At 63.9% G+C, this 227,438-nt stretch carries 208 protein-coding genes, 7 tRNA genes, 1 other RNA gene, 5 pseudogenes and 3 riboswitches (2 of these 224 running past the window's edge); of the genes and pseudogenes, 87 read left to right on the plus strand and 134 right to left on the minus strand.

What is annotated here, in order from left to right; genetic code table 11:
- Positions 1–108 carry the start of a hypothetical protein gene (locus ACQY6T_RS01095; protein WP_428627444.1) on the minus strand. It extends 609 nt beyond the left edge of the window, so the window shows 108 of its 717 coding nt (coding positions 1–108); the start codon lies at positions 106–108; its stop codon lies beyond the left edge, outside the window.
- A complete protein-coding gene (locus ACQY6T_RS01100) occupies positions 92–652 on the minus strand; it encodes a hypothetical protein (RefSeq protein WP_428627446.1) in 561 nt (186 codons plus the stop codon). The genes ACQY6T_RS01095 and ACQY6T_RS01100 overlap by 17 nt, the downstream gene beginning before the upstream one ends.
- Before the next feature lie 149 nt (positions 653–801).
- Here ACQY6T_RS01100 and ACQY6T_RS01105 point away from each other — a divergent pair, with 149 nt between their 5' ends.
- Both ACQY6T_RS01105 and ACQY6T_RS01110 read left to right on the plus strand, forming a co-directional pair.
- A complete protein-coding gene (locus tag ACQY6T_RS01105; RefSeq protein WP_428627449.1) occupies positions 802–1,248 on the plus strand; it encodes an RrF2 family transcriptional regulator in 447 nt (148 codons plus the stop codon).
- A 36-nt stretch (positions 1,249–1,284) separates the two neighbouring features.
- Entirely contained in the window at positions 1,285–1,887 is a 603-nt protein-coding gene (locus ACQY6T_RS01110) for a hypothetical protein (protein WP_428627451.1), read from the plus strand.
- 28 nt (positions 1,888–1,915) lie between these two features.
- Here ACQY6T_RS01110 and ACQY6T_RS01115 read toward each other — a convergent pair.
- A tRNA-Ala gene (locus ACQY6T_RS01115) sits at positions 1,916–1,991 on the minus strand.
- Positions 1,992–2,111: 120 nt separating this feature from the next.
- Positions 2,112–2,435 (minus strand): TIGR02300 family protein, encoded by a 324-nt coding sequence (locus ACQY6T_RS01120; RefSeq protein WP_428627453.1) that lies wholly within the window; start codon positions 2,433–2,435, stop codon positions 2,112–2,114.
- 124 nt (positions 2,436–2,559) lie between these two features.
- Here ACQY6T_RS01120 and aroA point away from each other — a divergent pair, with 124 nt between their 5' ends.
- From aroA to ihfB, 5 genes are all read left to right on the plus strand, one after another.
- On the plus strand, positions 2,560–3,897 hold the full coding sequence (gene aroA, locus ACQY6T_RS01125; protein ID WP_428627456.1) for a 3-phosphoshikimate 1-carboxyvinyltransferase: 1,338 nt from the start codon (positions 2,560–2,562) through the stop codon (positions 3,895–3,897).
- A 101-nt stretch (positions 3,898–3,998) separates the two neighbouring features.
- A complete protein-coding gene (locus ACQY6T_RS01130) occupies positions 3,999–4,529 on the plus strand; it encodes a hypothetical protein (protein ID WP_428627459.1) in 531 nt (176 codons plus the stop codon).
- Positions 4,529–5,158 carry a (d)CMP kinase gene (cmk, locus tag ACQY6T_RS01135; RefSeq protein WP_428627461.1) on the plus strand — a complete coding sequence of 210 codons (630 nt, stop codon included), beginning with the start codon at positions 4,529–4,531 and terminating at the stop codon, positions 5,156–5,158. Before ACQY6T_RS01130 ends, cmk begins: the two co-directional genes overlap by 1 nt.
- 274 nt (positions 5,159–5,432) lie before the next feature.
- Complete coding sequence (gene rpsA, locus ACQY6T_RS01140) at positions 5,433–7,148, plus strand: 30S ribosomal protein S1 (protein ID WP_428627463.1); 1,716 nt, start codon at positions 5,433–5,435, stop codon at positions 7,146–7,148.
- Positions 7,149–7,350: 202 nt separating this feature from the next.
- On the plus strand, positions 7,351–7,629 hold the full coding sequence (gene ihfB, locus ACQY6T_RS01145; RefSeq protein ID WP_428627465.1) for an integration host factor subunit beta: 279 nt from the start codon (positions 7,351–7,353) through the stop codon (positions 7,627–7,629).
- A 192-nt stretch (positions 7,630–7,821) separates the two neighbouring features.
- Here the strand turns inward: ihfB and ACQY6T_RS01150 are convergent, their stop codons facing one another.
- Positions 7,822–9,312: a serine hydrolase gene (locus ACQY6T_RS01150; RefSeq protein ID WP_428627467.1), complete on the minus strand. Its 1,491-nt coding sequence runs from the start codon at positions 9,310–9,312 to the stop codon at positions 7,822–7,824.
- 127 nt (positions 9,313–9,439) lie between these two features.
- Here ACQY6T_RS01150 and ACQY6T_RS01155 point away from each other — a divergent pair, with 127 nt between their 5' ends.
- A complete protein-coding gene (locus ACQY6T_RS01155) occupies positions 9,440–9,925 on the plus strand; it encodes a MarR family winged helix-turn-helix transcriptional regulator (protein WP_428627470.1) in 486 nt (161 codons plus the stop codon).
- Positions 9,926–9,932: 7 nt separating this feature from the next.
- On the opposite strand, the gene ACQY6T_RS01160 is transcribed toward ACQY6T_RS01155, so the two are convergent.
- Both ACQY6T_RS01160 and ACQY6T_RS01165 read right to left on the minus strand, forming a co-directional pair.
- The gene (locus ACQY6T_RS01160; RefSeq protein ID WP_428627471.1) at positions 9,933–10,700 is read right to left on the minus strand and encodes an ABC transporter permease; all 768 of its coding nucleotides are present in this window, start codon (positions 10,698–10,700) and stop codon (positions 9,933–9,935) included.
- Positions 10,697–11,635, minus strand: coding sequence for an ABC transporter ATP-binding protein (locus ACQY6T_RS01165; protein ID WP_428627473.1), 939 nt, complete (start codon positions 11,633–11,635; stop codon positions 10,697–10,699). The genes ACQY6T_RS01160 and ACQY6T_RS01165 overlap by 4 nt, the downstream gene beginning before the upstream one ends.
- Before the next feature lie 90 nt (positions 11,636–11,725).
- Between ACQY6T_RS01165 and ACQY6T_RS01170 the strand changes: the two genes are divergently transcribed.
- Positions 11,726–11,811 (plus strand) — tRNA-Leu (locus ACQY6T_RS01170).
- A gap of 30 nt (positions 11,812–11,841) precedes the next feature.
- On the opposite strand, the gene ACQY6T_RS01175 is transcribed toward ACQY6T_RS01170, so the two are convergent.
- Entirely contained in the window at positions 11,842–12,774 is a 933-nt protein-coding gene (locus tag ACQY6T_RS01175) for a GNAT family N-acetyltransferase (RefSeq protein ID WP_428627476.1), read from the minus strand.
- A 125-nt stretch (positions 12,775–12,899) separates the two neighbouring features.
- Here ACQY6T_RS01175 and ACQY6T_RS01180 point away from each other — a divergent pair, with 125 nt between their 5' ends.
- From ACQY6T_RS01180 to ACQY6T_RS01190, 3 genes are all read left to right on the plus strand, one after another.
- Entirely contained in the window at positions 12,900–14,366 is a 1,467-nt protein-coding gene (locus ACQY6T_RS01180) for an ABC transporter substrate-binding protein (RefSeq protein ID WP_428627478.1), read from the plus strand.
- A gap of 39 nt (positions 14,367–14,405) precedes the next feature.
- Positions 14,406–14,828, plus strand: coding sequence for a DUF4112 domain-containing protein (locus tag ACQY6T_RS01185; RefSeq protein ID WP_428627480.1), 423 nt, complete (start codon positions 14,406–14,408; stop codon positions 14,826–14,828).
- 178 nt (positions 14,829–15,006) lie between these two features.
- Positions 15,007–17,121, plus strand: a complete 2,115-nt coding sequence (locus tag ACQY6T_RS01190; protein WP_428627482.1) for a prolyl oligopeptidase family serine peptidase — start codon at positions 15,007–15,009, stop codon at positions 17,119–17,121.
- A 14-nt stretch (positions 17,122–17,135) separates the two neighbouring features.
- Here ACQY6T_RS01190 and ACQY6T_RS01195 read toward each other — a convergent pair.
- A tRNA-Tyr gene (locus ACQY6T_RS01195) sits at positions 17,136–17,221 on the minus strand.
- A gap of 79 nt (positions 17,222–17,300) precedes the next feature.
- Between ACQY6T_RS01195 and rlmB the strand changes: the two are divergent.
- Positions 17,301–18,072: pseudogene (gene rlmB / locus ACQY6T_RS01200) on the plus strand (23S rRNA (guanosine(2251)-2'-O)-methyltransferase RlmB).
- Positions 18,073–18,187: 115 nt separating this feature from the next.
- On the opposite strand, the gene ACQY6T_RS01205 reads toward rlmB, so the two are convergent.
- On the minus strand, positions 18,188–18,505 hold the full coding sequence (locus ACQY6T_RS01205; RefSeq protein ID WP_428627484.1) for a 2Fe-2S iron-sulfur cluster-binding protein: 318 nt from the start codon (positions 18,503–18,505) through the stop codon (positions 18,188–18,190).
- Between the two features lie 101 nt (positions 18,506–18,606).
- Between ACQY6T_RS01205 and ACQY6T_RS01210 the strand changes: the two genes are divergently transcribed.
- Positions 18,607–19,224 (plus strand): DNA-3-methyladenine glycosylase family protein, encoded by a 618-nt coding sequence (locus tag ACQY6T_RS01210; RefSeq protein WP_428627487.1) that lies wholly within the window; start codon positions 18,607–18,609, stop codon positions 19,222–19,224.
- Positions 19,225–19,340: 116 nt separating this feature from the next.
- Here the strand turns inward: ACQY6T_RS01210 and tig are convergent.
- Positions 19,341–20,975, minus strand: a pseudogene (gene tig, locus ACQY6T_RS01215) (trigger factor).
- A 100-nt stretch (positions 20,976–21,075) separates the two neighbouring features.
- Positions 21,076–21,160 (minus strand) — tRNA-Leu (locus ACQY6T_RS01220).
- A 167-nt stretch (positions 21,161–21,327) separates the two neighbouring features.
- Here ACQY6T_RS01220 and ACQY6T_RS01225 point away from each other — a divergent pair.
- Entirely contained in the window at positions 21,328–21,546 is a 219-nt protein-coding gene (locus ACQY6T_RS01225) for a hypothetical protein (RefSeq protein ID WP_428627489.1), read from the plus strand.
- A 296-nt stretch (positions 21,547–21,842) separates the two neighbouring features.
- Here the strand turns inward: ACQY6T_RS01225 and ACQY6T_RS01230 are convergent, their stop codons facing one another.
- The 5 genes from ACQY6T_RS01230 to ACQY6T_RS01250 form a co-directional block, all read right to left on the minus strand.
- Positions 21,843–24,380, minus strand: a complete 2,538-nt coding sequence (locus ACQY6T_RS01230) for a hypothetical protein (protein ID WP_428627491.1) — start codon at positions 24,378–24,380, stop codon at positions 21,843–21,845.
- A gap of 471 nt (positions 24,381–24,851) precedes the next feature.
- Entirely contained in the window at positions 24,852–25,310 is a 459-nt protein-coding gene (locus ACQY6T_RS01235) for a hypothetical protein (RefSeq protein WP_428627494.1), read from the minus strand.
- A 120-nt stretch (positions 25,311–25,430) separates the two neighbouring features.
- Positions 25,431–28,727, minus strand: coding sequence for a TonB-dependent receptor domain-containing protein (locus tag ACQY6T_RS01240; protein ID WP_428627496.1), 3,297 nt, complete (start codon positions 28,725–28,727; stop codon positions 25,431–25,433).
- Positions 28,728–28,815: 88 nt separating this feature from the next.
- Complete coding sequence (locus ACQY6T_RS01245) at positions 28,816–29,859, minus strand: FecR family protein (protein ID WP_428627498.1); 1,044 nt, start codon at positions 29,857–29,859, stop codon at positions 28,816–28,818.
- The gene (locus ACQY6T_RS01250; protein ID WP_428627500.1) at positions 29,856–30,365 is read right to left on the minus strand and encodes an RNA polymerase sigma factor; all 510 of its coding nucleotides are present in this window, start codon (positions 30,363–30,365) and stop codon (positions 29,856–29,858) included. Before ACQY6T_RS01250 ends, ACQY6T_RS01245 begins: the two co-directional genes overlap by 4 nt.
- A 566-nt stretch (positions 30,366–30,931) precedes the next feature.
- Between ACQY6T_RS01250 and ACQY6T_RS01255 the strand changes: the two genes are divergently transcribed.
- Positions 30,932–31,702, plus strand: coding sequence for a hypothetical protein (locus ACQY6T_RS01255; protein ID WP_428627501.1), 771 nt, complete (start codon positions 30,932–30,934; stop codon positions 31,700–31,702).
- A 24-nt stretch (positions 31,703–31,726) separates the two neighbouring features.
- Here ACQY6T_RS01255 and ACQY6T_RS01260 read toward each other — a convergent pair whose 3' ends face one another.
- The 7 genes from ACQY6T_RS01260 to ACQY6T_RS01290 form a co-directional block, all read right to left on the minus strand.
- Positions 31,727–32,509 (minus strand): hypothetical protein, encoded by a 783-nt coding sequence (locus ACQY6T_RS01260; RefSeq protein WP_428627504.1) that lies wholly within the window; start codon positions 32,507–32,509, stop codon positions 31,727–31,729.
- Positions 32,506–32,973 (minus strand): hypothetical protein, encoded by a 468-nt coding sequence (locus ACQY6T_RS01265; protein ID WP_428627507.1) that lies wholly within the window; start codon positions 32,971–32,973, stop codon positions 32,506–32,508. Before ACQY6T_RS01265 ends, ACQY6T_RS01260 begins: the two co-directional genes overlap by 4 nt.
- Positions 32,974–33,104: 131 nt before the next feature.
- A complete protein-coding gene (locus ACQY6T_RS01270; protein WP_428627509.1) occupies positions 33,105–33,584 on the minus strand; it encodes a hypothetical protein in 480 nt (159 codons plus the stop codon).
- A gap of 91 nt (positions 33,585–33,675) precedes the next feature.
- Positions 33,676–35,154, minus strand: coding sequence for an Asp-tRNA(Asn)/Glu-tRNA(Gln) amidotransferase subunit GatB (gatB, locus tag ACQY6T_RS01275; RefSeq protein ID WP_428627511.1), 1,479 nt, complete (start codon positions 35,152–35,154; stop codon positions 33,676–33,678).
- Position 35,155: 1 nt separating this feature from the next.
- Positions 35,156–36,637: an Asp-tRNA(Asn)/Glu-tRNA(Gln) amidotransferase subunit GatA gene (gatA, locus tag ACQY6T_RS01280; protein WP_428627514.1), complete on the minus strand. Its 1,482-nt coding sequence runs from the start codon at positions 36,635–36,637 to the stop codon at positions 35,156–35,158.
- Complete coding sequence (gene gatC, locus ACQY6T_RS01285) at positions 36,637–36,939, minus strand: Asp-tRNA(Asn)/Glu-tRNA(Gln) amidotransferase subunit GatC (RefSeq protein WP_187140446.1); 303 nt, start codon at positions 36,937–36,939, stop codon at positions 36,637–36,639. Before gatC ends, gatA begins: the two co-directional genes overlap by 1 nt.
- Positions 36,940–37,145: 206 nt before the next feature.
- Positions 37,146–38,897 (minus strand): DUF4153 domain-containing protein, encoded by a 1,752-nt coding sequence (locus ACQY6T_RS01290; RefSeq protein WP_428627516.1) that lies wholly within the window; start codon positions 38,895–38,897, stop codon positions 37,146–37,148.
- Between the two features lie 195 nt (positions 38,898–39,092).
- Between ACQY6T_RS01290 and ACQY6T_RS01295 the strand changes: the two genes are divergently transcribed.
- The 6 genes from ACQY6T_RS01295 to ACQY6T_RS01320 all read left to right on the plus strand — a co-directional run bounded on the left by ACQY6T_RS01295 (position 39,093) and on the right by ACQY6T_RS01320 (position 43,960).
- Positions 39,093–40,373, plus strand: coding sequence for a DUF3089 domain-containing protein (locus tag ACQY6T_RS01295; protein ID WP_428627517.1), 1,281 nt, complete (start codon positions 39,093–39,095; stop codon positions 40,371–40,373).
- A 96-nt stretch (positions 40,374–40,469) separates the two neighbouring features.
- Positions 40,470–40,934 carry a Holliday junction resolvase RuvX gene (ruvX, locus tag ACQY6T_RS01300; RefSeq protein ID WP_428627519.1) on the plus strand — a complete coding sequence of 155 codons (465 nt, stop codon included), beginning with the start codon at positions 40,470–40,472 and terminating at the stop codon, positions 40,932–40,934.
- Positions 40,935–40,941: 7 nt separating this feature from the next.
- Entirely contained in the window at positions 40,942–41,259 is a 318-nt protein-coding gene (locus tag ACQY6T_RS01305) for a DUF1294 domain-containing protein (RefSeq protein ID WP_428627521.1), read from the plus strand.
- A 13-nt stretch (positions 41,260–41,272) separates the two neighbouring features.
- Entirely contained in the window at positions 41,273–42,268 is a 996-nt protein-coding gene (locus ACQY6T_RS01310; RefSeq protein ID WP_428627523.1) for an aspartate carbamoyltransferase catalytic subunit, read from the plus strand.
- A complete protein-coding gene (locus ACQY6T_RS01315; RefSeq protein WP_428627525.1) occupies positions 42,259–43,473 on the plus strand; it encodes a dihydroorotase in 1,215 nt (404 codons plus the stop codon). Before ACQY6T_RS01310 ends, ACQY6T_RS01315 begins: the two co-directional genes overlap by 10 nt.
- Before the next feature lie 49 nt (positions 43,474–43,522).
- Positions 43,523–43,960, plus strand: coding sequence for a hypothetical protein (locus ACQY6T_RS01320; RefSeq protein ID WP_428627527.1), 438 nt, complete (start codon positions 43,523–43,525; stop codon positions 43,958–43,960).
- 69 nt (positions 43,961–44,029) lie between these two features.
- Here the strand turns inward: ACQY6T_RS01320 and ACQY6T_RS01325 are convergent, their stop codons facing one another.
- The gene (locus ACQY6T_RS01325) at positions 44,030–44,422 is read right to left on the minus strand and encodes a hypothetical protein (RefSeq protein WP_428627529.1); all 393 of its coding nucleotides are present in this window, start codon (positions 44,420–44,422) and stop codon (positions 44,030–44,032) included.
- Between the two features lie 85 nt (positions 44,423–44,507).
- Positions 44,508–45,392: a phosphoserine phosphatase SerB gene (gene serB / locus ACQY6T_RS01330; protein WP_428627531.1), complete on the minus strand. Its 885-nt coding sequence runs from the start codon at positions 45,390–45,392 to the stop codon at positions 44,508–44,510.
- Between serB and miaA the strand changes: the two genes are divergently transcribed.
- From miaA to ACQY6T_RS01380, 10 genes and pseudogenes are all read left to right on the plus strand, one after another.
- Entirely contained in the window at positions 45,391–46,350 is a 960-nt protein-coding gene (miaA, locus tag ACQY6T_RS01335) for a tRNA (adenosine(37)-N6)-dimethylallyltransferase MiaA (RefSeq protein WP_428627534.1), read from the plus strand. The genes serB and miaA overlap by 2 nt on opposite strands.
- Before the next feature lie 86 nt (positions 46,351–46,436).
- On the plus strand, positions 46,437–48,191 hold the full coding sequence (gene ilvB, locus ACQY6T_RS01340) for a biosynthetic-type acetolactate synthase large subunit (RefSeq protein WP_428627537.1): 1,755 nt from the start codon (positions 46,437–46,439) through the stop codon (positions 48,189–48,191).
- Between the two features lie 148 nt (positions 48,192–48,339).
- Positions 48,340–48,855 carry an acetolactate synthase small subunit gene (ilvN, locus tag ACQY6T_RS01345; protein WP_428627538.1) on the plus strand — a complete coding sequence of 172 codons (516 nt, stop codon included), beginning with the start codon at positions 48,340–48,342 and terminating at the stop codon, positions 48,853–48,855.
- Between the two features lie 103 nt (positions 48,856–48,958).
- Positions 48,959–49,993: a ketol-acid reductoisomerase gene (gene ilvC / locus ACQY6T_RS01350; protein WP_428627541.1), complete on the plus strand. Its 1,035-nt coding sequence runs from the start codon at positions 48,959–48,961 to the stop codon at positions 49,991–49,993.
- Positions 49,994–50,139: 146 nt separating this feature from the next.
- Positions 50,140–53,601, plus strand: coding sequence for a CHAT domain-containing protein (locus ACQY6T_RS01355; protein ID WP_428627542.1), 3,462 nt, complete (start codon positions 50,140–50,142; stop codon positions 53,599–53,601).
- A gap of 185 nt (positions 53,602–53,786) precedes the next feature.
- Entirely contained in the window at positions 53,787–54,197 is a 411-nt protein-coding gene (locus ACQY6T_RS01360; protein ID WP_428627544.1) for a hypothetical protein, read from the plus strand.
- A gap of 99 nt (positions 54,198–54,296) precedes the next feature.
- Positions 54,297–54,938, plus strand: a complete 642-nt coding sequence (locus ACQY6T_RS01365; protein WP_428627545.1) for a YceI family protein — start codon at positions 54,297–54,299, stop codon at positions 54,936–54,938.
- Between the two features lie 145 nt (positions 54,939–55,083).
- The gene (locus tag ACQY6T_RS01370) at positions 55,084–55,569 is read left to right on the plus strand and encodes a rhodanese-like domain-containing protein (RefSeq protein WP_428627547.1); all 486 of its coding nucleotides are present in this window, start codon (positions 55,084–55,086) and stop codon (positions 55,567–55,569) included.
- 312 nt (positions 55,570–55,881) lie between these two features.
- A complete protein-coding gene (leuA, locus tag ACQY6T_RS01375) occupies positions 55,882–57,546 on the plus strand; it encodes a 2-isopropylmalate synthase (RefSeq protein ID WP_428627549.1) in 1,665 nt (554 codons plus the stop codon).
- Positions 57,547–57,553: 7 nt separating this feature from the next.
- A pseudogene (locus ACQY6T_RS01380) lies at positions 57,554–58,095 on the plus strand (GNAT family N-acetyltransferase).
- A 309-nt stretch (positions 58,096–58,404) separates the two neighbouring features.
- Here ACQY6T_RS01380 and ACQY6T_RS01385 read toward each other — a convergent pair.
- Positions 58,405–60,189, minus strand: a complete 1,785-nt coding sequence (locus tag ACQY6T_RS01385; protein ID WP_428627552.1) for an ATP-dependent nuclease — start codon at positions 60,187–60,189, stop codon at positions 58,405–58,407.
- A 114-nt stretch (positions 60,190–60,303) separates the two neighbouring features.
- On the opposite strand from ACQY6T_RS01385, the gene ACQY6T_RS01390 reads away from it, so the two are divergent.
- The 4 genes from ACQY6T_RS01390 (at position 60,304) to ACQY6T_RS01405 (ending at position 62,028) form a co-directional block, all read left to right on the plus strand.
- Positions 60,304–60,591, plus strand: a complete 288-nt coding sequence (locus ACQY6T_RS01390; protein WP_428627554.1) for a LysR family transcriptional regulator — start codon at positions 60,304–60,306, stop codon at positions 60,589–60,591.
- Positions 60,591–61,274 carry a hypothetical protein gene (locus ACQY6T_RS01395; RefSeq protein ID WP_428627557.1) on the plus strand — a complete coding sequence of 228 codons (684 nt, stop codon included), beginning with the start codon at positions 60,591–60,593 and terminating at the stop codon, positions 61,272–61,274. The genes ACQY6T_RS01390 and ACQY6T_RS01395 overlap by 1 nt, the downstream gene beginning before the upstream one ends.
- A gap of 158 nt (positions 61,275–61,432) precedes the next feature.
- A complete protein-coding gene (locus tag ACQY6T_RS01400) occupies positions 61,433–61,798 on the plus strand; it encodes a hypothetical protein (RefSeq protein ID WP_428627559.1) in 366 nt (121 codons plus the stop codon).
- An 8-nt stretch (positions 61,799–61,806) separates the two neighbouring features.
- Positions 61,807–62,028, plus strand: coding sequence for a hypothetical protein (locus ACQY6T_RS01405; protein WP_428627562.1), 222 nt, complete (start codon positions 61,807–61,809; stop codon positions 62,026–62,028).
- A gap of 9 nt (positions 62,029–62,037) precedes the next feature.
- On the opposite strand, the gene ACQY6T_RS01410 is transcribed toward ACQY6T_RS01405, so the two are convergent.
- Positions 62,038–63,051, minus strand: a complete 1,014-nt coding sequence (locus ACQY6T_RS01410) for a GlxA family transcriptional regulator (RefSeq protein WP_428627565.1) — start codon at positions 63,049–63,051, stop codon at positions 62,038–62,040.
- A gap of 126 nt (positions 63,052–63,177) precedes the next feature.
- On the opposite strand from ACQY6T_RS01410, the gene ACQY6T_RS01415 reads away from it, so the two are divergent.
- The 4 genes from ACQY6T_RS01415 to ACQY6T_RS01430 all read left to right on the plus strand — a co-directional run bounded on the left by ACQY6T_RS01415 (position 63,178) and on the right by ACQY6T_RS01430 (position 66,447).
- Positions 63,178–64,005, plus strand: a complete 828-nt coding sequence (locus ACQY6T_RS01415) for an alpha/beta fold hydrolase (RefSeq protein ID WP_428627568.1) — start codon at positions 63,178–63,180, stop codon at positions 64,003–64,005.
- Positions 64,006–64,063: 58 nt separating this feature from the next.
- Positions 64,064–64,840 carry an SDR family NAD(P)-dependent oxidoreductase gene (locus ACQY6T_RS01420; RefSeq protein WP_428627571.1) on the plus strand — a complete coding sequence of 259 codons (777 nt, stop codon included), beginning with the start codon at positions 64,064–64,066 and terminating at the stop codon, positions 64,838–64,840.
- A gap of 12 nt (positions 64,841–64,852) precedes the next feature.
- On the plus strand, positions 64,853–65,350 hold the full coding sequence (locus ACQY6T_RS01425; RefSeq protein ID WP_428627573.1) for a hypothetical protein: 498 nt from the start codon (positions 64,853–64,855) through the stop codon (positions 65,348–65,350).
- 125 nt (positions 65,351–65,475) lie between these two features.
- Complete coding sequence (locus ACQY6T_RS01430; protein ID WP_428627576.1) at positions 65,476–66,447, plus strand: NAD(P)H-dependent flavin oxidoreductase; 972 nt, start codon at positions 65,476–65,478, stop codon at positions 66,445–66,447.
- Here ACQY6T_RS01430 and ACQY6T_RS01435 read toward each other — a convergent pair.
- From ACQY6T_RS01435 to ACQY6T_RS01495, 13 genes are all read right to left on the minus strand, one after another.
- The gene (locus ACQY6T_RS01435; protein ID WP_428627578.1) at positions 66,437–66,922 is read right to left on the minus strand and encodes an AHH domain-containing protein; all 486 of its coding nucleotides are present in this window, start codon (positions 66,920–66,922) and stop codon (positions 66,437–66,439) included. The genes ACQY6T_RS01430 and ACQY6T_RS01435 overlap by 11 nt on opposite strands.
- Before the next feature lie 2 nt (positions 66,923–66,924).
- Complete coding sequence (locus tag ACQY6T_RS01440; RefSeq protein WP_428627581.1) at positions 66,925–67,755, minus strand: hypothetical protein; 831 nt, start codon at positions 67,753–67,755, stop codon at positions 66,925–66,927.
- A 102-nt stretch (positions 67,756–67,857) separates the two neighbouring features.
- Entirely contained in the window at positions 67,858–69,819 is a 1,962-nt protein-coding gene (locus tag ACQY6T_RS01445; protein WP_428627582.1) for a potassium transporter Kup, read from the minus strand.
- A gap of 44 nt (positions 69,820–69,863) precedes the next feature.
- Positions 69,864–70,514: a tetratricopeptide repeat protein gene (locus ACQY6T_RS01450; RefSeq protein ID WP_428627584.1), complete on the minus strand. Its 651-nt coding sequence runs from the start codon at positions 70,512–70,514 to the stop codon at positions 69,864–69,866.
- Complete coding sequence (locus ACQY6T_RS01455; protein ID WP_428627587.1) at positions 70,511–70,966, minus strand: cytochrome c-type biogenesis protein; 456 nt, start codon at positions 70,964–70,966, stop codon at positions 70,511–70,513. The genes ACQY6T_RS01450 and ACQY6T_RS01455 overlap by 4 nt, the downstream gene beginning before the upstream one ends.
- Before the next feature lie 101 nt (positions 70,967–71,067).
- Positions 71,068–71,598 carry a redoxin family protein gene (locus ACQY6T_RS01460; RefSeq protein WP_428627589.1) on the minus strand — a complete coding sequence of 177 codons (531 nt, stop codon included), beginning with the start codon at positions 71,596–71,598 and terminating at the stop codon, positions 71,068–71,070.
- Entirely contained in the window at positions 71,595–73,565 is a 1,971-nt protein-coding gene (locus tag ACQY6T_RS01465; protein ID WP_428627592.1) for a heme lyase CcmF/NrfE family subunit, read from the minus strand. The genes ACQY6T_RS01460 and ACQY6T_RS01465 overlap by 4 nt, the downstream gene beginning before the upstream one ends.
- Before the next feature lie 127 nt (positions 73,566–73,692).
- On the minus strand, positions 73,693–74,130 hold the full coding sequence (gene ccmE / locus ACQY6T_RS01470; RefSeq protein ID WP_428627593.1) for a cytochrome c maturation protein CcmE: 438 nt from the start codon (positions 74,128–74,130) through the stop codon (positions 73,693–73,695).
- A complete protein-coding gene (locus tag ACQY6T_RS01475) occupies positions 74,127–74,282 on the minus strand; it encodes a hypothetical protein (RefSeq protein WP_428627595.1) in 156 nt (51 codons plus the stop codon). The genes ccmE and ACQY6T_RS01475 overlap by 4 nt, the downstream gene beginning before the upstream one ends.
- Entirely contained in the window at positions 74,279–75,019 is a 741-nt protein-coding gene (gene ccmC, locus ACQY6T_RS01480) for a heme ABC transporter permease CcmC (RefSeq protein WP_428627596.1), read from the minus strand. Before ccmC ends, ACQY6T_RS01475 begins: the two co-directional genes overlap by 4 nt.
- 93 nt (positions 75,020–75,112) lie before the next feature.
- Positions 75,113–75,466, minus strand: a complete 354-nt coding sequence (locus tag ACQY6T_RS01485; protein ID WP_428627598.1) for a YbaN family protein — start codon at positions 75,464–75,466, stop codon at positions 75,113–75,115.
- 69 nt (positions 75,467–75,535) lie between these two features.
- Positions 75,536–76,585, minus strand: coding sequence for a Glu/Leu/Phe/Val family dehydrogenase (locus tag ACQY6T_RS01490; protein ID WP_428627601.1), 1,050 nt, complete (start codon positions 76,583–76,585; stop codon positions 75,536–75,538).
- Between the two features lie 97 nt (positions 76,586–76,682).
- Positions 76,683–76,759, minus strand: a tRNA-His gene (locus ACQY6T_RS01495).
- 114 nt (positions 76,760–76,873) lie between these two features.
- On the opposite strand from ACQY6T_RS01495, the gene ACQY6T_RS01500 reads away from it, so the two are divergent.
- Positions 76,874–77,554, plus strand: a complete 681-nt coding sequence (locus ACQY6T_RS01500; RefSeq protein WP_428627604.1) for a prolyl hydroxylase family protein — start codon at positions 76,874–76,876, stop codon at positions 77,552–77,554.
- A 128-nt stretch (positions 77,555–77,682) separates the two neighbouring features.
- Here ACQY6T_RS01500 and ACQY6T_RS01505 read toward each other — a convergent pair whose 3' ends face one another.
- Positions 77,683–78,057 (minus strand): SIMPL domain-containing protein, encoded by a 375-nt coding sequence (locus tag ACQY6T_RS01505; protein ID WP_428627606.1) that lies wholly within the window; start codon positions 78,055–78,057, stop codon positions 77,683–77,685.
- Positions 78,058–78,109: 52 nt separating this feature from the next.
- Positions 78,110–78,640 (minus strand): annotated as a pseudogene (locus ACQY6T_RS01510) (SIMPL domain-containing protein); the annotation flags it as partial.
- Between ACQY6T_RS01510 and ACQY6T_RS01515 the strand changes: the two are divergent.
- Both ACQY6T_RS01515 and ACQY6T_RS01520 read left to right on the plus strand, forming a co-directional pair.
- Positions 78,564–80,339 (plus strand): ABC-F family ATP-binding cassette domain-containing protein, encoded by a 1,776-nt coding sequence (locus ACQY6T_RS01515; RefSeq protein ID WP_428627609.1) that lies wholly within the window; start codon positions 78,564–78,566, stop codon positions 80,337–80,339. The pseudogene ACQY6T_RS01510 and the gene ACQY6T_RS01515 sit on opposite strands and share 77 nt — an antisense overlap.
- 62 nt (positions 80,340–80,401) lie before the next feature.
- Positions 80,402–80,899 carry a DUF2569 family protein gene (locus tag ACQY6T_RS01520; RefSeq protein ID WP_428627611.1) on the plus strand — a complete coding sequence of 166 codons (498 nt, stop codon included), beginning with the start codon at positions 80,402–80,404 and terminating at the stop codon, positions 80,897–80,899.
- 3 nt (positions 80,900–80,902) lie between these two features.
- Here ACQY6T_RS01520 and ACQY6T_RS01525 read toward each other — a convergent pair whose 3' ends face one another.
- Complete coding sequence (locus ACQY6T_RS01525; protein WP_428627614.1) at positions 80,903–81,385, minus strand: DUF6456 domain-containing protein; 483 nt, start codon at positions 81,383–81,385, stop codon at positions 80,903–80,905.
- 90 nt (positions 81,386–81,475) lie between these two features.
- Here ACQY6T_RS01525 and ACQY6T_RS01530 point away from each other — a divergent pair, with 90 nt between their 5' ends.
- Both ACQY6T_RS01530 and ACQY6T_RS01535 read left to right on the plus strand, forming a co-directional pair.
- Positions 81,476–82,036 carry a helix-turn-helix domain-containing protein gene (locus ACQY6T_RS01530; RefSeq protein WP_428627616.1) on the plus strand — a complete coding sequence of 187 codons (561 nt, stop codon included), beginning with the start codon at positions 81,476–81,478 and terminating at the stop codon, positions 82,034–82,036.
- Positions 82,037–83,212 (plus strand): glycosyltransferase, encoded by a 1,176-nt coding sequence (locus ACQY6T_RS01535; RefSeq protein ID WP_428627618.1) that lies wholly within the window; start codon positions 82,037–82,039, stop codon positions 83,210–83,212.
- Here ACQY6T_RS01535 and secF read toward each other — a convergent pair.
- From secF to yajC, 3 genes are read right to left on the minus strand one after another with little or no spacing between them, the layout of a single operon-like run.
- Entirely contained in the window at positions 83,209–84,189 is a 981-nt protein-coding gene (gene secF / locus ACQY6T_RS01540) for a protein translocase subunit SecF (RefSeq protein ID WP_428627621.1), read from the minus strand. The two genes, ACQY6T_RS01535 and secF, sit on opposite strands and share 4 nt — an antisense overlap.
- A 12-nt stretch (positions 84,190–84,201) precedes the next feature.
- Positions 84,202–85,815, minus strand: coding sequence for a protein translocase subunit SecD (secD, locus tag ACQY6T_RS01545; RefSeq protein WP_428627624.1), 1,614 nt, complete (start codon positions 85,813–85,815; stop codon positions 84,202–84,204).
- Positions 85,816–85,871: 56 nt separating this feature from the next.
- Positions 85,872–86,201 carry a preprotein translocase subunit YajC gene (yajC, locus tag ACQY6T_RS01550; protein WP_428627627.1) on the minus strand — a complete coding sequence of 110 codons (330 nt, stop codon included), beginning with the start codon at positions 86,199–86,201 and terminating at the stop codon, positions 85,872–85,874.
- 278 nt (positions 86,202–86,479) lie between these two features.
- On the opposite strand from yajC, the gene ACQY6T_RS01555 reads away from it, so the two are divergent.
- A tRNA-Pro gene (locus ACQY6T_RS01555) sits at positions 86,480–86,556 on the plus strand.
- A 77-nt stretch (positions 86,557–86,633) separates the two neighbouring features.
- Here the strand turns inward: ACQY6T_RS01555 and ACQY6T_RS01560 are convergent.
- Positions 86,634–86,963, minus strand: a complete 330-nt coding sequence (locus tag ACQY6T_RS01560; protein WP_428627629.1) for an EF-hand domain-containing protein — start codon at positions 86,961–86,963, stop codon at positions 86,634–86,636.
- A gap of 99 nt (positions 86,964–87,062) precedes the next feature.
- Complete coding sequence (locus ACQY6T_RS01565; protein WP_428627631.1) at positions 87,063–88,040, minus strand: NADPH:quinone oxidoreductase family protein; 978 nt, start codon at positions 88,038–88,040, stop codon at positions 87,063–87,065.
- Positions 88,041–88,111: 71 nt separating this feature from the next.
- Between ACQY6T_RS01565 and ACQY6T_RS01570 the strand changes: the two genes are divergently transcribed.
- Complete coding sequence (locus ACQY6T_RS01570; RefSeq protein WP_428627634.1) at positions 88,112–88,681, plus strand: glycoside hydrolase family 108 protein; 570 nt, start codon at positions 88,112–88,114, stop codon at positions 88,679–88,681.
- Positions 88,682–88,745: 64 nt separating this feature from the next.
- The gene (locus ACQY6T_RS01575; RefSeq protein WP_428627636.1) at positions 88,746–89,159 is read left to right on the plus strand and encodes a holin family protein; all 414 of its coding nucleotides are present in this window, start codon (positions 88,746–88,748) and stop codon (positions 89,157–89,159) included.
- Positions 89,160–89,258: 99 nt separating this feature from the next.
- Here ACQY6T_RS01575 and ACQY6T_RS01580 read toward each other — a convergent pair whose 3' ends face one another.
- The 12 genes from ACQY6T_RS01580 to dapA all read right to left on the minus strand — a co-directional run bounded on the left by ACQY6T_RS01580 (position 89,259) and on the right by dapA (position 103,060).
- On the minus strand, positions 89,259–89,744 hold the full coding sequence (locus ACQY6T_RS01580) for an SRPBCC domain-containing protein (protein WP_428627638.1): 486 nt from the start codon (positions 89,742–89,744) through the stop codon (positions 89,259–89,261).
- The gene (gene alaS, locus ACQY6T_RS01585) at positions 89,741–92,389 is read right to left on the minus strand and encodes an alanine--tRNA ligase (protein ID WP_428627640.1); all 2,649 of its coding nucleotides are present in this window, start codon (positions 92,387–92,389) and stop codon (positions 89,741–89,743) included. Before alaS ends, ACQY6T_RS01580 begins: the two co-directional genes overlap by 4 nt.
- 72 nt (positions 92,390–92,461) lie before the next feature.
- Positions 92,462–93,049: a hypothetical protein gene (locus ACQY6T_RS01590; RefSeq protein ID WP_428627641.1), complete on the minus strand. Its 588-nt coding sequence runs from the start codon at positions 93,047–93,049 to the stop codon at positions 92,462–92,464.
- The gene (locus ACQY6T_RS01595) at positions 93,039–93,665 is read right to left on the minus strand and encodes a glutathione S-transferase family protein (protein WP_428627642.1); all 627 of its coding nucleotides are present in this window, start codon (positions 93,663–93,665) and stop codon (positions 93,039–93,041) included. The genes ACQY6T_RS01590 and ACQY6T_RS01595 overlap by 11 nt, the downstream gene beginning before the upstream one ends.
- A gap of 18 nt (positions 93,666–93,683) precedes the next feature.
- Complete coding sequence (gene speB / locus ACQY6T_RS01600) at positions 93,684–94,499, minus strand: agmatinase (RefSeq protein ID WP_428627645.1); 816 nt, start codon at positions 94,497–94,499, stop codon at positions 93,684–93,686.
- Between the two features lie 404 nt (positions 94,500–94,903).
- Complete coding sequence (gene recA, locus ACQY6T_RS01605; protein WP_428627648.1) at positions 94,904–95,983, minus strand: recombinase RecA; 1,080 nt, start codon at positions 95,981–95,983, stop codon at positions 94,904–94,906.
- A gap of 123 nt (positions 95,984–96,106) precedes the next feature.
- The gene (locus ACQY6T_RS01610) at positions 96,107–96,457 is read right to left on the minus strand and encodes a response regulator (protein ID WP_428627651.1); all 351 of its coding nucleotides are present in this window, start codon (positions 96,455–96,457) and stop codon (positions 96,107–96,109) included.
- Positions 96,450–98,828 (minus strand): response regulator, encoded by a 2,379-nt coding sequence (locus tag ACQY6T_RS01615; protein WP_428628808.1) that lies wholly within the window; start codon positions 98,826–98,828, stop codon positions 96,450–96,452. Before ACQY6T_RS01615 ends, ACQY6T_RS01610 begins: the two co-directional genes overlap by 8 nt.
- 95 nt (positions 98,829–98,923) lie before the next feature.
- Positions 98,924–100,984, minus strand: coding sequence for a M13 family metallopeptidase (locus ACQY6T_RS01620; protein ID WP_428627653.1), 2,061 nt, complete (start codon positions 100,982–100,984; stop codon positions 98,924–98,926).
- A gap of 96 nt (positions 100,985–101,080) precedes the next feature.
- Positions 101,081–101,659 (minus strand): DUF2062 domain-containing protein, encoded by a 579-nt coding sequence (locus tag ACQY6T_RS01625; RefSeq protein WP_428627655.1) that lies wholly within the window; start codon positions 101,657–101,659, stop codon positions 101,081–101,083.
- A gap of 32 nt (positions 101,660–101,691) precedes the next feature.
- Positions 101,692–102,177: an SsrA-binding protein SmpB gene (smpB, locus tag ACQY6T_RS01630; RefSeq protein WP_137753308.1), complete on the minus strand. Its 486-nt coding sequence runs from the start codon at positions 102,175–102,177 to the stop codon at positions 101,692–101,694.
- A 7-nt stretch (positions 102,178–102,184) separates the two neighbouring features.
- Entirely contained in the window at positions 102,185–103,060 is an 876-nt protein-coding gene (dapA, locus tag ACQY6T_RS01635; protein WP_428627659.1) for a 4-hydroxy-tetrahydrodipicolinate synthase, read from the minus strand.
- Positions 103,061–103,160: 100 nt separating this feature from the next.
- Between dapA and ACQY6T_RS01640 the strand changes: the two genes are divergently transcribed.
- Both ACQY6T_RS01640 and ACQY6T_RS01645 read left to right on the plus strand, forming a co-directional pair.
- Positions 103,161–105,191, plus strand: a complete 2,031-nt coding sequence (locus tag ACQY6T_RS01640) for a transglycosylase SLT domain-containing protein (RefSeq protein WP_428627660.1) — start codon at positions 103,161–103,163, stop codon at positions 105,189–105,191.
- Between the two features lie 6 nt (positions 105,192–105,197).
- The gene (locus tag ACQY6T_RS01645) at positions 105,198–105,683 is read left to right on the plus strand and encodes a GreA/GreB family elongation factor (RefSeq protein WP_428627663.1); all 486 of its coding nucleotides are present in this window, start codon (positions 105,198–105,200) and stop codon (positions 105,681–105,683) included.
- Between the two features lie 21 nt (positions 105,684–105,704).
- On the opposite strand, the gene ACQY6T_RS01650 is transcribed toward ACQY6T_RS01645, so the two are convergent.
- A complete protein-coding gene (locus tag ACQY6T_RS01650; RefSeq protein ID WP_428627666.1) occupies positions 105,705–107,348 on the minus strand; it encodes a caspase family protein in 1,644 nt (547 codons plus the stop codon).
- Positions 107,349–107,635: 287 nt separating this feature from the next.
- Between ACQY6T_RS01650 and ACQY6T_RS01655 the strand changes: the two genes are divergently transcribed.
- The gene (locus ACQY6T_RS01655) at positions 107,636–108,295 is read left to right on the plus strand and encodes a hypothetical protein (RefSeq protein ID WP_428627669.1); all 660 of its coding nucleotides are present in this window, start codon (positions 107,636–107,638) and stop codon (positions 108,293–108,295) included.
- Between the two features lie 6 nt (positions 108,296–108,301).
- On the opposite strand, the gene ACQY6T_RS01660 is transcribed toward ACQY6T_RS01655, so the two are convergent.
- Complete coding sequence (locus ACQY6T_RS01660; RefSeq protein ID WP_428627671.1) at positions 108,302–108,457, minus strand: hypothetical protein; 156 nt, start codon at positions 108,455–108,457, stop codon at positions 108,302–108,304.
- Positions 108,458–108,535: 78 nt separating this feature from the next.
- An RNA gene (gene rnpB, locus ACQY6T_RS01665) (RNase P RNA component class A) lies at positions 108,536–108,929 on the minus strand.
- 343 nt (positions 108,930–109,272) lie between these two features.
- Here rnpB and ACQY6T_RS01670 point away from each other — a divergent pair.
- Positions 109,273–109,692, plus strand: a complete 420-nt coding sequence (locus ACQY6T_RS01670; RefSeq protein WP_428627674.1) for a DUF3703 domain-containing protein — start codon at positions 109,273–109,275, stop codon at positions 109,690–109,692.
- 97 nt (positions 109,693–109,789) lie between these two features.
- On the opposite strand, the gene ACQY6T_RS01675 is transcribed toward ACQY6T_RS01670, so the two are convergent.
- The 7 genes from ACQY6T_RS01675 to ACQY6T_RS01705 all read right to left on the minus strand — a co-directional run bounded on the left by ACQY6T_RS01675 (position 109,790) and on the right by ACQY6T_RS01705 (position 116,539).
- A complete protein-coding gene (locus tag ACQY6T_RS01675; protein ID WP_428627676.1) occupies positions 109,790–110,479 on the minus strand; it encodes an N-acetylmuramoyl-L-alanine amidase in 690 nt (229 codons plus the stop codon).
- Between the two features lie 78 nt (positions 110,480–110,557).
- Positions 110,558–111,412 carry a CheR family methyltransferase gene (locus tag ACQY6T_RS01680; RefSeq protein WP_428627678.1) on the minus strand — a complete coding sequence of 285 codons (855 nt, stop codon included), beginning with the start codon at positions 111,410–111,412 and terminating at the stop codon, positions 110,558–110,560.
- Positions 111,409–112,509, minus strand: a complete 1,101-nt coding sequence (gene cheB, locus ACQY6T_RS01685; RefSeq protein WP_428627681.1) for a chemotaxis-specific protein-glutamate methyltransferase CheB — start codon at positions 112,507–112,509, stop codon at positions 111,409–111,411. The genes ACQY6T_RS01680 and cheB overlap by 4 nt, the downstream gene beginning before the upstream one ends.
- Positions 112,510–112,519: 10 nt before the next feature.
- Positions 112,520–112,891, minus strand: coding sequence for a response regulator (locus ACQY6T_RS01690; RefSeq protein WP_428628810.1), 372 nt, complete (start codon positions 112,889–112,891; stop codon positions 112,520–112,522).
- Positions 112,892–112,956: 65 nt separating this feature from the next.
- Positions 112,957–113,394: a chemotaxis protein CheW gene (locus ACQY6T_RS01695; protein ID WP_428627683.1), complete on the minus strand. Its 438-nt coding sequence runs from the start codon at positions 113,392–113,394 to the stop codon at positions 112,957–112,959.
- Complete coding sequence (locus ACQY6T_RS01700) at positions 113,391–115,823, minus strand: chemotaxis protein CheA (protein WP_428627685.1); 2,433 nt, start codon at positions 115,821–115,823, stop codon at positions 113,391–113,393. The genes ACQY6T_RS01695 and ACQY6T_RS01700 overlap by 4 nt, the downstream gene beginning before the upstream one ends.
- 74 nt (positions 115,824–115,897) lie before the next feature.
- Positions 115,898–116,539, minus strand: a complete 642-nt coding sequence (locus ACQY6T_RS01705) for a histidine phosphotransferase family protein (protein ID WP_428627688.1) — start codon at positions 116,537–116,539, stop codon at positions 115,898–115,900.
- A gap of 225 nt (positions 116,540–116,764) precedes the next feature.
- Here ACQY6T_RS01705 and ACQY6T_RS01710 point away from each other — a divergent pair, with 225 nt between their 5' ends.
- The 6 genes from ACQY6T_RS01710 to mtgA all read left to right on the plus strand — a co-directional run bounded on the left by ACQY6T_RS01710 (position 116,765) and on the right by mtgA (position 121,606).
- Complete coding sequence (locus tag ACQY6T_RS01710; RefSeq protein ID WP_428627689.1) at positions 116,765–117,721, plus strand: RluA family pseudouridine synthase; 957 nt, start codon at positions 116,765–116,767, stop codon at positions 117,719–117,721.
- Positions 117,722–117,804: 83 nt separating this feature from the next.
- Entirely contained in the window at positions 117,805–118,707 is a 903-nt protein-coding gene (rpoH, locus tag ACQY6T_RS01715) for an RNA polymerase sigma factor RpoH (protein WP_428627690.1), read from the plus strand.
- Between the two features lie 65 nt (positions 118,708–118,772).
- Entirely contained in the window at positions 118,773–119,159 is a 387-nt protein-coding gene (locus tag ACQY6T_RS01720; protein WP_428627692.1) for a cupredoxin domain-containing protein, read from the plus strand.
- Positions 119,160–119,235: 76 nt separating this feature from the next.
- A complete protein-coding gene (locus tag ACQY6T_RS01725) occupies positions 119,236–119,883 on the plus strand; it encodes a hypothetical protein (protein WP_428627694.1) in 648 nt (215 codons plus the stop codon).
- Between the two features lie 72 nt (positions 119,884–119,955).
- Positions 119,956–120,864 carry a hypothetical protein gene (locus ACQY6T_RS01730; RefSeq protein WP_428627696.1) on the plus strand — a complete coding sequence of 303 codons (909 nt, stop codon included), beginning with the start codon at positions 119,956–119,958 and terminating at the stop codon, positions 120,862–120,864.
- A gap of 28 nt (positions 120,865–120,892) precedes the next feature.
- Positions 120,893–121,606 carry a monofunctional biosynthetic peptidoglycan transglycosylase gene (gene mtgA, locus ACQY6T_RS01735; protein ID WP_428627698.1) on the plus strand — a complete coding sequence of 238 codons (714 nt, stop codon included), beginning with the start codon at positions 120,893–120,895 and terminating at the stop codon, positions 121,604–121,606.
- A 6-nt stretch (positions 121,607–121,612) separates the two neighbouring features.
- Here mtgA and ACQY6T_RS01740 read toward each other — a convergent pair whose 3' ends face one another.
- The 8 genes from ACQY6T_RS01740 to ACQY6T_RS01775 form a co-directional block, all read right to left on the minus strand.
- The gene (locus ACQY6T_RS01740; protein WP_428627700.1) at positions 121,613–121,963 is read right to left on the minus strand and encodes a hypothetical protein; all 351 of its coding nucleotides are present in this window, start codon (positions 121,961–121,963) and stop codon (positions 121,613–121,615) included.
- A 176-nt stretch (positions 121,964–122,139) separates the two neighbouring features.
- Positions 122,140–122,676: a J domain-containing protein gene (locus tag ACQY6T_RS01745; protein WP_428627702.1), complete on the minus strand. Its 537-nt coding sequence runs from the start codon at positions 122,674–122,676 to the stop codon at positions 122,140–122,142.
- Positions 122,677–122,730: 54 nt separating this feature from the next.
- The gene (locus ACQY6T_RS01750; RefSeq protein WP_428627704.1) at positions 122,731–123,516 is read right to left on the minus strand and encodes a polyphosphate kinase 2 family protein; all 786 of its coding nucleotides are present in this window, start codon (positions 123,514–123,516) and stop codon (positions 122,731–122,733) included.
- Positions 123,517–123,598: 82 nt separating this feature from the next.
- Entirely contained in the window at positions 123,599–124,540 is a 942-nt protein-coding gene (locus ACQY6T_RS01755; protein ID WP_428627706.1) for a hypothetical protein, read from the minus strand.
- A 70-nt stretch (positions 124,541–124,610) separates the two neighbouring features.
- The gene (locus tag ACQY6T_RS01760; protein ID WP_428627709.1) at positions 124,611–125,480 is read right to left on the minus strand and encodes an alpha/beta fold hydrolase; all 870 of its coding nucleotides are present in this window, start codon (positions 125,478–125,480) and stop codon (positions 124,611–124,613) included.
- A gap of 3 nt (positions 125,481–125,483) precedes the next feature.
- Positions 125,484–127,265, minus strand: coding sequence for an aspartate--tRNA ligase (gene aspS / locus ACQY6T_RS01765; protein ID WP_428627712.1), 1,782 nt, complete (start codon positions 127,263–127,265; stop codon positions 125,484–125,486).
- Positions 127,266–127,367: 102 nt separating this feature from the next.
- The gene (locus tag ACQY6T_RS01770) at positions 127,368–128,879 is read right to left on the minus strand and encodes an FAD-binding protein (protein ID WP_428627714.1); all 1,512 of its coding nucleotides are present in this window, start codon (positions 128,877–128,879) and stop codon (positions 127,368–127,370) included.
- Positions 128,879–129,208 (minus strand): hypothetical protein, encoded by a 330-nt coding sequence (locus ACQY6T_RS01775; protein ID WP_428627716.1) that lies wholly within the window; start codon positions 129,206–129,208, stop codon positions 128,879–128,881. Before ACQY6T_RS01775 ends, ACQY6T_RS01770 begins: the two co-directional genes overlap by 1 nt.
- A 109-nt stretch (positions 129,209–129,317) precedes the next feature.
- Between ACQY6T_RS01775 and rnd the strand changes: the two genes are divergently transcribed.
- Positions 129,318–130,505: a ribonuclease D gene (gene rnd, locus ACQY6T_RS01780; protein WP_428627718.1), complete on the plus strand. Its 1,188-nt coding sequence runs from the start codon at positions 129,318–129,320 to the stop codon at positions 130,503–130,505.
- Positions 130,506–130,547: 42 nt separating this feature from the next.
- On the opposite strand, the gene ACQY6T_RS01785 is transcribed toward rnd, so the two are convergent.
- Genes ACQY6T_RS01785 through ACQY6T_RS01800 form a run of 4 tightly spaced genes read right to left on the minus strand, consistent with a single transcriptional unit; the run spans position 130,548 to position 136,128 of the window.
- The gene (locus ACQY6T_RS01785; RefSeq protein WP_428627721.1) at positions 130,548–132,032 is read right to left on the minus strand and encodes a Ppx/GppA family phosphatase; all 1,485 of its coding nucleotides are present in this window, start codon (positions 132,030–132,032) and stop codon (positions 130,548–130,550) included.
- A 3-nt stretch (positions 132,033–132,035) separates the two neighbouring features.
- Positions 132,036–134,207 carry an RNA degradosome polyphosphate kinase gene (locus tag ACQY6T_RS01790; RefSeq protein WP_428627722.1) on the minus strand — a complete coding sequence of 724 codons (2,172 nt, stop codon included), beginning with the start codon at positions 134,205–134,207 and terminating at the stop codon, positions 132,036–132,038.
- Positions 134,198–134,857: an HdaA/DnaA family protein gene (locus ACQY6T_RS01795; RefSeq protein WP_428627725.1), complete on the minus strand. Its 660-nt coding sequence runs from the start codon at positions 134,855–134,857 to the stop codon at positions 134,198–134,200. The genes ACQY6T_RS01790 and ACQY6T_RS01795 overlap by 10 nt, the downstream gene beginning before the upstream one ends.
- Positions 134,857–136,128, minus strand: coding sequence for a heavy-metal-associated domain-containing protein (locus tag ACQY6T_RS01800; RefSeq protein ID WP_428627727.1), 1,272 nt, complete (start codon positions 136,126–136,128; stop codon positions 134,857–134,859). The genes ACQY6T_RS01795 and ACQY6T_RS01800 overlap by 1 nt, the downstream gene beginning before the upstream one ends.
- A gap of 85 nt (positions 136,129–136,213) precedes the next feature.
- Between ACQY6T_RS01800 and purM the strand changes: the two genes are divergently transcribed.
- From purM to ACQY6T_RS01815, 3 genes are read left to right on the plus strand one after another with little or no spacing between them, the layout of a single operon-like run.
- On the plus strand, positions 136,214–137,320 hold the full coding sequence (purM, locus tag ACQY6T_RS01805) for a phosphoribosylformylglycinamidine cyclo-ligase (protein WP_428627729.1): 1,107 nt from the start codon (positions 136,214–136,216) through the stop codon (positions 137,318–137,320).
- Entirely contained in the window at positions 137,313–138,263 is a 951-nt protein-coding gene (gene purN, locus ACQY6T_RS01810) for a phosphoribosylglycinamide formyltransferase (RefSeq protein ID WP_428627731.1), read from the plus strand. Before purM ends, purN begins: the two co-directional genes overlap by 8 nt.
- A gap of 9 nt (positions 138,264–138,272) precedes the next feature.
- A complete protein-coding gene (locus tag ACQY6T_RS01815; RefSeq protein WP_428627733.1) occupies positions 138,273–138,821 on the plus strand; it encodes a hypothetical protein in 549 nt (182 codons plus the stop codon).
- 53 nt (positions 138,822–138,874) lie between these two features.
- Here the strand turns inward: ACQY6T_RS01815 and ndk are convergent, their stop codons facing one another.
- The 4 genes from ndk to ACQY6T_RS01835 form a co-directional block, all read right to left on the minus strand.
- Entirely contained in the window at positions 138,875–139,297 is a 423-nt protein-coding gene (ndk, locus tag ACQY6T_RS01820; RefSeq protein ID WP_037518700.1) for a nucleoside-diphosphate kinase, read from the minus strand.
- Between the two features lie 99 nt (positions 139,298–139,396).
- Positions 139,397–139,924, minus strand: a complete 528-nt coding sequence (locus ACQY6T_RS01825) for a hypothetical protein (protein ID WP_428627736.1) — start codon at positions 139,922–139,924, stop codon at positions 139,397–139,399.
- A 72-nt stretch (positions 139,925–139,996) separates the two neighbouring features.
- Entirely contained in the window at positions 139,997–140,446 is a 450-nt protein-coding gene (locus ACQY6T_RS01830; RefSeq protein ID WP_428627738.1) for a DNA polymerase III subunit chi, read from the minus strand.
- Positions 140,447–140,458: 12 nt separating this feature from the next.
- Positions 140,459–141,928, minus strand: coding sequence for a leucyl aminopeptidase (locus ACQY6T_RS01835; RefSeq protein WP_428627741.1), 1,470 nt, complete (start codon positions 141,926–141,928; stop codon positions 140,459–140,461).
- Between the two features lie 131 nt (positions 141,929–142,059).
- On the opposite strand from ACQY6T_RS01835, the gene ACQY6T_RS01840 reads away from it, so the two are divergent.
- The 5 genes from ACQY6T_RS01840 (at position 142,060) to ACQY6T_RS01860 (ending at position 148,809) form a co-directional block, all read left to right on the plus strand.
- Positions 142,060–144,363 carry an LPS-assembly protein LptD gene (locus ACQY6T_RS01840; protein ID WP_428627743.1) on the plus strand — a complete coding sequence of 768 codons (2,304 nt, stop codon included), beginning with the start codon at positions 142,060–142,062 and terminating at the stop codon, positions 144,361–144,363.
- Positions 144,364–144,496: 133 nt separating this feature from the next.
- Positions 144,497–145,837, plus strand: coding sequence for a peptidylprolyl isomerase (locus ACQY6T_RS01845; protein ID WP_428627745.1), 1,341 nt, complete (start codon positions 144,497–144,499; stop codon positions 145,835–145,837).
- Positions 145,837–146,856 (plus strand): 4-hydroxythreonine-4-phosphate dehydrogenase PdxA, encoded by a 1,020-nt coding sequence (gene pdxA / locus ACQY6T_RS01850; protein ID WP_428627747.1) that lies wholly within the window; start codon positions 145,837–145,839, stop codon positions 146,854–146,856. Before ACQY6T_RS01845 ends, pdxA begins: the two co-directional genes overlap by 1 nt.
- A gap of 11 nt (positions 146,857–146,867) precedes the next feature.
- A complete protein-coding gene (gene rsmA, locus ACQY6T_RS01855; protein ID WP_428627749.1) occupies positions 146,868–147,692 on the plus strand; it encodes a 16S rRNA (adenine(1518)-N(6)/adenine(1519)-N(6))-dimethyltransferase RsmA in 825 nt (274 codons plus the stop codon).
- A gap of 286 nt (positions 147,693–147,978) precedes the next feature.
- Positions 147,979–148,809, plus strand: a complete 831-nt coding sequence (locus tag ACQY6T_RS01860) for a 23S rRNA (adenine(2030)-N(6))-methyltransferase RlmJ (protein ID WP_428627752.1) — start codon at positions 147,979–147,981, stop codon at positions 148,807–148,809.
- A gap of 81 nt (positions 148,810–148,890) precedes the next feature.
- Here the strand turns inward: ACQY6T_RS01860 and ACQY6T_RS01865 are convergent, their stop codons facing one another.
- The 4 genes from ACQY6T_RS01865 to guaB form a co-directional block, all read right to left on the minus strand.
- Entirely contained in the window at positions 148,891–149,211 is a 321-nt protein-coding gene (locus ACQY6T_RS01865; protein WP_428627755.1) for a hypothetical protein, read from the minus strand.
- A gap of 198 nt (positions 149,212–149,409) precedes the next feature.
- The gene (locus ACQY6T_RS01870) at positions 149,410–149,940 is read right to left on the minus strand and encodes a tetratricopeptide repeat protein (RefSeq protein WP_428627758.1); all 531 of its coding nucleotides are present in this window, start codon (positions 149,938–149,940) and stop codon (positions 149,410–149,412) included.
- A gap of 31 nt (positions 149,941–149,971) precedes the next feature.
- Entirely contained in the window at positions 149,972–151,162 is a 1,191-nt protein-coding gene (locus ACQY6T_RS01875) for an RsmB/NOP family class I SAM-dependent RNA methyltransferase (protein ID WP_428627761.1), read from the minus strand.
- Positions 151,163–151,265: 103 nt separating this feature from the next.
- A complete protein-coding gene (guaB, locus tag ACQY6T_RS01880) occupies positions 151,266–152,723 on the minus strand; it encodes an IMP dehydrogenase (protein ID WP_428627764.1) in 1,458 nt (485 codons plus the stop codon).
- Between the two features lie 212 nt (positions 152,724–152,935).
- Here guaB and ACQY6T_RS01885 point away from each other — a divergent pair, with 212 nt between their 5' ends.
- Positions 152,936–154,174, plus strand: coding sequence for an MFS transporter (locus ACQY6T_RS01885; protein WP_428627767.1), 1,239 nt, complete (start codon positions 152,936–152,938; stop codon positions 154,172–154,174).
- Here ACQY6T_RS01885 and ACQY6T_RS01890 read toward each other — a convergent pair.
- Complete coding sequence (locus ACQY6T_RS01890) at positions 154,164–155,117, minus strand: winged helix-turn-helix transcriptional regulator (protein WP_428627769.1); 954 nt, start codon at positions 155,115–155,117, stop codon at positions 154,164–154,166. The two genes, ACQY6T_RS01885 and ACQY6T_RS01890, sit on opposite strands and share 11 nt — an antisense overlap.
- Before the next feature lie 112 nt (positions 155,118–155,229).
- Entirely contained in the window at positions 155,230–157,518 is a 2,289-nt protein-coding gene (locus ACQY6T_RS01895; RefSeq protein WP_428627772.1) for a TonB-dependent receptor, read from the minus strand.
- A gap of 145 nt (positions 157,519–157,663) precedes the next feature.
- Between ACQY6T_RS01895 and ACQY6T_RS01900 the strand changes: the two genes are divergently transcribed.
- From ACQY6T_RS01900 to ACQY6T_RS01945, 10 genes are all read left to right on the plus strand, one after another.
- Positions 157,664–158,605, plus strand: coding sequence for an NAD(P)H-dependent flavin oxidoreductase (locus ACQY6T_RS01900; RefSeq protein WP_428627775.1), 942 nt, complete (start codon positions 157,664–157,666; stop codon positions 158,603–158,605).
- Positions 158,602–160,098, plus strand: a complete 1,497-nt coding sequence (locus tag ACQY6T_RS01905; RefSeq protein ID WP_428627777.1) for a carotenoid oxygenase family protein — start codon at positions 158,602–158,604, stop codon at positions 160,096–160,098. Before ACQY6T_RS01900 ends, ACQY6T_RS01905 begins: the two co-directional genes overlap by 4 nt.
- Position 160,099: 1 nt before the next feature.
- The gene (locus ACQY6T_RS01910; RefSeq protein WP_428627783.1) at positions 160,100–161,791 is read left to right on the plus strand and encodes a class I adenylate-forming enzyme family protein; all 1,692 of its coding nucleotides are present in this window, start codon (positions 160,100–160,102) and stop codon (positions 161,789–161,791) included.
- A gap of 1 nt (position 161,792) precedes the next feature.
- Complete coding sequence (locus tag ACQY6T_RS01915) at positions 161,793–163,022, plus strand: acetyl-CoA acetyltransferase (protein ID WP_428627784.1); 1,230 nt, start codon at positions 161,793–161,795, stop codon at positions 163,020–163,022.
- A 1-nt stretch (position 163,023) separates the two neighbouring features.
- Positions 163,024–164,181 carry an acetyl-CoA C-acyltransferase gene (locus tag ACQY6T_RS01920; protein ID WP_428627786.1) on the plus strand — a complete coding sequence of 386 codons (1,158 nt, stop codon included), beginning with the start codon at positions 163,024–163,026 and terminating at the stop codon, positions 164,179–164,181.
- Between the two features lie 207 nt (positions 164,182–164,388).
- Positions 164,389–164,608: riboswitch (cobalamin riboswitch) on the plus strand.
- Between the two features lie 176 nt (positions 164,609–164,784).
- Positions 164,785–166,629: a TonB-dependent receptor plug domain-containing protein gene (locus ACQY6T_RS01925; RefSeq protein WP_428627789.1), complete on the plus strand. Its 1,845-nt coding sequence runs from the start codon at positions 164,785–164,787 to the stop codon at positions 166,627–166,629.
- Entirely contained in the window at positions 166,629–167,237 is a 609-nt protein-coding gene (gene cobO, locus ACQY6T_RS01930) for a cob(I)yrinic acid a,c-diamide adenosyltransferase (RefSeq protein ID WP_428627791.1), read from the plus strand. Before ACQY6T_RS01925 ends, cobO begins: the two co-directional genes overlap by 1 nt.
- Positions 167,237–168,091 (plus strand): ABC transporter substrate-binding protein, encoded by an 855-nt coding sequence (locus ACQY6T_RS01935; protein WP_428627792.1) that lies wholly within the window; start codon positions 167,237–167,239, stop codon positions 168,089–168,091. Before cobO ends, ACQY6T_RS01935 begins: the two co-directional genes overlap by 1 nt.
- The gene (locus ACQY6T_RS01940) at positions 168,088–169,089 is read left to right on the plus strand and encodes a FecCD family ABC transporter permease (RefSeq protein WP_428627795.1); all 1,002 of its coding nucleotides are present in this window, start codon (positions 168,088–168,090) and stop codon (positions 169,087–169,089) included. The genes ACQY6T_RS01935 and ACQY6T_RS01940 overlap by 4 nt, the downstream gene beginning before the upstream one ends.
- Positions 169,083–169,859 carry an ABC transporter ATP-binding protein gene (locus ACQY6T_RS01945; RefSeq protein ID WP_428627798.1) on the plus strand — a complete coding sequence of 259 codons (777 nt, stop codon included), beginning with the start codon at positions 169,083–169,085 and terminating at the stop codon, positions 169,857–169,859. Before ACQY6T_RS01940 ends, ACQY6T_RS01945 begins: the two co-directional genes overlap by 7 nt.
- 9 nt (positions 169,860–169,868) lie before the next feature.
- On the opposite strand, the gene ACQY6T_RS01950 is transcribed toward ACQY6T_RS01945, so the two are convergent.
- Both ACQY6T_RS01950 and ACQY6T_RS01955 read right to left on the minus strand, forming a co-directional pair.
- Positions 169,869–172,421: a family 20 glycosylhydrolase gene (locus ACQY6T_RS01950; protein WP_428627800.1), complete on the minus strand. Its 2,553-nt coding sequence runs from the start codon at positions 172,419–172,421 to the stop codon at positions 169,869–169,871.
- Between the two features lie 40 nt (positions 172,422–172,461).
- Entirely contained in the window at positions 172,462–172,761 is a 300-nt protein-coding gene (locus ACQY6T_RS01955; protein ID WP_428627802.1) for a hypothetical protein, read from the minus strand.
- Between the two features lie 136 nt (positions 172,762–172,897).
- Between ACQY6T_RS01955 and ACQY6T_RS01960 the strand changes: the two genes are divergently transcribed.
- The 5 genes and pseudogenes from ACQY6T_RS01960 to nagE all read left to right on the plus strand — a co-directional run bounded on the left by ACQY6T_RS01960 (position 172,898) and on the right by nagE (position 180,204).
- Positions 172,898–173,635 (plus strand): GntR family transcriptional regulator, encoded by a 738-nt coding sequence (locus ACQY6T_RS01960; protein WP_428627805.1) that lies wholly within the window; start codon positions 172,898–172,900, stop codon positions 173,633–173,635.
- 189 nt (positions 173,636–173,824) lie between these two features.
- Positions 173,825–174,863, plus strand: a pseudogene (locus ACQY6T_RS01965) (SIS domain-containing protein).
- Positions 174,860–176,026 (plus strand): N-acetylglucosamine-6-phosphate deacetylase, encoded by a 1,167-nt coding sequence (gene nagA / locus ACQY6T_RS01970; RefSeq protein ID WP_428627806.1) that lies wholly within the window; start codon positions 174,860–174,862, stop codon positions 176,024–176,026. The pseudogene ACQY6T_RS01965 and the gene nagA overlap by 4 nt, the downstream one beginning before the upstream one ends.
- 9 nt (positions 176,027–176,035) lie before the next feature.
- Positions 176,036–178,525, plus strand: a complete 2,490-nt coding sequence (ptsP, locus tag ACQY6T_RS01975) for a phosphoenolpyruvate--protein phosphotransferase (RefSeq protein ID WP_428627809.1) — start codon at positions 176,036–176,038, stop codon at positions 178,523–178,525.
- Positions 178,522–180,204: an N-acetylglucosamine-specific PTS transporter subunit IIBC gene (gene nagE / locus ACQY6T_RS01980; protein ID WP_428627812.1), complete on the plus strand. Its 1,683-nt coding sequence runs from the start codon at positions 178,522–178,524 to the stop codon at positions 180,202–180,204. Before ptsP ends, nagE begins: the two co-directional genes overlap by 4 nt.
- A gap of 7 nt (positions 180,205–180,211) precedes the next feature.
- Here nagE and ACQY6T_RS01985 read toward each other — a convergent pair whose 3' ends face one another.
- The 8 genes from ACQY6T_RS01985 to ACQY6T_RS02020 form a co-directional block, all read right to left on the minus strand.
- A complete protein-coding gene (locus tag ACQY6T_RS01985; protein ID WP_428627814.1) occupies positions 180,212–180,532 on the minus strand; it encodes a DMT family transporter in 321 nt (106 codons plus the stop codon).
- Between the two features lie 418 nt (positions 180,533–180,950).
- Positions 180,951–181,862, minus strand: a complete 912-nt coding sequence (locus ACQY6T_RS01990; protein WP_428627815.1) for an SDR family NAD(P)-dependent oxidoreductase — start codon at positions 181,860–181,862, stop codon at positions 180,951–180,953.
- Positions 181,863–181,937: 75 nt separating this feature from the next.
- On the minus strand, positions 181,938–182,681 hold the full coding sequence (locus ACQY6T_RS01995) for a TetR/AcrR family transcriptional regulator (protein WP_428627817.1): 744 nt from the start codon (positions 182,679–182,681) through the stop codon (positions 181,938–181,940).
- Between the two features lie 4 nt (positions 182,682–182,685).
- Positions 182,686–184,272: an AMP-binding protein gene (locus ACQY6T_RS02000; RefSeq protein ID WP_428627818.1), complete on the minus strand. Its 1,587-nt coding sequence runs from the start codon at positions 184,270–184,272 to the stop codon at positions 182,686–182,688.
- Complete coding sequence (locus tag ACQY6T_RS02005; RefSeq protein WP_428627821.1) at positions 184,269–185,897, minus strand: carboxylesterase/lipase family protein; 1,629 nt, start codon at positions 185,895–185,897, stop codon at positions 184,269–184,271. Before ACQY6T_RS02005 ends, ACQY6T_RS02000 begins: the two co-directional genes overlap by 4 nt.
- Entirely contained in the window at positions 185,894–187,138 is a 1,245-nt protein-coding gene (locus ACQY6T_RS02010; protein ID WP_428627823.1) for a spinster family MFS transporter, read from the minus strand. The genes ACQY6T_RS02005 and ACQY6T_RS02010 overlap by 4 nt, the downstream gene beginning before the upstream one ends.
- 78 nt (positions 187,139–187,216) lie before the next feature.
- Positions 187,217–189,517, minus strand: coding sequence for a TonB-dependent receptor (locus ACQY6T_RS02015; protein WP_428627825.1), 2,301 nt, complete (start codon positions 189,515–189,517; stop codon positions 187,217–187,219).
- A gap of 558 nt (positions 189,518–190,075) precedes the next feature.
- Positions 190,076–190,151, minus strand: a tRNA-Trp gene (locus tag ACQY6T_RS02020).
- 92 nt (positions 190,152–190,243) lie between these two features.
- Here ACQY6T_RS02020 and ACQY6T_RS02025 point away from each other — a divergent pair.
- Genes ACQY6T_RS02025 through ACQY6T_RS02035 form a run of 3 tightly spaced genes read left to right on the plus strand, consistent with a single transcriptional unit; the run spans position 190,244 to position 192,593 of the window.
- Entirely contained in the window at positions 190,244–191,176 is a 933-nt protein-coding gene (locus ACQY6T_RS02025; RefSeq protein ID WP_428627828.1) for a DMT family transporter, read from the plus strand.
- Entirely contained in the window at positions 191,176–191,793 is a 618-nt protein-coding gene (locus tag ACQY6T_RS02030; protein WP_428627830.1) for a glutathione S-transferase family protein, read from the plus strand. The genes ACQY6T_RS02025 and ACQY6T_RS02030 overlap by 1 nt, the downstream gene beginning before the upstream one ends.
- Positions 191,727–192,593 carry an SDR family oxidoreductase gene (locus ACQY6T_RS02035; RefSeq protein WP_428627832.1) on the plus strand — a complete coding sequence of 289 codons (867 nt, stop codon included), beginning with the start codon at positions 191,727–191,729 and terminating at the stop codon, positions 192,591–192,593. Before ACQY6T_RS02030 ends, ACQY6T_RS02035 begins: the two co-directional genes overlap by 67 nt.
- Here ACQY6T_RS02035 and ACQY6T_RS02040 read toward each other — a convergent pair.
- The 31 genes from ACQY6T_RS02040 to ACQY6T_RS02190 all read right to left on the minus strand — a co-directional run bounded on the left by ACQY6T_RS02040 (position 192,590) and on the right by ACQY6T_RS02190 (position 226,414).
- Positions 192,590–194,149 (minus strand): fatty acid--CoA ligase, encoded by a 1,560-nt coding sequence (locus ACQY6T_RS02040; RefSeq protein WP_428627833.1) that lies wholly within the window; start codon positions 194,147–194,149, stop codon positions 192,590–192,592. The two genes, ACQY6T_RS02035 and ACQY6T_RS02040, sit on opposite strands and share 4 nt — an antisense overlap.
- Before the next feature lie 101 nt (positions 194,150–194,250).
- Positions 194,251–194,886, minus strand: coding sequence for a DUF938 domain-containing protein (locus ACQY6T_RS02045; protein ID WP_428627835.1), 636 nt, complete (start codon positions 194,884–194,886; stop codon positions 194,251–194,253).
- A complete protein-coding gene (locus tag ACQY6T_RS02050) occupies positions 194,886–195,332 on the minus strand; it encodes an ABA4-like family protein (RefSeq protein WP_428627838.1) in 447 nt (148 codons plus the stop codon). Before ACQY6T_RS02050 ends, ACQY6T_RS02045 begins: the two co-directional genes overlap by 1 nt.
- Positions 195,333–195,353: 21 nt before the next feature.
- Positions 195,354–195,701 carry a hypothetical protein gene (locus ACQY6T_RS02055; RefSeq protein ID WP_428627840.1) on the minus strand — a complete coding sequence of 116 codons (348 nt, stop codon included), beginning with the start codon at positions 195,699–195,701 and terminating at the stop codon, positions 195,354–195,356.
- Positions 195,701–197,209: an aminomethyl-transferring glycine dehydrogenase subunit GcvPB gene (gcvPB, locus tag ACQY6T_RS02060; RefSeq protein WP_428628813.1), complete on the minus strand. Its 1,509-nt coding sequence runs from the start codon at positions 197,207–197,209 to the stop codon at positions 195,701–195,703. Before gcvPB ends, ACQY6T_RS02055 begins: the two co-directional genes overlap by 1 nt.
- A 32-nt stretch (positions 197,210–197,241) precedes the next feature.
- Positions 197,242–198,600: an aminomethyl-transferring glycine dehydrogenase subunit GcvPA gene (gene gcvPA, locus ACQY6T_RS02065; RefSeq protein WP_428627843.1), complete on the minus strand. Its 1,359-nt coding sequence runs from the start codon at positions 198,598–198,600 to the stop codon at positions 197,242–197,244.
- Positions 198,601–198,603: 3 nt separating this feature from the next.
- Complete coding sequence (locus tag ACQY6T_RS02070; RefSeq protein ID WP_428627845.1) at positions 198,604–199,386, minus strand: glycosyltransferase family 2 protein; 783 nt, start codon at positions 199,384–199,386, stop codon at positions 198,604–198,606.
- Between the two features lie 84 nt (positions 199,387–199,470).
- Positions 199,471–199,842 (minus strand): glycine cleavage system protein GcvH, encoded by a 372-nt coding sequence (gcvH, locus tag ACQY6T_RS02075; protein ID WP_428627846.1) that lies wholly within the window; start codon positions 199,840–199,842, stop codon positions 199,471–199,473.
- Between the two features lie 3 nt (positions 199,843–199,845).
- Positions 199,846–200,997 (minus strand): glycine cleavage system aminomethyltransferase GcvT, encoded by a 1,152-nt coding sequence (gene gcvT / locus ACQY6T_RS02080; RefSeq protein WP_428627848.1) that lies wholly within the window; start codon positions 200,995–200,997, stop codon positions 199,846–199,848.
- Between the two features lie 54 nt (positions 200,998–201,051).
- Positions 201,052–201,157: riboswitch (glycine riboswitch) on the minus strand.
- A riboswitch (glycine riboswitch) is annotated at positions 201,158–201,258 on the minus strand. It lies immediately after the preceding riboswitch.
- A 57-nt stretch (positions 201,259–201,315) separates the two neighbouring features.
- Entirely contained in the window at positions 201,316–201,966 is a 651-nt protein-coding gene (locus ACQY6T_RS02085) for an NAD-dependent epimerase/dehydratase family protein (RefSeq protein ID WP_428627851.1), read from the minus strand.
- The gene (locus ACQY6T_RS02090; RefSeq protein WP_428627853.1) at positions 201,959–203,131 is read right to left on the minus strand and encodes a deoxyguanosinetriphosphate triphosphohydrolase; all 1,173 of its coding nucleotides are present in this window, start codon (positions 203,129–203,131) and stop codon (positions 201,959–201,961) included. Before ACQY6T_RS02090 ends, ACQY6T_RS02085 begins: the two co-directional genes overlap by 8 nt.
- Positions 203,128–205,074 carry an SPOR domain-containing protein gene (locus ACQY6T_RS02095; RefSeq protein WP_428627856.1) on the minus strand — a complete coding sequence of 649 codons (1,947 nt, stop codon included), beginning with the start codon at positions 205,072–205,074 and terminating at the stop codon, positions 203,128–203,130. The genes ACQY6T_RS02090 and ACQY6T_RS02095 overlap by 4 nt, the downstream gene beginning before the upstream one ends.
- A 75-nt stretch (positions 205,075–205,149) precedes the next feature.
- On the minus strand, positions 205,150–206,613 hold the full coding sequence (gene ftsZ / locus ACQY6T_RS02100) for a cell division protein FtsZ (protein WP_428627857.1): 1,464 nt from the start codon (positions 206,611–206,613) through the stop codon (positions 205,150–205,152).
- A 153-nt stretch (positions 206,614–206,766) separates the two neighbouring features.
- The gene (gene ftsA / locus ACQY6T_RS02105) at positions 206,767–208,023 is read right to left on the minus strand and encodes a cell division protein FtsA (protein ID WP_428627859.1); all 1,257 of its coding nucleotides are present in this window, start codon (positions 208,021–208,023) and stop codon (positions 206,767–206,769) included.
- Between the two features lies 1 nt (position 208,024).
- The gene (locus tag ACQY6T_RS02110) at positions 208,025–208,966 is read right to left on the minus strand and encodes a cell division protein FtsQ/DivIB (protein ID WP_428627862.1); all 942 of its coding nucleotides are present in this window, start codon (positions 208,964–208,966) and stop codon (positions 208,025–208,027) included.
- On the minus strand, positions 208,963–209,886 hold the full coding sequence (locus ACQY6T_RS02115) for a D-alanine--D-alanine ligase (RefSeq protein ID WP_428627864.1): 924 nt from the start codon (positions 209,884–209,886) through the stop codon (positions 208,963–208,965). Before ACQY6T_RS02115 ends, ACQY6T_RS02110 begins: the two co-directional genes overlap by 4 nt.
- A complete protein-coding gene (gene murB / locus ACQY6T_RS02120; RefSeq protein ID WP_428627866.1) occupies positions 209,883–210,782 on the minus strand; it encodes a UDP-N-acetylmuramate dehydrogenase in 900 nt (299 codons plus the stop codon). Before murB ends, ACQY6T_RS02115 begins: the two co-directional genes overlap by 4 nt.
- On the minus strand, positions 210,779–212,209 hold the full coding sequence (gene murC, locus ACQY6T_RS02125) for a UDP-N-acetylmuramate--L-alanine ligase (protein ID WP_428627867.1): 1,431 nt from the start codon (positions 212,207–212,209) through the stop codon (positions 210,779–210,781). Before murC ends, murB begins: the two co-directional genes overlap by 4 nt.
- Positions 212,209–213,393 carry an undecaprenyldiphospho-muramoylpentapeptide beta-N-acetylglucosaminyltransferase gene (gene murG, locus ACQY6T_RS02130; RefSeq protein WP_428627869.1) on the minus strand — a complete coding sequence of 395 codons (1,185 nt, stop codon included), beginning with the start codon at positions 213,391–213,393 and terminating at the stop codon, positions 212,209–212,211. Before murG ends, murC begins: the two co-directional genes overlap by 1 nt.
- Before the next feature lie 10 nt (positions 213,394–213,403).
- Positions 213,404–214,642 carry an FtsW/RodA/SpoVE family cell cycle protein gene (locus ACQY6T_RS02135; RefSeq protein WP_428627871.1) on the minus strand — a complete coding sequence of 413 codons (1,239 nt, stop codon included), beginning with the start codon at positions 214,640–214,642 and terminating at the stop codon, positions 213,404–213,406.
- The gene (gene murD, locus ACQY6T_RS02140; protein ID WP_428627874.1) at positions 214,639–215,943 is read right to left on the minus strand and encodes a UDP-N-acetylmuramoyl-L-alanine--D-glutamate ligase; all 1,305 of its coding nucleotides are present in this window, start codon (positions 215,941–215,943) and stop codon (positions 214,639–214,641) included. The genes ACQY6T_RS02135 and murD overlap by 4 nt, the downstream gene beginning before the upstream one ends.
- The gene (gene mraY / locus ACQY6T_RS02145) at positions 215,940–217,010 is read right to left on the minus strand and encodes a phospho-N-acetylmuramoyl-pentapeptide-transferase (protein WP_428627877.1); all 1,071 of its coding nucleotides are present in this window, start codon (positions 217,008–217,010) and stop codon (positions 215,940–215,942) included. Before mraY ends, murD begins: the two co-directional genes overlap by 4 nt.
- Positions 217,010–218,386, minus strand: a complete 1,377-nt coding sequence (locus ACQY6T_RS02150; protein ID WP_428627879.1) for a UDP-N-acetylmuramoyl-tripeptide--D-alanyl-D-alanine ligase — start codon at positions 218,384–218,386, stop codon at positions 217,010–217,012. Before ACQY6T_RS02150 ends, mraY begins: the two co-directional genes overlap by 1 nt.
- A complete protein-coding gene (locus ACQY6T_RS02155) occupies positions 218,383–219,822 on the minus strand; it encodes a UDP-N-acetylmuramoyl-L-alanyl-D-glutamate--2,6-diaminopimelate ligase (protein ID WP_428627882.1) in 1,440 nt (479 codons plus the stop codon). The genes ACQY6T_RS02150 and ACQY6T_RS02155 overlap by 4 nt, the downstream gene beginning before the upstream one ends.
- Complete coding sequence (locus ACQY6T_RS02160; protein ID WP_428627885.1) at positions 219,822–221,516, minus strand: peptidoglycan D,D-transpeptidase FtsI family protein; 1,695 nt, start codon at positions 221,514–221,516, stop codon at positions 219,822–219,824. Before ACQY6T_RS02160 ends, ACQY6T_RS02155 begins: the two co-directional genes overlap by 1 nt.
- The gene (locus ACQY6T_RS02165; protein WP_428627887.1) at positions 221,513–222,106 is read right to left on the minus strand and encodes a hypothetical protein; all 594 of its coding nucleotides are present in this window, start codon (positions 222,104–222,106) and stop codon (positions 221,513–221,515) included. Before ACQY6T_RS02165 ends, ACQY6T_RS02160 begins: the two co-directional genes overlap by 4 nt.
- Positions 222,100–223,089, minus strand: coding sequence for a 16S rRNA (cytosine(1402)-N(4))-methyltransferase RsmH (gene rsmH, locus ACQY6T_RS02170; RefSeq protein ID WP_428627890.1), 990 nt, complete (start codon positions 223,087–223,089; stop codon positions 222,100–222,102). Before rsmH ends, ACQY6T_RS02165 begins: the two co-directional genes overlap by 7 nt.
- Positions 223,086–223,586, minus strand: a complete 501-nt coding sequence (locus ACQY6T_RS02175) for a division/cell wall cluster transcriptional repressor MraZ (protein ID WP_428627892.1) — start codon at positions 223,584–223,586, stop codon at positions 223,086–223,088. Before ACQY6T_RS02175 ends, rsmH begins: the two co-directional genes overlap by 4 nt.
- 271 nt (positions 223,587–223,857) lie before the next feature.
- Complete coding sequence (locus ACQY6T_RS02180) at positions 223,858–225,012, minus strand: Gldg family protein (protein ID WP_428627895.1); 1,155 nt, start codon at positions 225,010–225,012, stop codon at positions 223,858–223,860.
- A gap of 5 nt (positions 225,013–225,017) precedes the next feature.
- The gene (locus ACQY6T_RS02185; protein WP_428627898.1) at positions 225,018–225,413 is read right to left on the minus strand and encodes a hypothetical protein; all 396 of its coding nucleotides are present in this window, start codon (positions 225,411–225,413) and stop codon (positions 225,018–225,020) included.
- Positions 225,410–226,414, minus strand: coding sequence for a cysteine synthase A (locus tag ACQY6T_RS02190; RefSeq protein WP_428627901.1), 1,005 nt, complete (start codon positions 226,412–226,414; stop codon positions 225,410–225,412). Before ACQY6T_RS02190 ends, ACQY6T_RS02185 begins: the two co-directional genes overlap by 4 nt.
- A gap of 229 nt (positions 226,415–226,643) precedes the next feature.
- Between ACQY6T_RS02190 and ACQY6T_RS02195 the strand changes: the two genes are divergently transcribed.
- Positions 226,644–227,438, plus strand: the start of a protein-coding gene (locus ACQY6T_RS02195; protein WP_428627904.1) for a TonB-dependent receptor. Its footprint extends 1,248 nt past the window's final position; 795 of the gene's 2,043 nt are visible here — the first part of the coding sequence; the start codon lies at positions 226,644–226,646; the stop codon falls past the right edge of the window.

Consider the following 227,438-nt stretch of genomic DNA (forward strand, 5'->3'; position numbering starts at 1 on the left):
CGGACAGGTCGGGTTGGCCGGGTCCATCTTGACCTTGGCAGCGCCGGTCAGACTGGCCAGCAGCCCCGCCGCCAGAACAAGGCGAACGATCCTAGGCGGCGAGGACATAGCGCGATGCACCCGCTTCCTTGCACATCTTCTTGCTCACCCGCGTTTCCTCGCCCTCGACGATGATGATGTCGGTTACGTTCATACAGCGGGTGCCGTCAGACAGGTCGCTTCGCGCTGCCACCGTCGACGATCCGCTGACTTCGGGACGCGTCGAACTGGTCCAGTTGGCGGTCGCCCCCACTGCCTCACCGCGCGTCACCTCCTCGGTCGCCGCGGCGGCCTGAACCTGTTCGGCGGGATCCAGCCGGCATGCGATCGCATCGGTCAGCGTCCCGCTCACCTCGCCGATCGGCACATAGCTGTACACGCCCGCCTTGCTGGCAGCGTCGCCGACCGCGTCATTGATCACATTGCCCAGGATGTTGCGGCCAATGCTGTTGCCCTTTTTTCCCTTTGGGCAGCCGCCTTTGCTGTCATCGCTCGGCTTCGGCGCCGGTGTCGTCACCTTGCGAAGCAGTCCGCCGAATTGCGCCTGCGCGGGCGCCACGGCGAGAAGACAGGCCGCCAACACGGCCGGTGCAGCCAATATTCTACGCATCATTCCATCCACCCTTGCCGCGCCCGAAACCGGGCAGCCATGCGACCCCTTTAACGGCGGTTCATGCCATCCGCTGTGATTTTCATCAACTCTTGTGGAAATCTCTTCCAGACAGGTTGAATTAAGCCTGAATATGTCACAGTAACCCGGCCATGCTTTCGCAAAAGACCCGTTACACAATCCGCGCGTTCCAGCATCTTGCCGACCATTGGGGCAAGGGGCAGGTCCAGCTGGCGGATATTGCGGACGCGCAAAATATTCCTCCCAAATTTCTGACGGTGATCCTGTCGGAAATGGCGCGCGAGGGTTTGCTGATTTCGCAGCGCGGGCGCGATGGCGGCTATCAGCTGGCGCTGCCCCCGATCGACATCAGCTATGGTGATCTGGTGCGGTTGACGCGCGGGTCGCTAGCGCTGGTTCCCTGCGCCGCGCGCAACGCCCATGAACATTGCAAGAATTGCCTGCCGGAGCCCGAATGCAGGATGCGCAGCTTGATGCTGAAGGTCCGCGACGACACCGCGTCGATCCTCGATCGCATCACCCTTGCCGATCCGATCAAGATGGAACCCCTCTTCGACAAGGACGAGGCGGCCGCATAGCAACGACCGGCGCGGGCCGGCAACAGGGAGCAGGATATGAAGCCGATCGCCACCGGACTGGCGCTTTTCCTTTTGGCTTTGCCCCATGGCGCCATCGCTCAGGGCGCGCCGGAAAGCGTTCCGCTGTATGGTCGCATACTGACCTTTACCTTGCCCGCCGATATGGTGCGTGCAAACGACCAGGATAATGGGACCAACAGGCTGATCGAATATACGCCGCGCGGCGAGACGGTCGCCAACTGGACGCGGCTGGTCACGATCCAGGCGTATCGCGGGCTTGGTGCATCGCCGCTGCCGACGGCGCAGATTGCGCGCCAGGCCTTCTATCCCGCCGCGTGCAAGGTCGGCCCGATTTATCAGGACAATGGCGAAAAAGCGCTCGCGGGCGGCGTCATGCGCAGCTTGATACTCAACGGCTGTGCTTCGCTTCCTCCGGGGGCGTATCCGGAGGCGCTCGCCGGAGCGGGCGAGCAGGATTTCATCCTGATTTTCCGCGATGCCGACACGATTTATACGCTGAATTATGCGGTGCGCGGTAAAACCTTTGCGGGCAAGGCGCCGCCGGTCGCGCTCGGCAAAGCAGAGGCGCTGCTCAAGGATGTTTTCGGCGAGATCAAGCTCGCGCCAGCCCAGCCTTGACCGTTTGATGGAGGAAATTTTGAAGAAATGGTGGAGCCTAGCGGGATCGAACCGCTGACCTCCTGCATGCCATGCAGGCGCTCTCCCAGCTGAGCTAAGGCCCCACATCTTCACTCGATTGCCCTCTGGAAGAGCAATCGGGCTGCCGCCTTTAACAGTGCGGCCGGTCGATGCAAGGGGCCAAATGCATCTGCATGATGCTTTTTTGGCCCCTTGCGAATAAATCAGGTTTCAGGAACGTCGTCGTCCGCGGTCGCGACGCCCAGATCGTCGTCGCCGCCCAGGTCGACGTCATTGTCGGGCGAGTCATTGTCCTCGTCGACATCGACGTCCAGATCCAGATCCTCGTCGACGACCACCTCTTCCTTGACGACCTTGCCGGGCTTTTCGGCTTCGAACGGCGTGGACTGTTTCGATTTCAGCACCGATTCCGGAATCCAGTTGTAACCGCAATTGATGCAGTTGACCGGGTCATCCTTGGTCAAATCATAGAATCGGGTGGCGCATTTCGGGCAGCTACGTTTCGTGCCCCATTCAGCCTTTATCATAAATTCCTCATAACCTTCTGGAAAGAGATTAGAATTTCAGGAAAGCGACGATTGCCTGCGCGGCATCCATCAAATCGGCGTGCGCCTTGCCAGATTGCAAGGCCGCTGTCAAAAGCCGCTCGCCATGACCAGTGAAATCGCCACCCCGCGCAGCTTTTCCGCTTCCGTCCCGCTTCAAGGTAGGATCGCGATTCCGGGTGACAAGAGCATCTCGCATCGCGCGCTGATGCTGTCGGCGCTGGCGGTGGGTGAAAGCCGCGTCACCGGGCTGCTCGAGGGACACGACGTGCTCGCCACCGCCGCCGCGATGCGGGCGATGGGGGCCAGCATCGAACGCCGGGACGACGGCGAATGGCGCATCCACGGCGTCGGGGTCGGCGGGCTCCTTCAGCCGCGCGAGGCGCTCGACATGGGGAACAGCGGCACCTCGACGCGGCTGCTCATGGGGCTGGTGGCGACCCACCCGATCACCGCGACCTTCGTCGGCGATGCCAGCCTGTCGGGCCGCCCGATGGGCCGCGTCATCGATCCGCTGAGCGCGATGGGCGCCGACATCTCCGCCTCTCCCGGTGGTCGCCTGCCGCTAATGGTGCGCGGCCTCGCCCCCGCCATTCCCTTCGCCTACCGCCTTCCCGTCGCCTCGGCGCAGGTGAAAAGCGCCGTGCTGCTTGCCGGGCTCAACACCCCGGGGATCACCGAAGTGATCGAACCCGTCCCGACCCGCGACCATAGCGAACGCATGCTACGCGGCTTCGGCGCCGACCTCACCGTCGAAACCGACGCCGACGGCACCCGCCACATCCGCGTTCGCGGTGAAGCCGAATTGAAGCCGCAGACGATCATCGTCCCCGGCGACCCCTCATCGGCTGCGTTCTTCATCGTTGCCGCGCTGCTCGTCCCGGGTTCCGACGTCACCATCACCAACGTCGGGCTCAATCCGACGCGCGCGGGCCTGGTGGACGTACTGAAGGCTATGGGCGGCGACATCAAACTGATCGATCCCCGCGAAGTGGGCGGTGAGCCCGTCGCTGACCTGCGCGTGCGCCACAGTGTCCTGAAAGGCATCGACGTCGACCCCGCCGTCGCCCCTAGCATGATCGACGAATTTCCGGTCCTGTTCGTCGCCGCCGCGTTGGCGCAGGGCCGGACGACGACGACCGGGCTGGACGAACTTCGCGTCAAGGAAAGCGACCGCCTGGCGGTGATGATGACAGGCCTACGGGCGATCGGCGCGCGGGTCGACGAGACGGATGACGGCCTGATCATCGACGGCACCGGCGGGGATCCATTGCCCGGCGGCGCGACCATCGCGGGGCACCTCGACCACCGCATCTGCATGAGCTTTGCGGTGGCGGGTCTCGTCAGCCGCGCGCCGGTCACCATCGATGACATCGCGCCGGTCGCGACAAGCTTTCCCAATTTTGAAACGCTGCTTCAGGGGCTTCAGGCTGGCGGCGGATAACGGCGCTGTGATTTTGATCATCGACGGCGCGCCGCAACCGATGCAATCTCGCGCCACCGGACAACCCGATTCCCGAACATGACCTTGAGGATTTACCGACGATGAAATTTGCTCCCGCCGCCTCGATCGCTGCCGCGCTGCTTCTGGCGCTGTCATGCGGCGCCGCTCATGCCAAAGATCAGATCGCCGATCCGTTCGACCGCGCCGATGCCAGCTTCTCGCGCTATCCGCTCAATCTGCCCAGCACGCCGCAGGCGATCGGCCGACTGACCAACGGCGATGTGTGCGACGATGACAATGGCTTTTCCTGTGAATGGCAGGACGATGCCGGCGTCGTCCATATTTTCAGCGGCGACATATTGGCGATCAAGGCCGTCGATGTCGGCGCGGCCACCCCCAGCCTGTCGGCGCTGGGTATTGGTACCGCGCGGACGCGCAACGACGTTCTGACCAAGGTGCGCGCCTTTCTGCCCGAAATTAAGATCGACTGCCTGGAGCCCGGTCAGGCTGGCGAAGGCGAAGGTGTCGCATCGTGCGGCGGATCGTTCGAAAACGGCGGCTGGATCAAATTGCTTTTCGATGCCAACAACCGACTGAAGAGCGCGCGTATCGACGCGTTCCAGATGAACTGATGATCATCGCCGTCGACGGTCCCACCGCATCGGGCAAAGGCACCATCGCCCGCGCGCTCGCCGATCATTTCGGCCTGCCTGTCCTCGACACCGGCCTGCTTTATCGCGCGGTCGGTTATCAGACCCAGCTTGACCATGGCGATCCCGATAACGCCAGCGATGCGCTTGCCGCCTGCGACTTTGCCGACGCGCTGCTGGATGATCCTGCCCTGCGCTACGAGAGCACCGGCGGCCTCGCCAGCCGCGTGTCGGTGCATCCGCAGGTGCGCGCCGCGTTGTTGCAGCGGCAGGTCGATTTTGCGAACCAGCCCGGCGGCGCCATTCTCGACGGGCGTGACATCGGCACTGTCATCGCGCCGCACGCCGATGCGAAACTGTTCGTGACCGCCAGCCCCGACGAGCGTGCCCGCCGCCGCCATGCCGAAATGCTGTCGCGCGGCGTCGATGTGACCTATGACGCGGTGCTCGCCGACGTCCACGCCCGCGATGCGCGCGACACCGGGCGCGCTGATGCGCCATTGCTGCGCGCACCCGACGCGATGCTCCTCGACAACAGCGACATGCCCCGCGACGCCGCGATTGCCGCCGCCATCGCCTTCGTCGAAGCGCGCCGAAGCGGCCGCGCCTAAGCGGGCTTTCCGCCTTGCGTTTGCAGGGTTTGCGGACTATAGGCGCCCGGTCCGACGGGCTTTCCAGCCGGTCGAGGCACGGACAACCGCCGCCCGAAACCGGGCGTCGGGCGTGACGGGGCAACCTCGTCGCGCCCTTTTCGCTTTGCCCCTGCCCCGTCCGTTAAGGCCCGAAGGATGCTGCGCTTTGCATCCGGCAGGCACGGCAGATCGGCCACAAGACCAGCGGAACCAACCGCTTGGCCGGAACAAATGAAGTAAGGAAATTATCTCTATGGCCACTACGGCTTTCCCGACGCGCGACGATTTCGCCGCGATGCTCGATGAATCGCTTGGTGGTGCCGACGGCGGCTTTGAAGGCCGCGTCGTCAAGGGCACCGTGACCGCGATCGAAAACGACCTGGCAGTGATCGACATTGGTTTGAAGAGCGAAGGCCGCGTGCCGCTTCGCGAATTCGCCATGCCGGGCCAGAAGGCCGACATCAATGTCGGCGACGAAGTCGAAGTCTATGTCGACCGCGTCGAAAACGCCAATGGCGAAACCATGCTGTCCCGCGATCGCGCCCGCCGCGAAGCCGCCTGGGACCGCCTGGAAGAAGAATTCAACAAGGAAGCGCGCGTCGAAGGCGTCATCTTTGGCCGCGTCAAGGGCGGCTTCACCGTCGACCTCGGCGGCGCCGTTGCGTTCCTGCCCGGTTCGCAGGTCGACATCCGCCCCGTGCGCGATGTCGGTCCGCTCATGGACCTGCCTCAGCCCTTCCAGATCCTCAAGATGGATCGCCGCCGCGGCAACATCGTCGTGTCGCGCCGCGCCATTCTCGAAGAGACGCGCGCCGAACAGCGCTCGGGCCTGATCCTGAACCTCGAAGAAGGTCAGATCATCGAAGGCGCCGTCAAGAACATCACCGATTATGGTGCGTTCGTTGACCTCGGCGGCATCGACGGCCTGCTCCATGTCACCGACATGAGCTACAAGCGCGTCAACCACCCGAGCGAAGTCATCAACATCGGTGACACGGTCAAGGTGCAGATCATCCGCATCAACCGCGACACCCAGCGCATCAGCCTCGGCATGAAGCAGCTCGAAAGCGATCCGTGGGAAGGCGTCGCCGCCAAATACCCCATCGGCGCCAAGCTGTCGGGTGTGGTCACGAACATCACCGATTATGGTGCGTTCGTCGAACTGGAAGCCGGCATCGAAGGCCTGGTCCACGTCAGCGAAATGTCGTGGGTCAAGAAGAACGTCCATCCCGGCAAGATCGTTTCGACCAGCCAGGAAGTCGATGTCATCGTCCTCGAAGTCGACAGCGACAAGCGCCGCATCTCGCTGGGCCTAAAGCAGGCTCAGTCGAACCCCTGGGGCGCGTTCGCCGATGAACATCCCGTTGGTTCGGTCGTTGAAGGCGAAGTCAAGAATGCGACCGAATTCGGTCTGTTTGTTGGCCTGCCCGGCGACGTCGACGGCATGGTCCACATGTCGGACATCGCCTGGGGCATCTCGGGCGAAGAAGCGCTGCACCTCCACCGCAAGGGCGAGGCCGTGCAGGTCGTCGTGCTCGACGTCGATGTCGAGAAGGAACGCATCAGCCTTGGCATCAAGCAGCTTGAAAAGGGTGCTCCGGCCGTTGGCGGCGGCGCCGCTGCTGCGGCTGGTTCGGTGAAGAAGAACGACGTCATCACCGTCACCGTCCTCGAAGTTCGCGACAACGGTCTCGAAGTTCAGGCTGGCGACGATGGCGCCACCGGCTTCATCAAGCGCGCCGACCTTGGCCGCGACCGCGACGAACAGCGCGCCGAGCGTTATCAGGTCGGTCAGAAATTCGATGCGATGGTCATCGGCTTCGACCGCTCGAAAAAGCCGAACTTCTCGGTCAAGGCGATGCAGATCGCCGAAGAGAAGCAGGCTGTTGAACAATATGGCTCGTCGGATTCGGGTGCGTCGCTTGGCGACATCCTCGGCGAAGCGCTGAAGGCCGGCAAGAAGGATTAATTTCCGCTTCCAGCGTTCACGCGAAACAAAGGCCCGCAGAGTGTCCCTCTGCGGGCTTTTTTCTTTCAGTGATATATTTTGACCAAACAGTGATTCGTGATACGTTCTGCGCGCGTTGGGAGGGGTCTCACGCAAAAATGTACCGGCAACGACCGGATGCCTGCTTCGGCGGGGGACGCGTGATTTATACTAGGGGAAGCAGATGATCCGGTCAGAACTGGTTCAGAAGATCGCGAGCGAAAACAGCGATTTGCGCGTCGACGAAGTCGAACGCATCGTGGATACGTTCTTTGATTCTATCGTCGAACAGCTTGCAGCGGGGGGCCGCGTCGAGCTGCGCGGGTTCGGGGCATTCTCGACCCGGGCGCGCGAATCGCGCACTGGACGCAACCCACGCACGGGCGCATCGGTCGATGTGGACGCAAAGAATGTGCCCTATTTCAAACCTGGCAAGGAAATGCGCGAGCGCCTGAACGATTGATATCATCGGCCGCCGCAGCACCGGATCCGGTCGCTGGGTTAATTTTTGGCCGATCTTATCTGAAATTTACCACGACAACCGCCCGCCGCCAGCGGGCATGATGGCTGCGGTGCGTCAGTCCATGATGGACGCGGCTGCGTGGCCACCGATCTTCGGTCGGCAGCCACGACGCAGGTGCGATACGCTTTCGCGTCAGGGTTTCGGTGTGACCTTTGCACCGTCGGCGCCGAGCCGGGCCAGCGCCTCGACCGCGTAACGGTTTTCGGGATCGATCCCGAGCGATTTGCCGAACAATGCGGTCGCTTCGGCCTTGTCCCCCTCAGTCGCCGCGATATCGGCAAGCCCGTCGTAGCTGTACGCCGACTTGGGGTATTGCTTGAGATTATATTCGAACACCGCTTTCGCCTCGGCCAGCCGCCGCACTTCAAACAGGTCATATCCCATCGTGACGAGCGTTTCGTCGCCAAAATCATAGGCCGTTGGCGCCGTGCGTTTGAGCTCGGCGTGGCGTGCCAAGGCGGCCGTCACGCCGCGATCGCGCATGACATTCCACAGCAAATCGCCCAGTTTCTCGACCGGCAGCTTATACGGCGCACCCAATGCGATCGCCGCAAGATCGGAGCCGACGCGGCCTGCATTGACCCGATCACTGTTACTGAGCACGATTACGGTCGTGCGGTCGCTCGAAAAGCGTGAGATATTGGTCGAAAACCCGTTATCGCTGCCTGAATGAAACTGGATGGGTCGGCCATGTCTTTCACCGACGAACCAGCCATAGCCATAGCCGTCCTTATCGGGGGTGAACATCGCGTCGCGTGACGCGCGCGAGATCAGCCGATCGGCGGTCAGCGCCTTGTCCCACAGCAAAAGGTCGCCGACCGTCGAATAGATGCCGCTGGCGCCAAGGTCGACGGTCGAACTGACGAAGCGTCCGTTGATAAAATCGGTCCCGACCGAATAATATCCCGCCGCGCGATCGGGAAGCAGCGCGCGCGTGTCGCGGAAACGGCTGTGCTTCATACCGACGGGTTTGAAAATATGCTCGCCCAGATACTGCTCGTAACGCTGGCCCGAAACCCGTTCGATGATCACCCCGAGCAGCGCATATCCCGAATTGGAATAGTTGAATTTCTCACCCGGAGCAAAGTCCAGCGGCAGGTCGCGAAACAGCGCCACCAGCTCGGGACGGGTGTAGCTCAGCATCGCGAGCTTCTCGTCCCATTCGGGCAGGCTCGTAAAATTGGGGATCCCCGATGTATGCGTCAGCAGGTGATGCAGCGTAATCCCCTGCCAGCTTTGCGGGCAGTTTTCGAGATAACGGCAGATCGGATCGCTGACCTTCAGCTTCCCCTTCTCCTGCAATTGCAGGATCGCCACCGCGGTAAGCTGCTTGACCACCGATCCAAGCAGGTACGTCGTATCGGACGTATTCACCGCGCTCAGCTCATAATTCGCCATGCCATAGCTTTTAACGAAAACGGGTTTGCCATCGCGTGCGACCAGCGCGGTTCCGCTGAACATATCGTTCCGGACCTGCGCCTGCATATAGGCGTCCATTGCTTCAAGCTTTTGGCGGTCGCTGTCGATCTGCGGCGCTGACTCAGAAACCGCGGCAGGGGCGTCACTGGCTTGCGCGGTGATCGGAGCGACGATCGGCATCATCGCAACCAAAGACAACAACATATGAGGGAACCGGGTCAAATTCATGCTTGGCACCTGATCATTCTCCAAACTAGCTATTACAAAACCGACTTATCTTCATATAAAGATTTATTTCAAGGCCATGATGTCTCATGCTGTACCGGTACATATGACGAAAAAGATCGATCTGATCGACGCGCTGGTCGCGGACTGGCAGCGCGAGCGGCCGGGATCTGATGCTTATCCGATGCAGGTCGTCGGCCGGATCATCCGGCTTGGCCGCACCTATGAGCAAGAGGTGTCGCACCTGCTGCGCGCGCACGGCGTCAGCTATTCGGACTTCGACGTACTCGCGACACTCCGGCGGTCGGGGCCACCCTATGAAAGCGCCCCAACCGAGCTCCAACACAATGTGTTGCTGACGTCCGGGGCGATGACCGCGTGTTTGCGGCGGCTCGAAAGCGCCGGGCTGATCGTGCGGGGGACCAAGCCCGAAGATCGCCGCAAGCTATCGGCGAAATTGACGCCGAAAGGCTTTGCGATGGTCGAAAGCCTCATCGATCGCCGGTTTGCTCTGGCCCGGCAATCGCTCGCGGGGCTCGACGCCGATCAGATTGCCGCGGCGGAAGGCCTGCTGCGCCGTCTCGGCCGCTGATCGACGCTCAGTTCTTCAGCCGGTATCCGGTCCGGAACATCCAGAAAATCACGCCGAGGCACAGCGTGAAGAACAACGCTACCGCCGCCATACTGACCTCGATCCCGACATCGCCTTGGTCAAAGAAGGTCCAGCGGAACCCGCTGATCAGATAAACGACGGGATTGAACAGCGTCACCGTCCGCCACGCCGCGGGCAGCATGTCGAGCGAGTAAAAGGCGCCGCCGAGAAAGGTCAGCGGATAGACGACCAGCAGCGGGATCACCTGCAACTGCTCGAAACTCTGCGCCCAGATCCCGATGATGAAACCGAACAGGCAGAATGTCACAGCCATCAGCAACATGAAGCCGACCATCAACAGCGGATGAACGACCTGAACATCGACGAACAGATGCGCGGTGCCAAAGATGATCGCGCCAATGATCACCGACTTGGTCGCCGCGGCACCGACATAGGCCATGACCGTTTCCAGCGGCGACAGCGGCGCCGACAGCATCTCGTAGATTGTTCCCGTCCATTTCGGCATATAAATGCCGAATGACGCGTTGCTGATGCTTTCGGTAAACATCGTCAGCATCATCAGCCCGGGAACGATGAACGCGCCATAGGGCACCCCGCCGACCTCGCTCATCCGGCCGCCGATAGCCGACCCAAAGACCACGAAATAAAGCGCGGTCGTGATTACCGGGAGCGCCAGGCTGGTCCACACGGTGCGACGGAAGCGCGCCAGTTCAAAGGCGTAAATCGCGCGCACCCCGCGCCAGTTGGCGATCATGCGCCGGCTCCCTTGTCTTCATGCACCAGCCCGACGAAAATATCCTCGAGCGAACTTTGCTTGGTGTGCAAATCCTTGAAACCCACCCCGATGTCGCTCATCCGCCGCAACAGCGACGGCACGCCCGTGGCTTCGGCATGGCTGTCGAATTCATAGACGAGCTCATGGCCGTCGCCCGCCAGCGCCAATTTCCACTCCGCCAGTTCGGCGGGCATGGCTTGCAGCGGCTCGGCCAGATTGAGCGTCAGAGTCTTGCGTCCCAATTTCTTGATCAGCGCGTGCTTTTCCTCGACCAGGATCAGCTGCCCCTTGCTGATCACCCCAACGCGGTCGGCCATTTCCTCGGCCTCCTCGATATAATGGGTGGTAAGGATGATCGTCACTCCGCGCTCGCGCAGGCCGTGGACCATCTGCCACATATCGCGGCGCAGCTCGACATCGACCCCCGCGGTCGGCTCGTCGAGGAACAGGATTTCGGGTTCATGGCTCAGCGCCTTGGCGATCATCACCCGGCGCTTCATGCCGCCCGACAATTCCAAGATCTTTGAATCGCGTTTGTCCCACAGCGACAGGTCGCGCAGCAATTTCTCGATATACGCGGCGTTGCGCGGCTTTCCGAACAGCCCGCGCGAAAAGCTGACGGTCGCCATCACCGTTTCGAACGCATCGGTGTGCAATTCCTGCGGCACCAGGCCGATCATCGACCGCGCCGCGCGATAGTCGCGGGCATGATCGTATCCGGCGACGCTCACCGTCCCGCTCGTCGCGGTTACGATCCCGCAGACAATGCTGATCAGCGTCGTCTTGCCAGCGCCATTCGGCCCCAGCAGAGCGAAAATCTCGCCCTTGTTGATCGACAGATCCACATCGCTCAGCGCGACATGACCACTTTTGTACGTTTTCCCGAGGCCGGAAATTTGAAGAACTGCTGTCATGCCCCGCCTCTAGCCGAGCCGCATTGCCGGGTGAAGCGCCAAACAGCGCTTGACCTCTTTCGGTCCATCGGCTTGACCGGCACCGATCGTGCGGACGTGGCGAAATCGGTAGACGCAGCAGACTTAAAATCTGCCATCCTCTGGATATGCGGGTTCAAGTCCCGCCGTCCGCACCAGCTTTTCAGGATATGTGATGCGCCAGATTTTTAACGGCGGATGAGTGCTTTCGCTCTGGCCCTGAGGCCCGTCCGATCGAGCACCGTCGCCGCGCGCGCGGCCATGGCATCGACGCCCCGCATCATCGCCAGTGCGGCCCGGTTGCGCAGCGTCGGGCGCAATATCAGTACATCGGCGCATGGGACCGACGCGCGCCCGAACTGCGCTTTATGCGCGCCGTCACCCTCGGTGAAATCGAACGCGCGGAACCGGCCTTCGTCATAAAGTGCGCGCATTGCTTCGACGTGCAGCACCGTGCCGGGCGACAGGTCGGCGAAATCGGGATCATAGCCCAGATGGGAATAGATCAGCACATCGCGCTCGACCGGCAGATAGAGATAGGCAATCGGTCGTCCTCCGGCGAAGAGCAGGAACGCGCGAATATTGCCCAACGCTGCCGCTGTGATCGCGTGCGCGACGCCGGCTTGATCGGTGGGCAGCCCCGCCTGCATCAGCCGCGCCTGATAGGTTCGGCCGGAAAGCAGGCCCGCTATGGCCATAAATTCGGCTATTTCGTCAGATGTCCGATAGGATTGCACGGTAAACCCGCCGTCGAGCCGGTCGGCAAGCCGCCGCGCCTTGCGCGACAGGGCCGAGCGCGTTTTCGACGAGAACCCCAGCCACCAATCGTCGAATCCCTGCCCCGCCATCGGAATATGATGGCGCGGATACTCCTGTCGCACCGCGACCAGCCATCCCTTCGCCTGGTCGCTAAGCACCGCCAGTCGCGCCCGCGGCAGCGAACGAAGCAACCAGCCATCACGGCCCGCAGGAGGCAAGACGGGCTGCCCTGCCGCCAGCACTTCGTCCAGACCATGCGGCAAGACTCGCAGCCTGCGCCGCACATAGCCGAGCGGGCGCCCGGCGACTTCGATGCGCAGCGCAACGGATTCGTCCGTTCCCTGTCCGGCCTGACGGTTCATGCCCCCTCATTCGTTGCGATAGCCCTGTTCCGTTTCGCACCACATGGTTATGATTAGCTTACACGACGTGGAGGGTAAGGCGCATAATGACATTACGGGGCAGATACGGACGCACGGCGATGCTGATGGTCGCTGCCGCAATCCTTGCGCTCACCATATCGAGCTGCGGCCTGTTCGGCGAACGCGGTCCCGTCCGGATCGCCGCGATGGGACCGATCAATACCGCCGCCAGTCCGCTGAACGGCGAGTTGTCGGCGACCAACGCGGCGCTGCTCGACGCCACTGCGCAGGGACTGGTCAGCTATGACGGCGAAGGACAGATCGACACCGGCCTTGCCGATCGCTGGACCGTCACTACCGACGGGCGGAGCTATATCTTTCGCCTGCGCGAGGCGAAATGGGCCAATGGCCGCAAGGTCACGGCGAAGGATGTCGCGGCAATCCTGCGCACCTATCTCGCGCCGAACAGTCGCCACGTCCTGAAAAGTGACTTTCCCGAGATCGAAACGATCCGCGCGATGACTGATACGGTTATCGAGATTCGTTTGGCGGTGCCGCAGCCCGCAATTCTGGAACTGCTGGCCCAACCATCGATGGCAATCGTAAACAGGGGCATAGGCTGGGGACCGATGCGCGCGCGCAGGGTCGGCCGCGCGATCCTGCTGTCCCCCGCTCCCGACCCGCTGGCCGAAGACCAGCAAGCCGCCGAAGCCGCCGCGAACGATCCCGCCGCGTCGATCGAACTCGTCGGCACTTCGCCCGCCGGGGCGCTCGCGCGGTTCAAGAACGGCTATGCCCATGGCGTCGTCGGCGGACGTTTTTCGACCCTGCCCTATTTCGCGGCGTCGAACATCGGCCGGTCGCGGCTCGTGGTCGATCCCGCCCCGGGCCTGTTCGGATTGTCGTTCGTCCGCGCCGAAGGCTTTTTGGCGATCGACACCAATCGCGATGCTCTGGCGCGCGCGATCCGGCGCGATCGGCTGATCGAGGCGTTTGGGTTGGCGGAATGGCAACCGCAACTAACGCTGCGTCCTTCAGTCCACACGCGCGATAGCGGCCCGGCCGCTCTGCTGCCGGCATGGGCCGACTATGACGACGCATCGCGGCAGACGCAGGCCAAGCGGATCGTCGATGCGTGGCGCGCCGCGGGGCGCGATATCGAACCGCTCCGCATCGCGGTCCCCGATTCGCCGGGTGGGCGCATACTCTTCGCGTATGTCGCCGCCGATTTTGCGGCGATCGGCGTGCCCAGCCGCCGCGTCACCATGGCGTCGACCGCCGACCTGCGCCTGATTGATGAGGTGGCACCCAATGACGACGCGTTGTGGGCGCTGCGCCGCTTGTCGTGTCGGCGTGACACGCTGTGCAATCGCGATGCGCAGGATCTGATCGATCAGACGACACGCAACATCGATATCGGCCAGCGCGCCGAACAACTGGGCGAAGCCGAAGCGGTACTGACCCGCTACACCCCTTTCATTCCGCTCGCGACGCCGCTGCGTTGGTCGGTCGCGGCGCAGCGGCTGACCGGCCTGCGCGCCAACAGCCGGGCGCAGCACCCATTGAATCACATGATCGCCGCTACCAATTAGTCCGTGGCGCCGCTCGTGGCGCTTTTTGAAAGCACGCCCATGGCCCCCTCGCCGCCCAATCCCGACGCCATTTTCGACGCAATGATCTCCAATCGCGCCGATCCGGCCGCATTGCGCAAGCGCGTCGAGACGATGGAAATCCTGCTTGAGCGCAGCTTTGTCATCCCCGGCATCAATCGCCCAGTTGGCCTCGACGCGATCGTCGGGCTCATCCCTGTGGTTGGCGACGTCATTGCCGCGACGATGGGCGCGTATCTGATCTGGGAAGCGCGCAACCTCGGCATGCCGAAATGGAAAATCTGGCGGATGGTCGGCAATCTGGGCGTCGACACCGCGCTCGGCGCCGTCCCGCTGGTCGGCGATGCGTTCGACTTCTTCTTCCGCTCGAACACGCGGAACCTCAAGATCATCAAGCGCCACCTCGACAAGCATCACCCCGGCACGATCATCATCGATCAGTAAATCCATAATTCCGTTCGCATCGAGCGAAGTCGAGATGCCTCTCGACTTGGCTTGATGACGATGGATGTCTCGACTTCGCTCGACACGAACGGCACGAAGGTGGCTTCTTCGCGGTCTTCCCTTGGGGTGTCTAATGCTGCTAGCACAGCGTCACCAAATCCCAGGGGAGAGTATCCAAATGATCCGCGCCAGTCTTGCCGCGCTTGCCCTCAGCTGTTCGTTCACCGCCGCCGCAGTCGCCGCGCAGGAGCCGAAAGACCCTTATCTCTGGCTCGAGGATATCGAGGGCAAAAAGGCACTCGACTGGGTCAAAAAGGAAAACGCCGAAACCGATAAGCTGATCCTCGACCGCCCCGGGTTTGAGGCCGACCGCAAGCGCGCCCGCACCATCCTCGACGACGATCGCCAGATTGCCGATCCCGGCGAGGTCATGGGCGACATGATCACCAATTTCTGGCGTGATGCCGCCAACCCGCGCGGACTGTGGCGGCAAAGCCCGCTCGACGCGTATCTGGCGGGCAAGCCCGTCTGGACCACGCTGATCGACGTCGATGCGCTTGGCAAAACGGAAAAACAGAGCTGGGTGTGGCACGGCGCCGACTGCCTCGCCCCCGACTATAAGCGCTGCCTCGTCTCGCTTAGCCCCGGCGGCACCGACGCCGACATCGTCCGCGAATGGGACCGCACCACCAAAAGCTTCGTGAAGGATGGCTTCATCCTGCCCCAAGCCAAAAGCAGCGTGACGTGGGAGAGCGCCGACACCCTGCTGGTAGCGACGGATTACGGCAAGGACAGCATGACCGCGTCGGGCTATCCACGCATCGTCAAACAATGGCAACGCGGCACGCCGTTGGCGTCGGCGACGATCGTGGCCGAAGGGGAGCCCGAAGATGTCGGCATGAGCGTCTCGGCGCTGGTTGACGGCGACAAGCGCTGGCCGGTAATCAGCCGCAACAAGACCTTCTACACCAGCGAATATCGCCTGCCGAGCAGCGATTTTTCGACCTATCACTCGACGATTATCCCCGAAACGGGCGACATTCGGGCAGTAATCGAAGGCCAGGCGATCGTCTTCCTCAACGAGGATTTTGGCGCCGGTTTCCCAGCCGGGTCGCTGATCTCGCTGTCGATTGCCGACATGGCCGCCGGGGGGCAGGTCGCGATCATTCCGGTGATGGCACCGACCAAGGCGCAGGCGATCGAGAATGTCGCGGCAAGCAAGACTATCCTGTGGGTGAAGGCGCTCGACGATGTCGAAGGCAAGTTGTTCGCGCTGCGCCGCGACCAGCCCAATGGCCGCTGGAGCCAGAAGGAAGTTCCCGTCACCGCCAATGCGACGATGACGATCGCAGGCACCGTCGACGACCGCGACATTGCCTTCGTCACGGCGGAGACGATGCTGACTCCCCCGACGCTCTATGCCGTGACCGAAGGCAAGGCGCCGCAAGCGGTTCAGAGCTTGCCCGCGACCTTCGACGCCAGTGACATGAGCGTCGAGAAACGCTTCGCGACGTCGAAGGACGGCACGAAGATTCCCTATTTCCTTGCGCGCAAGAAAGGCGCGACCGGCCCCGTCCCCGCGCTCGTCCACGCCTATGGCGGCTTCCGCGCCGCGCAGACCCCCGGCTACCTCACCGGCCAGCCGTACCGCGCGGGCCCGCTCGGGCTGTACTGGGTCGAGGACGGCAACGCCTATGTCCTCGCGAACATCCGCGGCGGCGGCGAATATGGCCCGGCCTGGCATCAGGCGGCATTGCGCGAAAAGCGCCAGAACAGCTTCGACGATCTCCATGCAGTCGCCGAGGATCTGGTTGCAACCGGCGTCAGCGCAAAGGGCAAGATCGCGATTTCAGGCCGCTCGAACGGCGGCGTGCTAGTCGGCGCGGCGATGACGCAGCGCCCTGACCTTTATGGCGCGGTCATCTCCGGTTCGCCGATCAAGGACATGCGTCGCTACAACAAGATGCTCGCGGGCGCATCATGGGTGGCCGAATATGGCGACCCCGACGTTCCCGCCGATTGGGCGTTCCTGTCGAAATATTCGCCGTACCAGAACATCAGGAAGGGCGTGAAATACCCGCCGATCTTCCTCTACCTGTCGACCAAGGACGACCGCGTGCATCCCGGACACGCCCGCAAATATGCCGCGCGGCTCAAGGAGTTCGGCAACAGCGTCTATTATCACGAATATATCGAGGGGGGCCATTCGGTCGGCGCCGACCATGCCGAAGACGCTGTCCGCGCCGCGATGCTCCACGCCTTCCTGCTGCGCGAACTGGTGGAGAAAAAATAGCACCGAACGAGCGGTGGTGGACAGGGCTGGATTCGAACCAGCGTACGGAAACCCGGGCAGATTTACAGTCTGCTGCCTTTAACCACTCGGCCACCTGTCCATGGGGTCCGCTTTGGGAAGCGGTCCAATGGCGAAACGAGGCTTGCCTGTCAATGGCAGTCGTGGGAAAGGCGCGCGCTATGAGACAAATTTCCCGTCACCGTCGCCCGCAAGGCCCAAGCACCCGCGGCCAGCCCATCCGTTTCTGGGGCCGTCACGCCGTTCTGGCGGCGCTCGCCAATCCCGAACGCACCGTCAAACGCATCTGGGGAACGCGCGAAGCGCTGGGGCAGCTCGACCTGCCCCCGGTGATTCCGATTAGCTACGCCGAGGTTACCGACCTCGCGCGGCTGGTCGCGCGTGACGCACCGCATCAGGGGCTGGTGATCGAGATCGATCCGCTCGAGGACATCTATCTCGGTGACCTGTTGCAGCAGGAGGTCGATGCCGACAGCAAGCGCCCGCTCGTGGTGCTCGATCAGGTCACCGACCCGCATAATATCGGCGCGGTGCTGCGTTCGGCCGCGGCCTTCGATGCGGCGGCGATCATCACCCAGGACCGCCACAGCCCGCCCGAAAGCGGCGTGATCGCGCGGTCAGCCTCGGGCGCGCTCGAAATCGTGCCGTGGATCCGCGTCGTCAACCTGTCGCGCGCGCTGGAGGAAATTGCCGAGGCGCAATATTGGCGCATCGGGTTGATGGGCGACACCGAAACAACGCTGGGTTCGACCCTCGACGGCAGCAAGGTCGCGCTGGTGCTCGGTTCCGAAGGCGACGGTATGCGCCACAATGTGATGGAGCATTGCGGACGTACTGGCCAAACTGCCGATTTCGCCGCGCATGGAAAGCCTGAACATCTCGAATGCTGCGGCGGTCGCGCTCTACGCGGTGGCGACGGCGGCCAAGGGCTGAATCCAAACCCTCGTCATTGCGAGCGAAGCGAAGCAATCTCCAGCTATCAGTCTTCAACACCGATAGCTGGACATTGCTTCGTCGCTACGCTGCTCGCAATGACGGGGTGGAAGGCTCAATCCTCCGCCGCGATCCGGACCTTCAACCCGTCCAACGCATCGCTGAACGGCAACTGGCACGACAGGCGCGAACCTTCGTCGCGATCGGTGGTCGAATCGAGCAGGTCATTCTCGTCCTCGCTCATCGCGGGCAGTTTATCCGCGGCGCCAGCCTCGACATGGACATGGCACGTCGCGCACGAACAGCAACCGCCGCACAGCGCCAGCAGTTCGTCGAACCCGGCATCGCGAATATTTTCCATCACCGTCAGGCTGGTATCGCCCTCGATCTCATGCTCGGTTCCGTCGCGCGTCACGACAATCAGCTTGGCCATGCTAGTCCCCATATCTTCTCTGTCGCTGGCGCTATGTCGCGCGTTGCGCGGCAAATCAAGCGCTGCTAGTGACAGATGTTGGAACAAAAGGGGAATATGGCATGGGTTTGAGCCAGCAGCAGCTGAACGCCGGAATCGACGCGCTCGCGGCGCTCGATCCCAACTTCGCGCGCGCGCTCGGTAATGCAGGTTATCCCGAACCGCGCATCCGGGCGCCGGGTTACACCACGCTGCTGCGCACCATCGTCGGCCAGCAGGTCAGCGTCGCCGCGGCGAATTCGATCTGGAACAAGCTGGAGGCGCAATTTGGCACCGGCTGTCCGGCGGAGGTGGTGGCCGCGGCTGAATTCGATACGCTGCGCGCCTGCGGCCTGTCGGGCCAGAAACAGGGCTATGCGAAAAGCCTTGCCCAGCTCATCCTCGACGGCGAACTCGATGTCACCGCCCTCCCCGCAGACGACGAGGAGGCTATCGTGCTGCTGACCAAGGTGAAGGGCATCGGGCGCTGGTCGGCCGAAATCTACCTGCTCTTTGCCGAGGGTCGCCCAGATATCTGGCCCGCCGGCGATCTCGCGGTACAAGAAGCCGTCGGCCGCATCCTCCAGCTGGACGCGCGGCCCAGCGAAAAGGCGGTCCGCGAACTCGCCGAACCCTGGCGCCCCCACCGCGGCGCGGCGGCGATCTTCAGCTGGCATTGCTATAATATGGCGGTGATTTAGTTTGAGGCAGATCAACCTCTCCACCTTCGTCATTCCCGCGAAAGCGGGAACCCAGCGGCGACGGTCGACAAAAAAAGCCGGGTGGAGCATCCTCCACCCGGCCTTTTTGTAACGCGTCAGCCGAAGCTTATTTCTTCGCCGCAGCCTTTTTGGCGGGAGCCTTTTTTTTCAGCAGGCTCGTCAGCGGCGGCCTTTGCCGGCGCCGCCTTTTTCACGGCAGCGGGCTTTTCCTCGGCCGTTTTGGCAGGAGCAGCGTCAGCCTTCTTCGCCGGTGCCTTCTTCGCAGGAGCAGCCTCGGCTGCGTCTTCCTTCACATCGGCCTTTTTGGCAGTGGGCTTTTTCGCCGCGGCCTTCTTGGCCGGCTTATGATCGTGATCATGGTCATGCCCACAACCCGGGGCCATGGACATGGCCGCTGTCGTCATCGGCTTCGATCGCGGCTTCCAATTCCTCGCGGGTGGTTTCGCGGTCGCTGATCTCGGCCTTTCGAACAGGAAGTCGACGACCTTGTCTTCATAGAGCGGGGCGCGGAGCTGCGCCGCGGCGAGCGCGTCCTGCTGGACATAGTCCATGAAGCGGCCGCGATCTTCAGGGCGATACTGCTGCGCAGCCTGCATGATCAGACGCTGCATTTCCTGCTGCGAAACCTGCACACCATGTGCCTGTCCGATCTCCGACAGGAGCAGGCCCAAGCGAACGCGGCGGACGGCGATCGCATGATATTCGTCGCGGTCGGCTTCCAGCTCGGCCTTCGCCGCGACCGGATCGTCTTCGTTCTCAACTTCCTGTTCCAGCTGCTGCCAGATCTGCGCGAACTCGGCCTCGACCATCGTCGGCGGCACGTCAAAGTCATGGCTGGCGGCGAGCTGATCGAGCAGCTTGCGCTTCATATAGGTGCGCGTCAGGCCGTTCAGTTCCTGCTCGACCTGATCCTTCATCAGCTCTTTCAGCTTGTCGAGGCTTTCGAGGCCGAGCGACTTGGCGAATTCATCGTCGATCTTCGACGCCGCGGGAATCTTCACTTCCTTCACTGTCACGGCGAATTCGGCGTTGGCACCCTTCAGATTCTCAACCGGATATTCGTCGGGGAAGGTTACTTTGACGGTCTTGTCGTCGCCGACCTTGGCGCCGACCAGCTGGTCTTCGAAACCCGGAATCAGCTGACCCGAACCGATTTCGACTGCCATGTCCTCGCCGGTGCCGCCATCAAAGGCAACGCCGTCGACGCTACCGGCGAAGTCGATGATGACCTGGTCGCCCTGCGCGGCCTTCTTGGTCTTCGGCGCGTCTTCGAAACCGCTTCATCTGCGATGCGAATTCTTCGATCTTCGCCATCACCGCTTTGTCGTCGGTGGGGACGGTCAGGCGCTCCAGCTTGAGCCCTTCGACCGACGGAGCCTTGATGTCGGGCAGCACTTCCAGCGCCACGGTGACTTCGGCGTCCTTGCCGGTTTCATAATCGTCAGCCAGCGTCACCGCGGGCTGCAACGCGGGGCGCAGCTTTTCTTTGGCCATCAGGTCGCGAACCCCGGCGTCGATCGCCTTGTTCAGCGCGTCGGCCGACAGCGCGGGGTCCGTGCATCTTGCGGATCAGGTTCGGCGGCACCTTGCCGGGGCGGAAGCCGGGCATACGCACCGTCGGCGCCATGCTCTTCACTTCGTCGTCGACGCGCGCGTCGATATCCTTGGCGGTGATGGTGACGCGATATTCGCGCTTCAGGCCCTTCGTTCAGCGTTTCGACGGTCTTCATTGCCTTGGTCTTATCCTTGCTCAAAATCTCGTATCGATGAACCCCGGCCACATGGCAGGGTTCCCCATTCCGGCTCCATCCCCATCAGCGCAAAAAGAACTGGTGCGGGCGAAGGGACTCGAACCCCCACATCTTGCGATACTGGTACCTAAAACCAGCGCGTCTACCAATTCCGCCACGCCCGCAGGAGCTGTCGGCCGGGTGCACAAAGCCGCGCGCTGTGCCGCGCACGCCCGTGCGGGCCGCGCGGGGCTATAGCAGACGCATCGCCGAGGGCAAGCGCCGAAAGCTCGCCATTTCATGGGTGGAACATGCGCCTCGCCTGTTCGTTAGTGAGGCAAGGAGAGCCCCTATGACTTATGCGTCCAGCCTGAACGTCCGCGCCACCGACCCCTTCCCCAAACCCAAGCCCGATACCATCGAGCCGATGGCGCCGCCCGAGCATCCGGTTCAGCCGACGCCGCAGGAAGATCCCGCCGGCCAACCCGTCGAAATTCCCGGCAGTCCAGGCGGCGGCGACATCGACGAACCGGGTCGCGGGCCGGACGAGGTGCCACCGCAGCAGATCTAAACGGCTATCTCCTCCTCTTAGTCACGCACGCGAAAGCGGGAACCCAGCGAGCCGACGTCGCCCGATCCGAGCGAGGCGGAATAGGCTCTTTTCCGCTAGCCGAGCGATGACGTCTCGTTGGTGCACCGACGACATCGGTGGATAACAACCCGACAACGTAGATTGCAGCGTTGGCGAGGAATGGTCTTATTGATATCGTCGTTGCGCGATAGGCACATACGGCGGAGATTTGCGCCACGTTGCACCAATCTTTCAACGCAAGAATATCAGACCGGTTCTCGAAATCGCGCGCAAGTTCAGAAACGCTTGCGAAATGTGACCCGCACCGTCCTGCCCAGCGGATCGATTTCGTCGCGCGTGTAGCCGGGCGGGGTGCTGCCGTCGTCCAGCGTGATGCGGCGATAACCGTTGAACAAATTCTGGATATCGAACGACAGCTTCAGGTCTTTCGTCAGCCCACCCTCGCCCGATTGTCCGGTCAACCGGCCGGGTTCGACAAACATCGACAGGTTGAAGGTCAGCGGCGGCTTGAACCGGAACCGGCGATCGGCGTTCGACACCGTCGCGGCGCTGGCCCAATTCCCGTTGAAGCTCGCGCCGATCCCGCGCTTTCCGGCCGTGATTTGCAGTGACAGGTTGTGGCGCGATTGGCCGCTGTCGGCCAGTTGGTCGATCACCGGCACGCCGGGACGGGTCAGCAATTCGCTTTTCAACCGCCAGCGATGGTTCAACGAAACCGAAAATTGCAGCGGATCGGGGCCGGGCGCGGCGCGCGCTGCGGCGCCGAGGGCCGGGAGGCGCAGCGCGATGCCCGAATTCAATCCGGTGTCGGTTTCGCGCGCGATATTGATTGCGCGGGCATCGACCGCGACCAGCCGCCCCGCCGCGTCGCGCGTCACCCGCTCGGGAAACGCCGCCTCGATCACCGGGGTCAGTTCGGGAAAGGACGCAATGCCGCCCTTGGCAATCGTCTGGCGGTACTCGACGGTCAGCGACAGCGTCTGGTCGTCGAACGGGCGCACCGTCGCATTCAGGGCCAGGCTTTGCCGGCTACCGCGCCCCAGATCGGGGTTCCCGCCGGTGAGCGACACCGGTTCGGCCACTTCCCCCCGCGCATAATCGAATATCCGAATGACTCTCGTCTCGATCGGGGCGTCGAGCTGATCGAAGGAGGGCGCGGTTTTGGCATGGTCGATCGATCCCCGCAGCTGGACCCTGGAGACAGGCGACCAATTGATGCCGCCGCCAAATTGCGTCTGTAACGGGCTGCTCGACATCGCCTGACCCCCGATCGACACATCGACGGTCATATCGCCGAGCGGTCCGATTTCGCTCTTGCCGCGGCGCGAAACCGGGACGGTCAGCGCCAATCGGCCGTCTAGCTGCGCGCGCGCCGTGTCGATCACGAAGGGCTCGCCGCGCATCCCGCTCTGCCGGCTTTCGCTGCTGCCGCGGCTGGCGTTGACCGCAAAGCTGGCGTTCAGAGGCCCCGCGGGCAGGTCGGTGACGGCCTTTTGCAACTGCAACCGGCCGCTCAGATTTTCGCTCTTGGTGCGGGTGCGATTGCCCAGCAACAGGCTGTCGTCCCATGCGCCATAGGGGTTGAACGCAACGTCGCCGGCATCAATCAAGCCCTGGACGCGGGCGATATCGATGCCAGTTTCAAACAGATTCTCGCCCCAACTGCGGACATAGTTAAGGCCGAGGCTGGTCTGCCAGCCGCCGATCACGCCGTTCAGGGTCAATGATCCGCCCAGCGATTCGGAGCTGTTGTCGTTGCGTAGCGGCCGGTCGCCCGCGAATGGCCGTATCAGCAGGACGTCGCCGGCAAAGGGCGACCAGGGGCTACCCGCCGGGACGACAACCGACGCCATCGGCAGTCCGCGCAGACCGCGGCTGCTGTTGCGGCTCGCGTTCAGGCTCAGCGAGGCGGTAAATCCGCCGACGGGGCGGGTCACGCCAAGGCTCAGCGTGCTGCTCCGCCGCGCCGACTGGAGCGTATCGAAAGCGTGGGGGTCGGCGGCATGGGTCTCGTCCGCCGTTCCGGCGAAATCGGCGAGCGCCGGCGCACTGGGCGCCGCGCCCATCGGAATCGCCGCGACCACCACCAGCCTGCCGGCCGCGGCGCTGAGCGCCGGATCGATTTCGCCGCCGTCGATACCGGCAACATAGCCGACGCGGTCGAAGGGCGTCGCCGGGCGCGGGATATTCCGCGCATCCTTGCGCAGCGCGCTATCGCGGCCGAGGCGCGCGTTCACGTTCCAGCGGACCGGGCCGCTGATCGCGACGCGCCCGGCGGACAAATTGCCGCCATATTGCCCCCCGGCGGTCGCCCAGTTGACGCCGGCATCGACATTCAGGCTCGAATAGCTTTTTTTGAGCACCAGGTTGACGACGCGTTTGCCCGGCGCATAGCCATATTGCGCCGCCGCTTCCGGCTTCAGCACCGCGAGCCGGTCGAGCGCCTCGGCGGGATAGAAGAGGATCGAACGGTCGAAACCCGCGGGCTTGCCGTTGATCAGGATGATCGGCGCCTCACCGCTGCCGTCGATGAAGGGCGCGAGGCGCGTCAGCAGGTCCTGGATGCTGTCGGTGCCCTGCCCGGCGATCTCCTCTTCGGAAAACTCGCTTTCGGCTGCGACCTTTGCCTCGCCATAGCGCTCCGCGGTGACGACGATCTCGTCGTCGGTCTCGGTGCTGGCGGAGCGGGGCGGCACCGGGGCCGGGGCGTCGCGCGCGGCGGCAGCGTCGCTGCCGTCCCTGCCGCTCGCCTCGCATGGCATCACAGCGAACAGGGCGGGAAGGGCGAGCAGCGATACAGGCGTGCGGGACACGCTGCGCCGGGGCTTCGGGTTTCGCATCGGTGCGATGACGTGGCGGGGAATTTGACGGGTCAAATTTGTCTCGCAACCAGGCCTCAGACTATGCCCAACCTAGTGGGTCTATGTCCAACGACAAGCAGACTCGTCGTTTCAGATCACCGCATTTTTGGCGTAGGTCGCGGTGTCAGAGAAAAAAATGGCGCACAAAATCGTGCGCCAAGGTTAGGAGTAAGGTACCCCTTGGCCGCCCCGTAAACATGGGCGGCGCAATGGGATTGTGCCGGGCCTGCGCTCGTACAAAAGGTTTGGCGGATGGCCGCTGCTCGGGCTGCCACGATGCCAACGCCTTTTTTCGAATCCAGCCCCGGGTCGGGAAACCATGACCAAAGGCGATGAAGCGAGCGCACGATTGCCGTGCGCTCGCCGCATCATTTCAACGCACCCTGCAACCTGCATGGCGCAGCGCCCGTCGATGCGCCGCCATCACCAGGTGATGGCGCCGTTGATGGTGCAATCGCCCGTGCCGGCATCGACTTCGGGCAGCGTCGTGTTGACGGTCAGCGTTTCGGGCGGGCCGGCAGTGAAGGTCGCGGTCAGCGTCCCGGCACAGTCGCCAGGGGTGATCGTCGTGTCCGCAAAAACGGCGTTAAAAGTGATGGTCGAGCCCGAAACTGTGACGTTATACGGCTGGCCTACGAAGACCACGGTGTTGCAGAATCCGCCAAAGCCGGTGAGGCTGGTATTGTCAGCCGTAATGACGCCGCCAGAATTGGTGATGTCGACGCTCAATGTACAGGACAGCAGCGGACCGCTGCCCTTTTGCACCGAAACTCCGCTGCCGGAGAAGGTATAAGTTCCAGGCGTGGTTGTAAACGTCTGTGCGGATGCGGCATAAGGAACCATTAATGCCAATGCTGCGGCAACGCTGAGAAGTTTTTTCATTTCACTCTCCTGTGCATAGAATTATATTGTAATTAACGACATAAATCGTCCTATGCATTAAATCGATTCAATATCGCTATTCATTTTTACTCTGAATATTCATGAAATTATTCTGATTGATCAGAATTTCTTGGACACGTTGAACCCGACGATGCGCGGATCGAGCGTGAAAATATTCGCGCTCAAACCGGTGTCGTCGGCGTTGGTGAAAAAGTCGGTGATCGGGGCGTCGTTGAACACATTCTTGACGTAGAGCTGAAACGTCAGATCGGAATCAGGCCGCGACAGCGTCACCGCCATATTGACATTGTCCCAGGCCTTCAGCCGGTCATATTCGGTGTTGTAGATGCGCGCGAAGCTCTTTGCCTGGCGGTAATAGTCGCCGCGAAAGGTCAGCTCCCAATTTCCTGCATCCAGGAAGAACGTATATTGCGCGCCCATGTTGAACGTCATCCGGGGCGAGTTCGGCAATTCATTGCCCGAAAGATCGGCGTCGAAACCGCGTCCGGCATTGGGCGCTCCGCTGCCGCCCTGATTGATGTTCAGGCCAATGGTGTCGGGATTGTAGGGCGCGGCCGGATTATAGGTGAAGCCGAACAGGGCGTGATACGGCAGGCCGCCGGGAAAGCTCGGATCATAGCCGCCGATGCGGTTCGATCCGGGGCAGAACGCCGCGAGCGCCAGATTGTGGAACGCCGCATTGCCGCGCAAGACGCGCTCAACCAGAACCTTTGGTGCAACGCAGTTCGACGGTGCCTGCAGCCAGGGACGCAACGTCACCCAGTCCGGGTCGCCCTGCGTCCGGTTCATCACGTCGATCGACTTGGACCCGTCCTTGAGGCGCGTTTTGAGGATTCCCAGATTGGTATGGACGCGGAAAGCGCGCGACGGACGCCATGCCGCCTCGAACTCCAGGCCCATGCTGGTCGCATCGAAATTCTCGTTGAACGCGATACGATCGACGATCTGCGAAATCTGATAATCGTCGTAGTCGTAATAAAATGCGGTGGCGTTCAGCGTGAAACGGCCGCCGTCGAAGCTGTTTTTCGTCCCGATTTCGAACGCGTTGAGATATTCGGGACGAAAGGTTTGGGGCAACGGCAGATATTGCACGATCGCCGGATTGATATCGACGCGCGGCGGGTTTGTGCCGCCGCCCTTATATCCCCGCGACGCGGAGGCATAGATCAGGGTATCGTCGGTAAACGCCAGCCGGGGCTGCCAATCCAGCACGACGCGGCCGGTGAACTCGTTCCATTCCTGTTTGATGTCAGGAAGCGCCGGATAGCCGCTGTTCACCCGCCCGCCGGTATTTTTCCCGGGGAGCGGGGTTCCCGTGCCGCCGCCCAACAGCAGTTGGCTGGGGATCTGGGTCGAGGTCTTTTTGTCCTGCGTATAGCGAAGGCCGGCCGTCAGTTTCAGGCTGTCAGTCAGTTTCCAGTATAATTCACCGAAGATCGCTGCGGACTTGGTTCGAATCCCGTTCTGACTCAGGAAGTAATTATGTCCCTGGTTGTTCAGACTATCGATCGGATTGCGATCGACATAGACACATTCCCGGCCCTCGAAACCAAGAGCGCACGGCAATTGTGTCGTGTTGCCATTGACCGTTGTAACGCCATAGTACCACTCTGAAAGCAGAGTGAACATATTGTTGAAGACATAATAATCGTCTTGCGATTTGAAATCGAGATAGTTGACGCCGACATTGAAATCGATCGGCCCGTCGAAATCCGACTGGAGGCGAAACTCCTGCGTCCATTGGCGGCTTGCCGAGCGGCTGAGATCGGCCGATTCAAGCCGATCGGAGCAGCCGAGCTGCGGATCGCAATATTGGCCGCCCGGGGTCGGGCCGGGGAACAACAGCGGATCGATCGGCCGATTGATCGCGTTCAGCAGCGGTTGGGTGGAATTGTTGAAGATCGGCGCCGAAACGAAGCGATTATAGTCTTGCGAGGAATAGAAGCGGTCGCGGGCATAACCGGTCTGCGACACCAGTTTCAGGCCGTCCGATGGCTCGAACTCGAGATTGAGCTGCACCACGTCATTCTTCGCGCGGAAGATGGGGTCATAGCTCGTCGCGATTTCACGCAGGTTTCTTGATTGTTCGACACCGGCAAACGGATCGATCGGCTTCAACAGCGGTATGCTCGCTCTGGTGGTCGGATTTTTGCCGATGGAGATCAGGCTCGGCACGAAGATATAGGACAGCGCAAAGCCATTGGGGGCGCCAAAAGCGGCATCGTCATAGATTGAACCGGGCAGGCACCCCTGGCTCAAGCGCCCGCGCGTGTAGGGATCGGTCACCGCCACATTGCCGACCCGCGTCGGACCCGGATCGGGCGTACACAGCTGTTTGCCGGTGCGCGAGCGGTTGTCGTCTTCCTCGAAATGCTGCCAGATGACGTTGGCGCGGAACCGATCGCTCGGCTCCCAACCCACGATCGCGCGGGTCGACCACAGATCGCGGCCGTTGACCCGCTGCTCGGTGAAACTGTTGTAATCAAAGCCTTCGCGGCTGGTCCACGCACCGGCAAAGCGGACGGCCAGCGAGTCGGTAATCGGCACGTTGAGCATTCCGCTCGCGCGCATGGTTTTGAAGTTGCCGACCTCGAGCTTTCCCTCGCCGGCCAGATTGTCATCGGGCAGCGCGGGGATGATGTTCACCACGCCCGCTGTCGCATTGCGGCCATAAAGCGTACCCTGCGGTCCGCGCAGCACCTCGACGCGCTGCACGTCGAAAAATTCCTGTTCGAACAGGCGGTTGCGCACCAGCGGCGTATTGTTGAAGCTGACCGCGACCGCCGGATCGCTCGACGCCGAAATCGCCTTCGTCCCGATCCCGCGGATCGAGATATTATACATGCTGAAGTTGCTTTTGGAGAAGTTGACGTTGGGGATGGCGCGCAGCAGTTCCGATCCGCCCTCGATCTTGCGGTCGTCCAGCGCATCCGCCGACAGCGCCGTCATGGCGATCGGCACGTCGATGATCTTTTCTTCTTTCTTCTGCGCCGTCACGATGATCTCGGCCTCGCCGCGCACCTCGGCCGCCCCGGCCACGACGGGCGCCGACGCGGGGGTCGGCTCGGCGGCGGTGGCGCGCGTTTTGGTGGGCGCGATCACATAGATATTGCCGTCGCGGCGATAGCTGAGCCCGGTGCCGCGGAGCAAGGTTTTCAGCGCGGCTTCGGGGGCGGCGCGCTCGCGGTAGCCGATGCTGCGCTTGCCCTGCATCGCTTTGCCGTCGTAAATGACTTGCAACCCCGACGTGCGTGCAAAGGCGCGTAGGGCGCCGCCAAGGTCCTGAGCCGGAATATCGAAATTATACGCTTGTTGTGCATAGGCAGGCGCCGGTGCAATACTCGCAACCATCGCACAACTGGCAAGCCCCACAAGCAGATACGGCCGAAGCAACATAAACTCTCCCCTGTTATTGAAGGGATCAATTTATTTGCCCCCCTTGTTAACTGAGACGCAGCATGTTCCTGTTTGCGCCCAACTATTTTTACCGGAGCGGCGGTGCCGCGCTGTGCAGGACGATTTTTCCATCTTCGCGCCGCGCGCTGAGCGGAAACAGCGAGGTCACGCCGGTCACAAAGCTGCCCGGATCGCTGGCGTCGAACACGCCGTTGACCAGGTGCCGGCCCGCCGCAGCGTCGCCGACGAAGATCGGGGTGTCGGCATAGCGATTGATACGCTCGACCGCGCTGGCCAGGGGCTCGTCGACGAAATCGAGCCGTCCGCCTTCCCACGCCAGCGACCGGCTGACCTCCGCCTGCACAACCACGGTCTTGCCCGACGCCAGGTTGGCGACCAGTTCCTGTCCCGGAACCAGCTGCTGCCCGACATCGGCGCGTCTCGCCGCCTGCGAAATCGTCCGCGGCGACGGCTGCGCGACGACCGCGACATGGCCTTCGTAGAGCAGCACCCGCATCTGGTTGTCGAGCAGTTCGACGCTGAATGCCGTCCCGGTGGCGACGACCGCGCGCTGGCCGGCCTGCACCGTGAACGGGCGCAGCGGATCCTTTGCGACGTCGAACTTTGCGCGGCCGCGCTGCAGCACCAGGGTACGCCGGTCGTCCGTATAGGCGACCGAAACCCGGCTCGAGGCGTCGAGCGAGATGTGCGAGCCGTCATCGAGCCGCACGACGCGCCGTTCGCCGACGCCGGTGTCATAGATGTCGGCCCCGCCGGTCAGCGACCAGAAGCCGCCGATCGCCAGCAGCAGCGCCGCAGCGGCGGCCAGACCATGAAACCAACGGCGACCGTGCACCGCCGGTGCGGCGTGATCGTCGCGGGCGGTTTCCATCGCGGTCAGCGCCTTGGCGCGCAGCGAGAGAAAGCCCGGCATTTCGGCAATCGCGTCGGTTCCGCGCCACACCTGAACCATCTCGTCGAACAGGGACCGGTGGCGCGGATCGGCGGACATCCACGCGTCGAACGCAATTTGCTCGGTCGGCGTCAGCGCGCGATCGGCGATGCGCCAGCACCATTCGGCCGCCTGCTCTTCATGGCCCATCGGAGTCGGATCGTCGAAATCGGCGTTCATGATCGGCCTCCCATCCGGCGGGTCAGGAACATCAGGGCGCGGGAGATATGCTTTTCAACGGTACGCACATTATATCCAAAATTGTCCGCGATGGTCTGTTTCTGAATATTTTCCACGCGGTAAAGGATGAAGATCTGCTGGGTCGGTTCGGGGAGAGCCTGAATCGCGGCCCAGAGGATGCCGATGGTTTCGCGCGCCGCGATGACGCGATGCGGGTCGAGTATGTCGGTGTTGAGCGCGTCGTCCTGTTCGATCGATAAACGATAGGCCGCGCGCACCTGATCGCGGCGCGCGCGGTCGCGCAGCAGATTGGTCGCGATACGAAAGATAAAGGCTTCGGTCGAATCGAGCGTCCCGATCCCCGATTGCGCCAGCCGGACAAATACCTCCTGGGTCAGATCCTCGGCCTCGGCGTGACTGCGCACCCGCCGCGAGAAGAACGCCACGAGCGCCGGTCGGAAATTCCGGGATACGCTTTCCAGATCAGGGACCGCTTCGGCCGCCACGCGCCCTCCAATTCATGCTGCTGTTCCTACAAAGACGCATAGGTCGTCCGAATGCGCCCCAAAATTCGGCGGTCAAATTTCGAGCCCTCAGAACGGTATAGTGTCGGTTTGTCAGACATGGGCAGAGAATTGACCATCCGCGCCGCGCCAAAATCCACAAGCGCTAGGTCACACGGCTTGCCGAGACGCCCGAAGATTTGGAAACGCGCCTTGATGCATCGAGCGAGCTCCGATTGCTCGATGGCAAAATCGGGTAACAAGCGTGACGACGTTCAGACCAAAGTTTACAGGTCGCTAACCCCATTCTCAAAATTATGCGCGTCAACACACAACCCGACGATGGCCGAGTTTCAACATCGGTGGTCTCCGGTTCGCGGGAATGACGAAGTTCAGTTTGCTAGCAACTTGGCCCGCTCCGTCCCTGCCAGTCGCTATGGGCGTTGGGGAAAACATCCGGACAGACGCCGCACCGTGCTGATTATTTCGTCAATTGTTACCCCGCGATACTTTATACCTGTCGAGCGCGGCGTTAGGTTGGCAGGGTTCCAGCAACGGGAGTCATCGTCATGCGCCGAGCTTTGCTTTTATCGCTTCTTGCGTCCACCGCCGTTTCGGTCCCCGCAATCGCGCAATCCGCGCCCGATGTCGCCGACCTTGTCGGCGCGCGGGGCGCGGGCGGCGAAACCCAGTTGCTTGCCCGCGGCTATGAAGCGCGTCAGTCGAATACGGTCCGGGACCAGCGCTACACGTTCTGGTGGAACCAGCGGACAGGTCGCTGCATTTCGGTGGCCACGACGGACGGGCGGTATTCGGCGATCATCGGCGTTCCGGCGGAGAATTGCGACAATGGCGCGCCGCAGGACGGCTATGCGCCCCAGCCGCACAGCTATGAACGGCCCGCGGAACCCGGCTATCGCGATCCCGGTTCGCTCGTACTGGTTTGCTACGGCGCCGGCACGCGCCCGACGGTCGACGTCAAGCCGACGTACAAATGGAGCACGCGGAACCACAAGTGGGAATGGGGCAACGAGGTCGGCAACACGGCGCAGGGCTTTACCAGCGACGTCCAGATCGAACTTTACGGCAATCAAGGCCGCATCCACCTCGGCCCGAAACTCGTCGCCCCGATCCACAGCGGCGACGATCATGGCTGGTGGGACCTCGACAATCTGGTTGCCACCCCCGACCGCATCACCGCCAGCTACCGGATTAACGGCCTCAACAAACCCAAACTGACAATCGACCGCCGCTCGGGTCGCATCACCATCAACGCAATCACCAATTTTTCCGGCCAGTGCGATATCGGCAATTGGGGCGCCGGTCAGCGGCGTTTTTAACGCGCGGCGCCCCGGCGGCTACGATCAGGGGCGCGATGGCGGCGTCGGGACTGGCTCGGGTGCCGGTTCGGCCACGGCGGCTGCCGCCGCCGGCTGCCCCGGTTTCGACAGATAGGCAGTCTCGCCCGCCGCGCGGCCGCGGCCGTCCTTGCCGTCGATGCGGTTGACCAGTCCGCCGCCTTGATTGCCAAAGGTGCCGCCATAGATGAACGCGGGCTGCACCAACGGTTTCGCCGCCAACCACGACGGCACGACAATGTCGCCGCTGCCGCGCGGGCGGATCGTAATCCGGTTCGGCACCGGCTCCACACCGCCGCCGAAAAAGGCCATGCCGATCAGCTTGCCGCCGGTCATTTTCGTGTCGGGATTGTCCGATTCCTCGCGCAGCGGCACAAACACACCCAGGTCGGCCAGCTCACCCGCGCCGACCTCGAAATGATAGCTGCCGAGTGAAAAACTGGTGTCCGCCGACCCCAGCGTCGCGCCGCTGGCGCCCGTTCCGGCGATCACCCACGTCCCCGGATCGACCTCGATCAGATACAGTCGCCGCTTGCCATCCTTGGCGACCGGATCGTTCCGCACCATCACGCCGGCGCGTATTTCCTTCTTCACGGCGTCATAGGGTGCAAAAACCACCCCGGTCACCAGGCGGTTGTTGCCCATCATCTTGAATTCGACCGGATCGACCTGGACCAGCAGATAGGCCTTGTCGGGTTTCAGATCGTCGGCCGACTTGATCTTGGCGGCGGCCGCGGGCGATAGCGCCAGCAGCGCCGCGGCAAACGTCAAGCGCATCATCCCCGTCATTCGTACATTTCCTTGCCCTCGGGTTCGCCCGTCGACGCCAGCGTGAACCATTTGTCGATGCGCGCGGCCTGATCGTCGGTCTGCTCGATCGCCTTCCATCCCGATTTGTCCATCTCGAACCGGCGATACCCTTTGTCGGCCAGGCAGATGCGTTCGACCTGCCACTGCAACCGTCGGTTCTGCCCGCCCGACATGAACCCGATCAACAGGCTCGCAATCCCGGCGGCGGCGGCCGACTGGCCGGTCGTCAGATTGTTGTTCTGCCAGATCTGTTGGTTCATCGCGGTGGTGTCTGGCGATATGCGCGCGACCCCGCCGGCCAACGCATCGCAGGTCAGCCGGTCTTCCAGATAGGTCTGGCGGTCGACCCCCGGCTTGTTGAAATAATAATAGTCGCGGGCCAGCGCCGGCAACGACACCGACATGGCAGCGATCGACGCGGCAACGGCCAGAAACGGCTTCATCACAGACCCTCGAACCCTCTTCCCAGCCGCCTGAATGCGCGCCCGCGCAGATTTTGGCAACGGGCTTGTTTCAGAGCAGTTTAGCGCTGGTTTCGCGGGTCTCGGATCGTCGTCCGCCAGCCTCGTCGGCGTCAGCCGGTGCAGAACGCGACGAAGCGCTTGATCACCTGTTTGCCGGTCGCGGTCCCCGCCATGTCGGTCGTTCCGCGACCGTCGGTCATGCGCAGCCAGCCATTTGCGGCAAAGGCGCGGATGAAGGGCGAATCTCCGGCAATCTCGTCCGAGGAGAAATAGGGCATCTCCTCGACTTCGGTCGTCCCGGCCACCCGCAGCGTCGCATCGCCCGACACCAGTTCGATCGCGGTCAGGTCGGGCGAATTGCCCGAAATGCCGGCGAAGATCCGATTGCCGCCCTCTTCGCAGCGAAAGTTCAGCGGCTGATCATCGGTGTCCGTGACTTCATAGGCCAGAATTGCGCTTTGCGCGCGCTCCTCGTCATTGACGCGCATCGCCCAATCATATCCATCGTTCACCGCGGGCGCGGCGCTCGCGGCACTGCCCATTGCCACGGCGAGCATGCTTGCAACCGAAACCATTGTCCGCTTCATCATCAACCTGTCCTTCGTCCGCCTATGACCTGATACTGAGGTACTTATGCCGTCGAAGCTACTGAATTTGCTGTGAACCGGATCACTATAAGGCTCAACCGAGCGCCTTTTTGAGCAGCTCGTTGACGACCTGCGGGTTCGCCTTGCCCTGCATCGCCTTCATCGTCTGCCCGACGAAGAAGCCGAACAAGGCTTCCTTGCCGCCCTTATACTGCTCGACCTTGTCCGCATTGGCGGTCAGGATCTTGGCAATCTCGGCCTCGATCGCGCCGGTGTCGCTCGTCTGCTTCAGCCCGTCGCGCTCGACGATCACGCCCGCGGCGTCGCCGCTTTCCAGCATCTTTTCGAACACCGCCTTGGCGATCGTCCCCGAAATCGTGCCGTCGGCGACCAAGCCGAGCAATTCGGCGGCGTGCTGCGGCGAGACCGGCGAGTCCGAAATGTCGCGGCCCATGCGGTTGAGCGCGCCGAACAGCTCGCTCGTCACCCAGTTCGCTGCCGTGGCCGGCTTGGCGCCCGTGTCGAGCCCAACTTCCAGCAAAGTGTCGAACCAGCGCGCCGCCTCGACCTCGGCAGTCAGGACATCGGCGTTATACGGCGAGATTCCTGCCGCCAGATAGCGCGCACGCTTGGCGTCGGGCAATTCGGGCAGGCTTTCGCGGCACTCGGCCAGAAACGCATCGTCGAGTTCGAGCGGCAGCAGGTCGGGATCGGGGAAGTAGCGGTAATCATGCGCGTCTTCCTTCGACCGCATCGACCGCGTCTCGTTGCGGTCGGGATCGTAAAGCCGCGTTTCCTGCACCACGGTGCCGCCGCTTTCGATCAGCTCGACCTGGCGCTTCGCCTCGCCCTCGATCACCGCCATCACGAAGCGTACCGAATTGACGTTCTTCGTCTCGGTCCGCGTCCCGAACTCGTCGCCGGGCTTGCGCACGCTGACGTTGACGTCAGCGCGCATCGAGCCTTCTTCCATATTGCCGTCGCACGACCCGACATAGCGCAGGATCGCGCGCAGCTTGCGCACGTACGCACCAGCTTCCGCGGGCGAGCGCATATCAGGATCCGAAACGATCTCCATCAACGCGACACCGCTGCGGTTCAAATCGACATAGCTCATCGTCGGATGCTGGTCGTGCATCAGCTTGCCGGCATCCTGCTCGACATGGATCCGTTCGACCCCGATCACCTTCGCTTCGGGCAATCCGGCCTTTTCGTCGGCCTCGATCGTCAGCGAACCTTTGCCGACAATCGGATGATAAAGCTGCGAAATCTGGTAACCCTGCGGCAGATCGGCATAGAAATAATTCTTACGGTCGAACCGCGAATATTTGTTGATCTGCGCCTCGATCGCCATGCCCGTGCGCACCGCTTGGCGGATGCACTCGCGGTTCGGCACCGGCAACATCCCCGGCATCGCGGCATCGACGAGCGACACTTGCGTGTTCGGCTCAGCCCCGAACGCCGTCGCGGCGCCCGAGAACAGCTTGGCGTTGGTGGTGATCTGGGCATGGACCTCCAGGCCGATCACGACCTCCCACTCACCGGTTTCGCCCTTGATGCGATAATCGCTCATCTTACCACCACTTCTCGGCGCGGGCGGTAAAGCCCGCCCGCTCTTCAATAGCGAGCCCGGCGTTCAGTACGCCCTGCTCGTCGAATGTCTTGCCGATGATCTGAAGCCCCAGCGGCAGCCCTTCGCGGTTCAGCGCCGCGGGGACCGACATCGCGGGCAGTCCCGCGAGGCTCGCGGGGACCGCGAACACGTCGTTCAGATACATCGCCAGCGGATCGGCCATCTTTTCGCCCAGCCCGAACGCCGCCGACGGCGCGGTCGGCGCGAGGATCACGTCACACACCGCAAACGCCGCATCGAAATCGCGCGCGATCAGCGTCCGCACCTTTTGCGCCTGCGTGTAATAGGCATCGTAGAAGCCCGCCGACAGCACATAGGTGCCGATCATGATGCGGCGCTTCACCTCGGGCCCGAACCCATCGGCGCGCGTCGCGGCATACATGTCCTGCAACCCCGCCCCCTCGGGCAGGTCGCGCAAACCATAACGCACACCATCATAGCGCGCGAGGTTCGACGATGCCTCGGCGGGCGCGATGATATAATAGGCCGGCAGCGCATATTTGGTGTGCGGCAGGCTGATTTCGACGACCTCGGCCCCCGCATCCTTCAGCATCGCGATGCCCGCATCCCACATCGCGTCGATGTCGGGATCGATGCCCTCCAGTCGATATTCCTTGGGAATACCGACCTTCTTGCCCCCCAGATCGCTCGACAAAGCGGCTTCCCAATTGGGCACCGCCAGATCGAGGCTCGTCGAATCCTTCGGATCGAAACCCGCCATATTTTCGAGCATGATTGCACAGTCGCGCACGTCTCGCGCCATCGGCCCCGCCTGATCGAGCGAGCTGGCGAACGCCACAATGCCCCAGCGCGAGCAGCGGCCATAGGTCGGCTTGATCCCCGAAATCCCGACAAACGCCGCAGGCTGGCGGATCGAGCCGCCGGTGTCGGTCCCCGTCGCCGCAGGACACAGCCGCGCCGCGATCGCGGTCGAACTGCCGCCCGACGAACCACCGGGCGCAAGCGCCGCATTGCCGCCGTCCTTGCGCCGCCAGGGCGAGATGACATTGCCGAAATAGCTCGTCTCGTTCGACGACCCCATCGCGAACTGGTCGAGGTTCAGCTTGCCCAGCATCCCCGCGCCCGCGTCCCACAGCTTCGCCGACACGGTCGATTCATAGCGCGGGACAAAGCCTTCGAGCATGTGGCTCGCGGCGGTCGTCTGAACCCCGTCGGTGCAGAACAGATCCTTCATGCCGATCGGCACGCCCGACAAAGGCTTCAACGTCCCCGCCGCGCGGTCGGCATCGGCTGTCTTCGCGGCCCTCAGCGCATGGTCGGGTGTCTCGACGATAAACGCATTCAGCGCCTTGGCGCCCGCGACATTGGCGCTGAACGCCTCTGCCACTTCGACGGCGCTGAAATCGCCGGCGCGGTGGCCGTCGCGGATCTGCGCGACGGTCAGATTGGTCAGTTCGGTCATTATTCGATCACCTTGGGCACGCCGAAAAAGCCGTGCATCGCCGCCGGCGCATTCGCCAGCACATCGTCGCGGCGGTTGCCGCCGGTCAGCGGGTCAGCGTCGATCACATCGTCGCGCAGTCGCAGCACATTCGGGATCACCGCGGTCATCGGCTCGACCCCGGTCACATCGACCTCGCCGAGTTGTTCGACCCAACCCAAAATGCCGTTCAATTCGCCTTCCATCGCGGCGGCTTCCGCATCGCTGATCGCGATGCGCGCCAGCGACGCTATTTTTCTGACCGTTGCCTGATCGATTGCCATTCGTGCTGCCTTTGCGGGAGAAGCTGCGCCGCTAGCATCCCCGCCGGGTTGCTTCAACCTTCTCGATCCTCCCTGTCGCGAAGCGCTGGGGAAGTGGCAGCGCGCAGCGATGACGCAGGGGCTTTTGGCGCACCCGTTGCGGCCTCTCCACCACTCGCATTGCGAGAGGTCGCCGTCCCTAGTGCTTCGCGACAGGGAGGATCAATTCACTCAAACGCCTCAGATCCCGGCACGCCATTCACCAATATCTGACGTCGCTCGACCGTTTCCACCGTCACCGTCGCTTTTGCCAGATCGCTCTGCGCGCGTTCCGGGCTTGAAGCGCTCGCCAAATCGCCCAGCTCCCAGCGCCCGTTTTTGTTCAGCGTGACAAAATCGAAATTGACCTTGTCACCCGGCTCGTCCTGCCCAAGCACCCCGATCCGGTCGTCGCCAAGCCACACCGCGACGCACGCTTTCGAGCCCCTGCACATATAGCTGTTCTGCACCACAGCCAACGCGTCGGCGGTCAGCCCGCGGTCGGTGGGTAAGACGCGCAGCCGCTCGGCAAAGGGTTTCAGCAGCAGCGGGCTATTCGACCCCGTCAATTGCCAGCGGTTCTCGGCCGCCAGCGCCGCCTTGGCCGCATCGGCCCTCACCCGTTGCGGTGATCGCTCGATATCTTTCAGCGCCGTCCGACCACTTGGCCCAAAATCAAATGCCATTGCGGCCCAATCGAATTTCTCGGCGGCAATCGTGCCAGATTTCAGTCGCGCAAGCTGATCGCGCGTTGAAATCGCGCCGAAATCGAGAATGGGGAGCGCAAGGAATAGCGCCAGCAATGCCATCCCGATCGCCAGCTTCTGCTGCAGCGGCCGCAGCAGATCGTCGAAATCGCGCCGCCCCTTCACCACCGCCCACACGCCGGCAACGCCATAGCTCAGCGCGATGATTGCCGCGATCACGCCCCAGATACGCTCCGGGGTCCAGCCATATTGGATCACGCGCAAATGCATCGAATAACCAGCGATGGCCGCCAGTGGCAGCACCGCGACCGCCAACACCGGCGCTGCCCAGCGCAGCAACGGGTTGGTCGCGCGATCGTCGGCGCCGTTGCCGATCACCGCATTGGCGAGCAGCACCGCGAACGCCGCCGCCGCCATCATCAATCCTGCGGTCGAAAATCCCGAATCCCACAGCTTCTGAAGCCCGGTTCCTACGAGCGAGAGCAGGAACAGCGCCAGCGCGATCGCGAGCACCGGCGCCAGCACCGCGAGCACGATCATCACCAGCCGCTGCAACGTCGACACCAGCTTGTCACGCTCGCGCAGCAGCCCGACCGCGCCCCCGAATGCCGCACCGGCGAGCATCCAGCCGAACCATTCGTCGCGAAGCAAGTTGTGCAACAGATCAATGCCGATCAGGCGGAACATCTCTGATATCAGAAAGATCAGCAGAAAGGTCACACCGACAAAAGCCAGCGACGCCGCGCCGATCACCGCATCGGTCCACGCGTGGCTGTGCAGCCGGTCGTACGGCATCTGCCACAATTTCCAGAACCGCCAGTCGGGCGCCACGTCGCGCCGCGTCTGGAACAGCGGCGTCGCGACCAATACCGCGAGGATTCCCGACCAGAACGGCCATTCAAACGGATCGCCCTGAATATTATAGCCTGCCGTCTGCCAAGCGATCAGGGCCATCACGGCGCCCCATATCAGCGCGAACCCGAGCGCCCAGTGCCAGCGCCGCAATTCGACCCCGAGCACAAACACAACCGCACTCACCGCGACAAAGGTCGCCAACGCGCTGCGCCAATACGCCAGCGGATTGTCGTAATGACGGTCGATCAGCAAATGGAACGCGAGCCCCGCGGCGGCACAGATCGCCGCCATGATCCACGGGCGCAGCGGCCAGGGCGGGTCGCTGTTGTCCAGGCGTTGCGAAATTGGGGGCGACTCGCGGGCGGGGGTGTCGGTCATGGTTGCAATCTGGGCTTTTTTCTTGGGGTGGGGCAAGCTCAAGCTGTGTACCGTTACACCGGCAATGCAGCGCCGTTCCGTTCGCATCGAGCGAAGTCGAGATGCCCCACAGTCGCGCGCTAACGATGGGTGTCTCGACTTCCCTCGACACAAACGGCTAGAGAGCGCCTAGTTCCTTCCCCCAATGGAGCCCAAATGGCCCGCAAATTCCTCTATGTCATCGCCGCGATCATCCTTCTCGTCCTCGCTGCCGGGGTTGCCTATCAGCTCTTCCCGGGCTGGATCGCGCGCGTCGCCTTCGTCCCCAGCGCCGAATTCAAGCAACAGGTCGCGGTCGCCCCGAACGCCTATGACGATGCCAAAATGTGGTTCGCCCGCCCCGGAATGCAAAATGATCCGTCGGCCTGGCGCCCCGCCGCCGACGGCAGCGAAACCCCCGGCACCGAAGGCGCCGCAGCCGACGACCCGCTCACCGCGCCCGTCGTCGCCGCCGACGCCGCAGTGCCAAGGGGCGACGCCGCGGTCTTTTTCGTCCACCCGACCAGCTATTACAGCCGCTCGAGCTGGAATGCGCCGCTCGAGGACCGCGATTCGGACCACCGCGCCAATCTGTTCGTCCAGGGCATGGCGAGCGCCTTTGCCGACGCGGGTGAAATCTGGGCGCCGCGTTACCGCCAGGCGACGCTCGGCGCCTTTCTCGCCGAAGACCGGGTGACCGCCGGCAAGGCGATCGACGCCGCCTATCAGGATGTCGACGAAGCGTTCGACGCCTTTCTGGCCGCGATCCCCAGGGACAAGCCGATCATCCTTGCCGGCCACAGCCAGGGCGCGCTCCACCTCACCACGCTGCTCAAGAACCGCATCGCGGGAAACCCGCTCGCGAAACGCATTGTCGCGGCCTATGTCGTCGGCTGGCCGATCAGCCTCGACACCGACATCGCAGGGCTCGGCCTGCCCGCATGCCAGACGCCCGAGCAAAAGGGCTGCATCCTCGGCTGGGCGACCTTCGCCGACCCCGCCGACCCTGAAATGGTCACCGCCGCCTATGACGGCACGATCGGCTTCGACGGCCGCCCGCGCGCCGACACGCGCATGCTGTGCACCAACCCGCTCACCGGCATCCCCGATACCGCCGCGGCGCCCGACGCCAATCTGGGTACGCTCAAACCCACGACAGGGTTCAAGAGCGGATCGCTGATCGCGGGCAAGATCGGCGCCAAGTGCGACGATACGCGCGGGTTCCTGATGATCGGCGATGCCGAGATCGCTAAGGATTATGTCGTTGCGGGCTATGTCCTGCCTGGCAACAATTACCATGTCTATGACATCACGCTGTTCTGGGCGAATGTCCGCGCCGACGCGCTGCGACGGTTGGCAACCTATGACGGCAAGCCGTCGCCAGTGCCGCCGCTGGCGGCGCCGGTGACGCCAACGGCGGTCGCGACGCCTTCAAAACCCGCCGCGCCCAAATCCTAATCCCGTTCGCATCGAGCGAAGTCGAGATGCCCCTCGGCCGCCCACGCCCTCACGGTGTCTCGACTTCGCTCGACACGAACGGCTAGAGAAGGGTCCATGATCACCACCGCCGCCCCCGACTTCGCCGCCAACTTCCCGAACGGCGGCCGCCTGATCGGGCTCGATGTCGGCACAAAAACCATCGGCGTCGCCTTCTGCGACACGAACTGGAGCTTCGCGACCCCCGACAAGACAATCATCCGCAAGAAATTCAGCGCCGATCTCGAAGCGCTCAAATTGCTCATTGCCCAACACAACATCGTCGGCGTCGTCGTCGGCCTCCCGCTCAACATGGACGGCAGCGATAGCCCGCGCACCCAGAGCACCCGCGCCTTTGCGCGCAACCTCCTGCCCCTCGCCCTCCCCCTCCTCCTCTGGGACGAACGCTGGTCGACCGCTGCGGTCGAGCGCGCGATGATCGCCGCCGACGTCAGCCGCGCTAAACGCGCGACACGGATCGACAGCGCCGCTGCCGCCTTCATCCTGCAAGGCGCGATCGATGCAATGACGCGCCAAGGATGACGCGCGGTTGACCAAATATATCCTCTATTGGCTGATCGCGGCGAACAGCATCGCCTTCGGCCTGATGGTCGTCGACAAACGCCGCGCCGAAGCGGGCTTGCGCCGAATATCCGAAAGCCGCTTGCTCGGCTGGGCGTGGCTCGGCGGCGCGATCGGCACCTACGCCGCCTCCCGCCTCGTTCGCCACAAGACGCGCAAACAACCGTTCGCGTCAAAGATGGTCGGGCTCTGTGCTGCCGAGATCGTTCTGCTTGCACTCTGGGCGCTCGATTTGATCGACCCGATCGTCGCTGCGGCCCTTGCTTATTTACCCCCCTCTGCGTAAAGGCTCGGCTTTAATGACAAGCGCAACCCTCCGACCCGCCAGCGATTATCCGCCCGGCGGCGATGCCTTTCGCCATCGCCACCTGATCGGCATCGCCCAACTCACCCCGTGGGAGATCAGCTACGTCCTCGATGCCGCCGAACATTGGGTCGAGGTGAACCGTTCGGGCGCGGCAAAGCATGACGACAAACTCGCCGGGCTCACGATCATCAACGCCTTTTTCGAAAATTCGACGCGCACCCTGCTGTCGTTCGAGATCGCCGGAAAACGGCTCGGCGCCGATGTCGTCAACATGCATGCCGCACAGTCGAGCGTGAAAAAGGGTGAGACGCTGATCGACACCGCGATGACGCTGAACGCGATGCGCGCCGACGCCATGGTAATCCGTCACGGCAGCTCTGGCGCGGTCCAGCTGATCGCGGACAAGGTCGACTGCCCGGTGCTCAATGCCGGCGACGGCCGCCACGAACATCCGACCCAGGCGCTGCTCGACGCGCTGACCATCCGCCGCCGCAAGGGCAAGGTCGAGGGGCTCACCATCGCCATCTGCGGCGACGTCCTCCACAGCCGCGTCGCGCGCTCGAACATCCTCGCGCTTACCTTGCTCGGTAACGAGGTGCGGGTCGTCGCGCCGCCGACGCTGACCCCGCCCGCGATCGACCGTATGCATGTCACCACCTTCACTGACATGGACGAGGGGCTGAAAGACGCCGACGTCGTGATGATGCTCCGCCTCCAGAACGAGCGCATGGACGGCGCCTATTTGCCCAGTGCGCGCGAATATCACGCCCTCTACGGCCTCACCCCCAAACGCCTCGAAAGGGCGAAGCGAGACGCGATCGTCATGCACCCCGGCCCGATGAACCGCGGGGTCGAAATCGACAGCAGCGTCGCCGACGACCCGCTACGCTCGACGATCACCGAACAGGTCGAAATGGGGGTCGCCGTGCGCATGGCGTGCCTCGACATCCTGACTCGCCGCAACCGGGGAGTGCCGGGATGGAACTGACCCCGCTCCTCATTACGAACGCGCGCCTGCTTGGCGGCGAGAGTGGCAGCCTGCTCGTCGTCGACGGCCGCATCGCCGCGATCGATCCTTCCGAAACGCCGGACGGCACCGAAACCATCGATGCCAAGGGCCAGTGGCTAGCCCCCGGCATCATCGACCTCGGCGTCTTTGCGACCGACAAGCCCGCCTTTCACTTCGGCGGCATTACCCGCGCTGCCCTGATGCCCGACGCCGGGCCGCTCGACGACCCCGGCCTCGTCGAACGCGCCGCGAAAGGGGGCAAGCCCGACCTGTGGGTCCACCCCGTCGCCGCCGCGACGAAAGGTCTCGAAGGCCGCGAGCTCGCGGAAATCGGCCTGATGAAACAAGCGGGCGCCCGCGCCATCGCCACCGGCCGCGCGCGTATATCCGACGCCGGGGTGATGCGCCGCGTCCTGTCCTACGCCGCCGCGCTCGGCCTCACCGTCATCGCGCATGCCGAGGACGATGGGCTGACCGCGGGCGCGGTCGCAACCGATGGCGAGATGGCAACCCGCCTCGGCCTCGCCTCGGCCCCCGCGGTTGCCGAAGCGATGGCGATCGCCCGCGACATGATGCTCGTCGAGGAAACCGGCGCGCCGATCCATTTCCGCCAGGTCACCACCGCACGCGGCCTCGACATGATCCGCGCCGCCAAGGCGAAAGGTCTGCCCGTCACCTGCGGCATCACCCCCGCGCATCTGTTCCTGTCGGATACCGCGATCGGCGATTTTCGCACCTTCGCGCGCCTGTCGCCGCCGCTGCGCTGCGAAGACGACCGCCACGCCTGCCTCGCCGCGATCGCCGACGGCACGATCGACGTGCTGGCGTCAGGCCACGACCCCCGCGGTCCGGAGGACAAGCGCTTGCCCTTCGCCGAGGCGCAACCCGGTATGGCCGGCGCCGAAACCCTGCTCGCGATGGGCCTCCAGCTTGTCCGCGACGGCCATGTCACACCGCCGCGCCTGTTCGGCCTGCTCGCCGCGAATCCCGCCAAGCTGCTCGGCGTCGATGCCGGCCGCCTCGATCCCGGCAGGGAGGCCGACCTGATCCTGATCGACGAGGGTACCCCGTGGCAGGTCGATGCCAAGAAGATGGCGGCCTACGCCGGCAACACCCCCTTCGACGGCATGCCTGTGCAAGGCCGCGCGACTGCTATGTGGAAGGGCGGATTGCGAGTGCGTTAGGGCAGCTTTGGGGTGGAAAGCTGTCGCAAGCCTTCCTACAATTTTACCGATGAAAGACGTTGAAGCCTCTCGCTCCTACGAGGTCGAAATCATGGGCGAAAGCGACGGCAAGTGCGATTGCTGTGGCAACGAGAGCCGTCGCGTGTGGGGTATGGTTCATAAGGTGGAAGGCCCGACGGTCGCAGCATATTGGATGCACTGGACAGTTGGGCATCTAAATGAGCCGGGTGCAAATCTCGATCTGGTGCTTGGACACTGGGGCGATGGCACAACGGCTAATGACCGGTTCGGCGTGGCGCTGCGTCACCGGGAGCAATACGATGAGCCGCCTTCAATAATGGTGATCGACCCCGCTGACAGGCCATTCAGCGATAGAGGATTGGCAGCGACACTGCTGGCCAGAAGCGACGTGATCGGTACACCAATTGCGGCTCAAGTCTTCTCGATCATCGATGCCATATACCAGCAGGACGGTCGGTTTTTCTAATTCTCGCAAACGTCCGCAATTGGTCGTTTCCTGCCGCTCACCTCAATCCCGCCGACCGCACCCGCCGCGTTAACGCGGCGCTTGGAACCGCTGCAATACCAACAGCGCGGACTGATAAATGGCTGCTGAGCCGCCGTCCTTTCGATGCCTTGCGGCGGCGATGCCGTCTTGGGCGATCTGGAAAAAATTGACCTTTTCCCCGTTGCCCTTGTCGGCGGCCTGCGGATCGAACGATCCCGCACCCGTCAGGCTCAATATCCCGGTGCTGTCGTCCATAGAAAGCTTGCCGTCTTTGATCCGGTCATTCATCCAATCGAACAACTCGGAGCGGCTCATCTGAGCGAAATCGCTTTGTGGGGAAACCCCAGCGTTCAATGCCGCGCCAAATCCTGCCGCATCCCGATCCCGCGCGACGTCAGCACCGGTTTTAGGGGCTTGATAGCCCGCTCTCTCAATCTTCATGGCAAGGCAATCCCCGAAAAGAAGCTACGCGCCGGACGGTAGCGCACCTCTCCATCGCGGCACAAAGCTTAGGCGTACCAGTACCTTACCCCAGCACCCAACTCCGCCGCGGATAGCCCTGCGCCCATAGCAGCGCGGTCAAATCATGGTGCCGGATTACCGCCGCCGCCGCTTCGCCCGCCGCCGGGTGCGGATAATAACCCACCCCCAACCCCGCCGCGGTCAGCATCGGAATGTCGTTCGCGCCGTCGCCGACCGCCAGCGTGTCGGCCAGCGGCAGGCCGTGCTTCGCCGCCTCCGCCTTCAGCGTTTCCAGCTTTGCTGCGCTATCGACGATCGGCTCGATCACCGCGCCGGTCAGCTTGCCGCCCGCTATCTCCAGCACGTTCGCCAGCACCTTGTCGAACCCGATCGCCTCGCCGACCGCGTCGGCAAAGGCTGTAAAGCCCCCGGACACCAGCACCGAATAAGCGCCATGCGCCTTCATCGTCTGCACCAAGGTGCGCGCGCCGCGAGTCAGTTTCACCCGCTCCGTCCGGCATTCGGTCAGCGTCGCCTCGGGCATCCCCGCCAGCAACCCGACCCGCTCGATCAGCGCAGCGCGAAAATCGAGTTCGCCGCGCATCGCGCGCTCGGTGATCGCCGCAACCTCGTCCTTGATCCCCGCATAATCGGCGAGTTCGTCGATGCATTCGACCGTGATCATCGTCGAATCCATGTCGGCGATGATCAGTTTTTTGGTCCGGTCGCCCATCGGCTGGACGATCGTGTCCAGCGCGCCATGGTCCATCAACGCCAATTCGGCGCGCGCACTGACCAGGCTGCCCTGAAAAACAATGTCGGCGGCATCGCCCACGTCCAGCCAGTGCGGGGCGCCGACCTCATGCCCCGTCGCGTCGAGCCGGTCGATCGCTTCGCGAACCACCTCGTCGGTCAGCTTTCCGGCTGCTATCAGCGTCGCAACGAACATGGCATCTCCTTCGTCCTCTTTCGGCCCACGGCCACCTGTCGCACTTATTGCTGGCCCCACCGCCAGCGGCAAGAGCGCATTGGCGGTACGTCTGGCCAAGACGCTTGGCCGGGCGCAAGTCGTCAATGCCGACGCCAGCCAGGTCTATGCCGACCTCGGGATTTTATCGGCACGCCCGACCGACGCAGACATGGCCGGGATTCCGCATCACCTGTTCGGCCATGTCGACGCCGCCGACGCGCACAACGCCGCGCGCTGGGCGAACGAGGCACGCGCCGCCATTTCGGCCGCGCATGAAACCGGCGATGTCCCGATCCTCGTCGGCGGCACCGGCCTTTATATTCGCACCCTGATCGATGGCATCGCCCCGGTGCCAGAGATCGCCCCCGATGTTCGGACCGCGGTCCGCGCGATGGCGGTCGCCGATGCGCATGCTGCGCTCGTTCAGGCCGATCCGGTCGCCGCGGCGCGGCTGAACCCCGCCGATGCCACGCGGATCGCGCGCGCGCTCGAAGTCGTCCGGTCGACCGGCCGCACCCTCGCCGATTGGCAGTTGGCGCGCGAGGGCGGCATCGGCGACAAGATCGCCCTCACCCCGCTGGTGCTGCTCCCCCGGCGCGACTGGTTACGCGAAAGGTGCGACCAGCGCCTTGTCCAGATGTTCGACCACGGCGCCATCGAAGAGACCGAAACCCTGCTCGCGCGCCAGCTCGACCCCGGACTGCCCGCGATGCGCGCCATCGGGGTGCCGCAGATCGCACAATATCTTTCGGGCGACATCGACCGCGCCGCGGCGCTCGATCTCGCGCAGGCGGCCACGCGCCAATATGCCAAGCGCCAATTTACGTGGTTCCGGAACCAGCCGCCCGCGCACTGGCCTCGCCACGTAGAGTTATTATCGGTCGATAATATCAATCAATTAGCAATAATATTACGTGATAAGCTGTTGACAGGATAGAATCATATACCTATTGCCCGCAACCCTGTTGCAGCGCACAAGCGCATCCGTTTGCGTATCTGCAAAGATCAGAAAGGAGTTTCGTCGTGACGGAAATGAGTGGTGCCGACATGGTTGTTCAGGCGCTGGTCGACCTTGGGGTCGATACGGTGTTCGGCTATCCGGGCGGTGCGGTCCTTCCGATTTACGACGCGCTCTATAAGCATCCGACGATCCAGCACATCCTCGTCCGCCACGAACAGGCGGCAACGCATGCGGCCGAGGGCTATGCGCGCTCGACCGGCAAGCCCGGCGTCGTGCTCGTCACCTCTGGCCCCGGCGCAACCAACGCGGTCACCGGCATCACCGATGCGCTGATGGATTCGATCCCGATGGTCGTGTTGACCGGCCAGGTATCGACCGCGCTGATCGGAACCGACGCGTTCCAGGAATGCGATACGGTGGGCATCACCCGCCACTGCACCAAGCACAACTATCTCGTGATGGACCCCGAACGCCTCGGCCCGATCATGCACGAGGCGTTTTACATCGCGACCCACGGCCGCCCCGGCCCGGTGGTGATCGATATCCCGAAGAATGTGCAGGTCGCGACCGGCAATTATGTGATCCCCGAAAAGATCGCGCACAAAAGCTACCGCCCGCAGGTCGAACCCGACGCCGACGCCATCGCGGTGGCGGTCGCGATGATCGCCGCGGCCGAGCGCCCGATCTTCTACACGGGCGGCGGTGTCATCAACGCCGGCCCCGATGCCAGCGCGGCTTTGCGCCAGCTGGTGGCACTCACCGGCGCCCCGGTCACCTCGACCCTGATGGGGCTCGGCGCCTTCCCCGCCGACGATGACAAATGGCTCGGCATGCTCGGCATGCACGGCACGTTCGAGGCCAATATGGCGATGAACCGCGCCGACCTGATCATCGCGGTCGGCGCGCGGTTCGATGATCGCGTCACAGGTCGCCTCGATGCGTTCTCGCCTGATTCCAAAAAGATCCACATCGACATTGACCGCAGCTCGATCAACAAGATCGTCCCCGTCGACCTTGCTGTGGTCGGCGATGCCGGGCGCGCGCTTGATGCGATCATTGCGGGCTGGCAGGACGCAGGCCACAAAGCCCGCGATCTGGGCGAATGGTGGCGCCGCGTCGATGGCTGGCGCGCAACCCGCTGTCTCGACTTTCCCGAGAAGAAAGAAGCGACCGCCGAAATCATGCCGCAACGCGCGGTCAAGGCGGTGTTCGACGCGACGCGCGGCATGGACCCGATCATCACCACCGAGGTCGGCCAGCATCAGATGTGGGCGGCGCAGCATTTCCATTTCGACAGCCCCAACCGCTGGCTGACCAGCGGCGGTCTCGGCACGATGGGCTATGGCTTCCCCGCCGCGGTCGGCGCCCAGATCGCGCACCCCGGCCGCCTCGTCATCTGCATCGCGGGCGAAGCGTCGCTGCAAATGAACATCCAGGAAATGGGCACCGTCGCGCAATATCGCCTGCCGGTGAAGATCTTCATCCTCAACAATGAATGGATGGGCATGGTCCGCCAGTGGCAGGAACTGACCTACGAGAGCCGCTACTCGAACAGCTATTCGGACAGCCTGCCCGATTTCGTGAAGCTCGCCGACGCTTATGGCTGGACCGGCCTGCGCATCGACACGCTTGGCGAACTCGAGGACGGTATTACCAAGATGATCGAAACGCCGGGTCCGGTGATCGTCGACTGCCGCGTCGCCCAGCTCGCCAACTGCTTCCCGATGATCCCCTCGGGCGCCGCGCACACCGACATGCTCCTCCAGCCGAGCGACGTCACCGGCACGATGGACGACGAAGCCAAGGCGCTGGTGTGATGATGGAAAGCAACGCGATCCTCCCCCATCGGGGGAGGGGGACCATGCGAAGCATGGTGGAGGGGCACAGGCCCGAAAACGCTACGCATGGGCGAGGGTACCCCTCCACCACCTTCGGTGGTCCCCCTCCCCGTTCCGGGGAGGAATAATGAAAATCAAAACCGAAGCGGGCGAGCGCCATGTGCTCGCCGTCACCGTCGATAACGAGGCGGGCATCCTGGCCAAGATCACCGGGCTGTTCTCGGCGCGCGGCTATAACATCGAAAGCCTGACCGTCGCCGACATCAGCGCCGATCACGCGCTGTCGCGCATCACCATCGTCACCAGCGGCCCGCCCGCGGTGATCGACCAGATCATCGCGCAGCTCGACCGGCTGGTCCCCGTCCACAAGGTCACCGACCTCACCGATCAGGGCGCGCATGTCGAACGCGAAATCGCACTGGTGAAGGTCGCCGGCAGCGGCGAAAAACGGATCGAGGCGCTGCGCCTCGCCGACGTCTTTCGCGCCAAGGTCGTCGATACGACGCTGACCAGCTTCATCTTCGAAATCACCGGTGCCAGCGAAAAGGTCGATCGCTTCATCGCCTTGATGCGCGAATGCGGCCTCGTCGAGGTCGGCCGCACCGGCGTTGTCGCCATCGCGCGCGGCGCGGAGGCGGTTTAATATTACAGAATAACCTTCAACTCTCGTCACCCCGGACTTGATCCGGGGTCCATGGATGCCGGATCAAGCCCGGCATGACGACAAACTAGCAGGGAAGAATGACATGCAAGTCTATTACGATCGCGACGCCGACCAGGATCTGATCAAGGGCAAGAAGGTCGCCGTTGTCGGCTACGGCAGCCAGGGCCACGCCCATGCGCAGAACCTGCGCGACAGCGGCGTCACCGACGTCGCGATCGCGCTCCGTCCCGGGTCGGCGACCGCCAAAAAGGCGGAAGCTGCAGGATTCAAGGTGCTGACCAACAAGGAAGCCGCCGAATGGGCCGACGTCATCATGATTGCCGCCCCCGACGAGCTTCAGGCGAAAATCTACGCCGATGATCTCGCCGCGAACATGAAACCCGGCGCCGCGCTCGCCTTCGCGCATGGCCTCAACATCCACTTCGGCCTGATCGAAGCACGCCCGGACATCGACGTGTTCATGGTCGCGCCGAAAGGCCCGGGCCACACGGTGCGCAGTGAATATCAGCGCGGCGGCGGCGTCCCCTGCCTGATCGCGGTCGCGCAGGAAGCGACCGGCAACAGCGGCAACGGCTATGCCAAGGCGCTCGCCCTCTCCTACGCCAGCGCCGTCGGCGGCGGGCGCAGCGGCGTGATCGAAACGACCTTCAAGGAAGAGTGCGAAACCGACCTGTTCGGCGAACAGGCGGTGCTCTGCGGCGGCATCACCCACCTGATCCAGGCGGGTTTCGAAACGCTCGTCGAGGCGGGCTACGCCCCCGAAATGGCCTATTTTGAATGCCTCCACGAAACCAAGCTGATCGTCGACCTGCTCTATGAAGGCGGCATCGCCAACATGCGCTATTCGATCAGCAATACCGCCGAATATGGCGACATCAAGACCGGCCCGCGCATCATCACCGAAGAAACGAAGAAGGAAATGAAGCGCGTCCTGCAGGACATCCAGTCGGGCCGCTTCGTGAAGGATTTCGTCCTCGACAACCAGGCCGGCCAGCCTGAACTGAAGGCCAGCCGCAAGGCCGCCGCCGCGCACCCGATCGAAAAGGTCGGCGGCGAACTGCGCGCGATGATGCCCTGGATCGCCAAGAACCAGCTGGTCGACAAGAGCAAGAACTGACGGACTTACCCCAGCGAAGACTGGGGTCCAAGCCGCCGTTAAAGCCCTGACATGGCCCCCTCCTGCCGGAGGGGGCCAATCACACCGCGCCATTTGCCCAACGCCTTGAAAGCGGTTACGAAACACCGCGGCCAAGGGGGGACAGCATGACGATCGGATCGCGTAGCCGATGGATGACGGCATGGGCGTTTGCGCTCGCGCTGCTCTTCGCCGCCCCCGCGCTCCATGCGCAAACCCCGCCCGAAGATCCCGCGATCGCCGCCAAACGCGATGAGCTGATGAAAACGCCGTTCGATCAGCGACCTGCGGTCGGCGAACAACTGCTCAAACTCATCGCCAAGCGGTTCGGCGAAGACAGCACCGAATATGCCGAGCAATTGCGCGTCCACGCCACCGATCTCAATCTCGCCGGCCGTTCGGTCGAATCCCAGGCGGCGCTCGAACGCGTGATCGCGATCTTCACGCGCATCCACGGCCCGAACGGCTATGCGACGCGCTTCGCCAACCGCGACTATGCCACCACGCTGGCGATCAATGGCTTCAAGGATCAGGCGGTCGCCCCCTATCGCGCCTTCATCGTTGCGGCCACCGACGAGGCTTATGGCTGCGGGCGCCGCGAAAAGGTCGCGGCGGGCGCCATCGTCCACGGCTGCACGAACGATGAAGGCGAGCTCGGCGGCTATCTGCTTGGCTATGCCCAATTGCTCATTGACTTGGGCCGCCAGGACGAGGCGCTCGCCGCCTTCGATGGCGTCATCGCGCGCTTCGAGCCCCGCTGGGCGGGCTGCGAAACCGATGCATGGGGCACCAAATGCGATCGTGCCGTCGAAAAACGGCGCCAGTTCATGGCCAGCTACGCCCGCCTGCTCCTCACCCTCGACAAGCGCGACCGCGCGCTTGCGATCCTGCGCGATGCCAGCATTCCGCGCCTCGATGCGCTGGCCGCTTGCACCGCCGACGACTGCCGCGCCGACTATTGGCTGCTCGGCGACTATCGCGGCTATCGCGGCGCGCTCAAGGGCGGCGACGCCCCCGCCGCGCGCGCCCTCGACACCCAGTGGCTGCCGATCCTCGGCGCCGAACCGATTTACGCGCGCGGCAAAGCCGAAGGCGCCGAATATTTCGACCGCGCCTATCGTGAGGGTTTCGACGAAATCGCCGCTGATTTCGCCAAGGATGCGGTCGCCGCGGGCGAACGTGACAAGGCGATCGCACTGCTCGAACCGCTGGGCCTCGCTGGCCTTGTCGGCGCGCTCGAAACCAGCCAGGATTACCAGACCCGGCTCGCCGAGCTCGACCAGCGCTACCGCGACATCGCATATTTCGATTATGACAAGCGCGCAGCGGTGCGAAAGGAAAAGGTCGAGCTCGAACGCACGCGGCACGGCGAAAAATCGGTCGAATATGCCGACGCCCTGCGCGAAGTCGCGCTCGAATATAAATACACCGACGACAAGGCGGCGACCGAGGATTATTTCCGCCGCGCGCTTGCCGCCGTCCGCGCCGGCTACAGCGACGATGATTATCGCACCCTCAACACGCTCTCTTACCTCACCGACTGGCTCGCCAAACAGGACCGCAAGGCCGACGCGATCGCGATCCTCGCCGACGTGCTCGCCGCCCCCGCCAACGACAAAAGCGACGTCTATGCCGATCCGATCCGCTCGGGCCTGCTCGCCTCGGGGCTCAGCGCGATCAACGATCCGCACGGCCAGCTCAACGAACTCAAGGCCGACCTTGCCCAATTTCGCCTCGAAACCGGCGGCGACGTCGCGGCGGCGCTGACCGACGCGCGCCATGCTGCGACCGGCAAGCGCGCTTATCGCCGCGCCTTCGGCTTTTCGCAAAGCGACGAGTCGACCTATGCTATGGCGATCGACGACAGCTATCTGCTCAACCTCGGGCGCCGCTACGACAGCTATTTTCTCCTGTTCGCTGATGCCCTCTGGGCTGCGGGCAACCACGATGACGCGGACAAGGAAGAAGCGTTCCTCGCGTTGCAGGAGGCGCAGATGGGAACGACCAGCCGCGCCGTCGCCAAGGCTGCGGCCGAACGCACGCTCGCCCAGGCGGGAGTCTCGCCACTGCTCGCCGAACGCCGCACGATCGACGCGCAAATCACGGCGTTGCAACAGGAAGCGAACGCCATCGTCGCCCCCGATCCGGCCGAACGCCAGCGCCTCGGCCGCCTCAACATCGAAGCGCAGCAACGCCTGAATTTTCAGCGGGCGGGGATCATTCAGAAAATCGCCGCCGCCTCGCCCGGCTATTTCGAACTCGTCCGCCCGCAACCGTTGTCGCTCGCCGACGCGCAAGCACTGCTCGCCCCCGACGAGGCAGTGCTGATGATCGTCCCAACCGCGTTCGGCACCCACAGCCTGCTCGTCACCCATGACAGCCTCGATTGGCACCGCAGCGATATGAAGGAAGCCGAACTCGGCGCGCATGTCCGCCGCCTGCTGTGGGATGTCGGCGCCAGCATCGATGTCACCCCCGAAGAGGACGAGCGTTGGTCGGCAGAGGGCGAAGGCGACCTCCCCTATGATCGCACCACCGCGTGGCGTCTCTATCAGGCGCTCGTCGCGCCGCTCGAACCGCAACTGGCGAACAAGCGCCACCTGTTCACCGCGTCGAGCGGGTCGATCTCGTCGCTGCCGCTCGGCATCCTAGTCACCGCAGCGCCGACCGGCGCCGATGGTGATCCCAAGGTCCTGCGCGCGACGTCCTGGTTCGCCGACAAGGTCGCGCTGCTCCAGCTGCCCTCGCTCCAGTCGCTCCAGCTGCTGCGCGCGGTCGGCACCCGCAACAGGAGCGCCGGCGGCACCGCGATGATTGGCTTTGGCGACCCGTTGCTCGACGGCACGGCGCAACAGCGGGGCGGCGGCACCGGGCGCAACCGCGGCACCCGCAGCGGCGCGGGCCTCGCGATCGGCGCCGGACTGCAAAGCAACGGCGACGGCGCCGCGCTCGCCGATCCCGCGGCGTTGCGCAAACTCGCGCGGCTGCCGGGTACCGAAACCGAGCTCAAGGCGATGCAGCAATTGCTCGGCGCGCGTCAGGCCAAATTGTTCCTCGCCGGCGCCGCGACCGAAACCAATATGAAGCGTAGCAAGCTCAATGATCTGTCCGTGCTCTTCCTCGCGACCCATGGCCTTGTCGCGGGCGAGGCCAGCGGCGTCGCCGAGCCCGGGCTGGTCTTCACGCCGCCCAATTCCGCAAGTACCGTAGATGACGGCCTGCTCACCGCCTCCGAAATTGCCTCGCTCCGCCTTGGCGCGCGCTGGGTCATCCTGTCGGCGTGCAACACCGCGGCGGGCGACGGCAGCCAGGGCGCTCCCGGCCTTTCGGGGCTCGCCCGTTCGTTCTTCTTCGCCGGCGCCGAAAGCCTGCTCGCCTCGCACTGGCCGGTGCGTGACGATGTTGCCGCGGTGCTCACCGTCAAACTGTTCGAACTGATGCGCGCCGACCCCAAATTGTCGCGCGCTGAAGCGCTGCAAAAGGCTGAAAAGGCCATCCGGGACGACGAACGCGCCGATCCTTTTATCAAAAGCTGGTCGCACCCCAGCGCCTGGGCGCCTTTTTCGCTGATCGGCGACGGCATCAACTGACCGCGACCTGCGACGATCGCATCGGGGCTTGGTTTTTGCCGAACAATCGCCATCTGGAGAGCAGGGATCGCGCTCTGATCGTCCCTCGCTGCTGTTTTGCGCCATATTTGCACCAGGTTAGGGTTAGGTTCATCTGCTGCGGTCAATCTGGGCGGCAGGGAATGGGTCTGGGAACGCGATTAGTGATGAAAAAAGCTGGCCTTCTCCTTCCCCTGTTCGCGGCGCTCGCGTTCGCCGCGCCCGCGTTGGCGCAGGAAGATGGCTCGCTCGCGCAGTCGGGCGAGCCGCCGCAGCGCACCTCGGTCCTCTACACGTTCGGCGACGATCCCTGCCCCGAAGCGCAAGGCGACGAAATCGTCGTTTGCGCGCAGCAGCCCGAATCCGAACGCTATCGCGTCCCAAAGGAATTGCGCGAAGAGTTGAAGGAAGAACAGGATGTCGGCGGCGGCGGCAGCTGGGCCTCGACGGTCGAGGGGTATGACAATGTCGCCCGCGCCACCCGCCCGAACAGCTGCTCGCCGGTGGGCAGCTACGGCTTTACCGGCTGCGCCTCGGCGGCGCTACGGCAATGGTTCGAGGCCCGCCGCGCGCCGTGATGGCATGCGAAATGGAAACGCAGCATTTCAATGCGGCATAATTGACGGCGGCGTCCCTCCTAGCCTAGCTTGATCCTCCCCCAACAGGAGTTTCCCCTCATGCGCCGCATCGCTCCCCTTGCCGTCCTCGCCCTCGCCGTCGTCGCAGTTCCCGTCGTCATCGCCCAGGCGCCCGGCGCCCCCGGCGCGCCCGACAAGACGCGCGTCACCGCCGGCACCTATGCCGCCGACGTCAATCACACGATGGTCGTGTGGGAAGTCGATCATTTCGGCTTCAGCAAATATACCGGCATCTTCGGCGACGTATCGGGCACGCTCGTGATCGACCCCGCCAACCCCGCGGCGTCAAAGGTCGATGTGACGATCCCGGTGTCGAAAGTCACCACCGCCAGCGCTGGCCTGACCGGCCACCTGCTCCGCGCCGGCAAGGACGGCGGCAAACCCGATTTCTTCGGCCCCGCGCCCGCCGACGCCAAATTCGTCTCGACCCGCGTCGTCCTCGACGATGACGGCGATGAGGCAAAGGTCACCGGCAAGCTGACGCTCAACGGCGTCACCAAGGATGTCACCCTCGACGTCGATTTCCACGGCGCGGGCACCAACCCCTATAACAAAAAGGAAACCATCGGTTTCCAGGCCGAAACGACGATCCGCCGCAGCGATTTCGGCATCACGATGGCCATCCCTGCGGTCAGCGACGCGGTCGAACTCGAAATCCACGCCGCTTTCGAAAAGCAATAAACGTCGCAGCCCACCCCAACCCCTCCCGCTTGCGGGAGGGGTAGCGAGACTTGCGCGCTTGCTCGCTAGTCGCAGCGGGGTGGGCTGGTTCATCGCCCAGCCAGCAACCTCGGCCTAACCTCGCTCCATCAAAGGGAGGATCATCATGCGCATCCTGTTGCTCGCCGCCGCACTCGCCGCCGCCCCCGCGGGGGCGCAAACCAACCCGCAAATCGACTATCCGGCGTTCCAGGCGCTCACCGCGTCGGTCGGCGTCACCCGCCCGGCGCGCCTCATCGCGTTCGACGCCTTCAAGGCCGAAGCCGCCAAGCCCGAAGCCATTCTGCTCGACGCCCGCTCGAAGGACGCCTTTGCGCGCGGTCACATCGCCGGCGCCGTCAACCTCCCCCTCACCGACTTCACCGCCGAGAGCCTCGCTGCGGTGATCGGCGCCAATCCCGACCGCGCTATCCTGATCTATTGCAACAATAATTTCTCGAACCACCGCAATCCCGTGCCGCTCAAATCGGCGCCGCTCGCGCTCAATATCCAGACCTTCATCAACCTCGTCGGCTATGGCTATCCCAACGTCCTCGAACTCGCCGACGTCGTCGATTTCAACGATCCAGCTGTGGAGTGGGTAAAGGGATAGCCCTTGGACTAACCTCGTCATTGCGAGAAGCGTAGCGACGAAGCGATCTCCAGCTCTCAACCTTGCACAGGCCGACGGCTGGAGATCGCTTCGCTTCGCTCGCAGTGACAACAGAGTGGCCCCACGCAATTTTCCCACTCCCCCCTTGCCAAGGGCGACATTTTGCATCACTAGGGCGGCCATGCGCGGCAACGCCCTTCTTCTTCTGCGACTTACACGCCCTTGGGCGTGACACTGGCTGCGCGTTAGTCGCGGCCACCCGCTCAAGGGTCCGATCGACATATTCGCAACCGACCAGCAGAAGACCATCCCATGACCATGCTCCGCGACCCTTCGGTCAAGTACAGCGCCTTTCCGCAAGTTCCGCTCGCGCACCGCGACTGGCCCACCCGCGTCACCACCGCCGCGCCGATCTGGCTGTCCACCGACATGCGCGACGGCAATCAGGCGCTGATCGACCCGATGGATGCCGAGAAAAAGGCGCGCTTCTTCGACCTCCTCTGCCGCATCGGCCTCAAGGAAATCGAGGTCGGCTTCCCCAGCGCCGGCGCCACCGAGTTCGACTTCATCTCCGGCCTCGTCCAGCACGGCCGCATCCCCGACGACGTCACCCCGCAGGTGCTCACCCAAAGCCGCGCCGACCTCATCCGCACCAGCTTCGACAGCCTCGCCGGCGCGAAAACCGCGATCGTCCACGTCTATAACGCGGTCAGCCCCGCCTGGCGCCGCATCGTGTTCGGCATGGAGATGCCCGAAATCAAGGCGATCGCGATCGAGGGCGCCAAGCAGCTGCGCGACAACGCCGCGCGCCTCCCCGGCACCGACTGGCGGTTCCAGTACAGCCCCGAAACCTTCTCGACCGCCGAACTCGATTTCAGCATCGAATGCTGCGCCGCGGTGATGGACATCCTCGCACCCACCGCCGACAAGCCGATCATCCTCAACCTGCCCGCGACGGTCGAGGCGGCGACCGCAAACATCTACGCCGACCAGATCGAATATTTCGCCAAGAACCTGCCAAACCGCGACCGCGCGCTGATATCCTTGCACACCCACAACGACCGCGGCACTGGCGTCGCGGCGGCCGAACTCGGCCTGCTCGCGGGCGCTGATCGCGTCGAGGGCTGCCTGTTCGGCAATGGCGAGCGCACCGGCAACACCTGCCTCGTCACCATCGCGCTCAATATGTACACGCAGGGGGTCGATCCCGGGCTCGACTTTTCGAACATCGACGAAGTCATCGCCACGGTCGAATATTGCAACCAGCTCCCCGTCCACCCGCGCCATCCCTATGGCGGTGAGCTCGTCTATACCGCCTTTTCGGGCAGCCATCAGGACGCGATCAAGAAAGGCTTCGCCGCGCGCGAACGCCAGAATGACGAACGCTGGGAAGTCCCTTATCTGCCTATCGACCCCGCCGACCTCGGCCGCAGCTATGAAGCGGTGATCCGCGTCAACAGCCAGTCGGGCAAGGGCGGCGTCGCCTGGGTGCTCGAACAGGACAAGGGGCTGAAACTGCCCAAGAAGATGCAGGCCAGCTTCAGCCATGTCGTGCAGGCGCTGGCGGATGAGACCAGCCGCGAGCTGACCGCCGACGACATCTGGGGCGCGTTCGAAACCGCGTACCTCAAGGTCGAGGCCAAGCGATTCCAGCTCGTCGACTGGTCCGAAAGCCATGCCGGCACCGACCGCATCTTTGCCGGCAAACTCACCATCGACGGCCAGCAACGCAGCGTCAGCGGCCGCGGCAACGGCCTGATGAGCAGCGTCATCGCCGCGCTCGCCGAATCCGGCGGCCCGGTCATGGACATCGTCGATTACAGCGAGCACGCGATCGGCCAGGGCAGCACCGCGCAAGCCGCCGCCTATGTCGAATGTCGCACCCCGGACGGCAAAAGCGTCTTCGGCTGCGGCCTAGACACCGACGTCGCGACCGCCAGCGTGCGCGCGATCCTGAGCGCCGCCAACGGCGCCTGACATCGGTATGACGCTCACCCACCGCCTCGCGCAGCCGTCGGACCTCGATGCGCTGCGCGCGGTGATGGCGCTCGCGATCGCCGAATTGCAAAGGGGCTTCCTCGACGACGCGCAGATCGCCGCCAGCCAGGCCGTCATGGGCCTCGACACCCAGCTGATCGCCGACGGCACTTATTTCGTGATCGAGGCCGAGGGTCAGATCGCGGGTTGCGGCGGCTGGTCGCACCGCGCGACGCTCTACGGCGGCGACCACGCCGCGAACTTGCGCGACCCCGCGCCGCTCAACCCTGCCACCGACGCCGCGCGGATCCGCGCCATGTACACCCCCACCCCGCCTTCGCAAGGCAGGGCGTCGGCCGCATGGTGATGGCGCTCTGCGAAGACGCCGCGCAGCAGGCCGGCTTCGCCCGCACCGAGCTGATGGCCACCCTATCCGGCGAACCCCTCTACCGCGCCTGCGGCTACACCCCGATCGAGCATGTCGAAGCGCCGGGTCCGAATGATGCCAGCGTGCCGTTGATCCGGATGGGCAAACACCTCAGCAGCTAGCCAATCCTCCCTGTGGCCGAAGGCCATGGGGAGGTGGCAGTCCAAAGGACTGACGGAGGGACTTTTAACGCTACGTCGCCGCCCCTCCACCCCTTGCTTCGCAAGCGGTCCCCCTCCCCATGCCTACGGCACAGGGAGGAACCTGATACGAAACGACCACCCAAAATCCTCCCTGTCGCGAAGCGATGGGGAGGGGGACCGCTCGCGAAGCGAGCGGTGGAGGGGGTGCGGGCTCAACCTCAACGTCGCGACGGCGAGTGTGCGGGGGGGCCTGTAGGCGGCTAAAGGGCGTGAATTGAGATGGACTACCTAATCACACTCAATTCCATTTGCTTTTCGAACAAATAATACCAAAGCCTCGACTTTCTGTCGCAAATCTAGCTGCGTTAGGTCCGGCGCGTTTTCGCAAACCTTACGGGCTACCCGGACCTTATCAATCTTTTCAACTAGTTGAGCAGACGCCCCGCGTCCAGATCCTGTGCGAAAGTAATGAAGAGCATGGTCGAACTGCCCGCCGCCCGAAGGCCGAACATAGCTTGGATATAGTGAACGGATCGCTTCGTGTAGTTTATCATGAGGAACGTAGCTTTCTATTTCCCGTCCCTTTGTCACCCAAGCGAACCCCGTTTTCTCTAACTCACTCGCAACCCTACGCTTGGTGTCGTTGATATGCGAGTGAGCGGACTTCTTGTCGCTGTCTATCACGATTGCCAAATTTCGGTTCAAATTACGCAGCGAAATAAATTCCTTAATCTCGCTGTCCTCCGCCGAGAGATGGTTTAGCAATCTACCACCGTAGAACATTATCGAATAGTGTAGCCCTTCCTCAAGTTCTGGCGCCAAACAATTTATCCAATGCTGCAAATATATTCGATCAGACGGCCCCTCGACCCATATCACTACATTAGATTGAAGAATGTCGGAAGCTCTATGACCTAGATCAGAACATATCTCAAATTTTTGTTGTTTTGAAACAGCTTTCCCGATTCGCGTTGCTCCCTCTTCTTGCCATACACGAAAAATTGCTGCCTTTGGCATATCGATAAATGTCGCAGAATGCGTAGCAATGAAGTACTGATTATTTGTATTTTCTTCAAGATATTCAATTAACTTTCTTTGCAAAATCGGATGAAGATGCAACTCAGGCTCTTCGAGACAGATTATTCTGTCGTCATAGACCGTGCAGAATGCCGCCAACATAATTACCTGTTGAATGCCTGTCCCTAAGCTATCGAGCGGCAGTATTCTCCCATCCATATGAACGAGAACATGCTCTCGAGAGTGCGGTACTTCTATCCTTGCCTCCGGCCTTCCGGTCACGGTTCGAACAAATTCATTAATTTTATCAAATACTTCTGTGTCTTCTCGCCTATCTACGTTTGGATTCTGTAGCTTTGCGAGACGCACGACGAGTCCAGCGCCGCTAGTATCGGATAATCCCTCTCCTTCTGGGCCAATCTTCCGAAACGCTGGAATAAGGTGAACTGGAGGGATCGGAGGATTGGCCAGCGCCCCTATCACTCCTATCGTTTCTGGAGCCCAAGACCTGACGTCGCCTCCACGCATGTGCGTCAAATGGTTCCAAAGCGTCGCCAATTCGCTATTGTGAATTGCCGATATGAGGTTCGCTGCATCGTTTTCAGTCAAGCACGTTGGCGCGCCATTGAAGGGAGGAGAGTTTTCCACCCAAATATATCCGTCACGTGCCATCCATTTGATGACCTTATCGCCGTATGGCACGATCGCGGCGTTCTGCTTCACCGCTGGCAGCTTTTTAAATCGCTCAAAAACGACTCTGTCTGGGGCACCTATGCGTATCCGAAAATCGCCAGCTTTTGCCGATCTATTGGAATCCAAAGGGCTACTGCTAATTGATCTCCGACCGCTTTGATCAGGATAGATCGGTAAATACCGATGGATAAGATCAAGTATCGTTGATTTACCCGCATTGTTCGGGCCGATGAAGAAATTGAAGCGCCCAAAATCTCGCGCCTCTTGTATCTCATTGTCGATACCTCGAAAATTTTTTACCGCCAAAGCATTCAGATAGACTGACAATTGAGCACTCCTGCTTTCACGGCGAGTGGCCGACATCCGAGACTGAACACTCCTATGCACTGGCGACGTCAAGTCTAACAAAAAACTCTTTCCTACATTTTACCCATATGGTTCACTCTATCGGTTTCCCAAACCGAAAAGGACGAATCGATGGACGATACCGACGATTACCCCGCCTTCCTCCCCGCTCCCGCCAGCTATCACTGGACCCCCAAACTCCAGCGCGACTTTCTCGAAAGCCTCGCCACCACCGGCTCGGTCAAAATCGCCGCGGCAAAGGTCGGCATGTCGCCGTCCGCCGTCTATCAGCTCAAGCACCGCGCCGCGGGCGCTGCGTTCAAGCTGGGCTGCGCCGCGGCGGTGCTGTCGCGCGCGGGCGGCTGGTCGACGAGCTGCTCGATCGCGCGATCTGGGGCTATGACGAAACCGCCGAGCTGATGCGCGAAGAGGGGCGCAGCTTTGCCAAGCGCCGCCGCCTAGATTCGCGCCTTGGCCTCGCGATGCTCGCGCGGCTCGACAAGATGGTCGAAACGCCCGCAGAGGCCGGGGAGGATATGCTGGCGCAGCTGATTGCGGGCGACTGGCCGGGCTTCCTGTCGCTGTTCGACGCCGCCGCCGCGCACGATGCAAACGGCGCGGACGACGCCGACGGCCAGCCCGCCCCGCTCACCACCGCGCTCGCGCTCTGGCTGACCGGCCGCGACAACCGCGCCAACCCGCTCGCCGCGCTGTGGCAGGACAGTACAATCGCGAGTGAAGTTGCGCAGATTTCCGCCGATCTCGGTGCCGACGGCGAAACCGAGGAAACCCCCGAACAGGCCGCCGCCGCGATGACCGTGTGGTACGACGACCACGCCGACGACTGGCGCACCGACTTTCCGCCGCCCGCCGATTTTTGGGGGCATGAGGAAGGCCAATTCGGCGACCGCGCCTATGCCCGCGCGCTCGATGACGAAGAGCTGGAAGTGTACGAAAACCTGCGCGCGGTCGACGTCACCCCGCTGCTGATCGCGGGAGAGACCGCGCGCCGCGCCTTCTTTGCCCTGCTCGATCCCGCCAATGATGCCGAAGCCGATCATGTGGGCGCGCGGGCCTGTTCGGGCCAGCGGGCGCGCCGGTGAGCGGCGGCGGTGCGCGGCCGCGATCCTGCACCGGCGGCGCCGCCTTACAATCGCCGCGCTGCGCCCCCATATAGGCATCATCGCGGTACCGATGGTCTTGAGCCGCCGCGGCTGAGAGACCTGCGCGCTCCCGCTTACCCGAACAGGAGCCGCGCCCGATGAACAGCCGATCGAAACCCGTCAATCCGCCGGTCCGCAAGGCACCCGCCGCCGCGGTCGCGCCGCCGGTCAGCGCCGCAGGCTCTGACGCATCCGATGACGCCGCACCGGCCCGCGCGCGGACCAACAATCATTTCCGCAAGCGCAGCGCGCCGCTCGCGCGCGACGATGCCAAACGCCAGGGCGACATCAGCCAGCTCGCCTTCCTGACGATGGGTGGCCGCGATCCCGCGGTCGAATTTCTCAACACCGAAAACGCCGAACTCGGCGGCCGTCCGCTCACCCTCGCCACCGCCAGCGCCGAGGGATATGAACAGGTCGCGACCATGATCCGTTCGATGGCGCCCAACCGCAGCTCGGAATGAGCCGCGCAATGAACGTCACGCTGGGCGAGGCCGAGGTGACGGCGCTGTGCAAAAGTGCGGGGGTCGCGATCAGCGCGATCGAACCGCTCCCCGCCGGCGGGACCCGCCTGATCTGCATCTCGCCGATCGGCGCCGACAAGATGCGCAAAAAGCTGAAAAAACATCTGATCGAAGGCACCGTCACCCGCCACCGCTTCTACCGCGCGCCGGGGTCGGAGGGCGGCTATTAGGGCGTGGGCCTAGGCGACTTCGGCCAAGGATTGCGGGGTTGAAAAGCGCTGGCGATATTCATGCGGTGACAGGCCGATGATGCGGTGGAACAATTTGCGGAACGCCGCCGCATCCTCATATCCGACCCCCCACGCGATCTGGTCGACGGTGCGGCGGGTGAATTCCAGCAGCTCGCGCGCCTTGCCGACGCGCAGGTGCTGGACATATTCGACTGGGGTCATGCCGGTGGCGGCCTTGAACCGCCGCTGGAACGTCCGCTCCTCCATCCCCGCCTCGCTGGCCATGGCAGGGACGGCAATCGGCCCGGGTCCGCGCGCCTGCAACCAGTGCTGCACCCGCAAAATCGCCTCGTCGCCATGCGTCAGTTTCGGGGCAAAGCTCGCGTAGTTTTTCTGCTCACGCCCGCTCGGGTCGATCAACAGAAAACGCGCGGTCTCCATCATCACCGTTGGCCCGAGCAGCCGTTCGACGATGCGGAGCCCCAGGTCGGTCCACGCCATCAGCCCACCCGCCGTCACAATGTCGCCGTCATCGATCACCATCCGGTCAGCCTCCAGCCGCACATCGGGAAAGCGGGTGCGGAACTGCTCGGCAAAGAACCAGTGCGTCGTCGCCGGCCGGCCGGCGAGCAAGCCCGTCGCCGCCAAGGCAAACGCCCCGCCGCAATTCGACGCCAGCACCGTGCCATGGGCGTGCCGATCGAGCAGCCAGCGCGCATAAGGCTCGACCTCGCCCGGTTCGAGCAGCTTGTGCAAACTGCCGGGTGCAATCAGCACCGCGGGACTGTTCCCCGCCGGTTCGCCAGGATGGCTGTCAAAGCAGCGCGCAAAACCGCCGCCGTCCTGCAACCGCCAATGGCTGACCCGGATCGGCGCCCGGCCATGCTGGACCGCGAACCGCCCGGCGATGTCGAACAGGTCGGTGATGCCGTGCACCATGCCCATCTGGCAGTCGGGATAGATCATCATCCCGACCTCGATCAGCGGCACAGTCGCCGCGTCGGGCACCTTCAGCTTGGGCATATCGCCTCCTTTGTCGGATTTGCCCCGCATAATGTCGTGTCCGCCAATCCCATGCAAGTCCGGTCCGGCCTAGATAGGTGTCATCGGGACGGACACCCCGCCCTTCGAAACGAAAGGAACCACGCCATGACCACGATCACCACCCAGGACGGCACCCACATCTTCTACAAGGACTGGGGTCCGAAGGACGGCCAGCCGATCATCTTCTCCCACGGCTGGCCGCTCAGCGCCGACGCCTGGGACGCTCAGCTGGTCTATTTCGGCAATCAGGGCTTCCGCACCATCGCCCACGACCGCCGCAGCCATGGCCGCTCGGACCAGGTCTGGACGGGCAACAATATGGATCAATATGCCGACGATCTGGCCGAACTGATCGAACAACTCGACCTGAAGGACGTCATCCTCGTCGGCCACTCGACCGGCGGCGGCGAAGTCACCCGCTATATCGGCCGCCACGGCACGGAGCGGGTCGCCAAGATTGCACTGATCGGCGCGGTGCCGCCGCTGATGCTCAAAACCGAAGCCAACCCCGGCGGCCTACCGATCGACGTCTTCGACGGTATCCGCAAAGGCACGTTCGACAACCGGCCACAGTTTTTCAAGGACCTGACCCTGCCCTTCTACGGCTACAACCGTGATGGCGCGCCGGTGTCCGAAGCGGTACGCGACGACTTTGTGCGGCAGGGCATGAACGGCGGTCTCAAAGGCCTGCTCGACAGCATCCGCGCTTTTTCGGAAAGCGACTTCAACGACGACCTCAAAAAATTCGACGTCCCGACGCTCGTTCTCCACGGCGACGATGATCAGATCGTGCCGATCGGCGCCGCGGCGCTCTCGACCGTCAAGATCGTCAAACAGGCGGTGCTCAAAGTCTATGCAGGCGGCAGCCACGGCCTGACCGTGACCGAGCAGGATCGATTCAACGCCGATCTTCTCGATTTCATCAACAGCTGATACAAACGAGGCGCGGTCCTGGGGGGCTGCGCCTCCTCCATCCAAAGGGAGACGTATGATGACCAAGCAGACGATTCTCGTCACCGGCGCATCCGACGGCATCGGCGCCGTCTATGCCGACCGCCTCGCCCGCCGTGGGTACGATCTGATCCTCGTCGCGCGCCGCGCCGACAAACTCGCCGCCCTTGCCGACCAGCTGCGCAGCGATACCGGCGTATCGATTGATGTCATCGCCGCTGATCTCGCCAACCCCGACGACCTCGCGCGCGTCGAAACCCGCCTGCGGACCGATGATGCGATCACCGGCCTGATCAACAACGCCGGCATTGCAGGCGAGACCAGCTTCGTCGAAGCCGACCCCGCGCATCTCAGCGGGATGATCGACCTCAACATCGTCGCGGTGACGCGCCTGTCGGCCGCCATTGCACCGCGGCTTGCGGCCAAGGGCGTCGGCGCGATCGTCAACATTACTTCGGTCACCGCGTTGATGCCCGACGGCTTCACCGCCGTGTATCCGGCCAGCAAGGCCTATGTCCTCGCCTTTACCGAAGCGCTCCAGGTCGAACTGGGCGCCAAAGGCGTCCGCGTTCAGGCGGTGCTGCCCGGCATCACCCGCACTGCGATCTGGGATGAGGCACAGCTCGCCAACATCCCCGCCGAAATGGTGATGGACGTGAACGACATGGTCGACGCCGCGCTCGCCGGTTTCGACCATGGCGAGACGGTTACGATCCCCGCGCTCCCCGACATGGCCGACTACGACGCCTATATCACGGCGCGCACCGCGCTCCGTCCCAACCTCTCGCTGGCGCGCCCCGCGCCGCGCTATCTGTAAAGGAGGCGTGCCATGATCCTCGGTTTGACCATCCCGCAATTCACCGCGCTCCATGTCGCGATCAGCCTTGTCGGCATCGCCGCGGGTCTGATCGCCCTCCCCGCCTTTGCGCGTGGTCGTATCCTGCCCCGCACGACCGGCATCTTCCTGTGGACGACGCTGCTCACCAGCCTGACCGGCTTCCTGTTCCCGATCGTCGCCTTCACCCCCGCGCTCGGCTTCGGAATCCTCTCGACGCTGATCCTCGTCGCAACCTTCTGGGCCTGGTATGGCCGCAAGCTCGTCGGCAGCGCCGCCACCATCTACGCAGTCACCGCAACCCTCGCGCTCTACCTCAACCTGTTCGTGCTGGTGGTGCAGTCGTTCCTGAAAGTGCCTGCGCTCAATGCGCTGGCCCCAAATGGAACCGAACCGCCCTTCGCCATCGCCCAAGGCGCACTGTTGATCGCCATGGTCGGCCTCGGCTATCTGGCGTTGAAGGCGGCCCGCCGCCGAACCGCTGCCGCCTGATCACCACCAAAGCTAACAGCAAGGGCGGCTTCGGTCGCCCTTGTCGTTTCAACACCGCCAACCCCTCTTGCACGACCTTCCGTTTACGTTAAGGTCAGTTTCAAACTGCTACCGGAGAGTGATTCATGGCCCTGCCCCCGATTTTCGACCGCCTGCGCCTGCCCGTCATCGGCTCGCCCTTGTTCATCGTGTCGGGGCCGGAACTTGTCATCGCCCAGTGCAAGGCGGGGGTTGTTGGCAGCTTTCCCGCACTCAATGCGCGGCCGCAGACGTTGCTCGACGAATGGCTGCACCAGATCACCGAAGAGCTTGCCGCGTGGGACCGCGCCAATCCCGACCGGCTGTCGGCACCCTATGCGGTCAACCAGATCGTCCATAAATCGAACGACCGGCTGGAACAGGACATCGCGACTTGCGCGAAATGGAAGGTGCCGATCACCATCACCTCGCTCGGCGCGCGCGAGGAACTCAACCAAGCGGTGCACAGCTGGGGCGGCATCACGCTCCACGACGTCATCGACGATCGTTTCGCGCGCAAGGCGGTCGAAAAGGGTGCCGACGGCCTGATCCCCGTCGCCGCCGGAGCCGGCGGCCATGCCGGCCGCCAATCGCCCTTCGCGCTGGTGCAGGAAATCCGCGAATGGTTCGACGGCCCCGTCGCGCTGTCGGGTGCGATCGGGCATGGCCGCTCGGTCCTCGCCGCGCAGGCGTGCGGCGCCGACCTCGCCTATATCGGCAGCGCCTTTATCGCCACTGCCGAAGCCAATGCCGACCAGGCCTATAAGGACGGCATCGTCGAGGGCCGCGCGGGCGACATCGTCTATTCGAACCTGTTCACCGGCGTCCACGGCAATTACCTGCGCCAATCGATCGTCGCCGCGGGGATGGACCCCGACAACCTCCCCGAAGGCGACCTCAAGACAATGAATTTCGGATCGGGTGGCAACACCAAGGTCAAGGCGTGGAAGGACATCTGGGGATCGGGCCAAGGCATCGGCCCGGTCAGCGCAGTACGCCCGGTCGCCGAATTTGTCTCTGAACTCGAAGCCCAATATCTGGCCGCGCGCCGCGAACTCGAAGCGAAAGTCAGACTGTAACGCCACCGAACAACCGCTCGATCGCCTCGTCCAGATAGGGCCGATCGACAAACAGTCGCATCGGATCGCGGCGGTTGAGCCAGAACCCGGCACCGTGCCGGTCGGTGAGCGCGCGCCGCGTCGTATCCTGAAGCAGGCGCAGGCGCATCACGGCGGTTCGCCGCGCGGCGCGTAGATCGGCGGGGGCGTGCAGCGCAAAATGCCCACGAATCCGCTCCACCCGCGCCGCCACCACATCGCTATAGCCCTGATGCGGTCCGCGATGGAGCGCATGACCAGACAAAAGCGCCGCATCTTCGCATGCGGGAAGCAGCAGCCCGTTGCGACGAAAATGTTCGAGCGCAAAGCCTTCGACCTGCAACGCGTCGAACATGGCGGCCATCTGGGTCCGATGGAGCAACGCGATCGGAATGAGGTGGTGGCGCTGAAAGCCGGGCTGCGGCGGCGGCGCACCGTGCCAGCCGCGGCGCGGCATTATCAATCGCGGCCGAACTCGACAACCACGGTCGATCGCTGGCCGCCAACGATCGGCGATGGCAACAGTTCGATCCATTCGCCGGATTCCAGCCCGCGCATGGTGCGTTCGTGGTGGACCGGACCGTTGATCATCATGTCGAGCGCCAGCCGCGACAGCCGCCGCACCATCTCTGCCACCGTCCAGCCTTCAGGAATTCGCGCTTGCAGTTCCTGGCCCGCAAACAAAGCGAGTCCCCGCGTTGCCATACAAACCCCCGCATCGCTCTCGCGGCGACGAAACGCGACCAAGTGCAGCACCGGCGGCATCCCGCTGGCCAGCATCTCGGCGATGGAGGCGCGGAACTGCGGGGCGTCGGACCAAAGCCGCGCCGGCGACCAGAAAATATGGCTGGCGTCGAACAGGTCGATCAGCAGGACCATCATCTTGAAGAATTCGCGCATTCGCGTCGGCTGTTCGATCGGCGTCGCCGACTGGTCGTCACGTTCAGGAACGAACATCCAGCAATTCGCGCGCGCGCGCCAGTCCCGCGGCAGGCTCGCCGCCAGCAGACTGGTCGATGGGTGATCGGGATCGGCGGTATCCAGTGCAGCATCGTCGGCGCGGCCCGCCAAGACCGATATCGCACCAAATTGCAGGCGAAACCGCGGCGCCGCGATCAGTGCCGCGGCACCAGATCGGTCATCGTCGACCCGTTCGGGCCGCAGCCCCATATGCCGCAGCGCCATTTCCAGAGCATCGGCGGAATTACCGCGAACCGCAGCGCCAACGATCATCGCAAAGGGTTCCGGTGGTACCGGCAGGATCAGAGCGTCTGTTTTGCCCACACCCATATCGCTGGCCGACCTCCACCGGTTCGCGCTTGCATCGCAAGACTGCCCGCAATGTTCAAACGCTTAATCGAACATGTCGGTAAGTTAATCGTCCGGCCGCGATTAGATCGCGACCTGGCTGCCCAATTCGACGACACGGTTTGTCGGCAGACGGAAATATTCCATTGCGCTTTCCGAATTGCGCAACATCCACGCGAACAGCTTTTCGCGCCAGATCGGCATTCCCGGTTTGCTCGCCGCGATCAACGTCTGGCGCGACAGGAAAAAGCTCGTCTCGATCATCTTGAATTCGCCGCCGCAGCTCGTCACCCGCCTCAGCGCGTCGGGTACATCGACCGGCTGCATAAAGCCGTAATTCAGGATCAACCGGTGGAATCCCTGCCCCAGGTCTTCGAGCGCGCAGTGATTTTCCTCGCGCACGAACGGCACGTCGGCGACCTTGATCGTCAACAGGATAATCCGGTGGTGCAGCACCTTGTTGTGTTTGAGATTATGGAGCAGCGCATGCGGTACACCGTCGCTGCTTGACGTCATGAACACCGCGGTCCCCGGCACCCGCGTCGCGCTGTTCGCTGCCGATTTGACGAACACCGGGATCGGCATGGCGCCCTCCGCCATTTCCTGCTGCATCAGTTTGCGGCCGCGCGACCAGGTGGTGAGCATGGTGAAGATAATCAGGCCGATCGCCAGCGGTACCCAGCCGCCGTCGGGGACCTTGATCAGATTGGCGCCGAAATAAGCGATGTCGACGATGAAAAAGACCGCGAGCAGCGGCAACGCCTTCCACGCGGGCCATTTCCACAGGGTGAAAAGCACGACCGACAGCAAACAGGTATCGATAAACATCGCGCCGGTCACCGCGATGCCATAGGCCGCCGCCAGGTTGCTCGACGATCCGAAGAACAGCACCAGAATGATGACCATGATCATCAGGAACCAGTTGACCACCGGGATGTAGATTTGCCCCGCCGCCGACGCGCTGGTGTGCTCGACGCGCAGGCGCGGGATAAAGCCGAGCTGGATCGCTTGCTGGGTCAGCGAGAACGCACCCGAAATCACCGCCTGGCTGGCAATGATCGTCGCCAGGATCGCGAGGATCACGACCGGCACCTGCCACGCGTCGGGCATCATGAGGAAAAATGGATCCTGGATCAGCCCGAGCCGCGATCCCACCTCGGCCTCAAGCACCATGGCGCCCTGCCCCATATAGTTGAGCATCAACGCCGGGAGCACAAAGGCGAGCCAGCTGATCCCGATCGGCCCGCGACCGAAATGCCCCATATCGGCATAGAGCGCCTCAGCGCCGGTCACGGCCAGCACGACGGCCCCGAGCGCGATAAACGCCGTATAGCCGTCAACGTAGAAGAAATTAAGTGCGTTTAGCGGATTGATGGTCGCCAGAATGATCGTTGGATGGTCGACGATATGCATCACCCCCAACGTCGCCAGCATCAGGAAGTAGCACAGCATGATCGGACCGAATAACGCCCCGACCTTCGCCGTTCCGCGCGACTGGATCGCAAACAATCCGATCAGGATCGCTAGCGCGATGGGCACGATATAGGGCTCGAACCCCTTGTTGACGTAGCTCAATCCCTCGGTCGCCGAGAGTACCGACATCGCCGGGGTAATCATGCTGTCGCCATAAAACAGTGCCGTCGCGAACACCCCGAGCAGAATGATCGGCCAGGTCCAGCGCTTCTCGCCCGACGATCGGCTGATCAGCGCAAGCAGCGCCAGGCTGCCGCCCTCGCCCTTGTTGTCGGCCTTCATGATCGTCAGCACATATTTGAAGGTGACGACCAGCATCATCGACCAAAAGACCAAGCTGAGCACGCCATAGATGTGCACTTGGTCGGCATCGATCGAGTGATGCCCGGCAAAGGTTTCGCGAAATGCGTACAGCGGGCTGGTGCCAATGTCACCGAACACGACGCCAACCGCGCCGACAGCCAGCTTCAGCTTGCCATCGCTGGCATGGCCCTGGCCATAATGGCCGGCGTTGGCGGCGGTCGGCACGACGCTTTCAGCGCCGCCCGCCGCGGTTGGCGACTCAGCAGTCATCGCCAGCCATTAGACGAGCGGACGCCATTGGAATAGCGTCCATATCACGGGGTTTGTCCCGTCGTGGGCGGCAACTGCGGCCCCAGCGCCTGTCGCAGCTGCGCCAGCCGAGTTTCGAGGTCGCCTCGCCACGGTGCATCGGCTGGGCTCCGCGCGAGCAATTGGCTCCACACCGCCTCCGCCCCCTTCAAATCGCCGCCCTGCGCCAAGGCAAGGCCGGCGAAGAAGGGCGGCGCAGGATGCGTCGGGTCGCGGCGCGCCGCTTCGTCGAACGCGAGAGCGGCAGCCGGAGACATCATGCCGCCGCTATGCGCCGCCAGCGCATTGCCCAGCCCGACCCACAGATCGACATTATCCGGATATTTCTCCAGTCCCTTCTCAAGCGTTTGCGCGGCAAGCTCAGTCTTCCCGGTGCGCGCGAACCCGTCGGACATGCCGAGCCACTGCGCCGCCGGGCCGAAACGATCGGCCATCCCCTGGCGCTGATCGCTGAGCGCTTCACCGAACCCGTCGGGTTCCTTCGACGCGGTCACCGGCTTGCCCGGCAATGTCGGACTGCCCTGCAGCGCATAGCCCGCGAGCCCCAGCATCACGGCAGCACCCGCCAGCGGACGCGCCGCGGCGGGAAGTTTGCCGAGCACGAACATCCCGGCGATCGTCAGCACCGCCACCAGCATGACCCACAACCAGATCAAACGCCGTCCTCCGCATCGTCGCTCGCGCCGCGCCGAAAGCGCCCAAATGCCAGCCAGCCGCCAAGCAGCAGGAACAGCAGCGGCCCTAGCCACAAAAAGGCCGTCGCACCGTCGAACGGCGGATCATAACTGACCCAATTGCCATAGCGGGCAACGAGCCAGCTTTTGATTTCCTCCGGGCTTTCGCCGGCGGCAATCTTGCTGCGGACTTCGTGCCGCATATCGCCTGCGAGCGGGGCGTCGCTGTCGGCGATCGACTGGCCCTGACAGACCAGGCAGCGCAATTCCTCCATCAACGCCTTCGCGCGCGCCTCTTTCGCCGGATCGCGCAGCTGTTCATAAGCGTAGGGCGCGGGCGGCAAGCGGTCTTGTGCGGTGACGGGCAAACCAAGACCAAATGAGAAGAGTGCGAACAAAAAAGCCACCGCGCCCCCGCGCAGGCAGCGGCGCATCTCCCGCCATCTCATCGCCAAACTACCCGTCGCTTGGTAACGTGCCGTGCGGAGATGGGCCCCTGCTTGCGCAGGAGCGCGGAAGCGTTGAACCGCGTCCGTCACTTCATCGCCTCCAGCTTGGCGACGATTTCGGGCACCTGTTCGGCCAAAATCACACCCTGGATCTGTTCGCGAATGATGCCCTTGCCGTCGATCAGAAAGGTTTCCGGCACCCCCGACGACCCGAGTGCGATCTGGACACTACTCTGCATGTCGGCACCGATGCGATCGAACGGGTTGCCGACTTCGCGCAGGAACATCGCAACATCGTCGGGTCGATCGCGGATCGCGATGCCGTCGATCGGGACGCCTGCGGCCTGCAAAGCTTCCAATTGCGGCGCCTCGGCACGGCATGGCACGCACCAGCTAGCGAACACATTGACCAGCCGCGGCCTGCCGTCGGCCAACTGGCTGCTCTTCAGGCCCTCAACGCCCGCGGTTGCCGGCGGCAGGTCGAACAGCGGCATCGGCTTGTCGATCCACTGCGACTGGATCAGCTTTTCCCCCGGCACCGTCAGCCGATAGACGAAGGCGCCGAACAACAACCCCATGATCGCCAGCGGGATAAAAAGAACCCAACGGTTTTTCATGGCGCGAAACGCTCCTGCGACTTGCGATGCCGCCGCGAACGCCAGATCGTCAACAATTGCGCGCGGCCAAGCAGCGACAGCGCCGCACCGATCGCGATCAGCGCGCCGCCCAGCCATATCCACCACACCAGCGGCTTCCACCACAGGCGGATCTGATACCGGTCGGCACGGCCATCATCGCTCGTCACTGGCTGACCCAGCACCGCGTAAAGCTGACCGCCGGGCCGCGTCAGCAGCGCCGCTTCGTTGGTCTCGACCGGCGCGGTCCCCATCAGGCCGGGGAAGGTTCGTGCCTCGGGCCGCAACGTAAAGGATTTGCCCGCCGATGTCGTCGCCACTAGCGTCCCCTCGATCGCGGTATAGTTCGGCCCTGCGATCGGTTTCACGCCGGCAAATTTCACCGCGAAATCACCAACCTTGATGATATCGCCCGGCGCCGCGGCCACCAGCCGTTCCTTGATGAAGGCGCTTTCGGCGCCCATTCCCGCGAGCGCGACGGCAACGCCGAAATGCGCGATGACCATGCCCCAGGTCGGCAGCGGGGTGCGAAGCAGGTTGCGCCCCCACAAGGGCGCCAGGCTCGCGACGGCAACAATTCCAGCGACGGTCATGCCGAGCAGCGGCAGGATGCCGACCTGCCCACCGAACAGGATGAGCGCCAATAACACCGCCACGCCCGCAAAGATTGCCAAAGGCAGGCGCGACCACAGCTTCTTGCCGTCATCCTTGCGCCAGCTGAGCAACGGCCCCGCCACCATCACCAGACAGAGCGCGAGCGCCAGCGGCCCCGCGACGCGGTTATAATAGGGCGGTCCGACCGAAATCTTCTCGCCCATCGCCTCGGCAACGATCGGATATAATGTGCCGAGCAAAACAAGCGCCAGGATCGTCGTCAGCAGCAGGTTGTTGATAACCAGCGCGCCTTCGCGGCTGAGCAGGGCGAATTTCTTGCCCTCGGCCACGCTGCCCGCACGCAAAGCGAACAGCGTCAGCGCGCCGCCGATATAAATCGCCATCAGCACCAGCAGGAATGTCCCCCGCTCGGGGTCGACCGCGAAACTATGGACGCTGGTCAGCAGGCCCGACCGCACAATGAAAGTGCCGACCATCGACATCGAAAAACCGATCACCGCCAACATGACCGTCCACGCGCGCAGGGCATTGCGGGTCGCGGTCACCGCCACCGAATGGAGCAAGGCGGCGCCCGCCAGCCACGGGATCAGCGAGACATTCTCGACCGGATCCCAGAACCACCAGCCGCCCCAGCCCAGTTCATAATAGGCCCAATAACTGCCCGCGGTGATGCCCAGCGTCAGGAAGATCCAGCTGAACAGCACCCATGGCCGCATCGCGCGGGCAAACGCAGGCCCGATCTCGCGCGTGATCAGCGCGCCAACGGCAAAGCTGAAAGCGACCGACAATCCGACGTAACCGACGTAAAGTGTCGGCGGGTGGAACGCGAGCCCGATGTCCTGGAGCAACGGGTTCAATCCCTGCCCGTCGGGCGGCGCCACCGGCAACCGGTTGAACGGGTTCGACGAGAAGATCAAAAAGGCAAAGAAACCAAGCCCCAGCGCCGCCTGCGCACTCAAGGTCGCGATCAGCGTATCCTCGCGCAGCCGCTTTTCGAACAGCGCGATCAGCGCCCCCGACAGCGACAGGATCGTCAGCCACAGCAGCATCGATCCTTCGTGATTGCCCCACGTCCCGGCGATTTTGAAAATCATCGGTTTCAGGCTGTTGCTGTTGCGCGCGACCAGTTCGACCGACATGTCCGATCGCACGAACAACGCGATCAGCAGGCCGAACGCCGTCGCGGTCAGCACACCCTGCGCGATACTCGCCGGCCGCACGAGCGCCGCAAGATCCTTCGGTCCGCCACGAAGGAACAGCGTCCCCGCGACCAGCGACAGGCAAGCGAGCGCTGCGGCGATCCACAGCAAGGCAAGGCCAAGTTCGGCGATCACGTGTTCATCGTCCCGACCGACGCACCAAAAAATTCGTCATTGCGAGCGAAGCGAAGCAATCCAGAGCGGCGCAAGGCAGCCCCTGGATTGCTTCGCTTCGCTCGCAATGACGACCAAGGGAAACTGCTCATGCCTTGGGCGCCATCTTCATATTCTTCGGCATGTCACCCATCTGTGGCGGCATATAGCGCTCATCATGCTTCGCCAGAATACGGTCGGCGACGAAAATGCCGTCGGCGCGCATCCGGCCGTCGGCGACCATGCCCGACTCCTCACCGAACAAGTCCGGGACGATGCCCTTATATTCGACCGGAACCGACGCCTTGCCGTCGGTTGCCACAAAGTGGATTGTCAGCCCGTCGGTTTGCCGCTTGATGCTGCCCGCTGCGACCATGCCGCCCAGCCGCATCGGCTCGCCGATCGTGGCTTTGCCGCCCTCGATCTCGACGGGCGTACGAAAATAGGCCGCCTCATCGCGCAGCGCGCTTGCCGCGAGCACGCCTGCGCCTGCCACCCCCACCAGCGCAACCATCGCCAAAACCAGTCGTTGATGCTTCGCTTTCACGGGCGGTCCCGCCGCAACGCGTCGCTGCGTCGCTCGGCTTCTACCATCGCGCGCCAGCTCCACCACAGCACCGCACCCGTCAACAGCAAGGTCAATCCATAGGCCGCCGCAACATAGGCCCATTGGCCGCTGCCGCTGATTACCCCCGTCACGCCATTGCCCCCTCATCGTCGGCCAGCCGCCGCAACCGCGCCGCAACGCGGTTGTCGGCGATGATCCGCCGCATTCGCATCAGCACAATGGCGCCGAATAGCAGCGAAAAGCCGAGCAAGGTCAAGCCCAAAGGCCATAGCAATGCATTGTCGATGCTCGATCCGCGCAGCGTGATGCTCGGCCCTTGGTGCAGGCTATTCCACCACACGACGCTGCGGTTGATGATCGGGATATTGATCGCGCCGACCAGCGCATAGATCGCCGCGCCGCGCGACAAAGACCCGGCCTGCCGCTGTCCGTCTTCGCCGTTGCTCAGCGCGATAAATCCAGCGTAAAGAAACAAGAGGACCAGCATCGACGTCATCCGCCCATCCCATTCCCACCAGGTTCCCCAGGTCGGCTTGCCCCATATCGATCCGGTGGCCAGGCACAGCGCGGTGAACAGCATGCCCGGCACGGCAATCGCGCGCGCCGCGATGCCCGACAAAGGGTGGCGCCACACCAGCTGGACCAGCCCGGCAAGCGCCAGCGACGTCCAACCGCCCATGCCGAGCCAGGCGGCCGGCACATGGACGTACAGAATCCGCGCCGTCTCACCCTGCTTATAGTCGCCCGGCACCTGCGTCAGGCCCGCCCACGCACCCGCCAGAACGAACAGCAGGCCGACACCGAGCAACCACGGCGTCAGCGGCTTGGCAATCGCCAGAAAACGGGTCGGATTGGCATAAGCATGCATCGGTCGCGTCCTTAGGGGAGCCCGGCTCGAGGGTCCAGCAATTTGCCCGATGCGACCCGGTCGATGCCCCTCATGCCACGCGGCGGGAGCAGGTCAACCCTCCGGCCGCGTCCAGATCCAGCTACCCGTCACGACCGCGGCGATAATCGGCGCCATCATCCACGGCCAAGGCGCAAACAACAGCGCCAGCACGATGCTGAACGCAAAGGCGATGCTTGCCGCGATCTTGCCCTTGCGGCTGATCGCGCCCTTCTCGCGCCATGCGACGATGTGGTGACCGAATTGGGGGTGGGAGAGCAGCCACGCCTCGAGCCGCGGCGACGAGCGCGCAAAGCAGAACGCGGCGAGGATGACGAACGGCACCGTGGGCAGCAGCGGCAAAAACGCGCCGATGGCGCCCAGCGCGAGCGACAGCCAGCCTCCGACCAAATAGAAATGCCGCTTCATTGCGTGGGGGGCTTAGCGGAAATTGCCAACAACTAAACCCCTCCCTTTCAGGGGAGGGGTTCAATGGAACTACCCCCGCCCGATCAGCTTCTGCGCCATGCGGTCGGCAACCGCCGACGCCGGGGTGCCGCTAGCCTTGCTCTCGGCCCAGATTTCGGCCAGCCGCCCGGGGATCATATGGATGCGGCTCTCGACTTCCTCGCGGCTGCCCTGCCCCAGATATTCCAGCGCGACGTTGATGATGCCGCCGGCATTGATCACATAGTCGGGGGCATAGGTGATGCCGCGATCATGGATGCGCTGGCCATCGGCGGCGGTCGCCAGCTGGTTGTTGGCACCGCCCGCGACGATCGGTACGCGCAGTTTGTCGATGCTGCGTTCGGTCAGAATTGCGCCCAGCGCATTCGGGCTGAGCACATCGGCTTCAATTTCCATGATCGCCGCCGAATCGGCAAGATCCGCGCCCAATTCTTCGGCAAGTTGTTTGGCGCGCGCCAGATTGACATCGGCCAACGTCAGCTTTGCGCCCTCGGCCGCCAGCCGCCGCGCGACGCCGCCGCCGACGCTGCCGACGCCCTGCACCGCGACATGCACGCCCTTGGCACTGTCGGCGCCCAGACCCTGCTTGATCGCGGCCTTGATGCCCAGATAGACCCCCAGCGCGGTCAATGGGCCGGGATCGCCGCCCGCTTCGCCGCTGGCCACCGGCAGGCCGCTGACATGTTTGGTATGCTTGGAAATCGCCACCATGTCGGCGTCGGACATCCCGACATCCTCGGCGGTCACATAAGCGCCGCCCAGCGATTCGACCGCACGACCGAACGCCGCGAGCAGTTCAGGGGTCTTCGCCGCGCCCTCGTCGGCCAGAATCACGCCCTTGCCGCCGCCCATCGGCAGCCCAGCCATCGCATTTTTATAGCTCATGCCGCGCGACAGGCGCAGCGCGTCGGTGATTGCCGCTGCGCGCTGCGGATAATGCCAATATCGCACTCCTCCAGCGCCGGGGCCGAGGTGCGTCGAGTGGACCGCGATGACGGCGGTCAGCCCGCTGGCGCGATCGCGGAACATGTGGACATGCTCATGATCGTCGAAATCGGCGAAATCCCAGACTGCGGACATGGACTCATCCTCGCGATAAAAAATTACGTCTGGACGTAATAATGCAACAGGCACGACGAGTCACGCCAAAAGCCGCACAACCGCAATGTTAGGGAAATGGGGCGATTGACGGGTCTTGAACCCGCGACCTCCGGTACCACAAACCGGCGCTCTAACCAACTGAGCTACAATCGCCACACATGCGATGAGGACGCCCGAAAGCAGCCTCGACAGCGCGCGGCGAATAGGCGCGGCGGCCCCGGTTCGTCAAGCATTGTTCGCACATACTTCCCTGCTAAAAGGCGCGCCATGGCTGAAAATGATTTTGTCGATATGGCGACCTCGGGTGCCGACCGCTCCGCGGCGCGGCTTGCCGCGGTTCCCCGCATCCGCCGTGCGCCGACGCCCAAGCTCGAACAATATATGCTGTCCGGCTTTCTCGACGCCGAAACCTGTGCTGGATTGATCGCGCAGATCGACCGCGATGTGCGCCCCTCGACAATCGCAGACCCGAACGGCGACACGGCCTTCCGCACCAGCACCACCTGCGATCTCGACCACCGCGATCCGCTGGTCATCGCGATCAACAATCGCCTCCACGACCTCACCGGCATCCCGCTCGCATATGGCGAACCGATGCAGGGTCAGCGCTACGACATAGGGCAGGAATTCAAGGCGCACACCGATTACTTCGACCCGCATGGCGCCGACTGGGAAACCTATTGCGCGATTCCGGGGCAGCGCAGCTGGACGTTGATGATCTATCTCAACGAACCCGGTGCGGGCGGCGCGACGCGCTTTCTGGCGACCGGCAAGCTGCACCAACCCGCAACGGGCAAGCTGCTCGCATGGAACAACGTTCGCGCCGACGGCACCGTCAACCCCGACACGCTCCATCACGGGATGAAGGTGCGCAAGGGGCGCAAGTATATCATCACCAAATGGTTCCGCGAACGGCCGTGGCCGTGGGCGGAGGGCGAGTTGGGGTAAACCCACCCATAACCCGTTCATGTCGAGCGAAGTCGAGACACCCATCGCGGGCGCGCGTCATCACAGTGTCTCGACTTCGCTCGACACGAACGCAAGGTGGGAGCCGGCGTCAGCCGACTCCCACTATATTACCGCACCAACCGATACTGGAAATTCAGCGTCAGCGTATTGCCAACCTGCCCCGGCTCGATCGGCGTCGCTTTGGCGGACCCGGCATCCATCGCCATACGCACCATCGGCATCGGCGGGTTCGGACCGAAGCTGCCGCCTTCGCTCAGCGACACCAGTTCGGCGGCGCGGAAGCCGGTCAGGCGCGCATAGTCCTGCGCCTTGGCTTCGGCCGCCTTGATCGCGGTGCCGCGCGCGCCGACCAGCTGCGCGTCCGGATCCTTCATGCCAAATGACGGCCCGTCGATATTCGTGCCGCCCGCGGCAACCAGCGCATCGAGCAGCGGGCCGATGTCGGCGATGTTCGACGTGGTTGCGCGGACCGTGTTGCTCACCCTGATAGCCCAGAAAGCGCGGCGGCTGACCATTGCCTTGGTTGTTATAATCATATTGCGGCGACAGGCTGATGCCGCTGGTCTGAATGTCATCGGCATTGATCCCGCGCTTCTTCGCCGCGGCGATCAGCTTGTCCATTGCGGCGGCGTTCAGGCGCATCGCCTCGACCGCGGTCGGTGCGGTTGTCGTCACCCCGGCGCCGACAGTCGCCTGATCGGGGCGCGAGCGCACTTCTTCGCTGACCGAAAAGGCCAGGATCGGTCCCTGCGTTGTCGCTGCGGTCACCGTCGATCCTCCCTGCTGCGCGAAAGCGGGCGCGGCCGCCATCAAAGCCATTCCGGCTGCCATAACGGTGAACAATTGCTTCGTCATTTCATTCTCCTGTCGGCCGGACCCCGGCCATTTCCGATTTCCAGCCCGTAACGCAGACGGACTGAACCCGTTCCAGCCTTTGCGCGCACGGCGCTTGCATGATGCTGAACGTGACGGTAGCGCGCCGTTCATCATGGCAGCTCCCATTCTTTCATATGAAGGCCTTGGCCTTGTGCAGGGCAGCGGCTGGCTGTTCCAGGATCTCGACATCTATGTCGGTGAACGAGACCGGCTGGCGCTGATCGGCCGCAATGGCGCGGGCAAGACGACGCTGCTCAAACTGCTGGCGGGACAGATCGACCCCGATAAGGGCAAGCGAGTCATCGTCCCCGGCACCCACGTCGTGATGCTCGAACAGGAACCCGATTTCTCGCGCTTCGACACTTTGATGGACTTCGCCGTCGCTGCACCCGACGCCCCCGAAGCCTATGAAGTCGAAGCCATCGCCGACCAGCTCGGCATCGACATGCGCCGCACCGCCGCCAGCGCCTCGGGCGGCGAACGCCGCCGCGCCGCGCTTGCCCGCGCGCTCGCGCAGAATCCTGACGTGCTGCTGCTCGACGAGCCGACCAACCACCTCGATCTCGCCGCGATCGACTGGCTCGAAAGCTGGCTCGCGCGCTACACCGGCGCCTTCGTCGCGATCAGCCACGACCGCACCTTCCTCACCCGCCTGACCCGCCAGACCTTGTGGCTCGACCGCGGCAGCATCCGCCGCAAGGACATCGGCTTCGGCGGTTTCGAGGAATGGAGCGACGCGATCGCCGCCGAGGAAGCGCGCGCCGCGCAGCGCCTCGATTCGAAACTGCGGCTCGAGGCGCACTGGCTCGAACGCGGCGTCACCGCGCGCCGCAAGCGCAATCAGGGACGGCTCGAAAAGCTCAAGGAAATGCGCGCCACCCGCGCCGCGATGATCGGCGGCCCCGGCGTCGCCAAACTCGGCCTCGCCAACGACGATGTCCGTTCGAAATCGGTGATCGTCGCCGAGGGCGTGTCGAAAAGCTTTGGCGACCGGATCATCATCAAGTACTTCGATTTTCGCGTCCAGCGCGGCGACCGCATCGGCATCGTCGGCGCCAATGGCGCGGGCAAATCGACCCTGCTCAAGCTGCTGACCGGCGAAATCCAGCCCGACAAGGGCAAGATCACCCTCGCCCCCACCCTCGACGGCATCGTCATCGACCAGCAACGCAGCCTGATGTCGCCCGACAAGACCGTCCGCGACATCCTCGCTGATGGCGGCGACTGGGTCGAGGTGCGCGGGGTCAAAAAGCACATCCAGGGTTACCTCAAGGAATTCCTGTTCGATCCCGGCGTCATGGAGGCCAGCGTTGGCGCGCTGTCGGGCGGCGAACGCTCGCGCCTTCTACTCGCGCGCGAATTCGCCCGCGAATCGAACCTGCTCGTGCTCGACGAGCCGACCAACGACCTCGACCTCGAAACGCTCGACCTGCTCCAGGAAGTCATCGCCGACTATGCCGGCACCGTGCTGCTGGTCAGCCACGACCGCGATTTCCTCGACCGCACCGTCACCGTGACCCTCGGCCTCGACGGTTCGGGCAAAGTCGACATCGTCGCGGGCGGTTACGCCGATTGGGAGGCCAAGCGGACCAAGCCGAACGCAGCCAAAGCCAAGGCATCCAGCGCCGCCGCACCGCCCCCGCCAACCGCGCGCAAAAAGCTCACCTATAAAGATCAGCGCGACTATGATCTGCTGCCAGCGCGGATCGAGGCGATCGAGGCGGAGATGGCTGCGGCGGAAACGGAATTGTCGGACGGCACTTTGTTCACGCGCGACCATGCAAAATTCACTATGCTGACGGGCAAGCTGGAAAAGCTGCGCGAGGAAAAAGCCGCGGCGGAAGATCGCTGGCTGGAACTGGCAGAAGAGATTGAATCGCTTAGCTAAGTCTTGGATTGTGCTTGGCAGACAGAAGCAATTCGAACATGTCGTAACCAAGGGGGAACGACATGAGTGACGATACAGGCCGATCCGAATTGCAGGGCGTCGGGGGATGGCTGGGCTTTCTTGTGTTCGTCCTCGGTATCCTCTCACCGGCGCGAATGTTGTTCCAGACAATCGCAAACATACGTGAAACGGCCATCATGGGTCAGGTGCTTGGCCCCAACGCATCTATCTATATTCAATTCAGTTGGGCGCTGGTCGCAGCATCAGCCGCCGGGTCGATCTTCCTCGCCTATCGGCTGCTGGCGGTTCATCGCTGGTCATCGGTCCGGATCGTCCTCATTGGCCTCTGGTGCCTTGCCTCTATCCCGACGCTGATTGATGCTTTGGCTGGATCGATCCTTTTCCCTGAGTTTGTTGGCGCCATAGTTCCTGAAGCTCTATGGTCGGCCGCCAAATCGAGCATTTCGGCGACGATCTGGACAGCCTATCTTATGAAATCGAAGCGCGTCGCGAATACCTACATCAAGGATAACGACGAAACGCAGCGCATCTTCGGCTAACAATCACCCCGTCCCGTAAAACCGCGCCAGCCGATCCAGCGCCAGCCCCAGCACCAGCTTGCCCGACCGCGCCGGCCACCCCAGTTCCTTCTCGGCCCCGGCAATCCCATCACCTGCACAAACTACCCGCCAGCAAATGTCGGCCAGCCCCGGCCCCGCCGCATCAAGCGCGCCATGAAAGCGCCGGTGCGCGTCGATCCGTGCCAGCGACGCATCCGATGCCCGCACACCGCCACGGCTTTTTCCGGGCGGCGCCGCATCCCAGCGCATCGTCACCCGTGCCGCCATCCCCGCGCGCTCATAATCGGCGCGCAGCCGCTCACCCGCTCCCAGCTGCGCCTGCGTCAAATGACCGCGCGCGGCCAGCCACGCGATCGGGCTTTCGGCGACATTCATCATGACATGCCGCATCATTTGCGGCCCGGTCTTCTCCGGATCGATCCGGTCGTCGGGATGAAGCCGGGTTTCAAGGCGGCGTGCGGTCATAACGGTCTCCTGCGCAATCAAACACTATCCTTGACACTGGATTATTTTGTAGGAAAGAAGAAACCGATTTGGTTATTTGAGGGTTTTGCTATGATCAACAGCATCCGCTCGGTGCGCCGCGCCAAAGGCTTGACGTTGGAAGAGGTCGGCGCGCGCTGCGATCCACCGACCACCGCGCAGACGATCGGGCGGCTCGAAACCGGAACCCGCACCCTGTCGCTCGGCTGGATGAACCGCATTGCCGCCGCGCTCGGGGTCGAAGCTGCCGAGCTGGTGCAATTGCCGCAGGATACCCAGCTGACGATCACCGCCCACTTGGGAGCCGATGGCGCGCAGGCGCCGACACGGATCGAACAGGCACTCACGGCGCGACCAGCCGAGGATATGGTTGCAGTCCGCGTCACCTCGTCGATCGGCGATTACCGCGCGGGCGACGAAATCTGGTGCCGCCGGATCGAAGGCGACTGGACCAGCGCGCTCAACCGCGACCTGCTCGTCCCCCGCCCCGCCGGGCGCTTCTTCTTCGCCCGCCTGCTCAACGTCGATGGAGAAAAGCTCCACCTGCTGCCACTCGGCACCGGCGCCCGGCAACAGGTCGTCAGCAACCCGCCGTGGGCAGCCGTCGCGGTGCGCCTGATCCGCACGCTTTAAGTGGCTGTCGCCTCTCCCCTGCGCGTCCTGTCGATCGCGACGCTGTTCCCTGACGCGGCGCGCCCCAACTTCGGGCTGTTCGTCGAAAAGAGTCTGCGCGCGCTTGCCGCGCAGCCGGGGATCGAACTCACCGTCGTCGCACCGATCGGCCTGCCGCCCTTCCCGCTCTCGCTGCACCCGCGCTATCGCAAGCTCCGCGCCCTGCCGCGGATCGAGCACTGGAGCGGCCTCACCGTCCACCGCCCGCGCTTTCCGCTGATCCCGCGCATCGGCGCGCGCCTCAACCCGGCGATGGTCGCGCGCGCCGTGCTGTCGGCGGTGCCCAGCCAGACATTCGAAGTGGTCGACGCCCAATTCTTCTACCCCGACGGCCCCGCCGCAATGCGCGTTGCGGCGGCGCTCAGCCTCCCCTTTTCGGCCAAGGCGCGCGGTGCCGACATCAGCTATTTCGGCCACGATCCTGCCACCGCGCCGCAATTGCTTGCGGCCGCGGTCAAAGCAGCGGGCCTGCTCGCGGTGTCGTGCGCAATGCGCCGCGAGATGGCCGCGATCGGCATCGATCCCACCAAGGTGGCTATCCACTACACCGGTATCGACGGTGCACGATTTTCGCCGGGTGATCGAAACGAGGCCCGCACCGCGCTGGGCATGAATGACGCACCCGCGATCCTCACCGTCGGCGCGCTGATCACCCGCAAGGGGCAGGCGCTCGTGATCAAGGCGCTGCCCGCCCTTCCCGATGTTCATTATTGGCTGGCGGGTGTCGGCGAAGAGGAGGGCCGCTATCGCGCGCTGGCGCGCCAGCTGGGCGTCGAAGCCCGCGTCCATTTCATCGGCTCGGTCGCCAACGCCGACCTGCCGCAACTCTATCGCGCCGTCGATGCGGTCGTCATGCCTTCGGTCAGCGAAGGCTTGGCCAATGCCTGGGTCGAAGCGCTCGCCTGCGGCACCCCGATCGTCATTAGCGATGCGGGGGGAGCCGCCGAACTCGTTACGTCACCCGTCGCAGGTCGCATCGCCGCGCGCACACCCGAAGCGATTGCAAGCGCGGTGCGGGCGATCCTCGCCAACCCGCCCGCGCCATCGGACGTCGCGGCAAGCCTTGCCGGCCGCTTCGACTGGGACCGCAACGGTCGCGAACTGGCCGACCACCTCCGCCGCTGCGCCGGCCGTTAAACGACCGCGCCGTCGTCCTTGCGCTCGACCCGCTCGCCGCCGTCCATGCCCGAACTGGTACGCGGGACAAAGCTGTCGGGACCGACCTTCAGCCACACCAGCACCGGGGTCGACATCAGCACCGACGAATAGCCGCCGATAAACACGCCGAACAGCATCGCCGCGGTAAAGCCGAAAATCACATCGGGGCCGAAAAGCAACAGCACGCCGAGCGCGAGCACCATGGCCAAGGTGGTCATGACGGTGCGCGACAGCGTTTCGTTGATGCTGAGATTCAGGAGCGGAACGATCTCCATCTTGCGGTATTTCTTCAGATTTTCGCGAATTCGGTCATACACCACGATCGTGTCGTTGAGTGAGTAACCGACGATCGTCAGCAACGCCGCGACGCTGTTCAGGTCGAACTGCATCTGCGTCACCGCGAACAGCCCGAACGTCAGCGACACCTCGTGGAACAAACGCCCCAGCGCCCCAACCCCGAACTGCCATTCGAAGCGGATCCAGATATAGATCGAAATGCCGATGATCGCGAGGCCCAGGCTGATCGCGCCGGTGCGGATCAATTCGCCCGACACCTTGCCCGACACGGTTTCCACCGAACCCGCCTTAGCGGTCGGGAAGGCTTTCTGGATACCCGCAACCAGTTGCTGTCCCGCGCGCTCGGCGGCAGACTTGTCGCCTTCGGGCAGCGCGGTGCGGATCGACACCGCTTTGTCGGATCCGAACTGCTGGATCGTCGCTTCGCCCAGGCCGATGTTCCCCACCTTTTCGCGGATTTCATCGATCGGCGGCATAGTCTGCGCGAATTCGACTCGTACCGACTGGCCGCCGACAAAATCGACGCCAAGATTGAGGCCTTTGACCGCGACCAGCGCAATCGAAATGACGACCAGGAAAAAGCTCATGAAGGACGCGATTTTCCGCCACTGCAGAAAATCGATATTGGTGTCGTCGGGGACGAGTTTGAGCAAGCGCATCTCTTCGCTCCCTTAAATGTTGATCGACGTCGGACGCGTCGTCCGCAGCCAATGGGCGACGAACATGCGCGTCACGGTGACGGCGGTGAAAACGCTGGTGACGATGCCGATGGTCAGCACCACGGCAAAGCCCTTGATCGGCCCGGAGCCGAACCAGAACATCAGCGCCGCGGCGATGACATTGGTGACGTTGGCGTCGAAAATCGCGCGGCTCGCTTCGGAATAGCCCAGCTCGACGGCCTGAAATACCTTGCGACCGCGCTTCAGCTCTTCACGTATTCGCTCGTTGATCAGCACGTTGGCATCGACCGCCGCGCCGATCGTCAGCACGAACCCGGCGATCCCCGGCAAGGTCAGCGTCGCGTTGAACGCCGCCATGATCGCGACGATCAGGAACACGTTAAAGAACAGCGCGATGTTGGCATAAACGCCAAAACGGCCATAAACGAGCACCATCAGCGTCAGCACCGACACGGTGGCGATGATGCCCGCGATCACGCCTTTGCGGATCGAATCGGCGCCCAGTTCGGGGGTCACGGTGCGTTCTTCGACCACCGCCATTTTCACCGGCAAGGCGCCCGACCGCAACGAGATTGCCAACGCGTTGGCGGTCGCGGGGGTGAAGCTGCCCGAAATCTGGGCGCTGCCGCCCAGGATCGGTTCGTTGATCGACGGCGCCGACAGCACCTTGCCGTCGAGCACCATCGCAAAGCGTTTTCCGACATTCTGCGCGGTGACCTTGGCAAAGGTGCTCGATCCGCCCGAATCGAAACTGATGTTGACGACGGCCTGACCATTTTGCTGGTCGAAACCTTGCTTCGCATTGATCAGCTGCTCGCCGCTGATCATCACTTGACGGCGCAGCACTTCAAACGCCGCGCCGCTGCGCTCGCCTTCGGCATAGGGAACGATTTCGCTGCCCACCGGCACCCGCCCGGCGGCGGCTTCGGCAGGGTCGGCGTTGGGGTCGACCATGCGGAATTCCAGCCGCGCGGTCTTGCCGATCAATTCTTTCAGCGCCGCCGGATCCTGCAAACCCGGCACCTGGACGACGACGCGGTCGTTGCCCTCACGGATGATCGTCGGTTCGCGGGTACCCAGATCATTGACGCGCTTGTCGATGATATCGCGCGCCGAATCCATCGCATCGGCGACCGCCTGCGTCTGTCCGGCGGCGGTCGGGGTCATCACGATGCGGCTGGTATCGATGATGTCGATGTTCCAGTCGCGCTGGCCCGTCAACGCCGCGCCCTGCGTCTGGCTGAACAGCCGGTCGCGCGCGTCGTCGAGCTGCTTCTGGTCGCGGATCATAAAGCTGATCTTGCCGCCCGCCGTCGACAGCTCGCCAATCGCGATGTCATCGTCGGGACCGCGCTCGCCGCGCATCGCGGTGCGCACGGTCTTTTCCATATTGGTCAGCTGCGTCTTGCGCAGATCGTCGATATCGGCCTCGAGCAGCAGATGGCTGCCGCCGGCGAGATCGAGGCCCAGATTGACCTTGGACTGCATGAACGACGGCAGGCTGGCCCGCGTCGTTTCGGGCAGAAAGGTGGGAATGGAAAAGAGGATACCGAGCAACAGGATGATACTGATGCCGATGGTTTTCCAGCGCGGGAAATCGAGCATGGTCTAAAAGTCCGATAGCAATTGCGAGGCCGCGGGAAGACGCGGGTCTCGCCGCGTTAGTCGTTGGCGGGTTTGCCGCCGGGCTGCATGACGTCGGCCAGAGTCGCCTTGACGACCTTGATCTTCACGCCCTGCGCGATTTCGACATCAACGAAATCATCGTCGACGCGCGTCACCTTGCCGACGATGCCGCCGCCGGTCACGACCTGATCGCGCGGCTTGACCGCCGCGATCTTGTTGCGCTGCTCCTTGGCGCGCTGCTGCTGCGGGCGGATCAGAAAGAACCAGAACACGACAAAAATCAGCAGATAGGGAACCAGCATCAGGAAACCGGCGGTTCCGCCCCCGGAGCCCGCCGCCTGGGTCAGAAGCAAATTGGTCGACATGAGTGAAAAACTTTCCGTTCGAACGCGTCGCCCGTTCCCGCGGAACCGGCGCGCATATAATGGCGCGGCGCCTATCACGCAGGGGACTTGCGCGCAACCGGTCGCTGCGCCCCGCCCCCCGCGGCAAGCGCGGCCGAAATGGGGAGGATGGCAGGAAGGTCAAGGGCGCAGCGTCGATCCGGCAACCCACAAGACCCGCGCCCGCCGCTTTCACTCAGGAGAGCCTTGCATCCCCGGCCAACCCGCGCTAGTGGCCTCGCCTGCCCAATCGGGCCGGTCGGGACGTAGCGCAGCCTGGTAGCGCATCACACTGGGGGTGTGGGGGTCGGAGGTTCGAATCCTCTCGTCCCGACCAATTTCTAATCATCAAATCCGCGCAAGCGGCGGGTAGCGGCCGGGGCCGCCACCCGCGCTCGTTGTCAGGCGGCCAGATTAATTGGCGGCTGGCGGAGCCTCCGCCGGCGGCGCCGACGCACGCGCGCCGCGCATCGCACCGATCTCGGCCCTGTCGATCACGCCGTCGCCATTGGCATCGACATGCTTGATGAAGGCGTCGACCTTTTCGGGCGAAGCCATCGTCGGATCGCCCTGGCGCTGCGCGCGCATTTCGGCCATTTTGGTCACTTCGGCCTTGTCGAGTTTGCCGTCGCCATTGGTATCGATCATCGCGAACATCCGGCCGTCGTCCGGCTTCGGCTGCGCGGCGGCCATTGCCGGGATGGCCAGGCCGATCGAAGCAGCAATCATCGTCAATTTCTTCATGGTTAGTCCTTTGGTCGTGGTCGGCGAAATCGCCGGGATGCCCCGGCGCCGACATGACAGCTTGGACGTCGCAAAACTATGGCAAGCGGACTCGGCTCGTCACGGTTTCAGCACGACCTTCCCCACCACCTCGCGTCGTTCGAGCATTGCAAAGCCCTCGCGCCAGTCGGCAAGGTCGAGCGCGGCATGGACATGCGGGCGAATTGTCCCCGCCGCCGCCAACGCGTCAATCGCCGCGATATTCTCCGCCCCGCGCCCCGGAAAGCGGCGGCCATATTCGCCCGCGCGCACACCGACCACCGAAAACCCCTTGATCAGCGGCATGTTGACCGACACCTCGGGAATACGCCCCGACGCAAAGCCGATCACCAGCAGGCGGCCGCCAAAGGCGATACAGCGGGTCGATTCGTCGAACACGTCGCCGCCGACGGGATCGAAAATCGCGTCGGCCCCGGAGCCGCCGGTCAAGTCCTTAACCGTCTCACGAAACCCGGGCGCCCCGTCGATCACCGCATCGGGCGCATAAAGCCGGGCGATCTCATCGCGCTTGTCCACGCTGCTCGCCGCCGCGATCACCCGTGCGCCGAGCGCCTTGGCGAGATCGACCGCCGCCAGCCCGACGCCGCCCGCCGCGCCATGCACCAGCACCCACTCGCCCGGCTCGATGCGCGCGCCGCGGACCAGCGCAACATAGGCGGTGAGGTAAGCAACCGGATAGGCCGCCGCTTCCTGCCAGCTTAGCCGATCGGGCTTGCGGCGCAGCATCCCCGACGGCGCGATGCAATATTCGGCCATCGCGCCGAAGCGGTTGCCCCCCACCACGGCGTCGCCGACACGCCACGCCGTCACGCCCTCGCCCACAGCATCAACCTCGCCGGCGAATTCCAGCCCGGACACAAAGGGCAGGTCGGGCTTCAGTTGATAGGCACCGCGCGTCATCAACAGGTCGGGGAAATTGATCGAGGCGGCGCGCACCCGCACGCGAACCTCGCCCACCCCAGGTTCGGGCGTCGGCAAATCGACGACCTCACAGCCGCCATGGTCGGGCAGCAATTCGCGCACCTGCAACGCCCGCATCGCGAAAACTCTTTCCTACAATATTCCAATATGGTTCGTTTTATATGTTCAACAAACCAAAGGAACGACTCATGCCAAAACCTGATCTAACGGCCAGCGATGCCGATGCGTTGATCGATGCCGTCATCGACCGCGAAGGCCGATATGTAAACCACCCCGCCGATCGCGGCGGCCCAACTTGTTGGGGGATTACCGAAGCGGTCGCCCGCGCGCAGGGTTATGCTGGCGCGATGCGCGACCTGCCGCGCGCCGATGCCGTATCGATCTATCGCCGCATCTATTGGCTGCGCCCCTGTTTCGACAGGGTGGCGCTACGCGCACCGCAAATCGCCGCCGAATTGTTCGACACCGGCGTCAACATGGGCACCGCCACCGCGGTCGGCTTCCTCCAGCGCGCGCTCAACGCGCTCAACCGCGCCGCGCGCGATTATCCCGACGTCGCGGTCGATCGCGATGTCGGACCACGCACATTGTCGGCGCTCGACGGCTTTCTGAACGCGCGCGGCAAGGGCGGCGAGACCGTCCTGCTGCGCGCGATGGAGGCGTTGCAGGGCGAACGCTACATCGCGCTCGCCGAACGCCGTCCCAGCCAGGAGGCGTTTCTCTACGGCTGGCTCGCCAACCGGATCGGCCCGCACTGAGCGCCATTCGCGGGCCTCGACAGATTGTAAACTTTGACAACTTCCGACAAAAGGACATCCGACCATGAGCATTATCGACGGCCTGATCGGCCCGATCGCCAAGCTGATCGACAAGATCATTCCCGACCCCGAAGCGCGCGACCGCGCCAAGCTCGAACTGCTGAAAATCGAGGGCAGCCAGGAAATGGAGGCGATCCGCACCCGGATGACCGCGATCATCGCCGAGGCGAACAGCACCGACCCGTGGACCAGCCGTGCTCGCCCAAGCTTCCTCTATGTCATGTACGCCCTGCTGCTCTGGGCAATTCCGATGGGCCTGATCGCAGCGGCGCGGCCTGAGATGGCGAAAGGGATTGCCGAAGGCATGAACGCCTATCTCGCGGGCATCCCCGAACCCCTCTACGCGCTATTTGGCACCGGGTATCTGGGGTACACGGCGGCGCGGGCGTGGGGGAAGGCGAGGGGGGTGGAGGGGTAAAACCGCCCACCAATTCCGTTCGTGTCGAGCGAAGTCGAGACAGCCAGCGGGGCGGCGCCGTACCGGCGGGCATCTCGACTTAGCTCGATGCGAACGGATTTAGGAGGCTGCGCCCTCCACAACCCCCGCCAAATTCGCCAGCGAGCTCTTCAACCCCGCCACATGATCCTTTGCCGAAATCCCCGGCGGCACGTGGTGGGCATCGATCGTCACCAACGTCCCGCCGCTTTGCCGCGCCAAATGCCAATGCATCGCCATCGTCCCCGAAAAGCGCGGATCGTCGGAGACGAACTCGACCTCCCACACAATCAGCCGCCCGTCGTCGAGCGTCGGGATATACACCTCGACGACATCGCTATCGTCATCGCTCTTGGTCTCGACATCATCGTCATCGAACGTCAGCCGCATCAGGAAACCGCCGCCCGCGCTCAGGTCGATGTGTTCGAACGTCCCCGTCGCGCCCTCAGGCGGCAGCCATAGCGCCAGCTTCGCTTCGCTGGTGAAGGCCGAAAAAACATCGACCAGCGGCGCCGCGATCAGCCGTTCGGCGTGATCGGTGCGCCGGGTCTTCTTGGTCGGTTTCAAGTCAGCGCGGCTTTGACCGCCGCGACCGCGGCATCGGCCGCGCCGCCGTCGGGACCGCCGCCCTGCGCCATGTCGGGTCGACCGCCGCCGCCCTGCCCGCCGAGCGCCGCCACCGCGAGCTTGACGAGATCGACCGCATTATGGGCGACGCCCTCGGTTACCCCAACCGCCACCGAAGCGCGCCCGTCATTAACCGCGACGAGCATCGCCACGCCGCTGCCGACCTGTTTTTTGAGACCATCGACGGTACCGCGAAGCTCCTTGGGATCGAGCCCGTCGACAACCTGCGCCATGAACGCCGTGTCGCCGATCTGCTCGACCGCCGGCCCAGCGGCCGTCCCGCCGCCGCCCCCAGCCCCGCCAAGCGCCAGCGCCTTTTTCGCGTCGGCCAGCTCGCGTTCGGCCTTCTTGAGCGCTTCGGCCAGCTGCGCCACGCGCGCCGGAACATCGTCGGGCGACGTCTTGAGCGCCGCTGCCGCTGCCTTGAGCGCCTCGTCGCGGCCATTGAGCCACGCGCGCGCCGCCTCGCCGGTCAGCGCCTCGATGCGCCGGACACCCGACGACACCGCAGATTCGCCGATGATCTTAAGCAACGCGATGTCGCCCAGCGCGCGGACGTGCGTTCCGCCGCATAGCTCGACCGAATAATGATTATCGGTCGCCTTGCCCATGCTGAGCACGCGCACTTCGTCGCCATATTTCTCGCCGAACAGCGCCAGCGCGCCCGCCGCGACGGCATCGTCGGGGGTCATCAGCCGCGTCGTCACCGCCTCATTGCCCCGGATCTGCGCGTTGACGTCGGCCTCGACGTCGGCGATCTCCTCGGCGCTCAGCGCCTTGGGGTGCGAGAAGTCGAAACGGAAACGGTCCTCGGCGACCAGGCTGCCCTTCTGCGTCACATGCTCGCCCAGTCGATTGCGCAGAGCCGCGTGGAGCAAATGCGTCGCGCTATGGTTGGCGCGAATCCGGTCGCGTCGTTCAGCATCCACCGTCAGCTGGACCGTATCGCCGACCTTCAGGCTGCCCGCCTCCAGCTTGGCATTGTGCGCGTGCAGCCGCCCCAGCGGCTTGCCGGTGTCGCTGACCGACGCCTTCGCGCCGCCCAATGTCGCGATCGTGCCGCTGTCGCCCATCTGGCCGCCGCTTTCGCCATAGAATGGCGTCTGGTTTGTCAGCACGACCAGTTCGTCACCGGCCTTTGCTTCGCCCACCGACACGCCGTCTTTGACGAGTGCGATCACCTGCCCTTCGCCCGATGTCGCGCCATAGCCGGTAAATTCCGTGCTGCCGTTGGTTTCGGCCAAGTCGAACCAGACTTCTTCCGACGCCTTTTGCCCGCTGCCCTTCCAAGCCGCGCGTGCCGCCGCCTTCTGCTGCGCCATCGCCGCATCGAAGCCCGCGCGATCTACCGCAATGTCCTGCGTCCGCAGCGCATCCTCGGTCAGATCATAAGGGAAGCCAAAGGTATCATAGAGCTTGAACGCGACATCGCCGGGCAAGGTCGCGCCCGCGCCCATGCCAACGGTCGCCTCGTCGAGCAGCCGCAATCCCTTGTCGAGCGTCTGGCGGAACTTGGTTTCTTCGCGCTCCAATGTCTCGGCGATCAGCGGCTGGGCGCGGATAAGCTCGGGATAGGCGGCGCCCATCTCGGCGGTCAGCGACGGCAGCAGCCGGTACATCAGCGGATCCTTGGCGCCGAGCAGATGCGCATGGCGCATCGCGCGGCGCATGATCCGGCGCAGCACATAGCCGCGCCCTTCGGCCGACGGCAGAACGCCATCGGCGATCAGGAAGCTCGATGCGCGCAGATGATCCGCGATCACCCGGTGGCTGGCCTGCGTCGCGCCCTCGGCCGGAACCCCGGTCAGGTCGACCGATGCGGCGATCAGCGCCTTGAACGTGTCGGTGTCATAATTGTCGTGGACGCCCTGCAGCACCGCGGCGACGCGTTCCAACCCCATGCCGGTGTCGATGCTCGGTTTCGGCAGATCGATCCGGTCACCCGGGCCGCGCTGGTCGTACTGCATGAACACCAGGTTCCAGATTTCGACGAAGCGGTCGCCGTCTTCCTCAGGCGATCCCGGCGGACCGCCCCAGATATGATCACCATGGTCGTAAAAGATTTCGCTGCACGGCCCGCACGGCCCGGTGTCCCCCATCGACCAGAAATTGTCGTTGGTCGCGATACGGATGATCCGCTCTTCTGGCAGACCGGCGATCTTCTTCCACAGGTCGAACGCTTCGTCGTCGGTGTGATAGACGGTGACGGTCAGTCGCTCGGGCGCCAGCCCCCAGGTCTTGGTGATCAGGTTCCAGGCATGGTGGATCGCCTGTTCCTTGAAATAATCGCCGAACGAGAAATTGCCCAGCATTTCAAAGAAGGTGTGATGCCGCGCGGTAAAGCCGACATTGTCGAGGTCGTTGTGCTTGCCGCCCGCACGGACGCATTTCTGCGACGACGCTGCGGTGCTGTACGGCCGCGTTTCCAGCCCGGTGAAGACATTCTTGAACGGCACCATCCCGGCGTTGACGAACATCAACGTCGGGTCGTTATACGGCACCAGCGGCGCCGATGCTTCGATATGGTGGCCGGTCCCCGCGAAATAGTCGAGGAACGAGCGGCGAATGTCATTGGTCGATGTCATGCGCGCGAATTAGGCATTTTGCGGGCATGCGACAAGCCGCTTCGTGTCGATGACTATCATCGACCCCATCGGTCAGAAATTGGTCGCGATCCCCTTGCCCAGATAGCAGGGCAGCTGGCGCAGCACATCGGCCTTCGGCACGCCATCCTCGATCAACTCGGCGGGGACTTCCGACGTGTCGGTTCGCACGACGGTCCAGTCGGCGCCGGGCGCCGTGCGGTGGACGGCGACATAGCCGCAATCCATCGTCCCGTCCTTGCGGTCACCGCGGAAATCAAAGGCGGCGTAAAGCCCCGGCGGCTGTCCCGCGGGATCGGCATACCAGCTGACGCGCAGCACCCGGAGCGTACCGTCGGCCCACAGGGTCGGGCGCTTGCGCAGGTTCATCTCCCATTCGAGCCGCGGGTTCGACGCCTGGAACGACAGCCGCAGCATCGCATAGGCGCTGGCGTAATCGCGCTTGGCCAGCGCCATCGTGTAAGCGGCAAAGCGGCCCATTGCGGCGCTTTCATCGGCCGCCGCCACGGTGATCGCCGCGCCGTCGACACCCGTCGCAACCCGCTCGACCTCGGGACCGAGCGGCGGCGCCTGCGCTGCGGCCGCGCTCGCAATCATCGCCAGCGCGGCGAGCGGCAGCCAACGCTTTCGGTCAATAGCCATAATAGGCGCCGCCCTTTTCGCGCGCGCGCTGCCAGGCGGGGCGCGCGTGGCAGGCGTTCACAAAGGCGGCGAGCTTGGGATAGCGCGGCGCCATGCCCTGCATGATCGCGATTTCGGCGGGGAAGCTCAGCATGATGTCGGCCGCCGACAGGCTGTCGCCGATGAAATGACCATTGTCGCCGACGCGGCTCTCCATATAGGCGAAATGCGCGTCGAGTTGCTGGTTGATCCGCGGTTCGAGCGGCGCCGCGGCTTCGCCAAGCCGTGCGGTATAGATGCGCAGCAGGATCGGGGTCATCGCCGACCCTTCGGCGAAATGCAGCCATTCGAGGTGGCTGATATGGTCGTCGGTGCCGCGCTCGGGCACCAGATCCCCGCCGCCGTGCCGCTCGCACAGATATTCGGTGATCGCCCCCGATTCGATGATCACGCGACTACCATCCGAAATCACCGGCGACTTGCCGAGCGGATGCACCGCAATCAGCTCGGGCGGCGCCAAGTTGGTCGTCGCGTCGCGATCATAAAATTTGACCTCATAGGGCGCGGCGATTTCTTCGAGCAGCCACAATATGCGCTGCGAGCGGCTGTTGTTCAGATGGTGGACGATCAGGGTCATGTCACTCTCCTCAAAGGGTCAATTCTTGTAAATGCCGTTGCGGTCGATCAGCGCCGCGAGTTCGCGGACCAGCTTGGCGCCAAGGATCGCGGTGACATCGCCGATGTCGCGGCCGGGATGATGCTCGACGATGTCGGCGCCGACGATCGGCGCGGTCTGCTTGTGCAGCACCGCAAGAACCTCACGCACGGTCAGCCCGCCGGGTTCGGGATGCGCCACGCCAGGCGCGGCCGACGGATCGATGCCGTCAAGGTCGATCGAGATGTAGAGCGGACCGTCGAGAACAGGGACGCGATCGGGGGTGAAATCGGACATCGGAATGACCTCCACCCCAAAGCGCGCCGCCTGTTCGCGGCAATGGTGATTGAGGGTGCGGATGCCGACCTGCACCAGCCGCGCGGCGTGGCCTGCCTCGCAGATGCGGGCAAAGGGCGAGGCGTGGCTGCGCGGGTTGCCAGCGAAATCGTCATAGAGATCGGGGTGGGCATCGAAATGGAGGATATTGAGCGGTCCGAAACAGGTCGCCGCGGCCTCGACGAGCGGAAAGGTCACCGCATGGTCACCGCCGAGCGCCAGCGGCACCTCGCCATCCTCCTGCAGCATCACGACATGGCGCCGGATCGCGGCATCATCGCGCACGGTGTTTTCGGTCAGCGGCAGGTCGCCATCATCCGCAAAGGCGATGTCAGTGCCGATTTCGGCACCAAGCTCACTCGCCATATTGCCGCGGTCGCTCCGTAACGCCGCACGGATGGCGGTGGGTCCCGCCGCCGCGCCGCGTTCAAAACTGCTGTTGATATCGGTGGGCAAACCGAAAAGGCGGATCGCGGGCATGCGTCGCTTGTAGCTGTTGGATGAAGGTTCGCAAGGCGCAGCGAATGTGATCGCGGTGATGCCCCACGATGTGGCGCGTTGGAATGACTGACCGGTGTCGACCGTTCGTGGACGTCTCTTCTCCCCTCCCGCAACCGGGAGGGTCCGGGGGTACGCTGCGACGTCGCGATGGCTTACCCCGCGCGACTAGCGAGCAAGCTCGCAAGTCTCCCAGCACCCCCCGCTTGCGCGAGGGGAAAGGTCAACGGCCGCTTTCCACTCCAAAACAGCCAGCAATAAAGCCGTCGCAAAAAGTCAACGGCGGGCGGGTCCACCTGCGGGGAGAGGGGAGTGCAGGTGCAAGGGGCTGAAGACCCGCCGCCGTTTCCCGGTCGGTGCACAAATGCGCACCGACCGGATCCCAATCAATTGTCGTCGCCGCCATCGTCATCGGGACCGGCCATCATTTCTTCGGCCACGGCGTCGGTGCGGCTGCGGATTGCAGCTTCCAGTCGATCCATCAGTTCCGGGTTTTCCTTGAGGAACGCCTTGGAATTTTCGCGGCCCTGTCCGATGCGGATCGAATCATAGCTGAACCAGGCGCCCGATTTCTCGACGATCCCGGCCTTGACGCCCAGATCGAGGATCTCGCCGATCTTGGAAATGCCCTGCCCGTACATGATGTCGAATTCGACCTGCTTGAACGGCGGCGCGACCTTGTTCTTCACCACCTTCACCTTGGTCGTGTTGCCGACGATCTCGTCACCATTCTTGATCTGGCCGGTGCGGCGAATGTCGAGGCGGACCGAAGCATAGAATTTCAGTGCGTTGCCGCCGGTCGTGGTTTCGGGGTTGCCGTACATCACACCGATTTTCATGCGCAGCTGATTGATGAAAATCACCATGCAGCGCGAGCGGCTGATCGAACCGGTCAGCTTGCGCAGCGACTGCGACATCAACCGCGCCTGCAGGCCGACATGCGTGTCGCCCATCTCACCCTCGATTTCAGCGCGCGGCACCAGCGCGGCGACCGAATCGACGACGAGCACATCGATCGCGTTCGACCGCACCAGCGTGTCGACGATTTCAAGCGCCTGTTCGCCGGTGTCGGGCTGCGAGATGATCAGTTCGTCGATATTGACGCCCAGCTTGCGCGCATAGACGGGGTCGAGCGCATGTTCGGCGTCGACAAAGGCAACCGTACCGCCGCCCTTCTGCGCTTCGGCAAGGACGTGCAGCGCCAGCGTCGTCTTGCCCGAGCTTTCGGGACCATAGATTTCGATGACGCGGCCGCGCGGCAGGCCGCCGACGCCGAGCGCGATGTCGAGCCCAAGCGAACCGGTCGAAATCGCTTCGACCTGCATCGCCTCTTTCGATCCGAGCTTCATCACCGAGCCCTTGCCAAAGGCGCGATCGATCTGCGCGAGCGCTGCGTCGAGCGCCTTCTGCCTATCCGTGCTGTTCACTGATTTCCCCACATCGACGAGTGACAATTGTCCGGCCATTACCGTACCCTTCCTGCTCTAGAGCGAAGGCTGAGCCATCGCAACGCCCCACCGATGTACGGTATTTGTTCTTATAGAACAAGAGAGGAACAAAAAGAATTTCCAGGGGGCCGAACCCCCATGCTATTGCGGTGAAAATTCCGCCAGCGCGCCCTCGATGTCGCTGATCCGAAAGGGTTTCGCCACCAACCGTCGGTGGGCATGCGCCGGCGGCAAGATGTCGCCGCCGCCCGAGGTGAAGGCAAAGGGGATGCCCCGCTCGGCCAGCGCGTCCGCGACCGGCCAGCCTTTTTCGTCGCCAAGGTTGATATCGACCAGCGCCCCGCCCAGCGATTCGGCCGCGATGATCGCCAGCGCCTCGTCCTTGCTCGCCGCCTGCGCGGGTTCGGGCAGCCCGAGCGCGTCGAACATGTCGGCCAGCATCATGCCGATCAGCACATCGTCTTCGACCAGCAAGATGCGAAGCTTATCCACTATGCGGCGCCCGGTGTGCGGCATCGTCCAGCGCCGCCGATGTCGCCTCGGCCAGTTGCGCGACCGAGAAAGGTTTGGGCAGGAAGGCGACGTCGTCGATGTTGATCGACTGGCGTAATTGCTCTTCGGCATAGCCCGACATGAACAAGACCGGCAGGTCAGGCCGCTTGGCGCGCATCGCGCGCACCATTGCGGGACCATCCATCGTCGGCATGACAACGTCGCTAATGATCAGATCGACCTTTTCCATCTGGCCAAATCGTTCGAGTCCCTCTTCGCCCTGCGACGCGGTGACGACAGTATAACCTGCGCGGGTCAGCGCGCGTTCAGCGACGGCGCGAACCATATCCTCGTCCTCGACAAGCAGGATGGTACCCGTTCCCCACTGGCTTTTCTTGGGCTTGGGCGGCGGCGGAGGTGCAACCGGGGCCTCGCTGCCGACGCGGTGAACGGGCAGATAGATAGCAAAACTCGTCCCCTGCCCGGGCTTGCTGTCGGCAAAGATGAAACCCGCCGACTGCTTGATAATGCCGTACACGGTGGACAGACCCAGGCCAGTACCTTTGCCGACATCCTTGGTGGTGAAAAAGGGTTCGAAAATCTTGGGCAACACATCGGCCGCGATGCCGGTGCCGGTATCGCTGACCTTCAGCGCGCAATAGTCGGCGGGCGGCATGAATTCATTGCCCATCACCCTGACGTCGGCTGCCGACACCGGATAGGTTTCAATCGTCAGCGTCCCGCCCCCCGGCATCGCATCGCGCGCGTTGACCGCCAGATTGATGATCACCTGCTCGAGCTGCCCCGGATCGGCGCGCACCGCGCCGAGCCCGCGGCCGTGGTGCACCGCCAGCTGAACGGTTTCGCCGATCAGTCGCTTGAGCAGATGCGACACTTCTGAAATCACGTCGGGTAGCTGCAGAATCTGCGGCCGCAACGTCTGTTGCCGCGAAAAGGCGAGCAGTTGCCGGGTCAGGCTGGCGGCACGATTGGCGTTACTGCGGATCTGCTGAATGTCATCATAATCGCTGTCGCCCGGCGTATGGCGCATCAGCATGAGGTCGCAGGCGCCGAGCACGGCGGTCAGAATATTGTTGAAATCATGCGCGACGCCGCCGGCAAGTTGTCCGACGGCCTGCATCTTCGATGCTTGCGCGACTTGGCGCTTCAGCCGTGATTCCTCGCTCGAATCCTTCAGGCTGAGTAGCACCGCCGCCTCGCCCAGTCCGCGCACGCCGACGACACGGATCGAGACCGGATCGCCGCTCTGCCCCGCCAGCCGGATCGACAGATCGCCGCCGACCTGTTGGCCGCTGCTGTGGCGGCGGATCATGTCGGCGAGCGGTCCCTTGTCTTCGCCAACGACGATATCGCCGGGATAGCGCGGCATCTTGCCCTCGCCCAGGTTCGCGGCGCGCACGAAGGCGCGGTTCATGTAAAGAAAGCGGCCATCGCGATCGACCATCGCCAGCCCGAACGGCAACAGCGAAAGCAGGGTTTCGACATAGGTTTGTGCGGTACCGCGATCGGCCGGCGCCATTTCCTCGTCGAGCAGGGCAAGCAGCACCGGCGTGTTGCCGTCGGCGGGAGCGAGCGGAATTTGCAGCATGCGCACCGGGGTCGCGCGGTCGCCCTCGCGAGCAAAATACAGCGCGCCGCCATCGTCGATCCGCAGCATCGGGGCGACATCGCGGCCCGCATAATGATGGGCATCATCCTCGCCCAACGCGCGGAGGAGGAAAGCGGGGTTGGCGACGCGCAATCGGCCTTCGGAATTGACCAGCGCAGTCATCACCCCCGCGTGACCCAGCGTGCGTCCGGCGGGGCCATCGAGGTGGCGGGTAATTTCCGACGCAAGGTCGAGCCGTTCGAGCGCCGAAAAACGCCAGACAAGATAATCCTCGGCCTGCCCCGCGCGCGTCACTTGCGCGCGCAGTTGCAGCGGGCCGATTGCGATATCGTCCGCCCGACCCTCGCCGTCGCGCCACGCGGCGCGTCCGGCGTTTTTCAGCACATCGGCGCCGCGGCCTTCGAGCGGCAGGCCGGGCGGCGTGACGAAGCCGCCCATCCAGGTGCCGAACAAATCATTGGCACACACCATGCGACCGGCGCGGTCGGTGATCGCAATCGCGATGTCATCGTGATTGACCGCCTGGCGCAACATCGTCCAGTCGGGCAGTATCGCGTCGCCCGCGACGCTCGCGGGAAACAATCGCCGCGCCAGCAATACTCCGCCGACCGCGACGGCGAGCCCGGCGAGAAAGCCCGCCGCCAGGACCGCATCGCGCGTCGCCCAGAACAGCAGCGCAGTCGACACCAGGGCGACTCCGCCAAGCAAACCCAAATCGACGCGCGACAGGGTGGCTGGCACCGCGAGCGGGCCGGCGGCGCCCGCCCCCCTGATGAAATCACCATCAGCAGAGGCTAGGCTTGTCGCGGTCAATGACAGTCTTTCTTATCGGCGCGTTACCAGATGCGAACGCGGTCCTTGGGCGCCAGATACAGCTTCTGGCCTTCCTTGATCTGATAGGCTTTATACCAAGGGTCAAGGTTGCGCGAGACCCAAGTCCGCTGAATCGACGGCGAATGCGGGTCGGTGGTGATCCGCTGCGACAGATTCTGTTCGCGGTAATTGCGGCGCCACACCTGCGCCCAGCCGAGGAAGAAGCGCTGATCGCCAGTCAAACCGTCGATGACCGGCGCCTCTTTGCCGCCGAGCGACGTCTTGTACGCGTCATAGGCGATCGTCAGGCCGGCGAGATCGCCGATATTCTCGCCGAGCGTGAAGGTACCGTCGAGCTTTTCACCGGGCAGAACTTCATACGCGTCATATTGCGCGATCAACGCTTTGCCGGCGGCTTCGAACGCGGCGACATCGGCGGGAGTCCACCAGTCGGCAAGCTTGCCGGTCTCGTCATACTTCGCGCCCTGGTCGTCGAAATGATGGCTGACCTCGTGGCCGATCACCGCGCCAATGCCGCCGTAATTGACCGCCGCGTCGGCATGCGGATCGAAAAAGGGCGGCTGGAGGATCGCGGCGGGGAAAACGATCTCGTTCATACCGAAATTGGCATAGGCGTTGACCGTCATCGGGGTCATGCCCCACTCCCAGCGGCGGATCGGACCGCCGAGGCGGTCGATATTGTCGTCATGCTCGAACTGATTTGACCGCAGCGCATTGCCGAACAGATCGTCGGCACGGATGTCGAGCTTGCTGTAATCCTTCCAGCGATCGGGATAGCCGATCTTGGTCGTGAAATTGGCCAGCTTCTTCTTCGCCTTCACCTTGGTTTCAGGCTGCATCCACGCGAGAGTGCCGATGCGGGTGTCGAGCGCGGCAAGCACATTCTTGACCAGCACATCCATCGCCGCCTTGGTTTCGGGCGGGAAATATTTCGCCACATAGTCTTGGCCGACCGCTTCGCCCAGATTGCCGGTGGTGAAATCAACCCCGCGCTTCCAGCGTTCCTGCATCTGCGGCGTGCCCGACAAGGCGGTGCCGTAGAAGGAGAAGGCTTCCTGCGCGAATTTTTCGGGAAGCACGCCCGAAAAGCCATCGACGCTGCGCACGATCAACGCGTCGCGGATCACCGCGATCGGCGCATCGGCGAGCAGCTTGGCCTCGCCGGTGAAGGCGCTCGGCTGCGCCACGAGCAGCGTGTCTTCCTTGACCCCCAGACCGCGAATGAAAGTCGCCCAGTCAAAACCCGGCGCCGCAGCGGCGAGCTCGGCGATCGTCATCTTGTTATAGGCTTTGGTCGCGTCGCTACTGTCGTTCTTGTCCCAATGGACGGTCGCGATCTGCTTTTCGAAATCATAGATCGCTTTGGCGCGCGGCGCGGCGTTTGTTTCGCCTGCCAGCGTCAGGACATTTTCCAGATGCTTCAGATAAGCCGCCTGAAGCTTCACGTTCCGGTCGCCGCCCTTCAGATAGAAGTCACGATCAGGCATGCCGATGCCGCCCTGACCCATCGAATAGATATAGACGTCGGGGTTCTTGTCGTCCTGGCCGACATAGCCACCGAAGAAATGCTGCACACCGTTGCGGTCGGCCTCGGCAAGCAGCGCGGGAAGGCCGGGTTTGTCGACAGCCCGGATCTTGGCCAGCCAAGGCTGGATCGGCGCGAGACCCTTCGCTTCCACGGCCGCGGCGTCGAGATAGGCGGCATAGTTGCGGCCGATCATGCTGCTGGGGTCGGCCTTTGCCGCATCCAGGATCTCGCGTGTACGCTGCTGTGACAGATCGCCCAGTGCGGTAAACATACCATAGTTGGACTTGTCGGCGGGGATCGCGGTGTCTTTCGCCCAGGTGCCGTTGGCATAGCCGTAGAAATCGTCGCCCGGCGGGACCGTCTTGTCCATGCCCGACGTGTCGAACCCAAAGGTGCCAAGCTCGGGCTTGGCCGCTGTTTCAGAGGCGGGCGCGGGTGCGGCCTTTTCCTTGGCCACAGCCGGAACAGTGGTCATCAGCGCGGCGCCCAGCGCAGCGGTTGCCATCAGGCGCGAAGAAACATGCAACAGAGTCATGATAGTCCCCAGTTTTCAGAATGAGGCAACAATGCGCGGCGCTTTTGCGCCGCACGTGATTGCGATGGGATAGCTATACGCTCGCTCGCTCGCCGTTCAACCGGCGGGGGTGTCGCTGGTCGAAGCCTCATGTCGTTGGTCGCGCGCACGCTGCAATTTGCGCCGCCAGCGCAATCGGATCCAGTTATCCCAGAAAATCGACGCGAGCACATAACCGACGAGCGCCGAAACCACCGAGATAACGAACAAGCCGGCCAGCATCGCGGGAGCGGCATCCGAAAACACCCAGCGCACCCATTCGCCCGCCGACGCGCCATGTTCGATCATCGCCGAAAAGGTCGCGCTGTTGGCGTGGAGCCCGAACAGCCAGTCGCCGAGCCACACCGACGCAATGATAATGAACGGGGTCGTCACCGGATTGGACAAAAAGGTCATCGCCGCGCCGATCGGGATATTAGCGCGCACGGGCAATGCGAGCAGCGCGACGCCCAATATCTGGACGCCGGGGATCAGAAAGAAAATGCCGACGAACAGCCCCAGCGCGGTGCCGCGCGGCACCGACGTTCGGGTGAAACGCCACAAATGGCTGTGCGAGACGCGGTGCGCGAACGGTTTGACGAAGCGGCTCGCCAGCAATTCTTCGCGCGTCGGCGAATTGCGGCGGATCCAGTTCATCACCGCCGCCTTGTCTTTCGGTTTTCCGCCGCTCACCCGCGTTCTTTCATCAGCCGCTGCTTGTCACGCTTCCAATCGCGTTCCTTGATCGACTCCCGCTTGTCATGCGCTTTTTTGCCCTTGGCGAGCGCGAGTTCGACCTTGGCGCGGCCGCGGCTGTTGAAATAGACGCTGAGCGGGACGAGGGTCATGCCCTGCCGCGCGACGCCGGCGTACATCTTGTTGATCTCGCGGCCGCTGAGCAATAATTTGCGCGGGCGCTTGGGTTCGTGATTGTGGCGATTGCCGTGGCTGAATTCGGGGATGTTGCTGTTGATCAGCCACACCTCATTGCCCTTCACCTCGGCATAGCTCTCGGCGATCGTGCCTTCGCCAAAGCGCAGCGACTTGACCTCGGTCCCCTGCAACGCGATCCCCGCCTCGAACACCTGTTCGATGGCAAAGTCGAACCGCGCGCGCCGGTTCTCGGCAACGATCTTTTTCTTGTCGAATTCGGCGGCGGACTGCGGACGGGCCATGGGAAACCTAAATCACTCCTGCCGCGGACAGCGCGGCATCGACGGCGGCGCGCGATGCATCGTTCGCCGCGATGATAGGTAGGCGCACTTCGGGCGAAAACCAGTCGTGAACGCGAGACAGCGCATATTTGACCGGCCCGGGTGAGGTGTCGGAAAACATCGCCTGATGCAGATCGAACATACGGTCGTGCAGGGTCAACGCCCGCGACCAGTCAGCGGCGGCGCACGCAGCGGCAAAGTCGGCGCAGAGCCGCGGCGCGACGTTGGCGGTGACCGAAATACAGCCAGCGCCGCCCAGCACCGCATGGGGTAGCCACAGATCGTCATTGCCGCTCAGCTGGCAGAATTCATGGCCCGCACCCGCACGGTGCATCGTCACCCGCGCCAGATCGCCGCTCGCATCCTTGATCGCGACGACCGAGGGGATTTCGGCAAGCTTGCACATCGTCTCGGCGCTGATGTCCGCCACGGTCCGGCCGGGGACGTTATAGACGACGATCGGCAGGTCGCTGGCGTCCGCCAGCGCCTGGAAATGCGCGATCATACCGGCCTGGCTTGGCTTGTTGTAATAGGGCGCGACGACGAGTGCTGCGGCCGCACCCGCCGCCTGCGCATAGCGCATATGGCGGATGGCGGTCGCGGTGTCGTTCGATCCGCAACCCGCGATCACCGGCACGCGGCCCGCCGCTGCCTGGATGCAACTGTCGATGACCTGATAATGTTCGTCGAAGCCGAGCGTCGGGCTTTCGCCGGTGGTGCCGCAAGGGACCAGCGCGCTGGTCCCTTCGTTGATCTGCCAATCGACGAGGCGCGCAAAGGCCGGGGCGTCGAACGCATCATCGCGAAATGGCGTCACCAAGGCGGGAATCGACCCCGAAAACATGCCCCGCTCCTTTACAAAAACATGGGCCAGCCGGTAGAGTCCCGACGGCGCGCCGCTAATGGACGCCTATTCAGCGCCCCGCAAGGAGTTTGGCACTAGTATGGCCGCTATGATCACGCTGCCCCGTATTTCGCGCCTCGCTCTTGCGATGGCCCTCCTTATTCCGACGGCTGCGCATGCCAGCGAGCTGACCCCCGAACAGATGGCGTGGTATCGCGCCCAGATGGGTTTGGCGTCGGCATCCGGCCCGCCACCGTCGACCAACTCGGTCGGCGACGCGGTGATGGAATGGCGACGGCTGACCGCGAACACCGGCGCCTCGTTCGACCAGCTATCGCGCTTTCTGATGACCAATCGCGGTTGGCCCGATGGCGAAAAGCTGCGCACCCGTGCCGAAAAATCGATCTCGCTCGACAGCTACGATCCGCAGCGCACCCTTGCCTATTTCCAGGCCTATCCACCGCAAACCGCGAGCGGGCATTTGCGCTATGCGCTCGCGCTCAACGCGTCGGGTCGCCGCGATGATGCCAGTGCCGCGGTACGCCGCGCCTGGACGAGCGGGCCGCTCGACGATTATGAGACCAGCCGCGCGCTGAGCATGTTCCCCGGCGCGATCACGCTGGCCGATCATGATGCCCGCATGGACCGCCTGCTGTGGTCGGGCGCCACCGCCGCGGCGGGCCGCCAGCTCGCCTTCACCTCACCCGACAAACGCAATGTGTTTGCCGCCCGTCTGGCTATGCGCAACGCATCGGTCGATGCCGCTTTCCAGGCATCGGCGGCCGAAAGCGCCAATCCGTCGCTGATCCGCAGCGACGCCGGCTATATCACCGACAAGGCGACCTGGCTGCGCAAGGCGGGGCGTGTCGGCGAGGCGCGCGCGCTGCTCGCAGCACCCCGCTCGCTGACGAAGGCGCCCACCGATCCCGAAGAGTGGATCGAAACGCTGCTGACCAACGCGCGGCAGGCCGACAGCGGCGGAGACAAGCTCACCGCCTATAATATCGCGCGGCAATTGAGCGACGCCTTCCCGCCGGGGACCGTGATCCGCGAAACGCCGCTCAGCGTGCGCGACGATTATACCTCGCTTGCCTGGCTGGCCGGCCAGCTCGCGTACAAAGACCTTCGTCGTCCCGCCGAAGCGGTGGCCCTATACCGCGCCTATGGCGAGGCCGCTCGGTCGGCGCAGACACGCACCAAGGGCTTTTACTGGGCGGGCCGCGCCGCACTCGCGGCGGGTGACACCCGCACGGCCAACGTCCATTTCGCCGACGCGGCGCAGCATTATGACCAATTCTACGGCCAATTGGCGCTTGAGCGGCTGAGCCGCCCGCAGCCCAAACCAACGCCCAATCCGACGATCGAGATCAGCAACGACGAAAAGCGCGCATTTGGCGACGACCGGCTGGTCCGCGCCGCCCGCGCGCTGGGCGAGATCGGCGCGTGGCGGGAACAGTCGCTGTTCCTGCGCGCGCTGGCGCAAAAGGCATCGTCGCCCGCCGATCACGTCCTCGCTGGACAATTGGCATCGCAGATCGGTCGCCCCGATCTCGGCGTGATGATCGGCCGCAGCGCGCAGGCGAACAGCCTGGACGCCGTCGAGGTTTCGGGTTTTCCCACCGTCCGCGTTCCGGCGGGGCATGAAAGCAACTGGACCTTCATCCACGCGATCACGCGGCAGGAAAGCCAGTTCGACCGGCAGGCGATCAGCCATGCGGGCGCGCGCGGGATGATGCAGTTGATGCCCGGCACCGCGCGCGAGGTCGCGGGCAAGCTGGGGATGAGCTATGACGCCGGATCGCTGACCACCGACACCAATTACAACATGATGCTGGGATCGACCTATTTCCAGCAGATGCTGCGCTATTTCGGTGGCAGCTATCCGCTGGCGGTCGCGGCGTACAACGCCGGCCCCGGCAATGTGAACAAATGGATCAGAGCCAATGGCGATCCACGCGGCGGCAGCATCGAAATGATCGACTGGATCGAGGCGATCCCGATCTTCGAGACAAAGAATTATGTCCAGCGCGTGCTCGAAAACGCCGTCGTTTACGACACGCTGCGCGAAGGCAGCGGGGCGCGAACGCAGGCACCATTGAGCTTCTACCTCGGCAAACGCACGCCGGGGTAGATCCGCGTGGCGGGGGAACACAGCAACATCATCTCGCCGACCGGCTTTGCCGCGCTGCGCGCCGAATATGACGCCCTGCTGGGCGGCGAGCGGCCAAAGCTGGTCGAGGTAATCAGCTGGGCGGCAGGCAATGGCGACCGCAGCGAAAATGGCGATTATATTTATGGTCGCAAGCGATTGCGCGAGATCGACCGGCGGCTGTCTTTCCTTGCCCGCCGGATGAAGGCGGCGCGCGTCGTCGATCCCACGGAGCAGCCCGACAAGAGCCGCATCTGGTTCGGCGCGACCGCCGAACTGGCCGACGATGACGATACGCGGCTGACCGTCACGCTGGTCGGCGACGACGAGGCCGAGGCAGGCGAAGGCCGGATCGGCTGGAACAGCCCCCTCGCCCGCGCGCTGCGCGGCGCGGCCATCGGCGATTTGCGGACGGTGCAGCTGCCCGCCGGACCAAAGGAGTGGGAAGTGGTGGCGGTTCGTTATCCGTCCTGAATACCGCCATCGCGGGGAAGATTATTCGCCAATCCCCGCGATCAGCTCGCGCTGATCCTTGCGAAGTTCGGGCAGGTCGCGCGCGAGCTTCGCCCAATGCGCGGCCTCTTTGCTATCGGTCTCAACGCCAATCCCTTTTGCAAACGCGTCGGCCAGGATCGCGCGTGAACCAGCAAAGCCCGCCCGCGCCGCAACGGCGCAATCCTCGATCGCACCGGGCAGCGTTTTGGCCGCGAAATTGGCCTCGCACAGCCAATGATTGCCCTCGGGATTCCCTGCGGCGGCGATATTGCGCAGCCGCGCCAGGTTCGCCGCGCGCGTGTCGGCAAAATAGGTCAGTGCAAAAATCGCCGCCGGGTGGCCTTTTTCCGCCGCCTCGGCGTAAAGCGCCTGCGAACGGGCAAAATCGGCGGGGCCAAATGTGCCGGCTGCCAAGCGATAGGCCAGATGCGTTTTCGCTTTGGAAAAGCCCGCATTCGATGCCGCGACATACAGGTCATATGCGCGTTTGACATCGTCCGGCGTCGGGTCGTTTTCGAGCAAAAGATAGGCGAGTTCCTGCTGGCCCGCCGGGAACCCCTGCGCCGCCGACGCCTCCAGATAGGTGTGCGCGCGCGGCAGATCCTTTTTCAAACCGACGCCGAGCGAAAACATATAACCCGCCAGCTGCTGCGCGAGCGGATGGCCGCCATCGGCGAGCGCGATCAGCTCGTTGGCGGGATGGCGGGCCAGAACATCGGCGATCAATATGGGCTCGTCCTCGATCGCCAGCCGATCGAGCGAAATATCGGCCAGCGGATCGACACCAGTCTTGGCGCCGCCCCGCACGGCGGCTGGCGTGGTTGCAGAAGCCGCGAGCGGCGCGGGTATCGCTATCGGTGCGTTCTCGATCTCCGGCGGCGCCACCAGATAATAATCGTCGAACCAGCTGCCGTAATGAAACGGCTGCTGCGGCCCCAGCTCCATGCCATAGGTGCGCTTGTAAACCTCGCGCGATACGATCTTGAAATAATCCGATATTTCCAGACCGGGGATGCCCAGCTCCTTGACCACCGCCGCGGCGAACGGGCTGACGGGCGATCCGACCGGTGCGAAATCGAGCGCTGGCCGGCCCTTCGCGGTCGAATAGAACACCGCCCCCTGCCCGATGTCGAGCAGCCCCATCGGTGCCGATGCCGCATCGCCAGCCCCGACATTGACATCCTCGATCCGGACCACAGGTTCGGCGGTGCGGCAGGCATCGACAAACAGCAGCGTGAAAGCGCCCGCTGGCACCACGCGCTTTACTGCCTGTTCGATCGATAAATAGCGTTTTTCGACATCGGCGCGGCGCGTCGCAGGCGGGGCGTCCATCGGGACCAGCCAGTTGCGGCCGCCATATTCAAAACCGTGTCCCGCATAATAGATGATCACCGACTTGGCACCCTTCGCCTCGGCGGCGAAACGGGTCAACGCTGCGTCGAGCGTCGGCATGTCGGCGTTGCGGACGATACGCGGCGCAATGCCCGCGCGGGCGAAAGCGTCGCAGACGAAGTCGATGTCGTTGACCGCGTTTTTCAGCGACGGCCATTCCCAGTCATTATAGGCGCTGTTGCCGATCAGCAGCGCAACGCGCTCGCCCTGAAGCGGCGCTGTGCCGCACGCGGGCGTCTGCGCAGCGGCCATGGGCGCGAAACAAAAGAGAGACAGAAACGCCGCAAAAAAAGCGCCGATCCGCGATGCAGTCACCATGATACCCCCGTAAACGCCCGCGCGCTCATTCAGAAAAATGACGGAATTCTGCGCAACTTCAAACTGAAATCGCATTTGCCCCGCGCCGATCGACCCACCGAAGGAAGGCTAGGTCAGCATGGCAGTGTAGGAAAGCGGAAAATGGTGTGCGGACGATCACTGACAACATGTGGACGGCCCAAATACAGGTGATAATCTGCGCGTGACCAAGGGGGGATGATATGATGCGAAGCCTGGGATTGCTGGCCGCGCTATTGCTGTCCGGTGCAGCGCACGCCGCGCCCGATGGCGCCGCGAATCCACCCCTGACCGATCAGTTTCTGCTCGATCAGATCGAGCTGGGCGAAGAGATCGAAGTGCGCGCCGATGGCGATCTCAATGGCGACGGCGATGTCGATACCGCCTTTGTCGTCGCCAGTCCCGACGAACGGCACCTGTATGTGGTGCTCAGCTATCGCGCCGAAACCGATATGGGGCATCAACCGGGCGGCGACTTCAAGCTGGAGCCCGATCCGCTTGGACCGGCCGATCTGTCGATCAGCAAGGGCGTGTTGACGATCAAGGACCTCACCGGCGGCACCACCGCCTTATCGGCGACCTATCGCTATCGTGCCGCAACGACGAAGGATGGACCGCGGATGCGGCTGATCGGGCTCGACGCGAGCGTGTACAGCCGCACCTATGCCCATGACGGCAATGAGATGAGCTGGAACGTCGCTACGGGCGACACGATCACCAGCCTGCTCAAAGTCTCCCAAACCGGCGGCCGTGGGTACGACAAGCTGTACACGCGGAAATTCCGGCAGCCGGTGCGGACAATCTATATGGAGGACACGCCGGAAGCCGAGGGGGAGCTGATCGGCGCAACCAAAGCGAAATAATCGAAATCAGGGCTGCATCAGCGCCGGAATGATCCAGATGGCGGACATCAGAATCACCACCGCGATCAGCGAAAACGCCAGCACATAGCGGACATTATGACCTTTGACGCCGCCGCTCGCTTCCGTCTCGGTCACTTCGACATGCTCATCGACGACTTTCATGGTGGCTTCCCTTTCAACTGGTTCGTTTAGAACGCCGCCCGTGCGCGAGCGGTTCCCAAACGCGGGTTTGGGGAGAATATTGCCAGAGGGTCTGTAAGCCGGGTTCTGTCCACCCCCTTGCGAGAGATAGGCGATCATTCCTCTAGGCGAACGGTTACCCGAACGCTCAAGCAGTCAACCCGGACGGCTGGGCCGGAATCAGCCCTGGATTACTCCGTACCGTCCCTATTCGACCTTGCTCCCGGTGGGGTTTGCCGTGCCGCGCCTGTTACCAGCCGCGCGGTGCGCTCTTACCGCACCCTTTCACCTTTCGCCGGGCCGAAGCCGTGGCGGTTTGCTCTCTGTGGCACTTTCCCTGAACCGATCCGAGGACCGGCCCGCCGGACGTTATCCGGCACCGTGATTTCCGTGGAGCCCGGACTTTCCTCCCCCGGCAGGATACCCCACCGGCGGCGATCGCCCGACCCTCTGGCGACGGGAGTATAGCGCGAACTGACGGCCATTACGAGCGATTGTGGGACCGGCTGTTTTGGGGTGGTAAGCTGCCCTCATATCTTCGTCACCCCGGACTTGATCCGGGGTCCATGCGGCCTTGCACCGCCTATACTGAGAGGGCGGATGGATCCCGGATCAAGTCCGGGATGACGACAATATAGGTCAGCAATTGATCGTTAGCGGTCAGGCCGCTTTTGACCGCCAATCGTGAGAAGCGGCCATCGGTGATTGCGCGTCATTCATGCACTAGTTCCATTGGGCGCTCGTTTGACAGGCCATCGTCGTGGTAAGCGGGCAGACACGCTCGGGAGGCGTCTGGTATGAAATTGGGTGTCAAAGCAGCCTTCGCCGCGGAAATGGCTTATGCGCGGTCAGCCGAGGCGACGGGTGATATTGCCCTCACCAAACGTCATCTGGAGCGTGCCCATATTCTGGGTCAGCGCTGGTATTTGGCGCATGTGAAAACGCATTTTCACATGTTGCGGCTTGCCCTGAAACAGTCGGATGCCAAAGAAGCCCGGGGACAGCTCGTCAGGCTGATCGGAGCGGCGCCCTTTCACATGGCCGGCTGGGTTCCCGTCGGCAACACAGGCGGGGCGGATGTCTCGCCAACGCTTCCGATGCCGATACCGTCGGACTTGCAATTCTATCTTGAGGGCCATTCGCTGCGCAAAGGCTTGGTCATGCGCGGCGCTGTCATCGCCGTGCTTGTCGCCGCCTATCTGCTTTTCCGGCAATGACCGACCAAATGTTTCAAGATCGCGTGCAGAGCTGAATTTGTAAAAGAGCGATTTGGCGACGGGCCGTTTTGCCGCGGGTGCAGCGGATGTCTGCCGTTCAATTCCCCTCGGGCTGCGGGAGCAGCAGCGCCAGCAGGATCGCGCGGCATTCGCCGCAGATCGTGCCATCGATCAGCTCGGGGCGAAAGCGACGCTGAAACGCCACCGTGGCGGCGAACCCGTCGGTCACGTCATAACCAAAGCGTTCAAGCGCGAGCAGAAACCCCGCGTCGGTCCACAGCGGATCGGTCAGCTTCTTCGTCGGGCGCGGCAGCGCGAGGCGGCGGCGTGCGAGTTCTTCCCATGGGAATAGCTCACCCGGATCCTGTTTGCGGGTCGGCGCGATGTCCGAATGGCCGACGACATTGCCGCGGGTGATCGAATAGCGATCCTTGATCATATGGACCAGGCGAACGACCGAGGCGACCTGTGGGTCGGGGAACGGGACATAGCCAAATTCATGCCCCGGATTGACGATCTCGATCCCCACGCTCGCCGAGTTGATGTCGCTGACGCCGCGCCAGTGCGATCGGCCAGCGTGCCACGCGCGCTTGTCCTCGGCCACCATATGGGTGATCTGGCCGTCCTCGCTGACGACATAATGCGCCGACACCTTCGCCTCGGGATTGGCAAGCCAATCAATCGCTGCGGCGCCGGTCTTCATACCGGTATAGTGCAGGACGATCATCGATATAGGCAGCGCGCGCTCGTCGAAATTGGGTGACCAGCGTTCGATAAAATCGCTCATGCGGTTCGCGGCCCATGCTTTCTCTGCCCCGGTGCGGGACGACCCTTCACCTGCGCCAGCACGGCGCAAAATGCAAGGTCAGGCCGCCGCGCGGCGCACTTGCTGGTCGGCGGGCTCGTAAAGGCCCCGCAGGCGCGGGCTGGCGACAAACTGGTCGGTCTGGCCCAGCACGGTTTCGCCGGCGCCCAGGACAAGGAAGCTTTGCGGTGCCGCCATGGCGCGCAATCGCGCGAACGCCTTTTGCCGCATCGGCGCCGAAAAATAGAGGAGCAGGTTGCGGCAGAAGATCAGGTCGGCCGAGCTCGCCAGCGGCGGCCGATCGGTGAGCATATTCTGCACCGAAAAATCGATGCGGCGGCGCAGATCCGCCTTGGCGAGCCAGCCACCCTCGGTCTGGTCGAACCAGCGCACCATCCGCTGCACCGGCAGCCCGCGCTGAATTTCGAACTGGCTGTACAGGCCGACGCGGGCGCGGCTGATCGCGTGATAGCTGACGTCGGTGCCGACGATATCGACCTGCCAGCCCGCCCATTTTTCGCCCTGTTCGGCGATCAGCATGGCCAGCGAATAGGCCTCCTGCCCGGTCGATACGCCGCAATGCCAGATCGTGAGCCGCCGACGCAGCTTGTTAATCTCGCGCAATTGTTCAAGCACTGTCGCAGCTATGTCATCGAATAAACTGTATTCGCGATAGAAATAGGTTTCATTGTTCAGCATCGCATCGACCGTGTCGTCGAGCAACTGGCGGCTGTTCGACGTGACCAGCCCCGCCACCAGCGCGTCGAGATCGGCGATGCCGTGCCGCTGCATCACCGGTTTCAGCGACATTTCGATGCGCCAGATGCGGCTCGGCGACAATGTCTGACCAGTCCGCGATTCGAGTACGCCCATCAGCACCCGATACGCCGATTCGCTGGCGCTGCCCCCCATCATGGCTGGCGCCGCCCGGGCAGGAAGCCGCCGAGCATCAGCGCGATTGCGTCGGGGTTGAGCGTCGCGGCGGCGATCCCGGCCTTGGCGACCGCGCCGGGCATACCCCAGATCACACAGCTTTCGGGCGCCTGCGCGAAAATCGTCCCGCCCGCATCTTTCAATCGCGCAGCGCCGATCACGCCGTCACGGCCCATGCCGCTCAGGACGACCGCGACCCCGCTTTTGCCATAAACATCGGCGACCGAATCGAACATCGGATCGGCCGAGGGGCAGCACCCATTGTCGACAACCCGGCGATCGAGCGCGATTTCATGCCGGCGGCCGTTGGCGACGACCAGCATATGCGCATCGCCTGGCGCCAGATAGATATGGCCGCGTTCAACCACCATCCCGGCCTGTGCAACCTTGACCGGCCTGGCGGTCATCGTCGCGATCTGTTTGGCGTAAAATTCCATGAAGGCGTCGGGAAGATGCTGCGTCAGCAGGATCGGCGCGGTGATCCGCGGATCGAGATTGGCAAGAAAATTGGCGAACGCCGGGATTCCGCCCGTCGATGCGGCGACCGCGATGCACTCGAGCGGCTGCGCGGTATTGACCACCGCCGCGACCGGCGCCGGCTGGCGGCGCTCGCCCGCCGGGATTGGCGTCGGGAAATCCTGTTGATGCCCCAGCGTCACGATCCGGTCGGTCAACACTTCGGCAAAGCGCCCCGAAAAGCTGCCGCGACCGGGCTTGGCCAGCGTGTCGCTGGCACCGAGCGCGAGCGCCTCGATCGCCGCCGGGCCGCCCTCGATGCAGTTCGACGAGAGGATTAGCACCCGCGCCTTTGCGGCGCGCTTCAGGATATGCGGCAGCGCATCGATGCCGTTCATCCCTGGCATTTCGATGTCGAGCACCACGACATCGACAGGTTCGCGCGCTAGAAACGCGAGGGCGTCGTGCGCGGAAGCGACCGACGCGCAAACCTCGAGACCCGCATGCTGGTCGACGATCCGTTCAAGGATACTGCGGACAACCAGGCTGTCGTCGACCAGCATCACCCGGACCGTCCGTGCTGATGGCTCGGGGTCGGAAATTAGGGGTTGGGGATGCGCCATCGAAATCGCCTTATGCGACGCCGACGAGCTGCAATTTTCCTTCCAGCGTTTCGCGATCGAACGGCTTCATGACATATTCGTCGGCGCCCGCTTCGATCGCCGCCCGGATATGGTCGATGCTGTTTTCGGTGGTGCAAAAGACGACCCGCGGTCGTTCTTCATGGCCATAATCCAGGTCGTTGAACGCGCCCAAAAATTCCATTCCGCTCATCACCGGCATGTTCCAGTCGAGCAGGATGACATCGGGACGATTGGCCCGGCAATAAGTCAGCGCTTCCTGTCCATCGGCCGCCTCTTCGACGGCAAAGGACATGCTTTCAAGAATATGGCGCGCGACCTTGCGAATGACTTTGCTGTCATCGACGACCAGACAAGATTTCAACATATTACCTCCGCAACCCCAGATTTCTTGCCATGCTAATCCGAAGGAGTGTCCAGCCCGTTAACTCACGCCGCTTTGAGTATCGGCAGCGTGATAAAATGCGACGGATCGACTACCAGCAGCGAAGCGCCTTCATGCTCGATCATCGCATCGGCAACCCGCGCCCAACCTGGCAGCAATTTGCCCGCGACCCGCGTTTCAGGCGCGTCGATGAAACAGACATCCTCGATTGCGTCGGCGAGCAGCGCATAACCATGATCGGCGACATCGACGACGATCACCCGCTGGCCCGGTGCGACGGGGACGGCGGGCAGGCCGATGACGACATGCGGATCGATCAGTGTGAACACCCGGCTGCGCAGCGCGAACAGGCCAGCGACATGCGGCGGGGCGCCCGGGACTTCGACCGGGGTGCCGACCGTCACCACCGAATAGATCGCACGGCTGCGCAGCGCGACGCGGGTGTCGGCAATGCGCGCCACCAGATAGAGTTTTTCCATCATTCGCGGCCTCCCCCGACCCGCCGCGCTAGCGCATCGAGCAACGCCTGACGATCGTAACGATAGACGGTTTCGTCATCGGGTCCGGCTGCGGCGATCGACGCGCGCAGACGGATCACCGGCACATCGTCGCCGATATGGGCGCAAAGCCCGCCATCTTCCGTGAGGCACAGCAACACGTCGGGCGCCTCGTCGACGGCGTCGTCATCCGATACGACGCGGTAACCTGCGTTGCGCAGGATCGGCGCCAGGAAATTGTCACCCCAACCGTCGTGATCGTCGGCCAGGCGGCACAGCGGCTGGTCGGTGACGGGTGCGCCGCCCAGCGCCGCATATTGCTGCATCAGCCAGAAGGGATCGATCAGCTCGACAGGATCACCGCCGACCAGCACGACACCGGCAATCAACCCCGGCGCCGCCGACGGCTGCACCGCGTCCGGCAGGCGAACGATGTCGATCACTTCGGCGATCGGATAACAAAGCACGGTATGACCGTCGTGGAGGCGCAGGAGCTTCTGGGTCGTCTGCGTGTCGGGCAGGCTTGCCGCATGGACCACGAAAATATCGTCGCCGATCTGGGCCTGGACCCGGCCCGCGCTTTCGAACAGCGCCGATGCGGGAACTTCTTCAACCCGCTCGATGACCGACAGCCGTACGCCGCGGACGCGTTGGTTCGTGTCGCGAAACAGCAGCAGCTGCGCGGCATTGCGCGCCGCCGACGCCTGGGCTTCGGCCTCGGCACTGCGGTCGTGGCGGCGCCCTGTCTCAGAGGCGTCGATCGCTGCGGCGGCGAGCAGACCTTGCACGTCGAGCAACAAAACGGGGCGCCCGTTGTCGGGAAGCGTCGTGCCGGCATAAAGACCCGTCGCCATGATCATCGGCGCCGCCGGCTTGATCACCAGCTCTTCATGGTCGTGGATGGCCGCCACGCTCAGCGCATAGCTTTGTCCCTGCCTTGGCCGGACGATGACGAGCGCCCGGTCATCGATATCCTCGTCGTCGCCGACTTCGCGTCCGAGCACCGATTCAAGCCGCAGCAGCGGATATTGTTCGCCGCGCACCGTCGCCAGTTCGCCGCCGCCGACGCGATCGATCCGCACCGTATCGCCGTTTTCGAGCAGGATTTCGCGCACCGCGCCGCGAGGAATGGCAAAATATTGCCCCGCCGCGCGGACCATCAGCCCCGAAATGATCGTCAGCGTCATCGGCACGCGGAGCAATATGGTCAGACCCCTGCCCTCTTCGTTACGCAGCTCGACGACGCCGCCGATCTTTTCGACATTCGCCTTGACGATATCCATGCCGACCCCGCGCCCCGACACCGAAGTGATCTTCGCTGCGGTCGAGAACCCGGGACGGAGGATGAGTTCGAGCTTGTCCTTGGGTGACAGAGCGCGCGCTTCGATCGCGGTGATCGCGCGCGATGCGATCGCCTTCGCGACCAGCGCGTCGGGCGACAGCCCGCGCCCATCATCGCGGATTTCGATTTCGATCTGGTTGCCCGACTGACGAGCCGACACCGCGATGGTCGCGGTAATGTCCTTGCCGGCCGCGACGCGGTCCTCCAGCGCCTCAACGCCATGATCGATAGCGTTGCGCACGATATGGATCAACGGATCGCGGATACTCTCCATCATCTCGCGGTCGAGTTCGACTTCACCGCCGCTGGTCTGGAACGCAATCTTCTTGCCCATCTCCTGCGCCAGGTCGCGGACGATACGTGGCAGCGGCGCGAACAGCTTGTCGATGCGCTGCATCCGCATCTGGCTGACCGATTGCCGCATTCCGGCAATCGAATCGGACAGACGATCGAACGACGCGATCACCGTGGGGCTGGCGCCCGATTCGCGAAGCATCCGGGCAAATTCGTTGCGGGCGAGGACGATGTCGGTAACCCCGGTCATCACGCTGTCGAGCAGCGGCAGCGGCACCCGGATCGATCGCCAGCTTTGCAGTTCGGCCTGGTGATCATCGTCGCGGCGCAGCGGCACGCCCGCCACCTCCAAAGCCGCATCACCGGATAAATCGCGCTCTGCAAGCGCACCAATGACGTCTCGGTCGTCGCCGACCGGCTCGGCTTCGTCACGGCCCAGCGCCGCGCACAGCATGTTCAGCCGGTCGATAATGGCAAGGACACCGGTGACGAGCGCCGCATTCGCCGGACGGTTGCCGCGGCGCACCTGATCGAGTGCATCCTCTGCGGCGTGCGACAGGGCGGTGACTCGCGGCAAGGCGAGGAAGCCCGAGCTGCCCTTGATCGTGTGGACGAGCCGAAAAATTGCATCGAGCTGGGCGCGGTCGGCAGGATCAGACTCCCACGCCACGATCGCCCCGCCGGCTTCGGCAAGGATTTCCGCCGTTTCGGCCAGAAAGTCGTTCAGTAGATCGTCTATCACGGTACCGGTGCGCCCCAGAAACTGAAGCTGCACCATGGCCGAGAATGGTTAATGGAGGGTTGTACTGGGGGGCTGCGCAAAGGAAAATTGCGCGCGCCTCGTCCGAAGAATTAGCGACCGCGGAGAACGGCTCCGACCAGCAAGGATGTCGGCGTTTCGCGCGCGAGCATCACCGTGCCGCCATTTTGCGCCGCAACGGCCTGCACCAGCACGGCCGGCGCGGTGCGCGAGGTCATCGCGGTCGCGCCTTCGCCATCGCGCAGGATGGTTTCGACGTCGGCGTCGAGGAATATCCTTTCGGCCTCAACATGCAGGGCAATTTCGATGCCATCCGCCTGATTTTCACAGCCGATGTCGAGCCGTCCGCCGCGGACCAGCGCATCGACGAGCAGCAGCGACAGGTTGAGGATGATCTTGACCGCCGGCTTGGGCATCGGTTCGGCTCCGATCATCCAATTAAAGTCGATCGCACGATCGCCGATGATGCCCTGGATCGCCGATTTGGCCTCGTCGGCCGGGACCAGTTCGCCAAAGCCGCCTGCCGAGCCAAAGGCGAGGCGAAAGAATTTCAGCTTGTTCGCCGACGTCTTTGCGCTTTGTTCGAGCAATTCGAAACAGCGCGCCCGCATCGCCGGATCTTTTTCATCAGCGAGCAATTCAAGCCCGTTGGCGAAAGCGCCGACAGGGCTGAGCAGGTCGTGGCACAGGCGCGAGGCCAGCATCGAGGCGAAATCGACGCGATCGTCGGACATGGATTGGTTAACTCCCCGCAGACCGGACGTTTCCGGTTCGCGAAAGCCTCCTAAGGCACGGACTTTGGCTAGACAAGCGCGTTCCCCCCATTCCGTTCGCATCGAGCGAAGTCGAGATGCCCATCGTCAGCGCGTGCCTTCACGGTGTCTCGACTTCGCTCGACACGAACGGAACCAAGGAAGCCGTATCTTGAAATTTGGCGTGCCAGAACCACATCCTCATCAATGCAGGGGGATGACAATATTTTGACCGTGACGCTCGACGATAGCGCCGCCGGACTGCGGCTGGACCGCGCGCTGGCCGAGGCATTGCCCGATCTGTCGCGCGAGCGCGTCAAGACCCTGATCAAGGATGGCCGCGTCGCCACCGCCAGCGGGAAGATCCTGCGCGACCCGTCCGCGAAGGCAACGACCCCGTCGACGATCGAAGTCCGCGTCCCCATCGCGTCGCCCGCGCGCAATATTGCGCAGGACATGGGCTTGGTCATCGCGTTCGAGGACGAGCATCTGATCGTCATCGACAAGCCGGCCGGCATGGTCGTCCACCCCGCCGCGGGCAATTTCGACGGGACGATGGTCAACGCGTTGCTGCATCATTGCGCCGGCCAGTTGTCAGGGATCGGGGGCGTCGCCCGGCCAGGCATCGTTCACCGGATCGACAAGGACACCAGCGGACTGATCGTCGCCGCCAAGCACGACCGCGCCCACGAAGGGTTGGCGAAGCAATTCGCCGCGCACAGCATCGACCGCCGCTATGTCGCGATCGCCACCGGGCGCCCGATGCCGGTGGGCGGCACCGTCGACGCGGCGCTCGGCCGGTCGAACACCAATCGCAAAAAAATGGCGGTGGTCGCCGCCGATCGCGGCAAACGCGCGGTGACGCATTACCGCATGATCGAGCCGCTACAGCATGCCAGCGTGATCGAATGTCGGCTGGAAACCGGACGCACGCATCAGGTGCGCGTTCACATGGCCCATATCGGCCATCCGCTGGTCGGCGACCCGGTCTATGGACGCGCCAGAAAGCCACTTTCGGAGGTGCTGAAAGCGCGCAATTTCGTGCGGCAGGCATTGCACGCCGCCCATTTGGGCTTTATTCATCCGGTGACCGGTAACAACGTCGCACTCGACAGCGAACTCCCAGCCGACATGCAGGAACTGATCGACGAATTGCGCGTTTAGGTTTCGAATAAAAATCTATCTCGACCGCCGGACGCAACCGCGGCATATTCTGACTCCAGATACTAAAGGGAAGACGCTCTCCAATGGCTAACAAAAGCAATGTTCCGGCAACGGTGCCAGCGCTCGGCGGCGAAGCCAGCCTGAATCGCTATCTGTCGGAGATCCGCAAATTCCCGCTGCTGACCCCCGAGCAGGAATATATGCTCGCGCGCCGTTTTCAGGAGCATGGCGACAATGAAGCTGCGGCACAACTCGTCACCTCGCACCTGCGGCTCGTGGCAAAGATCGCGATGGGTTATCGCGGCTATGGGCTGCCGGTCAGCGAGCTGATCAGCGAAGGCAATATCGGTCTGATGCAGGGGGTGAAGAAATTCGATCCCGAACGCGGCTTCCGTCTCGCCACCTATGCAATGTGGTGGATTCGTGCGTCGATCCAGGAATTCATTCTGCGGTCGTGGAGCCTGGTCAAAATGGGCACCACCGCGGCGCAGAAGAAGCTGTTCTTCAACCTGCGCCGGATGAAGAACAATCTGGAGGCGTTCGAAGACGGCGACCTGTCACCCGAGCATCTCACCAAGATTGCGACCGACCTGGGCGTCACCGAGGAAGAGGTCACCAGCATGAACCGCCGCATGGCGATGGGCGGCGACACCTCGCTGAACGTCCCGATGGGCGAGGATGGCGACAGCCAGTGGCAGGATCTGCTGGGCGACGAAGGCCCGTTGCAGGACGAGCGCGTCGCCGAGGCACAGGAACGCGATGTGCGCCATTCGCTGCTTAATGAAGCGCTCGAAACGCTCAACGAACGCGAACGTCACATCCTGACCGAACGCCGCCTGACCGACGATCCAAAGACGCTGGAAGATTTGAGCCAGGTTTATGACGTCAGCCGCGAACGCGTCCGCCAGATCGAAGTGCGCGCGTTCGAAAAGCTGCAAAAGGCGATGTTGAAGCTCGCGGGCGACCGGCGCCTCATCAACGCCTGAGGGAAAATCGGGGCGGCACAGCGACAGGGCGAACACGCCGGCGTTCCGGCAGAAGGAGTAAGCTGATGCGTTTCCTTTTCCTTGCCGTCGTCACCATGGCACTCGCCGTGCCCGTTTCGGCGGCCACACCGGTCGCGAAAGCGGAAGTAGTTCTCGCGAACTTCAGCTTCACGCCTGAAGCATTGCACCTGCAAGCCGGGCACAGCACGACGGTCCATTTTGTCAACAACGGATCGGGCGGCCACGATTTCACCGCTGCCGAATTCTTTGCCGCGGCGACGATGGATGCCGCCAACCGCGCCAAAGTGGGCGGCGCAATCGGCCGTGTCTCGCTGGGTAAGGGCAAAAGCCTCGATGTGACCCTCGTCCCCACGGCTGGTACCTACAAGGCACATTGTTCTCACTTCATGCACAGCGGCCTCGGCATGACCGGAAAGATCGTCGTCGACTGATCCCGGGGCCCAGCGATTTGACTCGTGGGAGCAATCGGCTAGCCTCTTCGCCGGGTTGAGTGAAGGGGGACATATCATGTGGAAATGGATCCGTATTCCCAAGGGCATCGCGCTGCTGGCGTTTTTGTTGCCATGGATGACCGTTAGCTGTTCCGATCAAAAGATTGCCGAGGCGAGCGGCTTCGGCCTCGCCTTTGGTCGCATCTCGGCGATGGGCCAGGCGGCCAGCGCCGGTGACGGTGCATCGATGAACCTGTGGCTGATCCTCGCGCTGCTCGCCATCGCGGGCGGGCTGTTCCTGCTGTTTACCAAGGGGCGTGAAGCGGCGAAACTGGTGCTGGGCACGTCGGCCGCAGCGTTCGTGCTGATCTTCGTCGGCACCTATCGCTACAGTAAGGACGCGATCATGGCCGAAGCTGCCAAAAACGGCTCCAGCGGCAGCATGGATCAAGCCGCGCTGGCGATGATCCAAGTCAATTGGCACTTCGGCTATTGGCTCGCGCTGCTGTCGCTGATCGCTGCGGCGGTGATGGCGTGGCTGGTGATGAGCGGCAAGGAGGCCGAGGCCGAGGCGAAAATGCGCTCGCTCGCCGCCGACGCCACCGACGCGGCGAAGGTCGCGGCGGCCAGGGCGAGCGAAGCGGCGAAGGACGCCGCCACCAAAGCCAATGACGCCATCGACGCCGCCAAGGACAAGAAGGACGACGAGCCACCAAAAAGCTGAATTCGTGGGGGAAATGAGACGGGAGCGGCAGGCCGGGGCGCCTGCTGCTCTACCGAGGATTGGGGGAATTCTATGAGCACCGAAAGTGGCACCGCTACCGTGGCGGCGGCGACACCCGTCGCTGCGGCGGCCGATAACCAAAGCAAAGCCGGCGGCGACAAGCTCGCCGCCTGGTCGGGCTTTTCACTGATCCTGGGCCTGGCCGGCGACATGGCGACCCCGATCGGCAATTATTCGCTGTGGCTGATGGCAGCGGGCATCGCCGGCTTCGTCCTGTGCTTTTTGATGCGCCGCATCGCCTTCGCGCGGCGCGGCATGTTTCACACCGGCATCTTCGCGCTGATCATGGGCACGATCTGGGGCTTGCAGCAATTTGCCGTACCAAAAGATACGGGCGTCGAGCGCGGCGCGACGGTCGCGTTCTTGCCGATCTTGGCGCCGATCCAGACCAAGATTTTGCCATTGCCGCAAAGCCAGAAACTGTTGCTGCAATTTCAGGACGCAATCGCCAACGGCAGCGACAGCGAGCGAGTCGCGGCGGCGCGCGAGCTATATGCGGCGACCGAAGACACTGCGCTCCACCGCGGGATGATCGAGACGATGATGGGCTCGGGCAACCCCGCGCTGCAACAGAGCGCGACCTTGCTGCGCTTTGCCGAGCGCAAATTCGACCGCCTGACGCTGCCTCCCATCGATCGGGACAAGAATGACCCGCTGTCGCGCCGCCTGCTGTCCTTTTCTTTCGAAGTCCGCGACGTCGATGTCGACAGCGGCGCGCTCAATCTGCGGTCGAGCAGCCGCCGGTCCTATGGCACGATAACGCGCCAGGGCACGACCATGCAGTTGCCAATCGTCGTCGTCGATGGCGGCAATTTCCAGGAAATGCTGGTCGATCTGAAACCCGACAAGGATATGCGGCTGACAGGCAAGGCGCGGCTGGAGACGGGCGAAGTCGTCGCGGTCGAATTACCCTTGTTCTGATACCCCGACGTCCGATACCAACCGGACGATGACGACCACGACCAAGAAGCGCGCCAAGCGCCGCAAGCTCCCCTGGTATTTGCGGCCGTTCAAATGGCTGCTGTGGTTCGTCGCAATTTCGGTGCTGTGGGTGCTGCTCTATGCGGTGGTGCCGCCGCCGGTGACCTTTACCATGCTGGCCGACAGCAGCGGGATCACCAAGGACTGGACGAGTTTGTCGGCCATCGACCGTAACATGGTCCGCGCCGTGATCGCGGCCGAGGATGGCAAATTCTGCACTCACAACGGTTTCGACACCGAAGCGATCGAACAGGCCATCGAACGCAACGCCAAGGGCAAACGGATACGCGGCGGATCGACGGTTAGCCAGCAGACCGCCAAGAATGTCTTCCTGTGGCAGGGAAGCGGCTGGACGCGCTATGTCCGCAAGGTACCCGAAGTGTGGTTCACTTTCCTGATCGAGAAAATCTGGGGCAAGCGGCGGATCATGGAAGTCTATCTGAACGTCGCCGAGACCGGCATCGGTACCTATGGTGTCGAGGCGGGTGCGCAGCGGTATTTCAAACATGGCGCGGGCAAACTGACCCCCGCAGAAGCCGCACGGATTGCGGCGATCCTGCCGCTGCCCAAAAAGCGCGCCGCGATCAGCCCATCGGGATTTACCCGCCGCTATGGCAACACGATCCAGCGCCGCATCGGGCAGGTGCGGCGTGACGGGCTGGATGCGTGTGTCTATAACTAGGCGAAGCTAATCGCTGGCATCACGCAGCGCATCCGCAGTCAGCACCACGCCGCCGATCACAACCACGCCAACCCCGATCGCAATCCAGCCGACGGTTGAGACATTGTTCCGCTGCGCCTTGTCCAGCGGCCGGCCATTGAGCAGAAACCGCCGTTCGCGCTCCAGCGAAAAACCGATGCGTGTCTCGGTCGGGCCGATGCCGCTGCTCGACTGGCGGTTTCCATCGAAGTTCACCACATCGCGGGTCAGGCGCAATTCGACGCGCGGCGGCGCCTTTTTGCGGTCGCCACCGATCGGAATGGTGAGGCCCAGTCCGACAACGCCATCGACGCGGCTCAAACCATTCCGGAAATTCATGGGTTCAGCGATGGCCGATGTGGTCAATGCTGCGCTGATCAATAGCCCGCAGATAATGCGCATGCTCGCCCCTTTGTTCGATCAAAATCGATCAAAGCGGCCTAAGCCCGCATCGTGACGAAGCGTCAATCATCTCCGAGTCACCGGTACACCAGCAGCCTCAAGCTGCGTCGTTGCTACGCGGGTTTCCAGCTTTTGCGGTCTTCCGCCTGTTTCAGCACCTCGAACGCCGCCTGTCCCGCCGCAAAGCGCTTGGCCGCTTCGGCATCGCCGGGCTTCACATCGGGGTGACATTCCTTGGCGAGGGCGCGCCATGCCTTCTTTGTTGCCTCAAGATCGGCGTCGGGTTCGAGGTCGAGAATTTCGAGCGCGCGCATTTCATCGGCGCTGCGGGTGCCGTCACCCGACCCGCCCCAGGCGTAGTGCTGCGCCTTGGCATAGGCGCCGGCATCGCGGGTCTCGTCGGCCGCACGCGCGGCGGCGTCTTCGGCGCTCAAGCCCTCGAAATAATCCCAGCCGCGGTTGTACTCGGCGGCATGCGTTTCGCAGAAATACCAGCGCTCGGGGCTGTTCGGCGACTTGGGCGCGGGGCAGTTGCCGGGGTTGGTGCAGCCATGGCGATCGCACAGGCGCACCTTTTGCGCTTCATTGCCCGAGCCATAGGGTCGCCAGCGGGGAAAACCCCAATCGTCTGTTCGTTTGGCGCGGCTCATCGCTTCCATGTAGCGGCTAGGGCCGCCGATTGCTAGCCAAGAAGGCCGAAAAACCTAGTCTTTCGGCTTGTAGCCAAAGGCCTTCCCGGCCAGTTTGGCGACCGCTGCGTCGAGATCGGGGGGCGTCATCGGGACCGCTGCCTCCAATATTTCGACGATATGGGTCAGCGCCGCAATCCGCCCCGCCTTTTTGTTGTTGCCGTCGATCACCTTCCAAGGTGCCCAGCGGGTGTTGGTCTGCGCGAACATCTCGTCCATCGCCGCGAGATAGTCCTTACGCTTGGCGCGGTTGCGATAGTCTTCGGTCCCGGTCTTCCACCGTTTCCACGGGTCGTCGAGGCGATCGGTAAAGCGCCGGTCCTGCCCGTCCTGCGTTAGGTGGACAAAGATTTTGACGAGGTTGGTTCGGCTACCGGTCAGTTGCGCCTCAAACTCGTTGATCTCGTCATAACCCTTGCGCCACTCCGCCTCGGTCGCGAAGCCCTCGACCCGTTCGACAAGGACGCGGCCGTACCAGCTGCGGTCGAAGATCGCGATTTCACGGTTGCCGGGCAGTCGTTTCCAGAAGCGCCAGAGGAAATGGCGCGCCTCTTCCTCTTCGGTCGGCGCGCTGATCGGCCAGACGTCAAAATAGCGCGGGTCGAGCAGCGCGGTCATCCGCTTGATGATCCCGCCCTTCCCCGCCGCGTCCCAGCCTTCGAACATGATGACGCTGCGCTGACCATGGGTGATGTGTGCGGCCTGCACGCGCTCCAGCCGTTCTTGTAGGGCTTTGAGCGCGTCGGAATAATCGCCATCAAATTTGGCGCCAGATTCGTGATCGGAAAGGGAGATGGTCATACCCTTCCCTAGCGCAACCCGAGGCATCCGGCCAAGCACGATGCGGCGATGTCATTTTCTGGCACATCGCGCGCCGCCTTTGTTACTCGTTACCCATCACCGCTTTTCGCGCAATCCATTCGCCCATCGCCCGTCGATGACGCTCGATGCGGGCCAGCGCCTCGGGAACGACGGTGCTGCGCGATCCTTGTCGCTGCACGTCGCCATACCAATCGACCGCAGCATCAAGATCACCCGCCATTTCTTCGCAAAGACCCAGATTATACGCCAGCGGCGCCGTCGGTTCGACATCGCGAGTCAGTACCGTCCACGCCGTGCAGGCGCCGTCCGGGTCCGTTTTCGTCAACCGCACCGCCGCTTTGAATGCGGCTTGCGCAGGCTTGGTCAGCCCCTTGGTGCTCTCATCGACGCGAACGTCGAGTGAATAGTCGCGCGGTGCAAGGTCGCGGCGGATCGCGCGCACCTGACTGCGGAAGGTCGCGGTGAAATAATCCTCAACCGATTGTGGCGCGCTGCGGTCAGGGCAAAAGGTCTGCTGGTCGCGCGCGCTCAACGGTCGGGTATAGCGGATCGAACCATCGCCAAGGGCGACCAGCCGCACCGTCGTGGCCACCGTCGCCGTTCGGCGCCGGCAGCGGATGTCGGCATCGATTTCCTTGATACATTTCTTTTTGTCGGCGGGATCATATTCGGTGCAGCGCCGCCGCTTTTCGATCACCGCCACCTCCTCGACACTTCCGCGCACCGTACCGGTGATCAGTGCATCGGCGGGCGCTCCGGACTCCGGCGCAACCACGCGGTAAAATGGGCCGCCGCGAAATGTGGCGGCAGCGAGTTCGGCCTCCAGCGCCTGTGCAAACGCCGCGCCATCTTCGCCCTCGAAGCGCTCGACCGAAATGCTTAGCAGATCGTTGATGTTGGCATCGGCGGGATCGGCCGCCTGGATCGTCAGCGTTTCCGCCGTCGCGGGCGTCGCAAGGCCTAGCAAAGCCGCACCCAAAACCCATCGCGCGTCGATCATCATCGCCCCCATCCCTGATCCGCCCGGGCTATCGCAGCCACCGACGACTGTCAAAGTGGCCTAGGCACCGGGGTCAGATTTGATCGGCAACCAGGTCGGCAAGACGCTGCGGCGCTTCCATCGGGATGAAATGGCTGTGGTCGCTCCATTGCTCGTCGCGCACCGCGCGGATGAGCTCGCCTAAACCGGGCCACGTTGGACTGACGGAAAAGTCGAGCGGGCCGTCTCGCTCGCCGGTCTTGGCGCGGATGATGCTGGTCGGAACCGCGAGGGAGGCCAGCCAACCATAAGGATTGGTGCGCTGTGCGCCCTGATAAACCGATGCTTCGAGCGCGGGAGGACAGGCAAGTTCATATCCCCGCCCCGCAGGCGCCGGGAGCAGGCCATAATGGCAGTAATCGACCAGCACCGCCGGCTGCCACGCCGAATAGGGCAGGCGTTCGGCGAAACGCGCGACCATCGCGTCGGCGCTGTCCCACGCGTTGCGGCGACGCGCGACCGGATGATCTTCGGGATCGGGGATCGGCTGGCCAGTGGGGTGATAAAGGTCGGGATCGAAGATCGTCGGATCGATCAGCAGCAGATGCCGAAAGGCGCCAGGACGCTGCGCCGCAAGCCAAGTTAGGATATAGCCACCGCCGCTATGCCCGCATGCGACCAATGGCGCGCCTGCAAACTGATCGACGAGCGGGAGCAGCGCGGCCGCGTTGGCAATCCAGTCCACTAGCGTCGCCGGACGATAGCTGCGGCCATGGCCGACAAGATCGGGCGCGATGATATGGGTGCCCGGCGGCAGATGCAGGACGACCTGATCCCATAAACGCGCGTGAAAGCCAGTCGCGTGGAGCAGGAGAACGGATGGCCCGTCCGATGGCGTTCCCCATTCGAACCAGCAAATATCGCCGTCCGGCGTCGCCAGCCAATGCTCCCGCGGCTCCGCCACGCCTTAACCCTTCGGCCCGTCGACGACGCGGATGCCGAGTTCCTTGAGCTGCCGGTCGCTGACCGGCGCCGGGGCATTCATCATCAGATCCTCAGCTTTCTGGTTCATCGGGAAGATGACGACTTCGCGGATGTTCGGTTCGTCGGCGAGCAGCATCACGATGCGGTCGACGCCGGGGGCCGAACCGCCGTGCGGCGGGGCGCCAAATTTGAACGCGTTGATCATCCCGCTGAAGTTCGCATCGACGTCGGCCTGGCTGTAGCCAGCGATTTCGAACGCCTTGTACATGATGTCGGGGCGATGGTTGCGGATCGCGCCTGACGACAGTTCGACGCCGTTGCACACGATGTCATATTGCCACGCGAGAATGTCGAGCGGGTCCTTGGTTTCAAGCGCTTCGAGTTCGCCCTGCGGCATCGAAAAGGGGTTGTGGCTGAAATCGATCTTGCCGGTGTCTTCGTCGGCCTCGAACATCGGGAAATCGACGATCCAGCACATTTCAAATTTTGACGGATCGATCAGGTCGAGCTGTTCGGCGACGCGAGTGCGGGCGAGGCCCGCGAGCTTTGCGGCCTGTGCTTCCTTGCCGGCGGCAAAGAACAGGCCGTCATCGGGGCCGGTGCCAAGCGCGGCGGCGAGCGCGTCCATCTGTTCGGTGCCGTGGTTCTTGGCAATCGGGCCGCCCCATTCGCCGCCCTTGCGCGTCGCATAGCCGAGGCCGGCAAAGCCTTCGCTCTGCGCCCAGCTGTTCATGTCGTCGAAGAATTTGCGGCTTTTTTCCGCGGTCGCGGGCGCCGGGATCGCGCGGACGACGTCGCCCGCCGCAACGATATCGGCGAAGCGGCCGAAGCCCGAACCGGTGAAGTGCGACGACACATCGGTGATGATCAGCGGGTTGCGCAGGTCGGGTTTGTCATTGCCGTATTTCAGCATCGATTCGCGATACGGGATGCGCGGGAACGAACCGGCGGGGGTCACCGACTTGCCGTTGGCGAACTCCTCGAACACGCCCGCAAGAACGGGCTCGATCGCGCTGAACACGTCGTCCTGGGTGACGAAGCTCATTTCGAAATCGAGCTGGTAGAATTCGCCGGGGCTGCGGTCAGCGCGCGCGTCTTCGTCGCGGAAGCAGGGGGCGATCTGGAAATAGCGGTCGAAACCGGCAACCATCAGCAGCTGTTTGAACATCTGCGGCGCCTGCGGCAGCGCATAAAATTTGCCGGGGTGGACGCGGCTGGGAACCAGATAATCGCGCGCGCCTTCGGGCGACGAGGCGGTCAGGATCGGGGTCTGAAATTCGGTGAAACCCTGATCGACCATGCGGCGGCGCAGGCTGGCGATCACGTTCGAGCGCAGCATGATGTTGGCGTGGAGGCGTTCGCGGCGCAGATCGAGGAAGCGGTATTTCAGGCGGATATCCTCAGGATAATCCTGTTCGCCGGCGACCGGCATCGGCAGCTCGATCGCCGCCGACTGGACAATGACGTCGCGCGCGCGCACTTCAATCGCGCCCGTCGGCAGGTTGGTGTTGGTCGTCTCAGTCGAGCGGGCGACGACGTCGCCGGTGATCGTCACGACGCTTTCCGCGCGCAGACCGTCGAGCGTCGCGAAGACCGCATCACTGCTGTCGGCGACGATCTGGGTCAGCCCATAATGATCGCGCAGATCGACGAAAAGCAGCCCGCCATGATCGCGCTTGCGATGCACCCAGCCCGAGACACGGACCGACTGGCCGACCTGTTCGGCGCGAAGCTGGCCGCAGTTATGGGTGCGATAGGCGTGCATTTGATCGTCTTTCAATGTTCGGGAAGGCACGCGGGAAAAACGCGCCGATATGGCCGCGCCTAAGGCAGCGCGGCGCGCCATTTGTCAAGGTGGAAGGCCAAATCAGCAGGTCAATCCAAGCCCGTCGAGCACCGCGCTGCCGAACAGCGCGCGGTGCGCGGGGTCGGGTATCAGCCGGTCGCGCGCGGTGCGCCAGCGGCGGAAATCCTCGCCATAATCGGCGGCAACGCGCGCCGCATCGAGGTGACAGCTTTTGGCCCAATGGCGCGTGAACGCGATCCCCTCGGCATCGAGCCGATCGACGACGCGGGCATAGGCGTCGGCGGTGCGCGGACTGCGCGGACCGTCGAAATCGATCACCGCATTGTGCGGGAAGCGCGCGGGCGCGAGCAGCCCCTCGGCGCGCGCCATGAAGCGCACCGTGACGACGGTCGAGCCGCCGTGGCGCGCATAGACCGCACAGATCAGCTCGAACGCCCGCGCCAGATCGGCGCGGTCGATGGTGACCGAGGCGTTGAACAGGTCCGCCAAGGGCCGGTGCGTGTCGAGCCCCTCGCCCCAGCTGCCATAGACCGCCGGAGCATCAACATCGGGGCCGCTGGCATAGCCCTGCTTCATCGCAAATTGTAGCAGCGCGCCCCGCGCCCACGGATAAGCGTCGAGCAGCCGTCCCAGCAGGCTGAGCGCATCATAGCCTGCACCCATCTGTCCAGGCGTCGCACGCGGGTAATCGTCGCGCCACGACTCGCGATAGAGGAAGCGGAGCATAGCGGGGCGCTTGAACGGCTGGTACGGGTTCACGATCATCTGGACAAAATCGGGATCGCGATCGAGCGAATAGGCCGCCGAGAAACGGCAAAAATCGCCCGCAGCCAGCCAGTCGAGCGCTGCGCGATCCACCTTGCGCCGATTCTGGATCGGGCGGACAAGGAATTTCGGCACACTGTCGACAACTAGCGCCGTGACGATGCCGAGCGACCCAACCGGGAGCTGTGCCGCGGCAAAAACCTCGTCGTTGCGCAGCGGGGTCGAACCGGTCGCCGCAACAAAGGCCGCCCTCATCACCCCCGCAGCGGGCTCGATCCAGTGGACGCCGGCAGGCGTCACGATCTGCACCGCGCGAATATGGTCCTGGATGCCGCCGCGCGCGATCATCGAGCCATGGGTGCCGGTCGCGCAAGCACCCGCGAACGTCTGACCGTTGCCCGCACCGCTGGTCCACAACGACCGACCCTGTGCCTCCAGCTTGTCCGACACTTCATCAACCAGCGCCCCCGCTTCGATCAGCATCAGCCCGCTGGCATCAACGCCGGGCCGCACGTCGGCGGGGTCGATACGAAAACAACGGTTGAAGCGGCGAGTGTGGAGCAGCCAGCATTGCGAGGCGATGTTGACGTTCGACGGCGACCAGCCCGCGCCGAGCGGACGGACACGGCGTTTTGCCGCTGTAGCCTCGACCAGCCAGTCCTGCACGGCCTGCGCCGCGATCGCGATCTCGTCGCGTCCGCGCGGCGCATCGCCGCTGCGCAGCGCAAACCGCGTCGCCGCTTCGCACGTGCCGGTGCCATGATAGTTGGTCCAGCGCCCTTCGTCACCGAGTCGCACGAGCGGCATCAAGCGTCTCCCAACGGCAAGATACCAGCGTGCGCACGCCATGCGACGGTGACCGGGCGCAGAAAACCGAAACTGGCAATCGCAACCAGCATCTGGCGCCGCGTCGCGAAAACGCGGACGTCGCACAGGCCATGATCGGATTCGGGTGTCACGAACGGCTGCGCAGCTTGGGCCGCAAAACCCCAGCCCTTCAGCGTTACAATCATCGATTCTTCGTCGAGCGGCCGCGGGTTGGCGATCGATACGAAAATATCGGCCTGCCCCGCCATATATTGCCCGAAAAGAAACGCAAAACCGAGCGCAGCCAGCGCCCAACCGACCCACATCATGCCCCAAATCCCTTCGTCTTTAGCTTTGGCCGGTATTCCGGCTCCGCGACCCGAAGAGCGCGGGCAATTTTTCCTGCCCGTCTGCACCAACTAGCTGTATAGGCGCGCTATGCAAGTCCATCCGCTCATCGAAACCAGCGCCGAACTCGTCGAATTTTGCGACCTCATCAAAAACAGCGATTTCATCGCCGTCGACACCGAATTCATGCGCGAAAATACTTTCTGGCCAGAGCTTTGCCTGATCCAGGTGGCCGACCGCGAGCATGCCGCGGCGATCGATCCGCTGGCGCCCGGCATGGATTTGAAGCCGTTGCTCGATCTGATCGTCGATAATCAGGATATGCTCAAAGTCTTTCACGCGGGCGGGCAGGATGTCGAAATCATCTTTAACCTGACCGGCAAGACGCCGCATCCGATTTTCGATACTCAGATCGGCCAGATGGCGATCGGTCAGGCCGAACAGGTCGGCTATTCGAACCTGGTCGAAGCGTGGATCGGGCTGCAACTCGACAAGGGCGCGCGCTTTACCGACTGGAGCCGCCGTCCGCTCGACAAGCGCCAGATCGACTATGCGGTGGGCGATGTCACCCACCTCGCCAAGATTTTTCCGATGATGCTCGACAAGCTGATCAAGACCGACCGCGGCCATTGGCTTGACGAAGAAATGGAAAAGCTCGCCGACCCCAGCAATTACAGCGTCGACCCTGAAAAGGCTTGGCACCGCATCAAGATCCCCTCGCGCAAGCTCGACGTGCTGGGCCGCTTGCAATCGCTCGCCGCATGGCGCGAGCGCGAAGCGCGGTCGAAGAACCTGCCGCGCGGCCGCATCGTCAAGGACGAAACGCTCGCCGACATCGCCGCGCATCCGCCCAAAGATCAGGACGGCTTGGGCCGCGTCCGCGGTCTGTCGGCGACCTGGCGCAGCAACGACATCGGCGCGCGGCTGATGGACGCGCTGGCCAATGCCAAGCCGATGGACAAGGACGAAATGCCCGACCGCGCACCCCGCGGTCCGGGGCTGGGCAAGGAAGGCGTATTGGTCGCCGACCTGTTGAAACTCTTATTGAAAATTCGTGCTCGGGAGCTGAACGTCGCATCGCGATTGATCGCACGCAGCGACGATCTGGAAGCCCTGGCCGCTGGCGGACGCGAAGGCATCGCGATGATGCAGGGCTGGCGTTATGACGTCTTCGGACACGCAGCGCTCGACCTGGTTGAGGGGCGAATGGGTTTTGCCGTCAAGCATGGCAAGCTGGTGATGAGCGAAATCGACGCGGCGACGGCTGCCGAGGCCTAAACCTTTGACTTGATAAACGTCGCCTTCGCGGGCGCGACGGGATTAGAGCAGTACCAGCTCCGACTTGACCTCAAGCGACTGCGCCAGCGAACGCAACCGGCGCTCGACCGATTCACCCGCCAGATGATGCCAGCCGCGATCAAGGCTGAGTTTCAGTTTGCCATCGACCAGCGCGATATGGCTGGCCTTCAGCGGCGCCTCGACCCCGCCGGTCAGTCGCTGCGCCAACCGGATCGCCAGCCCCCATTGCCGCGCCCTTGCCAGACGGTCGGGTGCCACCAGCGGCCCCATGTCAGGAAAATCGCTGTCGGCGCCGCCGAACCCGGCGTGGAGGGCGCGGGCGAGCAGGATGCGGCCCGGGATGTCGATGCCACGCCAATTGCCGTGCAGCCCGATCTCGGTGCCGCGTTCGGCGCGGAAATCGGGGTTGGCCGACCAGGCGACGTCGCTGAGCAGGCTGGCGGCGAGCCGGACGCGGCTGTCGGCGGGCGCCTCGCCGTCGAACAACGGTGCAATCCAGTCCGTAATCGCCCGGCCGTGCGGGGCAAAGCGCGCAAGTCGGCGGCCCTCGAACTCTGCGGCGACGATTAGCGGATCCTGCGCGCGCGTTTCGGTGTCGAGCGCCTGGTAGAGCAACCCTTCGCGGAGCCCGGACGACGATACGGTCATTTCAGGGACATCAAGAATATTGACCAGCGCGGCGAGCAGCGCCGCCGCATCGGGCAAGGCGGCGGCGCGGTTCGATGCCATGCCGGGGATCGCGCGCATCTCTTCGAAGGTCAGCCGATGGGTAGCGCGCACCAGTCGGCGCAGCGCGGAACGCGGCAGGCTGTGCTGGTCGAGCACCGCGAGCGGATCGCGCGTCAGTTCGAGGTCGAGCCGCGACAGAGCGCGCCACGATCCGCCGACCAGATAAAGCGGCAGACCCGTCATTCCGTCTGGCCAGCCCGCCGAGCGTAGCATCTTGCGGACCGCGCGCTCGAACGCCTGTTGCCCTTCCTTGCGCAGCGCCGGCAGGCGAAGCACCCCAAGCGGAAAGGACGCCCGGCGCCCGACCTGGCCGTCGGCCACCTCGGCCAGCTCAAGGCTGCCACCGCCCAGGTCGACCGCAACGCCGCGCGCGTCGGGGATTGCCGACAGCACGCCATAGCCCGCCGCCTCGGCCTCTTCTTCACCCGAAAGCAAACGAATCTTCAGGCCGGCGTCGGCCGCCGCAGCGATAAATTCGGGACCATTTTCGGCGTCACGCACCGCCGCAGTGGCGACGCATTGCAGATCCTGGACCTCCATATGCTTGGCGAGCAACGCATAGCGCCGTAACGCGGTCAGCCCGCGCATCGCATCCTCGTCGGCGATGCGGCCATCAATCGCGAGTCCGCGACCGAGCCCGGCCGCAACCTTTTCGTTAAAGATCACCGCCGGCGCGCGCGCCGGTCCTTCATAAACGACCAGACGAACCGAGTTCGATCCGATGTCGATGACAGCCGAACGGTGCACCGCCTGCTTCGAGGACAGCGGCAGCGCCAAGGGTCAGGCCTCGCGCATCGTGAAGGCGAGCGTCGGGACATCCTGTCGTTTGTGCAATGCCGTGCCGCGACCCGACAACGACGGGTTGTTCATGAAATAATGATGCAGATTAAACGGCTTGTCGTCCGGAGTTACGCGCACATAGATGCCGTCAGGTTGCAGTTCCCAGCTCTGTTCATTGTCGATGAGGTTCGCGACCAGCACCTGATCGAGGATCTGGTCGTGGACGGTCGGATTCTCGATCGGGATCATATATTCGACGCGGCGATCGAAATTGCGCGGCATCCAGTCGGCGCTGCTGATGTACAGCTTGGCCCGCTGATGCGGCAACGACGCGCCGTTGGCGAATGCCCAGACCCGGCTATGCTCCAGGAAACGGCCGACCACGGATTTGACGCGGATCGTTTCCGATAGGCCGGGTACGCCCGGGCGCAGGCAGCAGATTCCGCGCACGATCAATTCAACCGGCACCCCCGCCGCGCTTGCCTCGTATAATTTGTCGATGATGCCGGGATCGACAAGGCTGTTCATCTTGGCCCAGACGCCCGACGGCTGCCTCGATTTTGCCGAACGGATTTCGGCGTCGATCAGCTCGCAAAGATGCGCCCGCATGTTCAGCGGCGACATGGTGATCATGTCGAGCCGTTCGGGTTCGACATAGCCGGTGATATAATTGAACAGCTGCGCCGCATCGCGGCCGGCGCGCGGATCGGCGGTAAAGAAGCTGAGATCGGTATAGATGCGCGCGGTCACCGGATGATAATTGCCGGTGCCGAAGTGGCAGTAGGTGCGATACCCCTGCCCTTCGCGGCGGACGACCATCGAAATCTTGGCGTGCGTCTTCCACTCGATAAAGCCGTAAACGACCTGTACCCCGGCGCGTTCGAGCTGGTTCGCCCAGAGCAGATTTTGCTCCTCGTCAAAGCGGGCCTTGAGTTCGACGACCGCGGTCACCGACTTGCCCGCCTCGGCCGCCTCGATCAGCGCACGGATCACCGGCGACTGGTCGCCGGCGCGATAGAGTGTCTGCTTGATCGCCACGACGTCGGGGTCGGCGGCGGCCTGGCGCAGGAAGGCGAGGACGACTTCGAAGCTTTCATAGGGATGGTGGACGAGAATGTCCTTGCTGCGGATTGCAGCAAAACAGTCGCCGCCATGTTCGCGAATGCGTTCGGGAAAACGCGCCGAATAGGCAGGGAATTTCAGGTCGGGGCGATCGACATCGACCAGCGCCGACAGCGCCGCCAGTCCGACGAAACCGCCGATCTTGGCAACGATCGCCTCATGCCCCTGAATATCGGCGTTGAGCACTTCGGCAATCTCGCCCGGCATATCGGCTTCAAGCTCGAGCAGGATGACGCGGCCGCGGCGGCGGCGGCGGATCGCGGTGCGGAACAGGCGTACCAGATCCTCGGCTTCTTCTTCCAGCTCGATGTCGCTGTCGCGAATGATGCGGAACACGCCCAGCGAACGGATGGTGAAGCCGGGGAACAGGAGGTCACCGAAAATCTCGATCAGATATTCGATGGGCACGAAGGCCTGAGCCTGCCCCGGTACCAAAACGAACCGCGGCAACGCGGCAGGAATCAGCACCAGTTCACGGACCGTTTCGCCCGTCGCCTTACGTTGCAGGTCAAAGATGATCCCCAGCCCGCGGTTCGGGATGAACGGAAAGGGATGCGCGGGATCGAGCACCTGCGGGGTCAGGATCGGAAAAATCTGGTCGATAAAATATTGCCGCAGCGCGGCGCGTAGCGGTTCGCGATCGGAGCCGGTGCCGTGCACGACAATGCCTTGTTCGCCGAGCAGCTTGTGGAGCCGCTGCCATTCGCTCTGCTGTTGGTCGACCAGCCGGTTCACCTCGGCCTCGATCTCGGCCAGCTGCTGGCTGGGCGAACGACCGTCGGCCGACGGATCGTCGATCCCCTGCAGCTGCTGCCCCTTCAGCCCCGCGACGCGGACCATGAAAAATTCGTCGAGATTGCTGCCCGAAATCGACAGGAAGCGCAGGCGTTCGAGCAGCGGGTGCGCGGGGTTGCGCGCCTCCTCCATCACCCGGCGGTTGAACGCCAGCCAGCTGAGTTCGCGGTTGAAGAAGCGGTTTGGATCTGACGGCGTCTGGAACGCACCGCTGGCGTCGTTGTCGGCGCGAAGGGATTGTCCGGTTATCGACATGTATCGGCATCCTGTCGTTCAAGGAAATCGGGATCGATCAGCCCCTGTGACAGTAATGTTTCACGCGTAAGACGAATGCCGACGCGCCGCCCCTGTTCGAGCGAAGCCGCGTCGAGCGCCGCGACGACGCGGTGGATCATCGCATAGCTGCGCTCCATCCGCGGCACGATGTAGGATGCGACCCCGGGTGCCAGCGCCATGCCGCGCTGCGCGAACAGCGCTTCGATCAGGTCGCGGGCCAGGCAATCGTCGGGCTCCGCGATCGACAGCACCGGAACCGCGCGCAGGCGTGAGGCGAGGTCGGGCAGCGCGATGGCCCATTCTGCGGGTGGCGAATCGGCGATGATAAGCAACGGCGCGCCACTGGTCTGCGCCGCGTTCCAGGCGTGGAAGATGTCCTCTTCGGAACTACTGTCATGTCCGTCGATGACCCGGCCGCCGGTTTCGCGCGCGAACAGGCGTCCGATCAGGCTGCGTCCCGAACCGCGCGGTCCGAAGAGCACCGCGGTGCGGACCGGCCAGGTCGAAACATGGCGCAAATAGCGCACGGCATCGGCATTGCTCGTGCCGACGATGAGCGGCCCGTCGTTCGTGCCGCCCGCGCTCCAATCGAGTGGTAAGGCGATCTGGCCGGGCGCCGGGCGCCCCATCAGCGGCTGATCCGCAGCGTGTTGCCGCCCTCCTGGACCTTGAAACCACGCGCCGCCAGCGCTGCCTTGAGCGCCGCCGCATCGCCGCGGAAGGTCACCCGCATGACCGACATGCCGCCGAGCGCGAGACTGGTCGTGGATGCCGACTGAACCCCCGATATACCGCCAACGGCGCGCTCGGTCGCCGTCACCGATTCGACGTCGGGCGAGCTATATTGGACGGTGTAACCCTGCACCCCGGCAGGCGCGGTGGTCGGCACGCTGCTGTCGGTTTCGCTGGGCAGGGCATCCTCGGCGGCCGTCGCTACTTCTTCGGGCAGATCCTCTTTCTCGACCGGCTTTTCGAGAACCAGATAGGTGTCGGTGCGCAGCACACCCGCCGCCAGCGCGTCAATGTATATACGGTCCATCTGCGCGACCGCCTTTTCCATCATGTCGGGGAGCGCCGCGGGGCTGGGGCCGGTCATCGTAAAGCTGGAGATCAGCTTGCTGTCGGGGCCGAAACGTGCGGTAAAATAGCCTTTGATCGGCCCGCCGGGATAGGAATATTCGACGCGCGCGATCGGGGTCAGCACGTCGGCGGCCCCATATTGGTCGAGAATGACGCGCCACCAGATGCGCCCGCGGCGCCCGGTCTGCCCCGCGTTGAGCAGCAGCGTATCGGCGCCGGTACCCGCGGTGCGGACATAATCGATCGCGCTTTGACCCGTATTATATTCGGCCCACGCGCGCTGCCAGGCGCTGCGCTGTTCGAACACCTGCGGGATGCCGTCGATCGAATAGACGGGAATGACGAGTAGGGGCGGTGAACGGAGCGTCCGGCCGCTGACGCCCAAAATCTGTCCGGCGCGCACGCGGTCGAACTGGACGCCGAGCCGCGCAACATAACGGCGCGGGCCGATCTGTTCCTGTTCGACGACGATCGCAGTGACGATGCCATCGAGCACCGAATCGCCCAGCGCCGGGCCATCGCTGCCGTTCAATTTGCGATACAGCTGGGTCCAGCCCTGCCGCTGCGCCTCGCGCCACCCTTTTTCGCGCGCGTCATCGGCATTGTCGCCGGTGACGTCGACCAGGATGCCGCTGGCCAGGAAATCGCCGCTGCTGTTGATCGGGGTGATGCCGCGATCGCCGCGGCTGATCTGCCCTTCGACGACGCCGACGAGCAGGACCGCGAAGAACAGGCCGAAGAGCACGGCCCAGCGCCCGCCGCGCGGCAACGCAACGTCTTTGAACCGGTGGACGAACGGAAGGGGAGCGGTGGAAATCATCTCTTCTCTATGCTCTGCCCAAAAGCGCACGCGCGGACAAGGAAATCATGGCATTTGTCGGCTGGAACCGTTAGTCGCGCGGGCCATGGATTCCAAGCACAACCAGCCCGCCCCCTACACTTATGCCCAGTCGGGTGTGTCGATCGACGCCGGCAATGCGCTGGTCCGTGCCATCGCCCCGCTGGCGCGGGCGACAAGGCGCCCCGGCGCCGACGCCGACCTGGGCGGATTCGGCGGCTTTTTCGACCTGAAGGCGGCCGGGTTTACTGATCCCCTGCTCGTCGCAGCGAACGACGGCGTCGGCACCAAGCTCAAACTCGCGATCGAATCGGGGCGGCATGACGGCGTCGGGATCGATCTGGTCGCGATGTGCGTCAACGACCTGATCGTCCAGGGCGCCGAGCCGCTGTTTTTCCTGGATTATTATGCGACGGCCCAGCTCGACAACGACATCGCCACCCAAGTTGTCGCGAGCATCGCCGAGGGCTGCAAGCTGGCCGGGTGCGCGCTGATTGGCGGCGAAACCGCGGAAATGCCGGGGATGTACAGCGAGGGCGACTACGATCTGGCTGGCTTCTGCGTCGGCGCGGTCGAGCGCGATCAGGTGCTGACCGCCGACAAGGTCGCGGCGGGCGACGTGATTTTGGGCCTCGCCTCGTCGGGCGTGCATTCGAACGGCTTCTCACTCGTGCGGCGGCTCGCGGCGGACAAGGGGTGGAAACTCGACCGCCCTGCCCTGTTCGACCAGACAGTCCTGTTGATCGACGCGCTGATGGCGCCGACCCGCATCTATGTAAAAAGCCTGTTGCCGCTGGTGAAGACCGGCAAGATCCACGCGCTGGCGCACATCACCGGCGGCGGGCTGCTCGAAAATATCCCGCGCATCCTGCCCAAAACCTTGCACGCGCATGTCAGTGCCGACGCTTGGGAGCAGCCGCGGTTGATGGCGTTCCTGCAGGCGCAGGGGCATATCGAGCCCGAAGAGATGGCGCGAACGTTCAATTGCGGGATCGGCATGGCGGTTGTGGTGGCCGAAGGCGATGTTGCCGATGTAATGGCGGCGCTCGAAGCGGCGGGTGAGACGGTGTTTCGCATCGGCCATGTCGCCGAGGGCGCCAAGGGCTGCACCGTGACCGGCGGGGCCGAGACGTGGAGCGCGATGGCTGCGTGGTCGGCCACGCATAATGGCTAAGGCGCGGGTCGCCGTCCTGATTTCGGGCGCCGGCACCAACATGGCGGCGCTGCTATATGCCGCGAAAGCCGAACCCTGCCCCTTTGAGATCGTCCTGGTTGCCAGCAACGTGCCGGGCGCCCCGGGTCTGGCCATTGCGCAGGCCGAGGGTGTGGCGACCTGGAGCCTGTCGCACAAGGGCATGAACCGCGACGCTTTCGACGCGCTGGTCGATGCCCAGTTGCGCGGCGCCAAAGCTGATTTTGTCGCGCTCGCGGGCTATATGCGGATCCTGAGCGACGATTTTGTCGCGCGCTGGACGGGCAAGATGCTCAACATCCACCCCAGCCTGCTGCCGCTTTACAAGGGGCTCGACACCCACCAGCGGGCGATCGACGCGGGCGACAAATTCGGCGGGTGCAGCGTCCATATCGTCACCCCCGGTGTCGATGACGGCCCGGTGCTGGCGCAGACGCCCGTCGCGATCCTGCCCGGCGACACCGTCGAGACACTGGCGGCGCGAGTGCGGATTGCCGAGCATCAGCTGTATCCGCCGACGCTTGCGGCCTTTGTGTCGCGCGAACGCTCCCCGGAATATGTGATTGGCCGCGTTCGCGAATTCGCGATGGCGCTGCCCGAGGCCGACGAGGTAACCTCGCACGGCATGCCGTGTTTCGGTATCGTGAAGGGCAAGAAATTCGCCTATTTCAACGAACACCATCACGGCGACGGCAAAATCGCGCTGCTGGTCAAGATCAGCGGTGCCGATGAGCAGGCGGCGCTGATCGAGATGGACGAAGACCGCTATTACCGCCCCGCCTATTTCGGCGACGGCTGGGTCGGTATCCGGCTCGACCTTGGCGACACCGACTGGGACGCGATCGGCGAATGGCTGCGCAAAAGCTGGCTGGCGGTCGCGCCGAAGAAACTCGCCGGGTTGATGGGTATCGCCGACGAATTTTAAGGGGGGCAGATGGACCAGTGGATGGCGTGGGCGGGAACCGCCCTTTCGGTTTTCATCACGGCGGCAGGCTTTTACATGGGCTGGCGGCGGTATCAGTCCGACAGCCTGCGCAGCCGCGACGTCGCCGTGTGGGCCGACAAGGCGATCGCGATGCTACTGACCGTCGAGCTTTGCGCCAAGCCGGGCACACCGATCGGCGGCGACGAACAAGTCAGGCGGCTCAGCGACGCCTATTTCACACTGAGCGCGCTGACCGAACAGGGCCGACTGTTCTTCGTCAACATCGGCGAGCGCGACGGCACACGGGCGGGCGGAACCTACGACGGTCGACGGCCAAAGCTGCTCGATCCGCTGGTGATCGCGCACAAGGCGGCGGAGCGGATGATCGATCGGCCCGACGAGACCAGCGGAGCGCTGCATGCGGTGCTCGTGGAGCAGCGCAAGGCGTTCGTCGCCCACGTCCAGTCGGAAATCGGCCGCCGCCAGTCGATCGCGCGGGATTCGCGCAAAGGCGGCGAAACCTCCGACCTCGACGCGATGATCGCCGAAAAGGCATGAAAAAGCCGCCGGATCGCTCCGGCGGCCTCTTCAGATCAGCTTTGCCGTTCGGCTTAGCCGACGATTTCTTCGGGCTTGAAGAAGTAAGCGATTTCGATCGCGGCATTCTCGTCGCTGTCCGAACCGTGGACGGTGTTCGCTTCGATGCTTTCGGCCAGTTCCTTGCGGATGGTGCCAGGGGCAGCGTCCTTGGGGTTGGTGGCGCCCATGATGTCGCGGTTGGCCTGCATGGCGTTCTCGCCTTCCAAGACCTGGACGACGACCGGACCGCTGATCATGAAATCAACGAGTTCGCCGAAGAAGGGGCGTTCCTTGTGGACCGCGTAAAAGCCTTCGGCCTGTTCGCGGCTCATATGGATGCGCTTCGAAGCAACGACGCGCAGGCCGGCGTCTTCCAGCATCTTGGTGACGGCGCCGGTGATGTTGCGGCGCGTGGCGTCGGGCTTGATGATCGAAAAAGTGCGAGTGACCGCCATGGAGGAAGCTCCTGCTTTGTTATGGTTTGCGATGCGCGCGCCTCTAGCCGCGCTTTTGCTGCACTGCAAGGCGGGAGCGTGGGCTAGCGCTGCGGCCGGTCAGTCGCCGCTGCCGTAAGTGATCGTTCCGATCACCTGCGCGCCCTGCTGCGTCGCGGTGATCTGGACGCCAGCTTTGGTATCTCCTGCCTTTTCGGCGCCGATGATCGCGCTGTCGCCGGTGGTGATCTCGCTCGTCACCTTCATGCCCGCCGCCTCGGCCTGTTTGCGGAAATGGGCGATCACGTCGGCGGCCTTCGCGTTGACTTCGAAACTGGCCATGCCGCCGGTGCCGTCGGTGCCGCTGGCAGCAAATCCGCCGGTCAGCTTCGATCCGGGATAGGCGGTGAAGCCTGCAGGAAGCTTGGCATTCGCGGCACCGCCACCGAACTGCATCTCGCCTTCGTCGGTCTTGATGGTGACATTGCTCATCTCGCCATCTTCGCTGGCGGTGACCTTATAGTCCGCGGTCTTGCCGGTTTCGGGATCGGTATAGGTGCCGCTCGCCACTTCGGATTCCGATTTGGAACCGCAGGCGCTGAGAAGCAGCGCGCTGGCGGCCAAGGCGGTGAAGGCAAGACGGGTCATTGATCGGCTCCTGTTGCTGGTCATGCTGCTCCGTGCCATCGCAGAAGTCCCGACGCGGTGACCGTGGTCACATCACGGCCCCTCCGACCAGCGGCCGCGATCATCCTGTTTCCAGAAATGGGTTTCGACGTCTTCGACGGCGCTGAGCTTGCGCCAGGTCGCGCGCGCGTCGTCGACGCGGCTGTTGTCGAAGAGCAGGAAGGTGCGATCGAATTCCAAGGCTTCGTCGCGCCACTCCCCATCGGCGAGTGCGACCAGCCGGGCGTGGTTGGGCGGCGCGGGGTCGAGCGTTCCCGAAATGAGGATCGGTTCGATCGCTTCATCGGGCGACCCCGCGGCGCCGTGCGGCAAGAAACTGGCGGGGGTCAGCGTCCACAGCGCCTCGTCGATCGCCTGCCGCTGCATCGCCGGGGCGGCGACGATCAGCAGGCGGTCGCCCGCGCCCAATATGCGCGTCGCGATGGCGGGGAGCACCCGTTCGACGGGGTCGCGGGTCAGCCGGTAAAAGTCGACGCGCGCCATGCTCCCCTGCCCTTAACCCTCGTGATTTTCGGCGATGTAGCGATCAAGCAGACGCACGCCATAGCCGGTCGCGCCCTTGGCATAGACCGGGCCATCCTTGTCACCCCATGCCACACCCGCGATGTCGAGATGCGCCCAGGCGACGCCGTCGTCGACAAAGCGTTTCAGGAACTGCGCCGCGGTGATCGAGCCGCCTTCGCGCGGACCGATATTCTTCATGTCGGCGATCGGGCTGTCGATCAGTTTGTCGTAAGCCGCCGACAGCGGGAAGCGCCATAGCTTGTTGTTGCTGGTCTCACCTGCCGCGATCAGCTGCGCCGCGAGGCTTTCGTCATTGGCGAAAATGCCCGCATATTCATGCCCGAGCGAGATCACCATCGCGCCGGTCAGCGTCGCCAGATCGACGATCACCTTGGGCTCATAGATTTTCTGCACCCAGCTGATCGCGTCGCACAGCACCAGCCGTCCCTCGGCATCGGTGTTGAGCACTTCGACCGTCTGGCCCGACATGGTGGTGACGATGTCGCCGGGGCGCATCGCATTGCCGTCGGGCATATTTTCGACGAGCCCGACGACGCCGACGACATTCGCCTTGGCCTTGCGGCCCGCAATCGCCTTCATCGCGCCCGCGACGGCGCCCGCGCCGCCCATGTCCCATTTCATCATGTCCATGCCCGCGGCAGGCTTGATGCTGATGCCGCCGGTGTCGAAGGTCACGCCCTTGCCGACGAAACAGACGGGCTTGTCGCCCGCCTTGCCGCCGTTCCAGCGCATCGCGAGCAGCCGGGGCGGACGGGTCGAGCCCTGCGCCACCCCGAGCAGCGCGCCCATGCCCAGCGCCTTCATCTGGCGTTCGTCCAGGACTTCGATTTCGACGCCGAGGTCGGCGAGATGCTGGCAGCGCTCGACGAAGCTTTCGGGGTAAAGGATGTTCGGCGGCTCGGCGACCAGGGTCTGGGTCAGCGCGACGCCGTCGGCAATCGCCGCATTGTCGGCCCAACGCGCCGACAGATTGCCGTGCGACGAGGCGACGGTCAGCGTCTTGACGCTCGGCTTCGCCGTATCGGCCAGCCGGGTGCGATAGGTGTCGATGCGCCAGTCGCGCAGCTTCGCCCCCATCGCAAACGCCAGAACATCATCCTCATCAACGTCGCCAGCGCTCGCGAAATCGACATGGACCGCCGCCGCGCCGCTGGTTTGGAGTCGCGCCGTGAGCGCGCCGCCGGCGCGTTCGAGGTCATGCACGGTGCCTTCGCCGATCCCGACCAGCACCAAGCGCAGGACCCGCCCGCCATCGACCGCCGCGGTTTCAGCAATGCCGCCCGCCGCGCCTTCAAAGCGGGCCTGTGCCGCGGCACCTCCCAACAGGACACCATGCGGTTCCCCGAGCGCCGCGACGAACGCGCCGAGTTCGCCCTTGCGGACCGGAAAAGCGATAACGTCGGCAGACGCATCGATTTGCGCGACAAAGTGAATATCCATGCGGTAACTCTCTCATGCGATGATTGATTGCGGCGTGCGGGACCGATAGGGGTTTCGCTTGCGAGTTGCAAAAACAAAGCAGCCGGTCCAACCCGGGCGGACGTGACAAATAAGTGGGACGAAGTATTTCAATGACGTTGGCTTTGTTCCCCGGAACGCCAGGCGCACGGCCTTTCTGGCTTGCCACCGCCAGCGGCCTTGCGCTGCTCGCCAGCCCCGCGCTCGCCCAGCAAGCAACCGAATCGCCGGCGCCGCAAGACGTCGCGGGCCAGCCCAATCTGCAAACCCCTGACGTCGCGCCGCTCACCAGCAACGCCCCCGCCGTAAGCGCCGAAGACCAGGTGGGTTTCGCCGCCGATACCCTGAATTACGATAGCGACACCGAAGTCGTGGTTGCCGAGGGCAATGTCGCGATGAATCGCGAGGCGATATCGATGCGCGCCGACAAGGTGACCTGGGACCGCAAGACCGGTCAGGTTTTTGCCGAGGGCAATGTCGCGATCAAAAACCCTGAAGGCGACATCGCCTATGGCGACAAGATCGAGCTGACCGACAGTCTGCGCGATGGGGTCGTCGAGAATCTGCTCGTGGTCCTCGACAACGGATCGCGGATGGCAGCGGTCAGAGGCACGCGGTTCGAGAATGGCAACATCGAGCTGGAAAACGCTGTTTACACCGCCTGCTCGGTCGAGGATTCGGAAGGTTGCCCGAAAAATCCGAGCTGGCAGATCCGCGCCGTCCGCGTCACCTACGACAAGGCGAAGAACAAGATTCGCTATAAGGGCGCTCGCGTCGAGATTTTCGGCCTGCCGCTGATCCCGTTGCCCGGTCTGAGCCATCCCGCGAACAGCGAGGCGGGGGGCGGTCTGCTGGTCCCTGAAATCCGGCTCGACCGCAGCAACGGGTTCGAAATCGCGGTGCCATATTATCTGCGGCTTGCCGCCGATCGCGACATCACGGTCACCCCGCATCTCTACACCGGCGCCGCGCCGATGATCGAGGGCGAGTTCCGCGCGCTGACCGACATCGGGTCGTTCCGTGTCAACGGCTACGGGACCTATGGCTCGCTCGTGCCGCTGACGGGCGAAGACCTGGACAGCCGCAAGCGGTTCCGCGGCTATCTGGAAAGCGCCGGAAAATTCCAGTTCGATCCGCGCTGGAGCCTTTCTTATTCGGGCCGCATCGCGACCGACCGCACCTTCATGCGCCGCTATGACATCAGCCGCGACGACCGGCTGCGCTCGACCTTCGAGCTCGAACGGATCGGCGGCAGCAGCTATCTGTCGATCGCTGGCTGGGCGACGCAGACGCTGCGCGCGAACGACCAACAAGGCCAGCAGCCGATCGCGCTGCCGATCATAGATTACCGCAAGCGGTTCGCCGATCCGGTGCTAGGCGGCCAGGTCGAACTGCAACTCAACACTCTGGCGATCGGCCGTACCGAGGGGCAAGATACCCAGCGCGCCTTTGCCGGCGCGCGCTGGGATTTGCGCGGGCTGACCCGGCTGGGGCAAGAGGTCACGCTGACCGCGCTCGTCCGCGGCGACGTCTATCACAGCGACGAAAATCTGCTGACCTCAATCCCCGGCTATCGCGGTAAATCTGGGTGGCAGACGCGCGGGATTGCCGCGGTCGCCGCCGATATGCGCTGGCCGTTCGTCGGCGAATTCGCCGGCGGCACCCAGACGCTGACCCCGCGGGTCCAGATCGTCGCCACCCCGCCGATCAAAAATCTCGATATTCCGAACGAGGATTCGCGGGCGTTCGACCTCGAAGACAGCAACTTGTTCTCGATCAACCGCTTCAACGGATATGATCGTTTCGAGGACGGCGCGCGCATTACTTACGGCGTCGAGTGGAATTACAACCGTCCGGGCTTCAACATCAGCAGCAGTGTCGGCCAAAGCTATCGCCTGTCGAACAAGCCGAGCTTGTTTCCCGACGGGACCGGCCTGACCGATCGGACGTCCGACATCGTTGGCCGCACGACGATTGCTTACCGCGATTTCCTGCGCCTGACGCACCGCTACCGGCTCGACAAAGATAATTTCGCGATCCGTCGCAATGAATTCGACGCCACGATCGGCAGCCGCTCGACCTACGCCGTGCTCGGCTATTCGCGGCTGAACCGCGACATCCTGCTGCTGGGTGAGGATTTGCAGGATCGCGAGGAAGCGCGCGTCGGCGGTCGGGTTGCGGTGGCCCGCAACTGGTCGGTCTTTGGCTCGGCAATCGTCGACCTGACAGAGCGGAGCGACGATCCGCTGAGCTCCGCCGACGGGTTCGAGCCGATTCGCCATCGCCTGGGCGTCGCCTATGACGACGACTGCCTGTCGATCGCGCTGACCTGGCGCCGCGATTATGCCGACACCGGCGATGCGCGGCGCGGTAACAGCTTCTCGTTCCGCGTCGCGTTCCGCAATCTGGGATTCTGAGCATATCGCTCAGCCTAGGTTCAGCGTTTGCGGGCTATCAGAAGCCATCAAACGGTCGATATGGCGGATTGCGCTGGACCATCGGGCGCATCCGCTGATACGGAGCGTCGGGACTTTCTCGAATAGGGTAAAGATGACCAAATTTACGACCATGATCGGCCTGATCGCCGTGGCCGCCGTCGGCATTACGCCTGTGCTGGCCCAGACCGTCAGCGACGACGACGTTCCGACGACCAGCCTGAATATTCCGGGCAATGTCCAGATCTTTGGCGACGCAAAACCCAATGTATATCGGCCATCGGCAACCATCAACGGCGAGATCATCACCGCGACCGATATCGAACAGCGCATGGCGTTGATCCGGATCGCCAACAACAATGTCGAACTGCCACCCGAAGAATTGCAGCGGTTGCGCAGTCAGGTGTTCAGCAACCTGATCGACGAAAAACTGCAGATCCAGGAAGCCAAGGCGGCCGACATCACGATCGACGAAAATGTCGTCAACGAACAGTTCGCCCGGCTTGCGACTCGCTTTAAGCAGTCGCCCGATCAATTTTCGACCTATCTCATCAGCAAGGGATCGTCGTCCGCCGCGGTGAAGCAGCAGATTCGGGGCGAATTCGCCTGGGATCGCCTGTTGTCGCGCAATATCCAGTCGACGACCAACGTATCGACCGAAGAAGTCGAATCAGTGGTGCAGCGGATGAATGATTCCAAGGGGCAGGACGAGTTTCATCTTGGTGAAATCTATCTTTCGGCGCCGCCTGAAAATGTCGCCGCGGTGACCGAAAACGCGCAGAAGATCATCCAGGCGTTGCAAGCCGGCGGTAGCTTTGCCGCTTATGCACGTCAGTTTTCGGAAGCCTCGACGGCTGTCGTCGGCGGCGACCTTGGCTGGGTGAAGGCGGGTCAGCTGCCTGCTTCGATGTCCGAAGCAGCGACGCAGATGCAACCCGGCCAGCTGGTCGGCCCGATCCAGGTTCCCGGCGGGGTGTCGATCATGCTGATGATCGATCGTCGCCAGGTGCTGACCGCCGACCCGCGCGATGCGGTGCTCAGCCTGAAGCAGATTTCGCTCGATTTTGCGGCCGGCACGACGCAAGCGCGCGCATCCGAGCTGGCCGGGCAGTTCGCTGAAGCCACCCGCAATATTGCCGGTTGCGGCGGCGCCGACGCCGTTGCTGCGCAGCTTGGTGCCAATGTGGTGTCGCGCGACAATATCGAGATGCGCGCCCTGCCCGCGCCGCTTCAAAATACGCTGCTCAACTTGCAGATCGGGCAGACGACCCAGCCGTTCGGCGCCGCTAACGAAGGGGTCAGCGTCCTGGTGCTGTGTGGCCGCGACCTACCGCAGACCGCGACTGCACCGAATATGGAGCAGATCGAACAGCGCCTGCTCGAAGAAAAGGTCAACAAGCGGGCTCAGCGCTATCTGCGCGACCTGCGCCGGGATGCCGTGATCGAATATAGCTAATGTCCGACGCCAATCTTCGACAGCCGATCGCGGTCACCATGGGCGACCCGGCCGGCGTCGGACCCGAAGTCACCGCCCGCGCTTGGGCCGCGCGCCGCGAACATGGCCTGCCCGCGTTCGTCGCGATCGGCGATATTGCGACGATTGCGGCTGTCTGGGATGGCCCGATCGCACGGGTCGGGGACATGGACGAGGTCCAGCGAACCTTCGAAGACGCCCTGCCGGTCTGGCACCTCGAGGACAGCGGGCCGCTGACCCCCGGCACCCCGACCGCGGCGGGCGCGACCTGCGCCCTGCACGCGCTCGAAACCGGGATTGGACTGACCCGTAACCAGGCCAGCTCTGCGCTGGTCACCGGATCGGTTTCCAAATTCGCGCTCCACGGCATTGGCTATACCCACCCCGGGCAAACCGAATTTATCGCCGAACGCTGCGGCGTGACTGCCACGAACGCGGTGATGATGCTGGCGGGACCGGCGCTGCGCGTCGTCCCGCTGACGGTCCATATTCCGCTGATCGAAGTGTCCGAGCGGCTGACTATTGAATTGATCGTCGCCAAGGCGCGGATCGTCGCACGCGGTTTGAAGCGCGATTTCGGCATTGAAGCCCCACGTATCGCGCTCGCGGGCCTGAACCCGCACGCCGGTGAAAACGGCCAGCTCGGCAGCGAGGAAGAGCGGATCATGAAGCCGGCGCTCGCGCAACTTGCCGAGGAAGGCCTGATCGTCGACGGCCCGCTTGCCGCCGACAGTCTGTTCGCGCCCAGCGTCCGTGCACGGTACGATGCGCTATTGTGCGCCTATCATGATCAGGCGCTCACCCCGTTCAAGGCGCTGCATTTCCATGACGGCGTCAACCTGACCCTGGGCCTGCCGATCATCCGCACCTCACCCGACCATGGTACCGCGTTCAATATCGCCGGCACCGGGACCGCCGACCCCGGCCCCACCATCGCAGCGATTGCGATGGCGGCAAAGCTGGCCATGGCGCGCGAGCGCATTTGCGCGCCAGCCAAGTGACGGCGCGCGCCGTGCCTCATCTGCCCCCGCTGCGCGAGACGGTGCGCGTGCACGGGTTGCAGGCCAGCAAGGCGCTGGGCCAGAATTTCCTGTTCGACGAGCAATTGCTCGACCGGATCGCGGCGCTGCCCGGCGATCTGGATGGTGCGACGGTGTTCGAGGTCGGCCCCGGCCCCGGCGGGCTGACACGCGCGCTGCTCCGCGCCGGGGCGAAGGTGATTGCGGTCGAACGCGACGACCGCTGCCTGCCGCTGCTCGCCGAACTGGGCGAAGCGTTTCCCGGGCAACTGACGGTCATCGCCGACGACGCGATGGCGGTGGATGTCGACGCGCTGACTGGCGGCGCCCCTTATCATATCGTCGCCAACCTGCCGTATAATGTCGGCACCGCGCTGTTTACCCGATGGCTGGAGCCAGCCGCATGGCCACCGCGCTGGCAATCGCTGACGCTAATGTTTCAGCAAGAGGTCGCCGAACGGATCGTCGCGCCGGTCGGCTCGGGCGCCTTTGGCCGACTCGCTGTGCTGGCGCAGTGGCGCTCGACTGCGAAGATCGCCATGAAAGTCCACCGTTCGGCCTTCACCCCGCCGCCCAAGGTGATGTCGGCGATAATCCATGTGGTACCAGCCGACCAGCCCGAAGGCGTCAATCCGAGACTGCTGTCGAAACTGACCGAAAAAGGCTTTGGCCAGCGGCGCAAGATGCTGCGCCAGAGCCTTAAAGGGCTTGAAGGCGCGGTTGCCGCGGCGGAGGCGCTCGGGATCGATCCGACGCGCAGGGCCGAAACCGTCAGCGTCGCCGAATGGGTGTCGCTGGCGCGAGCGCTGGAGGCGTAGAGTCGGCTTTCGACCGATCATCGATCCAAGGCATTCGACATTGACGCGCGCGAACGGCGAAGCGCCGCAGTTCTGATACTGCCGTGTTACATGTAAGTTCGGCTGACATCGGGCGGGCGGGCGCTTCGCGGCGATGCCGATCGCATCCGGCTCCCCGCTGATCGAATATTCCCATGCGGCCCGGAGGCCTGTGTCTCCGCCGCCGGTGACGATCGCGAACGCGGGGTTGAGGCTTTGCACAGAATGCTTTTGAAGGTTTCCGCCCGACTCTATACGGGCACCGGAAATGAATTATCGCCATTCCTTCCATGCCGGCAATAGCGCCGATGTCGTAAAGCACAGCCTGCTGATCGCCCTCGTGCGAGCCTTGCAGCAAAAACAGGGCGCGCTGACCCTGATCGACACCCATGCCGGTTGCGGGCTGTACGACCTTGGCGGCGAGGAGGCGAGGCGCACGGGCGAGGCCACACAGGGCGTGCTGCGCGCCTTTGCCGACCCGAATTCCTTGCTGGACGACTACCGCGCCGCCGTACGGGCAGTGAATGTCGGGGACGAGCCGCACCTCTACCCCGGATCGCCGCAGGTTCTGGCGCAGCTATTGCGCCCGCAGGATTTCCTGATCCTCAACGAAAAACACCCCGACGACGCGTACACGCTGCGCGGCGTAATGCGCGGCACACCCGCCGCTGTGCATCAGCGCGACGCCTATGAACTTTGGCTGGCGATGCTGCCGCCCCGCACCGCGCGCGGCGTGGTGGTGGTCGATCCGCCGTATGAGCAGACCGATGAGCGCGCCCGGATCACCGCCACCCTCGCCGCTGCGCACCGCAAATGGGCGCATGGCGTGACGGTCATATGGTATCCGCTGAAAGACCGCGCGACGCATCAGCAGTGGAAGAACAAGCTGCGGAACCTCGGCATACCGAAATTCCTGGTCGTCGAGCATTGGTTATATGACGCCGATCAGCCCGACATTTATAACGGCGCGGGCCTTTTTATCGTCAACCCGCCCTACGCCTTCACGCAGGCGCTGCCGCCGCTGCTGGAAGCGCTGCGTGCCGCGTTGGCGCCGGAGGGGCATAGGGGAGCGATCACAACCGATTGGTTGAGCGATTAAAGTAAACCCTCATCTTCCCCTTCTCCCAAAGGAGAAATTGCCCCGCTTCAGGCTGAATGCCAGTGCTCCAGACGATTGCGCTTAGTGGCCGTCGGCATCAACCATGAAGACCGTCGGCTTGCCGCGAGAAGCCGGGTCCCATCCTGCCGACAATGCCGCTCGCACCCCTCGCGAGGCGATCACGTCGTTGATGTGCGAACGCCCTTTCGGCAATCCTTTCAACAGGCGCTTTGGCGTCGGAAATTCCAGCACGGCTTCGCGTGGCATATCTCTCTGGCGCAAGGCGACCCTCATGCCCCTCCAGCCTTCGGACGAGGACAGTTGGGGCTCGCTCAGGAGTTCCCAGTCATATTTGACACCATCGATTAGGACGGTGCCGCCGCGGCCGTGCATGTGAAGCATAGGATGCCCTTAGCATGTTAGGCGCGGCGCTCCAGTCGGTTCACGTCAAAGATCGGCTACCCAAACGTTTAGCGGCCAAGACAGCCGCTGCTCCCCGGCGGCGATATCGACCGGTTGCGGACATCGCTTCTCCCCTCCCTCTTAGGAAGGAGAATGTATCGAATCCACCCCGATGCCGCCGTAAATCTCGGCCAGATTCTAATTCTGATTGTTACTGGTACCAACCGTCGCAACTATCGGTTTCGGCACCAACGCCTCCGCAGCGACAACACGTTTGGTAGTACTCGACGAAATCGTCTTTTCGAGCGCCGCGACCTGCGGGCATTTGTCGGTGCAAACCCGCTGCGCTTCGGTAAGCTTCTCACGCGCCAGTTCGAGCGCGCCCTTGTCGGCGAGGGCTTCGCCCTGCCCGGTCAGCGCGACGATGTCGTTGGGTTCGAGCACGAGAGCCTCGCGATAGAGGCCGATTGCCTTGCCGGGCAGACCCTGTGCGCGAGCGACCTGCGCCAGCGCGATGATCGCCGAGCGGTTGCGGGGGTCGGCGGCCAGGGCCGATTCATAGAAGTCGACCGCGAGGTTGAGATCGCCAGATTCCTGTGCGGTTTGACCTTGCTGCTGGAGCGCGATCGAGCGTGGGAAAATGTCGTTGTCGGCGCGCTGGGCATCCGATGCCGTGGGCAGGCTGGTCAAAATCAGACCGGCAGACAGAGCCAGAAAACTGACGCGCATCGCATTCTCCCATCGCTTCATTGCAGGGATGCTAACATGGCGCCGTCAGTCGTGCGAGAAAAAATCCGTCGCATCCGTCATGCTTCGGGGTGAGCAGAAAACCGCCGCCCGCGGCGCGGCCAACGCCGTCGGGCAAATAGCCGGTGTCGGCGGTCCAGCCGCGATGACGGGTCAGAAAATCATCCACCTGTGCGCGCCCCTCGCGAGCGATGATCGAGCACACAGCATAAAGAAGTTTGCCGCCCGGCGCCAGCAGCGCCGCGCCGATGTCCATCAGCTTCGCCTGATCGGCAACATGCCGGTCGAGCCGCGCCGGGGTCGAGCGCCAGCGCAGTTCGGGGCTGCGCCGCCAGGTGCCGCTGCCTGAACAGGGGGCATCGACGATGACGCGGTCGGCCTTGCCCATCCGATCGGCGAGCATCCCGCGTTCCTGTCCCGGGTTGAGCAGGAGCGTTTCGATACCGGTCGCCCCGGCGCGGTGCGCGCGCGGCGCCAATTGCTGAAGCCGCGCGCGGTTGGTGTCGCAAGCGAGGATGGCGGCTTCGTCATTGGTGGCCGAAGCGATGGCGAGCGTCTTGCCGCCCGCGCCCGCGCACAGATCGATGACCTTTTGCCCGGCCTCGGCACCGAGCGCGGCGGCGGCATATTGGCTCGCGGCGTCCTGCACCTCGAACTGTCCCTCATTATAAGCGCTATGCTGGACCGCGGCGGTTTCGCCAGGCAGGCGCCAGCCGTCGGCGAGGCCGTTGATCACTTCGCCGTCGGGGAAAATCATCGCCAGCTCGTCTCGACTCGATCGCAGGCGGTTGGCGCGCAAGTCGAGTGGGGCGCGGGCGAGCATCGCGGCGTGCTCCGCCTTGGTGACCAGTGGATCGAACAATTTGATCAACGCTGGGGTGGCAAGCCCGGTCTCGGTCCGCGCTTCGTCAACGCCGATCGCGGTGGGGCCATAGGAGGCGCCGTCGAACAGCGCCGCAAGTTCCGCGTCGTTATCGGCGAGCGCGAGCATTGCGGCGCGGCCCGACGCGGGCACCGAACGCACAGCGCGGATCGCATCATAGACGAGACCGCGGATCGCGCGGCGGTCCTTCGATCCGGCATAACGACGAGCGCGCATCGCTTCGGCAAAAATTGCGTCGGCCGGGGCGCCACCATCGCGCGCCGATGCAGCGATAACGTCGAGGATTTCGATGGCGGTCTGGACGCGAGCGGCGGGGGTCATAATCTGTCTTTACCTTCGTCATTGCGAGCGGAGCGAAGCAATCCAGAGCGGATTACGTGACTCTGGATTGCTTCGCTCCGCTCGCAATGACGAAGCGAAAAATTCAACCCGCCGGATAGTTCGGCGCCTCGCGCGTAATCGACACGTCGTGAACATGGCTTTCGCGCAGGCCCGCGTTGGTGATCCGCACAAATTTGGCCCGGTCGCGAAAATCGGCGAGGGTGCGGCTGCCGGTATAGCCCATTGCCGCCTTCACGCCGCCGACCAGCTGGTGGATGACGTCCTTTGCCGCGCCCTTGAACGGCACCTGCCCCTCGATCCCTTCCGGAACCAGCTTCATCTGATCCTTGATATCCTGCTGGAAATAGCGGTCGGCCGATCCGCGCGCCATCGCGCCGACGCTGCCCATGCCGCGATAACTTTTATAGGTGCGGCCTTGGAACAGGAAGCTTTCGCCCGGCGCCTCGGCGGTCCCGGCGAGCAGCGAGCCGACCATCACGCTCGACGCGCCCGCTGCCAGTGCCTTGGCGATATCGCCCGAGGTGCGCAGACCGCCATCGGCGATGACGGGAATATTCTGCTTTGCCGCCTGCTCGACGCTGTCGAGGATCGCGGTCAGCTGCGGCACCCCGACGCCAGCGACGATGCGGGTGGTGCAGATCGACCCCGGACCGATGCCGACCTTGATCGCGTCGGCACCACAATCGATCAGCGCGCGGGTCGCATCGCCGGTCGCGACGTTGCCCGCCATCACTTGGACACGGTTCGACATTTTCTTGATCCGTTCGACCGTGGCGCCGACCATCTTGCTATGGCCGTGCGCGGTGTCGACAACGATCAGATCGCATTCGGCCTCGAGCAGTGCCTCGACGCGTTCGATCCCCGAATCGCCGGTGTTGGTCGCCGCCGCGACGCGTAGGCGGCCGGTGCCGTCCTTGGTCGCATCGGGAAAATTGACCGCCTTTTCCATGTCTTTGACGGTGATCAGCCCGATGCAGCGATAATCATCGTCGACGACCAGCAGCTTTTCGATGCGGCGCTGGTGGAGCAGTTTGCGCGCCTCGTCCTGCCCGACACCAGGGCGCACGGTGGCCAGATTTTCGGCCGTCATCAATTCGCGCACCGGCTGGCCAGGATTGTCGGCAAAGCGCACGTCGCGGTGGGTCAGGATGCCGACCAGCTTGCCGCCGGTCTCAACAACCGGGATGCCCGAAATCTTGTGCTGGTCCATCAGCGCGGTGGCATAGGACAGCGGAGCGTCGGGGGTGATGGTGATCGGATTGACGATCATGCCGCTTTCGAACCGCTTGACCTGCCGCACCGCGGCAGCCTGTTCCTCGATCGTCAGATTGCGGTGGAGGACTCCGATGCCGCCGATCTGCGCCATCAGGATCGCCATGTCGGCCTCGGTCACCGTGTCCATCGCCGACGACAGGATCGGGATGTTGAGGCTGATCTCGCTGGTCAGGCGGGTCGAAAGGATCGCGTCGCTGGGCAGGACTTCGGACGGGCCGGGAACCAGCAGCACATCGTCAAAGGTCAGACCGGTCGTGATTTCCATCGGGGCCACTTTCTGGTGCGGGCGGCGCCTGTCCCGGTTTTCCGGGCGGCACACGCGATTCGTTTGGTGGCGGCCCATGTAACCAGTCGGCCCGGCGCGCGCCAGTGGGCGGCGCATGATTATTTCGTTCCCCTGCTGGCGGCGAGCGGAGCGGGTGCATCGCGCCGTCCCCGGTCTTGCCCCGTCTGGCATCGGGCGTTACGCGCCATGGTGTGAGTCCCGACACGCCCTCGCCGCCCTCGACCTTCGGGCCGTTCCGCTACCCAGCGTTTCGCGCGATCTGGATCGCCAATCTGGCGTCGAACATGGGATCGATGATCCAGGCCGTCGGCGCGGCGTGGTTGATGACCGAACTCACCACGTCGCATACGCTGATCGCGCTGGTTCAGGCGGGTGCGACGATTCCGATCATGCTGCTGGGGATCTTCGCCGGCGCCATCGCCGACAATTTCGACCGGCGCCGCGTCATGCTGGCGGCGCAAACCGGCATGCTGATCGTCTCGGCCTTGCTGACGCTGACCACTTATCTTGATGCGATCACCCCGCTCACCTTGCTGTTTTTCACCCTCGCCGTCGGCTGCGGCACCGCGCTGAACGGGCCTGCGTGGCAAGCCTCGGTTCGCTTGCAAGTCGGGCCGAAAGACCTGCCGCAGGCGATCTCGCTCAACACCATCGCCTTTAACCTGGCCCGCAGCGTCGGACCGGCTCTCGGCGGAATGCTGATCGCCGTTGTCGGGACGGCGGCTGCCTTCGGCCTCAATGCGCTCAGTTATCTGGCACTGATCGTCGTGCTGCTGCGCTGGCACCCCGAAACCGTGCCACCGCGCCGAACGCCGATGCTGACCGCGATCGCCGCGGGCATTCGTTTCTGCGCCCGTTCGAACCCGGTGCGCCGTGTTCTGATCCGCGGCTTCGCGTTCGGGTTCGGCGCGGCGGGGTTTCAGGCGCTGTTGCCCTCGCTCGTTCGCGACCGGCTGCACGGCACCGAAATCACTTATGGTCTCTGCCTCGCCGCTTTTGGCGCGGGATCGGTCGTCGGAGCATTGTTGATCGGCCACGCGCGCCGCCGGTGGGGCAGCGATCGGGTGGTGACTGTGGCGGCGCTGGTCTTCGCCGCCACCATGTTGCCGGTGGCACTGACGAGCGGCCTGGCTTCGATCATGGGTGCCGCCTTCGTCGCTGGCGGGGCGTGGGTTTCGACCCTCACCACGTTGAACGTCGCAATGCAGCTGCGGTCGCCCGACGAGATACTGGGGCGCTGCTTGTCGATCTATCAGGCGGTCACTTTTGGAGCGATGGCCTTGGGCGCTTACGCGTTCGGTCTGATGGCCGATTTGACGACGCTGTCGATCGCCATCCTGACCTCTGCAACGTGGTTGGGGATGTCCGCCCTGCTGCTGCGGATTGTGGCGCCGATGCCGAGCCGCGACGAGGGACGGCTTATTCCCTGACCGCGCCATCCTCGCCGATGGCTTCGATTTCGAAACGGCTGTTCGACAGCGTCAATTCGTCGCCGCAATGGCTGCACGCGACGACCATGTGCAGGCCATGGCCGCACGGGCGGTGGGTCAACAGCACCGGCGGGCCGCGCTCGTCGGAAAACCAGCGGTCGCCCCATTGCAACAGCGCGAGCAGCACCGGGTAAAGATCGCGGCCCTTTTCGGTGAGCCGATATTCATAACGGTCGGCGCGGTCGGAATAGGGGGCGGCGCGCAAAATCCCCTGCCTGGTCAGCCGGTCGATGCGACCGGTCAGAATGTTTGTGGCCATCAGCGTATCGCGTTGAATGTCGTCGAAGCGGTTGATCCGCGTGAACATCGCGCGGACAACCAACGTCGCCCAGCGGTCACCGAACAATTCGATCATCGTGTCGACCAAGGGTCGCCCGCCCGGACGACGCGTTCCGACGTCGCCATTGAAACGGCGACGTTCATAGGCCGGGGTCACCTGAACCAGTCCCGGCCCTTCGCGCCAATCGACGGCACGCGGATCGATCTCGGCGCGGCAATGGCCGCACACCGGCACCGGTTCGGTCGCATGACCGCAGGTCGCATGATGCAAACGGACTTGAAAATCGCGGCTGTCGGCTTCCCATTTATGCTGCCAGCGCAGCATCATCAGGCCGTTGGGAAACTGGTCGCGTCCCTTCTGGGTGAGCATATAATGAAAGCCGCGGCCGCCCTTGCGCGGCACCTTGGCAAGGCAATCTTCCTCGACCAGTTTTTTGAGCCGCCCGTTGACCACCGAGCGTGCGAGCCCGGTGCGCGCCACAAATTCATCGAAACTGTGGATGCCGAGCAAGGCCTGTTCCATGATCAGCAGCACCGGCACGTCGCCGACGACGTCAAGCGCGCGCCAGATCGAGCAGGCTCTGATGGTACGGTCGTGTTTCAAACGCTTGGCAATCCTTCGCCCCCGCCCCTAACCCGCCGGCCGGAAATCGACAAGGCGATCGGGTCGGGAGAGGGGGCAGTGCCCGTGCCCCCTCTTCCCTGGGGAGAGCTGGTCAGAAGCGCCCGGTGAGTTGCACCGCGATCGTACGCGGGCGATCGACGATGCCATTATAGGCGTTGCCCGCGTTGCGCGTGATCGTCGTTGCCAGCGGCATCGAGCTGGCGGTCTGCAGGATGCGCTGGTTGGTCAGGTTACGGCCGATCAGCGCCACTTCCCAGCGATTGTCGATCTGACCCAGCGCCAGCCGCGCGCCAAGCTTTACATAACCGTCCTGGTGGGTGCGCGGATCAAGGTTCGCCGACGCGATATAGGAGGAAGAGAAGTCGGCGTTGACGTTGAACGCAACCTTCATGTCCGAAGTGATCGGGGTCGTGTAATCGAGGTTGAGGTTGCCCGACCATTTCGGCGACAGCGCGTTGCGCAGCCCGGTATAGTCGCAGAACCCGCCCGGCCCCGGCGCTTGCAGATAATAGCATTGGCCCGAGGTGAAGTTGGTGAATTTGAAGTCGAGATAGGCAACCGCGCCGCTGACCGTCAGCCCGTCGGCGATCGCAGCGCGGAAGTCGGCCTCGACCCCCTGTGTGCGGGCGCCCGCGGCGTTGGCGACGTTGAAGTTCAGCGTGCCATCGAAGATGTTGACCTGCAAATCCTTGTAGGTGGTGCGATAGAGCGACAGGTTGAATGCGACGTTGCGGCCCTTGTACTTGAGGCCCGCCTCGAAATTGTCGGCGCTTTCATCCTCGAACTCGAACGCGCCGGGCTTGGCGACCGTCGTCGAGCCTGGCAACGAGTTGGAGCGAATGTCGAAGCCACCCGCCTTGGTCCCGCGCGCGAACGAGGCGTAGAGCATCAGATCGTCGGTCGCGTCGAACTGGACGTTGACCATCGGGTTGAAGCTGTCTTCGCTCAATTTTCCCGAAATGCTGTGCGCCTCGATGTTCAACGCGCGGAAGGTTCCAGCGACAACCAGTGGATTGAAGGTGTTGAGCGGGCCGCGCACGATCGCCAGCGCACGGCTGCCGCTCTTCTTTTCATGGTTGAAGCGCGCGCCCGCGGTGATGCGAAAGCGTTCGGTCAACGCCAGCTCGCCCTGCGCGAACACCGAGATCAGGTCCGATTTCTGCGAATACACGCGGTCATTGCGGGTGTCGCCGATCGCATTGAACGGCGGTCCCAAGGCGAGGAAAGTCGAGTTGAACAGGACCTGGTCGTCCACGTCCAGCTTGGCGTGCTGATAATAGGCACCGGCGATATAATTGAACGCCTCACCGCCGGGCGAAGCCAGCCGCAGCTCTTGCGAATATTGCCGGTAATCTTCCTGCAAATTGGTGCCGTCGAGGAAGCTGATCCCCGAAAAATCGACATCGACGATTTCGCGCGTCTTATAGTCGAGCAGTGAGCTGACCGAGGTCAGCGTGTGCTCGCCGACCTCCAGATCGGCATTCAGCGTCGCGCCGAACACCTTGTTGCGGCTTTGATAGCCATTATCCTCGCGGACATAATCGGGGTTGGTGCTGACGAAAAACGGCCCCTGAAAGACCGTGTTGTAATTGCCGACCGCGCCGAACACGTCGCGCGGCTGGCCCTTCATTTCGAAGTCGGCATATTCGAGTTTGAGCTCGGCAGCGAAGGGACCGCCGCGGTCGAACTCGAGCTTGCCGCGGAAATATTTCTCATCGACGTTCGGTTCGTCGCGATCGAGCTTCGCGTTGTAGAAATAACCGTCCATCTTGCGGTAATAGCCGACGACGCGCGCCTCGACGCCTTCGCTCAAGGGTCCGGACAAGACCCCGGTCAGCTGCAATTCCTTGTGGTTGAATTCATACAGGCCGCTGACCGATCCCTCGAATTCATCCGTGGGGCTGCGCGTCGTGATGTTCACCGCGCCGGCGATCGCGTTTTTGCCGAACAAGGTCGGCTGCGGCCCGCGCAAAACCTCGACCCGCTCCATGTCGACGAGCGGCAGGCGCGACAGCTGATCGCGGCCGTAATAGACGCCATCGACGAACATCGCGACCGACTGTTCGAAGCCCTTGTTATCGCCCGACGCAATGCCGCGGATCGCGATGCGGTTGGCGATCGCGGTCTGGGTGATCTTGAGGTTGGGGACCGACGACGAGATTTGTTCGAGGTTGGTCTGGCCATAGGCTTCGACCTGCTTGCCGCTGATCGCCGAGATCGAGATCGGGACGTCCGACAGCCCTTCGGCGCGTTTTTGTGCGGTGACGATGATCTCTTCGAGCCCGCCCTGGTCCTCGGCGGAGGCCGCGTCCTGTGCGAATGCGATACCCGGGCTGGCGAGCGCCGATGCGGCGAGCAGCGCAACAAAATTCCTCTTCATAATTGTCTCTCCCTCCCACCATCGTCAGGGCAAGGCCCGCGATGTTTTTCTTGCCTTGCGACTCATAACGGCTTTAAGTATCGTTATGCAAGTCAGATAATTTGAGAGAGGATTAGCCTTGCCGGGACACGGCCTCCCACCCGCATTGACGCAGAACTTGCGTCTGCCCGCGATTGCCGCGCCGATGTTTTTGGTGTCGGGGCCGGAGATGGTGATCGCCGCGTCGCGCGCCGGGATGATCGGCAGCTTCCCTGCCCCCAATGCGCGCACCTCCGCCGATTTGGAGGATTGGGTCAGCCGAATCGACGCGGCGCTGTCGAACGATCCCGATGCCGCGGCGTGGGCGGTCAATCTGGTCGTGCACCCGTCGAACGGCCGCCTTGCCGAGGACGTCGCCTGCGTCGTGCGGCACAAGGTGCCGCTGGTGATTACCGCGCTGGGTAGTCCCGCACGCGTGGTCGAGGATATTCACAGATATGGCGGGCTGGTGTTCGCTGACGTCAATTCGGTCGGGTTCGCGCGCAAGGCCGCTGCGGCCGGAGTCGACGGCCTCGTGCTCGTCGCGGCAGGCGCGGGCGGGCATACGGGTGCGACCGCAGGCTTCGCCTTTGTCGAGGAGGTGCGACAATTCTGGGACGGGCCGCTGGTGCTCGGCGGCGCGATTTCGACGGGGCATGCCGTGCGCGCTGCCGAGATTTTGGGCGCCGACCTCGCCTATCTCGGAACCTCACTGATCGCCTGCGCCGAAAGCATGGCGGCGCCGGGGTACAAGGATATGATCGTTGCCGCGGGTGCCGAAGACATCGTGCCATCGAAGGGCATCACCGGCGTCACCGCCAACTGGCTGAAACCCAGTTTGATCGCCGCAGGATATGACCCCGCGAACATGCCCGAGGACAAGCGCCCGAACTTCTCCGACGCGCAGGACGATGCGAAGGCGTGGAAGAACGTCTGGTCCGCCGGGCAAGGCGTCGGCGCGGTGCGCGGCGTCGAGCCGATGGCGACAATCGTCGACCGCCTTGTGAAAGAATATGATGCGGCCGCCGCTAGGCCGCGCTTTGCAATTGCCGAAGGAGTCCCCGTATGACCGCCCAGCTTGTCGAGACGATCGAAACCACGATCCAGCCGAACGATCATCCCTATATGCAGGGCGCCTGGCGGCCGACGTACAATGAGTGGAACGCGATCTTTGCCAATGGCGATGCCGAAGTGATCGGCAATATTCCGACTGACATCGACGGCGTTTATGTCCGTACCGGCGAAAACCAGATTCACGAGCCGATCGGCCGCTATCATCCCTTCGATGGCGATGGCTTTATTCATTCGATTTCGTTCAAGGATGGCCGCGCAAGCTATCGCAGCCGGTTCGTGCGCACCAAGGGATTTGCCGCCGAGAAAGAGGCCGGTCGCTCTCTGTGGGCGGGGTTGATGGAGCCCCCGCACAAATCGACCCGCCACGGCTGGGGGGCGCAGGAATGGCTCAAGGATTCGTCGTCGACCGACGTCGCGATCCATGCGGGCAAGATCATCTCGACCTTTTATCAATGCGGCGAAGCGTACCGGCTCGATCCCTTCACGCTCGAACAGTTTGGCACCGAAAGCTGGGTGCCGCTCGACGGCATTTCGGCGCATTGCAAAGTCGATCTGGCGACCGGAGAATTGATGTTTTTCAATTACTCCAAGCACGCACCTTATATGCATTATGGCGTCGTCGGGGCGGACAACAAGCTGCAGCATTATATTCCGGTGCCGCTGCCCGGACCGCGGCTGCCGCACGATATGGCGTTCACCGAGAATTACACGATCCTCAACGACATGCCGCTGTACTGGAATGCGGAATTGCTCGAACGGAAGCTGCATGTCGTGCAATTCCACCCCGACGAAAAGACGCGCTTTGCGATCATTCCGCGGCATGGCCAGCCGGAAGAAATTCGCTGGTTTACTGCCGAGCCGACCTACACGCTGCATTGGCTGAACGCGTGGGAGGAAGGCGACGAGATCATCCTCGACGGCTATTATCAGGAAGAGCCGATGCCGAAGTCCTATCCGAACGCGCCCGAGGGGCTGGAACGGATGATGGCATATCTCGATCAAGGCCTCTTGAAGCCACGCCTCCACCGCTGGCGCTTCAACCTCAAGACTGGCGCGACCGTCGAAGAACGGCTCGACGAGCGCGATCTCGAATTCGGGATGTTCAACCACCGCTATGCCGGCAAGCCCTATCGCTATGCGTATAGCGCGATCCCCGAGCCGGGCTGGTTCCTGTTCCGCGGTCTGGTGAAGCATGACCTCAATGCGCGGACGAGCGAGGAATATGAATTCGGTCCCGGCCGTTTCGGCAGCGAGGCGCCCTTTGCCCCGCGCATCAACGCGAAGGACGAGGACGACGGCTATCTTGTGTCGTTCATCGCCGACCTGGAAACCGACACGTCCGAATGCGTGCTGATCGACGCGAAGAATATCGCGGCAGGCCCGGTATGCCGGATCATCCTGCCCGAGCGTATCTGTTCGGGAACCCACACCGTCTGGGCGAGCGGCGACGATATCGGGATGGGCGACAACAGCGTGCTGGCCGCGTGAGATGATTGCAGCGGGAGAGGATAAAAGGCAGCAGCATCGCGCAAGCGGCTGGTGGGGCGATCAGACCTTCGCCGACCTGTTCGCGGCAAATGCAGCGACGCATCCCGAGCGGCTTGCGCTCGTCGATGCGCCCAATCGCGGCGACTTCGCTTTCGGCGAGCCGCAACGCCTGAATTACGCCGGACTGGCCGCAGAGATCGACCGGCTCGCAGGCGCGCTCGTCGCCGCCGGAATCGGCAAGGACGATGTGCTGCTGGTCCAGCTTCCGAACATCAGCGAGTTCGTGGCGCTCTATTTCGCGGCGGCGAAGATCGGCGCGATCGTCAGCCCGGCGGCGGTGCAATATCGCAGCCACGAACTCAAAGGCATGATCGGCATTGTCGAACCGAAAGCGTTCGTTTGCGCCACGCAGGTCAAGGGCTGCGACCATGTCGGCGTCGCTGCGCCGTTGCTGGGCGTTGTAGCGCTGATGACCTTCGGCCCCGATGCACCCGCCCATGCGCTCGACCTCTCGACCGCAGGGGGAGACGCCGACGCCCTCGCCGCCCATGCTGCCGCCAACCCGGTCGATGCCGACGACATCTTCACGATCTGCTGGACCTCAGGCACCACCGGCGTCCCGAAGGGCGTGCCGCGCAGCCACAACCACTGGATCGCGGTCGCGGCCGCGGGATATGAGGCGATGAAGGTCGGGCCGGGCGATGTGCTCCTGAACCCCTTCCCGCTCATCAACATGGCGAGCATCGGCGGCATCACGATGTGCTGGCTAACCAGCGCGGGGACGATGGTGCTGCATCATCCGTTCGATCCCGCGATCTATCTGAAACAGATCGCAACCGAACGACCCAGCTTGACGATCGCGCCGCCCGCGGTGCTCAACATGCTGTTGCAGAACGAGGCGTTGCTGGCGTCGGTCGACCTGTCGAGCCTGCGCGTTATCGCGTCAGGATCGGCGCCGTTGGCGCCCGCGATGGTGCGCGGGTTTCAGGAAAAACTGGGTATCATCATCGTCAATGTCTTCGGATCGAACGAGGGGATGAGCTTTATCACCGGCGAAGAGGATATGCCTGACCCCGACAAGCGCGCGAGCCTGTTCCCGCGCCGCGGCACGTACCAGCGACCCTATGGCGAGGGCCGCGCGCCGAACATCGAAAGCCGTCTCGTCCCGCCAGCTGGCGGCGATCCGATCGAGGTGGACGGCGTGTCGGGCGAGTTGCAAATCCGCGGGCCGACCTTGTTCGAAGGCTATCACAACGCCGCGGAGCGCACCGCCGAGGCCTTCACCGACGACGGCTGGTTCCGCACCGGCGACTTGTTTGAGATCGCCGAGGGCGGCGACTTCTATCGCTTTGTCGGGCGCTGCAAGGATCTGATCATCCGCGGCGGCGTGAACATCTCGCCCGAAGAGATCGACCAGTTGCTCGGCGGGCATCCGCTGCTGGCCGAGGCGTGTGTCTTTTCGCTGCCCGACCCCACAATGGGCGAGCGCATCGGCCTCGCCTATGTGCCGCGCGGCGCCGACGATGTCGGGGTTGGCGAGGTGGCTGATTACCTTCGCGAACAGGACCTCGCGGTGTTCAAACTGCCCGAACGCCTGTTCCGCTTCGACGCGCTGCCGCGCAACGTCACCAACAAGGTCATGCGCAGCGAAGTACGCGATCTGGCCATCGCGACTTTGGAAAAGGAAGCCTGATATGGCGAAGGACGTGTTCATCCTCGGCGGCGCGCAGAGCGATTTCGCGCGCAATATGGAGCGCGAGGGTGGCGGCCTGTTCGAACTGTTCCGCGACGTTGCCGAGGCGGCGTTCGCCGCGACCGGCATCGAACCCAAAGAGGTCGAAACCGCGCATGTCGGCAATTTCGTCGGCGAATTGTTCGCGGGGCAAGGCCAGCTGGGCGGCTTCTTCGGCCATGTCCACCCCGACCTCGCGGGCGTGCCGGCGTCGCGCCACGAGGCGGCCTGCGCCTCGGGCAGCATCGCGATCCTCGCGGCTGCGGCCGAGATCGAGGCCGAACGCTATGGCCTCGCGCTCGTCCTTGGCATCGAGCTGATGCGCAACGTGCCCGGCCAGCGCGCCGCCGAATATCTAGGCGCCGCGGCATGGGCGGGGCGCGAGGCGCAGGAGGCGCGCTATTTGTGGCCGTGGATGTTCGCGCGCGTTGCCGAGGAATATGACGAGCGCTTCGGGCTCGACCGTGCGCACCTGCGCGGCATTTCCGCCAACAATTTCGCCAATGCGAAGAAGAATCCGAACTCGCAGACGCGCGGCTGGGCGGTCACCGACGATCATCTGGGCGAGAATGACGAGGTCAATCCGCTGATCGAGGGGAGCCTGCGCAAATCCGATTGCGGGCAGGTCACCGACGGCGCGGCAGCGATCTTTCTGGCGTCACGCGAAGTCGCCGAAGCCTATGCCAAGCGGCGCGGGATTGCGATCGACAGCATTCCGCGAATCAAGGGTTGGGGCCACTCGACCGCGCCTTTGCTCTATTCGACCAAGGTCGCGGGCAGCCGCGGCGAACCTTATGTCTTCCCGAGCGTGCGCAAGGCGATGATGGACGCGCTGCGCCGCGCCGAAATGCCCGATGTCTATGCCTGCGACGGGGTCGAAGTTCACGACTGTTTCTCGATCACCGAATATATGGCGATCGACCATTTCGGGATTACGCCGCCGGGCGAAAGCTGGCGCGCGATCGAGGACGGAACGATTGCGCTCGGCGGAAAATTGCCGGTCAACCCGTCGGGCGGGCTGATCGGGCTCGGCCATCCGGTCGGCGCGACGGGGGTACGGATGATGCTCGACAGCTGGCGGCAAGTCACCGGCAATGCCGGCGACTATCAGGTCGAGGGCGCCAGGAATTTCGCGACGTTCAATGTCGGGGGTAGTGCGACGACGGCGGTCAGCTTCGTCGTCGGCGTCTGATTTGGCGGACGTCTATCTTTATGACGCGGTGCGTACCCCGCGCGGCAAGGCGCGACCCGATGGCGGTCTGGCCGGGTTGAGCCCGCAGGAGCTGGTGCGCCAGCAGATCGCGGCGCTGGCCGAACGCTGCGGCGATGTTGCGCGCAATCCTGACGCGCTGCTGCTTGGCTGCGTTACCCAGAGTGGGGCGCAGGGCGGGCATATCGCGATGCTGGCGAAGCTGCACGCGGACTTGCCCGACGCGACGGCGGCGCAGAGCATCAACAATTATTGCGCTTCGGGCCTGTCGGCGATCGGCCAGGCGATCGCAAAGGTTGCGAGCGGCGAAGTGAGATGCATCCTTGCGGGCGGGGTTGAATCGATGAGCGGAGCGTCGTTTCTGAGCGATCGGGCGGGCTTCTATACGAATGACGAGCTGCCACCGCGGGCGCGCTTTGTGCCGCCGGTACTCGCCGCCGATCGGCTTGCAAACGCCGAGGGCATCACCCGCGCCGATCTCGACGCCATCGCGCTCGCCTCACAGCAGAAGGCAGGCGCAGCCGAAACCGATAGCGCGCTCCAGAAATCGCGGATCGCCACCGGGCCGCTGACTGGGGAAGAATGCATCCGGCCGCAAACGACCGCGGAGTCGCTCGCCGCGGCGCCGCCTGCGTTCGGCGCGTTGCAGCAGCAATATGCCAGCGCGCTCGAGGGCGCGACCTTCGAACCGCTGCACAGTATCGCCCATGCGCCGCCGATCTGCGACGGTGCGGGCCTCGCGCTGATCGGTGGCGAAGGGCTGGGTAATCCGCGTGCCCGCGTTGTCGCCTTTGCCGAAAGCGGTGGAGATCCGGCGGCTTCGCTGACCGCGGGTTTTGCCGCGATGGACAAGGTGCTGGCGCGCGCCGGGCTGACTCTTGCCGATCTCGACCGGATCGAGTTCATGGAAGCCTTTGCCGTCACCATCGTCAAATTCCTGCGTGACCGCGGCGCCGACCCGGCGCGCGTCAACGTCAGCGGCGGGCATCTGGCGAAGGGGCATCCGATGGGCGCGAGCGGCGCGATCCTGACCTCGACCTTGCTCGACGCGCTTGACGCGTGCGAGGGCCGTTATGGGCTGGTCGTGTTGACCGGCGCGATGGGGGTTGGCGCGGCGATGGTGGTCGAGCGGATCGTCTAGTATTGATCCTCCCTGTGGCGAAGCCATGGGGAGGTGGCAGCGCGAAGCGCTGACGGAGGGGCTTTGGCGCTGCCGTCGCGGCCCCTCCACCATTCGCTTCGCGAACGGTCCCCCTCCCCATCGCTCCGCGACAGGGAGGATCAAGTTCGGTGATTCCCGATTGCGCAAAAGCTCGGTTGCGCTATGTGCCGCGCGTGCGGGGTCTTCCCTGCGCATGATCGCACCGGTGCCCGAAAGGGCTTAAAATGGGAACGCGGTAAGCGGGTTCGTCACGAAACCGCGAAGCCGAGGCTGTCCCTGCAACTGTAAGCGGCGAGCGAGATGTACCGGTCCGAAGCTTTCGGATCAGCCACTGGGGTAACCTGGGAAGGCGTGTATCAAGCCCTGACCCGCGAGCCAGGAGACCTGCCGGCGTGGGTCGCTCAATGCCAAGGCCCAGGGAAAGGCCGCGGCACGGAAATTCCGTCGAGCGACGACCAAGCGGCTGGAGCCGCTTCGGTGCCGGGGTTGCAGGCCTTTACGCCACTTGCGACGCCAGCATGGGTCGATCGCGTCCGCGCATCGGCAGGCTCCGCCTTCGTTGCCGGCGTGCGGGGGTTTCCCATGTTGAAATTTGCGACCATTTCCTTGTTGGCCTTGGCGACTGCGACGCCGGCCCTTGCCCAAACCACCGACGATATCGTCGTCACCGCGTCGGGCATCGAGCAATCGCGCGATGAAGTCGGTCAGGCGATCACGATCATCGACGCCGACACGATCGAAAAGCGTCAGACGGTCGATGTCGTCGACCTGCTCGCCACCACGCCGAGCGTCCGGTTCAGCCGCACCGGCAGCACCGGTTCGGTCTCGGGCATATCGCTGCGCGGCGCCGAAACGACGCAGACTTTGGTGCTGATCGACGGCGTGAAGGTCAACGACCCGAGCGGGATCGGCGACGGTTATGATTTCGGCCATTTGCTCACCGGCAACATCAGCCGGATCGAGGTGCTTCGCGGTTCTAACTCGGTCGTGCATGGCAGTCAGGCGATCGGCGGGGTCGTCAGCCTTACGACCGCCACTCCTGCCGACGGCTTCGCCGGTAATGCATCGGCCGAATATGGCTACAGCGACACGCTCACCGCCAAGGCCGACGTGTCGGGCACCGCCGGACGCGTATCAGGCGGCATCGGCGGCGCCTATTTCCGCACCGATGGCATTTCGTCGGCGGCGGTGGGCACCGAAAAGGACGGCTATAAAAATTTCGCTGGCAACGCGCGGCTCAAGATCGCGTTCAGCGACGCGCTCAGCCTTGACCTGCGCGGTTATTATATCAACGCCGACCTCGATTATGACAGCTTCTTCGGCGCTCCCGCCGACAGCCCCGACATTGCGAAGCTCGACCAATATGTTGGCTATGCAGGGCTGAACCTCGGCCTGTTAGACGGACGTTTTACGAGCCGTGCCGCTCTCACCTATCTCCGCAACGACCGCGATTATTATTTCGTCCGCGGCACCGCGCCCGATTATGGCTATTCGGGTACCAACCTACGCTTCGAATATCAGGGCGTCGTCACCCCCGTGGAGCAGGCCAAGCTGATCTTCGGATATGAGCATGAGCGCCCCGATTATGATTTCTTCGGCTTTGGATCGACCGACAGCCAGCGCGCCAATATCGACAGCGTCTATGCGCTGGCCATCGTCCAGCCCTTCGCGGGTCTGTCGGTCACCGGGGGCATCCGCCACGACGATCACAGCCAGTTCGGCGGCGCGACGACGCTGGGCGCCAACGCCAATTATTCGCCCAACGACGGCGCGACCAATGTCCGGTTGAGTTATGGCGAGGGGTTCAAAGCGCCTTCGCTTTACCAGCTCTATGATGCGTTCAGCGGCAACGCGGCGCTGCGCCCCGAACGATCGAAAAGCTATGATGCCGGCATCGACCAGAGCCTCGCCGACGGCCGCGCGCTGATTTCGCTCACCGCATTCCTGCGCAACACCACCGATCAGATCAATTATGACAATGCCACCTTCACCTATGGCAATATCGACCGCACCCGCGCCAAAGGCGTCGAAGCGACGCTGGCCCTGCGTCCCGTCGATGCGCTGAACGTCACCGCATCCTACAGCTATATCGATGCGCGCGACCGGTCGGGGCGGCTGGCGTTCGACGGCAAGCGCCTGCCGCGCCGTGCAGAACAGGCCGTCAGCGTTTCGGCGGATTATGACTGGTCGTTCGGCCTGTCGACCGGCGCGACGGTGACGCTGGTCGGTGACAGCTTTGACGACGCAGCCAACAGCGTGCGACTCGACGGCTATGCGCTCGCGGGCATTCGCGCGTCCCTGCCCGTCGGTGGGAACTTCGAGATTTATGGCCGCGTCGACAATCTGTTCGACGCGGATTACGCCACCGCGGCGGGCTTTGGCACCTATGGCCGCGCCGCTTATGGCGGCGTGCGGGCGCGTTTCTGATGAAAGCCCGCACCGACGCGGAACATGCAGCGAAGATGAAGAAGATTCAGGCGGCGCAGAACAAGAAGGTCGCGGCGAAGACGGTCGAAAAGGGGCTGGTCATCGTCCACACCGGTCCCGGCAAGGGCAAGACCTCGGCAGCGCTGGGTATGGCGATCCGCGCGATCGGTCATGACATGAAGGTCGGCGTCGTCCAGTTCGTGAAGGGCGCGATGGCGACGGGCGAGAAGGCGGTGTTCGACCGCTTTCCCGACCTCGTTGAATTCAAGCCGATGGGCGAAGGCTTCACCTGGGACACCCAGGACCGGGCGCGCGACATCGCGGTCACCCGCACGGCATGGGACGAGGTCAAACGGATGATCGCCGATCCCTCCTACGCGATGGTGATTGCCGACGAGCTCAACATCGTGCTGCGCTATGATTATCTGCCGGTCGATGAGGTGCTCGATGCCCTCGCCGCCAAGCCGGCAATGACGCATGTCATCATTACGGGCCGCAACGCGCCGCAGACGCTGATCGACGCCGCCGATCTGGTGACCGAAATGGCGCAGGTGAAGCATCCGTTCCGCGAACAGAATGTCAAAGCGCAGGCGGGGATCGAGTTCTGATGCGGCGGCGCGGCCCGTTGGCGCTTGCGGCGCTGCTCGGCGGCGGCGCGGCGCTATGGGCGGCCTCGACTGCAACGCCAGCAAAGACGCCCGCCGTTCCGCAGCGCATCGTGTCGATCAACCTGTGCGCCGATCAGCTTGTGCTTGCGCTCGCCGACCGCGGCCAGATCGCGGGGCTGACGAAAAATGCCACCGACTTGGAAATGTCGGGCGAAGCGGCGAAGGCGCGCGGACTGCCTTTGCTCAGCAATTCGGCAGAGCAGATATTGGCGATCGAGCCCGACCTGATCATTGGCATGCCCGCAAGCCGCAGCGCGGCGCTCCGTGCGCTGCCCGAGCAGAGCTATCCGCTGCTCGACCTCGACACCGCGAACACGCTCGACGAAATCTATGTCTCCATCCGCCAGACAGCCGTCGCTGTCGGCCATCCCGAACGCGGCGCGGCGCTGATCGCACGGATGCAAGGCGAACTCGCGGGCCTGCCCAAACCCGGACGTGGACGTGTCGCCGCCTATTACCAACGGCGCGGCTATATGACCGGCACCGGGACGCTGATCGACGAACTGATGACGCGCGTCGGGCTGACCAACCTCGCGGGCAAGCTTGGTAAGCCGCCGCTGTCGCAGCTCAGCATTGAGGAGATGGTCGCGGCCCAGCCCGATTATCTGATCGTCGAAAGCGCGACCGACAAGGTGACCGATCAGGGGAGCGAAATGCTGCACCATCCGGCGTTGAAGGACATTCCGCGGATCAGCGTGCCGCAGGCATGGACGGTTTGCGGCAGCCCTGCCTACACCCAGGCGGCGCGCAGCATAGCGGCCCAGGTTGCGATACGCGAAAGAAGAGGCGCATGAGCCATTTTGCCCTGCCCCGCTGGTCGTTGATAACAGCGCTGTCTGCTCTCACGCTCGTTGCGGCGATCGCGTCGTTGTTGTTCGGCGCGGTCGACCTGTCGGTCGCGCGTCTCATCGATGCTGCGATGGGCAGCAACGACAAGGTCGCGTCGATCATCCTTTTCGACCTCCGCCTGCCGCGCACAATTCTCGCGCTCGCGGTCGGCGCGATGCTCGGGCTCGCGGGGGCGGCGTTGCAGGGCTATCTGCGCAACCCGCTCGCAGAACCCTCGGTGCTCGGCACGTCGAACGCAGCGGCGCTCGGCGGGGTGGCGGCGATCTATTTCGGTCTGGCCGAAATTCATCCGATCATATTGCCGCTGCTCGCAACGGGCGGAGCGCTCGTGTCGCTCGCTTTGCTCTTCATACTGGCGGGCAAGGCCGAAAGCCCGCTGACCTTGATCCTTGCCGGCATTGCCGTCGGCACGCTGGCGGTCGCGGGAACCAGCCTGGCGCTCAACCTGTCGCCCAATCCCTTTGCAGCGATGGAGATCATGACCTGGCTGCTTGGCAGCCTAGAGAATCGGTCGTTCAGCCATGTGTGGATCGCGCTGCCCTGTATCGCGATCGGAATGACGATGTTATTGTGGAACGGCCGCGCGCTCGACGCGCTGACGCTGGGCGAAGATGCGGCGCAGGCGCTCGGCACCGACCTCAAACGCACGCGCCTGCGGCTGTTGACCGGCACCGCGATCGGGGTCGGCGGCGCGGTCGCGGTGGCAGGGGCGATCGGCTTTGTCGGCTTGATCGTGCCGCACCTGATCCGCCCGCTGACCGACCGTAGCCCGTCGGCGATCCTGCTGCCCTCGGCGATCGGCGGGGCGGCGCTACTCACCCTCGCCGATTTGGGGGTGCGGATCATCCCGACGACGAACGAACTGAAACTGGGTGTAGTCACCGCCTTCCTGGGCGTCCCGGTCTTCCTGATCCATCTGATGCGGGAGCGGCGGCTATGGTAAGCCTGGTCCTCGACCATGTCGGTGTGACGCTGGCCCGCCGCGCCGTCGTTAGCGACGTCAGCGCCACGTTCAGCCCCGGCACACTGACCGCGATCGTCGGCCCCAATGGCGCGGGCAAATCGACGCTGGCGCGCGCGATGCTTGCGCTCGTCCCGGCGACCGGCCGGGTCTTGGTCGATGGCGTCCATGCCGCCGCGATGCCGCGCGCAGAACTGGCGCGGCGGATCGCCTATGTGCCGCAGGGACAGCTTCTACACTGGCCGCTGACGGTCGAGCGGCTGGTCGGGCTCGGCCGCCTGCCGCACCTCGCCCCCATGTCGCGGATCGCCGATACCGACGTTGCGGCGATCGAGCGCGCGATGGCACGCGCCGACGTGCTCGACCTGCGCAACCGGATCGCCACCGAACTATCGGGCGGCGAGCGCGCCCGCGTGCTGTTCGCGCGGGCGCTGGCAGTCGAAGCGCCAGCGCTGATCGCCGACGAACCGCTCGCCAGCCTAGATCCGGGGCATCAGATCGACGTTATGGACATGCTGCAAGCCGAAGCCGCGAACGGCGCGCTGGTGATCGCGGTGCTCCACGATCTGACCCTCGCGGCGCGCTATTGCGACCGGCTGCTGCTGATCGACGAAGGCCGGATCGTCGCCGATGGCGCCCCCGCTACGGTTTTGACCGCAGAGCGGCTGCGTGCTGTCTATGGCATCGATGCGCGCGTCGAGACCGGCGGCGACTGGCCGACGATCACGACCTTCGGCCGCGCCTTGGGCTAGACCTGCCCGTTAGTGGCCGGGTTCGACCAAGACCGTCCGGCTGGCGCGCTTGCCGTCGGCCGAGCGGCTGCGCAATTCGGCCGCTCCGCTGACCGCGACCGGCCCTCCATAGCGCGTCCAGTCGCCCCCACCGATCCGATATTCAGTCACCGTCCCCGGAAAGACGCTGTTCGCTTCCAGCTTCCCGCCCACGATCCGCGCGCCGGGTGGCGCGACGCGATAGGCAACCCCCATTCGATCGAGCATCGGCAACTGCGCCGCAACGCGCCCCGCGAAATCCTGCCATCCTGCTTTCAGTTTCAAACTTTTGACGCGCGCATCGTTCCATTCGTAGCTGGCGCCTGCGTGATAGACGGGCGTCCATGGCGCCGGGCTCCACGCGCGTTCGGCGAGCGCGAGCAGCCGCGGGAAGAGCATATAGTCAACCTGCGCATCGGTGCGTGTCACCTCGCTCCACAATTGCGCCTGAATACCTGCGATCCGGCGCCCGGGCTGAACCACAGGCGTGTCCGCGATCGCCTTGCCCTCGGCATGGGTGCTGCGGATCGTGGCGGCGTTCGCCGGAAGATTTCCGGGCATGAAACCGAACACCTGATAGTCGTCCACCCCGCGCGACGCCCAATGATAGCCGCTCTCGTCGGGATGCGGGGCATAGGGCATGTCGAAATAACCAAGGTCGGGAATCGACAGCACGACGTCCCAGCCGCGGTTCAACTGATCATGCGCCTCGCGGATGGCGCCAGTGTGGAGCACACCCCAGATGTTCGTTTGCACATTTTGGGGCATCTTCGCGGGATCGGTATGCCCCATCCCGTCGCTCCACCCCCCGGTGCGCAGCCCCTTGGCAGCGAGTCCGCTCGCCACCCGCTCGATAAAGCGCGGGGTGAGCTTGCCCCCGTCGCCGCCGTTTTCGGCGATCATTGCCTGACACGCGGGCGATTTAACCCACGCCCCTGCGGTTTCGTCGGCGCCGAGATGGAAGGTATGGAGCGGCGCGCCTGCCTGGCGGTGCATATCGGCGAGCGCATCGACCACCGTGTCGACGAAGCGATAGGTCGCGGGCAGGCAGACGTTGAGAGTATTGTCGTTATAGTGCTGGATGCTGCGATATTCGGTCGTGTCCGCCGGATCGATCAGGCGGAAGGCTTCGGCCTCCTCCGCCTTGCCCGCGGCCAACAGGCGCGCATGGCGAACCTCCATCGCCCGGATCGCGGCGCGGCTGTGGCCGGGCATGTCGATCGACGGAATGACCTCGATCTGCCGCGCCGCCGCTGCTTGCACGATCGCGACATAGTCGGCGGCAGTCAGATAACCGTTGACGCCCCCCGCCCCATCCGGTCCCGCCCCCAGTTGCGGCAACAGGCAAGTCTGCTCCGTGGGATCGTGACAGCGTTTCGATCCGATCTCCGCCAGTTCGGGAAGCGCCGGAATCTCGATCCGCCAGCCTTCGTCGTCGGCCAGATGGAGGTGCAGCTTGTTGAGCTTGTACGCCGCCATCGCCTCGATCAGTTTCAATATCTGGTCGCGGCCATGGAAATTGCGACCCAAGTCGATGTGCAGCCCGCGAAAACGATATTCGGGGGCGTCCTCGACCCACAGCGGTTTCATTCTGCCATTTTCGAACGCCGCCTGCTGGGCGAGCGACCGCAGCGCATGGCTCGCCCCCGCCGCGTCATGCGCGGTGATCGCAATCCCCGATGCCTTGACGTCAAGGACATAGCCCTCGGGCTTCGTTACGGCTGCAGCATCGATACGGACCGTCAGTGGCAGCAAGCCGTTCCCGGCAACATCGAGTGCCGCCAAGGCCGGTGCAACGACGCCCCGTTCGACACCGGACAGCGTCAGAGCAACACCTTGGCGCAAGTCGACCGCCGCGCCTTTGCCCTGCATCGCCTTCACCGGTTTGGGCAGGATTGCGATCCCCGAGGCGGCGGGCGCCTGTCGCTCGGCTTGCAACGCAAACGCGCGCTCGGCGGTCAGCCATCGGGTCTTGTCGGCGTCGCTCTTGGTTGCCAGCTTTGCCTCGTCGGTCATCGGCCCAACGAAGGGCAGACGCTCCAGCCCGGTCTCGGGATCAATGATGGCGCGCGTCGCAGCGATCGTGCGCGGTTCGAGACCATCCGCGACCAGGTAGGCGTTGGGCATCGCGAACGCCTTGGAAAAATTGGCGCCGACACCCCATAATTTGACCTGATACTTGGCGCCGGGGCGCAGCTCTACGCCGGGCTTCAGCGTCAGTTGCTGGACATCGCCGTTGACCAGCCGATGCGTAAAAATGTGGCTTTCGACGAGCGGCAGCGGATTGACGAAGCTGAAATACAGCGAGAGGCCGTCTGTCGGCAGCGCATCGGGCAAATTTTCGGGGATCGTCAGCGTGATCGTCGACAGGAAACAGGCGTCGATGCCGGGCGGGCAGATCGGACGGTTATCGACGACCTCGAGCCGATAACCTATCGTTTCGGCAAAGCGGTCAAGCACCGCCTGCGGCGATGTCTCGGCAGCGCTTGCCTGCGGCGCCAACAGCGCCGCGACGACCAATGCCGTCCAACCCACCGCTCGCATAATATTCTCCCCGTCAAAATTTGTATTTAATTTGTCATGGTCAAAACAGCGGGTCAATGTCTTTTGGGCTGGACAGGTTCGAAGGAATCTCACATAATTCAAGGCTTATTGTTGTCGTTCGTTTCATCTCATCGCCTTCGATTGGTATTATATTAGTATCTTTTGTCGAACGGGACACTGCCCGCCATTTCTTTTCAGCGGATACGCCTTCGACTGCGGGCAGTCGAATTGGTCCTGTCACAATCCCGCCTTTCCACGGGACGCCGAGAATACCAAAAAGATCGCAACGCCGCGCTACATTGGTACCGGAACGGGGCGGACAACAGCTTGGATCGGTCATTCTCGACGCAACAAGCCTGCCCGTTCGGCGGAAATGATCGCGACAGAGATTGACGCGACGATACCAATGCAACACATGTCATCGCGGCACTGGTCTTATCGCCATCACGCCGGGGCAATCAGGTGGAGCAACGTCCTTGTCACTGATCGAACGCACGGGTCCGCTCCACAAGGACGATCCGACACCGCTGTATCTGCAATTGCAGAAAGTTTTACGCGGTGCGATCGACGGGCAGATGGTCAAGCCCGAAGAGGCGATCCCGACCGAACGCGACCTTGCCGAGGAATTCGAGGTATCACGCATCACCGTGCGCAAGGCGATCGACGGGCTGGTCGCCGACGGCATCGTCGCACGGCGGCGCGGCGCCGGGACCTTTGTGACCCGGCCACGCGTTGAAAAAAGCTTCTCCAAGCTCACCTCCTTTTCGGAGGATATGGTGTCGCGCGGACGCAAGCCGACCAGCAAATGGGTCAGCAAGACTGCGGGCGCGGTGACCCCCGAAGAGGCGCTGTCGCTCGGTCTGTCGCCGGGATCGCTCGTCTATCGTTTCCACCGCATACGCTACGCCGACGATACGTCGATGGCGCTCGAATACGCCACGATACCGGCCTATTGCCTGCCCTCGGTCGAGGCCGTGGGCGCGTCGCTTTATGACGCGCTGGAGGCGGCAGGTCATTTGCCCGCGCGCGCGTTGCAGCGGTTGCGCGCGATCGCGTTCACCGCCGAACAAGCCGAGGTTCTGGGTATCGAGCCCGGTATGCCCGGACTGTTCATCGAACGGCGTGGCTTTCTGTCCGACGGGCGCACCGCCGAATTCACCCAAAGCTATTATCGCGGCGACGCCTATGACGTCGTTGCGGAGCTCAACGGCTGAACTAGCTGCCGAAAAGCGCACGACGCCCCGGCAGCACGCGCGTCGTTAAGTGGCGCGAGGGAAGAGCCGTCGCTGGGCCAGATCATCAAAATCGGAATTTTTGAACATACATCTTGATGAGTTTTATATAACCTATATAGTACCAATGTATCGAGCGCCGCAGAGCCGCCCGATCCGGAGGGAAGAAGGATGACGCTGAGCGCCGCGCTGGACGGACGACAAACGGTGATGGCGCAGGAAGCTGGCGAAGCAGCGACGGCGGTCGGACAAATGCTGGGAGCGAATCGCGAAGCGTTCGCCGCCATCGCGCATCGCCTTCGCGCTTCCCCTCCGACGGTCGTCGTCACCTGCGCCCGGGGTTCATCCTATCACGCTGCGACCTATGCAAAATATCTGATCGAAACGATGACCGGGACACCGACCGCATCCGCGGCGCTGTCGATCGCGTCGCTCTATGATGCTCCGTCGGTTACCGGTGACCGGCTGTGCCTGGCGATTTCGCAATCGGGCCAAAGCCCCGACCTGCTTGCCGCGGTCGAGCAGCAACGCGACGCCGGTGCCTTCGTCGTCGCGTTGATCAATGCCGCGGACACGCCGCTTGCCGATCTCGCCGACGTCGTGATCCCGCTGTCCGCCGGGGTCGAACGCTCGGTGGCGGCAACCAAATCCTATATCTGCTCGCTTGCCGCCATTGCGGCACTGGTCGCAGCATGGGTCGCAAGATGCGGCGCTCACCGATGCGCTCGATACGCTTCCCGCCCGCCTCGCCGACGCCTTCGCCCTCGACTGGTCCCCCGCGGTCGCCGCCTACCGCGATGCCACGAATCTTTTTGTTCTCGGTCGCGGCTACGGCCTCGGCATCGCGCAGGAGGCCGCGCTCAAGTTCAAGGAGACGTCCGCCCTCCACGCTGAATGTTTCAGCGCCGCCGAAGTGCGTCACGGCCCGATGACAATCGTCGGCAAGGGCTTTCACATCCTGGCGCTGGGCGGCAGCGACCGCACCGCTGTCAGCGTGCGCGACGTCGCCGACGAGTTTCGCGGACGCGGCGCGACCGTCCTGCTCGCCGACCCCTGGCTTGGCGATCTTCCCGCCATCGCCGCGCATCCGGCGATCGAACCGATCCTGATGATCCAGAGCTTTTATCGCATGGCGAGCGCGCTGGCGCTGGCGCGGGGGTGCAACCCCGACTCGCCTCCGCATCTGAACAAGGTTACCGAGACGCTATGATCTATCGCTTTCAAAACGGCTGGGTCGCACTGCCGGACGGCGCCGTCGGCGCGGCGGATATTGCCGTGACTGACGGCGTCGTTACTGCCGTTACCAGCGCCGGGACGGAGCCCGCCGACCAGGCGATCGATCTGGAGGGTGGCTGGCTGCTCCCCGGCTTCGTCGACACCCAGGTCAATGGCGGCGGCGGTGTGCTGTTCAACGATCAGGTCGATGTCGACGCGATTGCCGCGATCGGCGCGGCGCATGCGCGGTTCGGCACCACCGCCTTCCTGCCGACGCTGATCAGCAACACCCCGGCGCAGATCGCCGCTGCCATGGCTGCGGTCGATACCGCGATCGAAAGCGGCGTGCCGGGGGTGATCGGCATCCATATCGAAGGGCCGTTTATCAATGAGGTGAAGCGGGGCATCCATGAGGCGCACCGGATCCGCCGCCTCGACGCCGATACGCTCGCCACGCTGACCGCACCGCATCGCGGGCGCGTAATGCTGACGCTGGCGCCCGAACTTTGCGACGACGAGGACATTCGGACGCTTGTCAGCCATGGCGTGATCGTCAGCGCTGGACACAGCGACGCGACTTATGAGGAAGCGCAGCGCGCTATCGCCGCCGGGCTTTCTGGGTTCACTCATTTGTTCAACGCCATGTCGCCGTTGCACCACCGCGAACCCGGCGCGGTCGGCGCGGCGTTCGATTCCGATACATATTGCGGGCTGATCGTCGACGACGTCCACCTCCACCCGGCGGTGGTCCGCCTCGCGGTGAACGCCAAAGGGATAGACCGCATCATGCTGGTGACCGATGCCATGCCCAGCGTCGGCACCGACGACAGCGAATTCACCCTGCAAGGCAAGCGCATCGCGGTGAAGGACGGGGTCTGTATTTTCGAGGACGGCACCCTTGCCGGTACCCATCTCGACATGGCATCGGCGCTGCGCAAGACGGTGGAGGTCACCGGCCTGCCGGTACCCGACGTATCGGCGATGGCCAGCGCGACCCCCGCCGCTTTTCTGTCGTTGCAGGATCGCATCGGCGCGATCGCATCGGGTCGCCGCGCCGACTGGGCGTGGCTGGACGCCGCGCTGATGCCGCGCGCGACATGGATCGACGGCGCCCAGGTGTTCGCGTCCACGCCGACTTTCATCCAAGCCGCACCATAGGAATTGCCGATGAGCCTGATTATCACCTCTCCGCTCAGAGGTTGGGCCTCGGCACTCGACAGCGTCCCCGATCCGGTGTTTGCGCAGCGGATGATGGGCGATGGGGTCGCGATCCAGCCGCTCGGTGATACGGTTTTTGCGCCCTTTGATGGTGAGGTGGTGACGCTGCACGATGCCGGTCATGCGATCTCGCTGCGCAGCACTGAAGGCGCCGAGGTGCTGATCCACATCGGGCTCGACACCGTGATGTTGAAGGGCGAGGGTTTCACTTCGCTGGTTGCGATCGGCCAGAAGGTCGCGCGCGGCGACCCGCTGATCCAATTCGACCTTGATGCCGTCGCGCTGGCCGCGACCAGCCTGATCACGCCGGTGATCGTGACCAACGCCGAAGCCTTTGCGATCAGCCGCCGCACGATCGACTGTGCGATCGGTGCGTGCGAAGCACTGATGACCCTCGTCCCCGTGCAGGCCGAAACGCGGCACCGGTCGGACGACGGTACGGTGGTCGAGCACAAGGTGACGCTGTCGCTGCCGCACGGCATCCATGCGCGCCCCGCGGCGCGCATCGGCGAGGCGGCGCGGGGGTTCGAGGCAGAGGTTTATCTGCTGAACGGCGACAAGCGCGGGGACGCACGCAGCACCGTCGGGCTGCTCGCGCTCGGGACGCGTTTCGGCGATGAGGTCGTCGTGCAAGCGCGCGGCGACGATGCCGAGGCGGCGCTCGCCGCGATCGTCGCCTTGCTGAACAGCGATATGGGTGAAGCCGCGTCCGCCGCCGCACAAGCGCCGGCCGTCGCCATCGAACCGCTGCGCGACGGACAGATCGGGGGCGTGATCGCCTCGCCGGGGCTCGCGATAGGCCCCACTGCCCGTCTGCGGCAGGCTGAAATCGCAGTGGCGCGCGACGGCTCGGGTGCCGCAGAGGAGCGCGCTGCGCTGTTGGCGGCGCGTAACGATGTTCGCGGCCGGATCGCTTCGCGCGCTGACAGCGAAAGCAGCAGCGTCGCGGCGGTGATGCAAGCGCATCTCGCGCTGATCGACGATCCCGAACTGCTTGCGGGAGCCGACACCCGCATCGCTGACGGAAGCAGCGCTGGTTTCGCCTGGCGCGGCGCCATCCACGACCAGATCGACGCGATCCGGGCAACGGGCAACGCGCATCTGATCGAACGCATCGACGACCTGGTCGATATCGAGCGCCAGCTGCTCTCGGTGCTGACCGGCACACCGCTCGACGGCGCGGTGCTGCCCGCCGGCGCGATCGTGGTCGCCGACGATTTATTGCCGTCGCAGCTTATGACCCTCGCCGCCGCGAAGCCCGCGGGCATCTGCCTTTCGCGCGGCGGGCCGACGTCGCATGTCGCGATCCTGTGCGCGGGCATGGGCCTGCCCGCGATCGTCGCGATGGGCGATGGCTTGAGCGCGGTCGAAGACGGCACGCCGCTGCTGCTCGATGCCGAGATGGGCCATCTCACGGTAGCGCCCTCCCCCGCCGATGCCGAAGCCTTTACCGCGCGGCTGGCAAAACGCGAAGCGCGGCGCGACGCTGCCAAGGCGGCAGCAAACGACGCCTGCCAGACCGCAGACGGCACCCGGATCGAAATCTTCGCCAATATCGGCACCGCCGATGATGCGACGCTGGCCGCCAGGCAGGGCGCCGAAGGATCGGGACTCGTCCGCAGCGAATTCCTTTTCCTCGGCCGCGACACCGCGCCGTCCGAAGATCAACAGCACGCCGCCTATCAGGCGATCGCCGATGCCCTGGCAGGCATGCCGGTGATCATCCGCCTGCTCGACATCGGCGGCGACAAGCCCGCGGCCTATATCCCGATCGAAGCCGAGGAGAATCCGGCGCTCGGCCAGCGCGGTATCCGCGTCGCACTCGCCAACCCTGCGCTACTCGAGACGCAGCTTCGCGCGATCCTGCGCGTCGAACCCGTTGGTCAGTGCAAGATCATGATCCCGATGGTCGCAAACATCGACGAACTGCGCCAAGTGCGCGTGCTGGTCGACCGCCTCCGCGCCGAACTGAGGATTTCGGAGCCAGTCGAAGTCGGGGTAATGGTCGAAACGCCCGCGGCGGCGATGACTGCCGACCTGCTCGCTGTCGAGGCCGATTTCCTGTCGATCGGCACCAACGACCTCACCCAATATGTGCTGGCGATGGACCGCGGCAATTCTGCCGTCGCCGCCGGGGTCGACGCGATGCACCCCGCGGTCCTCCGTATGATTGGCGAAACCTGCCGCCTCGCGACCGCGCGCGGTCGCTGGGTCGGGGTGTGCGGCGGACTCGCATCAGACCCTGCGGCGCTGCCGATCCTGATCGGTCTGGGTGCGACCGAATTGTCTGCGGTCCCCGGCTTCGTCGCCGAAGCGAAGCAGATCGTGCGCAGCTTGACCCTGATCGAAGCGCGCGCGCATGCCGAACTCGCGCTGCAATGCAAATCGGCGGCAGAGGTTCGCGCCCTCGCCCGCGCATTTGAGGAGACACGTCGATGAGAAAGATGCTCGAAGCGCTCCAGCCGCTCGGCCGCGCGCTGATGCTGCCGATCGCAGTGCTGCCGATCGCGGGACTGCTGCTGCGCATCGGCCAGCCCGATCTGCTCGACATCGCTTTCATTTCGGCGGCAGGCGCGGCGATTTTCGACAACCTTGGCATCTTGTTCGCGATCGGCGTCGCGGTCGGCTTCGCGCGTGACGGCAACGGCGCCGCGGCGCTCGCCGGCGTGGTCTGCTATCTCGTCACGACGACTGGCGCGCAAACCTTCATGGTCGCACCGCCCGATGTGAGCGCCGGACTGCCCGACGCCGCGGCGGCGCTTGCAGCGAAGACCTGGGCGCTCACCCAGATCGACAAGCTCGAGGTCCCGATTGGCATATTATCAGGACTGATCGCGGGCAATTTCTACAACCGCTTCGCGACGATCGCGCTGCCCGAATATCTCGCATTTTTCGGCGGCCGCCGCTTCGTGCCGATTGTCAGCGGCGTCGCCGGACTGCTGCTCGCCGCGCTACTCGGCTATGGCTTTGCGCATATCAGCGGCGCGATCGACACCGCCAGCCACACCGTAGTCGAAAGCGGCGGCACCGGCCTGTTCGTCTATGGCGTACTCAACCGGTTGCTGATCGTCACCGGACTTCATCATATCATAAACAATGCGGCATGGTTCGTCGTCGGCGATTTCGGCGGCGCGACGGGCGATTTGCGCCGCTTCTTTGCAGGTGACCCCAATGCGGGCGCGTTCATGTCGGGTTTCTTCCCGGTAATGATGTTCGGCCTGCCCGCCGCCTGCCTCGCCATGTATCACGAGGCACGGCCCGAACGGCGCAAGGCGGTCGGCGGCATGCTCTTCAGCCTGGCTTTCACCAGCTTTCTGACCGGAGTGACCGAACCGATCGAGTTTACTTTCATGTTCGTCGCGCCGTTGCTCTATGCGATCCACGCCCTGCTGACCGGCGCCTCGATGGCGCTGATGAACGCGCTCGACATCAAACTCGGCTTTGGTTTTTCGGCGGGGTTGTTCGACTATGTGCTGAACTTCAGCCTTGCGACCCGGCCGTGGCTGCTGCTGCCGATCGGCGCCGTCTATGCGCTGCTCTATTACGGGCTATTCCGCTTTTTCATCCGGCGTTTTGACCTGACGACGCCGGGCCGCGAGCGGGGCGAGGTCGCCGAGGCTGCGCTGGCATCTGCCGGCAGCGCACGGGGCAGCGCCTTTGTCGCGGCGCTTGGCGGCGCCGCCAATCTGGTCAGCGTCGACGCCTGCACGACGCGGCTGCGGTTGATCGTCGCCGATCAGACGGCGATCGACGATGCCGCGCTGACGGCGCTTGGCGCGCGCGGCATCATCCGCCCGTCGGAAAAGGCGGCACAGGTAGTGCTCGGGCCGATCGCCGACCTCGTCGCAGAGGAAATTCGCGGCGCGTTGGTAGGCGGCGCGGCTGCCGCGCCAGCGACTCCGCCGCCCCAGCGCACCGGCAACATCGAACAAGCCACGCTGCCCGGCGACATCGTCGGCGCGCTGGGCGGAGCGGCGAATGTACGCACCGTCCGCGCGCTCCATGGCCGTTTCCGCGTCGAACTAACCGATACCTCGCGGGTCGACGAAAGCGCGCTGACGCGATTGGCGCGCGGTATCGTCCGCCCGACGCCCGACATCTGCCATATCCTGATCTGAAAGCGCATCAGGCGGGCGACGACATCTTCATCAGCACCAGCCCGCCGACAATCAACAGGGCCGCCGTGATCCGCATCGCGTTCGCCTGTTCGCCGAGCACGAAAATCCCGACAAGAAACGCTCCGACCGCTCCGATCCCGGTCCAGATCGTATAGGCGGTGCCGAGCGGCAACGACTTCATCGACAGCGACAGCAAGGCAAAGCTCGCGATCATCGCGGCGATTGTGACCAGCGACGGACCGAGCTTTGAAAAGCCCTCCGACTGTTTCATCGAAAATGCCCAGACGATTTCGAGCACACCGGCGATGGTAAGATAGATCCAGGCCATGACAGCCTCCTTCAAAGCTGCCGGGCCGTCCCGGGCTTGAAAACCCGCATCGTTCGCGGGCGAGGACGTGGCCTCTTGGTGATATATGGTCTGGCAGGGACAACCAGACTCGAAGCCCTGTTATAAGGCGCTGATTTATTTATAAAACGCCTCGTAGAATATGTGCAAGGCCAGTAAATTCACCCTAAAGTTTTTGGGCTGCGGTGGCGTCTATCGGGACCTTTTTGTCGATTATCGATCAATGACATATTTTCTAGGATGAATTGAGACAAATTCGTTCATTGGTACCAACTGCGGTGTACTTCATCCGGCACTCGTCGGACTGCGCGACCATCGAGTCGGCGCGACGATGGACGCTCTGCGGTGATCTCGATGACACGTATTGGCCGACCCCGGTACAATGACCGGGGCGCCAGCCTCAACGATCGGCGAGCATTTGTAACTGAGCGGTCGCGCTCTCTGCCTCACGTTCGGCTTGCGTAAAGCCATAGGCGGGAATAACGGCGCCGTCGCGATCGGCGACCTGTTCCCAATCGGCGAGCAGACGCTGCCCCGCCGCGGCGCCGGCGCCGACAAAAATGCCGTTCGACAAGGTCACGTCAGCGCACGCGAAATGGCCCGCGCCGGCGCACAGGATCGTGCGGGTGGGCGCATCGTCGCCGACCAGCGCCAGCAACGCGGGACTGACAAGTTCGGGTGCCAGGAGGTCGAGGCTCGCATCGGACAGCACGCCTTCGGTCATCTGCGTCGCCGCCGTCGGCGCGAGGGCGTTGACGCGGATGCCATATTTCTCCCCCTCGATCGCGAGCGTCTGCATCAGCCCGACGAGCGCCATCTTGGCCGCACCATAATTGGCCTGGCCGAAATTGCCCCACAGCCCCGACGATGACGTCGTCATCAGAATGCGCCCATATTGCTGCGCGCGCATGATATCCCACACCGCTTTGCAACAGATCGCGGCGCCGATCAGATGGACATCGACCACCAGGCGGAAATCGTCCAGGCTCATCTTGGCAAAGCTTTTGTCGCGCAGGATGCCCGCATTGTTCACCAATATGTCGATCCGGCCCCAGCGATCGACGGTGCGCTGGACAAGCGCGCCGATCGCCGCGTCATCGGTCACCGATGCGCCAATGGCGATCGCTTCGCCGCCATTTTTCTCGATCTCGGCGACGACCGTCTCGGCGGCGGCCAGCGCCAGATCGTTGACGACAACGCGCGCGCCTTGGCTGGCCAGATACAGCGCGTGCGATCGGCCGAGCCCGCCGCCCGACCCGGTTACGATCGCCACCCGCCCAGCCATTGGCAACATATCCCGCTCGCCCGTCATGTCATTACTCCATTCACTCACTCGTTAGTTAATATTATAGATGTGCACAGGCCCGCGTCTTTATCCGGCGACGACTCAGGCGGGCACCCGCGGTGCGCCGCAGATTTGCAAGAAACCCGCTGCCATGAACGACGCCATCCGCGCCTTGATCGCCTCGAAATCGTCCGATTTACAAAGGCCGCCCGACAATTTGTCGATCCGCCCGGTGCGCGCAAGCGTCACCATCAACGCACCCGTCACAAAGTGATAGCCCCAAAAAATATCCTTCTCCGGGCAATCGGGCAGCGCCTTTTTCAATATGTCGATCAAGCGCAGCACGACCGGGTCGAAATGCGAGTCCATCAGTTCGGCGCCCCATTCGGGCGAGTTCGCGACGAGCGCGCCCAGCGCGCCGTAATTCTTCCAGCTCTCGCCGCCCTCGATATAAAGATCGAGGTCGGTGTCGAGAAACGCGCGTAGCGCGCCCTCGACCGTCGGCTTGGTGCCGACCGCCTGCTCATAGTCATTGAGCGCCTGCATCCGCCGCGTGCTGGTGATCACGGCGCGCCGGGCGAATACCTCGTCGAACAGCGTTTTCTTGTCGGCGAAATAGTAATTCAACAGGGTGTGGTGGACGCCAACCCGCTTCGCCACATCTTTCAAAGTCACGCCGTGCAGGCCGTGTTTCGAGAAAAGATACTCCGCCTCGTCGAGAATCTGCTCCATCGTGTCGGCGCGCTGTTCGGCCTTGGTCGATCGCCGCCGCGATTTCACCTGCTCTGCCACGATGTTATTTTCCGATCCCTGTTTCCCGGCGGCCAGCCGCGCGGCGCGTCCCATTGGCTCAACCCGCTCCATATTCGTTCCGCAAGCGAATTTTATCGATTTTTCCGGTGGGCGCCAGCGGCATGGCCGAAAGCCGGATCACCGCATCGGGAATCCACCACGGCGCCACCCGCCCGGCCAGCGGCGCCAGCAGCGCCGCATCGTCGATCGACTGATCACCGCATAGTTCGACCAGCAGCACGGGACGCTCGCCCCATTTCGCATCCTCGCGGCCGATGACCGCGGCCAGCGATACTTCGGGCAGCGCCCCGACGACGGCTTCGATTTCGGCCGGGTTGATCCACTCGCCGCCCGATTTGATCAGATCCTTGGCGCGGCCGGTGATGATCAGATTGCCCTTGGCATCGATACGCGCCAGATCGCCGGTTGGAAACCAGCCGTCGGCATCGGTCGCCGGACGATCTTCGCCGAAATAGCGTTCGACCACCGCGGCGCCGCGGACGCGCAGATGCCCCTCGCCGCCGCGTTGTTGCGCGAGCGCAGCGCCATCGGCGTCGGTCAGAAGCAGATCGACGCCGATCGCGGGGCGGCCCGACACCGCCGCGGATCGGTGCGGATCGTTCGGCGGTGCGACGGTGCCCGACGGTGACAATTCGGTCATGCCCCAGCTCGTCTGGATCGTGACCCCCAACCGGCGCTCGATCCGCTCCATCAGCGCCGGCGCCATCGGCGCCCCGCCGACAATGATGCGCTTCAGCGATGGCAGTTCGCCTCCCGCCGCCTCAAGATGCTCGACCAGGCCGAGCCACACAGTGGGTACGCCAACCCCGATGGTGACGTCCTCGGCCGCAATCAGGCGCGCCAGACTGGCACCGTCGGACTGCCGCCCGGGCAGCACCAGCTTGCCGCCGACCGCGGGCAAGGCGAAGGGCAGACCCCAGGCATTGGCATGGAACATAGGCACCACCGCCAGCACCGCGTCGCGCGCGGTGAACGCCATCACATCGGCCTGCAGCGTGCGCAGCGTATGCAGGAAGCTGCCGCGGTGGGTATAGGTCACCCCCTTCGGCGCGCCGGTCGTTCCCGATGTGAAGCACAGGCCCGAGGGAGCGGTTTCGGGAAAGTCGCCCCACACCGCGTCGTCGGAGGCCCCTGCGATCAAGCTTTCGAGTTCGGCGATGGGCGGCGCCGCGGCGGCAGCTTCGCCGACCGCGCCATCGATCACCAATATCCGTTCAATCCCCGGCGCGCGATCCGCGATCAGGCGCGCGAGCGGCAGCAGATCGGCACTCGCGACCAGAATCTTCGCGTCCGACTGCACCGCCGTCGCCGCAAGTTGCGGCCCGGTCAGGCGCGGGTTGAGCGTGTGGCAAACTGCACCGATGCCCATCACCGCATACCACACCTCGACATGCGCTTGGCTGTTCCAAGCCAGCGTCGCGACACGGTCGCCCTGCGCGATACCGAAATCAGTCAGCAACGACGAGATGGCAAGGCTCCGCGTCCGTAGCATCGCATAACCGACCCGGTCGATACGCCCATCCTCTCGCGCCGTGACAACTTCGGCATCGGGATGCCAGCGGGCCGCGTGGTCGAGAAATTTGTCCAGCGTTAGCGGATAATCCTGCATGCTCCCGTGAATCATGGACAGTCGGCGCCCTTCGCGAGGACCGGCGAGACAATGCCCGCATTCCAGTTCCACGGCAGGTTACCCGCGGCGCGGCGACGGCACATCGCCGCCTCGTGCAGCGCGTACATGCCGGGCATCAGCCGCGCGCCGGGACGCGGAATATCGGCAAAGGCCATAAACGCCGCGTCCTTGCCATAGGGACGCCACGCCGCCTGCCCCGCCGCCTCGGGCTTGCCGGTCCGGGCAAACGACACCCAATAATCGCCCATCGCGGTCGCGAAACGCCGTTCGGCGACGGTGTCGGGTATTTTCGGCCAATAGGGCGGCGTGTCGGCCGCGGTGCCGAAGACGAACGGGATTTCGGCGGCGTGAAAACCATGTACCCCGGCTTCGCTCGTCGCCGGATAGCCATGGTCGAACAGGTAGAGATAGGCGGGCTGGCCGAGCGCGGTCTGCTTGACCGCCAGCCGTTCGGACGTCCAGCCATAGAGCGCGTCGCGCGCCGCCGCGAGCATCGCCTCGCCGAGATCCCTCGCCGGATACAGCTTGAGCCATGCGTCGGAAAGATCGCCATACCGCGCCCGGATCGCCGCTTCATAGGCGGCGGCATTGGCGGGCGGCGGCGGCGCGAGCATGCGCAGCGAGCGGATTTCGCCGATGTTGAAGCCCGCGATCATCGGCACCGGTGCCTGTTCGCCGCGGTCGAAGCTGTCGACGAGCTGGCGCGGCAATATCTTGCCGTCGACGGTACCCCACGGGAAATAGCCCGCCTTTGCCGCGCCGTCGGTCAGCGCCACCGGGTCCATCGCGCGCAAGGCCGCGACGTCAGCGGCGCCGAGCGCGGCAGCGACTTTCGTCCCCATGTCCTCGCCGACGATTTCACCGTGGCGAGCCTCCCTCAGCGACGGGGTCGAAATCATATAGGCGCTTTGCGCGATCGCCTTGTGGAACAGCCCGCGCGCCGGCGGAGCGGCCATCAGATACATCACACTGAGCGCGCCCGCAGACTCGCCCGCGATCGTGACATTGCCCGCGTCGCCGCCAAAGGCGCCGATATTCGCCTTCACCCACTGCAGCGCCAAAATCTGGTCGAGCAGTCCATAATTGCCCGACACGCCGTCGGCCGATTCCTTGCTGAGCTCGGGATGCGCCAGATAGCCGAGCGCGCCGAGCCGATAGTTGATCGACACCACGATCGCCCCGCGCGCCGCGAGCTTCGCGCCGTCGTACATGCCTTCGTGGCTGTACCCGTTGGTCAGCGCGCCACCGTGAATCCACACGATCACCGGCGCGTCCTTGCTCTTTTCGGGCGCCCAGATGTTGAGCGTAAGACAATCCTCGGACACTTCGGCCGGCGGGTTGGTGTAGATGCCAATGGCGCTCGATCGTGGCTGGATGCAGGCCGCCCCAAAGCTCTGCGCCTTGCGGACGCCCTGCCACGTCGGCAGCGCCACAGGCGGCTTCCAGCGCAGCGGCCCGACCGGCGGCTGGGCGAAAGGGACGCCCTTGAACACGCGAATCTTGCCCGCCGCCTTGCCTTCCAGCGTACCGGCCGGAGCTTCGACCACCGGTGCGGCGGCGACAGCGGGCGCCGCCATCAAAAACCCGGCCGCCAGTAACGAGCGGTGTGCCCTTTTCATGCGCGTGCCTCCTGCGAAACGTCCTGACGGCGCAGCAACCGCGCGAGCCAGAGGAACAGCGCGATGGCGACCAGATAAAAAGGCGTCAGCGTATAAAGCGCCGTTTGCAGCCCGTGCAGGTCGCCCTGCGCCTTGAACCAGTCGCTGGCAAAGCCCACCCATGTCGGCCCCAGGCCCAAACCGATGAAGTTCATGATCAGCAACAACAGCGCGCCGGCGAGGACGCGCTGGTTGGGCTTCACTTCCTCTTGCACCAGCGCGACCGAGGCTGAGAGATAGAAATAATTGAAGACCATCACGACGGTGAGCAGCGCCAGCGCCAACGGCCAGCCGGGCGCCCAGACGAACGCCAGATAAAATGGCATGGCCACCGCCAGCGAGACCGCCGGGGCGATCGCATAGCCGGCGCGCGATTTGCGCACCATCCGGTCAATCACCCGGCCCGACACGATCATCCCGCCGCCCATGCCGATCAGTAGCACCAGCGCGTACCAGATCGCGACTTCGCCCAGCACCATCCCCTTTTCGCGCATCAGGAACAGCACCGCAAAATTGCCCAGGCCATAGGTGACGAACTGCGTCGCGCCGCTACCCAGCGCCGCGAGCATCAGCACGCGGTTCGACAGGAACATCCGCACCGTCGGCCAGAATTGCGCCTTTTCAACGGCGGGCGCGCTCGCGGCAGCGCCCGCCGCATCGGTGGCACCGCGGGCGGGTTCGCGTACCGTCAGCCACACGACCAGCGCCGTGACGATGCCGATCGCGCCCACCGCGATAAAGGGAATGCGCCAGCCGAAGCGCTCAGCGATCGCCGCGCCAAATGCGACGCCCGCCGCAGCCCCAATCGCCGGACCCAAATTGAAAATGCCCAGCGCCGCAGCGCGCTTGCCGGGCGGATAGCTGTCGGTGATGATCGCATAGGACGGCGGGACGCCGCCCGCCTCGCCAAAGCCGACGACCATGCGCGCCGCCGCGAGCTGCGTGTAATTCGCCGCCATGCCGCACGCGATCGTCGCCCCGCTCCAGATCGCACAGGCGGCCGAGAGGACACCGACGCGGCTGGTCCGGTCGGCAAACCAGCCGACCGGAATCGCGATGAAGCAATAGAACATTGCAAAATAGAGGCCGCTGATCAGTCCAAGCTGGCCGTCGCTGATCTGCAACGCGTCCTGGATCGGCTTCGCCAGGATCGACAGCAGCTGGCGATCGAGGAAGTTCAGCACATAGACGAAGCACAGCATCCCCAAAACGAACCCGGGCCTGCCACTCGGCCGCGCACCGGGCGCGGCGGAGGGTGAGAGATCAGCGGTAGTCATCGGTCAGAGACTATAGCCGAGGCGGATGCCGAAGGTGCGCGGCCGCATCGTCCCGAAACGGCTAACCAGAAAGGCTTCGGGATGAATGTAGGTGATCGAGTGATCGTCGAGAACATTCTCGACATAGAGCTGCGCCGACAGATCGCCCTTCTTCAGCCCCAGACTGAGATTAACGTTGCTGTACGCATCGGTTTTCCCAAAGGTCGAGAGCGGCACGGTCGGGCGGCCCGGAGTATTCGGAAAGCTGCTGTTGTACGCGCCGATATGTTGCGCATTGACCGCGAGCATCGCGTCGATGTCCGACGCCAGCTTGAAGTTATACGACATATAAGCCGACCCCTGAATCCGCGGCGCCGACAGTCGATGGCCGAGCACCGCGCCCGAAATCGCCGCTTCCGCCGCCGACAGCTTGGTGATCTTGGCATCATTATAGGCGCCGTTAAAGCCGATCGACACCCCGGTCGCGGGGACCACATTGACCTCGAACTCGAACCCCTTGCTGCGCGCCGCACCGATGTTGGTGGCGAACTGCACCGAATCCGACACGCGGTTCGCCTGTGCCTGGATGTTACTCCAGTCGATCAGGTAGAAAGCCGTGTTGATCGAAACGCGGCCCCCCAGCCAACGGCCCTTGGCGCCGATTTCATAGCTTTTGAGGCTGTCCGACGTCGCGCCGAACGGGATGATGATGTCATTCGGATCGACAAGGCTGGCAGCACCCGCGCGGGCGTTGACGATCGGCGCGCGGAAGCCGGTCGAGAAGGTCGCATAGGTGGTGAGCGTTTCGCTCGGCTTGAAGGTCGCGCTCGCCTTCCAAGACGGTTTAGATCCTTTCGCCTTGATGCCCTCGGCTGCGGCGTAAGGCGTGAACGTGTTAAAGTTTGCCGGAATACCGAGCAGCGCATAGTCATAGTAGCTGAAGCCGAATGCGGTCGCGAGATAGCCGCCCGCTTCGGTAAAGCTCTGCGCCGCCGTTTCGCCATAGCGCATGCCGCCAGTCAGCCAAAATTTGTCCGAGAAGCGGTAAGTCAGCTCACCGAAACCCGCGATTTCGGTGCTCTTCGAGTGTGTATAGAGCTTCTGGAAATATTTGTCTGGCAGACCGGTCAGGCCGCGCTGGGCAAGGAAATCGGGGTTCGAGCGATAGAGGAAATCGACGTCGCGGCGACGATCGAGATAGAAACCGCCGACCACGAATTCGAAAGGGCCATCGAGCGTCGAGGCGAGCCGCGTTTCCTGGACAAACACCTTGTCCCGGCCGTCGGCGTCGAGCCCAAAGGCGATCGGCGCACCGGGGAATGATCCGGGGGCAAAGGTGCCCGCCAAATCGACATAAAAGCGCTGATCGAAATCCGAATAGGTCGACGAACTTGTCAGCTTGGCGAAGTCGAACTCATAGTCGATCGTCGCATTGGCGATGAGCTGTTTGCCCGTAAAACGGTCGGGCTCGTCCGAAATCCGCTTGTTGCGACCGAGGCCGGGACTGGTCAGCGAACTGTCCTTGGGATTGCTATATTCGTAAGAGCCGAGCAGTTTGATCGACAACCGGTCGGTCGGTTTCCACAGCAAGGTCGCGCGCCCGCCGTAATCGATCAGCGTGTTCGAATTCTTCACTCCGGTCCCGACATTGTCGAGATAGCCTTCTTCGTCGCGATAGAAACCGACGACGCGAAGCGCGAGTTTGTCATCGATCAGCGGCACATTGACCATCGCATTATAGCGCTGGCGGACGCTGTCCGACCCGGTCAACCCCAGATCGACCAGCGCAGCCGTATCGAAATCATTGAGATCAGGACTTTTCTGCAGAATGCGCATTGCGCCCGACAGCGAGCCCGACCCGAACAGCGTCCCCTGCGGCCCGCGCAGGAATTCGACGCGCTCGACGTCGAACAGGTTCGGATCGACGACGGTGGTGTTGCCGATCGTCGAGACCGGCAGTTCGTCGATATAGATCGCGACCGAACTTTGCAGGTTGGCGTTATAGCCGTTGGTCGCGATGCCGCGGGCGGTGAAATTGTTGAAGTTGGCGGTGGGCTTGTTGAGCACGACGCCGGGTGTCTCGCGCCCGATGCCTTCATAACCGACGATGCCCTTTTCGGTCAGCTCTTCCTGCGAAAAGGCAGAAATGCTGATCGGAACGTCCTGAATGCGCTCGGCGCGGCGGGTCGCGGTGACGATGATATCGTTGCCGGCGCCTTCGCCCTCGGCTTGCGCGACGGTCTCACCGGCGTCCTGCGCTGCAACCGAAGCTGGAACTGCGAACAGCGCGCCCGCGCAGGCGGATGCAAAAAGCTTTGCCCTCATATGACCTCTCCCATGAACCACCGTTCGAATGTCGGCGTCCTGTTCATATGCGACGCTCTTTCCCCAGAGTCAACATTCACTCTCTTGTGTGTGAATATTATCATTGGCGATAACCGCACCCCGGCTTGGCCTTCCGCAGGCTCTCGGCTTCCGCGAAATCATAACGGACGGGATCGCCGTGCGAGGGTCGGCGAGGCGAGATCGCGCGCGCAGCTCGATCCCGGCATTGATATCATGCGGCGGCTTACGCGCGCTTGCATCCACTACCGCGCATGAATGACTGCTCTCGAAGTTCAAACGTCGCGAGCCGAACGAACGAGATGGGTCGCAGAGCTGCCTTCCGGGACTTGAAACAGCCGTTCAGGAATCGAAGCTGCGCCACGGATATGAAAGGTGGCCGACAATCGTCCCAACAAATGCTCGAACTGAGCGCAATCTGAAAGGTCCGCGCAAGCCTCACTGGGACGATTTTGATCGTCTAATCCATTGCTTTTCCGCCAATTTTTCAATGCCGGAGGCAGGATATTTTGGGACGTCAAGGGACGTTCTGGGCCGGCCTGGCAGGGGCAGTAGGACTCGAACCTACGACCCTCGGTTTTGGAGACCGATGCTCTACCAACTGAGCTATACCCCTAGGCCGGAGTGGGCCACTAGCCCGATTGCGAGGGCGGAGCAAGAGGGATCACGGGTTGCGCCGCCGGGTCGGCCTGATATGCGCAATTCCGCATGGACTCCGCCCAATCCTTCGCCGCGCCGCAAAATTATCTGGGCGGGATCGCGCTGCGGCTGTTGGCGATGGCCAGCCTGTCGCTGATGTTCGTGCTGGTCAAATATATCGACCAGGCCGGCATCCATGTAATCGAAAGCCTGTTCTGGCGCCAGGCGCTGGTCATCCCGATCGTCTTTGCCTGGGCGCTGTCGCACGGCGGCGTCGCGTCGCTGAAAACGCAGCGCATCGGTGCGCACGCCCGCCGCGCGATGATGGGCCTTGGCGGAATGTTCTGCAATTTCGGCGCAATGATCCTTCTCCCGATGGCCGAGGCAACGACGTTCAGCCTGTCGGTGCCGATATTCGCCGTCATCTTTGCCGCGCTGCTGTTGGGAGAGGCGACGGGTTGGCAGCGCTGGGGTGCGGTGATCGTCGGCTTCGTCGGGGTACTTGTGGTCCTCGATCCGATGACGAATTTTGCCGGCGGGTTTGGCGGCGACCATGGCTTTGGGACTTTAGTTGCCCTGACCGGTGCCGTCATGACGGCGCTCATCACGATCGCCGTCCGCGACCTCGGTCAGACCGAGAATGCGACGACGATCGTCTTTTGGTTCAGCCTGCTTTCGATCGTGCCGCTGGGGATCGCCCTGCCCTTCGTCGTCACCCCGCACGACGGCTATGAATGGTTGCTCCTCCTCGGACTCGGTTTTTCTGGCGCAGTCGTGCAAATGAGCCTGACCGGCGCGCTGCGCCTCGCCCCGGTGGGGGTCGTCATCCCGATGGACTATTCGGCGCTGCTGTGGTCGATCGCATGCGGCTGGTGGTTTTTTGGCACCCTGCCCGCCGGCACGACGTGGATCGGCGCGCCGATCATCGTCGCGAGCGGCCTGGTCATCGCTTGGCGCGAACATCGCCGCCATATCAACCGACCGAAGGAGGTTGCCGCCTGATGCGCCCCATTCTCTATCATTGTCCCGACGCCCGCTCGCTGCGCTGCCTATGGGCGGTCGAGGAAACCGGGATCGACGTCGATCTGCGTCTGCTGAGATTTCCCCCGCGCGCGTTCGAGCCAGATTATCGCGCAGTGAACCCGCTGATGACGATTCCGGGCTGGGTCGAGGATGGGCGGCTGATGACCGAGTCCGCTGCGATCTGCGAACGCATCGCCGAGGGGACGCCGCTGGAAGTGCGACGCGACGAGGCCGATTATTGGGACTATCGCAACTGGCTGCACCGCAGCGACGCGACGCTGACCTTTCCGCTGGCGATCATGATCCGCTATACGCGTGTCGAACCCAAGGAGCGACGCCTCTCCCAAGCGGTCGACGATTACAAAGCATTTTTCGGCGGGCGCGCGAAAAGCATCGAATCGGTGCTGCGCGACGGCCGCGAATGGCTGGTCGCGGGGCGGTTCACGATTGCCGATATCGTGACGGGCTATGCCGCTTTTCTGGCGACGACGCTGGACGCGGACGACATGCTGGGGGAAGCGACAAAGGCGTGGCTGGCGCGATGCGTGGCGCGCGAAGGGTTCGCAAGGGCGCGGCATCGTCAAATCGCGGCGTAGCCAGGACGGGATGGAGAGATAGTCGCATGAGGCACAGAAAGAGCATTCTGATTACCGGCGCGGCGTCCGGCATCGGCCTTGCCACCGCGCGGCTTTTCGCACGGAATGGTTGGTTCGTCGCCTGTGTCGACTGGAATGCAGCAGCCTTGGCGGCGCTTTCGGATGAACTCGGCAGCGACGCCGCGCTGTTCGCGACGGTCGATATTTCAAACCGCGCCGACGTGCTCGCGGTGGTGGCCCAAGTTGGCGAGATCACGGGAGGCTCACTCGACATTCTGCACAACAATGCCGGGATCGACGCCAAGGGAAGCTTTGCCAACATGGGCTGGGAACAGATCGAGCAGGTCGTCAGCGTCAATCTGCTTGGCGGCCTCAGCCTGATCCACGCCGCCTATCCGTTGCTGAAAGGCACGCCAGGCTCGCTCTGTTTTTCGACCGCGTCGGGATCGGCCATTTTCGGCGTCGCGAACATGGCGGTCTATTCGGCCACGAAACATGCGATCAAAGGCCTTACCGAAGCGTTAGCCGTTGAATTCGCTCCCGACGGCGTAAGAGCGGCCGACGTACTGCCGGGGATTATCGACACCGGGATGCTCGATCCCGCTCAAAAGGCAAAACTTCCGGTCACAGGCATGTGGCGCCCGATTCCCGCCGATGCGATCGCCGAGACCGTGTGGGCAGCGTATCGCGGGACGAAGCTGCACTATTACGTGCCCGAGGAACTGGCGGAGTTGAACGTGACGGTCACAACGCAACCCGAAGCGATGCGCGACAACCGGATCGCAAATCCGCCGGTCTAATTCACCATCCGCTCGCGCCCCGCCCAATAAGGCGCTCGTAAATCCTTGCGCAAAATCTTGCCCGATGCATTCCTTGGCAAAGCATCGATCACATCGACGCTGCGCGGACATTTGAAGGGGGCGATGCGGTCGCGCGCCCAAGCGATGATGTCGGCTTCGTCGACCGTCATGCCAAGTTTGGGAACGCAGACTGCCTTGACGCTCTCGCCCCATTTGTCGTCGGGGATGCCGAACACCGCGACCTCCTGCACCGCGGGGTGGCCAAAAATCGCGCTTTCGACCTCGGCGGGGTAGATATTCTCGCCGCCTGAAATGATCATGTCCTTCATCCGGTCGTGGATGAACAGATAGCCATCCTCGTCCATGTACCCCGCATCGCCGGTGCGGATCCAGCCGTCGGCGCTGACCGTCTTGGCGGTGGCATCGGGCAGTTTCCAATATCCCAGCATGTTGTTCGAAGACCGGGTGACGACCTCGCCGACCTCGCCCTGCGGCAATTCCTCGCCATCGGGGCCAAGGATCTTGATCTCGACCCCCGGGAGCGGCTTGCCCGCCGACCGCATCCGCGCGTTGCCCGCGGGGTCATGATCTTCGGGCGGCAGCATCGAAATCGTGCCGGTGGTTTCGGTCATCCCATAAGCCTGGATGAATTGCGCCCCGAACATCTGGATGCACTGGCGCAGCAACTCGAGCGGGATCGGCGCGGCGCCATAGAGGATATATTTGAGGCGGCTGTAATCGACGCTGGCGCAGCGCGGGTGCATCAGCAAAAAGTGCAGCGCCGCGGGGACCATGAAAAAGCGCGTCACGCCATGCTGCTCGACCGCGTCGAACACCCCGTCGGGGTTGAACTCGGCCAGGATGATGCCGGGCAAGCCGGCAGCAAGCGCCATGAGGCCGAGGCCCGTGCCGCCGATGTGCGCGCACGGCATCGCGACCAGCACCGCCTCGTCGTCATCCCATTTGGTGTAAGGCAGAGCAAGGTCGTTCGAATGTTTGCGCAGCGCGAACAGGTTGCGGTTCGACAGCACCGCGCCCTTGGGATTGCCGGTCGTGCCTGAGGTGTACAGTTGCAGTACCGCATCGTCGGTGCCTGACGGTTCGAACGCCGTCGGCGCAGCGCCATCGATCATCGCCCGCGCTTCTGCGGCGCCCATGATGGTGGGGGCATGGTCGAGTTTGCCGGCGAGCTGGTCGGCGAGCGTTTCGAAACCCGGCCCCGCAAACACCATCTTGGCCTGCGTGTCGTTGACGATGAACGCCCATTCGGTCGGCGACAGGCGCCAGCCAATCGGCGCCATCACGATGCCGGCGCGCGCCGCGCCGTAAAAGAGCGTGAAATAAAGGTCGCTGTTCTTGCCGATCCACGCGATCCGGTCGCCCTTCGCCAGCCCCGCGGCGAGCAGCGCCGACGCGACTTTTGCCGTCACCTCGTCAAGCTGGGCATAGCTATAGACGCGGTCTTCCTCGCGCAGCGCGACCCTGTCGCCCCGTTCGCTGGCCCAATGGGTCAGAAATTCGTCGAATGTGAAAAGCTCCGAAACGTCGCGGGGCATTGGCTCTCTCTCCTCGAATCGCATCTTTTGCGTGCAATTGGGGAAAGGCTAGCGACTGCACCGATCAGGTAAAGCGGCGATCACGCACCCTGTCACCTGCATCAGGTGCGATGGAAGAGCAGCATCAGGTTGTTCGCCGACATCGCGCGGCGCGCGGTAAAGGCCAGCCCTGCCTTGGCGGCGGCGGCCTTGACGTCATCGGTGTTGCGCAGACCCCAAGCCGGATCGCGCATCTGCAGGCTGGCGTCGAACCCGATATTGCTGTCCGCCGTCGGTACGTCAGGTTCGATATACGGACCGTAGAGGATTAGCGGAGCGCCAGCGGGCAGCAAACGCGCCGCGCCCGCGAACAGTCCCAGCGTCGCGGCCCACGGGCTGATATGCACCATGTTGATGCACAGAATCGCGTCGGCACGAGCGATCGGCCAATCCGGGGCCACCGTATCAAGCGCCAGCGGCGGCGCGATGTTGGGCAGCCCGGCCTCGTTGCACCATGCGGCAATCGAGATCAGGCCCGCCGGGTCGGGATCGCTCGGTTGCCAGCGAAGCGCCGGAAAGGTCGCGGCGAAATGGACGACATGCTCGCCTGACCCGCTCGCGACCTCCAGCACCGTGCCAGCGCCGGGCAGCCATTCGGCGAGCACCGCGGCAATCGCATCGCGGTTGCGCTGCGTCGCGGGGGCGTAGCGCTTGTCCGCCGCGCCGCCGTCACCTGGCATCCACGGCGGTGATGCCATCAGCCTTTGGCCTGCGCCCGCGCACGGCGTTCGCGGACGATCAGCCACGCGAGCAGCCCGACCGGGCCGACCATCAGCGTCAGGAACAGGAAAGGAAATTGCGCAATGCGGCTGAACCCCTTGTTATCGGCGTCGCGCGCGATCCACAGGCCGGTGAACAGGTCGAACGCCAGATAATGCGTCCACCCCAACGTCGCGCCGCCGGGGCTATCGAACAGCTTCATTACCCCCGTCAATGTGGTAAAATCGCCACCGCCGGGGCCACCGGGATCGATGCCGCCGCTGACGAAACCGACAATCATCACCGTATAAGCAAGGCACAGCAGGAACACCCCGGCGTAGAGGATCGCCGCCAGTATTTTGGGGCCGCGCGGCAGGAAAGCGAGCGCGATCCAGCTGGCAAAGGCCCAGTAATTGGCCAACAGAAAAATGGTGTCCCAGCTCATGCCGTCCCCTCCCCTTCGTCGTCAAAATACGCCAAATCCGAACAAGACCAACCCGCCGATCAACGCTGCCGCCCCGGTGACGACAATCAGCAACGTCAAACGCGCGGCGGACGCCCGCCGCGCGACGACGAAAGCGGCGGCAGTGGCACAGCCTATCGCGAACATCGGCGCATAGAGAAACACCCAGTCATAACTGAACTCACGCCGAACTTCGATCAGCGCCCACTGCTCGACGACGAGACCGTAGAGCATGATCGCGAGCAACCAGCCGATGATCGCCACAAACACAAACAGCGCCCCGACCGCGACACAGCCCCATCCGCGCGAAAGCGGTGCGGCGGGATCGGGATCGGGTAACGGAGCGACCATTAACCCTCCCAGGCCAGCACCGGCTTACGGGCGGCCGCGGTCTCATCAAGCCGCGCGCGCGGGGCGAAATGCGGCGCCGACTTCAGCGCCGGGTCGCCATTTTTGGCTCGCAGAGCGACGCTGCGCAGGGCGCCGATGAACTGGTCGAGCGCCGCCTTGCTCTCGGTCTCGGTGGGTTCGACCAGCATCGCGCCGTGGACGACGAGCGGGAAATAGACCGTCATCGGATGATAGCCCTCGTCGATCAGTCCCTTCGCAACGTCGAGCGTCGAGAAGCCTTCGGCCAGGCCTTTGTCGCTGAACAACGCTTCGTGCATGCACGGCCCCGATGCCGCGAACGGCGCGTCGAGGACATCCTCCAAGCTGCGCAGGACATAATTGGCGTTGAGCACGGCATCCTCGGCGACCTGTTTCAGCCCGTCAGCGCCGTGGCTGAGGATATAGGTCAGCGCGCGCGTGAACATGCCCATCTGGCCGTGGAAGGCCGTCATCCGCCCGAATGTCTGCGGATGATCCTCGCCCGCGCTTTCCTCCTCGATCAGGCGGAAGCCTTCGGCGTGCTTGGTGACGAAGGGCAGCGGCGCGAAGGGCGCAAGTGCTTCTGACAGGACCACTGGCCCCGAGCCCGGCCCGCCGCCGCCATGCGGGGTCGAGAAAGTCTTGTGCAGGTTGATGTGCATCGCATCGACGCCCAGGTCGCCGGGGCGCACCCGGCCGACGATCGCGTTGAAATTGGCGCCGTCGCAATAGACATAACCGCCCACGGCGTGGACCGCGTCCGAAATCGCTTTCATGTCGCGCTCGAACAGACCGCAGGTGTTGGGGTTGGTGATCATCACCCCCGCGACGTCGGGGCCAAGCCGCGCCTTCAGCGCTTCGAGGTTGACGCGACCTGCCTCGGTCGCGGGAATATCCTCGACGGTGAAGCCCGCGAACGCCGCGGTCGCGGGGTTGGTGCCGTGCGCGCTTTCGGGAACCAGAATGACGCGGCGGTCTTCGCCGCGCGCTTCGAGTGCCGCCTTGATGCACAGGATACCGCACAGCTCGCCATGGGCGCCCGCCTTGGGCGACATCGCGACGCTGTGCATGCCGGTCAGCGTGATCAGCCATTCGGCGAGTTCGTGGATCACCGCGTAAGCGCCCTGCACCGTTTCCTGCGGTTGCAACGGATGCGCGTCGGCAAAGCCCGGCATCCGCGCCACCTTTTCGTTGAGCCGCGGGTTGTGCTTCATCGTGCAACTGCCGAGCGGAAACAGGCCGAGGTCGATCGCATAATTCTGCCGCGACAGTCGGGTGTAGTGGCGCACCGTTTCGGCTTCGCTCAGACCCGGTAGGCCGATCGGCGCGGAGCGGGCGAGCCCGCCGAGGTCGTCAGCCGGAGCGGCTTCGTCGAAATCGACCCCGGTGGTTTCGGTCGAACCGATCTCGAAGATCAATGCCTCCTCGAGCATCAGCGCGCGGTTGCCGGTGAACGTGACATTGTCGTCGGCACCGCCTGCGACGTTCATTTCGGGACGCCAGCCGGCGGGGTTGAGCGCGGTCATGCCAATACCTCCTTCAGAGCGGCGGCAAAGGCAGATATATCCGCCTCGGTCACGGTCTCGGTCACCGCGACGACAAGGCCGTTCGCGAGGCCCGCATTGCCGGGATAGAGTCGGCCAAGCGAAATCCCGCCCAATATATCGCGTTCGGCAAGCTCGTGGATCACCGGCCGCGCTTCGGTTGGCAAGACCAGGGTGAATTCGTTGAAATAGCTTGTGTTAAGCACCGACACCCCGGGAATTTTGGTCAGTTCGGCGGCGGCCATCTTGGCGCGGCCATGGTTGATCGCCGCGAGCTGGCGCAGTCCGGCTTCGCCAAGCAACGTCATATGAATACTGAAAGCCAGTGCACAAAGTCCTGAATTAGTACAGATATTGCTCGTCGCCTTTTCGCGGCGGATATGCTGTTCGCGGGTCGAGAGCGTCAGCACGAAGCCGCGTTTGCCATTCGCATCGACCGTCTCGCCGCACAGGCGCCCCGGCATCTGGCGGACATATTTGGTTTTGCAGGCAAACAGCCCGACATAGGGGCCACCGAACTGCAACCCGACGCCGATCGATTGCCCTTCACCCACCACGATGTCCGCGCCCATTTCGCCGGGCGCCTTGATCAGGCCGAGCGCGACGGGTTCGGTGACCACGGCGATCAGCAACGTTCCTGCAGCCTGACACGCCGCGGCGAGCGCGGTCATGTCATCGATCCGGCCGAGAATGTCAGGATATTGGACGACGACACAGCTCGTGTCCTTGTCGATCGCCGACGCGAGCGCCGCCCAATCGGTCCCGGCTTCAAGCGCCGGGTCGCCATCGACCAACACATCGCCGGTATATTTCGCCATGGTCCGCGCGACGCTGCGATAATGCGGGTGCAGCCCGGTGGACAGCAGCGCCTTGCCGCGCTTGGTAACGCGCCGCGCCATCACAATCGCTTCCCAGCAGGCGGTCGACCCGTCGTACATCGAAGCATTGGCCACGTCAGTGCCGAGCAGGCGCGCGACCTGGCTCTGGAATTCGAACAGCATCTGCAACGTACCCTGCGCGATTTCGGGCTGATATGGCGTGTAAGCGGTCAGGAACTCGCCGCGCTGGATCAAATGATCGACGCTGGCCGGGACGTGGTGGCGGTAGGCGCCCGCGCCCAGGAAGAAGGGTCCCTCCCCCGCGGCGCGGTTCTGGCGCGACAGCGCCGCCATGTGCCGCTCGACCGCCAGCTCGCTGGCATGAATCGGCAAGCCCGCGATCGGGCCGTCGAGCCGCGCATTCACAGGAACATCGGCGAAGAGGTCGTCGATCGATGACGCCCCGATTGTCGCAAGCATCGCAGCGCGGTCGTCAGATGTCAGGGGAAGGTAACGCATGAACTACTCCGCAGAAGATTCTGGTTTTTGGGAAAAAAGCTGAACAGTGTCGGCAAGGGTACCCGAAAAGACTGTCGGACCGGCGTGGGTCGTGCGGATCCATGGCGCGAGCCAGATACGGTAACCCGCGTCGCGAACGCGGCGGCAAAACGCATAGTCGTCGGACAACAATGCCTGCGTATCGGGTTCGATCAGCGGGCAGAAAAAGGCGGGAACGACTTCACCGACGCCGTGCGCCTGCCGTTCGGCGGGATCGGGCCGGAACACCAGGTCGGGCATCGCCGCCGCCAAGCCCTCGAGCACGTCGCGGCGGATAAGCATCATTGCGGTGCCGAGCCGCGCCAACTCGACCAGATCGGTCATCTGGAAATTCTGGTTAGGATGCAGAAAATGCAGGGCAAAGTCGCCCGCATAACGCGCAAGATCGGCGGGATTATCCTTGCCCAACCCCATCTCGACCGCGCGTACGACATTCGCCCAGTTGACCATCCGCCGCGGATAGGCGGCGCCCATCACGCCGCATTCAGGATGGGCCGCCATTGCCTCGATCATCGAAAACACATCGTCGGCCGAAAAGTCGATGTCGGCATCGACGAACAGCATGTGAGTGCAATCGCTGGCCAGGAACATCGCGGCCAGCATGTTGCGCGCGCGCGTGATCGACGGCTGGTAGAGGATGAATTCAAAACGCACGGAAATGCCCATGGCCTGCGCGCGCAGCGCCAGCCCTAGTGCAGCGCGCACATAAGTACCCTGCGCCCCTTCATAGATCGGCGTCGCCACCATCAGGCGGCAATTGGCAAGGGCGGCAGCGATGGCGATAGGGCATCTCCAAAAAACCCCTCCCCTGATTGGGGAGGGATGAAATCCTTAGAGCGTGTCGCAGAAGGCCTTGTACGCTTTCGCGTCCATCAATCCTTCGAGCTGGCTCTTGTCGCTGAGCGCCAGACGGAAAAACCAGCCCTCGCCTTCAGGGTCCGAATTGACGAGCGCCGGATCTTCTTCGAGCTGGCCATTGCCTTCGGTCACGGTGCCATCGACGGGCGCATAAACGTCGCTCGCCGCCTTCACCGATTCAACCACCGCGGCGTCGCCGCCTTGGCTCAGTTCGGCGCCCGTGTCGGGAACTTCGACAAAGACGATGTCGCCGAGCTGGCCCTGTGCGAAGTCTGTGATGCCCACCGTCGCGACGTCGCCGTCGACATCGATCCACTCATGCTCTTCGGTATAATAACGCGGCATCGATCAAGCTCCTGTTTTACGAACATAATTATGCGGGACAAAGGGCATGGCGGCGACGGTGCAGGCCACCCGCTTGCCGCGGACTTCGGCGGCCAGCGCGGTACCCGGCGCAGCATGGTCGCGCGGCACATAGCCCATCGCAATCGGCGCGCCGATGGTAGGAGCGAAGCCGCCTGACGTCACGACGCCGATTTCGCTGTCGCCGTCGAACAGTTTGGCGCCTTCGCGCACCGGCATTTTGCCATCGACGAGCAGGCCGACGCGCTTGCGGGCCGAACCGTCGGCAAGGTGGCCCAGGATGCGCGCGGCGCCGGGAAATCCGCCTTCCTCGCGGCGGCGCTTGCTGATCGCGAACGCCAGATCGCCTTCGACGGGATCGATCGTCGGATCAAGGTCATGGCCATAGAGCGGCAAACCCGCCTCCAACCGCAGACTATCGCGCGCACCCAGCCCGATCGGTTTGACCTCGGGTTCGCCGCACAAGATGTCGGCCACATACCCGACCTTGTCGGCGTCGACCGAAATCTCGAACCCATCTTCGCCAGTATAGCCCGACCGGCTGATCCACGCGTCGATCCCGCCGATCTGATAAGGCCCGCCCATCATGAAAACGAGCGCATCAAGGCCCCATTGACCGGTGGTGTGCCGCTTCAGCGCGTCGAACGCCTTCGGCCCCTGCAAGGCAAGCAGCGCACGGTCCTCGAAATGATTGATCGTGATCGCGTCGGGAAGTTCTTCGCGAAGATGTCCGATATCCTCCCACTTCACCGCGCCGTTGACGACCATATAGATGCCGTCCGGCCAGCGGCTGAGCATCAGGTCATCGAGAATGCCGCCATCCTCGGCCAGCAGCACCGAATAACGCATACGCCCGACCGCCAAGCTCTTGATGTCGCCGGGAAGCACCGCCTCGAGCGCATCGTCGAGCCCTTCGCCCGACAAATATAACTGCCCCATATGGCTGACATCGAACAGGCCGGCATTTTCGCGCACCCACTGGTGTTCGGCCATGATGCCTTCATACTGGATCGGCATCCAGTAACCGGCGAACTCGACCATGCGGCCGCCCCTGGCGCGGTGCCAGGCGTCGAGCGGCAGCATCTCGGTTGCTGCCTCGATCGCGCCATCGTCGTTCGTCTGTTCGGTTTCGGTCATGCCAGTCTCCCGCGGATGCACGGCGGATGCGCGGCAGGGTGCCACGCCTTGCGCCATGCCCCCTCTGTCACGGGAACCTGAGAGTTTTCCCCCGGGCTCGCCGGGGTTACCCCTTCGGTGGTTCCAGCCGACAGCCGGAACGCTTTCCAGAGTGTCCGTTCCAGCCTGCGCGGTCCTGCTGACCTGAGAGTTTCCGGGGCGGTTGCTCCTTCGGTGGTGAGGCCCGGTTTCCCTGCCCTCACGCTCTCCCGCGCGACTGGTCGAATCCCTTGCGAGATCCGACAGACGCTCAAGCCTTGGCGCTGCGCTTTTGCGGAGTCAATCGGCGAGCGCGCGGATCGCGTCGTTTTCATGGATGTGCACGCCCGAACCACCCTGCCCGACCAAGGCGGCGATCGCGGCGGCGACGACGCCCCCCTGAATCGAGCGGTAACGACGGAGGGAGCCGCGAAGCAGCGCATCGGTGAAAGGCGCCGCGATCGTGGCGATCCCTTCGCCGAGCCGCGGCGGCCCCGGCCGGTCGCCGAGCAGCAACCCGGGGCGGATCAGGTCGAGGCGGTCGAAACCGAGATTGCGGAGTACGCCCTCCGTCTCACCTTTGGTCTTCAGGTAAAAATTTCGGCTTTGCGCCGATGCGCCGACCGACGACACGCTGATCATCTGCGCCGCGCCAGCCTGCTTCGTCGCGGCAGCGACCGCGAGAACCAGATCATGGTCAACCGCACGAAACGCCGCCTGAGACCCCGCTTGCCGGATCGTTGTCCCCAGACAGTTGATCAAGATATCGGGCTTGTCTTCGGCGATAATCGTCGCCCAATCTTCTGTCGGCCGGACGATCGAGCGATGGCGCTGTGGATAGGGATCGCGCGGACCACGCCGGGCCAGGATCGTCATGCTACCCGAGCCCGAATTGTTGACGACGGCGTCGCCGACCATTCCGGTCGCCCCGACGAGCATCACCTTAAACATGCGCCAGCGCCTCGGGTACCGCGTCGCGCCCGAAGATCTCGGCATAACGGTCAATGGCAAAACGATCGGTCATCCCTGCAATATAGTCGCCGATGTGACGCACTGTCGCGCATTCTTCGCCCGGCAGCCGTGCCGACCAGTCGGCGCCCATCAATTGCGGGTCGTCGGCATAAGCGGCGAACAGGCGGCCGACGACCTCGTTCGCGGCTTCGGCGGCGGCAACTTGCTCGGGATGATGATAGAGATTGGCGTACATGAAGCGTTTGAGACCCCGCTCCTCGGCCGCGAGTTCTGGCGAAAAGCTCCCGAGCGTTTTTCCGGCGCCGCGCACGTCATCGACGCTCGCAGCACCCGTTGCCGCAATATTTGCCATGGTCGCCGCGATGACGTCGTTGACCATCACGCCGATCTGGTCGCGCACCAGTTCGCGGAGCAACCGGTCGCGCGGCGCCCCCGGAAAACGCGTCTCGACGGCGCGAAAGTTGGCGGCAACAAAAGGCTGTTCCATCAGTTGGTCGATGTCGAGCAGCCCGGCGCGCAGGCCATCGTCGATGTCATGATTGTCATAGGCGATGTCGTCGGCGACCGCCGCGATCTGAGCCTCCAGGCTGGCGTGGCTGCCGAGATCCAGTCCGAAATCGCCATCGATTTCAGCGAGTGCCCAGCCGGGATTCGTTACGGGGCCGTTATGCTTGGCGAGCCCTTCGAGTGTCTCCCATGTCAGGTTGAGGCCGTCGAACAGCGGATAGGGACATTCGAGCTGCGCCAGCGTGCGCAGCGTATGTCCATTGTGATCAAAGCCGCCATGCGCCGCCATCGCGGCCTTCAGCGCATCCTCGCCGGCATGGCCGAAAGGCGGATGACCGATGTCGTGCGCCAGACACAGCGCCTCGGTCAGATCCTCGTTGAGTCCGAGCGCGCGCGCGATACCGCGGCCGATCTGCGCCACTTCGATGCTATGGGTCAGGCGGACGCGATAATGGTCGCCGTCAGGCGCCACGAACACCTGCGTCTTGTGGCGCAGGCGGCGAAAGGCGATCGAATGGATGATGCGGTCTCGGTCGCGCTGAAAATCGTCGCGCGGCCCCCGCACAACCCGGCCAAGCTCGCCATAGCGGCGCCCGCGGCTTTGCGCAGGGTCGCTGGCACAATCAGCGACGCTCACTTGACGGGATCGACGGCCTGGCCCGCCTCGCTGTTGAAAAGGAAGCCGTCGCCGCCCCCCTTCTTGTAGCCCGTCAGCCAATCCTGAGCCGCCTTGCGATCTTTGAACGGGCCGACGAGCAGGCGACGGGTTTTGCCCCATTCAGCCGTCGCGCCCGATTTGCCCTTGAACAGGTCGGGACTCTTCTTGGCGAACTTGCCAAAATCGGCTGCCAGCGCGCGGGCGTTAGCGCCTGTCGCGACTTGAACCCAGATGCGTGCCGGGCTGGCCTTTTTCTCGGCCGCCTCGGCTTTGGCCTTGGCGGCGTCGGCTTTTGCCTTGTTGTCCGCCTCGGCCTTCGCTTTCGCCGCCACGGCGTCCTTTTCGCGCTGAGCGTCCTCCGCCGCGTCGGCACGCCGCTTGTCTTCCAATAGCTTCGCGAGAGTCTCCGCACCGATCGCATTTTCGGGCCGGCTCAGCTCTTCGGGCGGGATTTCAATCGACCCGACGATGTCAGCGAGTGAGGCAAGCGGCGCGGGCGTAAATGGTGCGGTCGCGGGCGCAGGTACGGGCGAGGTTGCCGCGGCGGGCGACTGCGGCGTTGTCGCAGTCCCGGATGGCCCATTTGCCGCGCCGCGCCCCATATCGGCAATCGAAAAGCCCGGCCCGACCGGGTCGGCCGACTGGGCCGGGTTTGTCGCGATTGGCGCAGCGGCGGCGCTTGCGGCGGGCAATGTTGGCGTCGGCTTGGGGTTGGCCTCGACAAAAACCGGCGCTGGCCCAGCCGCGGCGGGGAACGGATTTTCCGGCGTCGGTTCGACCCGGACAACAGTCGGTGCTGAACTGCCTGCCGCCGGAAACGGATTTGTCGGCGTCGGCCTCGGCGAAATCCAGCCGGTGGCGTCGGCGGGTGCCGGCGTCGTCGGCGAAACGGTCGATTGCTGCGGCACCGGTGCCTTGACAGGTTGCGCTGTCGATGGACGCGGCTCGGCATAAGCTGGCCCCGGCCGCCGCGTGACCGGCACCGCGGCTGGCGCGGCCGCCACCGACGCTGCGGACGGACGCTTCGTGCTAGCCGACGCGCGCTTGCCCGTCGCAGTGGGCGACGGCGCGGGCGGCGGGGTTACCGCCGCGATTTGCACGGGTTTACGCTTCGGGCCGAGCTGACCGTTCGGAAAGCGACCGAAATGCGCCGCCGCGGCCTGCTGCGCCGGATTGAGCCGGTCCATCTGGGTCAGATAGGGCAAAATAGTCTGGGCCATCGCGGGCGGCATCGTCGCGTTGACAATTTCGCTCGCTTCGCCGTCGCGTCCGTTCATCGCCAGAATCATCGCGCGCAGTCGCCACGCGCCGCGATCCTGCGCGCGGAGTTGCGGGGTCAGCATCGCCACGGCCCGGTCGGTTTCGCCGCTGATCCCCAGCGACAGCGCGTAGCGCCGTGTCAGTTCATCACTGGGGACCGTTGCCAGCGCGAGCTGATAATCACGCTGCGCCGCATCCTGTTGCCCCAACAGATCGCGCGCCAAACCCCTGTCGGACAGGAACAGCCGCTCGGGGGCGCCAAGCAGCTGCGCTTCGCCAAAATAGTCCAGCGCGCGGGTCGGGTTTTCCATATGAACCATCGCCGACCCCAGCGCGGCCTTCACCGCACCGTCGCGCGGACTTGCCTGTTCGGCGCGGACCAGAAAGCCGAGCGCGGCGCGGTGGTCGTCAAGTTCGATCGACGCCCGCCCGGCATCCAGAAGTGCAGTGGAATCGCTGTTGTTCGCTGCAATGCGGGCAAGCGCCGACGATAGCAACGTGCGCGCCGCGGTGCGCTTTTCCATCGCCGCTTTGGTTGCCGCATCGGGCGGCGTCACCTGCAGCGCCTGCGCCGGGGACAACAGTGCCGCCCCCAGCAACAGCGCGCCGAGCGCGCCGAGCGCGCCGACGCAGCGCCGTGCGCGCGCCGGCTTCGCCGTCATTTTTGCTTGCCGCATGGGCAAATCATCCCGATTTCCGGCCTGCCGCGCCCGGTGGGCAGCCGTTCGATGGCCCCGTTACTGGTTGTTCTGACGCCCCAGGAAGCGCGGGATATCAACTCCGTCTTCCTTGTCGCCACCCTCCCCCTCGGGCGGCGTAGCTCCGCGCGACAGGCGCGACATGCGTTCGAACAAGGTCCCCCCGCCGACCGAGCGCGCAGGCGATTCCTCGCCCGAACCCGCGTCGGCGCCCAAGGCCGGAGCGGTCCGATAATCGGTTGCGGGTGCTTCGGGGGCATCAAGGACCAATTCGTCCGACGTATCGTCATAGGTCGCGGCGACCTCGGACAATTCCATCGGCTCTTCTTCGGCGGCAGGCGTTTCGGCTTCGGCCGCATCACTCAACGAAAATCCGGGTGCCGGTTCGTCGTCCGCCACTGCCGACGCTTCGGCGACAGGTTCTTCGTCGACGACCGGCTCAAAAGCTTCTTCGGCAACCGGTGCGGGCGCTGCCGCGCGCGCCGGGGCAAAGGAGAAGCTGCGCGTCGCGGGAGAGACCTGCGCCGCCATTTCGCCGGTGCTGTCGATGCCGGTGGCAACCACCGACACGCGGATCTTACCGTCGAGGCTGTCGTTGAAAGCACTACCCCAGATGATGTTGGCGTCGGGATCGACAAGCTCACGAATGTGGTTCGCAGCCTCGTCAACTTCCATCAGGCGCATGTCTTCGCCGCCGGTGATCGAGATGATCACACCCTTCGCGCCCGCCATCGAAACGCCGTCGAGCAGCGGATTGGCAATGGCTTTCTGCGCCGCTTCCAGCGCGCGGCCGTCGCCTTCAGCTTCGCCGGTGCCCATCATCGCCTTGCCCATTTCGCGCATCACGCTGCGGACGTCGGCAAAATCGAGGTTGATCAGGCCGGGCATGACCATCAGGTCGGTGATGCCGCGGACGCCTTGCTGCAGCACTTCATCCGCCATGGTGAAGGCTTCTTTGAAGGTCGTGTTCGGGTTGGCGACCAGAAACAGATTCTGGTTGGGAATGACGATCAGCGTGTCGACATGATCCTGCAGTTCGGCGATGCCCGAATCTGCGGAACGCATGCGGCGCTGGCCTTCGAATGTGAAAGGCTTGGTCACCACGCCAACGGTCAGGATGCCGCGATCGCGCGCTGCCTTGGCGATGACAGGAGCAGCACCAGTACCGGTGCCGCCGCCCATCCCTGCGGCGATGAAGCACATGTGCGCGCCGTTCAGCGCCTCTTCGACCTGCGCGATGCTTTCCTCGGCTGCCGCGCGGCCAACCTCGGGCCGCGAGCCGGCGCCCAGTCCCTGGGTGATCTGCGTCCCCAGCTGAATGCGCCGTTCGGCCGGCGAGGCGTTCAGCGCCTGCGCGTCGGTGTTGGCAACAATGAAGTCGACCCCCTCGACCCGCGCCGCGATCATGTTTGCGATGGCATTGCCACCCGCGCCGCCGACGCCGATCACCGCGATGCGCGGTTTCAGTTCATCGACCTGCGGCGGGCCAATATTGATGCTCATCAAAAAGTCTCCCTGCAGCGGCGGACAGTTGCCGCTTCCCCAACCTTGCGACCCATCCGAGCGGCAGTCCGACCGCCCGGTTTTCTGCAACCGCATTGCACTATTGTGACGCGGGAATCACCCAAAAAATTAACCTTTTTTCGCGTTTCACCGCTAAAAACTGCTTTTCAGCGCTGCCATCAACCGATGGAGGATCGAAGTGCCCGCCGGGCGATAAACGTCCTGTGACATCATCGGCAGGTCCCGAAGGTCCACCGGGTCCGAAGCAGCGTACAGAACCAGACCGGCAAGCGTCGCGAAAGCAGGGCCGCTGTGCGCATCGGGCAGGCCGTGCAAGCCGCGCGGTCGCCCGACGCGGGCGGCGCGGCCAAGCGCGCTCTGGGTGTAATCAGCGATACCCTTAAGATCGGCGCCGCCGCCGACGAGCACCACCTGACGCCCGATCGGACCGACGAAATGGAGGTCTTTCAGCGTCCTGCCGATCTCTCCCATCATCGCGTCGAGGCGTTGGCGGATTACTGTCACCAACTGCGCGCGGGTGATACGCGGGGCATCGCCGTTCGTCGGCGCGCCGGGTTCCAGCTCGATGATCTCGTTATTGTCGCGCGGGCTGGCGGAGGCCGAGCCGTAAAAGCTCTGCAATCGCTGCGCCTGGCTGCGCCGGATGCCAAAGGCCGAAGCGATGTCGTCGGTGATGTCGCTGGCACCAAAGGGCAGCGATGCCATTTCGACCAGCATCCCTCCGGCATAAAGCGAGACGGTGGTAACCGCCGCGCCAAGCTCGACAAGCGCAACGCCCAGGTCGCGTTCCTCATCCGAAAGGCAGGCAAGCCCCGCCGCAATCGGCGACGCGACCACCGCGTTGACGTCGAGATGCGCTTGGCGGACCGCCGCTTCCAGGTTCCGCACCGGCGCGCCGTCCGCCATGATGATATGAATATCGACCCCCAGCCGGTCGGCGTGGAGCCCGATCGGGTTCTTGACCCCGGTCAGCCCGTCGAGCGTGTAGAGCGCGGGCTGCGCGTGCAGGATCATCCGCCCTTCGGGATCGATCCCGGCACGTCCTGCCGCCAGCAGGTCGTCGATGTCCTCCTTTTCGATGCGGTGACCACCGAGCTCGCTTTCGATCGGCGCGACGTCGCTGATCAGCCCGCCCGCCGAAAAGGCGACCCACACATCGTCGATGTTCAGGCCCGCGATCCGCTCCGCCTGCTCGATCGCCTCGCGCACGATATGTTCGGTCTGCTCCATGTCGGCGACATAGCCGCGCTGGACGCCGCGGCTCTCGCGCTGGCCGGTGCCGAGCACGTGGAGTTGCCCGTCGGCGGTCTGCCCCGCGATCAGCGCGCACACCTTCCACGACCCGACGTCGAGCGCGGTGATGATCTTTTCGATGCGCGGCGGCGCCATATTATCCCTTTTCGGCCGAAGCGACTTCGGCGACCGCATCGACCGCAGCGCGCGCATCGTCGAGCTTCGCGGGCGCCACTTGCCCTTCGTGCGGCAAGCGTAGCACGAACCGCGCCGGATCGCGCATGTCGAAACGCAAGATGCCGCGCCCCAGCAAACGGTTGGCGCCGTCCATATGCGCGAATTTGGCGAGTGCAGCCTTCGCTTCGGCTTCACCTTCGGGGAGCGATAGCGTCTCGCCACTGCGGAAACGCAAGTCCCAGCGGCGATTGCCCACCCACGTCGCACCGGCCAGCAATTCTTTCAACGAGCTCGCTTCGGCGAGCAGGCGGTCGAGATCTTGCGAGCGCTGGTTGGCCTTCGGCCCGATCACGAGCGGCAGGTCGGGCATTGTCGCCACGGTCACGGGTTCGAGCACGACACCCTTGTCGTCGATCAGCGACAGGCGGTTGTTGTGCTGCCAGATCGCCGCCGGGGTGCGCTCGACGATGTCGACGACCAGCGTGTCAGGCAAACGCCGCGACACGCGCGCATCCTTGATCCAGCCATAGCGCATCAGATCGCCGCGCACCCCGTCAAGGTCGACCGCCGCCATCGAGCGGTCCTTCTGCGCCAGCGCGATGTCATACACTTTCAGCCGGTCGATGCGGTCGGCGCCGACGACCTCAACTTTTTTGACCTGGAAACCCGCGCGGCCGACCGCCTGCGCATATTCCTCATGCACCTTTGCCGTCACCCCGGTCGCGTGCGCGCCGATCGCGGCGACGGCGAACAGGCTGAGCCCGATCGTCCAATTCGCGACCTTCTGCAATCGCTGCGGGCTGATCGGCAACGCGTTGATGATCGCGTTCAGCCGCGACGTCTGGACCTTGCGGCGCTTCTTTGGCGTACGTGACGGCCGCCGCGGCGGTGCTTTGCCGCGTTTTATCTGTGTCTTGCTCATAACGCTTCCCCCACGATGCGTTCGACCAGTTCGGCATAATCCATGCCGACGGCGCGCCCCTGTTCGGGCACCAGACTCAATGGTGTCATCCCCGGCTGGGTATTGACCTCGAGCAGGAAAATGCCTGCGAGGCCATGTTCATCATCCCAGCGAAAATCGGAGCGCGAGGCGCCCTTGCAGCCGAGCAGGCGATGCGATTGCAGCGCAAGGTCCATCATGCGCTGTGCGACGTCATCGGGGACATCGGCGGGGCAGACATGCTCGGTCAGGCCATCGGTATATTTTGCGTCATAGTCGTAGAAACCCGATTTCACGCGCAGTTCGGTGACGGCGAGCGCTGCATCGCCGAGCACGGCAACCGTCAGTTCGCGCCCCTTGATAAAAGGCTCGGCGAGCAGCCGGTCGAACTCCTGCCACGGGCCGACGGCTGCCCGCGCGATCGGATTGCCATAATTGCTGTCGTCTTTGACGATCGCAACGCCCACGGACGAGCCCTCGTTGAGGGGTTTCAGCACATAGGGGCGCGGCAAGGGGTCGATGGAATAGAGGCTTTCGCTGTCGACTATGGTCCCCGTCGGCATGGGGATGCCATGTGGCACCAGCGCCTGCTTCGTCAATTCCTTATCGATTGCGATCACCGAGGTGACGAGGCCGCTGTGGGTGTATTTCAGGCCCATCAGGTCGAGCATGCCCTGCACCGTGCCGTCCTCGCCCGGAACGCCGTGCAGCGCGTTGAACACCACGTCGGGCTTGGCGTCGGCCAGTCGCTGCGCGACGTCGCGGTCCATGTCGATCCGCGTAACCTTGTGACCGCGGCTTTCGAGCGCGTCGGCCACCCCGGTGCCGCTCATCAGCGACACTTCGCGCTCGGCTGACCAGCCCCCCATCAGGACGGCGACATGCCATGGACCCCGGCTCACTTTGTCACTCCCACGCGCTGTATTTCCCATTGCAGATCCACGCCGCTCTTGGCTTTCACCCGGCGGCGGACTTCTTCGCCAAGCGCCTCGATATCGGCACTGGTCGCATCGCCGGTGTTGATGAGGAAATTGGTGTGCTTCTCGCTGACCTGCGCGCCGCCGAGGCTGAAACCGCGGCATCCGGCTTCGTCGACCAGTTGCCAAGCTTTGTGGCCGTCGGGATTCTTGAAGGTCGAACCGCCGGTCTTCGAACGCAGCGGCTGCGATGCTTCACGGCTGGCCGAGATGCGGTCCATTTCGGCCTGAATGACGGCGGGATCATCGGGATGACCGCGGAAGGTTGCGCCGATCACGACCGCTCCATCGGGCAGTTCGCTGTGGCGATAGGTGTAACCAAGTTCGGCGAGCGGCAGCGTCCGGCGTTCTCCAGAGCGGAGCATCACATCGCAGTCGATCAGGATATCCTTGACCTCGCTGCCATAGGCACCGCCGTTCATGCGGACGAAGCCGCCGACCGTGCCGGGGATCGAGCGGAGGAATTCCAGACCGGCGATGCCCGCATCGCGCGCGGTCGAGGAAACGAGGATGCCCGACGCGCCGCCGCCGCAGCGCAGCGTCGTGGCGTCGATCGCATCGACCTTGGCGAAAGCCTTGCCGAGCCGGACGACGATGCCGGGGAAGCCCCCATCGCGGATGATCAGGTTCGAGCCAAGGCCGAGCGCCATCACCGGGGTTGCCGGATCGAGATCGCGCAGAAAATCGGCGAGGTCGTCGGCGTCCTTCGGTTCGAACAGCCAGTCGGCGGGGCCGCCCGACTTGAACCAGACCAGCGGCGCGAGGGGGGCGTTTGCGGTCAGTTTGCCGCGGACGACTGGGAGGGTTTCGGCGAGGCTCATGCCGCCTCTACCGCAGCGGCCAAACCCGCCGCCATCTTGGTAATGTCGCCCGCGCCGAGGCAGATCACCATATCACCCGCGCCAAGATCGCCAGAGGCAATGCTCGCGGCGATAGCTGCGGCCAGAGCGCCCGCATCGGCGACGACACTCGCCTGACGGTGGCCGCGATCGCGCAACCCTGCGACCAGCGTATCCGACGACACGCCTTCGATTGGGCTTTCGCCCGCGGCATAGACGGGCAGCGCCAGCACGATGTCGGCGTCGTTAAACGCCTGCTGGAAATCGTCCATATGGTCACGCAGGCGGGTGAAACGGTGCGGCTGGACGACGCCAACAACGCGCCCCGCGCCGACGCCTTCGCGCGCCGCCGACAACACCGCGCGGATCTCGACCGGGTGGTGGGCATAATCATCGATCACGGTGACGACGCCCTCCCCCGCCGCGATTTCGCCAACCTTGGTGAAACGGCGCTTGACCCCGGCAAAGCCGTGGAAGCCCGACACGATCTTGTCGTCGCTGACCCCCATATGCAGCGCCACCGCAATCGCCGCGAGCGAGTTCTGGACATTGTGACGGCCCGACATCGGCAGATGGATACCCTCGATCGTCCGGCTATTCCCGTCGCGGTCGCGCACGACGACGTCGAAGCGATTGCCGTCGGGACCGGGGGTCACATTGGTGCCACGCACGTCGGCCTGCGCCGAAAAACCATAGGTGACGATGCGCCGGTCGCGGATGCGCGGGATGATCGCCTGCACCTCGGGATGGTCGAGGCAGAGCATCGCGGCGCCGTAAAAAGGCACGTTTTCGATAAACTCGACGAAAGCGTCCTTGATCGCGTCGAAGCTGCCATAATGGTCGAGATGTTCGGGATCGATGTTGGTGACCACCGCGATCGTACCGTCGAGGCGCAGAAAGCTGCCGTCGCTCTCGTCGGCCTCGACCACCATCCAGTCGCTGGCGCCGAGGCGCGCGTTCGAGCCATAATTGTTGATGATGCCGCCGTTGATCACCGTTGGGTCGATCCCGCCCGCGTCGAGCAGCGCCGCGACAAGGCTGGTCGTCGTCGTCTTGCCGTGCGTTCCGGCGATTGCGACGGTCGATTTCAGCCGCATCAGTTCGGCGAGCATTTCGGCGCGGCGGACGAGCGGGATGCGATGCGCGAGCGCTGCCTCGACCTCGGGGTTGCCGCGCTTGACCGCAGTCGAGGTCACGACGACCGAAACGCCGTCGACATTCGCCGCGTCATGGCCGATCGCGACCTTGATCCCGCGTTTGCGCAGGCCGTCGATGACATAACCGTCGGCGATGTCGCTGCCCTGCACCTGATAGCCAAGATTGTGCATCACCTCGGCGATGCCCGACATGCCGATGCCGCCGATGCCGATGAAGTGGATGGTGCCGATGTCGGTCGCAACGCCGCGCATCATTCGCCTCCCATGCGAGCGGACGCCATGCCGGCTGCGGCGGCGCGCTGGCCCGACGGCGCACCGACGCGGATGACATCCATCATCGGCGGCGCGGCGAGCGATTCGACGAGGTCAGCAAGGTCGCGGGTCGCATCGGGCAGACCGCAGCTTGCGGCGCGCGCGGCGGCATTTTCCAAAGCGCCGGGTTCGAGCGCCATGCGCTGGATCTGTTTGGCGAGCTCGCTGGGGGTGAATTGCGGCTGCGGGATCGACCGCGCGCCGCCGGCCTCGACCATGTCGACGACATTATAGGTCTGATGATTGTCCATCGCGCTGGGATAGGGCACGAAAATCGCGGGCCGCCCGGCGCAGGCCAGTTCGGCCACCGTCGATGCACCGGCGCGCGCGATGACCAGATGCGCCCAGCGCAGCCGTTCGGGGAAATCGGCAATATAGGTCGCACATTCGGCGGCGACGCTGAGATCGGCATATTTGGCGCGTACCGTTTCCAGATCGTTCTCGCGGCACTGCTGGACGACCTGCAGCCGGTCGAGCAGCGCGCGGGGCAGCATCGCAATGGCGGCGGGAACGACGTCGCTAAGCACCGTCGCGCCCAAACTTCCCCCGACCACGAGCAGGCGAAAAATTCCGTCCTCGGGCAGCGGCGGAAAACCTTCCTCGCGGATCGCAATGACTTCTTCGCGCACTGGATTGCCAGTGATGTGCTTCTTGAGCTCATGACCGGCAGGATAGCGCTGGATATTATGGTAGGCGACGGCGACCGCATCGACGCGCGGCGCCATCAGCCGGTTGACCCGGCCAAGGACGGCGTTCTGCTCGTGGATCACCCGCGGCCGCTTCATCGTACCTGCTGCGAGCAGGCTGGGGAGCGATGGATAGCCGCCGAAGCCGACCACGACCGCAGGATCGAATTCGTCGATCAGGCCAATCGCCATGCGCCGCCCCTTGCGGATCGCCAGTGCCGCCTTGATCCAGCCGATGGGCCCGCCCGACACGCGTCCGGCGGGCAGGACATGCGTTTCCATCTCGGCCGGGGCGCCCGGAATCTTCAGCCCACGATCGTCGCTGACCAGCGCCACGCGGTGCCCGCGCGCAATCAATTCGCCCGCCAGCGCATAAGCGGGCAGCAGATGGCCGCCGGTGCCGCCAGCGGCGAGCAGATAGTGGCGCGTTGCGGTCATGGTCGGGCGGTCATTTCTTGTTCCAGTTGCGGGTCATCGACACGCGCGCCGCATAGGGGTTTCGCCGGGTCAGCGACAAGAGCAAACCCATGCCGATCGATAGGGCGAGGAAGGACGAACCGCCGTAACTGATGAACGGCAACGTCATTCCCTTGGATGGAAAGATCTGGGTGTTCACCGCCATGTTGATCACGGCCTGACCGCCGAATTGCGCGATCAGCGCGGCGACAGCGAGAATCAGAAAGCTGTCTTCTTCGTCGAGCAGGCGCACCAGCACCCGCACGATAATCGCCAGATACAGGATCGCGATCGCGATGCAGGCGATCATCCCGAATTCTTCGCCGATGACCGAGAAAATATAGTCGGTATGCGCCTCGGGCAGCTGGAACTTGGCCAGCCCCGCGCCCGGCCCGGTACCGATCAGCCCACCCGCGGTCAGCGTCGCATGCGCCTTGTCGACCTGAAAACTGTCACCCTCGGCAAACAGCCAGATGTTGATGCGCTGCTGCGCCACCGGATAGAAGAAATACGCGAGCACGATACCGACGACCCCCGTTGCGGCAAGCATCCCCATAATCCGCATCGACAGGCCGGCCACCATGACCAGCACCAGCCAGGTCGCGGCAAAAATAACCGTCTGCCCCAGATCGGGTTGCCCCATCAGCAGCATCGCGATGACCCCGGTGAGGACAAAGCTGAGCGGCACCACAGGCAAGCTCTGATCGTGCAGCCGCAGCGACAGGATCCACGCCAGCGACACCGCGAAAAACGGCTTGAGAAACTCCGATGGCTGAAGCCGGAACACGCCGCTGCCGATCCAGCGCTGGGCGCCGTTTACGGTGGTGCCGAGCAATGGGACGAGGAACAACAGCACCAAGAAGGTGATCGTGCCGTAAATGGCAAAGCGCCGTGCCTGCGCCTTCGGCAGCATCGACACGCCCAGCATCACCGGCACACCAACGAACACCCACATCAACTGGCGATAGAAATAATAGAGCGGGTCGAGCGACGCCGTGCTGGTCGACAGCTTCTGCGCCGCGACCGGCGACGCCGCAGCCACGGCAACTAGCCCGATCGCAACCAGCATCGACACCAGCAGCAAGAGTACCCGGTCAATTTCCCAGAACCACACACCCAACGGCGTGCGGTCGGCGCGGCTGAGCCGAGGCCCCCGGCGCTTGACCGTGCGGGTCGTCGCGATCACCGGCCTTTCGCTCGTGGCGTCCATATTGTCCATTCCCCCGCTCATGCCCCAAGCGCCCGTACTAACCCACGAAAAACATCGCCGCGCTGCTCATAATCTTTGAACTGGTCAAACGACGCGCACGCCGGCGACAGCAAGACGATGTCACCGGGCTTTGCCGCCGCCGCCGCATGAGCCACGGCCGTCGCCATGTCGCCGGCAGGGTCAACCGGCAACGCGTCGCCAATTTCGGCCGCGAAAGACTCCATCGCTTCGCCGATCAGATAGGCTTGCCTGACATGGCCGAACCACGGACGGCATGCCGCCAGCCCATCGCCCTTGGCCTGCCCCCCGGCAATCCAGTGCAAACGCTGGTCCGGCGCCGGCGGAAACGCCGCCAGCGCCGGTGCAGCGGAAGCCGCGTTGGTAGCCTTGCTGTCATTATACCAGCGGACACCCCCGACTTCGCCGACCAATTCCATCCGATGCGGCAGCGACGTATAGGTCGCAAGGCCGCGTTCGATCTGTTCATCGTTCAACCCCAGCACCCGGCACACCGCGATCGCACACACCGCGTTCTGGGCGTTATGCGGACCTTGCAGCGCGGGCCAGCGCGCCTGATCGACCGGGTCGATGTCCTTGCCCGATACGCGGTGCAACCGGTGGTTGATCCGGCTGGCGACCATCTTCGACGGGTCGTCGTCAACTGCAACGATCGCCGTCTGGCCTTGGTGCTGCAATCCGAACAATCGCGCTTTCGACGCCGCATAGCCGGTGAAGCCGTCATAGCGGTCGAGATGATCGGGGCTGAGATTGGTCAGGACCGCAATGTCGCAGGCCAGGCTGTGCGACAGGTCGATCTGGTAACTCGACAGTTCGAGGATATAGACCCCGCCTTCGGGAATGGGATCGCGGCTGAGGATCGGCAGGCCAATGTTGCCGCCCATCAGCGACGGCACCCCGGCGCTTTCCAGCATATGCTGGATCAGCGCGGTCACGGTCGACTTGCCGTTGGTGCCGGTGATGCCGACGACTTTGTGCGGCGGCAGGTCGCCGCGCGCTTCGGCGAACAATTCGACGTCGCCGATCACCGGGACATGCGCCTCGCGCGCGTGCGCCGCGATCGGGTGGCGGTTGAGCGGCACACCCGGCGACACGACGACCCCGGCAAAGCCGATCAGGTCGATTTCCAGCGGATTGCCGATGTCGGCGCCGAGCGCCATAGCATCGTCGCGCGCTTCCTCGCGGTCGTCCCACGCGGTCACGCCGGCGCCGCTGGCAACAAGCGCCTCGACCGTCGCCAATCCCGAGCGCGCCAGTCCGAGCACCGCATAGCGGCGACCGGCAAAGGCGCGCGAGGTGATCACCGGAGTTTCAAGGTCGCGAGTCCCGCGAGCGCGAGAACGATAGAGACAATCCAGAACCGGATGACGACGGTGGATTCGGGCCAGCCCAATTGTTCGAAATGATGGTGGATCGGCGCCATGCGAAACACCCGCTTGCCGGTGCGTTTATACCAGAATACCTGGATGATCACCGACAGCGCCTCGACCACGAACAGCCCGCCGATTATGACGAGCACTAGCTCATGCTGCGCCGTGACCGCGATCGTAGCGAGCGCGCCGCCCAATGCCAGGCTGCCGGTATCGCCCATGAACACGGCGGCGGGCGGCGCGTTGAACCACAGGAAAGCCAGGCACGCTCCGATGATCGCGGCGCCGAAGATGGCAAGCTCACCCGCGCCCGGAACGTGCGGGATACCAAGATATTCGGCGAACTTCACATTGCCCGACAGGTAAACAATGATGAGCATCGCCATGCTGGCAATGATGACCGGGAAGGTTGCAAGGCCATCGAGCCCGTCGGTCAGGTTCACTGCGTTGCCGAAACCGACGATCAGGACCATCGCAAAGACATAATAGAGCGGCCCAAGCTCGAGCACGACGCCGCTGAAAAACGGCAAGTACAGGTCGGTCCCGGTCCGCGAGACAATCAGCATCACCGCGACGCCGGCGATCAAGAACTCGATCAAGAGCCGGACGCGGCCGGGAATCCCCCGGTGGCTGGCCTTGGTCACCTTGTCGAGATCGTCGAGGAAACCGACCGCCGCGAAACCGCCGGTTACGAAAATGCACGCCCAGACGAACCGGTTGGCAAGGTCCATCCAGAGCAGTGCCGAAATCATCAACGAAATCAGGATCATCAGCCCGCCCATCGTCGGCGTGCCCTTTTTGGCGAAATGGCTTTGCGGGCCATCTTCGCGGATCGGCTGGCCCTTCCCCTGCCGCATGCGCAGCATCAGAATGAAGCGCGGGCCGATCCACAGCCCGATGATGAGCGCGGTCGCGACCGCGGCGCCCGAGCGGAAGCTCAGATAGCGAATGAGGTTGAGAACCCCCGGAAAGCCGAGCCATTCCGCCAGCCAGTAAAGCATCAAAATTCCCCGTTGGTCAGCGCTGTCACCAGCTGCGACAGGCCGACGCTGTTCGACCCCTTGATCAGCACCGTGTCACCCGGACGGATCAAGTCGCCCAGTCGCGCTTTGGCGGCCGAATGGTCGGCGACATGCGCGAAATCAATACGGCCCTCAAGCGTCTTTGCCAGCGGCGCCATCTCGTCGCCGACAAGCAGGGCGAATTGCACCCCGGCTGCGACGAGCGGAGACGCGAGGTTAGCGTGATACGTCGCGCCGTCCGGTCCCAGCTCCTTCATCGCGCCCAGAATCGCGATCCGGCGCTCGCCCGATTCGCTGCCAAGCTGGCCAATCGTCGCCGCCATCGAGGCCGGATTCGCATTATAGCTTTCGTCGATCAGCAGGATATGCCCGCCGCCGAACGGGACGCGGTGCCGCGCACCACGCCCGACCAGCCCCGCCATCTCGGCAAAAGCCAGCCCCGCCGCGGGAAGGTCGCCGCCGACGGCTTTGACCGCGGCAAGCACCGCGAGTGAATTGGACACCCAATGCGCGCCCGCCTGCGCGATGGTGAAGCAGAGCAGCGAGTCCTGAACCTGCGCGGTGACGAGCGAGCCGCCGCGTCCATCGGACAGCCAGTCAACCGCCCGCACATCGGCGTCGGCGCCGAGCCCGAAGCTGATGACGTGCGCCGCATGCTGTTCGGCCTTCGCGCGAAGCCGCGCATAATGTGGGCTGTCGAACGGGACGATCGCGGTGCCCCCGGGTTCGAGGCCTTCAAAAATCTCGCCCTTGGCATCGGCGATCGCCGCTTCGCTGCCGAAAAACTCCATATGTGCAGGGGCGATGGTGGTAACGACAGCAACATGCGGGCGCACCATGCGGGTCAGCTCCGCCAGCTCGCCGGCATGGTTCATCCCCATCTCGAACACGCCGAAATCGGCGGTCGAGGGCATCCGTGCCAGGCTGAGCGGGACGCCGACATGGTTGTTATAGCTTTTGACCGAGCGGTGCGCCTTGCCCGGGCGGAAGCGGTCGAGCGCGGCGAACAACGCCTCCTTGGTCCCCGTCTTTCCCGCCGAACCGGTGACTCCGATGATCCGGCCATGGCTGCGCGCGCGCGCAGCGACGCCGAGCGTGTCCAGCGCCGCGGTGCTGTCGGGAACGCGGACGTGCGGATGGTCGATAGCGGTTTCGCAGACGATGCCCACGGCGCCCGCCGCAATCGCCTTATCGATGAATTTATGTCCATCGGTCGCATCGCCGCGCATCGCGATGAACAGGTCGCCGGTCGTGACTTCGCGCGAATCGAAGGCGACGCCGTGCGCGGTAAAATCGGCACTCGCGCTGCCGCCGGTCGCGGCAGCAACGGCGCGCGCGGTCCACAGCGGGTTCATGCCGCGCACTCGCGCACGACCGCGACGTCATCGAACGGAATGACGCGCATCGCGGCACCGCTGCCGACGATCTGCCCCTGTTCATGCCCCTTGCCCGCGATGCAGATGATGTCTTCGGCGCGCGCTTCGGCAATCGCGGCAGCGATGGCGTTGCGACGGTCGCCAATGACCTGCGCGTTCGGCGCGCCTGCCGCAATAGCCGCGCGGATAACCGCTGGATCTTCGCCGCGCGGGTTGTCGTCAGTGATGATCAGCACATCGGCTTTCGCAGCAGCAATACGGCCCATTTCTGGGCGCTTCGCCTGATCGCGGTCGCCGCCGGCGCCGAATACCAGGATCAGCCGTCCGGCTGCATGCGGGCGCAGCGCGTCGAGCGCGGCCTCGATGGCATCGGGGGTATGGGCATAATCGACATAGACGGGAGCGTCCGCCTTGGTGATGGCCGCACGCTCAAGCCGCCCGCGCACCGGCTGGAGCCGCGCGAGATTGCCCAGCGTCTGCGCCACATCGCCGCCGGTGGCGATGACGAGCCCCGCCGATACCAGCGCATTGGCGACCTGATAGGCACCGATCAGCGGCAGATCGACCTTTTGGGTCACATCGCCCGCGGCGATGACGAGCGACTGGCCCAGCTGGGTCGGTTCGCGGGAAAGAAGGCGGAGGTCCGCACCGGTGGCCCCGACAGTCATCACCCGAAGCCCCCGCGCGGCTGCCGCATCGACGACCGCCGCAGAATGCAGATCGTCGTTCCATACGACCACTGCACCGGCTTGTTCGACAACCTCTTTGAACAGCCGAAGCTTGGCATCGAAATATGCCGCCATCGTGCCATGATAATCGAGATGGTCGTGGCTGAGGTTGGTGAACGCAGCCGCCTTCACAGGCAAACCCTCGGTGCGATATTGATCGAGACCGTGACTCGATGCCTCGAACGCCGCGTGGGTCACGCCCTCGACCGCCAGCCCCGACATATTGCTGAGAAAGGTGACAATGTCGGGCGTCGTCAGCCCTGTCGAGGCGCTGTCGTTCGACGTCGTGATGCCAAGCGTACCGATCGACGCAGCGTGAAAGCCCGCCATCCGCCAAAGCTGGCGCGTCATTTCGACGGTCGACGTCTTGCCATTGGTCCCGGTCACCGCAACGCAGGTCGCGGGAAAACGGTGGAAATAGCTTGCGGCAATATGTGCGAAGGCGCGGCGCGGATTGGCATCGGCGATATGGACGGCGCCCGCGACGGGCGCTTCGGGACGCGCGACCACCGCGATGGCGCCCGCTTCGACCGCGTCGGGAATGAAGTCTTCGCCGTTGAATTTTTCACCGATGAACGCGCCAAATATCGTGCCCGGCGCGACCTTGCGATGATCGATGGCAAGCCCGGTGACGACCGGATCGTCGCCCACCAACCCAGTGTCATCGATCAGCGCGGAGAGGCGCATTATTCGGATTCCCCGTTTCTCCAGAGCAACGGGGTGAGTTCGGAGACGTCGACGTCGCGGCTTTCATCGGGGAAAACCCCGAGCATCGGGCCGGCGCGGGTCACGACCTTGCGAACCACCGGCGCCGCGGTCCAGCCGGCGGTGCGCTGACCGGAGCTGAAGGCATTGCCCTTCGGCTCGTCGATCATCACCAGGATGACATAGCGCGGATTATCCATCGGGAAAGCGGCGGCAAAGGTCGCCACGACCGAGCTGCGGCGATAGCCCCCGGCGCCCGGCTTTTCGGCGCTGCCGGTCTTGCCGCCGACCCGAAACCCCGGTGCTTCGGCCTGCTTGCCCGTGCCGTCGGACACGATCAGGCGGAGCAGCTGGCGCATCCGTGCGCTGGTCGCCGCCTTGAACACGCGGCGGCCCTTTGGCGGTGCCTGATCGCCCAGTTTGGTGATGGTCGCTGGGCGATAAATGCCGCCGTTGACCAGCGCGGCATAGGCGCTGGCCAGATGCAGCGGCGTTACAGCAATGCCGTGGCCATAGCCGGTGGTCATTGTCGTCAGCCGGCCCCAATGCTTGGGCCATAGCGGAAAGGCGCGTTCTTTCAGATCGATCTGTGGTCGGCCGTCGAATTCCAGGCTGCGGAACATCGCTTCCATCTTTTCGCGACCCAGTTCGTCGGCGATGCGCGCCGTGACGATATTCGAGCTGTGGATCAGCGTTTCCGGGACGTTCAGCCAGCGCCCCGACGAATGAAGATCGCGGATCTTGTAACCGGCGATCGCCAACGGCTGGCTTGCGTCATACCGGCGCGCCATGCTGGTCACGGTGCCGGCGTCGATCGCCGCGGCGATCGTCAGCGGTTTGAACGTCGAGCCCAGTTCGTACAGATTATGCGTCACCGCATTGCGGCGCGCCGCCATATTTTCCGGCAGCAGCTTGTTTGGGTTGTAGGTCGGCAGCGATGTCATTGCGGCGATTTCGCCGGTGTGGACGTCGAGGATGATCCCGGCGCCGCCCAGCGCCTCAAGGTTCGCAACCGCCGAACCCAGTTCGCTTTCCAGCACCCCCTGAACGCGCGCATCGATCGACAGCGCCAGCGGATCGCCGCGCGTCGCCTTGTCGATCAGGCGGCCGTCATACGCGCCTTCGACGCCGGTGACGCCATGCCCGGCAGCGTCGGTAAAGCCCAGCACATGCGCGGCCAGCGACAGCTGGGGATAGAGCCGTTCCTTTTCACGCGGAAAGTCGAAACCGACGTCGCCGATCGCGTTCACCGCCGCGACCTGATCGGGCAACGCGCGGCGGCGGATATAGGTCGGACGGGGGCCGCTGACTTTCGCCAGCAGCTCGGCGCGCGACATGTCAGGGAAAATCTTGTGCAGCTCGTCGGCCAGATATTGGCGATTGTTGAGCAGTTTGGCCGGAACGACGCGGATCGAATAGCCATCGATCGTCCGCGCCAGCGGAATGCCGTTGCGGTCCACGATATCGGCGCGCGCCGGAAGAAAGGCGGTCGACGCCGAACCATTGCGCGACGCGGTGTCGAACATCGCGAAATAAAGCAGCCGCATCGACACCATAAAAAATGCCGCCATGAACAGCAGCATCAGGATCATCAGACGCTGCTGCGCGGTCAGCAATATTTGCTGCCGCACCCCCGCGGTGCGCACCCGGGTCGGACGGACGACCAGCGTGTTCATCGGCCGGGCTTGCTTCCCGCGGCTTCGGCAGCGGCAGCGCGCTTGAGATCGGCGAGCGTCGATTCGGCGAGCAGCTGGTCCTCGATCATCTTCAATTGTTCGCGCCGACGGGTCGGCGCCAGTCGCGGCGTCACGTCGCTGCGGACGGCCGAGTCAGCCTGCGCCAATATGATCGGCTTAGCCGCAGCAGGCTTTTTCGCGACCGGGCTTTCCTTGGACGCAGCGGGGACGGCGACCGGCGACACCATCGCCATCAATACTGGCGCCACCTCGTTGGCCCCGCGGGCACGCGGCAGACGGTCGAGCGAGGCGAGCTGGCGTTCGCTGGAAAGATACTGGTCGGCGGCGGGCGCCGAATAGCCGAAGGTATCGGCATTCCATTGTTCGAGCTGACGCATCGAAGCGCGCACCGCGAGTTCCGATTCCAGATAGCGAATATTGTCGCGGGTCCGATCGATCTGCTTTTCGATGCGGGTCAGTTCGCTGCGCGTCGCCGCGACCTTCAGCGACACCGGGTAAAGCATCATCGCGAAGATCAGCACGAGCAGGACCAGTCCGATCCCCTGAAGCTTGCGCGCCGCCATCAACATGAGATCGCCTCCTTCATCGAATGATCTGGCCAGGCGGGCGCCGCAGTGCGCACGGCACTACGCAGCGTTGCCGACCGAGCGCGCGGGTTGCGGGCCTCTTCCGCTTTACCCGGTCGCACTTTGCGCGCCGGGGTCTGGAAGGATGGCGCATCGGCAGCGGCCGCGGCGGCCGGCCGATGGCGCGATCCGCCGGCGTCGCCGCCGCTGCGTTCGCGCAGAAAGTTCTTCACGATCCGGTCCTCGGTGCTGTGAAAGCTGACGACCGCAAGGCGGCCACCGGGACGCAGCAGCCGCTCGGCGGCGGCCAAACCCGCGACCAACTCGTCGAGTTCGGAATTGATGTGGATGCGGATCGCCTGAAAGCTTTTGGTCGACGGATCCTTCGGCGCGCCGGGCGGATGGCGCAGCGCCTTGCGGATCACGGTCGCCAGCTCGCCGGTGCGGCTGAGCGGGCGTGCGGCGACGATCGCGCGCGCGACGCGGCGCGACTGACGCTCGTCACCATAATGAAACAGCACGTCGGCAATCTCGGTCTCGTCGGCGCGGTTTAGCCATTCGGCGGCGCTTTCGCCGTCTTGCGCCATCCGCATGTCGAGCGGACCGTCTTTCTGGAACGAAAAGCCACGCTCGCCCTGGTCGAGTTGCATCGACGACACGCCAATGTCGAAGGTGATGCCGTCGACCGCATCGATCCCGCGCTCGGCGAGCAGCCGGTCGATTTCGCCGAAGCGGCCATGGATCAAGGTGAGCTTGCCGCCCGCGTCCTCGACCAGCGCCTGACCGTCGGCGATCGCATCGGGATCGCGGTCGCAGGCAATGACGTCGGCGCCCGCAGCGAGCATCGCGCGGGTGTAGCCGCCGGCGCCGAAGGTCGCGTCAACGTGACGTTCACCGGGCGCGATCGCGAGGGCGGCAATCACTTCGTCGCGCAGGACGGGATCGTGGCGGGGATCCCTAGGCGCTTGGTGGGAAAGGTCGCTCATTTGCGCCCCTTCCCTTTTGTCGCATCCCAGGACGCGGCGAGACGCTGCAGCACCGGGTCAGCTTCGGCGCATTCGGCAAGCGTCGGCAGCCACCAGATTTCGAAGCGGCGGCCCGACCCGACGAAAGCGGTCGCCCCGGCGTCGCCGACACGGTCGCGGTGGGTAAAGCTGGGCAGGAAACGTCCGCTGTCGTCGAGCGTGTATGGCTCGGTGTAGCTGAAACGTTTTTTGAACTCGACATCCTCATCGAAGTCGAGGTTCCGGGAGCGCGCCGTTTCGCGCTCGCGCTCGATCTCGCCATTCAAACGATCATATTGATCCTGACCGTAAGCGACCAGGCAGGGCAGCTTTTCGTGAAAGCCGACCCAAAGCACGCGCTGACCGTCCGCAATGAGGGGCACATTGTTGCGGAACTGAGAGGGGACGGCGATCCGCCCTTTGCCATCGATCGCGGCGAAACTGGTGCCTGCATACTGGCCGGGCGTCACAATCGCCATCGCTCTGCCCCCTATGCGCCACCCGGCAATACTTTCCTGGCCCCGGAATCGCATGATTCCAGCTCGTTCGGCGTCGGTGGAGATTGCCCCTCTCCGATTCCTGACTATCAACTATAGAGTGGGGTGAAAAGGGGTAATTTAGGGTGAAATAGGGAATCTAGCCCCTATTAATCGCAAAATGCCCAAATAGATGATCGAAATGCGACGTCTATGGGTCAACTTAGTCGAAGGGCGCGACTCGATCGGGGCAAAATGGGGTGAAAAGGGCATCTCAGTCAGCGCGAACGCGAATCCACGACGGATTCAGCGGCGCGACTCCGGCGCCGGGCCACAGTCGCGCCGACAGCCATTCCATCGTATCCGCCCGGCGAAGATGATCGGCGCCGGGTACGGTCGGTGACCATAAGGGCGCAAACAGCAGGTCGGCATCGCCGACCAGCCAGGCTTCGCCGGCGCCAATCCGGCAGCGCGCGACGCGGCGATCGGCAAAGGAACGGCACATCGGCGGCAGACGATCGAACCGGCCCGCGCTCGACAAGCGCAGGCGCGAGCGATCGACATCGGCCACTTGCACATTATGGCCGTCGGTCGGCGCGGCGCCAAGCGTTACCCCCCAATGATCGAGCAGCGGCGTGAGCAAACTGGTGATCGGGGGATTGCGCGGATCGCCGAGCGGGTGGCGCGCCGGCCAGCCCGACAGCGCATCGGCCAGCACCACCGCGGTGCCGCCGCCGCGAACAAACGCATCGATCGCAACCAGTTCCTGCGGCGCCAGCGCGCGCGGGTGTGCGATCAAAAGCGTGCCGCCGGGCGGCGGCACATGATCGACCAGACTATCGACCAGCGAAATCGGCCCCATGGCCTCGATCGCGATCAGCGCCGGATCATCCTCCGCCTCATCGGCGATGATCGCAGCGATGTCGGCACGTCCCGACCAGCGCAGCGGCAGACCGGTCAACATCGTCGCCGCGGGAGCATCGGTCGAGGCAGCCGAAGGATGATAGAGCCGCGCGAGGAGCACATGTCCCGCCGCGAACCACCCGATTGCCAGCATCAGTCCGGCAAGCCACGGCAGCAACATCGCCCGCGACCGCCATTGCACGATCCGGTCGGCAACAAATCCCGCCACCGCGCCCGCGACCAGCACGAGCGCCAATTGGCCGAATGCTGCCGATCCTGCCAGAAGGATTGCAAGCAGCGTCTGGGCTACTGCCAAACCGATAAGCGCAAGGACAAATGTGCGCCGCCGCAGCGCGGCCCCGTCGCCCCGATGCCAGTACGCCAAAAGCAACATCGGCGGCGCAAGGATCGGGACTGCAAGCGCCGGGTCGATGCGGCCGAGCAGCGCCTGTCCGCCGCCGACCCAAGCCAGCAGCGCGACGAGCGCAGCAATCAAAACGGCGCGCACCAAAGGGCGGCGCAGCAAATGCGTCACGGGGTCGATTTGCGCGCCCGTTGCAATGCGGGGTCGGGTTCCAGATCGGGTACGGTCGCGGGCGACGGCGCCGCCTGCGGCACCTTCACCGTCGTCTCGGCATTTTCGTCCTTCGCCGACGGCGATACCGGTTGGACGCCCAATTCTTCCAGCGGCGCGCCGCTACCCTGCTCGTCGCCCGGCATCTTGACCTCGGCGGTGGCAGCAGGATCGCCGGCCGAATTTTCGCGCGCCCGGTCGCCGATCAGCCCCGCCATGCCAACGAGCAACAGCACCGTCAGCACCCCGGCAATGCCGATCTGAAGCCGTCGCATCGTGTCATTAACGGGCAATGCGGCAGGCGGCGTCGGGACCTTCGCTGCTGCGCTATTGTCGATCCGCATGTCCCTCATGCCCCCATTCCCTTTAGCGTCCCTTTTGGCATCTCCGCCAAGCCCTTGCTCGCCAGCCATTCGGGGTTGAAGAGTGTCGAAAGATAGCGAAACCCGCTATCGCACAGGATCGTTGCAATACGTGTGCCCGGGCCCAATTGCCGCGCAAGCGCCATCGCGCCAGCGACATTGATGCCCGACGACAGGCCCAGACACAGTCCCTCTTCGTCGAGCAACTGCCGCACGATCGCCAGGCCTTCGGCGTCCGAAATGCGAAACTGCGTGTCAATTGGCGCGCCATCGAGATTGGCGGTGATGCGGTTCTGGCCGATCCCTTCGGCCACGCTACTGCCCTCGGCCTTCAACTCGCCGCACTGATAATAATTATACAGCCCCGCACCATGCGGGTCGGTCAGCGCGATGACGATGTCGGGGTTATGCGCCTTCAGGCCCAGCCCGGTTCCCGCGATCGTGCCGCCCGTGCCTGCGGCGCAGGTGAAGCCGTCGATACGGCCGCCCATCTGTTCCCAGATTTCCTCGGCGGTGCCGTACACATGCGATTTGCGGTTGGCGATATTGTCGAACTGGTTGGCCCAGATCGCATTTTCGGTTTCCTCGGCGATGCGGCGCGAGGTGTGGACGAAATGGCCGGGATTGGCGAAAGGCGCGGGCGGGACGAGCACCAGTTCGGCGCCGAGCGCCCGGATTGTCGCCATTTTCTCGGCGCTCTGGTTGTCGGGCATGACAATGATCGTCTTGTACCCCAACGCATTGCCGACGAGCGCAAGCCCGATGCCGGTGTTGCCCGCGGTCCCCTCCACAATCGTGCCGCCAGGTTTCAGGCTGCCGTTCGCTTCGGCGTCGCGGACGATATAGAGCGCGGCGCGATCCTTCACCGATCCGCCGGGGTTGGCATATTCGCACTTGCCCCAGATTTCGCAGCCGGTGGCTTCGCTCGGCCCCTTAAGCAGCACCAGCGGCGTGTTGCCGATGAGTTCGAGGCTGTTTGCAGCAATAGTCATGCGCTTGATCTAGGGCTCCGCCCCCGGCCTCGCAAGACAGCTTCGCTTGCTCAGCGCATGATCGGCCTTTGTCGACCAACGGGCGTCGCCATCCGACGAACGGTCGCGCCCGCCCGGCCTCGGGGGTTGTCATTGTAACAGTATATCATTACTGGACCCATCCAGGTCGTCATAGAACAGGACTCTTCCCCATATGCGTTTGCTTTGCTCCGCCGGTTTCACCTTCGCGATGTTTCTCGCCGCCCCCGCCTTTGCGCAAGACACGGCGCCACAAACTGGCGACGACGATTATCACACCGACCAGCCCATTGTTGTGACCGCACCTTTTGTTCGCAGCCTCGACATCCTCGGCAATGTGTCGGTGATGGAGGGTGAGCAGCTGGCGCAGGATATTCGCGGCCAGATCGGTGACAGCCTGACGCGCCTGCCCGGCGTGTCGACAAGCAGCTTTTCGCCCGGCGCCTCGCGCCCGATCCTGCGCGGCTTTTCGGGTGAACGGGTGAGCGTGCTCGTCGACGGGCTTGGCGCCATCGACGCTTCGTCGACCTCGGCCGACCATGGTGTCAGCATCGATCCGCTGACCGCCGAACGCATCGAAGTGCTGCGCGGCCCATCGGTGCTGCTGTTCAGCAGCCAGGCCATCGGCGGCGCCGTCAACGTTTTCGACCGCCGCATCCCGCGCAGCATTCCCGAAGAGCCCCTCCATGTCGACGCGCTCGCCAGCTATGGTAGCGCCGCCGAAGACAAGAGCGTGGGCGCCTCGATCGACTTACCCCTGGGCCAACAGTTCGTCGTCCATGTCGATGGCAACTACCGCGATTCAAACGACGTCCGCGCAGGCGGTCTCATCTACGCCGAACCGCTGCGCCAGCGCTTGCTCGGCCTCGCCTCTGATGCCGCCGCGGACGGTGACACCGACGAAGCGTCGCGTCTGACCGGCGCCGCGAACAGCCGCGGCCGTATTCCCAACAGCGCAAGCACAAGCACCAGCGCCGGGGTCGGCGCCGCCTACATCAACGATGGC

It is taken from the genome of Sphingopyxis sp., assembly GCF_965279725.1.
Taxonomy (GTDB): Bacteria; Pseudomonadota; Alphaproteobacteria; order Sphingomonadales; family Sphingomonadaceae; genus Sphingopyxis.

What these genes read in the sequence shown, in the direction of transcription:
- ACQY6T_RS01100 (WP_428627446.1), bottom strand. Translation starts at nt 652, where the DNA reads ATGATGCGTAGAATATTGGCTGCACCGGCCGTGTTGGCGGCCTGTCTT.
- ACQY6T_RS01105 (WP_428627449.1), top strand. Translation starts at nt 802, where the DNA reads ATGCTTTCGCAAAAGACCCGTTACACAATCCGCGCGTTCCAGCATCTT.
- ACQY6T_RS01110 (WP_428627451.1), top strand. Translation starts at nt 1,285, where the DNA reads ATGAAGCCGATCGCCACCGGACTGGCGCTTTTCCTTTTGGCTTTGCCC.
- ACQY6T_RS01120 (WP_428627453.1), bottom strand. Translation starts at nt 2,435, where the DNA reads ATGATAAAGGCTGAATGGGGCACGAAACGTAGCTGCCCGAAATGCGCC.
- aroA (WP_428627456.1), top strand. Translation starts at nt 2,560, where the DNA reads ATGACCAGTGAAATCGCCACCCCGCGCAGCTTTTCCGCTTCCGTCCCG.
- ACQY6T_RS01130 (WP_428627459.1), top strand. Translation starts at nt 3,999, where the DNA reads ATGAAATTTGCTCCCGCCGCCTCGATCGCTGCCGCGCTGCTTCTGGCG.
- cmk (WP_428627461.1), top strand. Translation starts at nt 4,529, where the DNA reads ATGATCATCGCCGTCGACGGTCCCACCGCATCGGGCAAAGGCACCATC.
- rpsA (WP_428627463.1), top strand. Translation starts at nt 5,433, where the DNA reads ATGGCCACTACGGCTTTCCCGACGCGCGACGATTTCGCCGCGATGCTC.
- ihfB (WP_428627465.1), top strand. Translation starts at nt 7,351, where the DNA reads ATGATCCGGTCAGAACTGGTTCAGAAGATCGCGAGCGAAAACAGCGAT.
- ACQY6T_RS01150 (WP_428627467.1), bottom strand. Translation starts at nt 9,312, where the DNA reads ATGTTGTTGTCTTTGGTTGCGATGATGCCGATCGTCGCTCCGATCACC.
- ACQY6T_RS01155 (WP_428627470.1), top strand. Translation starts at nt 9,440, where the DNA reads ATGACGAAAAAGATCGATCTGATCGACGCGCTGGTCGCGGACTGGCAG.
- ACQY6T_RS01160 (WP_428627471.1), bottom strand. Translation starts at nt 10,700, where the DNA reads ATGATCGCCAACTGGCGCGGGGTGCGCGCGATTTACGCCTTTGAACTG.
- ACQY6T_RS01165 (WP_428627473.1), bottom strand. Translation starts at nt 11,635, where the DNA reads ATGACAGCAGTTCTTCAAATTTCCGGCCTCGGGAAAACGTACAAAAGT.
- ACQY6T_RS01175 (WP_428627476.1), bottom strand. Translation starts at nt 12,774, where the DNA reads ATGAACCGTCAGGCCGGACAGGGAACGGACGAATCCGTTGCGCTGCGC.
- ACQY6T_RS01180 (WP_428627478.1), top strand. Translation starts at nt 12,900, where the DNA reads ATGGTCGCTGCCGCAATCCTTGCGCTCACCATATCGAGCTGCGGCCTG.
- ACQY6T_RS01185 (WP_428627480.1), top strand. Translation starts at nt 14,406, where the DNA reads ATGGCCCCCTCGCCGCCCAATCCCGACGCCATTTTCGACGCAATGATC.
- ACQY6T_RS01190 (WP_428627482.1), top strand. Translation starts at nt 15,007, where the DNA reads ATGATCCGCGCCAGTCTTGCCGCGCTTGCCCTCAGCTGTTCGTTCACC.
- ACQY6T_RS01205 (WP_428627484.1), bottom strand. Translation starts at nt 18,505, where the DNA reads ATGGCCAAGCTGATTGTCGTGACGCGCGACGGAACCGAGCATGAGATC.
- ACQY6T_RS01210 (WP_428627487.1), top strand. Translation starts at nt 18,607, where the DNA reads ATGGGTTTGAGCCAGCAGCAGCTGAACGCCGGAATCGACGCGCTCGCG.
- ACQY6T_RS01225 (WP_428627489.1), top strand. Translation starts at nt 21,328, where the DNA reads ATGACTTATGCGTCCAGCCTGAACGTCCGCGCCACCGACCCCTTCCCC.
- ACQY6T_RS01235 (WP_428627494.1), bottom strand. Translation starts at nt 25,310, where the DNA reads ATGAAAAAACTTCTCAGCGTTGCCGCAGCATTGGCATTAATGGTTCCT.
- ACQY6T_RS01240 (WP_428627496.1), bottom strand. Translation starts at nt 28,727, where the DNA reads ATGTTGCTTCGGCCGTATCTGCTTGTGGGGCTTGCCAGTTGTGCGATG.
- ACQY6T_RS01245 (WP_428627498.1), bottom strand. Translation starts at nt 29,859, where the DNA reads ATGAACGCCGATTTCGACGATCCGACTCCGATGGGCCATGAAGAGCAG.
- ACQY6T_RS01255 (WP_428627501.1), top strand. Translation starts at nt 30,932, where the DNA reads ATGCGCCGAGCTTTGCTTTTATCGCTTCTTGCGTCCACCGCCGTTTCG.
- ACQY6T_RS01260 (WP_428627504.1), bottom strand. Translation starts at nt 32,509, where the DNA reads ATGACGGGGATGATGCGCTTGACGTTTGCCGCGGCGCTGCTGGCGCTA.
- ACQY6T_RS01265 (WP_428627507.1), bottom strand. Translation starts at nt 32,973, where the DNA reads ATGAAGCCGTTTCTGGCCGTTGCCGCGTCGATCGCTGCCATGTCGGTG.
- ACQY6T_RS01270 (WP_428627509.1), bottom strand. Translation starts at nt 33,584, where the DNA reads ATGATGAAGCGGACAATGGTTTCGGTTGCAAGCATGCTCGCCGTGGCA.
- gatB (WP_428627511.1), bottom strand. Translation starts at nt 35,154, where the DNA reads ATGAGCGATTATCGCATCAAGGGCGAAACCGGTGAGTGGGAGGTCGTG.
- gatA (WP_428627514.1), bottom strand. Translation starts at nt 36,637, where the DNA reads ATGACCGAACTGACCAATCTGACCGTCGCGCAGATCCGCGACGGCCAC.
- gatC (WP_187140446.1), bottom strand. Translation starts at nt 36,939, where the DNA reads ATGGCAATCGATCAGGCAACGGTCAGAAAAATAGCGTCGCTGGCGCGC.
- ACQY6T_RS01290 (WP_428627516.1), bottom strand. Translation starts at nt 38,897, where the DNA reads ATGACCGACACCCCCGCCCGCGAGTCGCCCCCAATTTCGCAACGCCTG.
- ACQY6T_RS01295 (WP_428627517.1), top strand. Translation starts at nt 39,093, where the DNA reads ATGGCCCGCAAATTCCTCTATGTCATCGCCGCGATCATCCTTCTCGTC.
- ruvX (WP_428627519.1), top strand. Translation starts at nt 40,470, where the DNA reads ATGATCACCACCGCCGCCCCCGACTTCGCCGCCAACTTCCCGAACGGC.
- ACQY6T_RS01310 (WP_428627523.1), top strand. Translation starts at nt 41,273, where the DNA reads ATGACAAGCGCAACCCTCCGACCCGCCAGCGATTATCCGCCCGGCGGC.
- ACQY6T_RS01315 (WP_428627525.1), top strand. Translation starts at nt 42,259, where the DNA reads ATGGAACTGACCCCGCTCCTCATTACGAACGCGCGCCTGCTTGGCGGC.
- ACQY6T_RS01320 (WP_428627527.1), top strand. Translation starts at nt 43,523, where the DNA reads ATGAAAGACGTTGAAGCCTCTCGCTCCTACGAGGTCGAAATCATGGGC.
- ACQY6T_RS01325 (WP_428627529.1), bottom strand. Translation starts at nt 44,422, where the DNA reads ATGAAGATTGAGAGAGCGGGCTATCAAGCCCCTAAAACCGGTGCTGAC.
- miaA (WP_428627534.1), top strand. Translation starts at nt 45,391, where the DNA reads ATGGCATCTCCTTCGTCCTCTTTCGGCCCACGGCCACCTGTCGCACTT.
- serB (WP_428627531.1), bottom strand. Translation starts at nt 45,392, where the DNA reads ATGTTCGTTGCGACGCTGATAGCAGCCGGAAAGCTGACCGACGAGGTG.
- ilvN (WP_428627538.1), top strand. Translation starts at nt 48,340, where the DNA reads ATGAAAATCAAAACCGAAGCGGGCGAGCGCCATGTGCTCGCCGTCACC.
- ilvC (WP_428627541.1), top strand. Translation starts at nt 48,959, where the DNA reads ATGCAAGTCTATTACGATCGCGACGCCGACCAGGATCTGATCAAGGGC.
- ACQY6T_RS01355 (WP_428627542.1), top strand. Translation starts at nt 50,140, where the DNA reads ATGACGATCGGATCGCGTAGCCGATGGATGACGGCATGGGCGTTTGCG.
- ACQY6T_RS01360 (WP_428627544.1), top strand. Translation starts at nt 53,787, where the DNA reads ATGAAAAAAGCTGGCCTTCTCCTTCCCCTGTTCGCGGCGCTCGCGTTC.
- ACQY6T_RS01365 (WP_428627545.1), top strand. Translation starts at nt 54,297, where the DNA reads ATGCGCCGCATCGCTCCCCTTGCCGTCCTCGCCCTCGCCGTCGTCGCA.
- ACQY6T_RS01370 (WP_428627547.1), top strand. Translation starts at nt 55,084, where the DNA reads ATGCGCATCCTGTTGCTCGCCGCCGCACTCGCCGCCGCCCCCGCGGGG.
- leuA (WP_428627549.1), top strand. Translation starts at nt 55,882, where the DNA reads ATGACCATGCTCCGCGACCCTTCGGTCAAGTACAGCGCCTTTCCGCAA.
- ACQY6T_RS01385 (WP_428627552.1), bottom strand. Translation starts at nt 60,189, where the DNA reads ATGTCGGCCACTCGCCGTGAAAGCAGGAGTGCTCAATTGTCAGTCTAT.
- ACQY6T_RS01390 (WP_428627554.1), top strand. Translation starts at nt 60,304, where the DNA reads ATGGACGATACCGACGATTACCCCGCCTTCCTCCCCGCTCCCGCCAGC.
- ACQY6T_RS01395 (WP_428627557.1), top strand. Translation starts at nt 60,591, where the DNA reads ATGCGCGAAGAGGGGCGCAGCTTTGCCAAGCGCCGCCGCCTAGATTCG.
- ACQY6T_RS01400 (WP_428627559.1), top strand. Translation starts at nt 61,433, where the DNA reads ATGAACAGCCGATCGAAACCCGTCAATCCGCCGGTCCGCAAGGCACCC.
- ACQY6T_RS01405 (WP_428627562.1), top strand. Translation starts at nt 61,807, where the DNA reads ATGAACGTCACGCTGGGCGAGGCCGAGGTGACGGCGCTGTGCAAAAGT.
- ACQY6T_RS01410 (WP_428627565.1), bottom strand. Translation starts at nt 63,051, where the DNA reads ATGCCCAAGCTGAAGGTGCCCGACGCGGCGACTGTGCCGCTGATCGAG.
- ACQY6T_RS01415 (WP_428627568.1), top strand. Translation starts at nt 63,178, where the DNA reads ATGACCACGATCACCACCCAGGACGGCACCCACATCTTCTACAAGGAC.
- ACQY6T_RS01420 (WP_428627571.1), top strand. Translation starts at nt 64,064, where the DNA reads ATGACCAAGCAGACGATTCTCGTCACCGGCGCATCCGACGGCATCGGC.
- ACQY6T_RS01425 (WP_428627573.1), top strand. Translation starts at nt 64,853, where the DNA reads ATGATCCTCGGTTTGACCATCCCGCAATTCACCGCGCTCCATGTCGCG.
- ACQY6T_RS01430 (WP_428627576.1), top strand. Translation starts at nt 65,476, where the DNA reads ATGGCCCTGCCCCCGATTTTCGACCGCCTGCGCCTGCCCGTCATCGGC.
- ACQY6T_RS01435 (WP_428627578.1), bottom strand. Translation starts at nt 66,922, where the DNA reads ATGCCGCGCCGCGGCTGGCACGGTGCGCCGCCGCCGCAGCCCGGCTTT.
- ACQY6T_RS01440 (WP_428627581.1), bottom strand. Translation starts at nt 67,755, where the DNA reads ATGGGTGTGGGCAAAACAGACGCTCTGATCCTGCCGGTACCACCGGAA.
- ACQY6T_RS01445 (WP_428627582.1), bottom strand. Translation starts at nt 69,819, where the DNA reads ATGACTGCTGAGTCGCCAACCGCGGCGGGCGGCGCTGAAAGCGTCGTG.
- ACQY6T_RS01455 (WP_428627587.1), bottom strand. Translation starts at nt 70,966, where the DNA reads ATGCGCCGCTGCCTGCGCGGGGGCGCGGTGGCTTTTTTGTTCGCACTC.
- ACQY6T_RS01460 (WP_428627589.1), bottom strand. Translation starts at nt 71,598, where the DNA reads ATGAAAAACCGTTGGGTTCTTTTTATCCCGCTGGCGATCATGGGGTTG.
- ccmC (WP_428627596.1), bottom strand. Translation starts at nt 75,019, where the DNA reads ATGCATGCTTATGCCAATCCGACCCGTTTTCTGGCGATTGCCAAGCCG.
- ACQY6T_RS01485 (WP_428627598.1), bottom strand. Translation starts at nt 75,466, where the DNA reads ATGAAGCGGCATTTCTATTTGGTCGGAGGCTGGCTGTCGCTCGCGCTG.
- ACQY6T_RS01490 (WP_428627601.1), bottom strand. Translation starts at nt 76,585, where the DNA reads ATGTCCGCAGTCTGGGATTTCGCCGATTTCGACGATCATGAGCATGTC.
- ACQY6T_RS01500 (WP_428627604.1), top strand. Translation starts at nt 76,874, where the DNA reads ATGGCTGAAAATGATTTTGTCGATATGGCGACCTCGGGTGCCGACCGC.
- ACQY6T_RS01515 (WP_428627609.1), top strand. Translation starts at nt 78,564, where the DNA reads ATGGCAGCTCCCATTCTTTCATATGAAGGCCTTGGCCTTGTGCAGGGC.
- ACQY6T_RS01520 (WP_428627611.1), top strand. Translation starts at nt 80,402, where the DNA reads ATGAGTGACGATACAGGCCGATCCGAATTGCAGGGCGTCGGGGGATGG.
- ACQY6T_RS01525 (WP_428627614.1), bottom strand. Translation starts at nt 81,385, where the DNA reads ATGACCGCACGCCGCCTTGAAACCCGGCTTCATCCCGACGACCGGATC.
- ACQY6T_RS01530 (WP_428627616.1), top strand. Translation starts at nt 81,476, where the DNA reads ATGATCAACAGCATCCGCTCGGTGCGCCGCGCCAAAGGCTTGACGTTG.
- secF (WP_428627621.1), bottom strand. Translation starts at nt 84,189, where the DNA reads ATGCGCTTGCTCAAACTCGTCCCCGACGACACCAATATCGATTTTCTG.
- secD (WP_428627624.1), bottom strand. Translation starts at nt 85,815, where the DNA reads ATGCTCGATTTCCCGCGCTGGAAAACCATCGGCATCAGTATCATCCTG.
- yajC (WP_428627627.1), bottom strand. Translation starts at nt 86,201, where the DNA reads ATGTCGACCAATTTGCTTCTGACCCAGGCGGCGGGCTCCGGGGGCGGA.
- ACQY6T_RS01560 (WP_428627629.1), bottom strand. Translation starts at nt 86,963, where the DNA reads ATGAAGAAATTGACGATGATTGCTGCTTCGATCGGCCTGGCCATCCCG.
- ACQY6T_RS01565 (WP_428627631.1), bottom strand. Translation starts at nt 88,040, where the DNA reads ATGCGGGCGTTGCAGGTGCGCGAATTGCTGCCCGACCATGGCGGCTGT.
- ACQY6T_RS01570 (WP_428627634.1), top strand. Translation starts at nt 88,112, where the DNA reads ATGCCAAAACCTGATCTAACGGCCAGCGATGCCGATGCGTTGATCGAT.
- ACQY6T_RS01575 (WP_428627636.1), top strand. Translation starts at nt 88,746, where the DNA reads ATGAGCATTATCGACGGCCTGATCGGCCCGATCGCCAAGCTGATCGAC.
- alaS (WP_428627640.1), bottom strand. Translation starts at nt 92,389, where the DNA reads ATGACATCGACCAATGACATTCGCCGCTCGTTCCTCGACTATTTCGCG.
- ACQY6T_RS01590 (WP_428627641.1), bottom strand. Translation starts at nt 93,049, where the DNA reads ATGGCTATTGACCGAAAGCGTTGGCTGCCGCTCGCCGCGCTGGCGATG.
- ACQY6T_RS01595 (WP_428627642.1), bottom strand. Translation starts at nt 93,665, where the DNA reads ATGACCCTGATCGTCCACCATCTGAACAACAGCCGCTCGCAGCGCATA.
- speB (WP_428627645.1), bottom strand. Translation starts at nt 94,499, where the DNA reads ATGCCCGCGATCCGCCTTTTCGGTTTGCCCACCGATATCAACAGCAGT.
- recA (WP_428627648.1), bottom strand. Translation starts at nt 95,983, where the DNA reads ATGGCCGGACAATTGTCACTCGTCGATGTGGGGAAATCAGTGAACAGC.
- ACQY6T_RS01620 (WP_428627653.1), bottom strand. Translation starts at nt 100,984, where the DNA reads ATGACTCTGTTGCATGTTTCTTCGCGCCTGATGGCAACCGCTGCGCTG.
- ACQY6T_RS01625 (WP_428627655.1), bottom strand. Translation starts at nt 101,659, where the DNA reads ATGAACTGGATCCGCCGCAATTCGCCGACGCGCGAAGAATTGCTGGCG.
- smpB (WP_137753308.1), bottom strand. Translation starts at nt 102,177, where the DNA reads ATGGCCCGTCCGCAGTCCGCCGCCGAATTCGACAAGAAAAAGATCGTT.
- dapA (WP_428627659.1), bottom strand. Translation starts at nt 103,060, where the DNA reads ATGTTTTCGGGGTCGATTCCCGCCTTGGTGACGCCATTTCGCGATGAT.
- ACQY6T_RS01640 (WP_428627660.1), top strand. Translation starts at nt 103,161, where the DNA reads ATGGCCGCTATGATCACGCTGCCCCGTATTTCGCGCCTCGCTCTTGCG.
- ACQY6T_RS01650 (WP_428627666.1), bottom strand. Translation starts at nt 107,348, where the DNA reads ATGGCCGCTGCGCAGACGCCCGCGTGCGGCACAGCGCCGCTTCAGGGC.
- ACQY6T_RS01655 (WP_428627669.1), top strand. Translation starts at nt 107,636, where the DNA reads ATGATGCGAAGCCTGGGATTGCTGGCCGCGCTATTGCTGTCCGGTGCA.
- ACQY6T_RS01660 (WP_428627671.1), bottom strand. Translation starts at nt 108,457, where the DNA reads ATGAAAGTCGTCGATGAGCATGTCGAAGTGACCGAGACGGAAGCGAGC.
- ACQY6T_RS01670 (WP_428627674.1), top strand. Translation starts at nt 109,273, where the DNA reads ATGAAATTGGGTGTCAAAGCAGCCTTCGCCGCGGAAATGGCTTATGCG.
- ACQY6T_RS01675 (WP_428627676.1), bottom strand. Translation starts at nt 110,479, where the DNA reads ATGAGCGATTTTATCGAACGCTGGTCACCCAATTTCGACGAGCGCGCG.
- ACQY6T_RS01680 (WP_428627678.1), bottom strand. Translation starts at nt 111,412, where the DNA reads ATGATGGGGGGCAGCGCCAGCGAATCGGCGTATCGGGTGCTGATGGGC.
- cheB (WP_428627681.1), bottom strand. Translation starts at nt 112,509, where the DNA reads ATGGCGCATCCCCAACCCCTAATTTCCGACCCCGAGCCATCAGCACGG.
- ACQY6T_RS01695 (WP_428627683.1), bottom strand. Translation starts at nt 113,394, where the DNA reads ATGATGGAAAAACTCTATCTGGTGGCGCGCATTGCCGACACCCGCGTC.
- ACQY6T_RS01700 (WP_428627685.1), bottom strand. Translation starts at nt 115,823, where the DNA reads ATGGTGCAGCTTCAGTTTCTGGGGCGCACCGGTACCGTGATAGACGAT.
- ACQY6T_RS01705 (WP_428627688.1), bottom strand. Translation starts at nt 116,539, where the DNA reads ATGTCCGACGATCGCGTCGATTTCGCCTCGATGCTGGCCTCGCGCCTG.
- ACQY6T_RS01710 (WP_428627689.1), top strand. Translation starts at nt 116,765, where the DNA reads ATGCAGGGGGATGACAATATTTTGACCGTGACGCTCGACGATAGCGCC.
- rpoH (WP_428627690.1), top strand. Translation starts at nt 117,805, where the DNA reads ATGGCTAACAAAAGCAATGTTCCGGCAACGGTGCCAGCGCTCGGCGGC.
- ACQY6T_RS01720 (WP_428627692.1), top strand. Translation starts at nt 118,773, where the DNA reads ATGCGTTTCCTTTTCCTTGCCGTCGTCACCATGGCACTCGCCGTGCCC.
- ACQY6T_RS01725 (WP_428627694.1), top strand. Translation starts at nt 119,236, where the DNA reads ATGTGGAAATGGATCCGTATTCCCAAGGGCATCGCGCTGCTGGCGTTT.
- ACQY6T_RS01730 (WP_428627696.1), top strand. Translation starts at nt 119,956, where the DNA reads ATGAGCACCGAAAGTGGCACCGCTACCGTGGCGGCGGCGACACCCGTC.
- mtgA (WP_428627698.1), top strand. Translation starts at nt 120,893, where the DNA reads ATGACGACCACGACCAAGAAGCGCGCCAAGCGCCGCAAGCTCCCCTGG.
- ACQY6T_RS01740 (WP_428627700.1), bottom strand. Translation starts at nt 121,963, where the DNA reads ATGAATTTCCGGAATGGTTTGAGCCGCGTCGATGGCGTTGTCGGACTG.
- ACQY6T_RS01745 (WP_428627702.1), bottom strand. Translation starts at nt 122,676, where the DNA reads ATGAGCCGCGCCAAACGAACAGACGATTGGGGTTTTCCCCGCTGGCGA.
- ACQY6T_RS01750 (WP_428627704.1), bottom strand. Translation starts at nt 123,516, where the DNA reads ATGACCATCTCCCTTTCCGATCACGAATCTGGCGCCAAATTTGATGGC.
- ACQY6T_RS01755 (WP_428627706.1), bottom strand. Translation starts at nt 124,540, where the DNA reads ATGATGATCGACGCGCGATGGGTTTTGGGTGCGGCTTTGCTAGGCCTT.
- aspS (WP_428627712.1), bottom strand. Translation starts at nt 127,265, where the DNA reads ATGCACGCCTATCGCACCCATAACTGCGGCCAGCTTCGCGCCGAACAG.
- ACQY6T_RS01770 (WP_428627714.1), bottom strand. Translation starts at nt 128,879, where the DNA reads ATGCCGCTCGTGCGACTCGGTGACGAAGGGCGCTGGACCAACTATCAT.
- ACQY6T_RS01775 (WP_428627716.1), bottom strand. Translation starts at nt 129,208, where the DNA reads ATGATGTGGGTCGGTTGGGCGCTGGCTGCGCTCGGTTTTGCGTTTCTT.
- rnd (WP_428627718.1), top strand. Translation starts at nt 129,318, where the DNA reads ATGCAAGTCCATCCGCTCATCGAAACCAGCGCCGAACTCGTCGAATTT.
- ACQY6T_RS01790 (WP_428627722.1), bottom strand. Translation starts at nt 134,207, where the DNA reads ATGTCGATAACCGGACAATCCCTTCGCGCCGACAACGACGCCAGCGGT.
- ACQY6T_RS01795 (WP_428627725.1), bottom strand. Translation starts at nt 134,857, where the DNA reads ATGGGGCGCCCGGCGCCCGGCCAGATCGCCTTACCACTCGATTGGAGC.
- ACQY6T_RS01800 (WP_428627727.1), bottom strand. Translation starts at nt 136,128, where the DNA reads ATGATTTCCACCGCTCCCCTTCCGTTCGTCCACCGGTTCAAAGACGTT.
- purM (WP_428627729.1), top strand. Translation starts at nt 136,214, where the DNA reads ATGGATTCCAAGCACAACCAGCCCGCCCCCTACACTTATGCCCAGTCG.
- purN (WP_428627731.1), top strand. Translation starts at nt 137,313, where the DNA reads ATGGCTAAGGCGCGGGTCGCCGTCCTGATTTCGGGCGCCGGCACCAAC.
- ACQY6T_RS01815 (WP_428627733.1), top strand. Translation starts at nt 138,273, where the DNA reads ATGGACCAGTGGATGGCGTGGGCGGGAACCGCCCTTTCGGTTTTCATC.
- ndk (WP_037518700.1), bottom strand. Translation starts at nt 139,297, where the DNA reads ATGGCGGTCACTCGCACTTTTTCGATCATCAAGCCCGACGCCACGCGC.
- ACQY6T_RS01825 (WP_428627736.1), bottom strand. Translation starts at nt 139,924, where the DNA reads ATGACCCGTCTTGCCTTCACCGCCTTGGCCGCCAGCGCGCTGCTTCTC.
- ACQY6T_RS01830 (WP_428627738.1), bottom strand. Translation starts at nt 140,446, where the DNA reads ATGGCGCGCGTCGACTTTTACCGGCTGACCCGCGACCCCGTCGAACGG.
- ACQY6T_RS01835 (WP_428627741.1), bottom strand. Translation starts at nt 141,928, where the DNA reads ATGGATATTCACTTTGTCGCGCAAATCGATGCGTCTGCCGACGTTATC.
- ACQY6T_RS01840 (WP_428627743.1), top strand. Translation starts at nt 142,060, where the DNA reads ATGACGTTGGCTTTGTTCCCCGGAACGCCAGGCGCACGGCCTTTCTGG.
- ACQY6T_RS01845 (WP_428627745.1), top strand. Translation starts at nt 144,497, where the DNA reads ATGACCAAATTTACGACCATGATCGGCCTGATCGCCGTGGCCGCCGTC.
- pdxA (WP_428627747.1), top strand. Translation starts at nt 145,837, where the DNA reads ATGTCCGACGCCAATCTTCGACAGCCGATCGCGGTCACCATGGGCGAC.
- ACQY6T_RS01860 (WP_428627752.1), top strand. Translation starts at nt 147,979, where the DNA reads ATGAATTATCGCCATTCCTTCCATGCCGGCAATAGCGCCGATGTCGTA.
- ACQY6T_RS01865 (WP_428627755.1), bottom strand. Translation starts at nt 149,211, where the DNA reads ATGCTTCACATGCACGGCCGCGGCGGCACCGTCCTAATCGATGGTGTC.
- ACQY6T_RS01870 (WP_428627758.1), bottom strand. Translation starts at nt 149,940, where the DNA reads ATGCGCGTCAGTTTTCTGGCTCTGTCTGCCGGTCTGATTTTGACCAGC.
- ACQY6T_RS01875 (WP_428627761.1), bottom strand. Translation starts at nt 151,162, where the DNA reads ATGACCCCCGCCGCTCGCGTCCAGACCGCCATCGAAATCCTCGACGTT.
- guaB (WP_428627764.1), bottom strand. Translation starts at nt 152,723, where the DNA reads ATGGAAATCACGACCGGTCTGACCTTTGACGATGTGCTGCTGGTTCCC.
- ACQY6T_RS01895 (WP_428627772.1), bottom strand. Translation starts at nt 157,518, where the DNA reads ATGAAGAGGAATTTTGTTGCGCTGCTCGCCGCATCGGCGCTCGCCAGC.
- ACQY6T_RS01905 (WP_428627777.1), top strand. Translation starts at nt 158,602, where the DNA reads ATGACCGCCCAGCTTGTCGAGACGATCGAAACCACGATCCAGCCGAAC.
- ACQY6T_RS01910 (WP_428627783.1), top strand. Translation starts at nt 160,100, where the DNA reads ATGATTGCAGCGGGAGAGGATAAAAGGCAGCAGCATCGCGCAAGCGGC.
- ACQY6T_RS01915 (WP_428627784.1), top strand. Translation starts at nt 161,793, where the DNA reads ATGGCGAAGGACGTGTTCATCCTCGGCGGCGCGCAGAGCGATTTCGCG.
- ACQY6T_RS01925 (WP_428627789.1), top strand. Translation starts at nt 164,785, where the DNA reads ATGTTGAAATTTGCGACCATTTCCTTGTTGGCCTTGGCGACTGCGACG.
- cobO (WP_428627791.1), top strand. Translation starts at nt 166,629, where the DNA reads ATGAAAGCCCGCACCGACGCGGAACATGCAGCGAAGATGAAGAAGATT.
- ACQY6T_RS01935 (WP_428627792.1), top strand. Translation starts at nt 167,237, where the DNA reads ATGCGGCGGCGCGGCCCGTTGGCGCTTGCGGCGCTGCTCGGCGGCGGC.
- ACQY6T_RS01940 (WP_428627795.1), top strand. Translation starts at nt 168,088, where the DNA reads ATGAGCCATTTTGCCCTGCCCCGCTGGTCGTTGATAACAGCGCTGTCT.
- ACQY6T_RS01945 (WP_428627798.1), top strand. Translation starts at nt 169,083, where the DNA reads ATGGTAAGCCTGGTCCTCGACCATGTCGGTGTGACGCTGGCCCGCCGC.
- ACQY6T_RS01950 (WP_428627800.1), bottom strand. Translation starts at nt 172,421, where the DNA reads ATGCGAGCGGTGGGTTGGACGGCATTGGTCGTCGCGGCGCTGTTGGCG.
- ACQY6T_RS01955 (WP_428627802.1), bottom strand. Translation starts at nt 172,761, where the DNA reads ATGACCGATCCAAGCTGTTGTCCGCCCCGTTCCGGTACCAATGTAGCG.
- nagA (WP_428627806.1), top strand. Translation starts at nt 174,860, where the DNA reads ATGATCTATCGCTTTCAAAACGGCTGGGTCGCACTGCCGGACGGCGCC.
- ptsP (WP_428627809.1), top strand. Translation starts at nt 176,036, where the DNA reads ATGAGCCTGATTATCACCTCTCCGCTCAGAGGTTGGGCCTCGGCACTC.
- nagE (WP_428627812.1), top strand. Translation starts at nt 178,522, where the DNA reads ATGAGAAAGATGCTCGAAGCGCTCCAGCCGCTCGGCCGCGCGCTGATG.
- ACQY6T_RS01985 (WP_428627814.1), bottom strand. Translation starts at nt 180,532, where the DNA reads ATGGCCTGGATCTATCTTACCATCGCCGGTGTGCTCGAAATCGTCTGG.
- ACQY6T_RS01990 (WP_428627815.1), bottom strand. Translation starts at nt 181,862, where the DNA reads ATGACGGGCGAGCGGGATATGTTGCCAATGGCTGGGCGGGTGGCGATC.
- ACQY6T_RS01995 (WP_428627817.1), bottom strand. Translation starts at nt 182,681, where the DNA reads ATGGGACGCGCCGCGCGGCTGGCCGCCGGGAAACAGGGATCGGAAAAT.
- ACQY6T_RS02000 (WP_428627818.1), bottom strand. Translation starts at nt 184,272, where the DNA reads ATGATTCACGGGAGCATGCAGGATTATCCGCTAACGCTGGACAAATTT.
- ACQY6T_RS02005 (WP_428627821.1), bottom strand. Translation starts at nt 185,897, where the DNA reads ATGAAAAGGGCACACCGCTCGTTACTGGCGGCCGGGTTTTTGATGGCG.
- ACQY6T_RS02010 (WP_428627823.1), bottom strand. Translation starts at nt 187,138, where the DNA reads ATGCTGTGCTTCGTCTATGTGCTGAACTTCCTCGATCGCCAGCTGCTG.
- ACQY6T_RS02015 (WP_428627825.1), bottom strand. Translation starts at nt 189,517, where the DNA reads ATGAGGGCAAAGCTTTTTGCATCCGCCTGCGCGGGCGCGCTGTTCGCA.
- ACQY6T_RS02025 (WP_428627828.1), top strand. Translation starts at nt 190,244, where the DNA reads ATGGACTCCGCCCAATCCTTCGCCGCGCCGCAAAATTATCTGGGCGGG.
- ACQY6T_RS02030 (WP_428627830.1), top strand. Translation starts at nt 191,176, where the DNA reads ATGCGCCCCATTCTCTATCATTGTCCCGACGCCCGCTCGCTGCGCTGC.
- ACQY6T_RS02040 (WP_428627833.1), bottom strand. Translation starts at nt 194,149, where the DNA reads ATGCCCCGCGACGTTTCGGAGCTTTTCACATTCGACGAATTTCTGACC.
- ACQY6T_RS02045 (WP_428627835.1), bottom strand. Translation starts at nt 194,886, where the DNA reads ATGGCATCACCGCCGTGGATGCCAGGTGACGGCGGCGCGGCGGACAAG.
- ACQY6T_RS02050 (WP_428627838.1), bottom strand. Translation starts at nt 195,332, where the DNA reads ATGAGCTGGGACACCATTTTTCTGTTGGCCAATTACTGGGCCTTTGCC.
- ACQY6T_RS02055 (WP_428627840.1), bottom strand. Translation starts at nt 195,701, where the DNA reads ATGGTCGCTCCGTTACCCGATCCCGATCCCGCCGCACCGCTTTCGCGC.
- gcvPB (WP_428628813.1), bottom strand. Translation starts at nt 197,209, where the DNA reads ATGAACGTCGCAGGCGGTGCCGACGACAATGTCACGTTCACCGGCAAC.
- gcvPA (WP_428627843.1), bottom strand. Translation starts at nt 198,600, where the DNA reads ATGCGTTACCTTCCCCTGACATCTGACGACCGCGCTGCGATGCTTGCG.
- ACQY6T_RS02070 (WP_428627845.1), bottom strand. Translation starts at nt 199,386, where the DNA reads ATGGTGGCGACGCCGATCTATGAAGGGGCGCAGGGTACTTATGTGCGC.
- gcvH (WP_428627846.1), bottom strand. Translation starts at nt 199,842, where the DNA reads ATGCCGCGTTATTATACCGAAGAGCATGAGTGGATCGATGTCGACGGC.
- gcvT (WP_428627848.1), bottom strand. Translation starts at nt 200,997, where the DNA reads ATGACCGAAACCGAACAGACGAACGACGATGGCGCGATCGAGGCAGCA.
- ACQY6T_RS02085 (WP_428627851.1), bottom strand. Translation starts at nt 201,966, where the DNA reads ATGTTTAAGGTGATGCTCGTCGGGGCGACCGGAATGGTCGGCGACGCC.
- ACQY6T_RS02095 (WP_428627856.1), bottom strand. Translation starts at nt 205,074, where the DNA reads ATGACGGCGAAGCCGGCGCGCGCACGGCGCTGCGTCGGCGCGCTCGGC.
- ftsZ (WP_428627857.1), bottom strand. Translation starts at nt 206,613, where the DNA reads ATGAGCATCAATATTGGCCCGCCGCAGGTCGATGAACTGAAACCGCGC.
- ftsA (WP_428627859.1), bottom strand. Translation starts at nt 208,023, where the DNA reads ATGGCGCCGCCGCGCATCGAAAAGATCATCACCGCGCTCGACGTCGGG.
- ACQY6T_RS02110 (WP_428627862.1), bottom strand. Translation starts at nt 208,966, where the DNA reads ATGAGCAAGACACAGATAAAACGCGGCAAAGCACCGCCGCGGCGGCCG.
- murB (WP_428627866.1), bottom strand. Translation starts at nt 210,782, where the DNA reads ATGAGCCTCGCCGAAACCCTCCCAGTCGTCCGCGGCAAACTGACCGCA.
- murC (WP_428627867.1), bottom strand. Translation starts at nt 212,209, where the DNA reads ATGCGCGGCGTTGCGACCGACATCGGCACCATCCACTTCATCGGCATC.
- murG (WP_428627869.1), bottom strand. Translation starts at nt 213,393, where the DNA reads ATGACCGCAACGCGCCACTATCTGCTCGCCGCTGGCGGCACCGGCGGC.
- ACQY6T_RS02135 (WP_428627871.1), bottom strand. Translation starts at nt 214,642, where the DNA reads ATGAGCGGGGGAATGGACAATATGGACGCCACGAGCGAAAGGCCGGTG.
- mraY (WP_428627877.1), bottom strand. Translation starts at nt 217,010, where the DNA reads ATGCTTTACTGGCTGGCGGAATGGCTCGGCTTTCCGGGGGTTCTCAAC.
- ACQY6T_RS02150 (WP_428627879.1), bottom strand. Translation starts at nt 218,386, where the DNA reads ATGAACCCGCTGTGGACCGCGCGCGCCGTTGCTGCCGCGACCGGCGGC.
- ACQY6T_RS02155 (WP_428627882.1), bottom strand. Translation starts at nt 219,822, where the DNA reads ATGCGCCTCTCCGCGCTGATCGATGACACTGGGTTGGTGGGCGACGAT.
- ACQY6T_RS02160 (WP_428627885.1), bottom strand. Translation starts at nt 221,516, where the DNA reads ATGAACACGCTGGTCGTCCGTCCGACCCGGGTGCGCACCGCGGGGGTG.
- ACQY6T_RS02165 (WP_428627887.1), bottom strand. Translation starts at nt 222,106, where the DNA reads ATGTTGATGGCGGCGCGCAAGCTTCAGGGGATCGGACTGGTCCTGCTC.
- rsmH (WP_428627890.1), bottom strand. Translation starts at nt 223,089, where the DNA reads ATGAGCGACCTTTCCCACCAAGCGCCTAGGGATCCCCGCCACGATCCC.
- ACQY6T_RS02175 (WP_428627892.1), bottom strand. Translation starts at nt 223,586, where the DNA reads ATGGCGATTGTGACGCCCGGCCAGTATGCAGGCACCAGTTTCGCCGCG.
- ACQY6T_RS02185 (WP_428627898.1), bottom strand. Translation starts at nt 225,413, where the DNA reads ATGAGGGACATGCGGATCGACAATAGCGCAGCAGCGAAGGTCCCGACG.
- ACQY6T_RS02190 (WP_428627901.1), bottom strand. Translation starts at nt 226,414, where the DNA reads ATGACTATTGCTGCAAACAGCCTCGAACTCATCGGCAACACGCCGCTG.